152 protein-coding genes, 1 tRNA gene and 1 pseudogene are annotated in these 170,111 nt (G+C 69.8%); 53 read left to right on the top strand and 101 right to left on the bottom strand.

Annotated features, from left to right (window positions below):
* The first annotated feature begins 267 nt into the window (after positions 1 to 267).
* Positions 268 to 717, top strand: coding sequence for a universal stress protein (locus tag AB0H62_RS25600; RefSeq protein WP_220246882.1), 450 nt, complete (start codon positions 268 to 270; stop codon positions 715 to 717).
* A gap of 3 nt (positions 718 to 720) precedes the next feature.
* A complete protein-coding gene (locus AB0H62_RS25595; protein WP_360588619.1) occupies positions 721 to 1,824 on the top strand; it encodes an adenylate/guanylate cyclase domain-containing protein in 1,104 nt (367 codons plus the stop codon).
* Here the strand turns inward: AB0H62_RS25595 and paaE are convergent, their stop codons facing one another.
* The 6 genes from paaE to paaZ form a co-directional block, all read right to left on the bottom strand.
* Entirely contained in the window at positions 1,825 to 2,901 is a 1,077-nt protein-coding gene (gene paaE, locus AB0H62_RS25590; protein ID WP_360588617.1) for a 1,2-phenylacetyl-CoA epoxidase subunit PaaE, read from the bottom strand.
* A gap of 1 nt (position 2,902) precedes the next feature.
* Positions 2,903 to 3,418 carry a 1,2-phenylacetyl-CoA epoxidase subunit PaaD gene (paaD, locus tag AB0H62_RS25585; protein ID WP_360588638.1) on the bottom strand — a complete coding sequence of 172 codons (516 nt, stop codon included), beginning with the start codon at positions 3,416 to 3,418 and terminating at the stop codon, positions 2,903 to 2,905.
* 125 nt (positions 3,419 to 3,543) lie between these two features.
* Positions 3,544 to 4,401 (bottom strand): 1,2-phenylacetyl-CoA epoxidase subunit PaaC, encoded by an 858-nt coding sequence (paaC, locus tag AB0H62_RS25580; protein WP_360588615.1) that lies wholly within the window; start codon positions 4,399 to 4,401, stop codon positions 3,544 to 3,546.
* Between the two features lie 7 nt (positions 4,402 to 4,408).
* Positions 4,409 to 4,693, bottom strand: coding sequence for a 1,2-phenylacetyl-CoA epoxidase subunit PaaB (paaB, locus tag AB0H62_RS25575; RefSeq protein ID WP_220246877.1), 285 nt, complete (start codon positions 4,691 to 4,693; stop codon positions 4,409 to 4,411).
* Complete coding sequence (paaA, locus tag AB0H62_RS25570) at positions 4,690 to 5,628, bottom strand: 1,2-phenylacetyl-CoA epoxidase subunit PaaA (RefSeq protein WP_360588612.1); 939 nt, start codon at positions 5,626 to 5,628, stop codon at positions 4,690 to 4,692. Before paaA ends, paaB begins: the two co-directional genes overlap by 4 nt.
* Positions 5,625 to 7,652, bottom strand: a complete 2,028-nt coding sequence (gene paaZ / locus AB0H62_RS25565; RefSeq protein ID WP_220246875.1) for a phenylacetic acid degradation bifunctional protein PaaZ — start codon at positions 7,650 to 7,652, stop codon at positions 5,625 to 5,627. Before paaZ ends, paaA begins: the two co-directional genes overlap by 4 nt.
* A 228-nt stretch (positions 7,653 to 7,880) precedes the next feature.
* On the opposite strand from paaZ, the gene paaI reads away from it, so the two are divergent.
* From paaI to AB0H62_RS25550, 3 genes are read left to right on the top strand one after another with little or no spacing between them, the layout of a single operon-like run.
* Positions 7,881 to 8,276: a hydroxyphenylacetyl-CoA thioesterase PaaI gene (gene paaI, locus AB0H62_RS25560; protein ID WP_220247428.1), complete on the top strand. Its 396-nt coding sequence runs from the start codon at positions 7,881 to 7,883 to the stop codon at positions 8,274 to 8,276.
* Entirely contained in the window at positions 8,273 to 9,571 is a 1,299-nt protein-coding gene (paaK, locus tag AB0H62_RS25555) for a phenylacetate--CoA ligase PaaK (protein ID WP_220246874.1), read from the top strand. Before paaI ends, paaK begins: the two co-directional genes overlap by 4 nt.
* A complete protein-coding gene (locus AB0H62_RS25550; RefSeq protein WP_220246873.1) occupies positions 9,568 to 10,161 on the top strand; it encodes a TetR/AcrR family transcriptional regulator in 594 nt (197 codons plus the stop codon). The genes paaK and AB0H62_RS25550 overlap by 4 nt, the downstream gene beginning before the upstream one ends.
* Before the next feature lie 56 nt (positions 10,162 to 10,217).
* On the opposite strand, the gene AB0H62_RS25545 is transcribed toward AB0H62_RS25550, so the two are convergent.
* Positions 10,218 to 10,523 (bottom strand): hypothetical protein, encoded by a 306-nt coding sequence (locus AB0H62_RS25545; protein ID WP_220246872.1) that lies wholly within the window; start codon positions 10,521 to 10,523, stop codon positions 10,218 to 10,220.
* A 196-nt stretch (positions 10,524 to 10,719) separates the two neighbouring features.
* Between AB0H62_RS25545 and AB0H62_RS25540 the strand changes: the two genes are divergently transcribed.
* Complete coding sequence (locus tag AB0H62_RS25540; protein ID WP_220246871.1) at positions 10,720 to 11,385, top strand: TetR/AcrR family transcriptional regulator; 666 nt, start codon at positions 10,720 to 10,722, stop codon at positions 11,383 to 11,385.
* Here AB0H62_RS25540 and AB0H62_RS25535 read toward each other — a convergent pair.
* Positions 11,312 to 12,361: an AraC family transcriptional regulator gene (locus AB0H62_RS25535; RefSeq protein ID WP_220246870.1), complete on the bottom strand. Its 1,050-nt coding sequence runs from the start codon at positions 12,359 to 12,361 to the stop codon at positions 11,312 to 11,314. The genes AB0H62_RS25540 and AB0H62_RS25535 overlap by 74 nt on opposite strands.
* An 81-nt stretch (positions 12,362 to 12,442) precedes the next feature.
* On the opposite strand from AB0H62_RS25535, the gene AB0H62_RS25530 reads away from it, so the two are divergent.
* The 3 genes from AB0H62_RS25530 to AB0H62_RS25520 all read left to right on the top strand — a co-directional run bounded on the left by AB0H62_RS25530 (position 12,443) and on the right by AB0H62_RS25520 (position 16,785).
* Positions 12,443 to 13,531, top strand: a complete 1,089-nt coding sequence (locus AB0H62_RS25530) for a winged helix DNA-binding domain-containing protein (protein WP_360588608.1) — start codon at positions 12,443 to 12,445, stop codon at positions 13,529 to 13,531.
* Between the two features lie 81 nt (positions 13,532 to 13,612).
* The gene (locus AB0H62_RS25525) at positions 13,613 to 15,070 is read left to right on the top strand and encodes an NAD(P)/FAD-dependent oxidoreductase (protein ID WP_360588606.1); all 1,458 of its coding nucleotides are present in this window, start codon (positions 13,613 to 13,615) and stop codon (positions 15,068 to 15,070) included.
* 2 nt (positions 15,071 to 15,072) lie between these two features.
* On the top strand, positions 15,073 to 16,785 hold the full coding sequence (locus tag AB0H62_RS25520) for a GMC family oxidoreductase (RefSeq protein ID WP_360588604.1): 1,713 nt from the start codon (positions 15,073 to 15,075) through the stop codon (positions 16,783 to 16,785).
* Between the two features lie 177 nt (positions 16,786 to 16,962).
* Here AB0H62_RS25520 and AB0H62_RS25515 read toward each other — a convergent pair whose 3' ends face one another.
* Positions 16,963 to 18,396, bottom strand: a complete 1,434-nt coding sequence (locus AB0H62_RS25515; protein WP_360588602.1) for a glycosyl hydrolase family 18 protein — start codon at positions 18,394 to 18,396, stop codon at positions 16,963 to 16,965.
* 244 nt (positions 18,397 to 18,640) lie between these two features.
* On the opposite strand from AB0H62_RS25515, the gene AB0H62_RS25510 reads away from it, so the two are divergent.
* Entirely contained in the window at positions 18,641 to 21,067 is a 2,427-nt protein-coding gene (locus AB0H62_RS25510) for a Tex family protein (RefSeq protein WP_360588600.1), read from the top strand.
* A 7-nt stretch (positions 21,068 to 21,074) separates the two neighbouring features.
* Here AB0H62_RS25510 and AB0H62_RS25505 read toward each other — a convergent pair whose 3' ends face one another.
* From AB0H62_RS25505 to AB0H62_RS25490, 4 genes are all read right to left on the bottom strand, one after another.
* Positions 21,075 to 21,581, bottom strand: a complete 507-nt coding sequence (locus AB0H62_RS25505; protein WP_360588598.1) for a GNAT family N-acetyltransferase — start codon at positions 21,579 to 21,581, stop codon at positions 21,075 to 21,077.
* 67 nt (positions 21,582 to 21,648) lie between these two features.
* A complete protein-coding gene (locus AB0H62_RS25500) occupies positions 21,649 to 22,854 on the bottom strand; it encodes a helix-turn-helix domain-containing protein (protein WP_360588597.1) in 1,206 nt (401 codons plus the stop codon).
* Between the two features lie 25 nt (positions 22,855 to 22,879).
* Positions 22,880 to 23,596, bottom strand: a complete 717-nt coding sequence (locus AB0H62_RS25495; protein WP_360588595.1) for an alpha/beta hydrolase — start codon at positions 23,594 to 23,596, stop codon at positions 22,880 to 22,882.
* Positions 23,597 to 23,764: 168 nt separating this feature from the next.
* Positions 23,765 to 25,477, bottom strand: a complete 1,713-nt coding sequence (locus AB0H62_RS25490) for an acyl-CoA dehydrogenase (protein ID WP_360588593.1) — start codon at positions 25,475 to 25,477, stop codon at positions 23,765 to 23,767.
* A 234-nt stretch (positions 25,478 to 25,711) separates the two neighbouring features.
* Between AB0H62_RS25490 and AB0H62_RS25485 the strand changes: the two genes are divergently transcribed.
* Positions 25,712 to 27,478: a DEAD/DEAH box helicase gene (locus AB0H62_RS25485; protein WP_360588591.1), complete on the top strand. Its 1,767-nt coding sequence runs from the start codon at positions 25,712 to 25,714 to the stop codon at positions 27,476 to 27,478.
* Positions 27,479 to 27,543: 65 nt separating this feature from the next.
* Here AB0H62_RS25485 and AB0H62_RS25480 read toward each other — a convergent pair whose 3' ends face one another.
* The 7 genes from AB0H62_RS25480 to AB0H62_RS25450 all read right to left on the bottom strand — a co-directional run bounded on the left by AB0H62_RS25480 (position 27,544) and on the right by AB0H62_RS25450 (position 34,593).
* Positions 27,544 to 28,542 (bottom strand): YdcF family protein, encoded by a 999-nt coding sequence (locus AB0H62_RS25480; protein WP_360588589.1) that lies wholly within the window; start codon positions 28,540 to 28,542, stop codon positions 27,544 to 27,546.
* Between the two features lie 48 nt (positions 28,543 to 28,590).
* Positions 28,591 to 29,472: an ABC transporter permease gene (locus AB0H62_RS25475; RefSeq protein ID WP_220246860.1), complete on the bottom strand. Its 882-nt coding sequence runs from the start codon at positions 29,470 to 29,472 to the stop codon at positions 28,591 to 28,593.
* Positions 29,459 to 30,250, bottom strand: a complete 792-nt coding sequence (locus tag AB0H62_RS25470) for an ABC transporter ATP-binding protein (RefSeq protein ID WP_220246859.1) — start codon at positions 30,248 to 30,250, stop codon at positions 29,459 to 29,461. Before AB0H62_RS25470 ends, AB0H62_RS25475 begins: the two co-directional genes overlap by 14 nt.
* A 36-nt stretch (positions 30,251 to 30,286) precedes the next feature.
* Positions 30,287 to 31,345: an ABC transporter substrate-binding protein gene (locus AB0H62_RS25465; protein ID WP_360588586.1), complete on the bottom strand. Its 1,059-nt coding sequence runs from the start codon at positions 31,343 to 31,345 to the stop codon at positions 30,287 to 30,289.
* 116 nt (positions 31,346 to 31,461) lie between these two features.
* Positions 31,462 to 32,499 carry an S-adenosylmethionine:tRNA ribosyltransferase-isomerase gene (locus AB0H62_RS25460; RefSeq protein ID WP_220246857.1) on the bottom strand — a complete coding sequence of 346 codons (1,038 nt, stop codon included), beginning with the start codon at positions 32,497 to 32,499 and terminating at the stop codon, positions 31,462 to 31,464.
* On the bottom strand, positions 32,496 to 33,176 hold the full coding sequence (locus AB0H62_RS25455; protein WP_220246856.1) for an SDR family NAD(P)-dependent oxidoreductase: 681 nt from the start codon (positions 33,174 to 33,176) through the stop codon (positions 32,496 to 32,498). Before AB0H62_RS25455 ends, AB0H62_RS25460 begins: the two co-directional genes overlap by 4 nt.
* 43 nt (positions 33,177 to 33,219) lie before the next feature.
* Positions 33,220 to 34,593: a cytosine permease gene (locus AB0H62_RS25450; protein WP_220246855.1), complete on the bottom strand. Its 1,374-nt coding sequence runs from the start codon at positions 34,591 to 34,593 to the stop codon at positions 33,220 to 33,222.
* Between the two features lie 348 nt (positions 34,594 to 34,941).
* On the opposite strand from AB0H62_RS25450, the gene AB0H62_RS25445 reads away from it, so the two are divergent.
* On the top strand, positions 34,942 to 36,168 hold the full coding sequence (locus AB0H62_RS25445; protein ID WP_220246854.1) for an MFS transporter: 1,227 nt from the start codon (positions 34,942 to 34,944) through the stop codon (positions 36,166 to 36,168).
* A 38-nt stretch (positions 36,169 to 36,206) separates the two neighbouring features.
* Here the strand turns inward: AB0H62_RS25445 and AB0H62_RS25440 are convergent, their stop codons facing one another.
* From AB0H62_RS25440 to AB0H62_RS25400, 9 genes are all read right to left on the bottom strand, one after another.
* Positions 36,207 to 36,998 carry an SDR family oxidoreductase gene (locus AB0H62_RS25440; RefSeq protein WP_220246853.1) on the bottom strand — a complete coding sequence of 264 codons (792 nt, stop codon included), beginning with the start codon at positions 36,996 to 36,998 and terminating at the stop codon, positions 36,207 to 36,209.
* Positions 36,999 to 37,000: 2 nt separating this feature from the next.
* Positions 37,001 to 37,762: an isocitrate lyase/phosphoenolpyruvate mutase family protein gene (locus AB0H62_RS25435; protein WP_220246852.1), complete on the bottom strand. Its 762-nt coding sequence runs from the start codon at positions 37,760 to 37,762 to the stop codon at positions 37,001 to 37,003.
* Positions 37,763 to 37,813: 51 nt separating this feature from the next.
* On the bottom strand, positions 37,814 to 38,596 hold the full coding sequence (locus tag AB0H62_RS25430; protein ID WP_220246851.1) for an SDR family oxidoreductase: 783 nt from the start codon (positions 38,594 to 38,596) through the stop codon (positions 37,814 to 37,816).
* Between the two features lie 36 nt (positions 38,597 to 38,632).
* Entirely contained in the window at positions 38,633 to 39,439 is an 807-nt protein-coding gene (locus tag AB0H62_RS25425) for an SDR family NAD(P)-dependent oxidoreductase (protein WP_220246850.1), read from the bottom strand.
* Entirely contained in the window at positions 39,436 to 40,023 is a 588-nt protein-coding gene (locus tag AB0H62_RS25420; RefSeq protein WP_360588581.1) for a TIGR03086 family metal-binding protein, read from the bottom strand. The genes AB0H62_RS25425 and AB0H62_RS25420 overlap by 4 nt, the downstream gene beginning before the upstream one ends.
* Positions 40,020 to 41,027, bottom strand: a complete 1,008-nt coding sequence (locus AB0H62_RS25415) for a sigma-70 family RNA polymerase sigma factor (protein WP_360588579.1) — start codon at positions 41,025 to 41,027, stop codon at positions 40,020 to 40,022. Before AB0H62_RS25415 ends, AB0H62_RS25420 begins: the two co-directional genes overlap by 4 nt.
* 308 nt (positions 41,028 to 41,335) lie before the next feature.
* Positions 41,336 to 43,315, bottom strand: a complete 1,980-nt coding sequence (locus tag AB0H62_RS25410; RefSeq protein ID WP_360588577.1) for a S53 family peptidase — start codon at positions 43,313 to 43,315, stop codon at positions 41,336 to 41,338.
* 275 nt (positions 43,316 to 43,590) lie between these two features.
* The gene (locus AB0H62_RS25405; RefSeq protein WP_220246846.1) at positions 43,591 to 45,144 is read right to left on the bottom strand and encodes an alkaline phosphatase D family protein; all 1,554 of its coding nucleotides are present in this window, start codon (positions 45,142 to 45,144) and stop codon (positions 43,591 to 43,593) included.
* A 31-nt stretch (positions 45,145 to 45,175) separates the two neighbouring features.
* The gene (locus tag AB0H62_RS25400) at positions 45,176 to 45,829 is read right to left on the bottom strand and encodes a hypothetical protein (RefSeq protein WP_220246845.1); all 654 of its coding nucleotides are present in this window, start codon (positions 45,827 to 45,829) and stop codon (positions 45,176 to 45,178) included.
* A 102-nt stretch (positions 45,830 to 45,931) separates the two neighbouring features.
* Between AB0H62_RS25400 and AB0H62_RS25395 the strand changes: the two genes are divergently transcribed.
* From AB0H62_RS25395 to AB0H62_RS25385, 3 genes are all read left to right on the top strand, one after another.
* A complete protein-coding gene (locus AB0H62_RS25395; protein ID WP_360588574.1) occupies positions 45,932 to 48,943 on the top strand; it encodes a BTAD domain-containing putative transcriptional regulator in 3,012 nt (1,003 codons plus the stop codon).
* Positions 48,944 to 49,034: 91 nt separating this feature from the next.
* Positions 49,035 to 50,231, top strand: a complete 1,197-nt coding sequence (locus tag AB0H62_RS25390) for a hypothetical protein (RefSeq protein WP_360588572.1) — start codon at positions 49,035 to 49,037, stop codon at positions 50,229 to 50,231.
* A gap of 54 nt (positions 50,232 to 50,285) precedes the next feature.
* Positions 50,286 to 51,689 carry an FAD-binding oxidoreductase gene (locus tag AB0H62_RS25385; protein WP_360588570.1) on the top strand — a complete coding sequence of 468 codons (1,404 nt, stop codon included), beginning with the start codon at positions 50,286 to 50,288 and terminating at the stop codon, positions 51,687 to 51,689.
* A gap of 84 nt (positions 51,690 to 51,773) precedes the next feature.
* Here the strand turns inward: AB0H62_RS25385 and AB0H62_RS25380 are convergent, their stop codons facing one another.
* The 4 genes from AB0H62_RS25380 to AB0H62_RS25365 all read right to left on the bottom strand — a co-directional run bounded on the left by AB0H62_RS25380 (position 51,774) and on the right by AB0H62_RS25365 (position 54,780).
* A complete protein-coding gene (locus AB0H62_RS25380) occupies positions 51,774 to 53,009 on the bottom strand; it encodes a glycoside hydrolase family 88 protein (protein ID WP_220246841.1) in 1,236 nt (411 codons plus the stop codon).
* 201 nt (positions 53,010 to 53,210) lie between these two features.
* A complete protein-coding gene (locus AB0H62_RS25375; RefSeq protein ID WP_220246840.1) occupies positions 53,211 to 53,669 on the bottom strand; it encodes a DUF4396 domain-containing protein in 459 nt (152 codons plus the stop codon).
* A 56-nt stretch (positions 53,670 to 53,725) separates the two neighbouring features.
* The gene (locus tag AB0H62_RS25370; RefSeq protein WP_360588567.1) at positions 53,726 to 54,265 is read right to left on the bottom strand and encodes a DUF305 domain-containing protein; all 540 of its coding nucleotides are present in this window, start codon (positions 54,263 to 54,265) and stop codon (positions 53,726 to 53,728) included.
* A 59-nt stretch (positions 54,266 to 54,324) separates the two neighbouring features.
* Entirely contained in the window at positions 54,325 to 54,780 is a 456-nt protein-coding gene (locus AB0H62_RS25365; protein WP_360588565.1) for a hypothetical protein, read from the bottom strand.
* Between the two features lie 173 nt (positions 54,781 to 54,953).
* On the opposite strand from AB0H62_RS25365, the gene AB0H62_RS25360 reads away from it, so the two are divergent.
* Positions 54,954 to 55,979 (top strand): autoinducer 2 ABC transporter substrate-binding protein, encoded by a 1,026-nt coding sequence (locus tag AB0H62_RS25360; RefSeq protein WP_220246837.1) that lies wholly within the window; start codon positions 54,954 to 54,956, stop codon positions 55,977 to 55,979.
* A gap of 92 nt (positions 55,980 to 56,071) precedes the next feature.
* Here AB0H62_RS25360 and AB0H62_RS25355 read toward each other — a convergent pair whose 3' ends face one another.
* The 3 genes from AB0H62_RS25355 to AB0H62_RS25345 form a co-directional block, all read right to left on the bottom strand.
* Positions 56,072 to 57,688 (bottom strand): esterase-like activity of phytase family protein, encoded by a 1,617-nt coding sequence (locus tag AB0H62_RS25355; RefSeq protein WP_360588563.1) that lies wholly within the window; start codon positions 57,686 to 57,688, stop codon positions 56,072 to 56,074.
* A gap of 91 nt (positions 57,689 to 57,779) precedes the next feature.
* On the bottom strand, positions 57,780 to 58,997 hold the full coding sequence (locus AB0H62_RS25350) for a hypothetical protein (RefSeq protein WP_220246835.1): 1,218 nt from the start codon (positions 58,995 to 58,997) through the stop codon (positions 57,780 to 57,782).
* Between the two features lie 5 nt (positions 58,998 to 59,002).
* Positions 59,003 to 59,764, bottom strand: a complete 762-nt coding sequence (locus AB0H62_RS25345) for a DUF4239 domain-containing protein (protein ID WP_220246834.1) — start codon at positions 59,762 to 59,764, stop codon at positions 59,003 to 59,005.
* A 517-nt stretch (positions 59,765 to 60,281) separates the two neighbouring features.
* Between AB0H62_RS25345 and AB0H62_RS25340 the strand changes: the two genes are divergently transcribed.
* The 6 genes from AB0H62_RS25340 to AB0H62_RS25315 all read left to right on the top strand — a co-directional run bounded on the left by AB0H62_RS25340 (position 60,282) and on the right by AB0H62_RS25315 (position 66,522).
* Positions 60,282 to 61,694: a family 2B encapsulin nanocompartment shell protein gene (locus tag AB0H62_RS25340; protein WP_354878686.1), complete on the top strand. Its 1,413-nt coding sequence runs from the start codon at positions 60,282 to 60,284 to the stop codon at positions 61,692 to 61,694.
* A 181-nt stretch (positions 61,695 to 61,875) separates the two neighbouring features.
* On the top strand, positions 61,876 to 63,255 hold the full coding sequence (locus AB0H62_RS25335) for a family 2B encapsulin nanocompartment shell protein (protein ID WP_220246832.1): 1,380 nt from the start codon (positions 61,876 to 61,878) through the stop codon (positions 63,253 to 63,255).
* Positions 63,256 to 63,277: 22 nt separating this feature from the next.
* Entirely contained in the window at positions 63,278 to 64,300 is a 1,023-nt protein-coding gene (locus tag AB0H62_RS25330; RefSeq protein ID WP_360588560.1) for a family 2 encapsulin nanocompartment cargo protein polyprenyl transferase, read from the top strand.
* A 128-nt stretch (positions 64,301 to 64,428) separates the two neighbouring features.
* Positions 64,429 to 65,274 carry an enoyl-CoA hydratase/isomerase family protein gene (locus tag AB0H62_RS25325; RefSeq protein ID WP_360588558.1) on the top strand — a complete coding sequence of 282 codons (846 nt, stop codon included), beginning with the start codon at positions 64,429 to 64,431 and terminating at the stop codon, positions 65,272 to 65,274.
* A gap of 55 nt (positions 65,275 to 65,329) precedes the next feature.
* On the top strand, positions 65,330 to 65,791 hold the full coding sequence (locus tag AB0H62_RS25320; RefSeq protein ID WP_360588556.1) for a helix-turn-helix domain-containing protein: 462 nt from the start codon (positions 65,330 to 65,332) through the stop codon (positions 65,789 to 65,791).
* 47 nt (positions 65,792 to 65,838) lie between these two features.
* Positions 65,839 to 66,522: an SDR family oxidoreductase gene (locus AB0H62_RS25315; RefSeq protein WP_360588554.1), complete on the top strand. Its 684-nt coding sequence runs from the start codon at positions 65,839 to 65,841 to the stop codon at positions 66,520 to 66,522.
* Between the two features lie 137 nt (positions 66,523 to 66,659).
* Here AB0H62_RS25315 and AB0H62_RS25310 read toward each other — a convergent pair whose 3' ends face one another.
* A complete protein-coding gene (locus tag AB0H62_RS25310; RefSeq protein ID WP_220246827.1) occupies positions 66,660 to 67,790 on the bottom strand; it encodes a CapA family protein in 1,131 nt (376 codons plus the stop codon).
* 411 nt (positions 67,791 to 68,201) lie between these two features.
* Here AB0H62_RS25310 and AB0H62_RS25305 point away from each other — a divergent pair, with 411 nt between their 5' ends.
* The 5 genes from AB0H62_RS25305 (at position 68,202) to AB0H62_RS25285 (ending at position 73,685) form a co-directional block, all read left to right on the top strand.
* Complete coding sequence (locus tag AB0H62_RS25305) at positions 68,202 to 69,161, top strand: substrate-binding domain-containing protein (protein ID WP_255638723.1); 960 nt, start codon at positions 68,202 to 68,204, stop codon at positions 69,159 to 69,161.
* Between the two features lie 75 nt (positions 69,162 to 69,236).
* Entirely contained in the window at positions 69,237 to 70,772 is a 1,536-nt protein-coding gene (locus tag AB0H62_RS25300; protein WP_220246825.1) for a sugar ABC transporter ATP-binding protein, read from the top strand.
* Positions 70,769 to 71,812: an ABC transporter permease gene (locus AB0H62_RS25295; protein ID WP_255638722.1), complete on the top strand. Its 1,044-nt coding sequence runs from the start codon at positions 70,769 to 70,771 to the stop codon at positions 71,810 to 71,812. The genes AB0H62_RS25300 and AB0H62_RS25295 overlap by 4 nt, the downstream gene beginning before the upstream one ends.
* A 1-nt stretch (position 71,813) precedes the next feature.
* Complete coding sequence (locus AB0H62_RS25290; protein ID WP_360588551.1) at positions 71,814 to 72,503, top strand: FCD domain-containing protein; 690 nt, start codon at positions 71,814 to 71,816, stop codon at positions 72,501 to 72,503.
* Between the two features lie 90 nt (positions 72,504 to 72,593).
* Complete coding sequence (locus AB0H62_RS25285) at positions 72,594 to 73,685, top strand: glycoside hydrolase family 88 protein (RefSeq protein ID WP_360588549.1); 1,092 nt, start codon at positions 72,594 to 72,596, stop codon at positions 73,683 to 73,685.
* A 48-nt stretch (positions 73,686 to 73,733) separates the two neighbouring features.
* Here the strand turns inward: AB0H62_RS25285 and AB0H62_RS25280 are convergent, their stop codons facing one another.
* From AB0H62_RS25280 to AB0H62_RS25255, 6 genes are all read right to left on the bottom strand, one after another.
* Positions 73,734 to 75,056, bottom strand: a complete 1,323-nt coding sequence (locus tag AB0H62_RS25280) for a DNA polymerase IV (protein ID WP_360588546.1) — start codon at positions 75,054 to 75,056, stop codon at positions 73,734 to 73,736.
* A gap of 1 nt (position 75,057) precedes the next feature.
* Positions 75,058 to 75,375 carry a transcriptional regulator gene (locus AB0H62_RS25275; protein WP_220246822.1) on the bottom strand — a complete coding sequence of 106 codons (318 nt, stop codon included), beginning with the start codon at positions 75,373 to 75,375 and terminating at the stop codon, positions 75,058 to 75,060.
* Complete coding sequence (locus AB0H62_RS25270) at positions 75,372 to 76,004, bottom strand: hypothetical protein (protein ID WP_360588636.1); 633 nt, start codon at positions 76,002 to 76,004, stop codon at positions 75,372 to 75,374. Before AB0H62_RS25270 ends, AB0H62_RS25275 begins: the two co-directional genes overlap by 4 nt.
* A gap of 184 nt (positions 76,005 to 76,188) precedes the next feature.
* Positions 76,189 to 76,923, bottom strand: a complete 735-nt coding sequence (locus AB0H62_RS25265; protein WP_360588544.1) for an ABC transporter permease — start codon at positions 76,921 to 76,923, stop codon at positions 76,189 to 76,191.
* Positions 76,920 to 77,834, bottom strand: coding sequence for an ABC transporter ATP-binding protein (locus tag AB0H62_RS25260; protein ID WP_360588542.1), 915 nt, complete (start codon positions 77,832 to 77,834; stop codon positions 76,920 to 76,922). Before AB0H62_RS25260 ends, AB0H62_RS25265 begins: the two co-directional genes overlap by 4 nt.
* Before the next feature lie 184 nt (positions 77,835 to 78,018).
* Positions 78,019 to 79,587, bottom strand: a complete 1,569-nt coding sequence (locus AB0H62_RS25255) for an alpha/beta hydrolase (protein WP_360588540.1) — start codon at positions 79,585 to 79,587, stop codon at positions 78,019 to 78,021.
* A 282-nt stretch (positions 79,588 to 79,869) separates the two neighbouring features.
* On the opposite strand from AB0H62_RS25255, the gene AB0H62_RS25250 reads away from it, so the two are divergent.
* Positions 79,870 to 81,039 carry a macrolide family glycosyltransferase gene (locus AB0H62_RS25250; protein WP_360588538.1) on the top strand — a complete coding sequence of 390 codons (1,170 nt, stop codon included), beginning with the start codon at positions 79,870 to 79,872 and terminating at the stop codon, positions 81,037 to 81,039.
* Positions 81,040 to 81,352: 313 nt separating this feature from the next.
* On the top strand, positions 81,353 to 82,270 hold the full coding sequence (locus AB0H62_RS25245) for a hypothetical protein (RefSeq protein WP_360588536.1): 918 nt from the start codon (positions 81,353 to 81,355) through the stop codon (positions 82,268 to 82,270).
* A 110-nt stretch (positions 82,271 to 82,380) separates the two neighbouring features.
* Here AB0H62_RS25245 and AB0H62_RS25240 read toward each other — a convergent pair whose 3' ends face one another.
* Genes AB0H62_RS25240 through AB0H62_RS25225 form a run of 4 tightly spaced genes read right to left on the bottom strand, consistent with a single transcriptional unit; the run spans position 82,381 to position 86,704 of the window.
* Positions 82,381 to 84,105: an aminotransferase class V-fold PLP-dependent enzyme gene (locus AB0H62_RS25240; protein ID WP_360588534.1), complete on the bottom strand. Its 1,725-nt coding sequence runs from the start codon at positions 84,103 to 84,105 to the stop codon at positions 82,381 to 82,383.
* Positions 84,102 to 84,869, bottom strand: coding sequence for an amino acid ABC transporter ATP-binding protein (locus AB0H62_RS25235; protein WP_360588532.1), 768 nt, complete (start codon positions 84,867 to 84,869; stop codon positions 84,102 to 84,104). The genes AB0H62_RS25240 and AB0H62_RS25235 overlap by 4 nt, the downstream gene beginning before the upstream one ends.
* Positions 84,862 to 85,755 (bottom strand): amino acid ABC transporter permease, encoded by an 894-nt coding sequence (locus AB0H62_RS25230; RefSeq protein WP_220246815.1) that lies wholly within the window; start codon positions 85,753 to 85,755, stop codon positions 84,862 to 84,864. The genes AB0H62_RS25235 and AB0H62_RS25230 overlap by 8 nt, the downstream gene beginning before the upstream one ends.
* Positions 85,742 to 86,704, bottom strand: coding sequence for an ABC transporter substrate-binding protein (locus tag AB0H62_RS25225; protein ID WP_360588529.1), 963 nt, complete (start codon positions 86,702 to 86,704; stop codon positions 85,742 to 85,744). Before AB0H62_RS25225 ends, AB0H62_RS25230 begins: the two co-directional genes overlap by 14 nt.
* A gap of 98 nt (positions 86,705 to 86,802) precedes the next feature.
* Here AB0H62_RS25225 and AB0H62_RS25220 point away from each other — a divergent pair, with 98 nt between their 5' ends.
* Positions 86,803 to 87,783 (top strand): Gfo/Idh/MocA family oxidoreductase, encoded by a 981-nt coding sequence (locus tag AB0H62_RS25220; RefSeq protein ID WP_360588527.1) that lies wholly within the window; start codon positions 86,803 to 86,805, stop codon positions 87,781 to 87,783.
* Here the strand turns inward: AB0H62_RS25220 and AB0H62_RS25215 are convergent.
* Positions 87,741 to 88,322, bottom strand: coding sequence for an NADAR family protein (locus tag AB0H62_RS25215; RefSeq protein ID WP_220246812.1), 582 nt, complete (start codon positions 88,320 to 88,322; stop codon positions 87,741 to 87,743). The two genes, AB0H62_RS25220 and AB0H62_RS25215, sit on opposite strands and share 43 nt — an antisense overlap.
* Before the next feature lie 1,068 nt (positions 88,323 to 89,390).
* On the opposite strand from AB0H62_RS25215, the gene AB0H62_RS25210 reads away from it, so the two are divergent.
* Complete coding sequence (locus AB0H62_RS25210) at positions 89,391 to 89,792, top strand: pyridoxamine 5'-phosphate oxidase family protein (RefSeq protein WP_360588525.1); 402 nt, start codon at positions 89,391 to 89,393, stop codon at positions 89,790 to 89,792.
* Here the strand turns inward: AB0H62_RS25210 and AB0H62_RS25205 are convergent.
* From AB0H62_RS25205 to AB0H62_RS25185, 5 genes are all read right to left on the bottom strand, one after another.
* A complete protein-coding gene (locus AB0H62_RS25205) occupies positions 89,789 to 90,328 on the bottom strand; it encodes a TetR/AcrR family transcriptional regulator (protein ID WP_220246810.1) in 540 nt (179 codons plus the stop codon). The two genes, AB0H62_RS25210 and AB0H62_RS25205, sit on opposite strands and share 4 nt — an antisense overlap.
* A complete protein-coding gene (locus AB0H62_RS25200; protein WP_220246809.1) occupies positions 90,328 to 91,887 on the bottom strand; it encodes a long-chain-fatty-acid--CoA ligase in 1,560 nt (519 codons plus the stop codon). Before AB0H62_RS25200 ends, AB0H62_RS25205 begins: the two co-directional genes overlap by 1 nt.
* Before the next feature lie 95 nt (positions 91,888 to 91,982).
* Positions 91,983 to 93,176 (bottom strand): GTPase, encoded by a 1,194-nt coding sequence (locus AB0H62_RS25195; protein ID WP_220246808.1) that lies wholly within the window; start codon positions 93,174 to 93,176, stop codon positions 91,983 to 91,985.
* Complete coding sequence (locus AB0H62_RS25190; RefSeq protein WP_220246807.1) at positions 93,173 to 94,945, bottom strand: isoniazid inducible protein IniA; 1,773 nt, start codon at positions 94,943 to 94,945, stop codon at positions 93,173 to 93,175. Before AB0H62_RS25190 ends, AB0H62_RS25195 begins: the two co-directional genes overlap by 4 nt.
* A 99-nt stretch (positions 94,946 to 95,044) precedes the next feature.
* Positions 95,045 to 96,073 (bottom strand): IniB N-terminal domain-containing protein, encoded by a 1,029-nt coding sequence (locus AB0H62_RS25185; protein ID WP_220246806.1) that lies wholly within the window; start codon positions 96,071 to 96,073, stop codon positions 95,045 to 95,047.
* Positions 96,074 to 96,595: 522 nt separating this feature from the next.
* Here AB0H62_RS25185 and AB0H62_RS25180 point away from each other — a divergent pair.
* Positions 96,596 to 97,738, top strand: a complete 1,143-nt coding sequence (locus AB0H62_RS25180) for a molecular chaperone DnaK (RefSeq protein ID WP_220246805.1) — start codon at positions 96,596 to 96,598, stop codon at positions 97,736 to 97,738.
* Positions 97,735 to 100,290, top strand: a complete 2,556-nt coding sequence (locus AB0H62_RS25175) for a helix-turn-helix transcriptional regulator (RefSeq protein WP_360588521.1) — start codon at positions 97,735 to 97,737, stop codon at positions 100,288 to 100,290. Before AB0H62_RS25180 ends, AB0H62_RS25175 begins: the two co-directional genes overlap by 4 nt.
* Before the next feature lie 15 nt (positions 100,291 to 100,305).
* On the opposite strand, the gene AB0H62_RS25170 is transcribed toward AB0H62_RS25175, so the two are convergent.
* The 4 genes from AB0H62_RS25170 to AB0H62_RS25155 all read right to left on the bottom strand — a co-directional run bounded on the left by AB0H62_RS25170 (position 100,306) and on the right by AB0H62_RS25155 (position 102,824).
* Positions 100,306 to 101,049, bottom strand: a complete 744-nt coding sequence (locus AB0H62_RS25170) for a ferredoxin reductase (protein WP_220246803.1) — start codon at positions 101,047 to 101,049, stop codon at positions 100,306 to 100,308.
* Positions 101,019 to 101,618 carry a sulfite oxidase-like oxidoreductase gene (locus AB0H62_RS25165; RefSeq protein WP_220246802.1) on the bottom strand — a complete coding sequence of 200 codons (600 nt, stop codon included), beginning with the start codon at positions 101,616 to 101,618 and terminating at the stop codon, positions 101,019 to 101,021. The genes AB0H62_RS25170 and AB0H62_RS25165 overlap by 31 nt, the downstream gene beginning before the upstream one ends.
* Before the next feature lie 40 nt (positions 101,619 to 101,658).
* Positions 101,659 to 102,267: a pentapeptide repeat-containing protein gene (locus AB0H62_RS25160; protein WP_360588518.1), complete on the bottom strand. Its 609-nt coding sequence runs from the start codon at positions 102,265 to 102,267 to the stop codon at positions 101,659 to 101,661.
* A 143-nt stretch (positions 102,268 to 102,410) separates the two neighbouring features.
* Positions 102,411 to 102,824, bottom strand: coding sequence for a hypothetical protein (locus AB0H62_RS25155; RefSeq protein WP_360588516.1), 414 nt, complete (start codon positions 102,822 to 102,824; stop codon positions 102,411 to 102,413).
* 252 nt (positions 102,825 to 103,076) lie between these two features.
* Between AB0H62_RS25155 and AB0H62_RS25150 the strand changes: the two genes are divergently transcribed.
* Complete coding sequence (locus AB0H62_RS25150; protein ID WP_220246799.1) at positions 103,077 to 103,370, top strand: hypothetical protein; 294 nt, start codon at positions 103,077 to 103,079, stop codon at positions 103,368 to 103,370.
* 106 nt (positions 103,371 to 103,476) lie between these two features.
* A complete protein-coding gene (locus tag AB0H62_RS25145) occupies positions 103,477 to 104,271 on the top strand; it encodes a hypothetical protein (RefSeq protein WP_360588514.1) in 795 nt (264 codons plus the stop codon).
* Here AB0H62_RS25145 and AB0H62_RS25140 read toward each other — a convergent pair.
* The 10 genes from AB0H62_RS25140 to AB0H62_RS25095 form a co-directional block, all read right to left on the bottom strand.
* Positions 104,243 to 105,517 (bottom strand): cytochrome P450, encoded by a 1,275-nt coding sequence (locus AB0H62_RS25140; protein WP_360588512.1) that lies wholly within the window; start codon positions 105,515 to 105,517, stop codon positions 104,243 to 104,245. The genes AB0H62_RS25145 and AB0H62_RS25140 overlap by 29 nt on opposite strands.
* Positions 105,514 to 106,197, bottom strand: a complete 684-nt coding sequence (locus tag AB0H62_RS25135; protein WP_220246796.1) for a TetR/AcrR family transcriptional regulator — start codon at positions 106,195 to 106,197, stop codon at positions 105,514 to 105,516. The genes AB0H62_RS25140 and AB0H62_RS25135 overlap by 4 nt, the downstream gene beginning before the upstream one ends.
* Positions 106,198 to 106,287: 90 nt before the next feature.
* Positions 106,288 to 106,875 (bottom strand): hypothetical protein, encoded by a 588-nt coding sequence (locus tag AB0H62_RS25130; RefSeq protein ID WP_220246795.1) that lies wholly within the window; start codon positions 106,873 to 106,875, stop codon positions 106,288 to 106,290.
* Positions 106,872 to 108,494, bottom strand: coding sequence for a substrate-binding domain-containing protein (locus AB0H62_RS25125; RefSeq protein ID WP_360588509.1), 1,623 nt, complete (start codon positions 108,492 to 108,494; stop codon positions 106,872 to 106,874). The genes AB0H62_RS25130 and AB0H62_RS25125 overlap by 4 nt, the downstream gene beginning before the upstream one ends.
* Positions 108,491 to 109,642 (bottom strand): toxic anion resistance protein, encoded by a 1,152-nt coding sequence (locus AB0H62_RS25120; protein WP_220246793.1) that lies wholly within the window; start codon positions 109,640 to 109,642, stop codon positions 108,491 to 108,493. Before AB0H62_RS25120 ends, AB0H62_RS25125 begins: the two co-directional genes overlap by 4 nt.
* Positions 109,642 to 110,733: a hypothetical protein gene (locus AB0H62_RS25115; RefSeq protein ID WP_360588507.1), complete on the bottom strand. Its 1,092-nt coding sequence runs from the start codon at positions 110,731 to 110,733 to the stop codon at positions 109,642 to 109,644. Before AB0H62_RS25115 ends, AB0H62_RS25120 begins: the two co-directional genes overlap by 1 nt.
* Before the next feature lie 232 nt (positions 110,734 to 110,965).
* Positions 110,966 to 112,393 (bottom strand): ATP-binding protein, encoded by a 1,428-nt coding sequence (locus tag AB0H62_RS25110; protein WP_360588505.1) that lies wholly within the window; start codon positions 112,391 to 112,393, stop codon positions 110,966 to 110,968.
* Entirely contained in the window at positions 112,390 to 114,042 is a 1,653-nt protein-coding gene (locus AB0H62_RS25105) for a response regulator (RefSeq protein WP_220246790.1), read from the bottom strand. The genes AB0H62_RS25110 and AB0H62_RS25105 overlap by 4 nt, the downstream gene beginning before the upstream one ends.
* Positions 114,043 to 114,186: 144 nt before the next feature.
* Positions 114,187 to 114,510 carry a hypothetical protein gene (locus AB0H62_RS25100; RefSeq protein ID WP_255638891.1) on the bottom strand — a complete coding sequence of 108 codons (324 nt, stop codon included), beginning with the start codon at positions 114,508 to 114,510 and terminating at the stop codon, positions 114,187 to 114,189.
* Positions 114,511 to 114,566: 56 nt separating this feature from the next.
* Positions 114,567 to 115,232 (bottom strand): sigma factor-like helix-turn-helix DNA-binding protein, encoded by a 666-nt coding sequence (locus AB0H62_RS25095; RefSeq protein ID WP_360588502.1) that lies wholly within the window; start codon positions 115,230 to 115,232, stop codon positions 114,567 to 114,569.
* 78 nt (positions 115,233 to 115,310) lie between these two features.
* Here AB0H62_RS25095 and AB0H62_RS25090 point away from each other — a divergent pair, with 78 nt between their 5' ends.
* A complete protein-coding gene (locus AB0H62_RS25090; RefSeq protein WP_360588500.1) occupies positions 115,311 to 115,709 on the top strand; it encodes an ester cyclase in 399 nt (132 codons plus the stop codon).
* 49 nt (positions 115,710 to 115,758) lie between these two features.
* Here the strand turns inward: AB0H62_RS25090 and AB0H62_RS25085 are convergent, their stop codons facing one another.
* The 10 genes from AB0H62_RS25085 to AB0H62_RS25040 form a co-directional block, all read right to left on the bottom strand.
* Entirely contained in the window at positions 115,759 to 116,835 is a 1,077-nt protein-coding gene (locus AB0H62_RS25085; protein ID WP_360588498.1) for an ABC transporter ATP-binding protein, read from the bottom strand.
* Complete coding sequence (locus tag AB0H62_RS25080) at positions 116,832 to 117,602, bottom strand: ABC transporter permease subunit (RefSeq protein WP_220246788.1); 771 nt, start codon at positions 117,600 to 117,602, stop codon at positions 116,832 to 116,834. Before AB0H62_RS25080 ends, AB0H62_RS25085 begins: the two co-directional genes overlap by 4 nt.
* A complete protein-coding gene (locus AB0H62_RS25075; RefSeq protein WP_360588496.1) occupies positions 117,599 to 118,534 on the bottom strand; it encodes an ABC transporter permease subunit in 936 nt (311 codons plus the stop codon). Before AB0H62_RS25075 ends, AB0H62_RS25080 begins: the two co-directional genes overlap by 4 nt.
* Before the next feature lies 1 nt (position 118,535).
* Entirely contained in the window at positions 118,536 to 119,666 is a 1,131-nt protein-coding gene (locus tag AB0H62_RS25070) for an ABC transporter substrate-binding protein (RefSeq protein WP_360588494.1), read from the bottom strand.
* Positions 119,667 to 119,982: 316 nt separating this feature from the next.
* A complete protein-coding gene (locus AB0H62_RS25065) occupies positions 119,983 to 122,238 on the bottom strand; it encodes an RICIN domain-containing protein (RefSeq protein WP_360588492.1) in 2,256 nt (751 codons plus the stop codon).
* 583 nt (positions 122,239 to 122,821) lie between these two features.
* Positions 122,822 to 125,428 (bottom strand): hypothetical protein, encoded by a 2,607-nt coding sequence (locus AB0H62_RS25060; RefSeq protein WP_360588490.1) that lies wholly within the window; start codon positions 125,426 to 125,428, stop codon positions 122,822 to 122,824.
* Positions 125,429 to 125,497: 69 nt separating this feature from the next.
* The gene (locus AB0H62_RS25055; protein ID WP_360588488.1) at positions 125,498 to 125,641 is read right to left on the bottom strand and encodes a hypothetical protein; all 144 of its coding nucleotides are present in this window, start codon (positions 125,639 to 125,641) and stop codon (positions 125,498 to 125,500) included.
* A 493-nt stretch (positions 125,642 to 126,134) separates the two neighbouring features.
* A tRNA-Ala gene (locus AB0H62_RS25050) sits at positions 126,135 to 126,207 on the bottom strand.
* Between the two features lie 408 nt (positions 126,208 to 126,615).
* Positions 126,616 to 126,957, bottom strand: a complete 342-nt coding sequence (locus AB0H62_RS25045; protein ID WP_360588486.1) for a hypothetical protein — start codon at positions 126,955 to 126,957, stop codon at positions 126,616 to 126,618.
* Positions 126,958 to 127,138: 181 nt separating this feature from the next.
* Positions 127,139 to 127,576: a hypothetical protein gene (locus AB0H62_RS25040; protein ID WP_220246783.1), complete on the bottom strand. Its 438-nt coding sequence runs from the start codon at positions 127,574 to 127,576 to the stop codon at positions 127,139 to 127,141.
* Between the two features lie 366 nt (positions 127,577 to 127,942).
* On the opposite strand from AB0H62_RS25040, the gene AB0H62_RS25035 reads away from it, so the two are divergent.
* Together AB0H62_RS25035 and AB0H62_RS25030 are read left to right on the top strand one after the other, a co-directional pair.
* Positions 127,943 to 128,881 carry a nitroreductase/quinone reductase family protein gene (locus tag AB0H62_RS25035; RefSeq protein ID WP_360588483.1) on the top strand — a complete coding sequence of 313 codons (939 nt, stop codon included), beginning with the start codon at positions 127,943 to 127,945 and terminating at the stop codon, positions 128,879 to 128,881.
* A gap of 297 nt (positions 128,882 to 129,178) precedes the next feature.
* A complete protein-coding gene (locus AB0H62_RS25030) occupies positions 129,179 to 130,465 on the top strand; it encodes an MFS transporter (RefSeq protein ID WP_360588634.1) in 1,287 nt (428 codons plus the stop codon).
* A gap of 7 nt (positions 130,466 to 130,472) precedes the next feature.
* Here the strand turns inward: AB0H62_RS25030 and AB0H62_RS25025 are convergent, their stop codons facing one another.
* The 9 genes from AB0H62_RS25025 to AB0H62_RS24985 form a co-directional block, all read right to left on the bottom strand.
* Positions 130,473 to 131,114 (bottom strand): DUF5134 domain-containing protein, encoded by a 642-nt coding sequence (locus AB0H62_RS25025; RefSeq protein WP_360588481.1) that lies wholly within the window; start codon positions 131,112 to 131,114, stop codon positions 130,473 to 130,475.
* The gene (locus tag AB0H62_RS25020; protein WP_360588479.1) at positions 131,111 to 131,998 is read right to left on the bottom strand and encodes an alpha/beta hydrolase; all 888 of its coding nucleotides are present in this window, start codon (positions 131,996 to 131,998) and stop codon (positions 131,111 to 131,113) included. The genes AB0H62_RS25025 and AB0H62_RS25020 overlap by 4 nt, the downstream gene beginning before the upstream one ends.
* A gap of 61 nt (positions 131,999 to 132,059) precedes the next feature.
* Positions 132,060 to 132,470 carry a cupin domain-containing protein gene (locus tag AB0H62_RS25015; protein ID WP_220246780.1) on the bottom strand — a complete coding sequence of 137 codons (411 nt, stop codon included), beginning with the start codon at positions 132,468 to 132,470 and terminating at the stop codon, positions 132,060 to 132,062.
* A 49-nt stretch (positions 132,471 to 132,519) separates the two neighbouring features.
* Positions 132,520 to 133,251, bottom strand: coding sequence for a MoaF C-terminal domain-containing protein (locus AB0H62_RS25010; protein ID WP_360588476.1), 732 nt, complete (start codon positions 133,249 to 133,251; stop codon positions 132,520 to 132,522).
* A gap of 39 nt (positions 133,252 to 133,290) precedes the next feature.
* Entirely contained in the window at positions 133,291 to 134,583 is a 1,293-nt protein-coding gene (locus tag AB0H62_RS25005; protein WP_360588474.1) for a cytochrome P450, read from the bottom strand.
* Between the two features lie 28 nt (positions 134,584 to 134,611).
* On the bottom strand, positions 134,612 to 135,628 hold the full coding sequence (locus AB0H62_RS25000; protein ID WP_360588472.1) for a PDR/VanB family oxidoreductase: 1,017 nt from the start codon (positions 135,626 to 135,628) through the stop codon (positions 134,612 to 134,614).
* Positions 135,629 to 135,891: 263 nt separating this feature from the next.
* The gene (locus tag AB0H62_RS24995) at positions 135,892 to 138,192 is read right to left on the bottom strand and encodes a LuxR C-terminal-related transcriptional regulator (protein WP_360588470.1); all 2,301 of its coding nucleotides are present in this window, start codon (positions 138,190 to 138,192) and stop codon (positions 135,892 to 135,894) included.
* 114 nt (positions 138,193 to 138,306) lie between these two features.
* On the bottom strand, positions 138,307 to 138,939 hold the full coding sequence (locus tag AB0H62_RS24990; RefSeq protein ID WP_220246775.1) for an MBL fold metallo-hydrolase: 633 nt from the start codon (positions 138,937 to 138,939) through the stop codon (positions 138,307 to 138,309).
* Complete coding sequence (locus tag AB0H62_RS24985) at positions 138,936 to 140,021, bottom strand: S-(hydroxymethyl)mycothiol dehydrogenase (RefSeq protein ID WP_220246774.1); 1,086 nt, start codon at positions 140,019 to 140,021, stop codon at positions 138,936 to 138,938. The genes AB0H62_RS24990 and AB0H62_RS24985 overlap by 4 nt, the downstream gene beginning before the upstream one ends.
* A gap of 152 nt (positions 140,022 to 140,173) precedes the next feature.
* On the opposite strand from AB0H62_RS24985, the gene AB0H62_RS24980 reads away from it, so the two are divergent.
* The gene (locus tag AB0H62_RS24980; protein WP_220247417.1) at positions 140,174 to 141,427 is read left to right on the top strand and encodes a LuxR C-terminal-related transcriptional regulator; all 1,254 of its coding nucleotides are present in this window, start codon (positions 140,174 to 140,176) and stop codon (positions 141,425 to 141,427) included.
* 63 nt (positions 141,428 to 141,490) lie between these two features.
* Here the strand turns inward: AB0H62_RS24980 and AB0H62_RS24975 are convergent, their stop codons facing one another.
* Positions 141,491 to 142,117 (bottom strand): oxidoreductase C-terminal domain-containing protein, encoded by a 627-nt coding sequence (locus AB0H62_RS24975; RefSeq protein ID WP_360588467.1) that lies wholly within the window; start codon positions 142,115 to 142,117, stop codon positions 141,491 to 141,493.
* A 356-nt stretch (positions 142,118 to 142,473) separates the two neighbouring features.
* Between AB0H62_RS24975 and AB0H62_RS24970 the strand changes: the two genes are divergently transcribed.
* Positions 142,474 to 143,445 (top strand): hypothetical protein, encoded by a 972-nt coding sequence (locus tag AB0H62_RS24970; protein WP_360588465.1) that lies wholly within the window; start codon positions 142,474 to 142,476, stop codon positions 143,443 to 143,445.
* Here AB0H62_RS24970 and ligA read toward each other — a convergent pair.
* From ligA to AB0H62_RS24955, 3 genes are all read right to left on the bottom strand, one after another.
* Positions 143,442 to 145,433, bottom strand: coding sequence for an NAD-dependent DNA ligase LigA (gene ligA / locus AB0H62_RS24965; protein WP_360588463.1), 1,992 nt, complete (start codon positions 145,431 to 145,433; stop codon positions 143,442 to 143,444). The two genes, AB0H62_RS24970 and ligA, sit on opposite strands and share 4 nt — an antisense overlap.
* A 99-nt stretch (positions 145,434 to 145,532) precedes the next feature.
* A complete protein-coding gene (locus AB0H62_RS24960) occupies positions 145,533 to 145,919 on the bottom strand; it encodes a hypothetical protein (RefSeq protein ID WP_360588461.1) in 387 nt (128 codons plus the stop codon).
* 122 nt (positions 145,920 to 146,041) lie between these two features.
* Positions 146,042 to 146,611 carry a hypothetical protein gene (locus tag AB0H62_RS24955; protein ID WP_360588459.1) on the bottom strand — a complete coding sequence of 190 codons (570 nt, stop codon included), beginning with the start codon at positions 146,609 to 146,611 and terminating at the stop codon, positions 146,042 to 146,044.
* A gap of 392 nt (positions 146,612 to 147,003) precedes the next feature.
* Between AB0H62_RS24955 and AB0H62_RS24950 the strand changes: the two genes are divergently transcribed.
* From AB0H62_RS24950 to AB0H62_RS24940, 3 genes are all read left to right on the top strand, one after another.
* Complete coding sequence (locus tag AB0H62_RS24950) at positions 147,004 to 147,339, top strand: hypothetical protein (protein ID WP_360588457.1); 336 nt, start codon at positions 147,004 to 147,006, stop codon at positions 147,337 to 147,339.
* Positions 147,340 to 147,420: 81 nt separating this feature from the next.
* Complete coding sequence (locus AB0H62_RS24945; protein ID WP_220246767.1) at positions 147,421 to 147,828, top strand: VOC family protein; 408 nt, start codon at positions 147,421 to 147,423, stop codon at positions 147,826 to 147,828.
* Positions 147,829 to 147,931: 103 nt separating this feature from the next.
* Positions 147,932 to 148,108 carry a DUF1508 domain-containing protein gene (locus AB0H62_RS24940; protein WP_220246766.1) on the top strand — a complete coding sequence of 59 codons (177 nt, stop codon included), beginning with the start codon at positions 147,932 to 147,934 and terminating at the stop codon, positions 148,106 to 148,108.
* Between the two features lie 69 nt (positions 148,109 to 148,177).
* On the opposite strand, the gene AB0H62_RS24935 is transcribed toward AB0H62_RS24940, so the two are convergent.
* Positions 148,178 to 148,621, bottom strand: a complete 444-nt coding sequence (locus tag AB0H62_RS24935; protein ID WP_255638712.1) for a nitroreductase family deazaflavin-dependent oxidoreductase — start codon at positions 148,619 to 148,621, stop codon at positions 148,178 to 148,180.
* Positions 148,622 to 148,747: 126 nt separating this feature from the next.
* On the opposite strand from AB0H62_RS24935, the gene AB0H62_RS24930 reads away from it, so the two are divergent.
* Positions 148,748 to 149,236 (top strand): MarR family transcriptional regulator, encoded by a 489-nt coding sequence (locus tag AB0H62_RS24930; protein WP_220246765.1) that lies wholly within the window; start codon positions 148,748 to 148,750, stop codon positions 149,234 to 149,236.
* Here AB0H62_RS24930 and AB0H62_RS24925 read toward each other — a convergent pair.
* Positions 149,233 to 152,076, bottom strand: coding sequence for an AAA family ATPase (locus tag AB0H62_RS24925; protein ID WP_360588453.1), 2,844 nt, complete (start codon positions 152,074 to 152,076; stop codon positions 149,233 to 149,235). The genes AB0H62_RS24930 and AB0H62_RS24925 overlap by 4 nt on opposite strands.
* Before the next feature lie 148 nt (positions 152,077 to 152,224).
* Complete coding sequence (locus AB0H62_RS24920; protein WP_220246763.1) at positions 152,225 to 153,046, bottom strand: alpha/beta hydrolase; 822 nt, start codon at positions 153,044 to 153,046, stop codon at positions 152,225 to 152,227.
* 228 nt (positions 153,047 to 153,274) lie between these two features.
* Between AB0H62_RS24920 and AB0H62_RS24915 the strand changes: the two genes are divergently transcribed.
* A complete protein-coding gene (locus AB0H62_RS24915) occupies positions 153,275 to 153,814 on the top strand; it encodes a carboxymuconolactone decarboxylase family protein (RefSeq protein ID WP_360588451.1) in 540 nt (179 codons plus the stop codon).
* Between the two features lie 25 nt (positions 153,815 to 153,839).
* Here AB0H62_RS24915 and AB0H62_RS24910 read toward each other — a convergent pair whose 3' ends face one another.
* From AB0H62_RS24910 to AB0H62_RS24900, 3 genes are all read right to left on the bottom strand, one after another.
* Entirely contained in the window at positions 153,840 to 155,009 is a 1,170-nt protein-coding gene (locus tag AB0H62_RS24910) for a N(5)-(carboxyethyl)ornithine synthase (RefSeq protein ID WP_220246761.1), read from the bottom strand.
* A 72-nt stretch (positions 155,010 to 155,081) separates the two neighbouring features.
* Complete coding sequence (locus AB0H62_RS24905; RefSeq protein WP_220246760.1) at positions 155,082 to 155,687, bottom strand: dihydrofolate reductase family protein; 606 nt, start codon at positions 155,685 to 155,687, stop codon at positions 155,082 to 155,084.
* A gap of 123 nt (positions 155,688 to 155,810) precedes the next feature.
* Positions 155,811 to 156,167: an alpha/beta hydrolase gene (locus tag AB0H62_RS24900; protein WP_255638711.1), complete on the bottom strand. Its 357-nt coding sequence runs from the start codon at positions 156,165 to 156,167 to the stop codon at positions 155,811 to 155,813.
* 419 nt (positions 156,168 to 156,586) lie between these two features.
* On the opposite strand from AB0H62_RS24900, the pseudogene AB0H62_RS24895 reads away from it, so the two are divergent.
* Positions 156,587 to 156,698 (top strand): annotated as a pseudogene (locus AB0H62_RS24895) (DNA-binding response regulator); the annotation flags it as partial.
* A 186-nt stretch (positions 156,699 to 156,884) separates the two neighbouring features.
* Positions 156,885 to 158,300 carry a rifampin monooxygenase gene (gene rox, locus AB0H62_RS24890; RefSeq protein ID WP_220246759.1) on the top strand — a complete coding sequence of 472 codons (1,416 nt, stop codon included), beginning with the start codon at positions 156,885 to 156,887 and terminating at the stop codon, positions 158,298 to 158,300.
* 55 nt (positions 158,301 to 158,355) lie between these two features.
* On the opposite strand, the gene AB0H62_RS24885 is transcribed toward rox, so the two are convergent.
* Positions 158,356 to 159,075, bottom strand: coding sequence for a hypothetical protein (locus AB0H62_RS24885; protein ID WP_220246758.1), 720 nt, complete (start codon positions 159,073 to 159,075; stop codon positions 158,356 to 158,358).
* A gap of 287 nt (positions 159,076 to 159,362) precedes the next feature.
* Between AB0H62_RS24885 and AB0H62_RS24880 the strand changes: the two genes are divergently transcribed.
* The 3 genes from AB0H62_RS24880 to AB0H62_RS24870 all read left to right on the top strand — a co-directional run bounded on the left by AB0H62_RS24880 (position 159,363) and on the right by AB0H62_RS24870 (position 161,759).
* Positions 159,363 to 159,746, top strand: coding sequence for a nuclear transport factor 2 family protein (locus AB0H62_RS24880; protein ID WP_220246757.1), 384 nt, complete (start codon positions 159,363 to 159,365; stop codon positions 159,744 to 159,746).
* Positions 159,747 to 160,015: 269 nt separating this feature from the next.
* On the top strand, positions 160,016 to 160,879 hold the full coding sequence (locus AB0H62_RS24875; protein ID WP_220246756.1) for a LysR family transcriptional regulator: 864 nt from the start codon (positions 160,016 to 160,018) through the stop codon (positions 160,877 to 160,879).
* 298 nt (positions 160,880 to 161,177) lie between these two features.
* Positions 161,178 to 161,759 carry a dihydrofolate reductase family protein gene (locus AB0H62_RS24870; protein WP_220246755.1) on the top strand — a complete coding sequence of 194 codons (582 nt, stop codon included), beginning with the start codon at positions 161,178 to 161,180 and terminating at the stop codon, positions 161,757 to 161,759.
* Positions 161,760 to 161,785: 26 nt separating this feature from the next.
* Here the strand turns inward: AB0H62_RS24870 and AB0H62_RS24865 are convergent, their stop codons facing one another.
* Both AB0H62_RS24865 and AB0H62_RS24860 read right to left on the bottom strand, forming a co-directional pair.
* On the bottom strand, positions 161,786 to 162,934 hold the full coding sequence (locus tag AB0H62_RS24865) for a M48 family metalloprotease (protein WP_220246754.1): 1,149 nt from the start codon (positions 162,932 to 162,934) through the stop codon (positions 161,786 to 161,788).
* Positions 162,935 to 163,171: 237 nt separating this feature from the next.
* Positions 163,172 to 163,966, bottom strand: a complete 795-nt coding sequence (locus tag AB0H62_RS24860; RefSeq protein ID WP_220246753.1) for an IclR family transcriptional regulator C-terminal domain-containing protein — start codon at positions 163,964 to 163,966, stop codon at positions 163,172 to 163,174.
* A gap of 98 nt (positions 163,967 to 164,064) precedes the next feature.
* Between AB0H62_RS24860 and AB0H62_RS24855 the strand changes: the two genes are divergently transcribed.
* From AB0H62_RS24855 to AB0H62_RS24845, 3 genes are read left to right on the top strand one after another with little or no spacing between them, the layout of a single operon-like run.
* The gene (locus AB0H62_RS24855) at positions 164,065 to 165,387 is read left to right on the top strand and encodes an MFS transporter (protein WP_220246752.1); all 1,323 of its coding nucleotides are present in this window, start codon (positions 164,065 to 164,067) and stop codon (positions 165,385 to 165,387) included.
* A gap of 13 nt (positions 165,388 to 165,400) precedes the next feature.
* Positions 165,401 to 166,921, top strand: a complete 1,521-nt coding sequence (locus AB0H62_RS24850) for an AMP-binding protein (RefSeq protein WP_220246751.1) — start codon at positions 165,401 to 165,403, stop codon at positions 166,919 to 166,921.
* 21 nt (positions 166,922 to 166,942) lie between these two features.
* The gene (locus AB0H62_RS24845) at positions 166,943 to 167,707 is read left to right on the top strand and encodes a citryl-CoA lyase (RefSeq protein WP_360588444.1); all 765 of its coding nucleotides are present in this window, start codon (positions 166,943 to 166,945) and stop codon (positions 167,705 to 167,707) included.
* A gap of 37 nt (positions 167,708 to 167,744) precedes the next feature.
* Here AB0H62_RS24845 and AB0H62_RS24840 read toward each other — a convergent pair whose 3' ends face one another.
* Together AB0H62_RS24840 and AB0H62_RS24835 are read right to left on the bottom strand one after the other, a co-directional pair.
* Positions 167,745 to 168,695 (bottom strand): VOC family protein, encoded by a 951-nt coding sequence (locus tag AB0H62_RS24840; RefSeq protein WP_220246749.1) that lies wholly within the window; start codon positions 168,693 to 168,695, stop codon positions 167,745 to 167,747.
* Positions 168,676 to 170,079, bottom strand: coding sequence for an amidase (locus AB0H62_RS24835; RefSeq protein WP_360588441.1), 1,404 nt, complete (start codon positions 170,077 to 170,079; stop codon positions 168,676 to 168,678). The genes AB0H62_RS24840 and AB0H62_RS24835 overlap by 20 nt, the downstream gene beginning before the upstream one ends.
* Positions 170,080 to 170,111 lie beyond the last annotated feature (32 nt).

Raw genomic sequence — 170,111 nt, 5'->3', positions numbered from 1 at the left:
GCGTGTTCGGCCACCCCCCGGGTTGTTCGCGCCGTTTTGGTGAGCGGGGGGCGCCAGGCCGCGCCTGGGCCCGCGCCCCGCCCCCGCCCAACACCGGCTCAAAGGCGATCTCGCCCGCCCCGGCGGAGCCGGGCAGAAAACACCGCTTCGCTCGCTGTCTGCCCCGGCGGAAGCCGAGGCAGACAGCGAGCGAAGCGACTGGCGAGTAACCTTCCTCCGACAAGCGGGGCAGTGACGCCCCGATTCGGGCTTGCCGGGAGGTTTCGGATGGCTGTCTATCGGACCGTGGTGGTGGGGACGGACGGGTCCGACTCGTCGTTCGCCGCGGTGGATCGGGCGGCGGGGGTGGCCGCGGATGCCGAGGCGAAGCTGGTCCTGGTGTGCGCGTACTACCCCGCCAGCAAGCACGACGTGGAGCAGGCGCAGGACGAGCTCGGCGACGAGGCCTACCAGGTCGTCGGGTCGGCGCCGGCGGAGGACACGTTGCAGAGTGCGCGCGACCGGGCCGCGAAGGCCGGGGCGAAGGACATCCAGACCATCGCCGTGAACGGTGAGCCGGTGCACGCGCTGCGCAAGGTCGTGCACGAGACGTCGGCCGACCTGCTCGTGGTGGGCAACCGCGGCCTCAACACGCTCGCCGGGCGGATCCTCGGCTCGGTGCCGGCGGAGGTGGCGCGCAAGTCGGGTGTCGACGTGCTGATCGTGCACACGACCTGAGCCGTGGCCGAATCCCCTGAGGTGCAGCACCAGCTCGAGAAGCTTCTCCTCGGCGGGCCGCGCAAGTACACGCGCCTGGAGGTCGCGGAAAAGGCCGGTGTGCCCGAGGAACGCTCGCGCCGGCTGTGGCGCGCGCTCGGGTTCGCGGCGGCCGAGGACGACGAGGTGGTGTTCACCGACGCCGATGTCGCCGCCATGCGCACCGCCGACCAGCTCATCGCGTCCGGACTTGTCGCGCGCAACCTCGAGGTCGCCGTGACGCGGGCGCTCGGGCAGCACCTGTCGCGTCTGGCCGAGTGGCAGGTGCACATGCTGTGGTCGCTCATCGCCGAGAACCCGGGCCTCGACGACAGCCAGGTCACCAAGCTCGTCGCGCGGCTGCTGCCCGAGCTGGAGCAGGTGCAGAACTTCGTGTGGCGCCGCCACCTCGTGGCGTTCGCCGGGCGCGCGTTCGCCACCGACGAGGACCTGGAGGCCCGGCCGCAGGTCGTCGGCTTCGTCGACATGGTGGGCTACACCAAAATGACCCGCGAGGTCGACGAGGACGAGCTCAGCCGCGTGCTCGACGGGTTCGAGTCGCTGGCCGCGGGCGTGGTCGCCGACCACCGCGGGCGGATCGTGAAGATGATCGGCGACGAGGTCTTCTTCGTCACCGACTCCCCCGACTCGGGTGCCGAGATCGCGCTCACCCTCGCCGAACGCACGTCCGCGTCCGACGACCTGCCCGCCGTGCGCGCGGGGCTGGCTTCGGGGCGGGTGTTGTCCCGCTTCGGCGACGTCTACGGCTCCGTCGTGAACCTCGCCGCGCGGCTCACGTCCGTCGCCCGCCCCGGCACGGTGCTGGTCGACCGTGAGCTGGCGGCCGCGCTCGACCCCCTGCCGGAGTACGAGCTGCGGTCACGCCGGCCCGTCGCCGTGCGCGGGTACAACCGGCTGCGGACCTCGGTGCTGCGGCGGGCCCAGGACCGGCCGTCGGGGAAGTTCGCCCAAGCGCAGGAACGCGCGGCCGAAGCCATGGGCCTGCCCGAGACGACCCGCCCCGCGACGGAACCGGACGGCCCCGAAGACCTGACGCTCGGTTCGCAGCGCCGGCGCCGCAGGCGCTGATCAGGCGTCGTAGTCCACCGTCACGCGCTCGCTCGCCGGGTGCGACTGGCACGTCAGCACGAACCCCGCGTCCACCTCGGCCTTTTCCAGCGCGAAGTTGCGCCGCATGTCCACGGCACCCTCGGTCACGCGGGCCCGGCAGGTGCCGCACACCCCGCCCTTGCACGCGAACGGCAGGTCCGGCCGGAACTTCTGCGCACCGTCCAGAATGGACGATGCCTGCGGCAGGCTCATCGTGGTCGAGCGACCGTCGAGGATCAGCGTGACCTCCGAGGCGGCGCCGGCCACCGCCGGGTCGACGTGCTTGACCGGCTCCGGCGGCACGTCGTCCACGTAGAACAGTTCCTGGTGGACACTCGACTCCGGCACGCCAAGGGCCGCCAGCACCTCCTGCGCCCCGGTGACCATCCCGAACGGCCCGCACAGCCAGAAGTGGGCCACCGACTCCACCGGCACCAGCGAGCCGAACAGCGCGCGCAGCTTGTCGGCGTCGAGGCGGCCGGTGAACAGCTCGGCCTCGCGGGGTTCGCGCGACAGGACGTGGATGAGCTCGAGCCGCGCCGGGTAGCGGTCCTTCAGGTCGGCCAGCTCGTCGGCGAACATGACCGTGTCCGTGCGGCGGTTGCCGTACAGCACAGTGACGGTGGCGTCCGGCGTCGCGAGCAGCGACGCGACGATCGACAGCACCGGCGTGATCCCCGAGCCGGCGGCGATCAGCACGTGGTGACCGCCCGTGGTCAGATCCGGCGTGAAGGTTCCCGTCGGTGCGGAGACCTCGACGACGTCACCCGGGCGGACGTCCTGCACGAGCCACGACGAGAACACGCCCTCGGGAACCAAGCGCACGCCCACGCGCGGCCGCTGGCCCGCCGGAGCGCAGATCGAGTACGACCGGCGCTCGTCGCGGCCGTCGACGGTGCGGCGCAAGGTCAGCGACTGGCCGGGCGCGAAGGCGAACGTCTCGACCAGCTCGGGAGGCACGTCGAAAGTCACGGCGACCGCGTCGTCGCACAGCCGCTCGACGTCGGCGACCCGCAGCGAGTGGAAGCCGGTGCGCCGGGAAATCGTGCTGGTCAACTCAGATCTCCTTGACGTGTTCGAACGGTTCCAGGCACGCACGGCACCGGCGCAGCGCCCGGCACGCGGTGGCGCTGAACCGCGACTGCTCCTCGGTGTCGAGCGAACCGCAGTGCGGGCAGGCGATGCGCGACACGGGCGGTGACAACGTGAGCGGCACCGGTCCACTCGCGCGCCGCGGGGCCGCACCCGGCGGCGCGATGCCGGCCTCGGCGAGCTTGCGCCGCCCGTCGGCCGAAATCCAGTCCGACGACCACGCCGGTTCGAGCACGGTGCGGATCTCGACGTCCGCGTAACCCGCGCCGAGCAACGCGTGCTCCAGGTCGTCGCGCATGGTGTCCATGGCCGGGCAGCCGGTGTAGGTAGGGGTGATGGCCACCGTCACGCGACCGTCCCGCACGGACACCGAACGCAGCACGCCGAGGTCGGCGAGCGTGAGCATCGGCAGCTCCGGGTCGGTCACGGTCTCGGCCACAGCCAGCGGGGTGTTCGACGCCGCCTCCGCGGGAAAAAGCACGTCGGCGGTGTTCGATGCCGCCTCCGCGCGAAAAAGCACGTCGGCGGTGTTCAATGCCGCCTCCGCGGGAAAAAGCACGTCGGCGGTGTTCAATGCCGCCTCCGCGGGAAAAAGCACGTCGGCGGTCACCATGTCGCGTCCGGCATCGCCCGCGCCACGCTCTGCAGCTGCGCCAGCAGGAACCCCATCTGCTCCGTGTGGACGCCGTCGCGACCGGTCCGCCCGGACACGCCGGCCACGGCTCCCGCGGTCGGCCGCTCCAGCGTCGCCGCGGCCAGCACCTGGTCGAGCACGACGTCGAACTCCGGCCGCAGCGAGGCCGCGTCCACCAGCTCCAGCGGGTGCGTCTTGAACAGCTCGTCGATGTACGGCCACACCGCGTCGAGCCCCTCCTGCATTCGCTCGTGCGACAGCGAAGTGCCGTCGCCGAGGCGGACGACCCACTGCGCCGCGTAGTCGCGGTGGTAGGCCAGCTCCTTCACGCCCTTGGCGGCGATCGCCGCGAGCACTGGGTCCACACTGGACTCGAGCTGTTGCAGCAACGCCAGCCGCCACGTGGAGAACACGAGCAGCCGCGCCATCAGGTGCCCGAAGTGGCCCCCGCCGAGCTCGGCGAGCCGGACGTTGCGGAACTCGTGCTCCGCCCGCAGGAACGCGAGCGTGTCCTCCGAGCGGTCGGTCCCGTCGGCCTTGCCGGCGCGCGCCAGCAGCAGCCGGGCCTGACCGAGCAGGTCGAGGCCGATGTTGGCGATCGCCACCTCGTCCTCGAGCTCCGGCGCGTTCGTGACCCACTCCTGCAGGCGGTGGGAGAACACCAAAGCGTCGTCGCCGAGCATCAGGCAGTACGCCGCCAAGCCGGCGGCGTCCACACCCGAAGGCACCGAAGTGTCCACACCGGACAGCGGGTCGGCGAAGCCGGTACCGAAGGCCCACCGGGCGTCGTTGTCCTCGGTGATGGCCTCATAGACGTTGTCAAAGGACATCAAGGCCTCACATGTGCGGAACGTTGTCGGGAATGTCGTAGAACGTCGGGTGCCGGTAGACCTTGTCGCCACTGGGTGCGAAGAACGGGTCCTTCTCGTCCGGCGAGGACGCGGTGATGTCCGAGGCCTTCACGACCCAGATCGAGACGCCCTCGTTGCGCCGCGTGTACAGGTCACGGGCGTTGTGCAGCGCCATCTGGTCGTCCGCCGCGTGCAGCGAACCCACGTGCACGTGGTTGAGCCCGCGCTTCCCGCGCACGAACACCTCGTACAGCGGCCAATCGTGCTTCATCGCGAAGCCTCCTTCTCAGCATGAGCGACAGCCGCTTCCCGCACCCACGCACCGTCGTCGTGCGCCTGCTTCCGGTGAGAAACGCGCTCCTTGTTGCACGGGCCGTTGCCCTGCAACACGTTCTTGAACTCGTCCCAGTCGACCGCGCCGAAGTCGTAATGCTCGCGCGAAGCGTTCCAGCGCAAGTCCGGGTCCGGGAACGTGACACCCAGCGCCTCCGCCTGCGGCACCGACATGTCAACAAAGCGCTGCCGCAACTCGTCGTTGGTGTGCCGCTTGACCTTCCACGCCATGGACTGCGCGGTGTTCGGCGACTCCGCGTCGGGCGGGCCGAACATCATCAGCGACGGCCACCACCAGCGGTTCACGGCTTCCTGCACCATGTCCCGCTGCTGCTGCGTGCCGCGCATCATCGTCATCAGCAGCTCGAAACCCTGGCGCTGGTGGAACGACTCTTCCTTGCAGATCCGGATCATCGCCCGCGCGTACGGCCCGTACGACGACCGGCACAGCGGCACCTGGTTGCAGATCGCCGCGCCGTCGACCAGCCAGCCGATCACGCCGACGTCGGCGAAGGTCAGCGTCGGGTAGTTGAAGATCGACGAGTACTTCTGCCGGCCGGTGATCAGCTTGTCGGTGAGGTCCGCGCGGTCCGCGCCGAGCGTGGCCGCGGCCGAGTACAGGTAGAGCCCGTGGCCGGCCTCGTCCTGCACCTTCGCGAGCAGGATCGCCTTGCGCCGCAGCGAAGGCGCGCGCGTGATCCAGTTGCCCTCTGGCTGCATGCCGATGATCTCCGAGTGCGCGTGCTGCGCGATCTGGCGGATCATCGTCTTGCGGTAGCCCTCGGGCACCCAGTCGCGCGGCTCGATGCGCTGGTCGCGTTCGATGGTGTGCTCGAAGTGCCCGAGCAGGTCTTCCTCAGCTACAGCGGTCACGGCTGCTCCTTCGAAACGAGCGTGAGCACGTCGTACTTCGCCACGGAATCGCCGGTCTGGTTCACGACGTCGGCGTCCCAGCGGACCTCGCCGTACTCCTGGTCGATGCGCGGGGTGATCTGCTTGGCGGTCAGCGTCACGGTGAGCGCGTCGCCTTCCTTGACCGGCGTGAGGAACCGCAGGTTCTCCAGGCCGTAGTTGGCGAGCACCGGGCCCGGCTCCGGCGAGACGAACAGGCCGGCGGCGAACGACACGACCAGGTAGCCATGGGCGACGATCCCGCCGAACAGCGGGTTCGCGGCCGCGGCGGCCTCGTCGGTGTGGGCGTAGAAGGTGTCGCCGGTGAACTCGGCGAAGTGGTCGATGTCGGCGCGGGTCACCGTGCGCGGGCCGGCCACCACGGAGTCGCCGACGCGCAGCTCGGCCAGCGACTTGCGGAACGGGTGGTCGCCCTCGACGCGCGGCGCGCCCTCGACCCATCGGCCGGTGACGGTGCTGAGCACCTTCGGGCTGGCCTGCACGGCCGTGCGCTGCATGTGGTGCAGCACGCCGCGGATGCCGCCCATCTCCTCGCCACCGCCGGCACGACCGGGCCCGCCGTGCACGAGCTGCGGCATCGGCGAGCCGTGGCCCGTCGACTCCTTCGCGTCGTCGGCGTCGAGCACCAGCAGCCGGCCGTGGTACGGCGCGACGCCCAGCACGATCGTCCGCGCGAATTCCGGGTCGCCGGTCACGATCGACCCGGCGAGGCTGCCGCCGCCGCGCGCGGCGAACTCGATGACCTGCGCGATCGACGTGTAGGGCATCAGCGTGGACACCGGCCCGAACGCCTCGACCTCGTGCGGCTCCGAACGCTGCGGGTCGGCCTTCAGCAGCACCGGCGACATGAACGCGCCGGTCGACTCGTCGGCGCCGACCACGTCGACGTGCTCCAGGTCGCCGTAGACGACGCTGCCGGCGTCGAGCAGGGCCTTGAGCGAGCGGCGGACCTCTTCGCGCTGCTCCAGGCTGGCCAGCGCACCCATCCGCACGCCCTCGGCGGTCGGGTTGCCGACCACGACCTTCGCCAGGCGCGCGCTCGCGGCTTCGGCGACGTCGTCGAGCATCTCCTCCGGCACGAACGCGCGGCGGATCGCCGTGCACTTCTGGCCGGCCTTCACGGTCATCTCCGTGACCAGCTGCTTCACGAACAGGTCGAACTCCGGTGTGCTCGGCCGCGCGTCGGGCGCGAGGATCGAGCAGTTCAGCGAATCGGCCTCCGCGTTGAAGCGCACGGAGTTGCGCACGACCGCCGGGTGCGCGCGCAGCTTCTGCGCGGTGGACGCGGAACCGGTGAACGACACCAGATCCTGCGCGGTCACGTGGTCGAGCAGGTCTCCGACGCTGCCGGCGATGAACTGCAGCGAGCCCTCGGGCAGGATGCCGGACTCGATGATCAGCTCGACCAGCTTCGCGGTGAGGTAGGCCGTCTGGCTCGCGGGCTTGACCAGGCTCGGTACGCCGGCGAGGAACGCGGGCGCGAACTTCTCCAGCGGCCCCCACACCGGGAAGTTGAACGCGTTGATCTGGATCGCGACGCCGTGCAGCGGCACGGCGACGTGCTGTGCGACGAAGGTGCCGCCCTTGCTCAACGGCTCCACCGCGCCGTCGAGGTAGACGGTGTCGTTGGGCAGCTCGCGCTTGCCCTTCGAGGCGTAGCTGAACAGCACGCCGATGCCGCCGTCGACGTCGAACTTCGAGTCGCCCAGCGTGGCGCCGGTGCGCGCCGACACCGCGTAGAGCTCCTCGCGGTGCTCGCGCAGGTGGGACGCGAGGGCCTTGAGCAGGGCCGCGCGCTGGTGGAACGTGAGCTCACGCAGGGCGGGCCCGCCCACGCGGCGGCCGTAGTCGAGCGCGCCGGCGAAGTCGACGCCGGTCGACGAGACGCGGGCGACCTCCTCGCCGGTCGCCGCGTCGTGCAGCGGCGCCCCCTCGTCCGTCGCCGTGTGCCAGCCGCCGGAGACGTAGCTGCGGAGCAAAACCATGGGGCCCGACCCTCTCGCCGTGTCGCGCGGTGAGGCACCCGCGCGGAATTACCAACCGGACGTTCAGTAATTCCATCGTAGCCGCTCCCGCCTCTGATCGGAAGTCCCGGTGCTTGACAGCGAACCCGCGCCCCGCCTTTACTAACGGCGGGCCTGGATTACCGGCCATTCGGTCAGTTACTCACGTGGAGGCAACCGAACGTGACCACGCGCAACGCGGCCCACACCATGTTCGACACCGACGAGGCGTCGAAGGGCCTGGGCATCGAGCTCGTGGAGGCCGCCGACGGGCGCGCGGTCGCCACGATGAAGGTGACCGAGCAGATGGTCAACGGCCACGACATCGCCCACGGCGGCTACCTGTTCCTGCTCGCCGACACCGCTTTCGCCCTCGCGTGCAACACCCACGGACCGGTCACCGTCGCCGCCGGCGCCGAGATCTCCTTCGTCGCGGCCGGCCGCCTCGGCGACCACCTCACCGCCACGGCCATCGAGCGCACCCGCTACGGCCGCAACGGCATCTACGACGTCACCGTGCACCGGGACACCCCCGAAGGGCCCGAAGTCGTCGCCGAGTTCCGCGGCCGCAGCCGCGTCATCGAGAAGAGCCGGGAAACCCGATGAAAAGTACAACGCCGGACAGTGTTGTCGAAAGAATCAGCGTCGACGAGCTCGCCGCCCTCCAGCTGATGCGTCTGCAATGGACACTGCGGCACGCGTACGCCAACGTGCCCTTCTACACCAAGAAGTTCGACGAGACGGGCGTGCACCCGGACGACTGCAAGGAACTGGCCGACCTCGCGAAGTTCCCGTTCACCACCAAGGCGGACCTGCGCGACAACTACCCGTTCGGCATGTTCGCCGTGCCGCAGCAGGACATCCGGCGCATCCACGCGTCCAGCGGAACCACGGGCAAGCCGACCGTCGTCGGCTACACCGAGGACGACATCGACACGTGGGCGACCGTGATGGCGCGCTCGATCCGCGCGGCCGGCGGGCGCCCCGGCCACAAGGTGCACGTGGCCTACGGCTATGGCCTGTTCACCGGCGGTCTCGGCGCGCACTACGGAGCGGAAAAGCTCGGCTGCACCGTGATCCCGGCGTCGGGTGGCATGACCGCGCGCCAGGTGCAGCTGATCACCGACTTCAAGCCCGAGATCATCATGGTCACGCCGTCGTACATGCTCACGCTGCTCGACGAGTTCGAGCGCCAGGGCGTGGACCCGCGGGCGAGTTCACTGAAGGTCGGCATCTTCGGCGCCGAGCCGTGGACCGAGCAGATGCGCGCGGAGATCGAGGAACGCTTCGCGCTCGACGCCGTGGACATCTACGGACTGTCCGAGGTGATGGGGCCGGGTGTCGCGCAGGAGTGCGTGGAGACCAAGGACGGCCTGCACATCTGGGAGGACCACTTCTTCCCCGAGGTGATCGACCCGTTCAGCGAAGAGGTGCTGCCGTCGGGCGCGCAGGGCGAGCTCCTGTTCACGTCGCTGACGAAGCAGGCGCTGCCGATCATCCGCTACCGCACGCGCGACCTCACGCGGCTGATGCCGGGCACGGCGCGGCCCGCGTTCCGGCGCATGGAGAAGGTGACCGGGCGCAGCGACGACCTCATCATCCTGCGTGGCGTCAACGTCTTCCCGACACAGATCGAGGAGATCGTGCTGCAGACCGACGCGCTGAGCCCGCACTTCCAGCTGGTGCGTTCGACGCGGGGCCGGCTGGACCACCTGACCGTGCGGGTGGAGGCGCGTCACGACGCGTCGGCGGACGCGCGAGCGGCTGCGGCGGCGGCGTTGATCGCGGGTGTGAAGGACGGCGTCGGCGTGACGGTGGGTGTCGATGTGGTGGAGCCGGACACGCTGGAGCGGTCGGTTGGCAAAATGCGGCGCGTGATCGACGAACGAGACAAGACGTGACGACCCCTCCGGCCCGGCGGGGACGGCCCGGGTACGACCTGGAGTCGTTGCTGCAGGTCGCGGTGAAGCTGTTCAACGAGCGCGGCTACGACGGCACCAGCATGGAAGACCTGTCGCGCAAGCTGGGCATCACGAAGTCGGCGATCTACCACCACGTGCGCAGCAAGGAAGAACTGCTGCGGCTGTCGGTGGACCGGGCACTCGACGGACTGTTCGAGATCGCGGCGTCCACCGAGCAGCTCGACGGGCGCGCGATCGACCGGCTGGAGCACCTCGTGCGCGGCAGTGTGCTGGTGCTCGCCGACCGGCTGCCGTTCGTCACACTGCTGCTTCGCGTGCGCGGCAACACGAAGGTGGAGCGTTCGGCGCTGGCCCGCCGGCGCGAGTTCGACCGCCTGGTGACGGATCTGGTCAAGCAGGCCGAGGCCGAGGGTGACGTGCGGCCGGACATCGACCCCGCCGTCGCCGCGCGGCTGCTGTTCGGCACGGTGAACTCGCTGATCGAGTGGTACCGGCCGCGCCGCGGCTCGTCGGGCGAGGAGCTGGCGGACGCGGTGTGCAAGATGGCGTTCGACGGCCTGCGCGCCTGAACCGCAGAGCCTGCCGAGGTGACACTCGCCGCCGGAAAGTCCCGCCCGGCGGCGATTCACTCCCCCGTCGTGGTCTTCGGCGGCCGGCGCGCCTGCCAGAGCATGGCGGCGCGCAGCTGCTCGATCAGGACCTCGTCGTCTTCTTCGCTCGGTTCGGCGCCCAGCGGGATCCAGCGCTCGCTGACGAGCGCGCCCTCGTCGTAGTTGCTGATGACGATGCCGTCGTAGGACAGGTCCGCCGAGCACTCACCGCGGCACTCGCCCGCGCAGCAGGGTTCGTCCACGCGCACCTGGCGGTGCTGCAAGCGCACGCTGACCCAGCGGCCCGCAGGCCGAGTCGTGCCACCCTCCGCATCGCTCATCTGCTCCTACCCCACCGCGCCCAGCCCCCGTTCGATCCGTCGTCCGAGTGGGCGGCGAAGTTACCGGCCGGTTGTTCCGGTTCAATAACGGACCGAGTCGATGTAGAAATACCGTCACGCACAACAGTGGGACACGGTCTTTACGTGCGGTCAACAACTTGTTGACAGCAGGACGGAGGACGAGAAGGCTGGCACGATGAGCACCGGAACCCGGCCCACGCGGCGCCGGCTGGAACCGGCCGAGCGCAGGGCCGAGATCCTCGCGGTGGCACGGCGCCTGTTCGGGGCCGGCAGCTACGCGTCAGTGTCCACTTCGGACATCGCGGCGGCCGCGGGGGTGGCGAGGCCCCTGATCAACCACTACTTCGGCGGCAAGCGCGAGCTCTACCTCGAGGTCGTGCGGCAGATGATGATCGTGCCCGCGCCCGTGGTCGAGTCGCTGCCCGAAGGCCCCGTACGGCGCCGGCTGGAGGTCGGCATCGAGCGCTGGATCGACGTGGTCGACCGCAACCGCGACGCGTGGCTCACCGCGATCGGCCCGGAGTCCGCCGGCCGTGACCCCGAGATCGAGCGGATCATGCTGGAGGCCGACGACGTCGCGGCCGACCGCGTGCTGGCCGGGGCCCTGATGACCGACGTCACCGAGGGCCGGGAAGAGCTGCGCGCGATGATCCGGTCGTACGGCGGGATGTTGCGCGCGGCGTCTCGCGAATGGCTGATCCGCGGCACGCTGAACCGCGCCGAGCTGCGGACCTTCCTCGTGGAATCGATCATGGGCCTGATCGAGGTCACCTACCCGGCCGTGCTCGCGGAGCGGAACGACGCGCGTAGGCCGCCGGAGTCGTCCCCGTCCACCGTTTGAACGCGTAGATGAAGCTCGACGCCTCGGCGTAACCCAGGCGCAGCGCGACATCTTCGACGGACAACGCGCCGGTGTCGAGCATTTCCTCGGCGAGCGTCTGACGGACCTCGTCCACGAGCTGGCGGTAGCCGGTGCCGGCGTCGGTGAGCCGGCGGCGCAGTGTGCGCGGGCTGACGGTGAGCTGGCGCGCGATCTCGTCCATGCCGGCGTCGACGCCGCCCAGGCGCACCAGGCGTTCGCGCACGAGCTGGGAGATGCCGGACCGTTCGCGGCGACGGGCCACGAGGGCGTCGCACTGGGCGGCGCACAGGGCCACGGTCTGTTCGTTGGCCTGCGGCAACGGCATGGTGAGGAACGCGGGGTCGAAGCCGGCGCGGTGGCGCTCGGCGCCGAATACCGGCTCCACGCCGAAGGTGTCCACATAGGACCTCGTCGACGACGGTGCCGAATGCCGGAACTCCAGGCTCCGTGGGGAAATCCCCGGCAGCAGGTCGCGCATCACGGTGTGGATCGCGGCGAGGTCCCTCAGCACGAGGAACCGCGAGACGTCGGCGGGTACGCGCGAATCGTCGAGCACCAGGCTGATCCCCTCCGCGTCCAGCTCCACATGGGGGATGCAGAACGTGAAGCTCAAGTCCAGGTAGCGCAACGCGAACAGCATCGCGTCGCGCATCGTCGGGCTGCTGATACACGCGAAGCCGAAGATGCCGAACGTCGTCACGCGATAGCGGCGGCCGAGTTCGAGAGCGACGTCGTCGCCACCGCCGGTGTGCGTGGCGACGGCGCGCACCACGGCCAGCTCCTGCCGCGCGTCGACCTGCCGATCGGGGCCGGTCAGCGCTTCACGCGGGGTGCCCGGCACCAGCTTTTCGGCGGGCACGCCGTGGTCCTCGGCGAACCCGAGCATGAGCAGAACACTGGCGGTGCCGCGGGGGAAGTCCCAGTCGCGGACCGCGGGGGCTGCCAACTCTGCCATGGCCGGAATTATGGATCAGGTCAGTTCGGTTGGGCTCGTTGAGGACGTGTTCTGTCCGCAATGCCCATTACGCTCGGGCGCATGAAGCTGAGTCTGCGAGCCCTCAACCGCGCGACGATGGATCGGCAGCTGCTGCTGCGCCGGGCGTCGATGCCGGCACTGGCGGCCGTCGAGCACCTCGCCGGATTGCAGGCGCAGGCGCCGTTCCCGCCGTACTACGCGCTGTGGGCGCGGCTGCACGGCTTCAAGCCGCACGACCTGGCGAAGCTGCTCCTGGACCGCAGCGTGGCGCGGATCGTGCTGATGCGCGGCACCGTGCACCTCGTGACGGCGCCCGACGCGCTGGCGTGGCGCCCGCTCGTGCAGCCGATCATGGACCGCGACCTCCGCACGAACACGCTGCACGCGGCCCGCGTGGCCGGCCTCGACCACGGCGAGGTGGCCGCCGTGACGCGCGAACTGCTCGCGGACCGCCCGCACACGAGCGCGCAGCTGGGAGCCGCGCTCGCCGAGAAGTGGCCCGAGCGCGAGAGCGACGCGTTGATGCACCTGGCGCGCTGCCTCCTGCCGCTGGTGCAGATCCCGCCGCGCGGCGTGTGGGGCCAGGCCGGCCAGCCGACCTACCAGCTCGCGGACCGCTGGCTGGCCGGCAGCGAGGCCGTGTCCTCGGCCGAACAGCTCTTGCGGCGCTACCTCGCGGCGTTCGGCCCGGCGACGGTGGCCGACGCGCAGGCGTGGTCGGGTCTCACGAAGCTCGGTGAAGTGGTCGACGGGATGGACTTGCGCACGTACGTCGATTACGCCGGCCGCACGCTCTACGACCTGCCCGGCGCGACGCTGCCCGGCGAGGACGTGCCCGCGCCGCCGCGGTTGCTGGCGCCGTTCGACCAGCCGCTGCTCTCCTACGCCGACCGCACGCGCGTGATCCGCGACGAGCACCGCAAGCGCGTGATCAGCCAGAACGGTCTGGTCAAGGGCACACTGCTCGTCGGCGGCTTCGTGAAGGGCGCCTGGGACCTCAAGACCACCCGCGACGCGGCCACGCTCGTGCTCACGCCGTACGAACGGCTGCCGAAGCGCGACACAGCCGCGTTGGAAAGCTCCGGCAAGCGTCTGCTGACCTGGGCCGAACCCGGGTTGCGTCACGACATCCAGGTGCTTGCCGCGTAATCCCGGCACTGGCCGGAATTCTCGATTATCTGACCGTTCGTGTCCTTCCACCGCGACGGACGCGTGAGTAACTTGCTCAGGATGGGAGACACGGCAAGGACGCCGTCGGTGCTGATCGTGGGCACCGGGTTCGGCGGGGTCGGCACGGCGATCGAACTGAAGCGCGCCGGCTTCCACGACTTCACGATCCTCGAGCGCGCGAACGAGCCCGGCGGGGTGTGGCGCGAGAACACCTACCCCGGCGCGGCGTGCGACATCCCGTCGCCGCTGTACTCGTTCTCCTATGCGCCCAACCCCCACTGGCCCAAGCGGTTCTCGATGCAGCCGGACATCCACGCCTACCTCAAGCGCGTGGTGGCCGACTACGACCTCGGCCCCCACATCCGCTACGGCCAGGAGGTGACGGCCGCGACGTTCGACGAGGGCCGCTGGCGCGTCGAGACGGCAGGGGGCGAGACGTTCGAGGCCGACGTGTTCGTGCCGGCGGTCGGGCAGCTGTCGCGGCCGGTGCTGCCCGACATCGCGGGGCGCGACAGCTTCGAGGGCGTGGCGTTCCACTCCGCGTTGTGGAACCACGAGGCGGACCTCGATGGCAAGCGCGTCGCCGTGATCGGCACCGGGGCGAGCGCGATCCAGTTCGTGCCCGAGCTGCAGAGACGCGCCGGCAAGATCACGATCTTCCAGCGCACCGCGCCCTACATCATGGCCAAGAACGACACGCGGTACGCACGCTGGCAGAAGCGCCTGTTCGAACGCCTCCCGGCGACGCAGCTGCTCGGCCGCCTGCGGATCTTCCTGCTCGCCGAGTACGCGACCTACGCGATGACGCGCCACCCCGCGCTGGCGAAAGCCTTCGAGCTGCGGACGGCCCAGCTGCGGCACAAGCACATCAAGGATCGCGCGCTGCGGCGGAAGCTGACGCCGAAGTACCCATTGGGTTGCAAGCGGATCCTGTTCACCAACGACTACCTGCCCGCGCTCGCGCAGCCGAACGTCGAGGTCGAGACCGGCCGGATCCGCGAGATCACGGTGCGTGGAGTACGCACCGAAGACGGCGTGGAGCACGAAGCCGACGTGATCGTGTACGGCACCGGCTTCAACGCCACCGACTTCCTCGGCTCGATGAAGGTGCTGGGACTCGACGGGCGCAGTCTCGACGACGCGTGGCGCGGCGGCGCCCGCGCGTACCTGGGGATGACGGTGCCCGGGTTCCCCAACCTGTTCTGCGTCTACGGCCCCAACACCAACCTCGGCGCGGGCTCCATCATCTATATGATCGAGCGGCAGGCGCGCTACATCCGCCAGGCCGTGGAACAGCTCGCGCGGCCCGGGGTGTCCTATGTGGACGTGCGGCCCGAGGTGGAGGAGCGCTACGACCGCGAGGTGCAGCAGCGGCTGGGCCACAGCGTGTGGAGCGCGTGCACGAGCTGGTACCGCCAGGCCGACGGGCGCGTGAGCACCAACTGGCCCGGTCTGGTGACCGAATACGACCGCAGGACCCGGGTGCTCGACCCGGCCGACTTCAGGGTGGTGGCCTGATCTTGAACAGCACGGTCTCGAACTCCGACTACGACGTGCTCGTGATCGGTTCGGGGTTCGGCGGCAGCGTCACGGCGTTGCGGCTCACGGAGAAGGGTTACCGCGTCGGCGTGCTGGAGGCCGGGCGCCGCTTCGCCGACGACGAGTTCGCCAAGACGTCGTGGCGCCTGCGGAAATACCTGTGGGCCCCGAAACTCGGCCTGTACGGCATCCAGCGGCTGACCCTGCTGAAGAACACCTTCGTGATGAGCGGCACCGGCGTCGGAGGTGGTTCGCTCGTCTACGCGAACACGCTGTACGAGCCGCCGGACGCGTTCTACCAGGACAAGCAGTGGGCGCACATCACGGACTGGAAGGACGAGCTGGCGCCCTACTACGACCAGGCCAAACGCATGCTGGGCGTCGTCGAGAACCCGCTCACGACGCCGGCCGACGAGGTGCTGCGCGAAGTCGCGGACGACATGGGCATCGGCCACACCTACCGCCGCACGCCCGTCGGCGTGTACTTCGGCTCGCACCCGGGCGAAGAGACCCCGGACCCGTTCTTCGGCGGCGCCGGCCCCGCGCGGCGCGGCTGCACCCACTGCGGCGAGTGCATGACCGGCTGCCGCGTCGGCGCGAAGAACACCACGGTGAAGAACTACCTCTACCTCGCCGAACAGGCCGGCGCCGAGGTCCACCCGTTGACGACGGTGGTCTCCGTGCGCCCGGTCGACGGCGGCTACGCGGTGGACACCGAGCGCACCGGCCGCTGGGTCCGGCGCGGCCGGCGCACCTTCACCGCGCGCGAGGTCGTCTTCTCGGCCGCGGCCCTGGGCACGCAACGGCTCCTGCACCAGCTCCGCGACGACGGCGCGCTCCCGGGCTTGTCGCCGCGCCTCGGCCTGTTGGCGCGCACCAACTCCGAGGCCGTGCTCGCCGCCCGTTCGCTGCGCAAGGACACCGACTACACGCGCGGCGTCGCCATCACGTCGTCGATCCATCCGGACGCCGTCACCCACGTCGAGCCCGTGCGCTACGGCAAGGGCAGCAACGTCATGGGCCTCATGGCCACCGTCCTCGTGGACGCCGAACCCGGCAAACGCCGGTGGGCGCTGGGGCTTCGCGAACTGGCTCGACGCTGGCGCCAGCTGCCGCGCCTGCACAACCCGCGGCACTGGTCGGAACGCATGATCGGCCTGCTCGTGATGCAGACGCTCGACAACTCCGTGACCACGTACACGAAACGGGGCCTGCTCGGCCGCCGGATGACCACTCGTCAAGGCAGCGGCGAACCGAGCCCCGACTGGATCCCGGCCGGCCACGACGTGACCCGCCGCGTCGCCGCGAAGATCGGCGGCCTCCCGCAGGGCGCCTGGACCGACCTCGCCAACACCCCGATCACCGGCCACTTCATCGGCGGCTGCACCATCGGCGACTCCCCCGACACCGGCGTCGTCGACCCCTACCAGCGCGTCTACGGCCACCCCGGCCTCCACATCGTCGACGGCTCGACGATCTCGGCCAACCTGGGCGTGAACCCGTCGCTGACGATCACCGCCCAGGCCGAACGCGCGATGGCGTTGTGGCCGAACAAGGGCGAGGCCGATCCCCGCCCGGCTCTGGGCTCGGCTTATCGCCGGATCACTCCGGTGGCGCCGCTCAAGCCGACCGTACCGACGACGGCGCCCGGCGCACTGCGGCTGCCGATCGTCGACCTCCGGATCGGTCGCTGACCAGCAGATTCAACAATCCCTCAACACATCCACCAACCACCACCAGGCACGCTTGCGGCGTCGCACGCGCTCACCCCCCTCTGAGCACGTGCACTGGGGGTGTCTTGAAAGGAGCTCCCGCGACGACGCCCTCCCTGCCGTCGCGGGAGTCCTTCCAAGGTCTTGTCCGGAGCGCCCCTAAGGCAGATTCGCGAGCGCGCCGCCAACGGTGTTCGCGAACGCATACCCGGCGGACGCGTCCCAGTTGATCGACCAGGTCATGGCACCGCGGATCGCCGGGTACGTGGCCGAGGGTTTGAAGCCGGCGCAGCTGGTGCCGCGAGCAAGGCAGTTGAGCGCCGAGACGACGTTCGACGGAGCCTGGTAGCCGCCGCCCGCCGAGCCGGAAGCCGGCAGGCCGAGGGCCACCTGGTCGGCCCGCAGACCGCCTTGCAGCTGAATGCAGGCCAGCGCTGTCAGGAAGTCGACGGTGGCCTGCGCGTAGACCTGGCCGTTGCAGCCGAGCATGGTGCCCGAGTTGTAGTACTGCATGTTGACGACCGTGAGGATGTCCTTGATCCCCAGCGCGAGCTGGAAGTAGCCGCCCTGGGTGGACTGCATGTCGATCGTCTGCGGCGCCATGGTGATGACCGAGCCGCCGCCGTTGTGGATGCTGCGCAGCGCCTGGCCCATGTAGGTGGCGTTGATGCCGTTCTCGAGGTCGATGTCCACGCCGTCGAAGCCGTAGGTCGAGATCAGCGACTTCACGGAGTTGGCGAAGTTGTTCGCCGACGACGAGTCGCTGACGTTGATCGTGCCGTTCTGACCGCCGACGGAGATGATCACCTTCTGGCCGCGCGCCTGCACGGTCTTGATGTCGGCGCGGAACTGCGCGTCGGTGTAGCCGCCGAGCTGCGACGACAGGCCGGAGTCGAGCGTGAAGTTCACGGCGCCCGGTGTGCCCGTGGCGTCGGCGAAGGCCACGGCGATGATGTTGTAGCGCGTGGGCACGTCGGCGAGCTTGAGGGCCTTGGCGCCGTTGTAGAAGTTCTGCCAGTAGCCCGTGAGCACGTGTTTGGCCAGGTCACCGGTCGTCGGCGGCTGGGAAGTGGTGGGCGTGGTCGGGGTCGTCGGCGGGGTGGTGGGTGTCGTCGGCGTGGTCGGGGTCGTGGGCGGCGGGGTGCCCGGGCCGTCGAGGTTGACGTCGTCAGCCAGGTAGGCCGGCTGTCCGTACCAGCCGTGCAGGTACACGGTGATGCTGGTGGACGCGCCGGTGGTGAAGTCGACCGCGAGCTGGCTCCAGCCGCTCGTGCCCGGCGTCCAGGTGCTGGTGTCGGCGCCGCCGGTGCCGGAGACGCCCAGGTAGACGTAGCTGCCCTGCACCCAGGCCGACAGCTTGTAGGCGGTGTTCGCCTTCACCGTCACCTGCTGCGAGCACTGGGCGGTGTCGGACGACGACGGCGCGGCGCTGAGCGCCTTGGTCCCGCCGTGGGCGCCACTGGACACCACGGAGGCGGAACCACTGCAAGTCCAGCCCGAAAGGCTGCCGCTTTCGAAGCCGGGGTTGGCGAGGATGTTGGCCGCCGAGGCACTGCCACCGATGACGAAGGTGACACCGAGGCACGCGGCCACGGTGGCGATCAGGGCGCTGATCGCGAGTTTGGGTCGGCGGGAAGGGCGAGGTTGTGGGGACCGTTTGGAGAACACAGCAAGACCTCCACGAAAGAGTGAGGCAGGTCACCACAAAGTGGACTAGACCAATCTCGGTGTCAAGGAACCGTTCGGGCGTCGCTTCGACGGGGCCATACGAAAGTCGCACCGCACCGGGCGGCAGAATGCTCGGCACGGGACACCGAGACGGAGCAGGAGCCTGGTTGTGAGCGTGCAGTCGGTCGAGGAACGGATCGCCGAAGAGCTGGGGGTGCGCGAAGGTCAGGTCAAGGCCGCGGTCGACCTCCTCGACGGGGGGTCGACCGTGCCGTTCATCGCCCGGTACCGCAAGGAAGTCACCGGGATGCTCGACGACGCGCAGCTGCGCACGCTCGAGGAACGGCTGCGCTACCTGCGGGAACTCGACGAGCGGCGCGTCTCCGTGCTGGAGTCGATCCGCACGCAGGGCAAGCTCGACGAGGCGCTCGAGGCCCAGATCATGGCCGCGGACACGAAGTCGCGCCTGGAAGACATCTACCTGCCGTACAAGCCGAAGCGGCGGACGAAGGCGCAGATCGCCCGTGAGGCCGGCCTCGAGCCGCTGGCCGACGGCCTCATGAACGACCCGAACACCGACCCGCAGGCCGCGGCCGCGGTGTTCGTCGACGCCGACAAGGGTGTCGCCGACGCGCAGGCCGCGCTCGACGGCGCCCGCTCGATCCTCGTGGAGCGCTTCGCCGAAGACGCCGACCTGATCGGCGAGCTGCGCGAGAAGATGTGGACCGAGGGGCACATCGCGTCGAAGGTCCGCGCGGGCAAGGAAGAGGAAGGCGCGAAGTTCGCCGACTACTTCACCTTCTCCGAGCCGTACGCGAAGCTCCCCTCGCACCGCATCCTCGCGATGCTGCGCGGCGAGAAGGAGGAAATCCTCGACCTGTCGATGGAGGCCGAGGAACCCCGGGCCGAGGACGCCGAGCCGCGCGTCGGTCCGACCGAGTACGAGATGCGGATCGCGCACAAGTTCGGCGTCACCCAGCAAGGCCGGCCCGCCGACAAGTGGCTCGGCGACACCGTGCGCTGGGCCTGGCGCACCAAGATCCTCCTGCACCTGGGCATCGACCTGCGGATGCGGCTGCGCCAGTCGGCCGAGGACGACGCCGTGCGCGTGTTCGCGGCGAACCTGCGCGACCTGCTGCTGGCCGCGCCGGCCGGCACGCGCGCGACGATGGGCCTCGACCCGGGCTTCCGCACCGGTGTGAAGGTGGCCGTGGTCGACGCGACCGGCAAGGTCGTGGACACGCACGTGATCTACCCGCACCAGCCGGCGAACAAGTGGGACCAGTCGATCGCCGAGCTCGCCGTGCTGTCGGCGAAGCACCACGTGGACCTGATCTCGATCGGCAACGGCACCGCGTCGCGCGAGACGGACAAGCTCGCGCAGGAGCTCATCAAGAAGCACCCCGAACTGAGCCTCACGAAAGCCGTCGTCAGCGAGGCGGGCGCGTCGGTGTACTCGGCGTCGGCGTTCGCGTCGCAGGAGCTGCCGGGCATGGACGTGTCGCTGCGCGGCGCCGTCTCGATCGCGCGCCGGCTGCAGGACCCGCTGGCCGAGCTGGTGAAGATCGACCCGAAGTCGATCGGCGTCGGCCAGTACCAGCACGACCTGTCCGAGGTGTCGCTGTCGCGCTCGCTCGACGCGGTGGTGGAGGACTGCGTGAACGCGGTCGGCGTGGACGTGAACACCGCGTCCGCTCCCCTGCTCACGCGGGTTTCGGGCATCACCACGGGGCTCGCCGAGAACATCGTGTCCCACCGCGACACCAACGGTCCGTTCAAGTCGCGCACCGCCCTGAAGGAGGTCGCGCGGCTCGGGCCCAAGGCGTTCGAGCAGTGCGCCGGCTTCTTGCGCATCCCGGACGGCGACGACCCGCTCGACGCGTCTTCGGTGCACCCCGAGGCGTACCCGGTGGTGCGGCGGATCCTCGACCGCACCGGCTCGGGCATCCGCGAGCTGATCGGCAACGCCCGCACGCTGCAGGCGCTCAAGCCGACGGAGTTCGTGGACGAGACCTTCGGGCTCCCGACCGTCACGGACATCCTGACCGAGCTGGAGAAGCCCGGCCGCGACCCGCGTCCGGCGTTCAAGACGGCGACGTTCGCCGAGGGCGTGGACAAGATCGGTGACCTCAAGCCCGGGATGCGGCTGGAGGGTGTGGTCACGAACGTGGCGGCGTTCGGCGCGTTCATCGACGTCGGCGTGCACCAGGACGGCCTCGCCCACGTGTCGGCGCTGTCGAAGAACTTCGTGAAGGACCCGCGCGACGTCGTGAAGCCCGGCGACATCGTGAAGGTGAAGGTGCTCGACGTCGACGTGCCGCGCAAGCGGATCTCGCTGACGCTGCGCCTGGACGACGAGCCGGGTGCTTCGTCGCAGGACCGTCGTGGTGGTGGCGGTGGCGGCGGTCGTGACCGCGGTCAGGGCGGCAGCGGTGGCGGCCAGGGTGGCGGTGGCGGCCAGGGCGGTGGCGGCGGTCAGCGGCGTGGCCAGCAGGGCAACCGCGGTGGTAGCGGCGGCGGTCGTGACCGCGGAGGCAACTCCGGCGGCAACGGCTCGATGGCCGACGCGCTGCGGCGGGCCGGATTCGGCAAGTAGGACCGGGTCAGCGGGCCCGGAGCCAGCGGATTTCGCCGTCGTGCCACTCGTCGGTGGGCGTGAGCCCGGCGGCGGTGGCCACGGCGGCGGAAGCCCGGTGCCCGGGGTGGATGTGGGCGAGAACGGCGGCCACCGGCTGCCGTTCGAGCCAGGCGACGAGCGCCTGGGTGGCTTCAGTGGCGATGCCGCGGCCTTGCCACGGCGTCCCCACCACCCAGGCGATCTCCGCGCCGGCGGCACTCACGGTGGCCTGGACGGTGCCCGTCAGACAGGCATCGCCGCGAAGCCGGATCACCCAGTTCAGCCAGGTCACGGCCGGGTCAGGCGAGCCGGCGGTCATGCGCTGGTAGCGCGTGCGCAGGGCTTCCGGAGTGTCCGGGGTGCCGCCGATGAAGGTGTGCAGCGCCGGATCGGACAGCACCCGCGCCATCTCCTCGGCGTGCTCGACCAGCAGCGGCAGCAGGTCCAGCCGCGCGGTGGTGATGGCCCGGGCTTCGAGGCGGGGTGCGGTCACGGAGCACCGGCGTAGCCGAGCGGGCGAGCCCGGCCCGGGATCGCGGACCGGTGAGCCCAGGCGGTCATCACCGCGCAATTCCCAGCAACGCGGCCTCGAGCGCGATCAGGATCTCCGCGGTTGCTTTCGGGTCGCTGAGAGAGCGACCGGTGGCGGCCTCGACCCGGCGCAGCCGATGGCGGACCGTGTTGGGGTGACAGAACAGAACTGCCGCGGCGCCTGACGCCGACCCTCCGTTGTCCCGCCACGCGGCCAGGGTGTCGAGGAGGACCTTGCCTTGCTCGGGCGGCAGGTCGAGGATCGGCCCGAGTACGGCCTGCCGGACTCGCTGCATCGCGTCGGGCGCGCTGACCGCCGCGACGGCAAGGGGAAAGTCGTCGAACATCGTGACGTGCGGCGTGCCGGCGACGGTGCTCGCCAGCGCGATGCGCGCGAAACGCAGCGCGGCCGCCGTCTCCGTCAGTGCCCGATACGGCGGGCTGACGCCGATCCGGCTGTGCGCCGACGCCGTCAGGGTCGACGCGAGCGGGCGCAGGTCGGCGTCGTTCTCGAAGCGCACGATCCCGATCTGCGCATCGGGCATCAGCCGCCAGGCCGACCCGATGCGTCGTGCCCGCAAGCGGTTCTCGATGCCGGGCAGCGCCTCCTGGGCCAGTTGCACCGATTCGGCCGCGACCACGACGAAGGGCCCCCGTTTGGGCAGGCGCAGCACGTCCGCTACCTCCCAGACGGACGTCTCGTGCAGCGGCCGTCCCTCCAGGAGTGCGCCGACCAGAGCCGACCGCTCGCCCTCGTTCCGCAGCACCAGTGCCATCGTCGCCTCGCGGTGCGCAGCGGCCATCTCCTCGGCGAAGGTGTCGTGTGCGGACCAGAGGTCGGAGGCCGCGTCCACCAGTGCCTGATCGGAGACCTGTTCCTGCGTACGGGCGTGCCGCACGAGGCTGTGCCAGATCTGGCTGAACAGCACGCGGAACGCCGCCATGACCACCGACAGCGGCACCCCTTGCTCGGCTCGCAGAGCACCGGTCGTCCGGGCTGCCGCGACGTCGGCGAACCGGTCCTCCTGCAAGGACCGGAGGACATACTCGAGGTTGCCTCGCACGGATCGCCTCAGGTCGTCTGCCGACACGACGGTAGTCAGGGAGTAGAACTCGACGCGGGCCTCGATCGCGGACGCGATCTCGTCCGCGAACTCGTCGATGGCGCCCAGCAGCCGTCCGGCGAGTGCCACGAGCTCCGGATCGGGCCCGCTCGTGGCTTCGCGTCGCGTCACCAGGTCAGCCTAGAGCTGTCCTGTTTCAGGCACCGCATGCCGCGACGATCAGGTCGATCGTCTCGGCCGGCTTGCTGATCATCGCGACGTGCGAACTGGCGACCTCCACCGTCTGCGCTCCGGCGCGCTTCGCCATGAACCGCTCGGCCTCCGGCGGGATCGTGACGTCGTCGGCGGCCACGAGGTACCAGCTCGGGATGGTCCGCCAGCCAGGCACTCCGGAAGCGGCGGACAGGCAGGACAGCGCGAACCCGCGCTGGGCGACGGCCATGAAAGCGGCGAGATCAGTGTCCAGGTCGGCGCAGAACAGCTGGTGGAAGAACTCCAGGTCGATGTACCCGTCGGCGTCGCCCTCGGGCGCACCCGGGTACGGGCGCCGAACCAGGCGCTCACCGAGTTCGGACGCCCCGCCGCCGAGCGCGAAGGACTCGAGCAACATCTCTCCCTCGTCCGGCGCGAAAGCGGCGATGTAGACCAACGCCCGCACGTTCGGGATGCCCGTGCTCGCGTTGGTGATCACGCAGCCGCCGTACGAGTGGCCGACGAGCACGACGTCGCCCTGGATCGTCGACACGAAGTCCCTGATGTAGCCGGCATCGGCGGCGACCCCGCGCAGCGGGTTGGCCGGAGCGAGGACCGGGTACCCGCGTTCACGCAGACCGGCGGCCACCCCCTGCCAGCCTGACGCGTCAGCGAAGGCGCCGTGGACCAGTACGACGGTGGGTAGTGCGGAAGCGGCCATGACGAGCCTCGTTCCTGTTGTGGGGTGAAAGGGGTTGCCTGCTCACCGTGCAGCAGGGCACACGCGAACGCGATGTTCCCGATCAACCTGAACGAGGCCGTTTGTTGTCCGTCAGGACAACGGGCCCGAGCGGGTCCGCGCGCGGGTGCGCCCGCGGACCCGGTGCACCTAGGCGTTCATCTCGTAGGTGCCGGACAGGTCCCGCACCACTGTCCACACGCGAGCGAAGCGGTCGGCGTCCACGACGGGCTTGCGCAGGGCCGCCAGCGCCAGCTCCTGCTGCTTGGCCGTGGAGCTCGCCTTGCCGTTGAGGTCCACCGCGGCCGCGCTGAAGTCCTGCACCAGCACGGCGAAGAGCTGGTCCACGACGTCGTCGGGCTCGCCGGTGAGCTCGGCCTGCTCCAGGATCAGCTGGCCGTAGACGACGAGGGTGAACAGCTCCGTCAGAGCCAGCCCGAAGTCCAGGTCGGCCTGCTGGGCCTCGTCCGGCGCGGCTTCGGTGAGCAGGCGCACGAGGTGGTCGGCCTGCTCGCGGAAGAGCGCCACGTTCGGGATGTGCGAAGCCTTGCCGTAGGCCGTTTTCCAGTCGTGGAAACGGACCTTCGACAGGCCGCGCGCGGGGCCCTGGCGGAAGAGGAACTCGTCGTCCGCGGCGTCGTCGCGGGTCGGCACGGGGGCGTAGTCCTGGGGCGCGAAGAGGTACGCGGGCATGAACTTCGCGATCAGCGCGAGGTTCACCGCCACCGTGCCCTCCAGCTTGGGCAGGCCGTCGATGTCGTTCTTGGCCATGGCGAGGTAGGTGTCGGCCTCGAAGCCCTTGGCCGCGACGACGTCGGCGACCAGGCCGATCACCTTCTGCGCCTGCGTGGTCACCTTCATCTTGGTGATGGGGTTGAACAGCAGGTAGCGGCGGTCGTCCGGGCCGGCGGAGCGGAAGTAGTCCACGGCGCGATCGGAGAACAGCTTCATGCCGACCAGCCGGGCGTAGGCCTCCACGAACTCGCGGCGCACGTGCGGGAAGTCGGTGACGGGCTTGCCGTAGAGGATCCGGTTGTGGGCGTGCGTGATGGCCTCGTACAGCGAGTGCGTGGCCATGCCGATGCCGCCGAAACACAGGTTGAACTTGCCGATGTTCACGGTGTTGAGCGCGGCGCTGAAGGCCTCCGCGCCGACGTGCAGGAGGTCCTCGGCGTGCACCGGGTAGTCCTCGAGCCGGAACTCCGCGACGAACATCTGCGAGGGCACGACGTTCTTCACCACGTGGTAGTTCGGGTGGGTCGAATCGGCGTAGAAGAACACGTACTGGTCCGGGCCTTCGACGCCGTCGATGCGGCCGAAGACCGAGACCGTGCGGGCGACGTTGCCGTTGCCGATGTAGTACTTGGAGCCGTTGGCGCGGTAGCCGCCCGCGCCGTCGGGCGTGAGGACGAGGTCGGACGAGTAGATGTCCGCGCCGTGATCCTTTTCGGACAGTCCGAACGCGCCGACGCCGCCCGCGTCCAGCGCGTCGGCCGCCCGCTTGCGCGCGACCTCGTTGCCGCTCTGCCACACCGGGCCGAGCCCGAGGACCGTCACTTGAAATGGGTACCAGAAGTTCAAGCCATAGAAGCCGAGGATTTCCGCCAGCGCGGCCACGCGGCTGGTGTCCCAGCGCTTGTCCGGCGCGCCGTCGGCGGCCGCGGCGGGCGTGAGGAAGGTGGCGAAAAGGCCTTCCTTGCCGGCGAACTCGAGGAAGTCCGCGTAGAAGGTGCGGTTGTGGTAGTCCTCGGTGAGCTTGCGCTTGCCGCGTGACTCGAACCACTCGATCGTGGCCAGCAGCAGGCGCCGGGTCTCCGGGTCGAACGACTGCGGGTCGTAGGCCCGCGGGTTGAGCAGCGGCATGGCTCTCCTCCGTGATTACCGACGGGTAACTTAGCAAGGGGCCGAGGTGCGGGCAAACTCACTCGGCCCCGCGTGCACGTTCGGCTATACTGATCTTGCGGTCCGCTCAGTTCTGCCTCGGATCGCGTGTTGTTGTCGACTACCACGCGCCGCGGCCCCCCGAGGTCTGCGCCGGGCAGGACAACCCTTCTCACGTATGGAGAACCGGGGCGTTTCGAGCGCCCGTACGCACTTATGACCACATTTACTGAACTCGGCCTGCCCAAGTCCCTGGTGGACGCACTGGCGGCCCAGGGCGTCACCTCGCCGTTCCCGATCCAGGAAGCCACGCTGCCGCACACGCTCGCGGGCCGCGACGTGCTCGGCCGCGGCCGCACGGGCTCCGGCAAGACCTACGGCTTCGCGCTGCCCGTGCTGGCCCGCCTCTCCGCCGGCCCCACGCGCCGGCGCCCCGGCCGCCCGCGCGCGCTGATCCTCGCGCCGACGCGTGAGCTCGCCACCCAGATCGAGGCCACCATCGCGCCGCTGGGCAAGGTGCTGGGCCTGAAGACGACCACGATCTTCGGCGGCGTGAGCGCGTCTCCGCAGATCACGCGCCTGCGCGACGGCGTGGACATCGTCGTCGCCTGCCCCGGCCGCCTGGCCGACCACATGCGCTCCGGCGAGGTGAAGCTCGACCAGATCGAGATCACCGTGCTCGACGAGGCCGACCACATGGCCGACCTGGGCTTCCTGCCCGAGGTGCGGCGCATCATGGACCAGACGCCCGAGCGCGGGCAGCGGCTGCTCTTCTCCGCGACCCTCGACGGCGGCGTCGACGTGCTGGTCAAGCGCTTCATGCACGACCCGGTCACGCACAGTGTCGACTCGGCCCAGTCGCCGGTCTCGACCATGACGCACCACGTGCTGCACCTCGAGGAGACCCACCGCCTGCCGGTGCTCGTCGACCTCACTGCCGCGCCCGGCCGCACGCTCGTGTTCACGCGCACCAAGCACCGCGCCAAGAGCCTCACGCGCAAGCTGGTGGCCAGCGGTGTGCCGGCCGTCGAACTGCACGGCAACCTCGGCCAGAACGCGCGCACGCGCAACCTGGAGGCGTTCTCCTCCGGCGCGGCCAAGACGCTGGTCGCCACCGACATCGCGGCCCGCGGCATCCACGTGGACGACGTCACCCTCGTCATCCACGCCGACCCGCCCGTGGAGCACAAGGCCTACCTGCACCGCTCCGGCCGCACCGCGCGCGCCGGCGCGTCGGGCACCGTGGTGACGCTGATGACCGACGACCAGGTCGCCGACGTCCGCGACCTCACCCGCAAGGCCGGCATCAAGCCCACGACCACGCAGATCGGCCCCGGCCACCCGCTGCTGGCCGAGCTCGCCCCCGGCGAGCGCACCTTCGACGCCTCGCCGCGCCGCCCGATCGTCGACGACCGCCCGAAGAAGGTCACCGCTTCCGGCGGCGACGCTTCCGCCGCTCGCGGTGGGCGTCGTGGCGGGCCGGCTCCGGAGAACCGCGGTGGGCAGGGCGCTCGCGCCAACGCTCAGTCGCGCCGGGGCGAGTCGGCCGGACGCGGCGGCTCCAGCCGCGGCAGCCGTGGTGGCGCCGGGCGGGACTCGTTCGGCGAAGGCCGCGGTCGCGGCGGTGCTGCTCGCGAATCGTTCGGCGAGGGCGGCGGCCGTGGTCGCGGTGGCACTTCGCGGGAAGCGGTCGCCGACGGCGCCGGTCGCGGTCGTGGTGACGCCGGTCGTTCAGCCGGGGGCCGCAGCGGCGCCGGGCGCGCGAACGCCGGCCGCGGTGGCGCCGCAGCCGGGCGCACCGGTGGCGGTCGCGGTGGCGCAGCCGCCGCCCGCACGCAGGGCGAACCGCGCCGCGGTGGTTCCGGCCAGTCGGCGACGCGTTCGCAGCAGCCCAGCCGCGCCGGCTCGGCCTCCGGCTCCAGCCGTGGCGCCGCAGCGTTCTCGTCCGGCACCCGCGCGGGATCTCGCCGCACCGGGCGCTGACCATCCACTTCAGACCGGCCCGCAGGCTCCGCGCCTGCGGGCCGGTTTTTTGTGCCGCAGGCGCGTCAGAGCTGGCCGAGCAAGGCGAACGCGGGCGGGAAGCCGCCCAGCACCACGAACGCGGCGATGTTCGTCTTCTTGTACTGCACCAGCAAAGCCACGAACTCGCGCAGAAAGGCGCTCGGCACGAAGTACGAAGCGGTCTTCGCGCCGATCACATCCAGGCGCAGCCGCAGGCGGCGAGCGAGGATGGCGGTGCGGAAGACGTGGTAGTTGTTCGTCACGGCGAGGATCCGGCCGGAAATCCCCCGCGCGCGCAGCAGTTCCACGCTGTAGCGCAGGTTCTCGTCGGTCGTCGTGGCCTTGTCCTCCAGCAGCACCGACTCCCGAGACACTCCGGCGTTCTCCAGATACGCAGCCATCGCCGCGGCTTCCGAGGTGAGCTCGTCACTCCCCTGGCCACCGGACACGACCACGACGGCCTCGGGCGAGCGCTGGTAACACTGGACCCCGCGGTCCAGCCGGCTGGCCAGCAGCGGCGGCACGCGGTCACCCAGCAAACCGGAGCCCAGCACGATGATCGCGGCGACGCGGGCGCGGCGGTTCAGCCTGCTGTAGAGCACGGAGTACATGAGCAGCGCCGTGAACACGAACGCGAGATACGCCGAGAGCAGCAGCGCCGAGAGCGCCACCACGATCAGCCACGGCGCCGCGCGCGTGAAAGCGACCGCGCCCACCGTGAAGACGTAGACCGCCAGGATCGCCAGCCCCGCGAGCAGCGACAGCAGGTTCGCCGGCCGATGCCCCTCGCGGCGCCACATCACCGCGCCGTTGGCGATCAGCGCCCACGGCAGCACCAGCGCGGCGACCACCGCCACCACCGCGACGACGATCAGCACCACGGTCTGCAGCCACACCAGCCCCGCCGTGAGGCTGAAGAGCCACAACCCCGTCAACACCAAAGCGATCGCGAACCACACGGCGTTGCCGAACCGCCGTGGCTCGCGCAGGAACCGCACGAAGAAGATCAGATCGGCGAGCAGCGCCAGGATCGCGGGGGCCATGATCGAACATTGTGGTGGGTGCCGCGAAACCGCGTCGGGCGAGCCCCGTCAGAGCGAGGACGTGAGGCCGCGCGCCCGCAGCACGGCGCGCTCCAGCGGCCGGAACACCAGCAGCTCGATCCCGATCCCGACGAGCAGGATCAGGAAGATCGCCGCGATCACCTTCTCGATCGCGTTGAGCGACGAGCCCTGGTTCAAGTACGCGCCCAGGCCGATGCCGAGCTGCGGCGACAGCGCGATGAGCTCGGCCGCCATCAGCGAACGCCACGAGAACGCCCAGCCCTGCTTCAGCCCGGCGAGGAAGCCGGGCAACGCGGCGGGCAGCAGGATGTGGCGGGCCGCGGCCAGCCGGCGCGCGCCCATGACCTGGCCGACGCGCGGCAGGATCGGCGGGATCTGGTCGATACCGGATACGAGGCCGTTGGCGATCGAGGGCACGGACCCGAGTAGCACGACGAAGTAGATCGCCGCGTCGTTGATGCCGAACCACAGGATCGCGGCCGGCACCCAGGCCACCGACGGCAGGCTCTGCAGCCCCGTGAGCAGCGGCCCGATCGCCGCGCGCACCACGCGGACCTTGGCGACGAGCAGCCCCAGCGGCGTCCCGATCACCACGCCCGCGGCGAAGCCGAGCGCGGCGCGGTGCAGCGACGTCCAGATGAAGCCGAACACCTCGCCGTCGGTGAGGCGGTCCCAGAACTCGTTCCACACGGCCAGCGGCGCGGGCAGCTGCGCCTCCGGCCAGAACGCGGCGGCCCACAGGATCTGCCACACGACCACGAGCAGCACGAGCGCGACGACCGGCGGCAGGAAACCCCACGCGAACCGGCGCCAGAACGACGGGCGGCGCTCCCCTACTGGGGCGTCGAGCGCGTCGAGGCCGGAACCGACGGCATCCAGCTCGTCGACGGGTCCGTCAGGCTGCGGCATGGGTGCTGATCACCTTTCGCAGGTGGCCGGTGATTTCCTCGGTCAGCTCCTCGGTGTCGGCCAGCGGCACGTCGGTCCACTCACGCACCACGCGGCCCGGGCGCGAAGACAGCAGCACCACGCGCTGGCCCAGCCGCACGGCCTCGCGCACGTCGTGGGTCACGAACAGCACCGACGTGCCCGTGCGCCCCCACACGCGCAGCAGCTCGCCCTGCAGCACGTCGCGGGTAATGGCGTCGAGCGCGGCGAACGGCTCGTCCATCAGCAGCAGGGCCTGCTCCGCGTCGCCGCCGACGCGGTGGGTCGCCGCGAGCGCGCGGGCCAGCGCCACCCGCTGACGCATGCCGCCGGACAGCTCGTGCGGACGCTTCCCGCCCACGCCGCTCAGGCGCACCAGGTCCAGCAGCTCGGCGGCCTTGTGGCGGCGCTCGGCGCGGCCGAACCCGGCCAGGCGCAGCGGCAGCTCGACGTTGCGCGCGGCCGTGAGCCACGGCATGAGCGCGGCCTCCTGGAACATGACCGCCGGGCGCGAGGTGTTGAGCGTGATCTCCCCCGCCGATGGCGCGTCGAGGCCGGCCACGAGATTCAGCAGCGTGCTCTTGCCGCAGCCGGACGCACCGAGCAGGCACACGAACTCGCCCGGCGCCACCGTCAGGTCCACGCCGTCGAGCGCGACCACCGCACGCCCGGCCGGGCCGAACGCCTTGCCGACGCCGGCAAGCCGCACCGCGGCCGTGCCGGTGAACTCGGTCCGTCCACTGGGGAGGGTGATCGTCATCGCTCGCTGCCTCTTTCCTGAATCACCGGGACGCAGTCACTTGGCCAGGGCGGGGGCTTCGACGGCGGGTTGCTTCGCTTCCTGCAGGACCTCGTTGAGCGGACCGAAGTCGGCGAACCCCTTGAGCGCCACGGCGGACTTCGCGACGCCCGCGGTGACGGAGTCCTGCGCCAGCTGCGGGAACTGCTCGGGGATCGGGTCCGTGGTCAGCTCGATGCCGGAGAACGCGCGGTCGAGCACGGCCGGGCTCAGCGAGCTGCCGGCGAGTTTCTTGAGCGCTCCGTTGACGACCGTCTTCGCGTCCGCCGGATTGGCCTTGGCCCAGTCGATGGCCGCCAGCTCACCCTTCAGCACCGCGCGCACGGTGTCGGGGTGCTGCTGCAGGAACTCGCTGCGCACGATCACCACGGTGGTCGGGAACCGGCCGTCGGGCCACAGCGACTTCTCGTCGACGAGCACCTTCGCGCCGGCGTCGAGCACCAGCCGCGAGGACCACGGCTCGGGCAGCCAGCCGCCGTCGACGTCGCCCTTGCGGAAGGCGTCGAGCGTCTTCGGGTTGTCCATCGTGGTCACGGTGACCTGGCCGGTGAGCAACTTGGCGGCCAAGAACTTCTTGAGCGCCACATCCTGGGTGTTGCCCAGCTGCGGCGTCGTCAGGGTCTTGCCCTTGAGCTGGTCGATAGTGGTGATGTCCGGCTTCACCACGAGCTGGGCACCGCCCGAGACCGCGCCGGAGACCAGCTGGATGGCGCCTGCGGACTTGCTGAAGGCCGTGATGGCCGGGCCCGAGCCGATGAACGCCATGTCGAGCGACTTGCCGAGCAGCGCGTTGACCTCGTCGGGGCCGGCGTTGAACGTCTGCGTGGTCAGCTTCGTCTTGCCCAGCTGCTGGGTGAAGAAGCCCTTGTCGACGCCGATCAGCGCCGGCGCGTGGGTGACGTTCGGGAAGTAGCCGAGGCGCACCTCCGTCGCCGCGCCTTCGTCCGTGGCCGCGGCCTGCGGCCGGTCCGCGCGCGAACAGCCCGCGAGTGCGCCCACTGCGGTCAGCGCGACGAGCGCGGCGGCGAACAAACGGGTTCTCGAGAGCTTGCGCACGGGTGGGCCCTTCCAGCGGTGACCGGGTCCCGGCGAGGTTCGCACGGTCACTCACCCGGGCGCATCGACATCCGCATCGCGGGAAAACCGGTGGGAGGCCCTTGACAGGGGTGCCGTTACTTGCTCAGCAGCAGCGAGACGTCGCCGAACTCGTGCCAGAGGTACCTCCGTTCGATGGCCGCGTCGTAAGCGCGCTGCACCAGGGCGGGGCCGACGACGGCCTCGAGCAGGAGCAGATGCGAGGCCTCAGGCGTGTGCAGGCCGGTGACGAGCCCGTCGACGACCTGAGCCGGGTGGTCCGGGCCCAGCACCAGCGACGTCCAGCCCGACGCGGCGGTGACGGCGCCGTCCACCACGGCCGACTCCAGCGCGCGGACCGCGGTGGTCCCCACGGCGACGACGCGGCCACCCTGCGTGCGCACCCAGTTGACCAGCGCGGCCGTGGTGGCGGGGACGCGGTAGCGCTCGGCGTACGGCGGCTCGCCCGCTTCCGGCGACGAGACGCCGGTGTGCAGCAGGATCGGCGCGAAGAGCACACCGCGGGAGACCAGCTGCGTCACCAGTTCCGCCGTGAAGGGGCGGGCAGCGCTGGGCATTTCCGCCGAGCCGGGGTCGCGGGCGAACACGGTCTGGTAGTCGGTGAGCGGCCACGTGCGCGGGACGTAGCCGTAGCGGATGGGGCGGCCGACGAGCGCCAGGTACTTCCCGACGCCGCCTTCGACGTCGACGCGGGCGCGCCAGAGCCGTCGCCGGCCGGCGATGTGCGGCTCGAGCAGGGTGAGGCCGGCGCCGGCGGGCAGGGCGAGGTGCTCGCCCTCGCGGCCGTCGAGCAGCGGGCCACCGGGGGCCCGGAGTTCGACGACCCAGGTGCCCTCGTCGAATTCCACGGCGTCGAGCTCGGTGGAGAAGTGGACGCCGACGACGTGGTCGCCGCGTACGGCGTCGACGGCGGCGGGCAGCGTGCCCGAGGTGTTGACGACGAGCAGGTCACCGGGCCGCAGGTGGTCGCCGACCTCGCGGAACGTGGCGTGGTGAACGCCGTCCGGGCTCGCGGTGAGCAGCCGGACCTCGTCACGGGCGAGGCCCCGTGCTTCGGGTGGCGCGCCGGCGAGCAGGTCGTCCGACAGCGTGAAGCGGGTGTGCGGGGTGGTCACGAGCGCACCGCCGTGGCGAGGTCGGCGGCGCGGTAGCGGCCACTGGGCAGGCGTTCGTCGAGCAGCCTGAGGAACGCGGGCACGGCCGTCTCGGGCAGCGGGCGGTCGGAGATGTCCTCGCCGGGGAAGGCAAGCTGGTGCATGGCCGTGCGCAGGTCACCGGGGTCGACGGCGTAGACGGCGAGCTCCGGGTTCTCGACACCGAGCACGGCGGTGGCGTGGTCGAGCGCGGCTTTCGCGGAGCCGTAGGCACCCCAGCCCTCGTAGGGTTCGACGGCGGCGTCGGAGCTGATGTCGACGAGAGTGCCGTTCGCGGTTTTCAGCGCGGGCAGCAGCGTTCGAGTGAGTGCGAGGGGCGCGAAGACATTGGTGCGGTAGACGGATTCCAGGGCTTCGAGCGGGTAGTCGGCCAGCGGGGGCAGCGGGCTGACGCCGAGGCTGCTGGCGTTGTTCACGAGCAGATCGAGCCGCGGCCCGGCGGCCTCGGCGAGGGCGGTGCGGTGCGCAGGGTCCGTCACGTCGCCGGGCACGGCGGTGAAGCCGAGCTCGTCGGCCGTGGCCCGCAAGGCTTCTTCACCCCGCGCGGTGCCCAGCACTGTCCACTCGCGACGGACGAGGGCCCCGGCGAGGGCCCGCCCCAGACCGGCTGACGCGCCGGTGATGACAGCGACTGGCATGGTTCCTCCTGGAGTAGGTACCAGCCAGCGTGCGACCTCTACCTTACTGGAGGTCAACCTTCTTTTCGCCGCGCAGGATCAAGTACGCCACCAGCGAAACCACGAACCCCGCGTAGTACGCCAGATCCGCACCGTGCAGGGCGGCGGCGACAGGTCCGGTGTAGACGGTGGTGTTCATGAACGGCACCGCCGCCGCGAAGCCGACCAAGAACGCCACGAGCGCCGCCCACGACCGGGTGGGTTTCCGCAGCTCAGCGCCGATGTCGAAGCGTCGGCCGTGCTTCGTGCGACGCAGCCAGTCGGGCACCACGACGCCCAGGAACGGCGGGATCCAGTAGCTCACGAACAGCAGCACGTTCTCGAACTTCGCCGACAGGTCGCCGCTGTGCATCCAGAGGATGAGCACGAACGCCAGCACGGTCACCACGACCGCGGACACCGGGCGGCGCAGCCGCACGCCGACGGTCTGGAGGGCGAGCGAGCCGCTGTAGTCGTTCATGGCGTTGGACGACACGGCGGCCAGCGCGATCACCAGCAGCGCCAGCCCGCCGACCGCGCCGCCGCCGACCAGCTGCGAGACGCCGGCGGCGGTCTGGTCGCCCAGCGCCGAGCCGAGCGCGAGGCCGATGCCCTCACCCAGCGCGTACGACGCGACGAGCCCGAGCAGCGTGAACCAGAAGACCCCGGCCGGCTTCGTGTCGGCGGGCAGGTAGCGGCTGAAGTCGGCGGCGTAGGGCGCCCACGAGATGGCGAGGCTGAGCGTGATCGTGGAGAACAGCACGATGGCGCCCGCGTAGTCGCCGCCGGTCGCGGAGTCGGTGAAGGTGATCGGGTGGTCGAGGACGACCTTGACCGCGAGCGCCACGAACGCGACCACGAGCACCGCGCTCATCACGGCCTGCACGCGGTGGATCACGGCGTAGCCGAACACGCCGAGCAGGCATTGCAGGGCCAGCACGAGGACCACGGCGAGCCAGAACGGCAGCCCTGTGAGCTCCGCCAGCGCTTCGCCGCCGAAGAGCCCGACCAGCGCGTCCCACGCGATGCTGCCGAGCCATTGCACGAGCCCCGGCAGCACCACCGTGCGGCCGAATGGCAGGCGCGCGAGCGGCAGTTGGCCCGCGCCCGTTCGCGGGCCCCAGGTCGACAGGTACGCGGGCGGCAGCGAGCCGAGGATCGTGCCGACGAGCGCGACGATGAACCCGGTCGTGAAGCCCAGCCCCAGCGTCGAACCGAGCGTGCCGGTGAAGACGGCGGTCATGGTGAGGTTGGGCGCGAACCACACGCTCGCGAGCCGCCACGGCCGGCCGAACCGGTTCGCCTCGGGCACGGGCCTGATGCCGTGCGTCTCGATGGCGAAGTCGCCCGCGCCGGACGGCATGCGTCCCCCGAAGACTTCCGCGTCGATCCCGCTCATGTACTGGCCCTTCTCCCGTTTTGCCGGGTGTCATGATTGCTGCTGGCCGGGGTTGGGGGAAGCTTCCGCGACGAACGTCTCCCCTGCCAGGAGAAGTTCGGGTCGAGGAGATCGAAAGAGACCGAGTTTCCCAGGTTGTCGGTGACCTCGACCACCGTCCCGGAAACCACGATCCGCTCGAACGGGTTCGACCACAACGCCACCACCCAGCGGAGGTCTCCCACGAGATCGAGCCTCGCGAAGAAGCCTTGCGAGCGCCTGTTTCCGTCGTCGCCGTCGGATGTTCACGCGCCGGGTTCAGGCTGAAACTCCTTCGACGGCCCACGGCCCCGCTGGCACGATGATCGAATGGGGGTTCTGGCGTCGCGGCGCTTCGCCGTGTTCTTCGGCGCGCGGATGGTGTCGTTGCTCGGCAGCTCGATGACGCCGGTGGCGCTCGCGTTCGCGGTGCTCGACGCCAGCCCGGACTCCGGGGACCTCGGCATCGTGCTGGCGTCGAACATGGTGCCGATGCTCGCGTTGCTGCTGGTCGGGGGCTCGGTGGCCGACCGCTTCCCGCGTGACCTGGTGCTGCGCCTCGCCAACCTGGGCAGCGGCGCGACCCAGCTCGTGGCGGCGGGGGTGCTGCTGACGGGAAACTACTCGCTGCCGTTCCTGGTGTGTACAGAGTTCGCCAACGGGGTGCTCACGGCGTTCACGACGCCGGCCCTGCGCGGGATCGTGCCGCAACTGGTCGACCGGGGGTTGTTGCGTCAGGCGAACTCGCTGCTGTCATCGGCGCGCAACATCTCGAAGGTGGCGGGGCCTTCCGTCGCGGGTGTCCTCGTGGCCACCGTCGGCGGCGGCTGGGCCATCGCGGCGGACGGCTTGTCGTTCGTGGTGGCCGGCCTGGCGTTCAGCTTTCTCCGCCTCCCTCCGGTCGTCGGCTCGTCGCGGGCGGGCGTCCTGCGCGGCATCCGCGAGGGCTGGCACGCGTTCCGGCGGATCACGTGGCTGTGGCAGATCGTGGCGGCGTTCACGGTCGTCAACATCGCGCAGACCGGCGTCTGGCAGGTCCTCGGGCCGACCATCGCGCGCGCCACCATCGGCGAGGCGTCGTGGGGTGCGGTGCTGAGCGTGCGGGCCGCGGGGGTGCTGATCACGGGTGTGGTCATGTACCGGGTGGCGGCTCGCCGGCTGCTGAGCTTGGGGCAGGTGTGCGCCGCCTTGTCGGCCACGCCGCTGATCGTGCTGGGGACTTCGCCGGGTTTCGTCGCGCTTGCTGCCGCGGCGCTGGTGGCAGGGCTCGGCGGTGGGGTCGCGAACGTCGCGTGGGATACGACGGTGCAGGAGAACGTCCCCGACCATCTGCTCTCGCGGATGGCCGCTTATGACGACTTCGGGTCTTATGTGGGGATTCCGATCGGTCAGCTGTCGGCGGGGCCGTTGGCTTCGGCGTTCGGCGCCGGGCCGGTGGCCACGGCCGGTGGGGTGGTGCTGGCGGTGGCGGCGTTGGTGCCGTTGTTGTCGCCGGTGGTGCGGAAGATGCGCCACACACCGGCAGAGGCCGGTTCGTCGGCGGGTGGCGGCGGCTAGGTTGAAGTGCCAGGCGAGCCGCCGCCACCGGGCTCCCCTCAGTCGACGACCAGGCCGCCGGTGACGTTGGCGATCGCGCCGGTCATCGCGCTGGAGCGGTCCGAAGCGACGAACGCTGCCACGTTGGCGATCTCGGCGACCGTGGGCAGCTTCTTCCGCAGTGTCAGCGTCTCCATGCGGTCCTGGAACGCGTCGCGGCTGATGCCGTACGCGTCGGCGTGCAAGCCGTAGACCTCGGTGAGCTGCGTCGTCTCCGGCATTCCCGCCGCGTTCAGGCACACGACGCGGACACCGTGCGGTCCGAGCTCGGCCGCCAGGCCCCGTGCCAGCGATTCGACCGCCGACCACGCCGGCGCCATCCCACCCATTCGCGGAGTGGCTGTTCGCGACGGAGATGCGGTGATCGTGAGGATCACCCCCGATCCCTGCTCGATCATGCGCCGTCCCGCGGCCCGGGCGGTGAGGAAGGTGGCCATGGGGTAGGTGGTCATGGGCAGGGCGAAGGCCTCGGGAGACAAGTCGACGAGCCGGGTGCCCTGAATACCCGTCTGCGGGAGGCTGGTCGCGTTGAACGAAACGTCGAGCGATCCCGCCTCGCTCACCACCGCGTCCGCGTGCGCTTCGACGGCGTCGACCTCCAGCACGTCCACCGTGGCGACGTCGGCGACACCGCCCTCGGCCCGGATCTTCTCGGCGACCACCTCCAGACCGGCGCGGGTGCGCCCGGCGAGGAAGACCCGGGCTCCCCCGGCGGCGAAGGCCAGCGCGACGGCGCTTCCGATCGCCCCGCCCGCTCCGTAAACGAGCGCGTTCTTCTTTTCCAGCAGCACTTTCAGCTCCTGATCTTCTCGACGGCGGTCTTCAGGTCGGCCAGGGCCGAGCGGTAGAAGCGGGGGCCGTAGGACACTCGGGCCACACCGAGCTCCCGCAGTGTGGACAGCTCCAACTGCTCGCCCGTGTTGCCGTTGACCGGGCCGGGCAGCTCGGCGACAAGCGTGGCGAGGTCACGCCGGTCGCGTACGCCGATCGGGTAGACGCAGTCGGCGCCCGCGGCTCGGTAGAGCCGACCCCGCCGGATCGCTTCCGCGAGCCGGTCCGGTTCCGGGATTCCGCTGGTGGGCAAGAAGGTGTCGGCACGGGCGTTGATCACGATCGGGACGCCGGCGCCCTCGGCGGCGGCGCGGACGGCCGCGAGCCGGTCGGCCTGCGCACCGGCCTCGACCAGCCCGCCGTTGCGGTGGTCGCTGTCCTCCAGGTTGCAGCCGGCCGCGCCGATGTCCAGCAAGCGGTCGACCAATTCACGCGGCCGCATGCCGTATCCCGCTTCGGCGTCCACCGTGACCGGAACCGAAACCGCGCGGACGACGCGGCCGGCAGCGGCGAACATCTCCTCCCACGGCGCACCCTCACCGTCGGGATGGCCGAGCATCGCCGAAATGGCGGCGCTCGCGGTGGCGACCGCGGGAAACCCCGCTTCGGCCACGATCGCCGCGCTCGCCGCGTCCCACACGTTGGGCAGCACGAGCATCTCTCCACTGTGGAGCTCGCGCAGCCGTTCGGCGCGAACCTTCACATCCGTCACGTCAGTGGTCATGGGGTGTCCTCCGCATCGGATCTTCTCGGCCCGCGCCTTACGGGCCGGAACTCAGTCGACGATGACCCCGCCGGTCAGGTTGGCGACCGTGCCGGTCATCGCGGCCGCCTTCTCAGAGGCGACGAAAGCGGCCACCTCGGCGAACTCCGCCAGCGTGGTCGCACGCTTGCGGTGGGTCGTTTCGGCGACAACGGTCGCGAACTGTTCTTTCGTGATGCCGAGCGCGTCGGCGTGCAACCCGAAGACGACATCGATCGTCGAGGTCTCCTCCATGCCCGTGGTGCGCAGGCAGACGGCCCGGACCCCGGACCGCGCGTATTCCACCGAGAGTTCCCGGTTGAGGGCTTCGAGCGCGGCCCAGGCAGGGCCCATTCCGCCGAGCATCGGGACACCCACCCGGCCTGGTTCCGGTGTGTGCATCAGGATCACGCCGGACCGCTGAACCGTCATGCGGCGCGCAGCGGCCCTGGCGGTGACGAAGTGAGCCCGGGTGTAGGTGGTGATCGGCACCAGAAAACTCGCCACCGGCAGGTCGGTCAGCGGGATTCCTTGCAGGCCTTGCTGCGGAATCCCGACCGCGTTGAAGGAGATGTCGATCCTTCCCGCCGCCTGCACCACCGCGTCGCAATGGCTCTCCACGGCCGTTTCGTCGAGTGCGTCGACCACCGCCGTCTCCGCCGCTCCGCCGATCTCCTTGGCCAGTGCGTCGAGCTTGGCGAGGTTCCGGCCAGTCAGAAAGACCCGCGCCCCTTCACGGGCGAAAGCTCGGGCCACGGCGCTGCCGGCCGCGCCGGCGGCACCGTAGACGATCGCGTTCTTGCCTTCGAGCAGCATGGTCCGCTCCCCTTTTCGCTGTGGTCGATTCCGGGATCAGACACGCTGGGCGCTCGCCCCCGCGATCGCCGCGTACTGGCGCTCCAGCTCCTTCGCCGCCCCAGTGCGCCAGCTTTCGGCTTGGGACTGGGCCATGGGATCCGGGAAGATATCCTCTTCGCCCTTTTCCACCCCGTCGAAGATCCCGCGCGCGACGGACTCCGGGGAGGCCTTCGGAATGTCGACGCCTCGCGACATGTCGGTGTCCACGATGCCGGTGAGGACAGCGTGAACGCTGACGTCGTGTTCGGCGACCAGCGCGCGCAGTGATTGTGTGAGGGAGAACGCGGCGGCTTTCGAGATCGAGTAGGCCGGGATGAGCGGGAACGGGGCGAACGCGTTGACCGACAGGTTGTTGACGACGGCGCCGGCGGACCGCATCAGCAAGGGCAGGAAGGCCTGGGTCACGCTGTGGGTACCGAAGAGGTTCACGGCGAGGTGCTGCTGGAGCACCGAGCGATCACTCAGGTCGTCGTAAAGCGCGATACCCGCGTTGTTGACGAGGACGTCGAGAGCTTCGACCTCGGCGGCGGCTTCGCGGATCTGTGCCGCGTCGGTCACGTCCAGGGCGAGCGCGGTGACCCGCCGGTCCGCGTGGGCCGAGGGGTGCCGCATCCCGGCGTAGACCCGCTTCGCGTTTCGCTTCAGAGCTTCTTCGACGAGCGCCTGTCCGATGCCACGGTTGCTTCCGGTGATGAGAACGGTTTTGCCTGCGATGCTCGTGATGATGACGATCTCCTCTGTCTCGGGTGGCGGTTTCGGGCCACCACCCGAATAGAGACAACCGGGCGTGCGTGAACTCATCGGGAATCCGGGCTCCGGCCGAAGAGTGCGAGCAGTCGTTCGCCCGGTGTTGCCGTCGCCGGGGAACTCAGTGAAGTGGCGAACGCCCGAACTCCGGCACCGGCCTCGACCAGGGGCCGCGACACAGCGAGCAGACTCCGCGCCAGTTCGGCGGGAATGAGGTGTTGTGCTCCGCAGCTCTGCGAAATGTCCCAGCCGTGCACGACCATTTCGGTGGCCGCGGTGTACACCACGATCTCCGCCTGAACCCGCCGATCCCCGACCTCGCACCAGCGATCGCCCGGCAGGACAAAAGCCCACGCGACCACGAGGTCGACGAGGCGGGCGCGGATCGCGGCGACCGGCTCCGCGTCGGGCTCCGGGCCGCGGGCGTACGGTGGCTCGCTCGCGATCAGCACTCCGGTGAGATCTTCCAGCGACGCTCGGACGTGGCGGAGCAGGTCACCCAGGTTCCAATCCGGGCACGGTGTCCGTGCCGACAGATCGGCGTCGCGCGCCAACAGGACGCTGCGCAACAGGTACCGGGCGGCGCCGCCGAGAACGGACCTCTCCTCGCCGCCGGGACGCACGAGCGGCCCGCTCACGTCCGGGCAGCGCGCGGAGTGGCAGGTGGTGCCGGGGCCACCGCAGGCAGGTCGAAGGCGGCGATCAGGCCGGGATCGAGAAAGGCGTTGATGCGGGCGACGTGCGCGCCGATCAGCGAAAGAACCTGCACACCGTAGGCGTGGAAAGCGCCATCGCCGCCGCGCTGGTACACGGCGAAGGCGGGAGCGCCGTTGGCGCGCGTGGCGATCAGGCGCCACTGACCCGGCGTGCTCAGGACCTCCCTGGCCAAAAACGCGCACACCACGTCGGCGCCGGTGAACCACGTGGGAATCGGAGGCATCTCCAGCTCGACGTCGGCCCGCAGCAGGTTCGCCAGCGCGGCGACGTCCGCGTGTTCGAAGGCCGCGACGTAGCGGTCGAGAAGGTTCCGCAGCTCGGGTTCCGAGGGTTCGGCGAGGTCGTCCGGAGCCGGACCGGTCCGCGCCAACTGGGCCCGGGCGCGTTGCAACGCGCTGGTGACCGCGGCGACGGAGGTGTCGAGCATCTCGGCGACCTCTCTGGCGTGCCAGCCGAGGACGTCGCGCAGGATCAGGACCGCGCGCTGCCGCGCGGACAGCTGCTGCAGGGCCGCGACGAACGCCAGCCGCACCCCGGCGCGGCCGGACACGACCGTCGCGGGGTCGGCGGTGGAGGCGTACAACAGGCTGTCGGGCGCCGGCTGCAGCCAGGGGATGTCCGCTTCCGGCCCGCCGAGCGCCACCTCGGCGTCGTCCGACGGCGCGCTGAGGCCCGACGGCAGCGGTCGGCGCCGGCGGTTCTTGAGCGCGGTCAGGCACGTCGTGGTCGCGATCTTGTACAGCCACAACCGCACCGAGGAGCGGCCCTCGAACCGGTCGTAGTAGCGCCAGGCGCGCAAGTACGTTTCCTGCACGAGATCTTCCGATTCCTGCAGCGACCCGAGCATCCGGTAGCAGTGCGCGAGCAGCTCCGGACGATGACGGTCGGCGAGCACTGCGAACTCCGCCTCGCCGGCGGCCGTCATCGCCGAGCCACCCGGCCGCGACCGGCCCTGGCGGCCGGTTCTTTCGCGTCGGTGAGGTCAGGCGTCGTCATAGCGGTTCTCCGTCCGGTCGGCCGGTGGTCCGGCGTCCTGGTAGAGACAATCGGGCGCCCGCAAACTCATCGCTGAAGCGAGGGTGAATTTCGGACGTGGCACCGGTCCGGGTCGGAGAAGTGGTCCGGCCCGGGGCTGGGCCGCCGACGTCGTCGAACTGACCCCGGAAACGACGCAGGCCCCCACCCTGCCGAAACGCGGCAAAGCGGGGGCCTGCACCGACCCTCAGTAGCGGATCACACGAGCAACAAGAACGGCAAGCCGTTCGGCGAGCCCAGGCCGGTGACGTCGTCGTAGCCCTTGGTGGTGTGGATCGTCAGGTTGGGGTAGTCGAGCGTGCGGGCGGAGGTCAGCAGGCCGTCCGACGCGTCGACGCTGTTGGCGAAGTCCACGCGCTGCACGGCGGCGTCCACGTGTTTCACGTCGTAGATCGTGCCGGTGCGTGACGTGAGCTGGTAGAGCGCCGGGTTGATGAAGCCGTGGTGGAAGTGGTCCAGGCTGTCGGCCACGGCCATCACGCCCGCGAAGACCGGGGACGCCAGGCTGGTGCCGCCGATGCGGTACTGGTCGTAGTAGTCGCCGTCGGGGAAGCGCTGGGTCTGGCCCACGAGCATGCCGGTGTTGGGGTCGGCGACCGCGGAGATGTCCGGGACGACGCGGCCCTTGGCCTTGCCCTTCTGGTTCTTCGTGGACAGCGCGTCCGGCACGATGCCCTTCTGGTACGCCGGCTGCGGGAACACGCGGCTGGTGCCGCCGCCCGCGCCGCCGTTGAAGGCGCCCGGGAAGGACGGGGCGTAGGCGCCCGCGGTGAGCGTGGACTTGCCCGTTTCCCAGCCGGTCTCGAAGGTCCGCTTGCCGGACGCGTCGACCGCCAGCGAGGTTCCGCCGACGGCGGTGACCCACGGCGAGGAAGCCGCGAAGTCCGGCGAAGGCGTGCCGAGGCGCGCGGCCTCGTCACCGTTGTCGCCGGAGGAGAAGTACACGCCGATGCCCTCGAGCGCGGCCTGCACGGCGATCTGGTTGAACGCCTTGATCTCGTCGGCCGGCAGGTCCTCGCCGGTGTCGCCGTAGGAGTTCGACACGATGTCGGCCTTGTGGCCGGCGATGATGTAGTTCAGCGCGGTGTCGAGGGAGAGGTCCTCGCAGTCGGAACCGCCGACGTAGAGGATGTTCGCACCCGGCGCGAGGCCGTGGGCGGCTTCGACGTCGAGGGTCTCCTCGCCGTACCAGCCGGAGGCGTCGCACTGGTCCGGGCCCTCGTCGGCCGGGTTGACCGGGAAGACGTGCTGGCTGAACTGCGCCTTCGTCAGCGGGTGCGCCGGGTCGTTGCGCTTGGCGTACTCCGACGCGTCGGCGTAGATGGTCGGCGAAGCGAAGGCGTCCACAATCGCGATCGTGGTGCCGCGGCCGTCGGCCCCGAGCTTGGCGGCCTGGTCGAGGCCGTACGCCGAACGCAGCTGCGCCGGCTTGTAGCCGCACGGCGCGTACGGCAGCTGCTTGCCGTTGTACGCCGGGTCGGTCATGTCGGTCTTCTGGCCGTAGTAGTCGCTGCACGGGCCCGAGTTGCGGAAACCGGCGCCGGGAGGCGCGGTCGCCGGACCGGAAGACTTCGCGGAAGCGGTGTCGGCGCCTGAGGTGTGGTCCGGCTTCAGCAGGCTCGTCGCCTGGTCGACGCCCACAACACCCAGCACGGAGGAAGCAAGTGTTGCCGGCACGGACAGGTTCTTGTCCGCCGCCCGCAGCGTCTGGCCCTTCACGGCGTACTTGCCGAGCGTGACGTCGAACGCCTTCTGCACCTGGTCCGCGGTACCGACGGCCTCCACGTACGCGCGGTTCGACGGCACGTCGCCGATCTGGAACCCGGCGCCCGACAGCCACGTCTTCACCGCGGACACGGTCTGGTCCGAAGCGGTGAAGCGGTCGCGCACCTGCTGCGGCGACAGGTACTGCCGGTAGCTCTTGGACTGCGGGTCGGACACGCCCGCCGCCACGGCTTCGGCACTGGCCTCGTCACGCAGGTTCAGGTACACGCGGAAGTCCAGCTTCGACGCCGGCGCGGTGTTCGCGACCTTGGCCCCGGGGTTCGCCCAGAGCGGGTGCGACGCGGGGATGTCGGCCCGGCCCGGGGCCGACGCCGCAGACGCCAGCCCCGGCGTGGCGGCCGCGAGGCCACCCGCCATCGCCAGCGAAAGGAACACGGTGAGACTTCTTCGCACAGGCAACTCCCTCGTGAATCGCGGCCCAGGCCGCAGACGTCCGGCCCGAGACTAGGTCCGCACCGGCCGCCGGGGAAGCGTCCCGCCCACCGGTGCGGAACCGTTATCTCGAAGCCGCACTCGATCTTCGTTGGCACACAAGGAGGAAGTCCGGTTCGTCCACACTGTCCCGAGTGGAATGTCGCCTAATGGAACAAAAGTCCGATTCAAAGTTCCGCATCGCGGTATCACGGAGCACGCCGGACGGGGAAGCACCACCTACTTCCGTCGGTTGCTCACACCGCCTGCAGCCCCTTCGAACCCGCACCGACCACGAAGCTCTTGTCCGTCTTGATCACCAGCTTCGCCGGGTCGTTCACGCTCGTGTCCGACACCACCACGAAGTCGGCCAGCATCTGCGCCGGCGTCGCGGTGACGCGCACGTAGCCGCGTTCCCCCTTGCAGTACTTGATGTGCGGGTTGTTCGCGAGCCACGCGGCCGACGGCGGCGCGGCGTCGTCGCTGTTGGACGTGACCGACGTGGTCACCAGCTCCGAGCCGACGATCGGGTCGCTGTGGTCGAAGTAGTCCTTGCGCAGGTCGGCCGCCCAGTGCCGGTGGACGTCGCCGGTGAGCACCACCGGGTTCGGCACCCCGCGGTCGATCCAGCCTTGCGTGATGCGATCGCGCGAAGCCTGGTAGCCGTCCCACGAGTCGGGGCTCTCGCACGTGGTCGAATTGCCGTCGCCGTCGCGCTGGGCGAAGAACACCTGCTGGCCCAGGAAGTCCCACGTCGCCGGGTGCGTCTCGAACGCCTTGAGCAGCCACTGTTCCTGCGCCGTGCCCGTGATGGTGCGCGAGGTGTCGCGGTACGGACCGCACGCCGTGCCGGTGACCTGCGCGCTGCGGAACTGGCGGGTGTCCATCATGTGGAAGCGCGCGAGGTTGCCCCAGAGGAACTGGCGGTACAGCTGGATCGACGAGCCGTTGGGCTTGGCCGTGGACCGGATCGGCATGTGCTCGTAGAACGCCTGGAACCCGTAACCTTTACGGGCGGCCGAAGCCGGGCTCGTGGTGGAGTTCCAGTTGTTCATCACCTCGTGGTCGTCGAACACGACCAGCCACGGCGCCAGCGCGTGCGCGGCCTGAAGGTCCACATCGGTCTTGTGCTGGCCGTGCCGAGCCCGGTACAGAGCCAACGTCGTGGTGTCCGAAGGCACCGCGAGCCGCCGCGGGTTGAGTTCCGCCTTCTTACGCCCGGAAGGCTTTTCGTAGATGTAGTCGCCGAGGAACAGCACGAGGTCCGGATCGTCGCGCACCACACCCTTGTACGAGTGGTACCAGCCTTCCTCCCAGTGCTGGCAGGACGTGAAGCAGTATTTCAGCTGGTTCACGGCCGCACCCGCGGCGGGCGCCGTGCGCGTGCGCCCGACCGGCGATATGTAGCCGGCGGTCTTGAAGCGGTAGAAGTACTCGCGCGCCGGCTCGAGACCCGTCGGCTCGATGTGCACGCTGTGTGCGGACGCGCGCACAGCGCTCACCGAACCGCTTTGCACGATCGAGGAAAACGCCTCGTCGTTCGCGATTTCCCAGTCCACCGCGTACGTCGCGTCGGGCATGCCGCCGAAGCCATCGGCGTTGAGCGGCGCGGGCGCGAGCCGCGTCCACAGCACCACGCTGTCCGGCAACGGGTCGCCCGAGGCGATACCGAGCTGGAACGGGTCGTGGATCGCCGGGGCGGCGACGGCGGTGCGCGCGTTGGCCCACGAAGGCAGTGCGGTCGTCGCCGCGGCCGCGGTCACGGCGGCGAGTCCGCCCAGCAGCACCGAGCGCCGGTTCACCTGGCCCATGTCAGGGGATCCTTTCGGGGAGTAGGGGTTGTCAGGCCGCGAAGTCGGTGAGGCCGGCACTGCAGCCGGCGAACGTCGGCGGCGAGGTGTTGTGGCCCGTGCAGACCTTGTAGAAGACCCACTTGCCCTTCGCGACGGGCGCGGCTTTGTCCACCGAGGTGCCGCTTCCACCGGAAGCCCAGACGTAGTACGGGCCCGAGCCGTCGGCGAGCCAGTACTGCACGACGCCGGAGCTGCCGTCGGCGTTGGTGTCGTAGGCGACGAAGTGCGCGTCGGACGAGCGGAACACGCCTTCGGCGGCGCAGGACGCGGCGCACTGGGCGCTGCCGGTACCGGTGCCGCAGTCGGGTGCGACGCGGCCGTCGGAGCCGGTCTGCACGTAGCCGTCGGACACGTAGCCGCCGAGCGCGGGCACGTAGTCCCAGATCGTGGTGGTGCCGAGCGGGCCGGCCACGGAACTCCCGGTGGTCTGGCACTCGATGGCGACGGTCGCGCCGTTGGCCACCGTCTTCACGGCGGTGGCGGCGGCATTGGGTGCGCGGCGGACGTTGAGCGGGTCGCCCGCGGTCTGGACCTTGCCGGGCACCGTGGCAAACGCGGGCACCGCCGCGGAAAGCCCGAACCCACCGATCGCGGCCAGGACAACCCCGAATCCGGCGAGGCGCCGGAGCTTCGAACGCTTCATGGCCATAGCGTGTCGAAGCCTTGTACACGACCCGTACAAATCGCGATATAGGGGACGTGAACCGCCGAATGGATCTAGCTAACCTGCGCAAACGCTCCTAGCATGCCCGGTCATGGGGACCTTGCCGCTCAGGCGGGTAAATTGTTGACTTCGCTGGCGTTCCGAATTCTCGGACCGTTGGAGGTCATTGCTGAAGGCCGGACCGTTCCATTGGGCGGGCCGAAGCCGAGGTTGCTGCTGGCCGCGCTGGCTTTGCAGCCGAATGTCGTGGTGTCCACCGAAGTGCTGGTCGAAATCCTCTGGCCGGGTACCGCACCTCGCTCCGCGGCAGCCAACATCCGCACCTACGTCCATTCCCTCCGCAGGCGGCTCGCGGAAACGGCACCCGAGTTGGGTGACCGCATCAGCAGCCGTGCGTCGGGATATCTGCTCTCGGCCGCAGACGAAGAACTCGATCATGTTCTGTTCGCCAACCACGCTGCCGAAGCGCGGAAAGCGTTCGAACGCGGTGACGCGGAAGTGGCGCTCGCGTTGCTCGACAAAGCCGACGCGCTTTGGCGCGGCGAAGTACTCGAAGGACTGCCGCACGACCACGGCTGGGGCGCGGCGATCGCGCGGCTGGCCGAGCTGCGCCTGTCGGTGCAGGAGCAGCGGCTGCGGGCCCGCCTCGCGCTGGGGCGCCACGGCGAGGCGATCGCCGAGCTGCGCGGCCTCGTCACCGAACACCCGTTGCGCGAACAGCTGTGGCAGCAGCTCGTGACGGCGCTGCGCGACGGCGGCCGGATCGCCGAGGCCGTGGAGGCCTACGAGCTGGCCGAGCACACTCTGGAAGAGGAGCTCGGGGCGAAGCCCGGGCCCCGGCTGCGGGAGTTGCGGGCCACGCTCGTGGCGCCCGCCGCGGTGCCCGAGCTGCCCGGGCTGCCGGCCGAACTCGCGGTGCCGCGGCCGCGAGCTCAACCGGAGCTGCCGATCTGCCAGCTCCCGCTCGACCTGCCGGACTTCACGGGCCGCGAAGACGTGGTCGGCCGGCTGGTCACGCGCCTGCGCGAGCACGGCGAGACGGGCCGGCCGACGGTGGTGGTGCTCTCGGGCGCGCCCGGCGTCGGCAAGTCCGCCATCGCGGTCCGCGTGGCCCACGCGGTGCGCGACGCGTTCGGGGACGGGCAGCTCCACGTGGACCTCGCCGGCACGTCGTCGTCGCCAAGGGCGCCGATGGGTGTGCTCGCTGAGTTGTTGCGCGCGCTCGGCATTCCCGACGCGGGCCTGCCGCGCGATCTGCCGGAACGGTCGGCGCTGCTGCGCTCGCGCCTGGCCGGCAAACGCATGTGCGTGGTCCTCGACGACGCGGGCAGCGCCGCCCAGGTGCGGCCGCTGCTGCCGGGCACGGGCGCCTGCGCGGTGCTCGTGACGAGCCGGGTGCGGCTGCCCGACCTCGACGGCGCGGTGGCGGTCGACGTCGACCTCCTGCCCGAACCGGAGGCCGCGCGGCTGCTGGAGGGCATCGTCGGGGCCGAGCGCGTGGCGGCCGAGCCCGACAACGCCGCCGCGATCCTGCGCCAGTGCGGGCACCTTCCGCTCGCGATCCGCGTGGCCGGGGCGAAGCTCACCAACCGGCCCAGCTGGTCGCTGCGGATCCTCGCCGACCGGCTGCACGACGAGCGGCGCCGGCTCGACGAGCTGCGCGTCGGCGACCTCGCCGTGCGCGCCAGCGTGACGCTGAGCTACGACCTGCTGCCGATGTCGGCGGCCGCGGCGTTCCGCTGGCTGGGTGCGCTGGGGCCGATCCAGTTCCCCGCCTGGGTGGTCGCGGCCGCGCTGGGCCGTCCGTCGGCCGACGACGTGCTCGACGTGCTCGTCGACGCCCACCTGGTGGAGCTCGTCGCGTCCGACGCCACGGGCCAGCCACGCTATCGCCTGCACGACCTGCTCCGCGTGTACGCGGCGGAGCTGGCCGGGCGGGACGCGCCGGAGAAGACGCGACGCGCGGCACGCCGGGTGCTCGAGGGTTACCTCGCGCTGGCCGTCGCGGCGGCGGAGCGGATGCCGATCCACTTCTTCGGCCAATACCGCGACCACGCCGTGCCGTACCCGGAGCTGCCGGACGGGTCGGAGCAGCTCCTGGCCGACCCGGCCGCGTGGTTCGCCGCGGAGCGCCATTCCGGCGTCGCCGCGGTGACGCTGGCCGCGCAGCTCGGGTTCGACGACCTCGCGTGGCAGCTCACGGCCGCGTTCACGCCGTACTTCGACCTGCGCGGGCACCAGGACGACTGGCACGCCACCCACGAGGTGGCGCTGGCGGCGGCCCGGCGCGCGGGGGCCGTGCACGGCGAGGCGATCGTGCAGCGCAACCTGGGGCAGATCCACCTGTACCAGGACAGCTACGCCGAAGCGTTCGTGGCGTTCGACGCGGCGCGGGAACTCTACGAACGCGTCGGCGACGCGCAGGGCACCGGCATCGCGCTCGCCGGGCTCGGCACGATCCTGCGCATCCAGGGCGACAACGACCTCGCGCTGGAACGCTGCCACGAAGCGTCGAAGCTGTTCGCCGAAGCCGGCGACCGGCACGGCGAGGCGGTGATCCGCATCGCCGTGGGTGCCGTCTGGATGGCGCAGAAGTGCTACGCACCGGCCAAGCGGTGGTTCACCGACGCGCTCGAGCTGGCCGCCGCGATCGGCGACCGGCACCGCGAGGCCCACGCCCTGCAACGGCTGGGGCTGCTGCACCAGCACGAGGGCAACCTCGGGCCCGCGCGCGAGTTCGTGACGCGCGCGATCGCCGTGTTCACCGATCTGGGCGACGACCACTGCGTGGGTTACGCCAACCAGAACCTCGGTGAGCTGTGCCTGCACAGCGGCGATTTCGCCCACGCGCAGCTGCTGCTGGTCAACTCGCTGAGCGTGCACCGCCGCAACGGCGACCGGCGCTCGGAGGCCGAGGTGTCGCAGCTGCTCGGTGAGCTGCATTCCGCGCTCAGCCAGCCGGAACGCTCGCGCACGTACTCCGAGCGGGCGCTGGCGATCTGGCGGGAGCTTTCGGCGCGGCCGCAGCAGTCGGCGCTGGAAACGCGGCTGGAGTCCGCTCCAGGTGAGGGGCCGCGGATCGTGTCCGCTTGACCCGTACGCGCGGGCTCGCTTGCGCGGCAAGGGGTCCTGCCGAGACGAGGATTGCGTCTCGGCAGGACCCCTTTGTCGTGGAGGAGCGGGAATGGTCCGAAGAGGTCTGGTTCGGCGGGTGCTCGTAGTGCTGGCGGCGGTGCTCACGGTGGTTCCCGTGACGCCGGCCGCCGCGGCCGGGTCGTGGCGGGTGGATCTGTCCACGGTGGACAGTGACGACGTGAACGTGTCCTCGGTTTCGGGTTTCCTGACGTTGGCCGACTCCGCTTGGAACCCGGTGACCGCACGGAGTTCAGGTGTTCTCGTCACGGCAACCCGTCACCTCGCCTCCTCGGTGGGCCGGGTGACCGCGCGGGTGGCGGACGACGTCCCGGCCGGCACCGCCGTGGAGGTCGACGTCCGGGGCCGCGACACGGCCGGCGACTGGACCGAGTGGACACCGGCGGGCCAGGAGCTCCCGTTCGCCGTCGAGGTGGTGCAGGCCCGGATCTCCCTGTCCGGCACGGCGTACGGCGGGCGACCGACCGTGCGCTCGGTGGCGCTCACCGCGTCGGGCGGCTCGGCGCGGGCCGCGGTCGTCACCGAGCCGTTGACCTACCGGATCTACGCGACGCGCGAAGGCCTCGTCGGCGGCAAGACGTCCAACGGTCACGTGATCGCCAACAGCGACCACTTCGTGTCGTTCCCCTCCACGAAATCGGTGTCCCCCAAGGGAACCGGCTCGTACACGGCGAAGGTCTGCCGCACCGACGGCACTCGCTGCGAGTTCGCGCCCGTGTGGGAGGTCGGCCCCTGGAACACCCACGACGACTACTGGAACCCGGCGGAGGGGCGCGCCACCTTCCCCACGCTGCCGCAGGGCACGCCCGAAGCGCAGGCCGCGTTCGAGGACGGCTTCAACGGTGGCAAGGACTCCCGCGGACGCGCGGTGAAAAACCCGGCCGGGATCGATCTCGCCGACGGCGTCTTCTGGGACGGCCTCGGCCTCACCGGCAGCTCGTGGGTCGACGTGACCTACCTCTGGACCGGCACCGGCGGCCCTGCCGGCGTGATCACCACCGCCGGTGCACCGCTGAACCTGCGCGAGAGCCCCAGCACGTCAGCGGCGACAAAGGGCGTCGCCGCGCCGTACGCACGCGTGCCGATCGAGTGCTCGGTGCCCGGTGAGTCCGTGAGCGGCGCCCTCGGCGCCAGCGCGATCTGGGACCGCATCGGTCCGGACCTCTACGTCTCGGACACGTACGTGAAAACCGGCGCCGCCGGTCCCGTCGTGCCGATATGCCCTTGAGCTGCGATGACAGGCGACCAATACTGGACAATTCGCCAAGCCTGAGGGGGCAGCATGACCACACTCGACACGAAAGACGTGACTCCGTTGCGGCGGGGGTTCGCGGGGACCGTCTTCACCCCGGCCGACGACGGCTACGACGACGCGCGGAAGATCTGGAACGGCCAGATCGACCGGCACCCGGCCGTGATCGCCCAGGTCGCCGGCACCGCGGACGTCGCGACGGCGCTGGCGTTCGCCCGCGAGCACGGGCTGCCGGTGAGCGTGCGCGGCGGCGGGCACAGCTTCGGCGGGTTCTCGATGTGCGACGACGGCGTGGTGATCGACCTGAGCGCGTTGCGCGCGATCACCGTGGACACGCACACACGCACCATCCGCTGTGGCGGCGGCACCACGTGGGCCGAGCTCGACGCGGCGGGTCAGCAGGAGGGGCTGGCGGTCCCGGGCGGCACGATCAGCGACACCGGCATCGGCGGTCTGACGCTCGGCGGGGGCGTCGGCTGGCTGACCGCGCGCCACGGCCTCAGCGTCGACAACCTGCTCTCGGCCGACGTCGTCACGGCCGATGGTGTGCCGCTGCACGCGTCGGTGGACGAGAACGCCGACCTGTTCTGGGCGCTGCGCGGCGGGGCCGGCAACTTCGGCGTGGTGACGGAGTTCGAGTTCCGCGCGCACCCGGTCGGCCCGATGATCGAGCTGGGCCTGTTCTTCTGGCCGCTCGCGCAGGGCCCCGAGGCACTGCGGTTCATCCGCGACACGCTCGCGACGCTGCCGCCGACCATGGGCGCGATGCTGGTGGGCCTCAACGCCCCGCCGGCCGACTTCGTGCCACGCGAAGCGCACTTCGCGCCCGGGTACGCGCTGGTCATCGCCGGGTTCGAGGGGCCGGAGGAGCACGCCGAAGTGGTCGCGCAGGTCCGGCGCGGGCTGCCGGCGGCGTTCGAGCTGGTGACACCGATCCCGTACGTCGGTCTGCAGCAGATGCTCGACGAAGCGGCTCCGCGCGGGCTGCTGGCGTACGAGAAGGGGCTGTACGTGGACGAGCTGAGCGACGAGGTGCTCGACGTGATCGCCGAGTACCTGCCGCGCAAGTCGTCGCCGCTGTCGATCACTCCGATGTTCGTGATGCGCGAGGCCTACTGCAGCGTGGCCGAGGACGCGACAGCGTTCGGCGGCACGCGCACGCCCAAGGTCGCCGTGAACCTCGCCGCGACCACGGCCGATCCGCAGGAGTTCGAGGCGGACCGCGAGTGGGTGCGCGCGTTCTGGACGGCGCTCACGCCGTTCGCCTCCAGCGCCAGCGGCTACGTGAACTTCATGACCGAGTACGACGAGAACCGCGTGCGCGCGGCGTACGGCGCCGAGAAGTACGACCGGCTGGCGCTGATCAAGGCGAAGTACGACCCCGGCAACGTCTTCCACCTCGGCGCCAACATCCGGCCTGCGGTGGCCGTCTGACACGTCGTCTGACACGTCGTCGGACCGGACCAAGGTGCCGGCCGCCCGGGGACACGGCGGCCGGCACCCACCCGGGCCGGGAACTCAGTGCCCGGACAGGTCGATCGCCTTGTCGAGCTCGCGGGGCTTCAGCACGCGCAGGATGCCTTCGAGCAGGTAGTAGTCCGCGTACGGCAACGAGATCTCGATCCCGTCCTCGGCCGGGCGGTTGCGCGTGCAGCGGGCCACCACCGCGTCGGCGCGGGTCGACTTCGTCGTGAGGCACGTGCGGGAAGTCGCCTCCAGCAGGCGCAGACCGGCGGCGCGGTACTCCGGGCGGCCCGCGGCCGAGGCGAGGTCGATGAGGCCGCACGCCATCACGACACCGGCGGAGGCGTCCTTGATGTCGTTGGGCGCCTGCGGGGCGCTGTAGTCCCACACCGGCACGTTGTCGAGGGTGAGGGCCTTCAGCGCGAAGTCGGCGAGCCGCCGCGCGGTGGTGAGGAACGAGCGGTCGCCGGTGCGGCGGTACATCGTGGTGAAGCCGTAGATGCCCCACGACTGCCCGCGCGACCAGCACGACGCCGGGCTGTAGCCCTGCACGGTGTTCGGCCCGATCTCCGCGCCGGTGGCCGGGTCGAAGTCGAACACGTGGGGCGTGGAGCCGTCGGGGCGCAGGAACACGCGCTGCGCCGTCTTCGCGTGCTCGATGGCGATGTCGAGGTACTGGCTGTCGCCGGTCTGCTTGGTCGCGAAGTCCAGCAGGTCGAGGTTCATGATCGTGTCCATGATGATCCGGCCCGCGTCCTTCGGGTCCGTCAGCGAACCCCAGGCCCGGATGAAGTGGCCCTTGGCGTTGTAGCGCTTGATCAGCGACGAGGCCGCCTGGATCGCGCCGGCGCGCCACTTGTCGTCGCCGGTGATGCGCCACGCGGTGACCCACGACGGGTAGAACAGGAATCCGAGGTCGTGCGTGCTGGTGTCGTTCTGGCGCGGCGCCAGTTTGTCGGCTGACGCGAGTGCGAGCGTGCGGAATTGTTCGTCACCGGTGTGCAGGTATGCCATCCAGAGTGTGCCAGGCCAGAATCCGCCGACCCAGTCACCATTCTGCGAAAAGGCCCATTTCTCGAACTTGGTCCCGGTGGGAAACGAGGTGACGCCGGGCGCGACCGCGCTCAGCTTCTTCACCGCGTAGTCTGCCGCTGAGCGGAACACCTTCTCCTGGCTCGCGATGTCGGACACTCCCTGCTCCGAAGCCACCGCCGGAACGGTGCTGGTCGCGGTCGCCGCCACGGCGGCACCGGCCGCGGTGGTCAGCAGGGTACGCCGGGAAACGCTCACGATTGCCCGCCATTTCACAGTCGTGGAAAACACCAGTGGGGAAATGCCTCACGAGAAGGCCGCCTGAGTTTTACACGACCGTCATGTGCTTGTACACCCACCAAAGCGTGCTTTCACGGTTGTGAATTGTTCATGGATGTGAACTCGCTATTCCACGCTCCGGACCGGAGTGAACCACGTGCTCACTCCGGTCCGGACCACTCAGTGGTGGTGGTGCGCGTGAACCACGGCGTGCCCCTTGCCGCGGCCGATCATCCACTTGTTCACCGGCACCGTGATCACGAAGGCGACGATGAGCGAGAACAACAGCGAGAGCCAGAACAGCGCGGACGCCAGGCCCGCGTCCATCGCACCCGGGACCACGACGATCACGAGGTTGTCGACGATCTCCATCACCGCGATCGACACGGTGTCGGCGGCCAGCGCGACCTTGAACGCCGCCGAGAGGCTCAGGCCCGACTTCAGGACACCGCGCATCGTCAGGCCGTAGCCGAAGACGAACGCGAGCACGATCGACAGCACCACGGTGGCCGCATTGTGCAGCCCGAACGCGGTGCCGAGAACCATGCCGAGCACCTCACCGATGGCACAGCCGGTGAGGCAGTGCAGCGTCGCCTGGATCGCGGTGGACCAGGACGCGCCGTGCTGGTGGTCAGTCATGTCACCCACTATACCCCCTTAGGGTATTTCACTGCTGGGGGATGTCGCTGTCACGGTCAGCCGCCGAGGAGCGACTTCATCGTGGTGATCTCGGCCTCCTGGGTGTCGACGATCCGCTGGGCCATGGCCTTCGCGTCCACACTGCTCCCCTGGGCCAGCTCGGTGCGCGCCATCGCGACGGCACCGCTGTGGTGCTGGATCATCAACTGGAGCCACTTGCGGTCATAGGCCGCGTCGCGCAGCTGGTCGAGGCCGGCGGTGTCGACCATGCCAGGCATCTGACCGTGGTCCATGCCGCCCATCGGTGAAGGCACCGGTGCGCCCCAGTCCTTCAGCCATGCTGTGAGCTGGTCGATCTCGGGCTGCTGGGCCCGCTGGATCTGCTTCGCCAGCGTGATCACGCGCTGGTCGCCGGTGTGCTGCGGCACGGGCCCGGACATCTCCACGGCCTGACGGTGGTGCGGGACCATGTCCTGCGCGAACGTGACGTCCGCGGCGTTGTGATCAGCGGGCGGGGCGAAGGTCTGCGACGAGCAGCCGACGAGCACGGCGGCGATCGCGGGCAGCGCGAAGCCCGCCAGGAACTTGCAATTCATGACGTTTTCTTTCCTCACTGGGTACGACGGAGTTCGGACACGCTGGAGCTCGTGCCCGCTCAGATCCGCAGTACGCAGGAGGCGGTGAGGCGTTCTCGACCCGTTCGTGAAGGCGGCGCCCGGGCAAACCCGGCGGACCAGCGTTCGACCGGACCCGACACCACACCCTCGTGGCGCCGGCGCAGCAAGGCCAGTGCGAGCAACAACCCCGCCGCGGCCAGCAGCACAGCGAGGCACAGGTGCAGCATCACGTGGCCGCCATCGCTCGCGGGCGGCGCGGCAACCGGATCCGCCGACGTCGAAGCCACGGGCACCGGAACCATCGCCACCGCGGGCGCGTCCATCGCCGAGTGCGCAACGGACACCGACGGCATCCCGCTCATCTCACCACCGCCCATCCCACCACCATGCGGCGCCGGGATGTGGTGCATCGCGAGCACGCCGAAGACCAGCGCGCCGAGCAACAGCCAGCGCGCCGGAGCCGGAAGCGGGAACCCACGGGGCGGTCGAGTCATCACCCCCAGGGTAGCCACATACCCCAAACGGGTACCAGGTGCTTCCAAGATCACCGTTGAACTCACTTCCGTAACCCTTTGCACACGACCGGTTGACCCCTGTGAGCACGCTCCCTTACGTTCACTCCAGGTCGCCGACGGTGCGCAGACCGTGAACCGAAGGAATGGTGGGGATGCGAGGGCCGTCCAAGACGCTCTTCCTGGGCGTCGCGCTGCTGCTCAGCGCGGTGGTGGGGCTCGGCAGCTGTTCCTCCGCGCTCCGGACGCCGACGGCCGACGGCGACGAAGCCCCGGTCCGGATCGCCTTCGTGCCGAAGGTCGCGGGCATCGCGTACTTCGACGCCATGAACGCGGGCGGCCTGGAAGCGGCGAAGCGGCTCGGCGCGCAGTGGATCACGCGCGGCCCCGCGACGGTAGACCCGGCGGCCCAGACCGCCATCCTGCACGACCTCGTCGCCCAGCACGTCGACGTGATCGCCGTGGCGCCCAACGATCCCCGCGCGCTCGCGCCCGCGATCGCCGACGCCCGCGCCAAGGGCGTCCACGTACTCACCACCGACACCGACGCCCCGGAAACGCAGCGCGAGGTGTTCGTGAACCAGGCTTCCCCCGAAGGCGTCGGCACCGCGCTCGTCGACGCGCTGATGGCGAAAACGAGCGGCGGCGGCAAGTTCGCGATCGTCTCGTGCGGGCGGACCGCCGCGAATCTCAACGCGTGGATCTCCGTCGAGCAGAGCTACGTAGCCCAGCGCTACCCGAAGGCGCAGCTCGTGGAGACCGTCTATGCCGGCGAGGACACGACCACGGCGACCGAGCTCGCGAAGCAGGTCCTCGACCGCCACCCCGACCTCACGGGCCTGATCGGCGAGTGCACCACGTCGGCTCCCGGCGTCGCGCAAGCGGTGCGGGACCAGCAGAAGATCGGCCGCGTCTACACCGTCGGCACGGGCACGCCGCAGACGATGAAGCCGTACCTGCTCGACGGTTCCTGCTCGATGTCGGTGCTGTGGAACGTCGAATCGCTTGGCTACCTCACCGCGTGGGCAGCGGAGCAGCTGGTGGAGGGCCGCTCTTTCGGCCCCAGCAACAACGTGAGCCTCGAACTGCCCGCGGTGAAGTACGACGCGCGCTCGAAGACCATGCTGCTCGGCGACCCGCTGCTGATCACCCAGGACAACGTGGACCAGTTCAAATACTGACGGCCGGAGCCCCGCTGACGGAGCCCCGGCCGCAGTCCTCGCTACAAAACAGTGCCTTATAACAAAACAGTGCCTTGCAGTGAAACAGAACCTCAGCGCACGTCGATGGTGACCGTCGCCGTGGTGACGCGGGCGGGCAGCTTCGTCGTGTCGATCTTCAGGTACTCCCCGTCGTCCTGCTGACCGTTGGGCAGCGTCTTGGCGTGGAGCGCGTACGGCGGCGCGGTGTTCGAGAGGCCGTCGATGCCGAAGTCGTTGTCGTTGCTGACCACGAGGGTGCGGCCGCCGTCGGTGGTCGCGACGCCCTCCACCTTGTCGTGGCCGAAGAAGCCGCCGGTCGGGTCGAACCCGGTCACCAGCGCGCCGAGGTCGACATACAGCTTCTTCGCCACCGGTGTGATGCCCACCTCGGCGAGGTCCGCGGTGGCCTCTTCGGTGGTGTCCTTGCCGACGTAGGCGTCGATGCTCGACTGCGCGTCACCCACGAGCAGCCCGCCCTTGGCGGAGTCGTAGGCGGCACCGGCCACCTTCGCCTTCGGCCCGACGTCGGTCGCGCCGCGCAGGTCGATCTCGTAGATCTTCTTGAACGCACCGGGCTCGAAGTTGCCGTCGCGCTCGTCCACGAGGAACTTCGTCGACGAGAGCGCGGTGATCTCGCTGACGGCCGTGCCCGTGTCGTCCGGGTCCTGCAGCAGGTACAGGTACTCGTGCGTCGCGTGCGTGCGCAGGTCCACCGTGACGATCCGCAGCGTGGTCACGTTGCCGGGCTTCTTCGTGAGGTCCGGCTGCTGCAGGGCCGACTGCATGATGCCCACGAGCGTCTTGCCGTCCGGCGTGAGCGCGAGGCCTTCCATGCCCTTGTTGGGCACGCGGTACTTCAGCTCCTTCGGCAGCGAGCCGTCGAACGGCGAGAGCCGCTCGATCGCGCGGCCGTCGGCGCGGAAGTGGGTGATGAAGGGACCGTACTCATCGGACACCCAGAACGTGCCGTCGCGTTCGGCGACGAGACCCTCGGAGTCGTACCCGTTGGGAGTGGCCGGCAACGGCTTCCCGTCGAGGCCCACGATCGTCTCGCCGGTGTCGGCCGCCGTGCTGACCTGCCCGTTGTACGGCGAACCGTCCCTGGCGCGCAACGGGATCCGCTTCTCGAGCACGGCCTTGCCGTCCTTGAGGCGGAACTTGCCGATGGCCGGGTCGAACGCGGGCAGCGGCTCCACCTTGGACCCGTCCGGCGCGTCGACGTTCGGCCCGCGGTCGGTGAGGCCGTAGAACTCGTCGCGTGACCCCGGCACCGGCGTGAGCGCGGAACCGTAGGCACCACCGGTGAGCTTCACGCCGCCGATGGTCGCGAGCGGCGGCAGAGAGGTCGGGTAGAGCTGCACCGCGTCCGACACGGAGTACGTGAAGGTGTCGCGGCCGTGGAAGCCCGGCGCGGGCGTGTAGCTGAACGACCCACTGGGGTCGAGGGTCAGCGACCCGTGCGCCGGCGCGGTGTGGCGCACGATGGCGCCGCTCGCGTCACCGCTGCTGTCGTTGCCGAGCACCCCGTCGCCGTGCACTTGCAGTGCCCGGCCGGCTCGCGTCCCGTAGTGGTCGTCGCGGGCGGCGAACGCGGCGTGCCCGTCGCCTCCGTGCGCCGACGCCGTGCCGGTGGCCAGCAGCGGCAGGGCGAGGATCCCCGCGGCGACCCCGATTCTCACGCGCTTCATCCGTTTTCTCCTCTTCCGGCGTCACACGACACCGGAGGAGAAGTCTGGTTAACAGAGTTGGACAACCGCCGTCTTCGAGGCGACGCCCGCGTTAACGGCCTCGTCTCACATGCGCTGCCGCCGCGCCACCACCGATCACGAGAACCAGCACGGCGACGCTCCACCTGCGTTGTTTCTCCACGCGGTGGCCGGCGTCGGCCACCGGCTGCGGTGTCGCGACGGGACGGAACTTCGTCGGTGGCGCGACCGAGGTCGAGGCGACGATCGGGGCGGGCGAAGTCGCGTTCGGCGGCTGGGGCACCGCCGGCGGCTGCTCCGCCAGCACGGGCGGCGGTGGGTCTTCCGCCGTCTGCGAAGGTTTCACCGAGTTCGACGACGGTGGGGGATCCAGTCGCGGGGACGGCGGAGGCGGTGGGGGTGGCGGCGGCGGGGGCGGTGCCGTTGCCCCGGCGAGACACCCGGCCGCGTCGGAGGCGTAGAGCTCGGGCCCGGTGCTGATCTCTTGCGCCCCTCCGGAGCCGTCGCGCGGCAGGCGATAGGTCACGCTGCGGTGGCCGATGCGGTTCGCCGTCGCGTAGAGGGCACCGTCCGGACCGAACACGACCGAGCCGTACGCCGTGGCGAGGGGGAACTTCAAGCCCGGCACGGTGGCGACGCGGCCGTCGCGCGGGTTGATCGTGACCACCGAGCCGTGGCCGGCGGCCGTGACCGAGACGCCGTAGAGCAAGCCGTCCGACGGGTTGTAGGCGAAGTCGTCGACGCCGGTGGACAGCACGATCGGCCGCAGCTGCAGGTGCGCGACCACGTCGAGGTAGTGGGGACTGGCCGGGTCGACGTCCACTGTGTACAGGCTGTTGGCGTGCAGCAGGTACCACGAGTTGCCGGCCATCGCGCCACCCGTGGAACCGGTCGCCCAGCTCCAGATACCGTGGCGCGCGCCGGCGCGGAACACGCCGCCGAGGTCGGTGACGTGACCCGAGCCGTCGATCCGCACCGCGTGGGCGCCGTCGTGGAAGTGACCCGAGGCCGGGCCGTCGGCCACGCCGTAGACCACACCTTGCGAGGCGGAGTAGGCCATCGCGTTGATCGTGTAGCCGGGATTGCCGAGCGACTGCCGCTGCCCCGTCGGCAACGTGAGCCGGACGAATGACGACGAGTGCGAGTTCTGGCTCTCCACCTGGAGAACTGGGCACGTCGCCGGCGCGGCCGGGTGCGTCCGGCCGGGTGATTCGAGCCACCCCGACGCCACGAGCAGCGCCGACACGGCCGCCACGGCGGCCGCCACCGGGAGGAAACGGGGAATGCGCACGGCCCTCAGCCCAGTCGCGCCAGTGCCGAGCTGAACGCGTCGGGTTGGATGCTCGCGCCGCCGGCGAACGGGTTCTGCAGCTGGAAGATCGCGTAGAGCAGCAGTGCGATCGTGCCGGCCAGCGTCGACACGATCACGAGGTGCGCCGCCATGCGCGTGCCGCCGAAGAGGTTGGGCAGCAGCACGGAAATCAGGCTGCCGAAAATCAACGCGAACCACACCACGGAGCCGACACCGCTCGAGGCGGCGTCGGTGAGACGCGCCTGTCTGGCCTGGTACACCTGCCACAGGTCGTTGGCGGCCTCGGTCTTGCGGTCGTTCTCCCAGTCGCTGCTCGCCTGCGCGCCGGCGATGGTGCGGCGCAGCTGGTCGAGCTGCGTCCAACCGGTGTCAGGGACCGTGCCGCCGTCGGCCAGGCGCGGCCATTCTTGGTGCTGCACAGTACTGGCGTACGCGGTGGCGAGCTGCTGCACGCGTTGGCCGGTGTCGCCTGGCAGCGCTTCGGCGGCCCAGGTCATGGAGACGAGGCTGTCCGCCTCGGTGTAGGAGCCGTCGCGCGCGGTCCCCACCGCGTCGAAGAGCGAGATCAGCACGAACGCGACGAGCACCGCGTGGAGACCGCCGACAATGGTGAACACCTGACCGGCCGCATCGTTGTTGTCACGACGACCTTCATCCCAGCCGAACCGCCTCACCAGATAGCCGATACCGCCGCCGACCACGGCCGCTCCGACCACCCAGAAGATCCCGGTCAGGTAGACGTTCATCCGACCCCTTTCACACTCGCAGACCACTGGATCCGCCATTGTTCGACGAATTCCCGGAAGTGGACCCGCTCAAGTTAGTCATCTGATTCCCGAGCGACAAGAAGCGGCAGTTCGGTTCATTCGAGTGGCCCTGCGAGGCCCCCGATGATCACTGGAACGGAGCAGTTGAATGTTGGAACACCTGCTCTGGATACGCCCGTTCACCTGGGGTATACCGGCGATCTTCGGTCGAACTTCCCGTCCGGGTGAGTCCTGTCGACCGAGTGTGACGAACGCGGCGCCGACGAAGATCGTCTAAAACTGGCGCTTCGACAACAGCAACTGGAATGTCCGATTACCCGTTCTGGCAAACAGGTGAACCGACCCGGTTACCCGATCGTGGGATTGTCGGGCGAGGCCGGGTTGCTATGTTGATTCCGCGGTGCCGACCCGAATGAATTGCAGCAGGATAACGAACTCCAATTCGTGCTGGAAACTTTCTCACACGTCCGAAATCCGACGATAGGTGGTTTTCGCTGTGACCGTCACGGACCCCGTGGACTCCGCGAATCAGGAACAACCGCAACTGAGCCTGGGCCGGGCCGCGGCCCGCACGCTCGCGACGACGACCAAGTCCGTTCCGCAGATGCAGGGCATCACCACGCGGTGGCTGCTCAAAGTGCTGCCGTGGGTGGAGGTCTCGGGCGGCGCGTACCGCGTGAACCGCCGGCTGAGCTACGCGGTGGGCGACGGCCGCGTCACGTTCACCACGACCGGCGCCGAGGTCCGCGTGATCCCGCCGGAGCTGGGTGAACTGCCGGCGCTGCGCGGTTTCGACGACGAAGAGGTGCTCATCGAGCTGGCCGGCCGGTTCGTGCAGCACGAGTTCTCCCCCGGCGACGCGCTCGTGGAGTTCGGCCACCAGGCCGACCAGGTCTTCCTCGTGGCGCACGGCAAGATCAGCAAGGTCGGCACCGGCGCGTACGGCGACCAGACGGTGCTCGGCACACTCGCCGACGGCGATTACTTCGGCGACACCGTGCTCACCAACGCCGACGGGATCTGGGAGTACACGGCCAAAGCCGTGACCGCGTGCACGGTGCTTTCGCTGTCCCGCAGCGAGTTCCAGGGCGTGCTCGACCGCTCCGACGCGCTGCGCGAGCACCTCGACGCCGTCGCCGCCGGTTCGGCCGGCCCGGCCAACGACCACGGCGAGGCGGTGATCGACGTCGCGTCCGGGCACGACGGCGAACCGCAGCTGCCCGGCACGTTCGTGGACTACGACAGCTCGCCGCGCGAGTACGAGCTGAGCGTGGCGCAGACCGTGCTGCGCGTGCACAGCCGCGTCGCCGACCTCTACAACCAGCCGATGAACCAGATCGAGCAGCAGCTGCGGCTCACGGTCGAGGCCCTGCGCGAGCGACAAGAGCACGAGCTGGTCAACAACCGCGACTTCGGCCTGCTGCACAACGCGGACTACTCCCAGCGCGTCTCCACCCGCACCGGCCCGCCGACGCCGGACGACTTCGACGACCTGCTTTCCCTCGTGTGGAAGGACCCCGCGGTCTTCCTGGCGCACCCGAAGACGATCGCGGCGTTCGGCCGCGAGTGCAGCCGCCGCGGTGTGTACCCCGACGCGGTGGACCTCGGCGGGCACCAGGTGCCGGCGTGGCGCGGCGTGCCCGTGTTGCCGTGCAACAAGATCCCGGTCACCGAGACGCGCACCAGCTCCGTGTTGCTGCTGCGCACGGGCGAGCAGTCGCAGGGTGTCGTCGGTCTGCACCAGACCGGGCTGCCCGACGAGTACCAGCCGGGCCTGAACGTGCGGTTCATGGGCATCAGCGAGCAGGCGATCATGTCGTACCTGGTCAGCGCCTACTACTCCGCCGCCGTACTGGTGCCCGACGCGCTGGCCGTGCTGGAGAACGCCGAGATCGGGCGCGGTGACTGAGCATGGCCGCGCCCGCCACCCCGCCGCGCCCGCCCGAGGCCGCCCCCGCGCGGCCCGGGCCGGCGCCGCTGCCCCTGTCGGCGTTCGGGCCGACGGGCCTGGGCACGAGCGCGCTGCGGATCGTGCCGAGACCCGCGTCCCAGCGACCTGGAGAAGCTGAGCCCACCAAGCGAGGAACCACATGACCGTGACCGAAGAGCCGCCGCTTTCCCTTTCCACGCGCGCGGCCCGGACCCTGGCCACCACCACCAAGTCGCTGCCGCAGATGCGCGGCATCACCCCGCGCTGGCTGCTGTCGCAGCTGCCGTGGGTGGAGGTGCCGGCCGGTTCGTACCGCGTGAACCGCCGGCTGACCTACACCGTCGGCGACGGCCGGGTGAGCTTCTTCAACACCGGCGCGCGGGTGCAGGTGGTCCCCGCGGAGCTGGCGGAACTGCCGCTGCTGCGCGGGTTCGCCGACGCCGACGCGTTGTCGGCCTTGGCCGAGCGCTTCGAGCAGCGCGAGTACGAGCCGGGCGACACGATCGTGACGGCGGGTTCGCCGCTCGACTCGGTGGCGCTGCTGGCGTTCGGCAAGGTTTCGCGCACCGCACCCGGTTCCTACGGCGAGGAGGCGCACCTCGGCACGCTCACCGCGGGCGACCACTTCGGCGCCGAACTGCTGGGCGGCTCAGCGGGGAACTGGACCTTCACCGCCAAGGCGGCCACGCGGTGCATCGTGCTGGCGCTGCCGGCGGAGGCGTTCGCGCGGCTCAACGGTCGCGTCGAAAGCCTGCGCTCGCACATCAGTGACGTGCTGGCGAGCCCGGGCCGCGAGCACAACAAGGCCGGCGAGGCGAGCATCGACCTGTCCGCCGGGCACGACGGCGAGGTCGCGCTGCCGGGCACGTACGTCGACTACGACCCGGCGCCGCGGGAGTACGAGCTCGCGATCGCGCAGACGATCCTGCACACGCACAACCGCGTGACCGACCTCTACAACCAGCCGATGAACCAGCTGGAGCAGCAGCTGCGGCTCACCGTGGAGGCGTTGCGGGAGCGCCAGGAGCACGAGCTGGTGAACAGCACCGACTTCGGGCTGCTGCACAACGCGGACCTCGGCCAGCGCGTGACCACGCGCAGCGGCCCGCCGACGCCCGACGACCTCGACGAGCTCCTGTGCCGTCGGCGCAAGTCGCGCTTCTTCCTGGCGCACCCCAAGGCGATCGCCGCGTTCGGGCGCGAGTGCACGGCGCGGGGCCTCTACCCGGCCAACTCGATGCTCGACGGACGCCGGGTCACGACGTGGCGCGGGGTGCCGCTGCTGCCGTGCGACAAGATCCCGATCTCGCCGCAGGGCACGACCTCGATCCTCGTCATGCGTACTGGCGAGGAGGACGCGGGCGTGATCGGGCTGCGCCCGGCGGCGTTGCCGGACGAGTACCAGCCGGGGCTGAACGTGCGGTTCATGGGCATCAGCGACCGGGCCGTGACGTCCTACTTGGTCAGTGCGTACCACTCGGCCGCGGTGCTGGTGCCGGACGCGCTGGGAGTGCTCGACGACGTCGAGATCGGGCGCTGAGCTTCTTTTTCGGAGGGGATGTATGACCACAGTGGACGCCCGGGCGCGGACGGTGCCGGAGGTGCTGGCGTGGAGCCGGGACCTGTGGGAACCGGCGATGCGCGCGGCGGTCGACCGGCTACCCGACTCGATGCGCCGCATCGCCGGCTACCACTTCGGCTGGTGGGACGCTTCGGGCGCCGAGTCGGCCGTACCGGCCGGCAAGGCCCTGCGGCCGGCGTTGGTGCTGCTGTCCGCCGAGGCGGCCGGCGGCGATCCGGCCGACGCGATCGCCGCCGCCGTGGCGGTGGAGCTGGTGCACAACTTCTCGCTGCTCCACGACGACGTCATGGACGGCGACGAAACCCGCCGCCACCGGGCGACCGCGTGGACCGTATTCGGCACCAGCCCGGCCATCCTCGCGGGCGATGCGTTGTTGACGTTGGCCTTCGACGTCCTGGCCACGGACGGTCCCGCCGCTGCTCGCGTCCTGAGCACGGCGGTGCTCGATCTGTTGCACGGCCAGAACGAGGACCTGGCCTTCGAACGACGAACGTCCGTGGACCGGTCCTCCTGCATCCGCATGGCCGAGGGCAAGACCGGCGCGCTTCTGGGTGCCGCCTGCACCCTGGGCGTGCTGGTCGTCGGCGGCCGCGGCACGCACGTCTCGGAACTCGGCGCGTTCGGCCGCTCGCTCGGCCTGGCGTTCCAGCACGTCGACGACCTCCTCGGCATCTGGGGCGACCCGGCCGTGACGGGGAAGCCGGTTTACTCGGATCTGCAGAACCGGAAGAAGTCGCTGCCGGTGGTGGCGGCTTTGGCCTCGGAGACCCCGGCCGGCCGGGAGCTGGCCGAGTTGTATCGGCAGGACGCTCCGCTGTCGGCTGGGGAGCTGGCCCAGGCGGCCGTTTTGGTCGACTCGGCGGGTGGGCGTTCGTGGAGCTCTTCGGAGGCTGCGCGGTTGCTGGCTTCGGCATTGGCTTCGCTGGCCTCCACGACGCCGGCGCCGCGCCCCGCGGCGGAACTCACGTTGCTAGCCCACCACATCACCCGCCGGGACCACTGAGCCGCGGTGACCGACCTGGCGCGCTCGTGTCCCTCCCCCAGGACACGAGCGCGCCGTTCCCGTGCGCTGCCGAGCCGTTACAGCACGCCTGAATTGCAAATCTGTATTCAGGTGCTACCGTCAAGCACATGACCGAACCTCATGAAGCACTGCGGATCACCGAGGTCTCTCCCACCTACTGGCGGGCGACCTTCACCAACGGGCCCCTGAACGTCTTCGATTCGGCGATCATGATCGCCCTACAGGGGCTGCTCGACAGAATGGAAGCGAGCGACGAACTCAGAGTCGTGGTGTTCGACAGCGACGTCGAAGACTTCTTCCTCGCGCACTTCGACATGAGCGGCGCGTCGACCGAAGTGGCTCGCGCCCAGGGCCCGACCGGGCTGCCCACGGGGCTCGACATCACGACCCGGCTCACCACGTCGCCGGTGATCAGCATCGCGAAGATCCGTGGCCGCGCCCGCGGGATCGGCAGCGAGTTCGCCCTCGCGTGCGACCTGCGCTTCGCCAGCAAGGAAAGGGCCGTCCTGGGACAGCCCGAGGTCGGCGCGGGAGTCATTCCCGGCGGCGGCGCCATCGAGCGGCTCTCGTCACTCGTGGGCCGTGGGCGCGCACTGGAGATCATCGTCGGCTCCGACGACTTCGACGCCGCCACCGCCGAGCGCTACGGCTACGTCAACCGAGCCGTGCCCGACGCCGAGCTCGACGAGTACGTCGACACCCTCGCGAGGCGGATCGCGTCGTTCGACCGGCGGCCCATCGCCGCGGCCAAGACCCTGGTCAACCGGACGACCCTGCCCGAAGTGGGGCACCTCGTCGAAAGCCAGACGAAGTTCGGCGAGACGCTCACCTGGCCCGAGACCACGGCCCGCGTTCGCGAGCTGTTCGGCCGGGGCTTGCAACAGCCCGGTGACCTCGAGACCCGGTTCGGGTACCACCTGGGCGTGCCGTCGGAGGAAGCAGAGCGAGCGTGACCCATGGCACCGACATTTCGGTGCAGCTGGGTTGCGAAGTGATATTCTGACCGCTATGGCACCACTGCAAAATGCCACTGAGGAACTGACCGACGAGCCGGCGTGCTCCATCGAGCGAAGCCTGGAAGTACTGGGCGAACGGTGGACCTTCCTGGTCCTGCGCCAGCTCTTCCTCGGCCAGACGCGGTTCAGCGAGCTGCGCGAGTCACTGGGCATCGCGCCCAATCTGCTCAGCGCGAGGCTGCGCACGCTGACCGAGGCCGGGGTCGTGGAAACCGCGCCGTACCAGGAGATCGGGGCGCGGCAGCGGCAGAGTTACCACCTCACCAAGGCCGGGAGCGAGTTGTGGGTCGTGCTCATGGGGCTGCAGCAGTGGGGTGACGTGCACCGGCCGCGACCGGCCGGGCCGTCGGCCGTGCGGCGGTCGAAGACGACCGGGCAGGCCGTGCGGGTGGCGTTCGTCGACGAGGACGGGGTCGAGGTGCCCGTCGACGAGGTGGAGATCATCGCGCGGTGACCACACCTGAGTACTAAATCTGTATTCAGAGTGGTAGCGTGACCGGCATGGACATCAAGGGATCTGTCGCGCTGGTCACCGGAGCCAACCGCGGCATCGGCCACGCCTTCGCCCGCGCGCTCGTCGAGCACGGCGCCGCGAAGGTCTACGCGGGTGCGCGAGACCCTGCGACGGTCACCGACCCCGACCTCACGCCGCTGCGCCTGGACGTCACCAGCGCCGAGGACATCGCGGCCGCCGCGGCTGCGGCCGGCGACGCCACGATCGTGATCAACAACGCGGGCATCCTCGGCAACGTCGGCGAACTGCTCACCGGCTCACTGGACACCGCTCGGCAGGTGCTGGAGGTCAACTTCTTCGGCACCTGGGCAGTCTCGCGAGCGTTCGCGCCCGTCCTCGCCCGCAACGGCGGCGGCGCGCTGGTCAACATGCTCTCCGTGGCGTCCTGGAAGGGAAACGCGAGAACCGTCGCCTACTCCGCGTCGAAGGCGGCGCAGTGGTCACTGACCGACGCGCTGCGCGAAGGCCTGCGCGACCAGGGCACGCTCGTGGTGGGCGTGCACGCCGGCTACGTGGACACCGACGGCGCCGCATGGCTGGACGTCCCCAAGATCGGGCCGGCCGAGGTCGCGGCCAAGACCATGCAGGCATTGCTGGACGACCGCGCCGAGGTCCTGGTCGACGACGCGGCGCGCCGGCTCAAGGCCACACTTTCCCAGCCCCTCGACTGAGTACCGCTCACCTACCCGGCCGAGTCAGCCCGTCGCGATCGACACCTTCGGACGACATGGCCTTGTCACCCTTCGCCAAGGCCTTGATGCCGCGCATGGCGCGCGGGTACGCCGTCAGCCCACGCAGACGGGGCCACTCACTTGCCCGGCCGAGCCAGCCCGTCGTCGGCAGCACCGCGGGACAAGACGACCTTGTCGGTGTTCGACAGCGCCTCCGTGCCGCGCGCGCTCGGCGGCGCGGAGCTCAAGTCCCGCAGACGGATGGGCGGGCCGAGGTCGATCAGCGTCGGGATGTACTCCGCCTTGGAAACAGCCCAGTGGCCGTCCGTCTGAGTGAAGGTGAAGCGCGCGGCCGTGCCTTCCTCGGTGGAGCCGCGGGGGTCGTCGTGGCGGGCGATTTCGTTGCCGAGGCCGTAGGCGACCCACTTGCCCTCGACCTTCTCGAAGGGCTGGACCACGTGGGCGTGGTGGCCGACGATCAGGTCGATGTCCGGAGACGCCAGTAGCTCCTTGGCCAACGAAGCCTGGTCGTCCGTCACCGAGTGCTGGTATTCGATCCCCCAGTGGAGGCTGGCGATCACGACCTCCGCGCCGGCCGCACGGGCGGCGTGGGCCGCCGCGACGATGTCGTCGGCGTCGATCTGGTTGGCCAGCCAGGGTTTGCCGGCGGGAACCTTGATGCCGTTGAAGCCGAAGGCGAACGACAGCTGCGCCACCTTGACACCGTGGACGTCGAGGATCAGCGGCTTGTCAGCCTCGGCGGCCGAGCGCGCCGAACCGGTGTGCTTGAGGCCCACCTCGTCCAGCTTGTCCAGCGTCCGGGTGATGCCGGCCGCACCCTTGTCCAGGGTGTGGTTCGAAGCCGTGGAGCAGGTGTCGTAGCCGGTGTCCTTGATGGCGTCGGCGATCTCGGGCGGCGCACTGAACGACGGGTACCCCGTGTACGGCCCGCCCTCGGGCGCGAGCGGCGTCTCGAGGTGGCAGATGGCCAGATCGGCACCCGACACGAGCGGCTTCACGCCCGCGAGGATCTGGCGGTAGTCGATCTCACCGCCACCATCGGCCTCCGCCTGGTCGGTGAGCGCGGGGTGGATCAGCACGTCGCCGGTTGCCACGACCGTGAACGACGCGGGCGTGGCCGAAGAAGGCAAGCCGGCAGGGGCCGAAGGAGCGGAAGCGGGCAAAGCGGCCTGAGGAGCCCCGCTGCATCCCGCCAGCACCAGCACGGCACCGGCCCATCCCACGATCGAGCGGCGGATGTGCGTCATGTTCGCCCCCTTTGTCCAGCTGCGGGCCACATCCTGCCGCATGTCGACCGGACAAGACTCAACGCCTGCCATGACGGACCGTAATCGAACCCAAGTCAACAAGAAAACCCACCAGCAACCGAAACAGCAGCGCGATCAGCGCGGAGCAACAAACCCTGGTCAGCCGGGAAAAAATACGATAATTAGCCGCCAACCACCAGACGGAAAATCACTCTCCGTAGGTATCCATCCGCTAACTGCGGCAGATCCCGTGGTTGACGTCACCCGATCAAGTGTCTTGTAATACGAGTCACGCGGAGTTCACGCCCACGCAACAGTCGTCCTCGGCCCCCATGGGAGCACTCGATGTCCACATACCCGCACAGGTCACGCACCTGGAGCGTTGTTGGTTGTTGTTTGATTGCCGGTGCAGTGTTGGCCGGATGCTCCTCCGGCAAGGACACCGCCGCGCCCGCGCAGCAGGCGCCGACGAACGGCAAGATCACGCTGTACTACCTGCAGAAGCAGGGTGACCAGCAGTACTTCGTGGAGCAGGCGCAGGGCGCCCAGGCGGAGGCGAAGGAGCTGGGTGTCGACCTCAAGGTCGTGAACCTCGGCCAGGACGCCAACAAGGCCATCACCGAACTCGACGCCGCGGTCGCGCAGGGCGCCAACGGCGTCGCCATCGTGGTGCCGGACCAGGCCATCGGCCCCGAGGTCATCGACAAGGCCAAGAGCTCCGGCATCCCGATCATCGCGTCGGACGACGTGATCAAGGACGGCACCGGCAAGGCCGCCGCGTTCGTCGGCTTCAACGGCACGCAGATGGGCACCTCGGTCGGCCAAGAGGCCGCCAAGCTGTTCAAGGCCGCCGGCTGGTCCGCCGCCGACACCAAGGTGATCAGCGCCTACAAGCAGGACCTCACCGTGTGCACCGACCGCGTCAACGGCGCCAAGGCCGCCTTCGACAAGGACTCCGGCGCCCAGGTGCAGGTGATCAACGTCGGCACGGACAACTCGCCCGTCGACGCGCAGAACCGCGCCGGCGCCGTGATCAGCTCCAACCCGGGCGTGAAGCACTGGGTCGTGTGGGGCTGCAACGACGAGAACGAGACCGGTGTCGTCACCGCGCTCGCCAACTCCGGTGTCGGCGCGAACGACATCATCGGCGTGGGCCTCGGCGCCTACCTCGACTGCAAGGACTGGGCCGCGGGCAAGGACACCGGCAACAAGTCGTCGCTCTACATTTCGGGCGCCGAGGTCGGCAAGAGCGCGATCCAGGTCCTCGTCGACAAGGTCAAGAACGGCAAGGACCTGCCGCCCGAGACGATCGCCAAGACCACGATGGTGAACAAGGACAACTTCAAGGCGGCCGGCGTCAACTGCACCTGACCCGACCGCGGCCCGGGGGTGTCCACACGCGACACCCCCGGGCTCCCCTGTGAGGAAGGCTGAGGAAGGCTCACCATGGCCAGTTCCACGGCGCTCATCGCCGAGGGCATCGGCAAGCGCTTCTCCGGCGTCACCGCGCTCGACGACGTGACGCTGGAGTTCCACTCCGGCGAGGTGCTCGCGCTCATGGGCGAGAACGGCGCCGGCAAGTCGACGCTGCTGCGCGTGCTTTCGGGCGACCACGAGCCCAGCGACGGCACGCTGCGGGTCGACGGCGAGCCGGTGGTGTTCGACAACCCGCGCGCCGCGATGGCCGCGGGCGTGCGCGTGATCTACCAGGAACCGGAGATCATCCCGCACGTCTCGGTGGCGGAGAACGTGTTCGTGGGCGAGCTGCCCTCGCGCGCCCGCGTGTTCAGCCGTCGCACGCTCAACCAGCGCACGCACGAAGCGCTCGTCGAGTACGGCTTCGAAGGCGTACTCGACCCCGCCACGCTCGGCAGCAAGCTCTCGGCCGCGCAGCGCCAGCTCGTCGAGATCCTGCGGGTGCTCACCGCGGCCACCCCGCCGCGCGTGATCGCCTTCGACGAGCCCACCTCCTCGCTCTCGGAGCACGAGGTCGACGCGCTGTTCCGGCTCATCCGCCGGCTGCGCGACTCCGGCGTGGCCGTGGTCTACGTGTCGCACCGCATGAAGGAGATCTTCCAGCTCGCCGACCGCGTGGCCGTGCTGCGCGACGGCAAGCTCGTCGGCGTGCAGCAGGCCGCGGAGTCCGACGAGAACCAGCTGGTGCGCATGATGATCGGCCGCGACCTCTCCGCGCTGGAGCGGCGCGAGACGGCTGATACCGGCGAGGTCGTGCTGCGCCTGAACCACGTGACCACCGACGACGTCACCGACGTCTCGTTCGAGGTGCGTGCCGGTGAGGTCGTGTGCCTGGCCGGGCTCGTCGGCGCCGGGCGCTCCGAGCTGGCGCGCGCGATCGTCGGCGACCTGCCCGTGCGCTCGGGAACCCTCGAGCTGGACGGGAAACCGTTCAAGGCCCGCACACCCGGCGACGCCGTGAAGGCGGGCATCGGGTTCGCGCCCGAGGAACGCAAGACCGACGCGTTGCTGATGCAGCGTTCGGTGCGCGACAACGTCTCCATCGCCGTGCTCGACCGCCTGCGCCGCTTCCGCGTGATCAAGCGGGCGAAGGAGCGTGAGCTCGTGGCGGAGTACATCCGCGAGCTGCGCGTGCGCACGCCGTCGATGGAGCAGGAGGTGCGCAAGCTCTCCGGCGGCAACCAGCAGAAGGCCGTGCTCGCGCGCTGGCTCGCCCGCCGTCCGCAGCTGCTGATCCTCGACGAGCCCACTCGCGGCGTCGACGTCGGCGCGAAGGCCGAGATTTACCGCATCATCGACGGTCTCGCCGCCGAAGGCGTCGCCCTGCTCGTGATCTCGTCCGACCTGCCCGAGGTGCTCGCGCTGGCCGACCGCGTCGTCGTGATGCGCGCCGGGCACGTCGCGGGCCAGGTGAGCCGCGACGAAGCGACCGAAGAAGCCGTACTGACCCTGGCCATCCCGGCGACGGAGCCGGCCGCCGAAGACATCCAGGAGGTGGGGGCGTGAGCACCCCGACCCGGCCCAGCCCCGCGCAGGAGCAGCCGACCGAACAGCCCGACCCGCACCGGGTGTCCACCGCGCGCAAGGTGCTCAACGGCATCGGCGTGCAGAACAGCAGCCTGATCATCACGCTCGTGGTGCTCGTCGTGCTGCTCTCGACGCTGAACGACAACTTCTTCCGCACCAACAACCTGCTGCTCATCGGCAGCGCGATCACCATCATGGGCCTGCTGTCGCTGGTGCAGACGCTGGTGATCATCCTCGGCGCGCTCGACATCTCGGTCGGCTCGATGGCCGGGCTCGCGTCGGTGATCTCGGCGATGGCCTTCACGTCGACCGGCAGCTCGATCGTCGGCATCCTCGCCGCGGTCGGCACCGGCATCCTGTGCGGTCTGGTCAACGGCCTGATCATCATCTTCGGCCGGGTGAACCCGGTCGTCGCCACGCTGGCCACGCTCGCCACGTACAAGGGCATCGCGCAGGTCGTGTCCGACGGCAAGGCGCAGGGCTACACGGGCGCCGACGACCTGTTCATCTTCCTGGCCAAGGGAAGCGTGCTCGGGCTGCCGACGCTGGTGTGGGTGTTCCTGATCGTCGCGGCGGTGCTGCACTTCCTGCTGAAGTACACCGACATCGGCCGCAACGTGTTCGCCATCGGCGGCAACGACACGGCCGCGCGCCTTGCCGGCATCAACATCAACCGCTACATCATCGGCGTCTACGCGCTCGTCGGCGTGGTCGCGGCCATCGCGGGTGTGCTGATCACCGCGCGCACCGGCTCCGGCCAGCCGACGTCCGGCTCCGAGGGCCTCGAGCTACAGGCCGTCACGGGTGCGGCGCTCGGTGGCACGATGCTCAAGGGCGGCAAGGGATCCATCGTCTCCACGGTGCTGGCGGTGTTCATCCTCGGCGTGCTCGACAACGGCATGTCGGGCCTGGGCATCAACCAGTTCTGGCAGAACGTGGCCCACGGCGCGCTGCTCGTGGTCGCCGTCGTGCTGCAGCAGCTGCGCAGCGGGGAGCGCCGCGTCGGTCTGCCGGCCTGACGTGGGCTCAGTCGTCGGGGCTGACGGGGCCGGCCTGCACGCCCGCATCGTCGACACGCTCGGCCGCCTGATCGTCGAAGGGGCGCTGCCCACGGGCCAGCCGATCGTGCCCGAGGACATCGGGCGCCGCTTCAAGGCCTCCCGGACAGTGGTCCGGGAGGCCTTGCGGGTCCTGGAGTCGAAGGGGCTCGTGGCCGCACGACCGCGCGTCGGCACCTGGCCGCAGCCACCGGAGGCGTGGGACGCGATCGACCCCGACGTGATCGGCTGGCGCGTCGGCGGCCCGGATTCGCTGCGGCAGCTGCACGATCTGATGGAGCTTCGTCACCTCGTGGAGCCGCAGGCCGCGCGGCTGGCGGCCCGGCACCGGGCGCCGGACGAGCTCTCCGCGCTGGCGGCGGCGTACGGGCTGATGACCGACGCCGTGGAACGCGAGGACACCGAGGCGTTCACCGAGGCCGACACGCTGTTCCACGCCGCCCTCGTGCGAGCCGCGGGCAACGCGTTGCTCACCCAGCTGCAGGTGCCGGTCGTCGCCGCGCTGCGGGCCGCACCCGAGCCGACGACGGGCACGCTCGTGGCGCACTCGCGTGTGCTCACCACGGTGCTGGCGAAGAACGCCGACGGAGCGGAGAACGCGACGCGCCGGCTGCTGGAAACCGTTGCGGCGTACCGCTCACCGGCACCTTGACACGCCCAGTGGTCCACACCATAGTCCGTGATCGACCGGCCACCGACCGATGGCCTCCGCCGCCATGAGCTGCTTGAGGAGGACGCACCCATGCGTTTCTCGGGAATCCGCGGTTTCGCCGTGCTCGCGGCGGCGGTGACGGCCGGTGGGCTGGCACCGGCCGTGGCGAGTGCGGCACCGGCGGCGCCGGCCGCGCAGTGCTCCGTGGCCGACGCGATGGTGAAGGCCGGCGACTACTGGGTCGCCCACGGGACGAACCTCGCGCCGGCCGACTGGCAGAACGCGACGTTCCACGTGGGCAACCTCGCCGTGGTCCGCACCACCGGCGTGTCCAACCACCAGACCCTGCCGTGGGGCGAGTCCAACAACTACCTGCTGCCGACGACAGCGGGCCGGCCGTTCGCGGCCGAGGACGAGGCCGCGGGCGAGGCGTACCTCGACCTGTACACCTACTTCCACCCCGACCCGCCGATCCTCGCCGACCTGCGTTCGCGCCTGGCCGACGAGGTCGCGAACGTGCAGGCCGGGCACACGGACTACTGGGACCACGTGAGCGCGCTGAACATGGCGATGCCCTCGTTCGCCCGCATAGGCGTGATGGACTCCTCGGAGCCGACGCTCGCCGCGATGCAGAAGCTGTTCCAGCACACGGAGAAGAGCCTGTTCGACGAGTTCTCCGGCCTGTGGCGCACCGACCCGCACTCGCTGTCGTACTGGTCGCAGGGCAACGGCTGGGCGCTGGCCGCCCTGACGAAGGTGCTGCAGGTGCTGCCCGCGAACGACCCGCGGCGGCCGGAGTACCTGCGCGTGTTCAAGAAGATGGCGACGACGCTGAGCGTGCTGCAGCGGCCGGACGGCTTCTGGAACGCCAACCTGCTCAACCCCTTCGGCGGCCCGGAGAGCAGCGGCACGTCGCTGATCACCTACGGCCTCGCGTGGGGCGTCAACGCGGGTGTCCTCGACAGCCGCTGGTTCAAGCCGGTGGTCGATCGGGCGTGGAAGTCCTTGTCCACGAAGGCGGAGACCACCGACGGCTTCGTCGGCTACGTCCAGCCGAAGACCGACGGACCGGGTTCGGCCAAGGCCACCGACACTTCGGCCGCCGGTGTGGGCGCGTTCCTCCTGGCCGGTCAGCAGGTCGCCGACCTCACCCCGGGTTGCGCTCTGCCGCCCGCCAGCTGAGGTGCTTTGCGTGAAGGGCCGCCACTCTCGCAGTGGCGGCCCTTCCGTCTACTTGAGACAGTCCTGGGGGTCCCCGCGGGTCAGCGCCGGGTCGTTCTGCTCGAACGTCTTCGCCACGCCCGGGCCGGACGTGCGTGTCTCGAAGCGCACGGTCACGCGGCCGTGGCCCGCGCCCTGGACCCAGCCGGTGCCGAACTCCGGGTGCACCACGTCGTCGCCCGGGCGCCAGCCGCTCGACGACACCGGCGCCGACCCACCCGGCGACGGCACCACCGCCACGACGGGCTCCGGCGAAGGCCCGGCCGGTACGGCGAGCGAGAACAACGCGTCCTGGTGCGGCACCGAAAGCCCGCTGAACGCCACCCCCGCCAGGCGCACGCCACCGAACTCCTGCGGATCCAGCAACAGCCGCTCGGCGGTGGCCGCGAGCTGGTTGAGGTCGTCCGTGGGCGAGGCCGTGGTTTCCGACCGCGTCACCGTGCTCATGTCCGTGTGCCGCAGCTTCACCACGACCGTGCGCGCGACCCGGCCCGCCTTCACCAGCCGCGAATGCGCCCCCGCCGCGATCTTGCGCACCTCCGCCCGCAGCCGGCCCAGGTCCACGATGTCGACCTCGAACGTCGTCTCCGCGCTCACCTGCTTGGCCTCCCCACGCTCGGCCACGGGCCGGTCGTCAGTGCCACCGGCCAGCTTGCGCAGCTCACGCCCGACCACGCCGCCCAGCGTCGCCGCCGCGTCCGGCTCCGACAACGCCGCCAGCTCCCCCAGCGTCAGCACGCCGATGGTGCGCAGCTTCGCCTCCGCGACCGGACCGATCCCCCACAACGCCCGCACTGGCAACGGCGCCAGAAACTCCCGTTCGGTGCCCGGCGGCACCACGAGCAGCCCGTCCGGCTTCGCCCGATCCGAGCCGATCTTCGCGACCTGTTTGCCCGTGCCGGCCCCGATCGACGCCGTGAGCCCGGTCTCCGCGCGAATCCGCGCCCGCAGGTCGTCGGCGAACCGCCTCACCTCGTCCACCGACGCACCGGACAGCGAAGGTGGCTCCGCGAAAGCCTCGTCCAGCGATATCCGCTCCAGCACCGGCGCCACGTCCGCGACGATGTCGAAGACCTGCTTGCTCAACGTCTCGTACAGCCGGAACCGCGGCGGCAGGACGACCGCACCCGGCGGCAACAGCCGCCGCGCCTGCGACATCGGCATCGCCGAACGCGCACCGTACTCACGGGATTCGTAGCTCGCCCCGGCAACGACACCACGCGGCCCCGTGCCGCCGACGACGACCGCGCGGCCCCGCAGCGTCGGGCGCGTGAGCTGCTCGACCGAGGCGTAGAAGGCGTCCAGGTCGAGGTGGACGACCCAGCGGGTCACGTCAGCTCCCGCCGGTGGCGTCCAGCAGCCGGTGCAACGCCGTCGTGTAGGACTCGAAAGCCGCGCGGCCCTTGGCGGTCAGCTTCACGAGCGTGACGGGCGTGCGGTGCTCGTAGGCCTTGGTGATCTCCACGTACTCGGCGTCTTCGAGCTTGCGCAGGTGCGTGGAGAGGTTGCCGGCCGTCATGTCGAGCAGCTGCTGCAGCCTCGGGAAGGTGATCTGGTCGCCGTGGTGCAGCCCGGCGAGCGCGACGGTGACGCGCAGCCTGGCCTGGGCGTGGATCACCGGGTCGAGCTCCGGCAGGCTCGCCTCGGTCACCGGTCGGCCACTCGCGTCGGACCGGATCGCCGTTCCCGGATGAAGTACACGACGGATGCCACGAGGAACCCGCCGCCGCCGGCCAAGGACAGCACGAGGAAGTTGCCCGGCACGCCCACGAGCACGCTCGCTCCGCCGCAGACGACGATCCAGGCGCCGAAGCCGTACTGCAGCTTGTCCTGCCACAGCATCCCGCCCGCGAGGTACAGGACGCCGGTCAGCAACAGCGACGTGCCCGACCACAGCAGGGAGATCGTGTGCGGGTCGAGCTCACCCGCCTTCATCACCCGGACGTTGATCAGCGACAGCGCGGCGAACGAGATCATCCAGCTCCAGCCGTACATCGCGCCGGTGCGACGCGACGGGCCGCGGATCCCGCGGCTGATGCGGCCGCCGTAGTAGGCCGAGTACGCGATGGCCGCCACGAACAGCACCGCGACCACGATCCCCGCGACCCACCCGGGCATGAGCGGCCTCGCGTGGCTGTCGTCGGCCAGGTACACCAGTCCCCAGCCGACCAGCCACGTGAAGGCCCAGACGCCGAGCAGACGCGCCGGGCTGGCCCCCAGCTCCCGGCGCGTCCGCTCGTTCTGTCGGGCGATGAGGTTCAGCGACTCGGCTGCCGACATCGGCTGCTCTTCGTCGTCATCCACCTTGTTTCGCCCTCCCACCGTGCTGACCCCTATGCAGCACGGAAGTTACTGTGCTGCTGGTTACCAATCCGACCACAGTCACGGCGGGAAGGGTTGCCACACACGGTAACGTCCAGTTCCGTGCCCGCCTACTTCTGGTCGGATTGGTAACAGCAGTCAACTAACTGACCTTGGCCGTGTCCAACCGGAACCGCCGGACGACCACCAGTGCGGGCACGACCAGCCACGCCGCCAGCACGCCCACCGCGAGACCGAGCCCGCTCGCCCCGCCCACCGGCATCGTGCCGACGCGGCCGAGCCAGTACGTCGGGAAGAAGTGCGCCACCGTGGTCATCCAGCCGGGCATGATCGACAGCGGCATCCACAACCCGCCGAACACTCCGAGCGGCAGCATCAGCGCGCCGGTCATCGCGCCGACGGTGTCGCCCTTGCCGAACAGCCCGAGCAGCAGGCCCAGCACCGCGAACGGCAACGCGCCCAGCCACAGCGCCACCGCCGTGAGCACCCACTGCGCGGCCGTGAGCTCGACCCCGCGCAGGGCGCCGGCCACGAAGATCACCACGAGCACCGGCAAGGCCATCGCCATGGCGGAGGCGATCTTCACGAACACGTAGTCCGGCGCGCGCATCGGGGTGAGGCGCAGCTGACGCTGCCAGCCGTCGGTGCGTTCGGTCGCCACCCGCGTGCCGGTGAACAACGCGCCGCTCAAGGCGCCATACGCGCCCATGTTGATCATCGTGGTGGTACTCGCCTTCACCCCGTCCGGGCCGACGTAGTCGCCGAACAGGCCGCCGAAGAGCAGGAACATGCCCAGTGGCACGGCGATCGTGAACAGCGCGAACTGCGGGCTGCGCACGATCCGCACGATCTCCAGGCGCAGGTAGACGAGGTTCATCGCAGGGCTCCTTCCGGCTCGTCGGTGTGCTGGTCGCCGGTCAGCGCGAGGAACGCTTCTTCCAGACCCACTGCCTGGATCTCGATGTCGCTCGCGTCCGGGAACGTGGTGAGCAGCGCGCGGATCGCGAGGTCGGAGTCGGCGCACGCCAACTCCGCGCGGGCGCCCTGGATGCGCGCGGTGGTGACCCCGGCGAGTGCGGCCAGCTCGGCCTCGTTCGCACCGGGCACCACGGCCCGCAGCACGCGTCCGGAGACGGCGGCGCGGACGTCGGCAACCGTGCCGTCGGCGACCACGCGGCCGTGGCGCACGAGCACCACGCGGTCGGCGTAGTCCTCGGCCTCGGCCAGGTAGTGCGTGGCGAACAGCACCGTCCGGCCGCCTGCGCTGAACTCGTGCATCGAGGCCCAGAACGAGCGCCGGCCGTCCACGTCCATGGCGGCGGTCGGCTCGTCGAGCACCAGCAGCTCGGGGTCGCCGGCCAGGGCCAGCGCGTAGCGCACCCGCTGCAGCTGGCCGCCGGAAAGCTTGCCGCAGCGGCGGTTCGCGAAGTCCGTGATGCCGGCGCGCTCGAAGACCTCCGCGGCCGCCAGCGGCTTGCGGTACATCGAGCGCATCAGCGCGACGAGCTCGGCCGGCGTGGTGTCGCGCAGCAGGAAGCCGTTCTGCACCATCGCGGCCATGCGCCCGGCGTCGACGGCCGCCCGCGCGTCGCCGCCGAACACCCGCACCTCGCCCTCGTCGGGCCGGGTGAGCCCGAGCAGCATGTCGATGGTGGTCGACTTGCCGGCCCCGTTGGGGCCGAGCAGCGCCACGACCTCGCCGCGGCTGACCTCGAGGGTCAGCTCCTCGACGGCGTGCACCGGCCCGAACCGTTTCGTCAGGCCTCTCAGACTGAACGCCTCATTCATCCCGTCCCCCATCGACTTTGCGTTGCAAACCTGCTGGGGAACTTTGTAACACAAACCTCGCTGCAATGAAAAGTGCTACGAGCCGCGAACTTGGTAGATCAAGGTCTTTCGAGGGCCCTGGAAACGACGAAGCGCCGGGCGGGGACAGTGCCCCACCCGGCGCTTCGGCCGGCGTTTCAGCTGGTCAGAGGTGACCCAGCAGCGGAAGCGGGTCCGCCTTGGCCTTCGCCTCCGCGGACGCCGACGGGGCCGGTTGCGGCTGCGGCAGCGGCGCGCACTCGACGTCGGCGGTGCGGCCCGGCTTGCGGGCCGGCAGGGCGCCGGTCGCCAGGTAGTCCGCGATCTTGGTGTCCACGCACGCGTTGCCGCGCGGCGTGATGGCGTGGCTCGTGCCACCCGGCTCCGCGATCAGCGACGCACCCGGGAAGCGGCTGCGGACCTCGAGGCTGCCCTCGTACGGCGTGGCCGCGTCGAGCGTCTCGTCGATCATCAGCACGCTCTGCACGCCCTTGCCGTCGACCTGCACGGGCTTGCTCGCCTTCGCGGGCCAGTACACGCAGGGGGCGTTGAACCAGGCGTTCTGCCAGGTGAAGTACGGCGCCTTCAGGAAGGTCTTCCAGTTGTCGAGGCGCCACTGGTTCCAGTTGGTCGGCCACTGCACGTCGGTGCACTGCACGCCGAGGTACACGGCGTAACCGTTGTCGCTGTCGGACTCGAACAGCGCCTTGACCAGCGACGGGTCGTTCTTCGTGACGATCGCCGACAGGGCGTCTGCCACGTCCAGCCAGGTGAGCTGGTAGTAGCTGGCCTGCTGGATCACGTCGGTCAACTCGTCGGGCCCGATCTGGCCGCCCGCGGGCTTGAGCGAGAGCTTGACCAGCTCACGGTCGACGGTCGCCTTCACCGAGGCCTGCGTCTTGCCCAGGTGGTAGGTGCTGTCGTACTTGGCGAGCCAGCCGAACCAGATGTTGATGTTGCGGTCGAACGCCACATCCTGGTTCAGGTTCGCCTGGTACCAGACGTCGCGCGGGTCCACCGTCGAGTCGAGCACCATACGGCGCACGCGCTGCGGGAACATCGTGCCGTAGACCTGGCCGAGGTAGGTGCCGTAGGAGTAGCCGTAGAAGTTGATCTTGTCGGCACCCAGGGCGGCGCGGATGGAGTCCATGTCGCGCACCGAGTCGGTGGTCTTCAGGTTGTCGAGCAGCGCCTTCGGGTTCTTCTTGGCGCAGTCCTCGGCGTAGCCCTTGGCGCGGTTGAGCCACGCCTTCTCGAGGCTCGGCGTGAGCGGCACGTACGAGGGCCGGTCGAAGCTCGTGTAGCTGTTGTCGCACGAAAGCGCGGGCTTGCTGGAGCCGACGCCGCGCGGGTCGAAGCCGATCCAGTCGTACGCGTCGCCCGCGTGGTTGGGCACGTTGGCGCCGACGCGCGAAAGCGTCAGGCCCGAGCCGCCGGGGCCACCGGGGTTGGTGAGCATGACGCCCTGGTACTGCGCGTCCGGCGCCTTGTGCTTGATGCGGCTGACGGCGAGCTGCGCCTTCTGGCCGCCCGGGTTGCTGTAGTCCAGGGGCACGGTCACGAAACCGCACTGGGCGCCGGCCGCCTGCAGGCCGGCGTTGTCGCACTGACCCCACGCCACGGGCGGCGGGGTGTAGGCGGCGGGGGCGGTGGCCGGCGCCGCTGACGCGACGGGCGCGGTGACCAGCGAGGCCAGCGTCGCGACGGCGACTGCCGCGAAGACAGCACGTCTCACGGGAGTTCCTTCCCTGTCGGGGTTCTCGTCTGTCGGGTCCGCCAGACGTTAGTCGTCTTGGCCGCGCCCGGCCGGTTGATCGCGGCGCTCTGCCCGATAGTCCCTACGAAAGGTGGACGTCGGAAATTCGGTTGGTCCCCGCGCCGGGTCGCCGTTACGGTGGCCGCCATGACGATCTTCCAGCGCTTGCGGCAGCTTTAGCCCCGGCGTGACTCTTCACGGCCGCGCGTCCGCGGCCGTCTTCCTTGCGCGCCGCGTCCTCCCCCTTTGACGGAGTCGTTCATGCGCGAACACATCGTGATGGTCGGTACCACCGCACCGAGCCACATCTACCCGTCCCTCGGCGTCATCGCCGAACTCGTGCGGCGCGGGCACCGGGTGAGCTACGTGGTGGGATCGCCTCTCGAATCACTGGTCACCCCCACGGGCGCCCGCGTCGTGACCCACCCGACCCTCCTGCCCCTCGGCGAGGCCGGCGCGTGGCCCGACGACCCGGCCGACGCCATGCGCGTCTTCCTGGACGAGGCGATCGCCGTACACCCGCAACTGCTGTCGACGTTCGACAACGATCACCCCGACCTGGTCCTCTACGACATCGGCGGCCTCGGCGCGCCCCTGCTCGGATCCCGGTACGGGGTGCCCGCCGTGCAGCTGTCGCCCACGCTTGTCGCATGGGAGGGCTACGACGAGGACATGAGTTCGGTGATGGACCCGATCAAGGCCTCACCGTCCGGTGTGGACTACGCCCGCACGATGACCGCGTGGCTGCGGGAAAACGGCGAGACCGAGGAGGCGTGGACCTGGCTGTCCCACCCGCCGCGGGTGCTGTCGCTCATTCCGCGAACGATGCAGCCCCACGCCTCCCGGGTCGGGCCGCACGTCCGGTTCGTCGGACCATGCCTGTCGCCCGATCGACTGGCGGAGTCGTGGACCCCGCCTGATTCGAGGAAGCCCGTGCTGCTGGTTTCGTTCGGCACGGCGTTCACCGACCAGCTACCCGTGTACCGGGCTTGCCTGGAGGCGTTCGCCGACTCACCTTGGCACGTCGTGATGTCGATCGGCTCGTTCGTGTCCGCTTCGGACCTGGGCCCGCTGCCACCGTCGTTCGAGGTGCACTCCCGCGTCCCCCAGCTGGCGGTGCTTTCGGCGGCCTCGGCGTTCATCACCCACGCCGGCATGGGCAGCTGCACGGAAGCGCTGTGGTACGGCGTCCCCACCGTGGCCATCCCGCAGGCCGCCGACCAATTCGGCAACGCGGCGCAACTCGAGACGCTCGGAGTGGGGCGACACTTGCCGGCTTCGTCGGTGACCGCTGCTTCCTTGCGTTCGGCGGTCGCCGAGGTCGCGGGCTCCGCCGAGATGGCCGCACGGCTGTCGTCGTTGTCCACGGAAATCCACGCCCACGGCGGCATTTCGGCGGCGGTTGATGCGGTGGAGGCGTTCTTGAAGTAACCCACACGCGTATCATCAAGCCCCGGCGGTAATCATCGCCGGGGCTTTTCTTTTCGCACGTTACGCCATTTGTGTTGCCATTGTATTTTTGCGCTACCAGGCGCGATTCACCGACTCAGCGGTACGAATCACCACCAGGAACCGAGGACGATCACATGATTGCCGAGGGGAGTCGGGAAGGGGATCAATGGCGCATTACCCGAGCTGCGAACGCGCCCGAAGCCGTACGTGCCGGTGTCAAATGTGCTGCGGGGCAGAGCATGGCTGGACCGGCTCGATCAGGTTGGCAAAGGCACCGGACCCACAGGACCGGGTGAACCTGAGGAAGGCCGCCGACAAGGCGTGGGACGCTGCCGCAGAAAGAAAAAATCGTCCCGACAAGAGCACGTACCGCGAGAAGGCGGCGGCGATTGATACCACCGTCGCCGAGATCATCGAGCAGCTTGCCCGTGACTACGCACGGAATCCCAAGGAAAAACTTCGGAAAACGGCAAAAAGACCAGGCGGTTCGGCAGGCCACCTGGGAACCGAAGATCGACCGATGGACGTGCATCCAGAACCGCCCCCGGCGAATCCTCCCGTGACGCGTCAACCCGCCGGCGAGCCCAGTGAGCCTGGTTTGCCCGCACCCGCAGGTCAGGGACCAGGCCCAGAACACCCCGACGATGAGGACCGAGGGTCGCCGCACCGATCCCACGACTCCACGGTCGAGGAAATCGAATGGCTTGGCGACGCGCTGACCGACATCGTCCTGAAAGACATCAAGAAGGCATACCCCGGGCCACTGCCGGAGTCGACCAAAGTGGCACTCGCCGACCACTTCTGGTGTGACCTCCTGGCCCACCTCGCTCATGTCATCGACGAAGGCCTGAAGTTCTTCGACGACATTCCCGACCGCGTCACCAAGCTCATCCTGGAGTCCCGCAAGGAGCACCGACGGCTGCCGCTCGAAGAGATCGTCGTGAAGACGGCGGTCAAGAGTGTTTGGAGCCTCCTGCAGCCGCCGCTGACGCCGTTGGCAATACTGAATGGGTTCAAGAAGCTTCTGCCTGCGGTACGGATCCTGGCCGTGCTGATCTGCAAGTCACCGGAACGCCACGAAGCCGTGGTGACCTACTGCATTGATCCGCTGGCGAAGTCGCTGACCGAAAAGGTGAAGAAGCGGCTTCTCAAAACCCTGAGCAACTGGCTGCCTGGGCTGATGGACGAGGCGGGCCCAGCGGCGGCATGACCGGCTGACCCAGCGGCGACCTCCTTCAACTGACTCGGCCTCACCGAGCGGCCACGGGCGAGCCTGTGGTCGCTGCGCCGTCCGTCCCGACCAGCCGACGGCGCGCGGGCTCAGGCTCTGATCTCATTCAAGTAGTTGTAGATCGTGTACCGGGTCACGTCCAGGTGGGTGGCCAGGTGGTCCACCGCGTCCTTGATGAGGAAGAACCCCGCCTCGTCGAGTTCGCGCACGACGGCGGCCTTGTGGCGCTTCTTCATGAGGTCCACGGGGATGCCCGCCTTGCCGATGGCGCGGTCGACCAGGAAGCGTTGCAGGCTGTCGACGTCGGGCGGGAAGGTCTCGGGCCGCGAGGCAGCCGCGTCCGAGGACGGTGACGTTTCGCTGTTCACGCACAGGCAGCCGACTGCCACGCCGTCGGCGTCGCGGAGGAAGAGGGTGGACGAGCGGATCGCGCGGCCGTCCGGGCCGTGAGTGCGGTAGTTGGTCAGGTCCTGCGTGGTGCCGCGGCGGACGAGGCCGAGCAGGAGGTCCGTCATGGGCCCGCCGGCGGTGCGGCCGGTGACGTCGCCCGCGATGGCGACGATGGAGTCGGGCAGGCGGGACAGGTCGTGGAGCAGGACCTCGTTGCCGGGGCCCAGCATGGCGGCCAGGCCGTCGACGGCGGGGATCAGGGCGGTGAGCAACGCGGGCGTCGCACCACCCGAAACCACCGACGGGAAAGTCACCGAGGTACGCGGGCGCATGAGACTGTCCAAAGCGGACCGGACGGCCTCGGCGGCGGAAACCGGCGTTGACGCGTGCGGCGAGAGGCGGACGTGTTCCGGCCGGACCGTTGCCGCGATGCCGGCCGCCGACAATGCCGCACCCACCTGTTCCGCCGGGTGGCCGGGCAGCTCGAACGCCAGGATCCCCGCCCGGCGGTCCACCGCGGACACGACCGAAGCGCCCAGCGACAGCAGCACTTCCTCCAAGGCGTCCACGCGTTCGCCGATCCGGCCGGCGATCGCCCCGACGCCCGCCTCCTCCACCAGCTCCAGAGCCGCCGCGAAGGCACCGGACGTGATGGGGCTCAGGTTCGAGATCGACCAGCCCGCGGCGGTCGTGTCGGCGGGGTGGATCTCGTCGTCGAACAGGCCGGGGTCACGCGCACCCGTCCAGCCGGACAGGATCGGGTCCATGCGCTCCAGCGCACGGTCGGACAGCACCGCGAAGCCCGTGCCCCAGCCGGCGCGCAGCCACTTCTGGCCGCCGACCACGAGCACGTCCGCGACCTCCCACGGCGCCTCGATCACGCCGAAGCCCTGGATCCCGTCGACGACCAGCAGCCGATCGCCCACCACCTCGCGCAACGCGGCGAGGTCGGCGCGGTAGCCGGTGCGGAAGTCGACGGCGCTCACCGACACCACCGTCGTCTCGGGCGTCAGCGCTTCGGCAACCCGGGAAGGCGTGACAAACCCGGCGGGCAAGCGGCGAACCCGCACCCGCCCGGCCTGGGACGCGCGCGCCCACGGATACGTGTTCGCCGGGAACTCCCCCGTCGAGACCAGCACCTCGCCGTGGGAGTTGAACGCCGCCTGGAACAACCCCAGGCTCGTGTGCGGCAGCAGCACGGTGTGGTCGGTGTCGCTCCCGCACAGCCGCGCCGCGGCCGCCTTCGCGCGCGTCTCCTGGCGCATCAGTTCGTCCACAGTGGACGGACCGGCCTTCGTCGCCGCTTCGAGCAGGCTCGCCGTGGTGTCGAGCACCGCGTGCGACGGCGGCCCGAACCGCGCGAAGTCGAGGTAGCCGGCGGGCTCGTCGAACTGCAGCAGGTACCGGGGCGAGATCCGCGTCACGAGAGGACCCGCGCGAGGAACTGGCGGGTGCGCTCGTGCGCCGGGTTCTTCAGCACGGTCTCGGGCGGGCCCGTCTCGACCACCGCGCCGTCGGCGAGGAACACCACCTCGTCCGCCGCCTCGGCGGCGAAGGCCATTTCGTGCGTCACGACCACCATCGTCATCCCCTCCCGCGCCAACGTACCCATCACCGCCAGCACCTCCCCCACCAGCTCCGGGTCGAGCGCCGACGTCGGCTCGTCGAACAACATCAGCTTCGGCTTCATCGCCAGCGACCGCGCGATCGCCACACGCTGCTGCTGCCCACCGGAAAGCTGCGCCGGGTACGCGTCCGCGCGATGGGCGAGCCCCACGCGGTCCAGCAGCTCCAACGCCTCCTCGCGGGCCCGTGACGGGTTCATCCCGAGCACCCGCACTGGTCCCTCGATCACGTTCTCCAGCGCCGTCCGGTGCCCGAACAGGTTGAACCGCTGGAACACCATGCCGATGTCCCGCCGTTGTCGCGCGACGTCCTTTTCGCGCAGTTCATACAGCTTCCCGCCGCGCAGCCGGAAGCCGATCGGCTCGCCGTCGACCCAGACCTGCCCGGCGTCGATCGTCTCCAGGTGGTTGAGGCAGCGCAGGAACGTGCTCTTGCCCGCCCCCGACGGTCCGAGCAAGCACACCACCTGCCCCCGGCGCACTTCGAGGTCGATGCCCTTGAGTACCTCGGTGTTCCCGTAGCTCTTGCGCACCCCCACAGCACGCAGCAATGGCTCAGACACGGGCACTCCTCACCAGCGGCATCCCCCGCAACGCCTTCCCCACCCTCGCCGCGGGCCCGCGATCGGCGGCGCCGAACGAGCGTTCCAGGTAGTGCTGCCCGACGCCGGCCACCGTCACCACGACCATGTACCAGATCGCGGCCGCGATGAGCGTTTCCATGACCAGCAGGTTGTTGGACGAGATGTTGTTGGCCGCGTGGATCAGCTCGGTCACGCCGATCACCGACGCCATCGAGGTGCCCTTGAGCATGTTGATGAAGTCATTGCCGGTCGGCGGGATGATCACGCGCATGGCCTGCGGCAGCACCACGCGCCGCAGCGTCGCGCCCGGAGTCATGCCGATGGACTTCGCGGCCTCGGTCTGCCCGACGTCCACACTGGTCAGCCCCGCGCGCACGATCTCGGCCATGTAGGCACTCTCGTTCAATGCCAAGCCGAGCAGCGCCGCGGTGAACGCGCTGATCAGCACGTTCGTCTGCTCGTGGACGAGGTAACCGCCGAAGGGCAGCGGGATCGAGATCGTCGGGAAGATCAGCGCGAGGTTGTACCAGATGAGGATCTGCAGCAGCACCGGAAGCCCGCGGAAGAGCCAGATGTACGCGGCCGCGAACCATTTCGCCACCGGGTTGGCGCTGCGGCGCAACAGGGCGATCAGGATGCCGAGCACGATGGCCACGGCCTGCGAGATCACCGCGAGCACCACCGTGTTGAGCAACCCGACGGCCATCACACGGTAGAACACGAAGTCGGGCACCGAGTCCCACTCGATCTGGGCCTGCGCGAGCGCGAACCCCAGCAGCACGAGCAGGGCGACGATGACCACCGCCGAAACCCAGCGGCCCCAGTGCTTCAGCCGGACGATCGGCAGCGGCTCAGCTCCCGCCATTGACGGCCGCCTCCTTGACCGCGCCCTGCTCCACGCCCCAGGCCTGCAGGATCTTGCCGTACGTGCCGTCTGCGACGAGCTCCTGCAGCGCCTGCTTCACGGCGTCGCGCAGCTTCGTGTTGCTCTTGGTGAAGCCGATGCCGTACGGCCCGCCCTCGATCGGCGCGCCCGGCACAACCTCGAAGAACTTGCCGTCACCCGCGGTTCGCGAGATGTAGACGGCGCTGGGCAGGTCGTTGAGGATCGCGGCGACTCGGCCGGTGCGCAGCTGATTCTGGTTCTGCGTGTCGGAGTCGGTGGCCGTGACGGTGATCGCCGGCTTGCCCGCCTGCGTGCACTCGGTGCTCTGCGCGGCGGCGAACTTCTGGTGGCTCGTGCCCTGCACCACGGCGACGTTCTTGCCGCACAACGTGTCCGGGCCCGTGATGTCGTCGGGGTTGCCCTTGCGGACCATGATCGTGATGCCGGAGGAGAAGTAGTCGACGAAGTCGATCTGCTGCTGGCGTTCCTTGGTGTCGTTCATCGCCGCCATGGTCAAGTCCACGCGGCCGGACTGCAGGCTCGTGATCAGCGAGCCGAACGCCATGTCCTGATACGACACCGTGACGCCCAGTTTCGCGCCGATCGCCTTCGCCAGGTCCACCTCGTAGCCGATCGGCGTCTTGCCGTCGCTCGAGTAGAAGTTGTTGGGCGCCGACTGGATGTTCGACGCGAGGTGCAGCGTCTTGGCCTGTGCGACGGCGGCCGGCAGGGCGGCGGTGAGCTGCGCGTCGGGCTTCACCGCGGCGATCAGCGCGGCGTTGTCCGGGATGGGCGAGGCTCCCGCGCCGGCCGGCTGCTGCGCGCCGCCGGCGCCGTCGGGACCACCTCCGCAGGCCGCGGTGACGAGGGCGAGCGCACCGGTCAGCAGGGCGGCCTGCCAGGCGCGGGTACGGGACGGCGACGGCATCGGGGACCTCCAGGGCGTCGTGGTGGGCGGAACGGTACAACCGGCTGTTGAAGTGGTCAACAACCAGTTGAAGTCCGCTGGTCCGCTAAGGTTCGATCATGCGCATCGGAGTGCTCGGAGCCGCGGGAATCGTCCCGGAAGCCCTGCTCAAGCCGGCCCGGGAGAACCCGGACGTCGACATCGCGGCCATCGCGGCGCGCGACATCTCGCGCGCCCACGAGTTCGCCACGAAGCACCGCATCCCCGAGGTGCACGCGACCTACGAAGAGCTGCTCGCGGACCCGTCCATCGACGCCGTGTACAACCCGACGCCCAACGGCCTCCACGGCCGCTGGACCCTCGCCGCCATGGCCGCCGGCAAGCACGTGCTGTGCGAGAAACCCTTCACCGCCAACGCTTCCGAGGCCCGCCTCGTCGCCGACGCGGCCGAGGCGGCCGGGCTCGTGGTGATGGAGGCCTTCCACTACCGCTACCACCCGTTCACGCGACGCATGGAGGAACTGCTGGCGTCCGGCGAGCTGGGCGAGGTGCAGCACATCGAGACCGCGGTGTGTTTCCCGCTGCCGCGCTTCAAGGACATCCGCTACAACCTGTCCCTTGCGGGCGGCGCCACCATGGACGCGGGCTGCTACGCCGTCCACATGGCACGCGTGCTGGGCGGCGCGACCCCGTCTGTTGTGGATGCCCGCGCCAAGCTGCGTTCCCCGGAAATCGACCGCGCCATGACGGCGTCCTTGCGCTTCCCGTCCGGCGCGACGGGCCGCGTGCGCGCCTCGCTGTGGTCGTCGGACGTCCTGCGCATCAGCGCCCGCGTCGTCTGCAGCGGCGGCGAGCTGCGGGCGATCAACCCGCTCTCACCGCAGTTCTGGCACCGCCTGTCCATTCGACGCGGCGATTCCCGCTCAGTGGAACGCTTCTCCCACCGGCCCTCGTACGCCTACCAACTGGAAGCCTTCGCCGACGCGGTATTGCGCGAGGTGCCGAGCCTGACGCCCCCCTCGGACGCCATCGAAACCATGACCGTCGTCGACGCGATCTACGAGGCCGCCGGCTTGCGCCCTCGCGTCCCCACGTCCTGACGCGCCTTCATCAACGCGAACCCCAGTAGGTTGAGCCCCCGCCACGCGCGGGGCTCGCCCACGCGCTGGTCGTCCGGCGCCAGCCCGATCCCCCACACTCGATCCACCGGGCTCGCCTCCACGAGCACGCGCTCCCCCGTGTTGGCCAGGAACTCGGCCAGCCCGGCGTTCTGCCCGAACTTCGCCACGTTCCCCTCCACGACGATGTCGAACCGGCTGGCGTTCCACACTTCGGCGTCGAAGCCTCTTACTTCGCGACCGAGGGCCTTCGCCGCGCCCGGATGCGGCGCCACCCGAATCCGCTGCGCCGCGCCCTCGTCCCCGAACAGCCTCGCCTTCCGCCACATCATGTAGTGCTCCGCGGTCGCGAACAGCCGCCCGTCCACCTCGAACCCCGCCGGCCACCACTGGCTCAGACACCCGGCCCCGATCCGCCAACCCGGCTCCGGCCGGTGCCCCCAGAACGGCAGGTACTTGAACCGCCGCCCCCGGTCCAAGGCACGACAGAGCTCATCGAACGTCCGCGGCTGTGGTCCCATACGGACAGTGTGAACGACTCCGGGGAGTTTCGCCCGAAGTTTTCGCAGGTTGACGGGGTGGAGGCTGGGGTTTGGGGGTATGGGGGCGGCTGGATGGGGGATGGGGGTTTGTCGCTGAGTGGGATATGGGGTGGGGTTGTTGTTGGGGGTTTCGTGGTGCGAGGCAGGGTGAGGGTGGTTGGTGGGGGTGGTTGATTCGCTGTGGGATTCGCTGGGTCCGGCTCATGGGGGCAACGCGAGTTGACCCTCCGAGGCGATGCTGGGCGGCTCGCCTCGGCAAAGCTGGGCGGCTCACCCTGGCAATGCGACTCGGCCCACTCCCAAGACGTAACCCACCTCAGCATTGCTGAGTTGACCCACCTCTCACAACACAACCCATCCCCCACGTCTCAAGGCACCCGTACGCACAACGCAACGCAACAGGGCCTCCGAAACGGAGCCCCCTTCCCAACCACCCCCTGGTTCCCCACCACACAAGCCACACCTTTCCCCCACCACAAAACGCAACAGGCCCTCCCAACCGCGGGAGACCTCCCACCCCCCTTCCCCTTCCCCTCCCCTTCCCCTCCCGGCTCCCCGACAAGAAGCCTCAGCGCGGTTCGGGGCTGGTTGTCAAGGTACGCTTTCCCGCCTTGACAACCAGCCCCGAACCGTGGCCATAATTGTCGGCTTCGGGGAGCTCTGGCCAAGCGGGTTTTGTCTTTTCGCCTCCAGCGATCTTCTTCACCCAAAAGAAAATCCCGCCTACGGCGGAAAAGAAATGCACCTATCACCCCGATTTTTCTATCGTTCTACGGTAGAGAAGGTAAAGAATCGGGGGGGGGCCGGGGGAAAGAATGTTGAAGAAGATCTCGTTGCAGCCCGAGTGGGGGGTTGTCAATGCAACGAAAAGACCCAAGCCAGGGTCAGTACCTTCGTTGCAGTCCCGGTAGAAGTTGGCAATGCAACGGCGTTGGCCGCGATCAAGCACATGGCTGGGAAGATCGGCGCGCCAAGGGTGGCCGGCCCCGTGCGCGAGAACCTAGCCCCCGCCCGGCACTGGCCACCCAGCCAGCTAGCGTGGCCGGCATGGAGATCGATCTGACCGCGCGCAGCGACGAGTTCCGGGCCTTCTGGACCGAGCGGAGGCTCGCCTCCCTGACCACGGTCCGGCCGGACGGCACGCCGCACGTCGTGGCGGTGGGAGTCACCGTCGACTTCGAGGCGGGCGTGGCGAGGGTCATCACGTTTTCCGACTCCCACAAAGCGCGCCTCGCCAAGGCCGCGGGCGAGGGCGGCGTAGCGGCGGCGGTGTGCCAGCTCGAAGGGCCCGTCTGGTCGACACTGGAAGGACTCATGGTCCTCCGCGACGATCCGGAAGCCGTCGAGGACGCCGAAAACCGGTACGCCGCGAGGTACCGTCAGCCGAAGCCGAATCCCAAGCGGGTGGTGTTGGAGATCCGCGTCAGGAAGGTCATCGGCAACGCCTAGGCGCGGGCGTGCACCAGCCAGGTGTACTCCGCGATCAAGGCGGCGAGATCCGTGTCCTCACCGGCGGCCGCGAGTTGCTGGTGTCCCACGAGCATCGCCAGGCCGAGGGCGGTGAGGGTGCGAGCGAGGGCGGCATCGCCCACCAAACCCTTGACTGCGCGCCCCACGGTCTTCAGCCGGGCGTCGTCCACCCGCTTCTGGGCCGCGCGCACGGCCTCGTCGTTGGCCGCCCAGGCGCGGATCGCTGCCTCGGCCTTGTGGTGCAGGCCGAGTGTCAGTTCCATCAGCGCCGCGAAGTCTGCGGCAGGGCCGGCCTGGCCGAACGAACCCGAGGCCAGGATCAAAACCTGCCGGTTCTCCCAAAAGACCAGTAGATCCTCGACGAACGCCGACCAGCCGCCGAAATGGTGATAAAAGGACCCGCTCGTCACACCCAGATCGCGGCACAAACGGCCGACGTTCAAACCGGCGAAACCATCACCGGCGAGCACGCCGAGCGCCGCCTCGAAATACTGCTCCCGGGTCACCGCGGCCATCAGACGTTGCGGTCCCGATCCCGCCAATAGGGCTCCCGCAGCGAGCGTTTCAGGATCTTCCCCGTCGCGTTGCGCGGCAATGCCTCAAGAACGTCAACGCTGGCCGGGCACTTGAAGTGCGCCAAGCGCTCCCGGCAGAACTCCAGCAGTTTGTCCACGTCGACCACCTCGCCCGGCATCGGCGCGATCACGGCCTTCACCTGTTCGCCCCACCGTTCGTCCGGCACGCCGATCACGGCGACCTCCGCAACGCCGGGGAACTCGGCCACCACGCGTTCCACCTCGGGCGAATAGACGTTCTCGCCGCCGGTGATGATCATGTCCTTCACGCGGTCTTCGAGAAATACAAACCCGCCGTCGTCGACGCGGCCGATGTCGCCCGTGCGCACCCAGCCGTCGACGATCGTCTCGGCGGAGGCCTCGGGTTTGCCCAGGTAGCCCGACATCCGCTGGTCCGTGCGGATCCACACCTCGCCCGACTCGGCGTCCTCCAACGTCGCCGGGTCGACGATCCGCACCTCGACCCCGGGCACCGGCGTGCCGGCCGAAGCCAGACGCTCGGGGCGAGACGCGTCGCGGTGCGCGACGCCGTCGAGAGTCGTTACGGCGCCGGACAACTCAGTCATGCCGTACACCTGCACGAACTCCATGTCCGGCCACGCGGCCAGCGCCGTGCGCAGCAGCGGGAGCGGCATCGGGGAAGCGCCGTAACCGAGGTACTTCAGCCGGGAGAACCCGGCGATCGCCTGTTCCCCCGCCTGCACGATCGCGCCGACGACCGCCGGCACGAGGAAGGCGTGCGTCGCCCCCGCGGCCAGCGCGCCGAACAGCGACGGGGCGTCCGGTTCGCGGGTCATGATCGTCGGCAGGCCGGTGAGGAAACCCAGGATGGCGTAACAGGTTCCGCCGACGTGGAAAAGCGGCATCGCCACGAGGTTCTTGTCGCCGTCGGCCATCGGGAAGGCCGTGCCCACCGCGGTGCCGTGCGTCAGCACGCTGCGGTGAGTGAGCACGGCGCCCTTCGGGAATCCCGTGGTACCGCTGGTGTACATCACGAGCACACCCTCGTCCTCGCCAACCGAAGGCAAGTCCACAGAGGACGGATCACCCGCCGAAACAAGAGCCTCGAAAGCGTCGGAGTCCCCGCCCACGACAACGAACTGCCGCAAAGCAGGAAGCCGATCCCGGATCCCCTCCAGAACCGGCACCAGCTCCGCCCCGACGAACACGATCTCCGCACCGGAATCCGCGAGAATGTACGCCAGTTCGTCGGGCGAAAGGCGCCAGTTCACGATCGCGTTGGCCGCCCCCAGCGCCGCCACCGCGAAGGACACCTCAAGGCACGCCGGGTGGTTCTTGTCCACGAACGCCACCCGGTCGCCGCGCCCGACGCCGTCAGCCGCCAGCGCAGCGGACAGCCGCCGCACGCGCTCCTCGAAATGCGCCCAGGTCCGCGTGACGCCGCCGAAGGTCACCGCCGGCTCGTCGCCCCGCTCGCGCGCCCAGTGCTCGAGCACGTCTCCCAGCAGACGAAAGTCGGGACGTTCGTCGACAGCCATGCTGCGGCTCCCTTCGCAGGCACCAGCGCCATAGAGTGCTCTATGGTGCGACGCCGAATCCCCCGCCGTCAACACCCCGGCCAGGGGAAACTCGCTCAGGCGAACAGCGCCAGCACCCCTTCGGCGCTGCGCACCACCACGTGCGCGGCCGCGCGCTCGGCCGGCGGGCGGTCCTGCCGCTCGGCCTCGTGCCGCCACCGCAGCACGGCGTCCGCGCCAGCGGCGTAGACCTCCCGCGGGTCCGTCTCGAAGTCGAGGCCCAGACGTTCCTCCGGCGTCGTCCCTTGCGCACCCAGCAGCCGCACAGCCTCGTCCGCGGGCTCGCCGGACAGCGCGGTCCGGCCGCCGCGGATGTCGGCGATCAGGCGCAGCTCCGTGAAGTCGTGGGCGGTCGCGGCGAAGCGCTCTACGCGCGCCTCCAGCCGGTCACTGCCCGGCCGCGGTTCGTTCTGCAGCACGGTCTCCAGCCGCACCACGGCCGTACGCGCCTTCAGCGCCTCAGCGCGCGCCGCGAAGCACCCCGCGACGGTGTCCCGCAGCTCCCCCAGGCCACTGCGCCGCACGAGCTCGGTGGACAGCTTCACGCGGCTGTCGCTGCCCGTGCGGATCAACGTCAGCGCCAGCTTCACCCCGAACAACCCGAACCGCGAAACCAGCGAACGCCGCGTGTCCACCGAAACCGGCCCTGGGAACGCGGGATCGGTGAACGCGTCCACCGACAGCAGGTAGCGCTCCAGCTCCTCGCGCGGCACGGCGGCGAACGCGGCCAGCAGCTCGAACTCGTCGTCGGTGAACGCGCGGGCGCCGTACGCGAGCTGCGCGGCCACGGCGATCACGCCCTGCGCCCCGCTGCACAGCGGGTCTTCGCGCCACGCACGGCGCGCCAGCTGCTTGGCCGTGAGCAGCGCGTCGATGCGGCCCGCTCCCGTTTCGTCGGCGCGCGCGAGGACCAGGACCGTGTCCACGGCCGTCTGCCGCGCGAACGCCGAGCGCGCGGCCGGGTGCGTGCTCGCCAGCTCGTCGGGCTCCAGGTGACGCAGCAGCCGCACGGTCGCGTCGGTCAGCACCGAGGCGGACGGGTCGTCGACCAACGTCAGATCGCGCAACGACCGCGTTTCGCCGAGCGCCGCCGCGAGCGTCGACTTGCCCGTGCCCGGCGCACCGGTGATGCCGACGCGCAGCGGTTCGTCCAGGTGGTTGAAGGCTTCGTGCAGCGACGCGGCCGCGCGCGGGCTGTCGCGGTAGAGCCCGCCGGCTTCGGCCAGCAGGCCGCGGACGTCCTCGGTCACGCCGGCAGCTCCCTCGGCGCGCGGCCAGCGAGCACACCCAGCTCGCCGGCGCGCTGGTGCAGACCGGCCAGACGCTCGATCTCGCGGCGCAGCTTCACCATCCGCCGTTCCCGCTCGGCCGAGCCGGCGATGATCGTCTCGCGTTCCCGCGCGAGCTGGTCGGCCAGCTCCTCGGCCAGCCCCGTGAAGTGATCCCGCAGTTTCCGCTGCACGCTGCGGATGGCGTCGCGGCACTCCTTGGAGAAGCGCAGGAAGACGTCGTCGACGTGGCGCTGCGCGGTCATCTTCGCCACCGCCTGGCGGCGCTGCAGCCGCATGCCGCCTTCGTCGCTGATCGTCTTCGCCGCGAACGCCGCGCCCGCGCCGAGCGAGACGGGGTTGATCAGCGGCAGCCCGGCGAGGCTCGTGACGAGGCCGAACATGAGCACACCGCCGTAGGAACCACGCAGACCCGTGAACAGCTTCTGCCCGATCTTGAACCCCTCGATGCGCGGCTGGCGGACGTCGGCGATCAGCTCGGCGCCCGACTCCCCGAGCCGCAGGTCGTGCAGGTCGTATTGCGCCCCGAACGCCGCGGCGACGGCCTGCGCGATCCACTCCGCGCGGTCGGCGGTGAAGTTGTAGTTCGTCTCCACGGCCTCGGCCAGCGTCTTGTCGAGCCACGGCCCGAACTCGTCCCACACCTTCACCGGGTCGCCCTTGTCGAAGGTCTCGTCGATGGTCTCGACGATCTTGCGGGTGCGCTCGCGCAGGTCGTACTCGGCGTCGGACTGCAGGTCGCCGATCTCGTCGGCGAGCAGGTTCTGCCAGCGGGTGTTGCGCTTGCGCAGTTCGTCGGCCTTGCGCTGCGCGCGGTGCAGCAGGGTCGTCTGGTCCACGCCCGCGTCCTGCCCGGCGAGCTCCGCACGGGCCCGCAGCGTCTCCACGAGCTCAGCGGTCGCCGCACGCACGCTCAGGGCCGCCAGCACGGCGCTCGTGTGCTCGGGTGGCCGCGCGGCCTGCTCGGCGATCCACGTGAGCAGCGGGGGGAAACCGGAGCGCGAGTTGAGGTCCTGGTCCCCCGCCTTCGCCGCGGCCATGCGCACGGTGGCCGACACGGGCAGCACGGGCGAGTCGATGCCGGCGCCCGCCAGCAGCGCGCGGTCGCGTTCGGCGACGGCGCGCCAGCTCGCGCAGACGTCGATCTTCGTCAGGGCGACCACGACGTGGGGGCACCACGTGCGGACGTGGTGGGCGAGCGCGACCTCCGCCTCGCTGAGCGGGGTGGTGGCGTCGGAGACGAGCACGACGGCGTCGGCGTCGGCCAGCACGTCGAGGGCGGCGGCGGTGCGCGGCGAGCGCGGGTCGCCGATCGCGGGGGTGTCGACGAGCACGAGGCCCGCCGAAAGCAGTTCGCGCGGCACCCCGACCTCCACGCGGCGCAGCGAGCCCGGGGGGCGCGCGCCGAGTTCACCGGTCAGCTTTTCGACCGGCACGGGCACGCGTTCGTTGCCGCGGCCCACGAGCGTGGCGGCGGGTTCGGCGGAGTAGCCGATCTCGACCGGCACGGCAGGCGTCGCGGCGTCGCCGACGGCGCAGACGGGTGCGTTGAGCACGGCGTTGACCAGGTAGCCCTTGCCCTGCTTGGGAAAACCCAGCACGGCGACTCGGGTCGCGCCTGGCGGCCGGTCGCGGCGCCGGCGCAGGCGCTGCACCAAGTCTTCGCGGCCGTGGGACCGGCAGGCGTCCAAGGTCTCGTCGAGCACTTCGAGCCAAGCGGAAGCGGTCACGTCGAAGGAGTGTCCCCCGTGCACGAGGAGTAAGCGAACCGGGTGGTGGCTCCGCGGTCGCACCCAGACCGCGGAGCCACTCCCGTCAATGCCTGTGGATCACAGGTGCAGGTCGAGCCCGCCGCCGCCGTGGCTGGTCTCGGCGCCGGCCTGGAGGTCGATGCCCAGCGTGTGCTGGCCCAGGTCCGTGACGGTCGAGACGGTGTCGTGCACCGCGCCGAGGCCGGCGTCGGTGCCCGTGTGCGCGTCGGTGCCGGTGTGGGTGTCGGCGCGCTCGCCGCCCAGGTCCGGAACGACCGAGTGCGTGAGGCCCTGAACCTCGTTGGTCACGCCGCCCACGGCGTGGTCCAGGCCGCCGGCACCGAGGCCGTTGGTGAGGTTGCCGACCTGGTCGGTGACGGAGCCCGCGAGGTCGCTGACGTGACCCTCGACGCCGCCGGCGGCCTGGGCGAGGTTGCTCGTCAGGCCACCCACGGGAGCCATGGCGCCACCGGCGACAGGCAGGTCGCTCGCGTGCAGCGCCGAACCGCCGTCGACCGCACCGGTGACCTGGCCGGCAACGTCCTGGACCTGCGCGACGGCGCCACTGACGGCACCGGCGTCGAGGCCGCCCGAGAGGTCGTTGACCAGGCCGAAGGCGCTGGTCGGGTCCTGCGCGAGGGCGGTGACGCCCGCGGCGGTGTTCTGCAGGTCGGTCACGCCGGACAGCATGCCGACGGCGGGCAGCTCGCCCACGACCGGGAGGTCGCCCACGGCGGGCAGCTCGCCTACGGCCGGCAGCGCCGGCAGACCCGGGACGGCCGGCAGCGCCGGGACCGAGAGGCCGTCGACACCGGGCAGACCCAGCGACGAGGTGAGCGCCTGCAGCTGCTCGATGGCGCCCGCGGGGCCGTCGGCGAGGACGCCGGTGAGGTCGCCCGCCTGCGGGAGGTTGCCGAGCGAGCCCAGGTCGTCGACCGGGATGTAGTCGAGCACCAGCGGCATGACCTCGTGCACGTCGGCGGCGCTGATGTCGCCGAGGCCCGCGGCCTGCAGGGCGGCCTGCGGGTCCTGGGCGAAGGCGGCCAGCGACATCGGGTCGCTGAGCAGGGTGAGCGTGAAATCGTGCAGGGTCTGCACCGGGTCCATGTGGGGATCTCCAGAGGTGTTGATTGCGGGGGATTGGCCCGGCCGTCCCCGGCCAGGTTGCCGATGAAGGTAGAGACGGGGCTCCCGGTCCACATCGGGGTTCACTCCCAGTTGTCGCGCGTTGCACCGTTAGGGGGTCGGCTGCTCCCCGTTAGGGAGCGCGGGTGACTCATCGGCCCACCAGTGGGGTTAAAACCGACATTCGCGCGGCGTTGGTGACCCGAACGCGTGAGGATCGCCGGGGGCCCGGGGATTCGGCCGCGCACCCCTCCGGGACGGCCCCTCGAAACCGGCTCCGCACCCCCGTTCACATCGGCGTTCACTAACAGTCGCAGCTCGCTCAGCCGTTAGGGGGTCGATATGAGATCGTTAGGGAGTTACGGGCTCATCCGTTCGGGGGCTCGGTTGGGTAAATCCCACCCGAGCTTGCCCGGATGACCCGAACGGGTGAGGATGGCGTACCCCTAGGGGGCGGATTGCTCTCCTTGGCCCGTCCCGGTGCGACGAAGGGAGGAAGCGGCGTTGCCCTATGTGCTCGGCATCGATGTCGCCCACGCCCGGACCCACGCCGCCACCCGCCGGAAGCTTGCCGACGGCTGGGGCGCCCCTGAACCGCTGTGGCTCGGCGAGAGCTCGCCGGCCGCGGCCACCGCGTTATTCCTGGACGATGAGGGTTACTTGCTCACCGGCGACGCCGCGGCGCGCGCCGGAACGAGCGTTCCGTCTCGCTTGCTGACGGGGTTCCACCGCCGCATCGGCGACGACGTCCCCGTGTTCGTCGGGGGCGAGCGGTTCTCGCCGGAGTCACTCACCGCAGTCCTCGTCGAGGGCATCGCGGAGCACGCGGGCGCTCAACTGGGAGGAGCACCCCGCCACCTCGTCGTCACCCACCCCGGTGATTGGGGCGACTACCGGCGTGACCTTCTGCGACGAGCGCTGGGTGAATCCGGCTTCGCCGCCGTGACTTTGGTGCCCAGTTCCATTGGCGCCCTTTATGCCCATCTGCCCGATCCCGGACCCGGCGACCAGACGGCCGTGGTGTGCGAGTTCGGGCCCGACGGCGTCACCGTCACGCTTGCGACGGCGTCCGGCGCGGGCGGCTGGGTGGCACGCACGAGCACCGAGGGCGTGGCGCCCGCGGCTGCCGTGAGCACGGCTTTCGCGCTCGCCCACGGGATTTCGGTGCTGCCCGACGCGTTGGCGGGCATCGTGTTCTCCGGCGAACCCGGGCCGGGGGCGTTGCCGGGCCGGTTGCCGTGCCCCGTGTTCGCCTCACCCCAGCCCCCGCTCACGGCCGCGTTCGGAGCCAGTAGCCTCGCCGCTCAACGGATGAGCCCGCCCGCCCGGCGGGAGCAGCCCGTCGCGGAGACGACCCTGATCCCCAAGGTCGACTCGGTACCCGAGCTCGCCGAGCGGCCCTCCCCGCCGCCGGTGGACATCACGCCGTTCGAACTGCCCCCGCCCGAAGGCGCCGCGAAACTGCTGCGCCGCTGGCGTCCGCTCGCCGCGGCCGCCGCAGTGCTCGCGATCGGTTCCTCGGTCCTGATCGCCGCTCTCTCCTCCCACGAAGCCACGGCGGACAAGGGAACCGCCCCGGCCCACCCCGCGTCCCTCACGTCATGCGCCCGCCCGGGCGCGGCCCCCACCGGTGAAGGTCACTGTTGAACGCACTGCTGGCGAAACCCGGCACCGACGCCGTCCACCCCGTTGCGCGCCTGCTCCTCGCCGAGCTGGCGGCTGTGACCGCGACGCCCGCGCGGCTCGTGGTCGTCGCGCCCGGTGGCTACGGCAAGACCACGCTGCTCGGCGCGCTCGAGTCGGGCTGCCGCGAGGCCGGCGTCGACGCGACGCTCGTCGACGACGCCGACCAGCTCGGCGAGGAGGACGTGGCGAGACTTACGGCGCTGGCGGGACCGGTCGTGCTGGCGCACCGGCCGAACCCGCGTTCGGAAGCGTTGCGCGCGTTGGCGGAACCCTTCGCCCGGCAGGTGGCGCTGCCGCCGCTGGACGCCGAGGAGGTCGGGGCGCTCGCGCGGCAGCTCACGGGCCGGCTCGTCGACGGGACGGCCGCCGCCGCGTTGCATTCCCGCACCGGCGGGGTGCCACGGCTGGTGGAGCGGGCGGTGACCGGGCAGCTCGGCGAGTTCCGGGCCGAGCTGGCGGAGCTCGACGACGACGTGCTGCGGTACTTGATCGCTGCGGAGGCCGGGGCCGGCCGCAATCTCGACCTGCTGTGCGCCTTGCTGGAGCTGGCGCCGGACCGGTTGCCCGAGGTCGTCGACGGTGCCCGCGCGACGGGGCTGCTCGACGCGAACGACGGGTTGTTGCCGGTCGCCGCGGAGGCCGTGCGCACGTACGGGCCGCCGGCTCGTCGGCTGACGGTGTTGCAGCAGCTCGTGGAAATCCAGCTGCGGGGCGGGTTGCCCGTGCTGGAGCTGGCGAAGTCGTTGCTGGACACGGGAAGTTCGGGTGCGAGCGCGGCGGCTGCCTTCGCGGCGGCCGCGGGTGAGGCGTTGCCCGGGGACACGAAGCTGGCGGCGCGGCTGTTCGAAGCCGCCGCCGAGGCGGGGGCGCGCGACACGGCCGTGACGACGGGGTGGGCCCGGGCGGCGGCGTTGTCGGGTGACCTCGACACGGCGCTGCGGCTGGGTGACGGGATGTTGAGCGGCGACGATCCCGAGGCGCGGGCCGCCGGGGCGGAGATCGCCGCGACGGTGCTGGCGCACCGGGGGGAGCTGGCGCGGAGTGCGGAGCTCTACCGGTGGGCCGCGGCGGCGGACGCTTGTGCGCCTGGGGACGGTGACGGGCCGGATCTGACCGCGTCGACTTGGGGCGCACCCCGACCGATGCCCGGCCACAACGCGCCCGTGCCCGGCGAGGCTTGGGCGCCTTCGTGGAACAACGCCCGTGGGCCCGAGGTGTACCGGTGGGCCGGGCGCGGGGCCGCGAACGCATTCGCGGCGATCGCACTCGTCGGGTCCGGCCAGCTGGACGCGGCACGGACCTTGGTGGACGCGCCCGTGCCCGGGGTGGCGCCGACGTTGTTCGCCGGTGCCGTGGCGCGGACGGCCGGCGGCGTCGTCGATTCGGTGAGCGGGCAGGGCGCGGACACGCTCTCGGCGCTCGTCGGGGCGGCCGCGATGCTCGAGCCGGCCGCCACGGGCGCGCCGCTGCCGGACAGCCCGGCCGCGCTGGCCGCGCTCGTCGGGCTGCACTCGGGTGAGCTGGGGCTGGCCGAATCGGTGCTGGACCGCGCGCTGGCCAGCGACGTCGGCGGCGACCTGCTCACCGCGCGGCACCGGCTGTTGCTCGGCTGGGTAGCGATGACCAGCGGGCACCTCACGGCCGCCGCCGAACACCGCGACGCCGTGGCGGGCACCCGCCTCGAAGCCCGCGACGAGCTCTTCTTCGCGACGCTCGAACTCGGCCTCGCGCGGCGCGCGAGCGACCTGGTGGGGCTGCAGCAGTCGTGGGACCGCGCGTACCAGGCGTCGATGCGGCAGCAGACCGACCTGTTCACCCTGCTGCCGCTGGGCGAGCTGGCCATCGCCGCCGCCCGCACCGGCGCGCACGCGAAGCTCACGCGGCAGCTGCGCCACGCCCACGCCATGCTCGGCGAGCTCGGCAACCCTCCACTGTGGACGGTCTCCCTGTGCTGGCACGAGCTGCACGCCGCCATCACCGTGGAAGACCTGGACACCGCTTCCCACCAGCTGGCCGCCCTGACGAGCTTCGCCGGCCACGGCCGTTACCCCGCGGCGCTGGCCCGCGCCGCCACGTGCTGGCTCGCGGTCCTCGGCGGCGCCTTCGACCACGACGAGGTCTCCGCGGCCGCCGCCGAACTCCACGAACTCGACCTCTGCTGGGATGCCGCCCGGCTGGCCGGCCAGGCCGCCATCCGCACGTCCGACCGCAAAGCCATGGTCCAGCTCCTCGAAGCCGCCCGCCAGTTCCAGGCCGGCACCGGCCGCCGCGAATCCGCCACCCCGGAACCCGGCGCCGCCCCCGGCCTCAGCACCCTGAGCGAACGCGAGCTCGAAGTCGCCCGCCTCGTCGTCGACGGCCTGACGTACAAACAGGCCGGCAGCAAGCTGTTCATCTCCGGCAAAACCGTCGAACACCACATGGCGCGGATCCGGGCCAAGCTGGGTGCGGCGGACCGGCGCGAGCTGCTCGCGACGCTTCGGGAGCTGCTCGCCAAACCCGACTTCTCCTGAGCCGCGGCAGGCGCATCAGTCCCGGCTGGGACCGAAGCGCTCCGTGCGGATCGAGTGCGGCGAGTGGCCCAAAGCCAGCAGAGCGTCGGCCACCGTTTCGACGAAAGCGGTGGGCCCGCAGACGAACGTGGTGGGCCCGAAGTCCGTCGGCCAGCTGGCCGTGTTGAGGGTGGCGACGCTGATGCGCCGCGGAATTCCCGGGGCGCCGTCGGGGAGTTCGCGGGTGTAGACGTACGTGACGTCCAGGCCGGCGTACGGCTTGCGCAGCTCGGCGGCGTAGTAGAGGTCCGCGGGGGTCCGCACGGAGTACACCAGGCGGAACAACGCGCGGCTCCCGGCAGCGCGGCGGGCGCGGATCATCGCCATCAGCGGCACGACGCCGGAGCCGCCCGCGACGAGCAGGACGGGGGCGGGGTCGGTGGGGCGCCAGACGAACCAGCCGCCGATCGGGCCGCGGATCTCGACGGGGTCGCCGACCGCGTAGGGGCCCGTGAGGTGTTCCGAGACCTCGCCGCCGGCGACGCGCTGCACCGTCAGCTCGAGGCGGTCACCGTCGGAGGGCGCGGCGAGGGAGTAGCTGCGCTGGGCGGTGTAGCCGTCTGCGGCGGTGAGGCGGACGTCGACGTGCTGGCCCGCGAGGTGGCCGGGCCAGCCGGGGACGTCGAACACGAGGGTGCGGGCCGTCGCCGTCTCCTGGCGGATCTCCGCGAGGTTCGCGACGCGCCAAGCTAGTCGCCCTGATACCGCTGTTCGCGCCATGGGTCTCCGTAGTCGTGGTAGCCGGAGGACTCCCAGAAGCCCGGCTCGTCCTTCGTGGCAAGTTCCAGCCCGCGCACCCACTTCGCCGACTTCCACAGGTACAGGTGCGGCACCAGCAGCCGCGCCGGCCCGCCGTGTTCCGGGGTGAGCGGCTTGCCGTTGTACTCGTACGCGATCCACGCCTGCCCGTCGAGCAGGTCGGCGAGCGGCAGGTTGGTGGTGTAGCCGCCGTAGGAATGCGCCAGCACGTAGTCGGCCTCGGTGTCGAGGTCGCCGATCAGCGTCTCCACTGGCACGCCGCGCCAGCGCGTGTCGAGCTTGGACCACTGCGTGACGCAGTGGATGTCCACGGTGAACTTCTCGCTCGGCAGGGAGGTCAGCTCGCGGAACGACCACGAGCGCTTCTCGCCCTTCTCCGTGGTGACCGCGAACTCCCACTTGTCCAGGTGCACGCGCTGCGTCGGGCCTGCCGACAGCACGGGGAAATCCTCCGTGAGGTACTGGCCGGGCGGCAGCCGCGGGTTGCCGCCGCGGGCGCGACCGGTGAACCCCGGCGTGATGACACCCATCGCGGACTCCTTTCGCTGACCCTCCAACGCCCAGCGCAGCCTACCCGCGAACGTGCAATCCGAGCGATGTCACCAGCACCGTCGCTTGTTCAGGCGACACGATCGCCCCGCCGAGCTCGGCGTGCACCGGGTCGAGCGCCGAGAGGTCACTCCCCCGCAGCTCGGCGCCGCCGAATTTCACCTCCAGCAGCTCGGCACCCGACAGGTCGACGTCGGCGAACGTCGCGCCCGTGCAGTCCGCGCGCGTGAGGTCGGCCTCGCGCATCCGCACGCCCTGGAACGTCGCGCCGCGCAGGTCCGCGCCCGCGAGTCCCGCGAACGACCAGTCGCCCCCGAGCACCTTCATCGGCCGCAGCGAGCACTCGGTGAACCGGCTCCCCACGAGCTTGCACCCGCTGAACTCCGCGTCGAACAGGTTGCAGCGCGTAAAACCGCAGCCGGTGAACGCCGTGTCCACGTGCTTCGAGGCGTTGAAGCGCACGTTGCCGAACACGCAGTCGACGAACGAGACACCGCGAGTGACGGCCTCGGTGAGGTCGACGTCGTGGAACTCGCACCGCTCGAACCGCCGCCCGGTGAACTCCTCGGCGTACCAGTCTTCGCGGCGGAAGGTCAACTCGATCTCGGCAGGCTCAGCGGTGTGGGGCACGCGGTCAGGCTAGTGCCTCGTCAATGGTGGCTGGTGCGGTAATTGATCTTCGAGTCGAGTGTCCATCCTGATCGCGGACGATCGATGACACCACGCGAACGCAGATCTGCGTGATCACCGGGCGCGACCCTCCGAGTCGCCGATCAGGTCGGGGTCACGACCACCAGGAGCTTCAACGGCCCTTTGGTGTCCACGTCGCAGTCCACCGCGCGCGGCGGACACGAGTAGCCGTGCGGAGTGATCACCAAGCCCACTTTGCCCGGCGCGACCGCCTGGTAGATCGAGGTCTCGCCGTCCACCTGGGCCAGCCGGAGCACCGACCAGATCCGACCGTCAAGGGCGCGCTGGGCGGTGTTGTAGTCCAGCTTGACCAGACCGCCCACCGGCAGCTCGACCGTGAGGTCCGGATCCATCCCCGGACTGACCTCCTGTTCGGCCCCCTTGGGCAGCGAGTACCCCGCCGGGGCCACCATCGGCCCCTGGTCGGGCACCACCGACCGGGTGCACCCCGCCGACACCAGCCCGAGCAACACCACCACGACGATCAACGTGCGCACTCGCGCGAATCTAGCGCCCCCTTGGCGCAACGCGGACGGCATTCTCGTCCGAACTCACGCCGCGCAGACCGCAGCCGTCGCCGGTCATGTCCGCCGGCGCAACCCATCCGACAACCCGACTACCTGATCAACGTTGCTTGACGAGGCACCAGTCGTCGCTCTGCGGTCCCGAGCCGGGCGCCCCGTCGACCAACCGGCGCAATTTGACCGGTGACGCGTTTCACCCTCACCCGGAAGTGGGAATTAACCAGCATGTCCAGATGGCGAACTTCCACCAGAACCAACACGGCAGCCCGAGTGATCACCGGAATCGGCGCGTTGTTCGCGTTCATCGAGGTGCTTTACCTGGTGATGCTGCTCGCCGGCGCCAACGCCGCGAACGGCTTCTTCATCTTCATCCGGTCATTGGCCGACCCGCTCGCGCTGTTCTTCCCGGGCCTGTTCCCGGTGAGCAACCCCGACCTCGCGGTCATCCTCGACTACGGCCTCGCCGCGGTGTTCTGGCTGGTCGTGAGCGGGATCATCGCGCGGCTCGTCGCCCGCTGACCCGTTTTTGCCCCGGTCAAACGTGTTTCACGCCAACACCGGGCGAAACGCGCGGCGAACGCCACAGCCGGAAGCGACCGGTTACCGCGCCCCATACGATGTCCGGGTGAGCGAAGGCAGATGGTTCGAGGGCTGGCCCGAAATCGCGGGCCTCGCCGCCGCGGCGGGTCGTTCCCTGCTGCCGAACGTGCCCGCCACGCCGGCTGCCCTCGCGCGCACGGTCACCGAACAGCTCGTCGGCCGCCGGCTCACCGCGAAGGCCAACGGCGGCGAAGCCCGCTTCACCCTGACCGAACTCGAATACCCCGCCGATTCCCTGCGCCTGGCCACCGGCCGCGTCGGCGACGTGCGCCTGGTCGCCGAGGACGTCGAGTGGCCGACGTCCGCGACGAGCACCATCCCGCTGCGCCGCGTTGTCCTGCTGGCCAAGGACGTCCGCCTGCGCAGTCTGCCGACTCCCACCGTGGTTCCGGGTGAGGTCGAGCTGGACATCACCGTGCCCGGCAGCGTCGTGCGCGAACGTGTGGCCGACGCCCGGCCGGATCTCGTCGCGACCCCGCACGACGACGGCTTCCAGGTGCGCTGGGCCAAGCGCCCCGGCTGGGGCCGGCTCACGCTCACGCCCGCCGTCGCCTCGGACGCCGTGGTGCTGACCCCAACGACCCTCCACATCGGACAGCGGGAGTTCCGCGCCCCGAAACGGATCCGGCCCGTCGTGCTGCCGCTGCCCGAGCTGCCGAAGGGGCTGCGGCTCACCGGCGTGCGGCCGGCCGACGACGAGCTCGGGCTCCACACCGTCGCCGACGAGTGGCCCGAGCGCCTCTCCCGCATCCCGCTGCCCGACCTGCTGGCCTGGCTCACGACGGCCGCGCTCACGCTGAGGCTGCCCCGGTTCCGGTAGCGCTCGCCGACCACGCCACCGGCAGGGAATGCACCCCGTAGACGAGCATGTCCGTGCGCAGCGGCACTTCCTCGGCGGGAATCGCCAGGCGCAGCTCCGGCAGACGGCCGACCAGCTCCGCCAGCCCGACCCGGAGCTCGGCCCTCGCGAGCTGCTGTCCCAGGCACTGGTGCACCCCATGCCCGAACGCGAGGTGCGGCGTACGCGGACGCTTGAGGTCCAGCCGTTCCGGCTCCGGCCAGTGTTCAGCCGCGCGGTTGGCCTGCGGCACCGAGATCAGCACGGTGTCACCCGCCGGGATCGTGACGCCGCCGACCTCGAGGTCCTCCGTCGCGACGCGGTTCGGTCCGATGTGGATGATCGAGAGGTAGCGCAGCAGCTCGTCGACGCCGTTGTCCAGCACGGACGGGTCCTCGCGCACCAGCTCCAGCTGGTCCGGGTGTTCGAGCAACGCGAAAGTGCCCAGCGCCAGCATGTTCGCGGTCGTCTCGTGGCCCGCGCCGAGCAGCACGGTCGCGATGTCGACCAGTTCCTGTTCGGTCAGCGCCGGGTCGGAGTCGCCGTGGATCAAGCCGGACACGAGGTCGTCGGCCGGGTGCTCGCGCTTGTGCGCCACCAGCTTGCGCATGAACGCGTAGATCGACTCCGAGGCCTTCGCGCGCTCCTCGTCGCTCTTGGTCAGGTTGAGCGCGATGCCGGTGTGCTCCTGGAATTCCGCGCGGTCCGCGTAGTCCACGCCCAGCAGCTCGCAGATCACCAGCGAGGGCAACGGCAGCGCGAACGCGGGCACGACGTCGCCCTCGTTCCCGGCCGCGCGCATGGCGTCGAGGTGCTCGATCGAAATCTCGCGGATCCGCTCTTCCAGCAACTGCATGCGCCGCACGGTGAACTGGCCGGTGAGCAGTCGGCGCAGCCGCGTGTGCTCGGGCGGGTCCATGAACAGGAACCGGCCGTCCTCGCGCTGCGCCACGTCCACGGGGCAGCGCGCCTTGCCGACCTCGTCGGGGCGCAGGTCCATCGCGCTGCGGTTGCGCACGTTGTCGGAGCTGAACCTCGTGTCGGCCAGCACCACGCGGGCCTGCTCGTAGCCGGTGATCACCCAGGCGTGCGCGCCGTTGACCAGCTCGATCCGCGACACCGGCGCCTTTTCCGCAAGCACGGCGGGCGGGTCGAACGGGCACTTGCCGCGCTCCAGCATCTCCGGCGGAACCGGGCGGCGCATCGTGGGCGGTTTCGCGGCGGTCATCGACGATCCTTCCGGATGGTGGGAACACGAGGGGCGGTCAGCAAACCGGTGAGGGCGTCGGTCAGTGCCTCGCCGACCAGCGCCCAGTCGGCGGGCACGCCGGTGGCCGCGGCGAGCCGTTCCTGCTCGGCGCACGTGTGGATCACCGCGACGCGCGCGGTTTGGCTCCGCAGAGCCGTTTCGGCGGCCGGCAACGGCGTCACGTGCGCCCACACCGCGGCCGTGCCCTCGACGAACTCGACGGCCAGCACCGGCTCGACGCCCTCGACGTCGAGCAGCGCCGGATCGGTCACGACCTGCGCCAGGAATCGGGCGCACCAGCTGGGGATGCCGAGGCTCGCGAGGTGCTCGGTGTAGGGCAGCACGAGGCTCGCCACGTGGTCACGCGGCCGCTTTGACCGCCGGACGGCCGCCACGCGTTCCTTCGCCCGCGCGGCGATCGGCTCGACGTGCGAGCGCGTGATGGCGCGGATCAGGTCTTCGCGCGTGCCGACGTGGTAGGCCAGCGCGGAGTTGTTGGCCTGTCCGGCGGCCTCCACGATCTGGCGATTGGACACCTGCGCGAGCCCGCGTTCGGCGAACAGGCGCTCTGCCGTTCTGAGAAGCAGCTCGCGAGTCGCTTCGGCCTGTTCCCGGCGTGAGCCCGGTTCCGATGTGCCCGTTACCGATGTGCCTGCCACCAGCGCACTCCCTCGTAAGACGATCTTCTTACGAAGCTAGTACTAAGACACGCGTCTGACAACCATGCGTCGGAAATCACCGATCCGGCGTCAAGACTCTTCGCCGAGGTAGCGCGTGTGGTCCTCCTGGCGGTTCACGTCCGCCGAGTAGTACTCCGCGGCGAGCTTCTCCGCCTTGCCCCGCAGGAGGTCCAGCTGCTTCGCGAGCTCGTCTTCCGCGCTGGTGCCGTCCGCGTCACGCCGGGAGGCGAACCAGCGCGGCAAGTTCAGGTACGTCTCCACCGACATCGGCAGGTCCGTGCGCGCGAGCAGCAGCACGCGGTATTGCAGGTCCGGCGTCGAGGCGAGCCGCAGCGGGTCCTTCAGCAGGTCGGACAGCACCTCGGCGACGTGGCGCACACCGTCCACAGCGGACGGCGGCAGGCGCCCGGAGTGGCCGGCCACCGTCTGCACCAACGCCTCCAGCGACGAGCGCACCTCCGCCGCCTCCACGGTCGGGTCGACGACGAGCCGCACCTTCTCCGGCGGCGCGACGAGCGCGCCCGCCGTGTAGAGCACGGCCATGACCACGAACATCAGCCACAGCGGCCCGATCACCCCGACCGCGTACAGCACGAGGCCGATCAGGCCGCCGATGCAGCCGGCGATGTTCTTGGTGGAGCCGAACCAACGCCTCATTGGTACCCGCGAATCTCCTGGAAGACACTGGACAGCTGGGTGTTGCGGGCGTCGAAGACCTTGCCGCCGGTCAGCGTGGCGACCTGCGTCAGCTCGTCTCCGCTGCCCTCGCCGAACAGCACCGTGAACACCGGGATCTGCTTCATCGCCGCGGGCAGCGACGCGAAGGACGACTTGAAGCCGTCGAGGTTGGAGCCGCTCTCGTTCTGGCCGTCGGTCATCAGCACGATCGAGTTGAACCGGTCCGGGTCCTGTGCCACCAGCGGTTCCATCACCTGGTACGCGCGGTCGAGGCTGTCGTAGATCGCGGTGCCGCCGTCGGCCTGCAGGCCTTCGGCGAAGCTCTTGATCTTCGCCAGCTCGCCCTGCGGGTTCTGCTCGGGCACGGTGAACGTGACCGGATTGCCCGGCGCGGTGTTGAACGGCAGCATCGTCACCTCCTCGCGGCTGCGGAACTGCCGGTAGCGGCCCACGAGCGAGTTGTCCGCGCCCGTGAGGCCGGCCAGCGCCGAGCGCAGCGCCTCGATGCGGTCGCCCTGCATCGAGCCCGACGTGTCGAGCACGTACAGCGTGCGCGACGGACGGCGGATCTTGCTGAAGTAGGCCGAAAGCAGTGCGTCCACGGCCTGCTGTGTCGCCGGGAACGGCAGCTCGACCAGGTCGTGGGGCACGAACTGCGCGCCGAGCTGCACGCCTGGCACCACGGGGCGCCGCTGCGTGACCTGCATGATCCGCCGCTGCACGTCGGGCGTGCGCAGGTAGTCGGACAGCTTCTGGTGCGCGTCGCGGGCCTCGTTGTTCGCACTGGTCAGCAGAGTGAGCGGGTAGTCGGCGGTGACGACGCCGTCGCTGGGGTAGATGAGTTTCAGCGGCTGCGGCAACTTGCCGGAGGAGTTCATCGACAGCAGCACGGACTCGTAGTTGACCAGGCCGTCGACCTTCGCCCCCGGGTCCTGGCCGGTCGCGCGGCGCTGGAACGCGTCGGAGAGCCAGCCCGACGAACCGGCCGACATCACCTGCGCGCTGAAGAACTGCGTGAGCTGCGGCGTGACGGCGGTGATCTGCTGCGCGTCGATCGCCGTGCCGGAGTGAGCCAGGGCGGACGCGACGCCCACCAGCGCCGAGAAGCCGGAGTTGGACGCCGACGGGTCGGTCATCCCGTAGGTGAACTCCTTCTTGCCCGCCGCCGCGGCGATGTCGCCCCAGGTCGGCGCCTTCTTGTCCCACCCGAGCCGCTGCGCGACCGGCTGCGACAGGCCCAGCACCACCGGCGAGCTCATGATCTTCACCTGGTTGCCCAGGCGCTTGGCCGCCTCGGGAATGCCCGCGGGGTAACGGTTCGAGGAGAACCAGACGGCGTCGTACTTGCCGTCGAGGCTGCCGTTGGCGAGCGACTCGACGCCCTCCAGCGTGCCGGTGAACGTGAACTTCACCTTCACGCCCGTGGCCTTCGCAGCCTCGTCGAGCACCGGTTGCATGTCGGCGAGCTCGCTGCCCGCGAGGATGCGCAACGTGCCGGCTTCGGGCGGCCCGGCGTCGGTGCCGGAGCTCGGATCCGACGACGAACACCCCGTCACCAGCAGGGCGGCGGCGAGCGCCAGTACCGCGAGTTTCTTCACAGCTCCCCCTCGTGCGAACGGCGCAGCCGGTCCTCGGCACGCCGCAGCTCACCGGACAACGACTCCACTGTGGACGCCATGTGCATCACGGCCTCGGCCTTGAACCCGTCGATCGCGTCGAGGGCCGAGTAGATCCGGTCGAACGAGTCGCGCAGCGTGTCGACGGCGACCGCCGGGTCGCTCGACGCCTTGCGGATCTCCGCGCTCTGAGACTCCAGCAGCGCGGCGTTCGCGCGCAGCAGGCCGTCGGTGGTCGACTGCAGGGCCGCCACCTCGTCGAGCACGTCGCGCTGATTGGCCAGCGCCGCGCTCACGAGCAGGGCCACGCGCAGCGCGGAGACAGTGGTGGACACCGCCCGCTCGACGCCGCGGATCAGCTCGTCGTTGGTGCGGCGCACCAGGTCCAGCGCGAGGTAGCCCTGCGCGCTCACGGCCAGCTGCGTCAGCACGTCCTGGTGGCGCTGGCGGATCGGGTACAGGATGTCGGCGCGCAACGCGTTGGCGTGCGAGGGATCCGTGAGGTCGAAGACCCCTGCCTGCCGGTCGATCGCCCCGTCCACGGCCTCCGCGAACGCCGCCGCCTCGGCGAGCCGGCCGAGCGTGGCCCACAGCCGTTCGCGCTCGCCCTTGAGCGCCGCGTTGTCGCGCCGCAGCACGTCCTGGCGGGTACGCAGCTCGCGGACCAGTGCGTTCACGGGCTCGTTGGCGGCGCGGTAGCGGTCGAGAGCGCGCTTGGCACTCGCGGCCGCCGGAAAGATGCCCAGCAGCTTGCGGCCGGTGATCGGCAGCTTGGCCGGGTCGAGCTCCGCGACCGTGCGGCGCAGCTCGACCAAGCTTGTGGTCACCTGCTGCTGCGGCGAGCCGACGGAGCCGCGCGCGGATTCCAGCGCCTTCGTCGAACGGTCGAGCATCGTGCCCGCGACCGTGGCCGCCGCGCGCATGTCCGCTTCGCCGACGGCGAGGAGCTCGTCGAGCAGCGTGGTGAACTCGGGCGACTTGACGTCGAGCGCTTCCAGGCGCGTCGCGAACTCACCGGCGCGACGGGCGATGTCGGCCCGGGTGTCGTCACCGAGCGCGATCAGGCCGGCAGCGCGCTCCACGGGGACCGCCGCCACCGGCTCCGGCGGGGTGAGAGTGAAATCGTCCATCAGTACTGCTTCTGGATCGCGTCGAGCATCCGTTCCAGCGTCTCGAACGACGGCGGCTCGACCGTGTCCACGAGATCGGCCGGCACCGGGGCCTTGGCCGCGGCCACGACGTCGCGGAACTGCTGCGGGTTCGTGGTGCGGAAGCCGAACGTGGCGGCGAGCTTGCCCAGCTCCGGATCGGTCGAGAGCAGCTGGCCGACCTTGTCCCCGTTGGGAGAGAACGGAACCAGCGTGTGCTTCGAGTACACCGTGGGCGCCGTGTAGAGCATCCGCATGTCGGGCTGGATCGACCCGTCGTGGCGCACCAGGCGATCGACGTACTGCGACTCGTAGATCAGCGCGAGCGGCGTCTTGCCCATGCCGGCCGAGAGGTAGTCCTCGAACGGCCCCTCGGTGCTGTTCTGCGTGTACCCCTGGTCGAGGAACAGCTTCGACACCTGGGGCAGCACCTTGGCTTCCTGGTCCGGCGTCGAGACGACGTTGTTGCCGTTGGCCACGAACGACACGATCGACAGGTACATCGCCGCGGAGTTCGACTCCCGCGGGTCGGTGGTCGTCACGAGGATGTTCTTGCGCACGGGGTACGCGGTGTTGCCCGCCAACTGGTCCCAGCGCGTGCCGGCCTGTGTGAGCTGCAGGTACTTCGCGATGTCGAGCACCTGGTAGTCGCCCGCGCCCTTGTGCACGGCGCCCGCGGCGCTCAGCAGCGAGACGATCGGCTCGAACGTCGCGATCGCCATCGGCGACTGGAACGGCGTGTACACCGTGGTCACCTTGCGGTCGCGCTGGATCTTCTGCGCCGCCGGCGACGACGAGGGGAACGCGAACTCGTACTTGGCGAGGTCGACCGTGGTCGCGATCTGGCGCGAGCCGGCGGTGTCGACCTCCACCTTCAGGCCGTGCTTGGCGAACGCGTCGACCACGCGCTGGTCGGTGAAGAAGGCCTGCTTCTCCGAGCCGATCACCCCGCGCACGACGGTGAGGTCACCCCCTCCCGACGCTTCGTCGCTCCCGGACCGCCCCCACACGATCACGGCCACGACGGCGAGCACCAGAACCACAGCCAGCCCGATGGACAACCGGCGTTTCACGAACCCACCTTCCGCACGTCCCGCGACGCGTCACCTCGGATCCTTCAGCCCCCGCAACTCGTTTGACGCGCGGCACGAGGAGTTCGAAGTGAACGATCAATGAACGGACGGGGTCGATCGGGATCCGGTGAAGTCCCGGCTTTTCCTTGTGACGGAAGGGAAATGACGAACCGCCCGCGCACCGCAGCCGGTTGATCACGGCAGCGGCGCGCGGGCGGTCAGCGCAAACGGCTCAGAGCGAGGCTTGTTCCTCCACCGGCAGACAGATCTCGAACCGCGTGTCGCCCGGCACGGACGTCACCTTGATGTCACCCGAGTGCCGTTCCACGATGATGCGCCACGAGATGTCGAGGCCGAGGCCCGTGCCCTCGCCGACGCCCTTGGTGGTGAAGAACGGCTCGAAGATGCGCTGGCGCACCTCTTCCGGGATGCCGGGGCCGCTGTCGCCGATTTCGACGCGCACCTGCTTGCTCTCCTGCCACGTGCGCAGCGTCAGCGTGCCCTCGCCGCCCATGGCCTGGACGGCGTTGTCGATGATGTTGGTCCACACCTGGTTCAGCTCGGCCGCGTAGGCCGGGATGTGGTCGATGCCGCGGTCGTAGTCCTTGACGACCCGGATCTTGTCGCCGATCTTGCCTGACAGCATCACCAGCGTGGAGTCGAGTCCTTCGTGGACGTCGATCCACTGGTGCGGCGCGCGGTCCATCTGCGAGTACTGCTTGGCCGCGCCCACGAGCACCGAGATGCGCGTGGTCGAGTCCTCGATCTCGCCCATGAGGATCTCGGTCTCGAGCGCGTACGCGAGCCAGCGCAGGGCACCGTCGAGCAGGCCCTCGCCGACGGATTCCAGGACGCCGTCGAGGTTCTCGGTCTTGAGCCCGGCCGCGACGAAGATCGCGGCGAGGTCCCAGCCCTGGTCGATGTCGTGGTCGTCGAACCAGTCGCTGATCTCGTCCTCGCGGTCGGACTGCTGCATCGCCGAGAGCCGCGGCGCGTCGGCAACCGTCTTGACCAGCTGTTCCTGCACGTCGAGCAGCTGCTCCAGCAGGTCCGGATCGATGTCCTTCTTCGCCAGCAGCGCGAGCTTGTGGCGCATCCCGGCCACGCGCTCGCGCAGCGACGCCGTGGCGCGCACCGCGGCCGCGGCCGGGTTGTTGAGCTCGTGGGTGAGCCCGGCCGAGAGCTCGCCGAGCGCGAGCAGCCGGCGCCGCGACGAGATCACGGTGTCGGAGTTGCGCCAGCCGAGGTACATGCCCTCCAGCAGGTGCGCGGCCATCGGGAACCACGTGCGGAACTCCACCGCGAACTCCGCCGAAGGCAGCGCGAGCAGCGTCAAGTCCCCGACCGCCCGCACGGTGGCGCTGTAGGTGTGCTCGGTGTCCTGGTGCACGAAGAACTGCGTGGCGCCGAAGTAGGAGCCGCGCTGGTCGGAGCGCTTCACCTCGACGTCGGCGCCGCTCACCAGCCGCGACATCCGCAGCGCGCCCGAGAGCACGATGTAGAAGCAGGTGGCCGGATCGCCCTCGCGGTGCACTGCGGTGTCGCCCTCGTAGTGCTCCAGTACGGCGTGCTGTTCGATCCAGTCCAGCTGCTCGTCGGAGAGGTGCTCGAACAGGAAGAGGCCGCGGAGTTCTTCGCGCGGCAGTGCGGGCTCCTTCACTGTTCCTCCAGGTAGCGGTGGACCAGGGTGACGGCCATGGCGCCCTCGCCGACGGCGGAGGCCACGCGTTTCACCGACTGCGCCCGGACGTCGCCGGCCACGAACACGCCGGGCACGGACGACTCCAGGTGGTACGGGTCGCGGTCGAGCGGCCAGCCGGCCGGCTTGCGGCCCTCGGCGACCAGGTCGGGCCCCGTCTGGACGAACCCGTGGTGGTCGCGCTGGATCACCTCGCCCAGCCAGTCGGTGCGCGGCGCCGCGCCGATGAAGATGAACAGGTGCCCGGTCTCGACCTTCTCCGTCGTGTCGCCGTGGCACAGGGTCACGGCCTCGAGGTGGTCGGCGCCGTGGGCCTGGACGATGGTGGTGCCCGTGCGGACGGTGATGTTGTCGATGCCCGCGATCTGCTCGATGAGGTAGTGCGACATCGACTTCTCCAGCGAGTCGCCGCGCACCAGCAGGGACACCTCGCTCGCGTGCTGTGCGAAGAACACCGCCGCCTGGCCCGCGGAGTTCGCGCCGCCGACGATGTAGACGTGCTGGCCCTTGCACTCGGGCGCTTCCGTGGCGGCGGAGCCGTAGTAGACGCCGCTGCCGGTGAGCTTGCGGATGCCGTCGGCCTCGTGCGCGCGGTAGGTGACGCCGCTGGCGAGGATCACGGCGTGGGCGGCGATCTCGGAGCCGTCGCCGAAGGTGACCACGCGGCTCGACCCGCGCACCTCCAGCCCCACCACGTCGCGCGCGGTGAGCACCTCGGCGCCGAACTTCTGCGCCTGGCGCCGGGCGCGGTCGGTGAGCTGCGCGCCGGAGACGCCGTCGGGGAACCCGAGGTAGTTCTCGATGCGCGAGCTCGTGCCCGCCTGGCCGCCCGTGGCCTTGCGCTCGACGAGCACCGTGCGCAGGCCTTCCGACGCGCCGTACACGGCCGCGCCGAGGCCGGCCGGGCCGCCGCCGATCACCACGAGGTCGTAGAACTCCTGCGCCGGCCGCGTGGACAGGCCCACCGCGACGGCGATCTCGCTGCCAGTGGGCTGCTTCAGCACGGTGCCGTCGGACGTCACGACCACCGGGATGTCGGTCTCCACGGCGCCGGCGGCCTGCAAGATGCGCCCGCCTTCGTCCTCGTCCACCGAGTACCAGCGGTACGGCACGGCGTTGCGCGCGAGGAAGTCGCGCACCTTGAACGACGGCGCCGAGTAGCGGTGGCCGACCAGCTTCGTCTCGTCCACGGACTTGTCGCCGACCGCGAGCCACGTCTCCACGAGGGAGTCGATGACCGGGTACAGCTTCTCCTCCGGCGGGTCCCACGGCTTGAGCAGGTAGTGGTCGACATCGACCACGTTGATCGCCTGGATGGCCGCGTCCGTGTCGGCGTAGGCCGTCAGCAGCGCGCGGCGGGCGTTGGGGAACAGGTCCATCGCCTTCTCGAGGAAGGCGATCCCGTCCATGTGGGGCATGCGGTAGTCGGCGAGGATCGCCGCGACGGCGTCTCCGCGCAGCTTGATCTCGCGCAGGGCGTCGAGGGCGTCGGCCCCGGAGTCCGCACGGATCACGCGGTAGTCCTTGCCGTAGCGGCGACGCAGGTCACGCGCGACCGACCGCGAAACAGCGGGGTCGTCGTCGACGGTCATCAGGATCGGCTGGCTCACACCCGACAGCCTACGGCGTGGCCTCGGGCGGGGAGAACGCTCGCGCGGGCTGGACTTGCTCCAGCCGGGCCTGGACCTGGGGATCGGTGCCGGAAGTGCCCGCGGGAACGGTCCGTTCGTGCCGCTGGAGCGCAGCCGGGCAGCTCAGGCCGGGCGGCCCAGCAACGCGAACGCCCGCGCGGCCAGCTCCCTGACCCGAACCCACTCCGGTGCGGTCGCCAGAGCCTCGAACGACCACGGACCCGTCGGGCCGCTCATCTCTTCGAGGAGGCCGTCGAGCTCCGCCAGCACCGCGACGGTGTCGGCGGGCAGGATGTCCTTCAGCGCCGCGAAGTACTCGTCGAGCTCCAGCGCGAGCTCGTCGGCGTCGCGCAGTCCCTGCTTCTCGAGCAGCGCGATCTGCGCCGCGGCCGGCTGCGCCAGGTCCCCGACGGCGATGACCAGGTGCCGGAAGAAGGACTCGTTCATCCCACCGAGCGTAGGCGCCGCCGGCCCGAGGCCACGGCCGTTTTCGCGCTCCCCGGTCACTCAGCGGAGAGCAGTGCCGCGAACTGTGCCCGCAAATACCCCAGCCGATCCGGATCCGCGACCGTGCGCAGAGCCGAGATCCGCCCGTCCCGCGTTTCCACCACGGTGAGGCCCACGACCTCGCCGTCCTGGAGGAAGAGGATGCGCGGGCCGCCGTTGACCTCCATGAGCAGGAAGTCGGACACCGTGGCGAAGCGGGCGAGGGTGGCGGCGGCGTTGCGGCGGACGGCTGCGCGGCCGCGGACGTGCACGCGTTCGCCGTCGCCGAGGTCCATCCAGGTGGCGATGTCGGCGACGAGCAGGTCCTCGAGCAGTTCCAGCCGGCCCGAGCGCACGGCCGTCATGAAGCTCTCGGTGAGCCGCATCGAGCCGTCGTCGGACGTCGGGAAGCGGGTCTCGCCGGTGTCGACGCGGCGGCGGGCGCGGCTGTAGAGCTGGCGGGCGTTGGCCTCGGTGAGCTCCAGCAGCGCGGCGAGCTCCGGGTACGGGTAGTCGAATGCCGAGCGCAGAACGAAGACCGCGCGCTCCACCGGTGTCAGCGACCGCATCAGCACGAGCATCGCGAACGACACCGACTCGCGCCGCTCCACGGTCTCCAGCGGGCCCAAGGCACCGCCGCCGAAAAGCCGGCCGCGTTCGTCGGTGAAGAAGTCGGTTGTCACAAGGCGCTCCCCTGTTCAGTCCTCACTGCGCCACCGCACGAAGACCGCAACCACCACCACAGTAGAGAGGGGACCCCCGTGGCCACCACCACCCGAGAGACCGTCGAACGGTTCTACGCCGAACTGTTCAACGGCCACAACTTCGACCTGATCGACGAACTGCTCACCCCCGACGCCGTGAACCACGGCCCGTCCGACAAGTCGGCCCGCGAGGCCGTGGTCGGTGCCGGCAAGATCGTGCAAGCGTCGTTCTCCGACGCCGTGCTGCACGTGGACGACATCCTGGTCGACGGCGACAAAGCCGCCGTCCGTTGGACGATGACCGGCACCCACGACGGCGATTTCCTCGGCAACCCGTCCACTGGCAAGGCGATCCGCATGCGCGCCGCCGTCGTGTTCGGCCTGCGCGAGGGCCGCATCGCCGAGCTGTGGCCGATGCTCGACTTCCACGGCCTGCTGCAGCAGGTCGCCGCCTGACGTCGTTCCCGCCGCCGGAGGCGAACACCCTCCGGCGGCGGGAACGGCGTCAGCTCGCCAGCAGGACCGGCTGCGTCCCGAACGACACCGTGACCCCGGTGCCCGGCAGCAGTTCCGCCGCCGAAACGCTCGGGAGGTCGGCCAGCACCGACGTGCCGTCGGACAGCAGCGCGGTGACGCGGGTGACCGCGCCGCGGAAGCTGTGGTCCGTCACCACCGCACGCCCGTCCGAAGCGGCCACGAGCGTGACCGCCTCCGGGCGCACCAGCACCGTCACGGCGTCGCCGTCGGTGCACCGGCCCGGTTCGGCCAGCACGAGCCGCTCCCCCACCACGTCGACGGACGCGCCGCCGACCGCGACCACGCCCGGGAGGCGGTTCATCGTGCCCACGAACTCCGCGACGAACGCCGTCGCGGGCCTTGCGTAGAGCTCGGCCGGGCTGTCGCACTGTTCGAGGCGCCCCGACCGCATCACGCCGACGCGGTCGGCGATCGACAGCGCCTCCTCCTGGTCGTGCGTCACGAACAGCGTCGTGATGCCCACGCGCAGCTGCAGCCGGCGGATCTCGTCGCGCAGCTGCGTGCGCACGAGGGCGTCCAGCGCCGACAGGGGTTCGTCGAGCAGCAGCACGCGCGGCTCGATCGCCAGCGCGCGGGCCAGCGCCACGCGCTGCTGCTGGCCGCCCGACAACTGGTGTGGGTAACGCCTCTCCTGCGCCGACAGCCCCACGAGCTCCAGCAGCTCCTGCGCCCGCTTCTGCCGCGCCGCCGTGGCGACGCCGCGCAGCCGCAGGCCGAACGCCACGTTGTCGCGCACCGTCAGGTTCGGGAACAAGCTGTAGGCCTGGAACACCATGCCCATGTCGCGCTTGTTGGCCGGCACGCCGACCACGTCGGTGCCGTCCACCAGCACCTCGCCGGCGTCCACCGCCTCCAGGCCCGCGAGCACGCGCAACGCCGTCGTCTTGCCGCAGCCCGAAGGGCCGAGCAGCGCGACGAGCTCGCCCGGCGAGATCGTCAGGTCCAGCCCGTCGAGCGCCCGGACCTCGCCGAACTCGCGGCGCAGGCCGCGGAACTCGACGGACGCACCGGTCTTCGTCTGCGGAGTCTCCAGCACAGTTTTCACGCCACACCTCGCGAAGCCTTGCGGCGACCGGCCACAAGGGACAGGACGAACAGGAGAAGGAACGCGACCAGCAGGGACAGCAGGGAAACGGCGACGGACACGCCCGCCTCCGACTGCCCGGTGCTGACCGTCCACACGGGAAAAGTGTCCATCAGCAGGATGCTCGCCAGCGTGTACTCGCCCAGCACCAGCGCCAGGTTGAGGAACGCGGCGCCGAACACGGCCGAGCGGATGTTGGGCACGATCACGCGCAGCAGCACGGTCGGCCACGACGCGCCGAGGCTGCGCGCGGCTTCCACCAGTGTCGGCAGCGAGATCGCCGCCAGGCCCGCGTCGAGCGTGCGGTAGGTGAAGGGCAGCGCGAGGATCACGTACTCCAGCACGAGGATCACGGGCGTCCCGTTGATCACCTCCGGCGCGTCGCGAAACACCACGAGCACGCCGTTGACCAGCACGATCGGCGGAATGACCAGCGGCAGCAGGCTCACACCCTCGATGAGGCGGCGCAGCTTCGGCTTGCGAAGGTGCACCCAGCTCACCGTGGGCACCATCAGCAGCAGCGTGAGCGCCACCGTGCCGGCCGCGACCCACAGCGACGTGCCGAGCGTGGGCAGCAGGTCCGGCTCGTCGAGGATCTTGCCCCACGAGGAGAAGCTGTGCGTGTTGTTCACGTCGCGGAGACTGAACTCCACCGACGCGCCCATCGGCACGAGGAAGTACAGGCCGAACAGCGCGAGCACCGTCCAGCGCAGCGCTTTGTTCTTCACGACAGCCACCTCGAAGCGCGCTTCTGCAGGTACGCGTAGATCGCCATCACCAGTGCGACCACCACGACCATGCCGAGCCCCAGCGCCTTGCCGAGGTTCTGCTGGTCGGCCACGACGTTGCCGCTCACCAGCGAGCCGATCTGGATCGGCACGAGCGGAACGACGCCGGTGGTCAGCGCGTAGGCCGTGGCGTAGGCGGAAAACGCGTTGGCGAACAGCAGCAGCGTCGAGGCGAGGAACGGCGGCAGCAGCACCGGCACCGCGATCAGCCGGAAGTACTGCGCCCGCGTGGCCCCGAGGTTCGCCGCGGCTTCGCGCCACTGCTCGCGCATGCCCTCCAACGCCGGGGTGAAGACGATCACCATCAGCGGGATCTGGAAGTACACGTAGACGATCGCGAGGCCCGTGAACGTGAAGAGGTTGAAGCCGCCGGCGTAGATGTCGAAGCCCAGGCCCACCAGCGCCTTCGTGACGATGCCGATGCTGCCGAGCGTCGCGATGAACGCGAACGCCAGCGGCACGCCGCCGAAGTTGGCGAGCACGCCGGCGGCGCTGGAGACGACCTTGCGCAGCAGACCGTCGGGCTTCGAGCCGAGCACCGCGTTGGCCAGGATCGCGCCGAGGATCGCCCCGGCCGCGGCCGTGAGCGCCGAGAGCTCGATGCTGGTGGCGAAGGAGCGCCCGAACTGGTCGGCGAACGCCGCGGTGAGGTTGTCGGTGGTGAAGGCGCCGTCGTTGTCCTGGAATGCGCCGACGGCCACCATCACCACCGGCGCGCCGAGGAACACGCCGGTGTAGAGCAGGAACGGCAGCAGGCCGAGGTGGCCCGCCACCCACGAGAGCACGCGCCGCGCGGACCCGGGGCGCACGGGCGCGGCGGCGGGAGCGGCCGGGGCCACTCCCGCCGCCGCGGTGACGGTTTCGGCGGTCACGTCAGCCGAGCGCCTTGGCCCACTCGTCGGCCAGGACCTTCTTGGCGTCGTTGACCTGCGCGTCGGTGGGGAACTTGACGTCGCCCTCCACCTTCGGCAGGGCGGCCAGCGCGGTCTTGTCGGCGGTGCCGGCCGCTTCCATCTTCGGCAGGCGCGCCGGGCGCGAAAGGCCCTTCAGGAACAGGTTCTGGCCCTCGTCGGAGTAGAGGAACTCCTCCCACAGCCGCGCGGCGGCAGGGTGCGGGGCGGTCTTGCTGATGCCCTGGGCGTAGAAGTTGGAGTAGATGCCGTTGCTCGGGACGGTGACCTTCCAGTCGACCTTGCCCTTGAGCTTCGCGGCGTAACCGGCCTGCAGGTAGTCCCAGTCGAGCGTGATCGGGGTCTGGCCGCTCTCGATGGTGGCCGCGCTCGACTGCACCGGGATGAAGTTGCCGGACTTCTTGAGGTCGGCGAAGAACTGCACGCCCGGCTTGATGTCGGCGAACGAACCGCCGTTGGCCAGGGCCGCGGCGTAGACGCCGGCGAACGCCGCGCCCGCCTTCGTCGGGTCGCCGTTCAGCGCGACCTTGCCCTTGTACTCGGGCTTCTTGAGGTCGGCCAGCGTCTTCGGCGGGTCGGTGACCTTCGAGGCGTCGTAGCCGATGGAGATGAAGCCGCCGTAGTCGAAGAACCAGGAGCCGTCGTCGGCCTTCTGGCCCGCCGGGATGTCGTCGAACGTGGTGACCTTGTAGGGCGCCAGCAGGCCGTCGGACGCGGCCGAGAGGGCGAACGCGCTGCCGAGGTCGACCACGTCGGGCGCGCGGTCCTGGCCCTTGAGCTGCTTGACGGCGTTGATCTCGTCCTGGCTCGAGCCCTCGGGGTTGGCCTCGGTGACCTTCAGGCCGTACTTCTTCTTGAAGGCGTCGAGGATCTCGCCGTAGTTGGCCCAGTCGTGCGGCAGGGCGATCACGTTGAGCTCGCCCTCCTTCTTGGCCGCCTCGACGAGCTTGTCCATACCACCGAGGTCGGCGGCCGACTTGGCGGTGGCGGCGCCCGAGCTCTGCTCCGAGCCCGACGCGCCACCCCCGCAGGCGGTGAGCAGGAGCGTGCCGGCGGCTGCGACCGCGGCCAGGGCAGCGAAACGTCTTTTCACTTGTCCAGTCCTTTGATACCCGGGGTGTGGGAATGCCGAGCGAACAGTCCACGAAGGACACAGACGGGTCGTGAACCGGACGTGAATGGCCAGTGCCCTGCTCATGCACGCTGATCTTGCTTCGGCGCAGCGCGACGGTGCCGCTGCGGTTGGTGATCTTTGAGAACGGTGTGGTCACGAAAAAGTCGCCCAGTTTCCGGAAGTTCCGGGAACCGGGCGACTCCTGTCGATCGTTTGCGCGTTCTCACGTGGACTGGGAACCGGTGCGCGCCGAGGCCGCCACCACGGCGCGCACCGGTTGTCTGGAGCGCCTGCGCTACGGGTAGCTCACCAGGTTCACGGGCTTCGTCCCGTCGGGCGTGGTCGCGCCCGTCGTGTTGATGACGTGGGTAATCGTGCCCGCGTGGTTCAGCGACACGGTGACCATGTCGTGGAACCGCACGCCCGGGGTGTTGGGCGCCTCGTACGCGTGGGCGCTGGCAACCGACGGGTTGGTGTTGAAGAAGCAGTAGCTGCCCAGGCCCCACGCTTCGTGACTGGTCACGTTCGGGCCCACCTTGTAAGCGGAATAGCCCTGCGAGGAACCGTTCATCCACGATGCCTGGTTGGGCACGTCGTAGGGCATCTCGTTCTGGAAGAAGTACGTGCGCCCGCCGTTGCCGTTCCAGACGACCTGCGTTTTCTGGTAGTGCTCGACGAACAGGCCGTACATCGTGACGTTGTTGCCGTTGACGGTCAGCCCGTTGTCGGCGGTGTTGGTGTTCCAGCCGACGAAGCTGTTGTTCGCCGCGTGGTCGGCGCGCCAGATCCACATGTGGTCGCCGATCACGTTGTTGCTGTTCACCACCAGGCTGTTGGTCGCCTTGCCGACGGCCGGGCCGCCGATGCGGAAGAACACGTCGTGCAGCGAGGTCGGGTCGGCCGAGTGGTCGGCGGTCGAGCCGGGCGCGCCGACCTGCATGAGCGTGTTCGAGTTCGTCGTGCCGGCGTCGATGAGCAGGCCGGCGACCTTCACGCCGTTGACGTCGTCCACGTTCATCGCGGTGATGCCGTTGTCGGGCACCAGGGTCGCGATGCCGAGGCCGAGGACCACGGTGTCGGGGCGGGTCACGTGCAGGGTCTGGTTGAGGTGGTAGACACCCGGCGTGATCAGCAGGTTCTTGCCCGCCGCGAGCGCGGCGTTCATGTCGGCCGCCGAGGCGCCCGGCTTGGCGATGTAGAACTGGTCGATCGGCAGCGAAGAGCCCGGCGCGGTGCCGTTCGCCCAGCTGGTGCCGGAGGTGTTGGTGCGCAGGGCCGGCACGAAGACCTGGTACTTGCCGGCGCTGTCGATGTAGAGGAACGGCTTCTCGCGGACCACCGGCGCCTCGCCGACCGTGGTGTAGGGCGGGCTCGGGAACGTGTTCTGCGGCGCGCCGTTCACGCCGACGAAGACCATGTTCCAGTTGGAGCCGTTCCAGCTGCCGAACTGCGAGTCGCGCGAGATCCACTGCTGCTGCGAGCCCGAGCGGACCTGCCCGTCGATCTTCGAGTCGGAGATCCAGCCGCCGCTGGCCCAGCCGCCGTCGTCGAGCTGCAGGTCGCCGCGCACGTGCATGCGCCGGTAGGGCGCCGCCTGGCTTACCGCCCACCGATCGGCCCCGCCGGTCGGGTTCACCGACAGGTTCTCGGCGCCGCGCCAGAAGTTCTGCGTCGCGTTCTGCGGCGGGAACCAGTCGGCTTCCACGTGCACGGCGCCGTTGATCGTCACGGCGTCGGGGCTGAGCCCGAGGCCGAGGACCTGGGTGTAGAAGCCGACGTTCACGTCGTTGGAGTACGTGCCCGGCTTGAACATCACGGCGTAGCGTTGGCTGCCGAACTGGTTCTTCTCTTGCTGGCTGAAGATGCTGTTCAGCCTGCTCTGGATGCTCGCGGCGGACATCGACGGATCGAAGATCACGACGTTCGGGCCGAGGTCCGGGTCCTCGCTCGGAGGAGTCGTAGTACCACCCACGGGAGTTATTGTGAACGATTGCGCACTGGTGTTATTACAGGTGTACTGCTGAAGCTGAACGCTGTCTGCGATAGAGGCGCTCGGCACGTCGAGACACTTGCCACTGTTGCGGTTCACGAAGTGGTACGCACCACTCGCTTCCTGCACCGGCTGCCACTGCTGGTTGACGCCGTTCGAGTAGGACCAGAGCTGCACCAGTCCACCGTCGGCCTTCGAGACGTCCGTGATGTCCCAGGACTGGGCCGCGTTGAGCTGCGTGTTCACGCGGACGTAGCCGTCGGTGGTGGGCTGGAACTGCCAGGTTTGGGAGGCGGTTTGGTTACAGCTGTACTGCTGGACCACCGTGCCGTTGGCGCTGGCGGCGGATTTCGCGTCTACGCACTTGCCGCTGTTCACGGACTGCACCGTGAACCACTGATCGGGCGCGATGGCTTGGGCTTGGGCCGGGCTTGGGGCCTGCGCTTGGGCTTGGGCTTGGGGCTGGGCTTGGGCTGCCGGCTCCGCCTGCGACACCCCCGCGTACCCACTCACCAGCGCCAACGCGGACAGCACCACCGTGCCCACTCTCCGCAATCCCATCGGAACCTCCTCCACCGCACCGCGGCGTTCGACGAGCAGGAAACGGCAAGGCTCATGCCCAGACATGAAGACGCGGCGTAGCGGGCGGGGACCTCGGCGTCACAACCGGGTGAAAATGTAACGGCGCCCACACGGGGAGTCAATACAGAGCTAAAAATAAGTCATGAAGAGGTTCTTGAGCTGGGCGTCCTCGGGGCGGGGTCCCGGACTTCATCAGGCAGCTCTTGCGCCAACGACAGTGCGGCCTCTCCGCGATGATCTCCGCAGAGGTGATGATGAGCAGCTGATTCCGTCGAACCAGGGCCGGCGCAGGTGGTGCATCGACCCACCGATGCAGAAAACCCTGAAGGACGAGCGGCCACGTACGTTCTCGGCACCTCTCAGCGATGGATCGCGTCGCGGCCGGCTTCGAAGCTGCCCAGCGCCGCCCCGATCGGGCGGTGACCGTCACAACGAAGATCTCGTCCTCGCTGCACCTGGCCGCCTTCAGCTCGTCATGTGCCTACTGGTTCGGGAGAGCGTGCTGCCGATACTGAGCATGCGGCCCCGCTCCCTGGCGGGAGCGGGGCCGCCGGTCACGCGGTTAGTTGACGTACACCGAGTAGCCGATGCCACCCGACCTGGTGCCGTCGGCCGTGTTGCCCCACACGGTGACCGAGTAGATGCCTCGGTCCGGTGGGGTCCACGTCATCGTCCCCGCACCCGAACTGTCCGCCGGCACCGTGAACTCCTCTGTCACGGCACCCCGGTCGTTCCGGACGTAGTAGGTGTACGAGACGATGCCCGGCATACCCGGCGTGAAGGTGAACGTCCCCGGCACACCAGGACCGCCCGACCACTCGCTTTCCGAGTATTCCTTGGACGACACGTACGGCGCGCTCGAGATGCTGAACCCGTACGTGTTCTCCTGCGAGGAGACCTTGTCGGCCGTCACCGTACGCACCCGCAGGTTGTGGGAGGCCCAGCCTTCCGGTGGCAGCGGGGGAGTCCATGCCAGCACGGAGCGCCCGTTCTGAGCGGCCACCTGCTGGAACGGACCCCAGTCGAACGAGTACTCGAACGCCACCGCATCCGGCTGGCGGGCTTCCAACGTGAAGGTGCCGGGGAACACCCGCCCGTTTGCCTGGAACTCCTTCGAGGTCACCGTTGGATCGTTCGTCACTGTCCACGTGATGTTGTCCGTTGACGACCACACGCCCGCCGTGTTCCTCGTGCGTACCAACATCTCGTAGTCGCCGATCCTTGGTGGGGTGTAGCTCACCGTCGCGGTGTTCCCGCTGACCGGCACGGTCCACCTGGTCGCCGGGTCCGCCGTCAGCCAGTACTCGAACTCCACGGCGTTCGGCATCGGGGTGGTGAACGTGAACGTGGCGGCTCTGCCCTCCGTCGCGATGTCGCCCTCGTGGCCGATCGTCGGTCGCCAGGTGTTGAGCGACAACCGTTTCTCCGTCACCGGGGACAGCCCGCCGGACGCGTCGCGGGCCTGGACCCGCAGCAGGTTCTGGTCAGCCGAGGTGAACTCGACCGGCAGCGTGGCGGTTCCGCCGGCGTTCGCCTTGACCGTCCACTTCGTACCCTCGGCACTCGCGAACCAGTAGTCGTACTCGACGACGTGCGGCATTCTCGGGGTTGCGGTGTACGTGGCCGAGGTGCCCAGGTCGACGTTCTCGGGCCCGCTCACCACCGGTGACGCATCGACGAGGAACCGGTACTCCCGATCCGGCGACCTCACGCCCGAGGTGTCGGTGCTGTGCACGAACAGCACGTGATCACCACCGGTGGCCGGCGTGATCGTCACCTCGGCGACGCCGTCCTGGCCGGCCGTGACCGTGGCGGACGCGCCGTCGTCCAGCCGGTAGTCGTACGCCACGACGTTCGGCATCGCCGGCGCGAACCGGAACACGCCCGGCACGCCGATACCGCCGTCCGGGCCGCCCTGCGGCGGGTAGCGGTCGGACGTGACCGTCGGCCGCGTCTCCTTGACGAGGAATGAGTAGTAGGTGCTGAGCGAGAGGTTGCCCGCCCGGTCCCACGCCCGCACGAGCACCGACTGCCAGCCGTTGGCCGTTGGCGTGAAGCTGACGGTGGCCGTACCGTCGGGGCCTGCGGCGATCTCACGCGTGTTCGCGCCGAAGTTGTAGTCGTACCGCGCGACGTCGGTGGAACCGTTGGGGGAGAATGTGAACTCGCCCGCCACACCGACCCCGCCGCCCTCGGCGTCCGCAGGGTACGTCGCGGAGACGACGGCAGGCGCGTTCGGATCCGTGCGGTCGACGGTGAACCGGCACGGGCCCACCGTGGACGACTTCGCACCCCAGCTGTCCTGTGCGTACACCTCCCACGCGTAGGTGCCGTCGGCGAGGTCCGAGGTGTCCGGGTACGCCGCGGCGGGGTTGCCCGACCCGGCACCCGTGTGCCGTTGCGACGGGTCCGCCACCGGCCACCATGTGAACTGCCCGGACGTGAAGTCGCCGTCCGGATCGGATACCTGTGCGCTCAGCTCCAGCTGGCGGCTCACCAGTGCTCCGGTGCCGTCCTTGGCACAGGGTTCGTCGTTGGTGCGGAGGTCGGTCGGCGGCGCGGGCGGCGCGTTGTTGACCACCCGCAGCGTTGCCGGGGCCTCGATCAGCCGATAGAACGCCGGGTCCGCCTCGTGGGATTCGGCGACGCGGAAGCCCAGCGTGAGGTGACGGTCCTTGTGGTCGACCGCGTCCCGCACCGCAGTGGTGACGTCGAACGTGGCGTCGTTGTCGATGCAGGTGCCGTCGGCGCCCCTGGAGGCTACCCGTGTCCGCTCCGCCGGGCGGTTCTGCCAGGTCGACTGCTTAGTGTAGGCGGAGGTCCGCCACACCTCGGTGGCGCGGCTGTCGCAGTCGACGTAGTGCGTCTCGCCGGCCGAAAGCAGCACCGTCGTGAACGGCACACCTCGCAACGAGCTCAGGTCGAAACTCACGTACGAGCGTTGGAGGTGCGGTGTGTTGTCCCAGGTGCCGATCGGCAAGTTGCCGGATGGCTTGAAATTGGCGGTGGTCGGTGTCGCTGAGTCGACGTAACCCCAGGACGTCGCGGACAGCGTCACCTCGGAACGCTGTTGACCAGTGGTTTCCGCTGCCGCCATCGCGCCATCGGTGCCGGTGAGCGCGATGGTGAGCGCGACGGCGAGCAACGTCAGTGATCTTCGTAAGGTCATGCTGGCCCTCCCCTGTTGCATGCATGCAGGACGTACACGCCTGAAGAGGAGGATTGGTTGCCCTATGGTTCAGCCCGCTCGCAGGCGCTTCACTGGCGGGAGAAGGAAGGCGTAGACCACCCCCGCCGTCGCCGCCCCGGCCAGAGCCGGGACGCTCGGCGCGACCGCGCCGAGCGTCCCGGGATCGCGCACGAACTCGCGGAAGAACGACACAGCTCGGTGCCTGGCTTTCAGAGCACTTTCACTTTGTTCGATCTCATTCTCACAGGTTAGGTTCACGCACTTGACGAGGACGGAATTGTTACGGAATCCGCCCGCCGGATTCGTTCAGTGTTCGTCAAGTGTCCAGTCTGTTCGGCGTCGGCTCGACGATGATGTTCGGATATACCGCGCTTCAATGAATTGATAGTCTGGAACGGCGGTGGTGGGCGGTGACTACGCCTCCGCCCACGCCGCCGATGCCTGCGCCGGGCGAGTTTTTGGTGGTGATCCCCCTCTTCGCTGGTGTGGGGGTCGGGCGCCAGCCAGACCCCGGAGCGGCGAGGACACCGCGCCGACGCCGGGCTGAGGCTGGGGTAGTGCTCCAGTTCTGCCCCAGCAGGGGCACAGGATGTCGCCGCAAGCTGATCAGCGAAGATCGAGCCCGCAACGTAGAAAACCCCTCCGACCAGCCGAAACGACTTGATCGAAGGGGTTCATTACGATGTGGAGCTAAGGGGATTCGAACCCCTGACCCCCTCACTGCCAGTGAGGTGCGCTACCAGCTGCGCCATAGCCCCGAAGCGAAGGTGAACTCCGCATCTCGTGTGAACAAAGACTACACCCCGCCATGGTGCTCCTTCACCGGGGGGTCCGCCAAGGTCTGAAGCCCCCAAAACCCCAGGTCGGACCACCCTTCGGTGACCCGCTGACGGTCCATCCGACTGGCCGAAGGTCGGCGTGAACACGGCCCCACCGCCAGTACCGCGTCACCGCGCCTCACCGGGCTGCCACGGTACGTGACACCACAGCCACCCAGCGCCCAACTGCCGGCGAGGCCACCTCGAGCACCGGCACCACTCCGCCAAGCCCGCGCATCCCCCACGACCGAGACCTCGTCGCCCTCGTCGCCGAGCCCACTCGACCGTCCGGCTGCACGATCGTGAAGCTCATCCTCGGTCCGCAAACCTCAAACCGATAATTCCGACTCACAGTATCCAGGCAAAGTGCATGATGTCACCAAGCGCATCTTCAGCAGTGCCGCCAAGAACAGGGTCACCCAACAGATCCTTGAGGACGATGATCAGCCGACCGCTGACAAGCCCATGCAACCGCCCGAGGTGACCCACGCAAATCACCGCCAGAGAACGCAGCTGAGGATCATTCCCCTCTCTCAGTTGACCCAAGAGCAGATCCTCTACCCACTCGCGGTCCGGTTCGTTGTACGTCAGCGACAGAAGCGCCCGCGTCGACCGAGAGAGATCGCCACTCGCGATGGCCTCCAGCATCTCTGCCCGCCACGCCTGGTCCACCTCTGCGCCATCGTCCACGGCAGAACGATATCCCCCACCCCGACAGCACACCACGGGATTTCCTTCGCAGGCAGCGGTGGCCCACGGGCTCACGTCAGCCCCAAACCTCCACCGAACTACCCTGCTCACCGCTAACTATGATCTCCCTTATGCCGGCACGCACCAGCAGCCCGCACGGGCGATCCGCTTACAGTTTAACCTAATTTTCAAACCGTTGATCCGCGCATTGAGCGACGTTCATTAATCCAGCTTCGTCAAAGTCGATAAATACCCGCGCCCCCGAAATCCGCCACCAGTACTCGCCGGAAACAAATGGCTCACACTTCGACAGCTCTTCTCCTGAAACTCTGGCGTTGTCCATAAGTTCCTTGAGGGTGAAGTTATCCACCCTGGACGGAGCCCCCGACGGGCCGGGAAGGATTATGTCACCACCGGACGGCTCAATCGCGAGATACCAAAGAATTCCGCCTTCCGAAAACCCCAATTGAAGATCCCCAAAGGCGTATATGGCCGGGAGCGGCCCCGTAACCGCGTCGGGATCTCCAACCACATCCAGCACTGCAGCCAGCATGATTCCTGGCTTGAAGTTGTCGAGCTGACCGCTTCTGAAGAAATTCAGAACTTGAACCCGATTCAACGTCGCCAGCCAAAGTGGAGTGGATCATTCATCGACATACCCTCCATTCAAGCCGCCGATCCAATCCCCAATAACGTGTCTTCGCTAATGGAGAAGGATACCACCGGACGGCCACCCTCCTTGTGAACGTGGAATGAGGGCTGAGGTGACTTGCCGCGCTAAGGGTCCTGTGTTAAATTCGTGGCGAGCCCCGTATGGGCCTATGCATGGAGGTAGCGGCTAACCAGCCACAGAGACCGGAACTCCGTCTCTAGCAGTTCGTCAATCCCCCTGTCGGGATTGCTGCGCCATGCCCAGGCTTGCGGGGTATTTTCGTGTCTGATTCTGTGCCGCGACGTCCTTCCGGAAACCGCCGAAAGGAAATACGTGAAACCCAGCAATGGCCAAGCAGAAGACTGGTCCGGCTTCGATGTGAGCGCCTTCCAGCGCCAGGTCATCGCCGAGTTCAGGGCGAACAACGGCAAGATGACCGGCATGTTCGAGGGCTGGGCGCTGGCCGTGCTGACCACGATCGGCGCCAAGACGGGTCAGCCGCGCGAGGCCATCCTCGGGCACCTGGAGATCGACGGCAACGGCGTGGTCGTCGCGTCGGCCGGTGATGCGGACCACAACCCCGCCTGGTACCACAACATTCGCAAGAACCCGATCGTCACGGTCGAGACCGGCGAGGACACCTACAAGGCGATCGCCGCCATCCCCCAGGGTGCAGCGCACGACAAGCTGTTCGAGCAGGTCGTGGCCGAGGCACCCGGGTACGGTGACTACCAGGCCAAGACGCCCCGGCAGATCCCAGTGATCGTGTTGCACCGCATCGAAGCCGCACCCGGGGAAGAGCGAGTGAAGGGCATGGGCGACTGGATCGTCGAGGTCCACGACTGGCTGCGCGGCGAGCTGCGGACGCTGCGCGAGCAGGTGGACAAGGTCGAGGAGGGGGCCGCGGCCACGATAACCCGGCCGGAGCCGGACATCGGCCAGCAGATGCGCATCCACTGCCTGAGCTTCTGCGCCGCGCTGCGCCGGCACCCCGTCCGCGAGGACGTCGCGGTGTTCCCGCCGATCGCCGAGCAGTTCCCGGCCCTCGCGCCCGCCGTCGCGCAACTGGCCGAGCAACACAAGGTCGTGGCGGAGCTGCAGGACTCGATCCAGACGCTCGTCGAGGGCTTTATGCCCGGTGAGTCGGATCCCGTCGAGCTGCGGGCCGAGCTGGAACGTCTCTCGGGTGAGCTGGAGTCCCACTTCGACTTCGAGGAGCAGGCCGTGGTGACCGCGCTCAATGCCACGGCCCCGGCACCTCAGTACGGCTGAGTCGAACGATCACCGGACGGCAACTCGCCGCGTTCGCGCGAATTCCCTAATTCTCTTAACCCGTCCGGTTAAACGGTAGCCGCCTGCACTGGGGATCGAATCCATCGGGCAACTTCCAAGCTGGTTACTGACAGCGTTCGTTGTGCTACCGTCGCCGGAAATGGTCCAGAATTTGATTGCGCCGAGCGTCTGGCCCGCCGTCGGCTTCGTCGGGAACGAGAAAGGTTAGATGTGTCTGTGTCAAGGACGACTGGCGTACTCGGTGATCGTGTCCTCGCCAAAGTGGCGTTGCGGATCATGCCGTTCCTGGCCCTGCTGTACTTCGTCAACTACCTGGACCGGGTGAACATCGGCTTCGCCGGTCCGAACGGGATGAACAAAGCCCTCGGCTTGACGTCCACGGCGTTCGGCTTCGTCTCGGGCATCTTCTTCCTCGGCTATCTCATCCTCGAGGTGCCGAGCAACCTCGCGTTGCACCGGTTCGGCGCCCGGCGCTGGTTGGCCCGGATCATGATCACCTGGGGTGTCCTCGCGACGATGCTGGCGTTCGTGCCCAACGCGACCACGCTGATCATCCTGCGGTTCCTGCTCGGCGTGGCCGAGGCTGGCTTCTTCCCCGGCATCATCCTGTACCTCACCTATTGGTTCCCGGCCGCGCAGCGGGCGAAGGCCGTGGCGCTGTTCATGGTTGCCGTGCCGGTCTCGTCCGCCATCGGGTCCACCGTGTCGAGTCTTCTGATCGTCGGCGGCCACGGGGTGTTCGGCCTGGACGGCTGGCGGTTCATGTTCCTGGTCGAGGGTATTCCGGCGGTCCTGCTGGCCTTCGCGACCTGGTTCTGGCTCACCGACAAGCCGGAACAGGCGAAGTGGCTCAACGCGGACGAGCGGCAGTGGCTCATCACCGCACTCGAAACGGAACGGAAGGCGACCGCCGCCGAGCACCACTGGCCGCTGAAGAAGGCGCTCACCCACCCGCGGATACTCGCGCTGGCGTTCGTGTACTTCGCCGTCGCCTACGGGTTGTACGCGCTCGGCTTCTTCCTGCCGACGATCATCGCCGGGTTCGGCGCGGAGTTCGACACGAAGCTGACCGTGGTCCAGTCCGGGCTGGTCAACGCGATCCCGTACGTGATCGGCGCCCTGGTGATGGTGTTCTGGGCGCGCCACGGCGACCGCACCGGAGAGCGCAAGTGGCACGTGGCGCTGCCCATGCTGGTCGGCGGGGCCGCCATCCCGATCGCGCTGTACCTCGGCAACCCCTACGCCGCGATGGTCGCCGTGACGATCTGCGCCGTCGGCGTGTGCTGCGCGCTGCCGACGTTCTGGGCGCTGCCCTCGAACTTCCTCGCCGGAGCTGCCGCGGCGGGAGGGATCGCACTGATCAACTCCCTGGGCAACATCTCCGGCTTCGCGGCGCCGTACATCACCGGCTGGCTGCGCGACCTGACCGGCACCCAGCGCACGGGTCTGTGGGTCGTCGGCGCCTGCATGGTCGCCGGCGCCATCGTCACCATCGCGCTGGGCGCCCGGCCACGGATGTCCGCGGTGCGGGAACGGAACACCAGGTCCGCACGGGAGTCGTAGCCGGCGGCTACATCATCGCGGCGAACATGGTGGCCATACCGGCGGCCATCAGTGCCTGTGTGGCGATGGCGAGCTGGGCTCGGCCCGAGGCCAGCGGCTTGGTGCGGCGGCGCGCGAGGAGCTCCGAGAGCCACCAAGCGCCGGCAACGGTGGAACCGATGGTGAGCAGCCAGTTGAGTCCCGTGATCAACGGGGATGTGCCGGCGGTGTCTGACGTGGTGTCCACAATGGGCATGTGCGTGCCGGACATGTGCATGCCGGGCATCGAAGCACCGTGATGACCACCGACGGCGGCGACCTCGACCGGAGCCGGTAGCAGGCCGTCGGTCATCACCGCGTACATCCAGGCCATCGCGAGCATCATCAGAGCGTGATAAGCGTCGGCCCGCCGATGTTCCGCGGTCCGCACAGCGCCGGCGACGAACCAGACAGCCGCCGACACGAAGAGCAGCAAGGGAATCGTCGTCGGGAGGTCGGCACCGCGCGGCCACGCCATCACGGCCATCGCGAGAGCCATGAGCGCGTGCAAGGAATGTCCGACGACGCCCCGCCGAGCGAGGCGACCGACGGCGATTCCGTGCACGCGCTCAGCCACGCACAGGGCGAAGAGCGCGGTGACGACCCACCGAAGAACAAGATCGTGGATCATCGGGATAGCGCACGAGTGACATGCGCGGTGATCAGCTCGTACATCCGGCGGATCGTCTTCGTGTCGTCCGTCATGATGTCGTAGCCGTGGTCCACATCGGACACCTCGACGTACTCGGCAAGCGCGCCGGCGACCTCGAGTTTGTCCGCGTACTGCTTGGCCTCGTTACGCAGCCGATCGTATTCCGCGACGATGACCAGGGCCGGAGCGATGCCCGCGATGCCGTCGGCGTTGTCGCCCCAGGCTGGTGAAACGTAGCGGTGGCGGCGGCCAACGCGGTCGGGCACGTAGGCGGTGTCGAAGACCTCGCAGAGCCACGGCTGGAGCACCGCTTTCGAACCCAGCGGGGTCGGCTTCCGGGAGGGCGGTGTGACGATGTCGAGCGGTGGGTAGTGCAGGATCTGCAACGAGATGGTGGGGCCGCCCTTTTCCAGCGCCACCCGCGATACGGCCGCGGACAGGTTGCCGCCCGCGCTCTGGCCGCCGACGCACAGGCGGGTGCCGTCCCAGTCTCGCTCGGGTTCCGAGGCCCAGCGGACCACGTCGTAGAACTGTTCGACAGGCGTGGGAAAGCGCGTCTTCGGAGCCAGTGCGTAGTCGGTGTTGAGCACGACGACACCAGCGTGCGCGGCCAGAAAACGACACCAGGCGTCGTCCTGTTCCCGGTGCCCCACGACGAAGCCGCCGCCGTGGGCGTTGACGTACACGCCGGGGACGCCGGCCTCGGACGGCGGGAAGTACAGCGTCGCGGCGACCGGACCGTGGCGAGTTTCGACGCTGATGTCGGTGGTGCGGACAGTGATTTCAGGGAACCGAGGTTCGCCGGCGGGGTGGATCGCCGAGTTGATCTTGGCGGCGAACCTGCGGGCGACGATGTCGGCCACCGGCCGTCGCGACAATACTGACATGAATCCTCGTCTCGTTTCGATCCGGTCGCGGCGACGGTCAGCCCTGGTGCTGCCGGGCGCTCGGGTGGCGCAGGTGGTCGCGAGCCACGATCTCTTCCGGCTCCAGCATCGTGATCATCTCCACGCCGGGAGCGCAGATGCACACGGCGACGAACCGCGCCCAGGAGTCCGGGTCCGGGTTCGCGACCTGGTAGTGCACGACGTCGCCGCCGGGCTCCCAGAACGCCTCGCCCGCAACGATTTCCCGGGGCTCCTCACCTTCCAGCTCGAAGAAGATCTTGCCTTCCGTCACGTAACCGAACACCGGTCCGGAGTGGCGGTGCGGCGCGAGGCCCGGGTCGGCCGGCGGGAGTTCGACGAGCTGCGTCATCGCGTGCGAACCCTCCGGAATCGCGGGCGGAGTGGCGTGGAGGAGATCGGTGACCTTGACGTTTCCCTTGGCCAGCATGGCTCTTTCCTTTCGTAGAGGGCGAGCGCGAGGTGCGCTCCGTCCGGTTTCAGGCGGTGGTTGCGGTGTGGCCCAGCAGTTCGCCGACTGCGCCGAAGGTGGATTGCGTCGGCCGTTCACCGGTCCGGTCCAGCCCGAAGACGGCTCCGTACGAACGCAGGGCCGCGAGGTCGCGGTGATCGGCAATGGTGACCGAGGCGGAGGGGGCCGCCGTTTCCCGCGCGGCGAAGACGTAGATTTCGGGCCGTAGTTCATAAGTCGTGCAATCGTCGGTGCCGGCGCGCCCGGCCGCGGGGCCGGCGAGGCAGCGCCACGCGTACGAGCTCGGTTCGAGGTGGACGTGCTCGTAGCGGCTTCCGTCGCCGTAGGTCCACCGCACTCGCCGGCCCAGGAGCGCGGCCGTGGGTGCCGGTTCGGCTCCGCTCGTCGCCAGTCCCTCGATGCGGCCCGGCAGAAAGGTGTGCTGCACCCTGGTCCGGTCCTCGGCCGGATCCCCGATCGTGCTCACGACCGCCAGGCTGCGTCCGTGTTCGAAGTCGAGAACGAGGCTCACGGCCGCGTTGGGCACGTCTCGGCTGTGGTGGAACTGCGTGTACACCAACCCTTCCGCGATGTCGAAGGCCTCGTAGTCGTCCCGCCCGGACACCATCGGGTGCGGGTCGCCGGGTCCGGGCTCGTAGCTCCAGTCGACGATCGTTGCGCCGAACCGGTGCGACACGCGACTGCCGTGCGAGTTCGTGAACACGATCTCGCGGCCGGCCACAGTGGAATCTCTGGTCATGAGTTCTTTCTCCGTTCGTCGTCGGACCGCGAACACCGGTCAGGTGAGGACGGGGTTCTTTTCGATGTCCCAGCTCACGTGCAGCGATTCCGGGCCCCGGAACGAGGTGTTGGGCACGTAGTGGAATTCCTGGTGGTCGAGAGTCATGTGCGGCAGGCGCCGCGTCAGCTCTTCGAGGTAGATGACCATCTCGAGCCGCGCGAGGTGGTTGCCGAGGCACATGTGCGTGCCGGCGCCGAACGCGATGTGCGCCTTGGCGTCCCGGTCGATGTCGAACCGTTCTGGCTCGTCGAACACCGCGTCGTCCTGGTTCGCCGACGCGATCACCATGAGGATCTTCGCTCCGGCGGGAATCGTCACTTCGCCGACGGGCACGTCTTCCTTCGCGATCCGGCGCCACGCGGCGACCGAAGGGTTGAGCCGCAAGCACTCCTCGACCGCGCCGGGGATCAGCGACGGCTGAGCGCACAGACGATCCCACTGGTCGCGGTTCCTCAGCAGCGTCACGACCGCGTTCGCGGTGGCGTTCGTCGTGGTTTCGTGGGCGGCCATCGCGCCGCCCATGACGTTCGTCTGCAGCCAGGTGTCGGAGATGACGTCCGGGTGTTCGCGCTGCATCTTGATCGCGTGGCCCAGCCAGCCGGGCGGGTCGTCGAGCTCCTTGAGCTTCCCGATGACGCGCTCACCCATCGCCCAGAACTGGCCCAGGCCGTCGGCGGCCCGCACCTGCTCCTCGGGGCTCGGCCGTCCCCAGACGAACTCCGTCATCGACGTGGCCAGCCTGCGCACGGTGTCGACGTCCTCTTCGGGAATCCCCAGGAACTGCAACGCGACCAGGCACGGGATGTCCCAGAGCATGTCGGCGATGAGATCGGCGTGGCCGCGCGCGACGAAGCGGTCGATGTAGTCGTTCGTCGTCTGGCGGATGTAGGGAGCGAGGGGGTCGATCCGGTCGGGCATGAACGCCGGAGCGTTCAGTCGGCGGTACTGCCGGTGCATCGGCGGGTCGGAATCCGCGAGAACGGGGCAGGGCGCGAAGTCGTATTTCTCGAGTTGCGCGCCCGCCGCCTCCGAAGGCGGCGTGACCGGCGTCAGCGTAATGGCCGCGGAGAACTTGTTGAACTGGCTGAAAACCGATTTGACGTCTTCGTGTCGCGTGACGACCCAATAGTCCGAGTCGTCGTTGTAGAACACCGGCTGTCTCTCGCGGGCCCAAGCCAGCGAGGCTCCGGGGTTCTCCTGGTATTCACGGTCGAAGAACGAGAAACCCGCGGCGGTGTGAGCGACCGGGCACCCGGTCGCCGGTTCGTTGCTGCTGACAGCGCTGTCCATGGGCAGCCTTCCTCTCTTCGGTGTGCGATCAGAGATCGAGCCGGATCTTCGGACACGCGGCTCGGCTGATGCAGATCATCAAGGTGCTGTTCTCTTCCTGCTCCTCAGGACTGAGAACCGAGTCGCGGTGGTCCGCGCGGCCCGACACGATGTTCGTTTCGCAGGTCCCGCACGTGCCTTCCGAACAGGAGAACGGTGCGGGAATGCCGGCCGCCCGCGCGACGCCGAGAATCGAATCGTCGGGCCCGACCGAAACGGTGATCCCGGTTCGCACGAATTCGACTTCGAAGTTGTCGAGAACGGTCTCTTCGAGCTGGGTCTTGGGAGTGAACCGCTCCAGGTGGATCTGGCCGGCGATTCCGAAGTCCGCGGCCATCGCCTCCACCGCGCACAGCAGACCCTCCGGGCCGCACACGTAAACCGCCGTACCCGGAAAGACTCCGGCCAGGATGCCCGCGAGATCGATGCGGCCGTGGGTGTCCTCCGGAACCAGGGTCACGCCGTCGCGGTGAGCCTGTTTCAGGTCGTCGGCGAACGCCATGTTGCCCCGGCTGCGGCCACCGTAGACCAAGGACCATTCGGCGCCCGCCCGATCGACCGACTCGATCATCGGCAGGATCGGAGTGATCCCGATTCCGCCGGCGATGAACAGGTACCCGGGCGCTTCGACGAGGCGGAAGTTGTTGCGTGGGCCCCGAACCGTGAGGCTTTCGCCTTCGCACACTTCCTGGTGGACGCGTGCGGAGCCGCCTCGGCCGTCCGGTTGGTGCAGCACGCTCACCTGCCACGCGCGAAGATCGCTCGGCTTGCCGCACAGGGAGTACTGCCGGACCAGGTCCGGTCCGAGGACGAGGTCGATGTGCGCCCCCGGCGTCCACGCGGGGAGGTCACGACCGTCGGCGGGGACGAGCGTCAGCTGCGTGATGGTGTCGGTGATCGGCGTTTTCGCCTTGACTTCCATCACAAGGTCGTCGTGCGCCTGGTTCTCGGGGTCCGCCCACCGGGGCTGTTGACCGGAGTGTCCGGCCTCGAACTGCGATGCCATGGGGACTCCTTCGGATTTCGCCGGGTGCCCCGACGTGTGCTTCGTTGCACCACCGCACGCCGGCGACTCGGCCGGTTCGTGCGTCGCTGACTGGCAGCCCTTGTAATCTCCGTCACTGTGGGACCACGCACATGGGGGAGATCACGGGAGGCGGTACGGAAGTTACGGACGTCCGTACTCGGATGACGCCGACGAAGCAGCTTTGACCTGCAAGGTCCAGTACTGCAACGGAATCCGCTCGCGCCGCGGCTTTCGCAGTCCGGTCAGAGGGACTGGGCGATGTACCAAGAAGCGATCTGGCTGCGCGAGCTGAACGCCAGGCGCGTCATGATGTTGTCGATGTGGCTCTCCACCGTGCGTGCGGAGATCACCAGAGCTGCCGCGATCTGCGGGCTGGTCAGCCCTTTCGAGATCAACGCCGCGATCTCCTGTTGGCGGCTGGTGAGCACGGGTGGTTCACCCTCGGAAGCCGACTCGGCGACCTGTTCCGCCAAGGCGTAGGCCATGATTCCCGTCGGAGATCGCTTTGCCCCGGCCTGCATGGCCGTGGTCAGTGCGCGGGACGGCATGGCCTGTTCGAGCTGAGCGAGACAGGCGGAGTGGTAGCCGGTGAGTTTCGGCCCGAACGCCACCAGCTCCGTCCCCGTGCGCTGCCAAAGGCTTCGAGACGCCCCGAGCAGCTGCGCCGCTCGCTCGCACTGACCGGTCGACCCCGCGATCCAGGCCAGAAGCTCGGTCATCAACGCGGTGCCCAGGGACGGATCGAAGTCGCGGTGATCGCGCAGCGCGTCGACCGCGGTCGTCTGCGCTGCGGCGCAGTCGCCTCGCAGCCAGTGGTCGAGACCTTGGCTCCACTTCAAGTAGGAGCGCGCCCACAGTTCGTTGCGCCGGTGGCACACGGCCAGCGCCGCCGTGCTGACGGCCAACGAGTCCGCGCTGCGGCCGGCGAGGGAAAGCGTGACGGCGTATTCGAAGGACGCCATGAGCCATTCCGGAGTCTCGTCGACCTCGGCCAGCTCTGGCAGCGCGACCTCGAAGTGGCTCTCGGCCTCGGCGAGGTCGCCGCGCAGCTGTGCGGCGAGTCCGCGCAGACCGCGGCACTGGGCCGCCGCGTCCGCCAGGTGGAGCCGCGTCGCCAGCGCTTCGCACTCGTCGAGGCGCTGCGCTGCCGCCTCCTGGTCACCTTGGAGCAGGCTGACCCTGGCGGCGACCCACAGCGCTTTCGCCCGAGCCGCCGTGGGCGCTCGCTCGCCCTCCGGCGCGTCGAGCGCTTCGTCGGCCCAGCTTCGGCCCTCGGCGATGTACCCGTCGGCGTACCAGCGGTAGCGCAGCCCGGCTACCAGCTCGAGCTGGTAGCCGCCGCCGGGGGAGGCGGCGTCGAACGCGGCGCGGAGGTTTTCGCGCTCGACACGCATCCACCTGGCCGAAGCGGCTTGCGCGGGCCCGCTCCACGAACGTTCCAGATCCTTGACCACGTCGAGGAAATACTGCCGGTGACGGACGCGGAAGCGCGCCGAGCCGCCCGTGAGCTCGAGTACCTCCGCGCCGTACGCCCGGATGGTCTCCAGCATCCGGAAGCGCCTCGACGATTCCTGATCCTCGACGTTCAGCACGGACTGGTTCACCAGGGAGCTCAAGAGATCGAGCGTGGGGCCGCCGTCGTCGCCGCACACGCCTTCGGCCGCGGTCAGGTCGAAACTGCCCGCGAACACGGAGAGGCGCGCCCACAGCCGACGTTCCGCTTCCGTGCAGAGGTCGAAACTCCAGTCCACGAGCGACCGGAGGGTCTGCTGGCGCGGCGCCGCCGATCGGCTGCCGATGGCGAGCAGCCCGAACCGGTCCGACAACCGGTCCAGGATCTGGTCGAGCGAAAGGATGCGCATCCGGGCGACCGCCAGCTCGATGGCCAGCGGAATTCCCTCCAGCTGAATGCACAACCGCGCTGCTGCCGCGGCATTGTGCTCGCCGAGGACGAACCCGGGGGACGCGGCCACGGCCCGTTCTTCGAGCAGCCGGATCGACTCGAACTGCGCCAGGGACTCGATGCTGACCTGCTCCGCGCCATCGGGAACGGTGAGCGGAGGTACCGGGTAGAGCAGCTCCTCCGTCACGGTCAGCGACGTGCGGGTGGTGACCAGGATCCGGGCCGAGGGCGCGTGCCGCAGTACTTCGTGGACCACCAGGGCGGCCCCGGCGAGGACGTGTTCGCAGTTGTCGAGGATGAGCAGGATCTCGCGATCGCGAAGGTAGTCGATCAGCTTCGCGGTGGCGTCGCGATTCGACTGGTCCGCGATCCCCAGCGCGTGGATGACCGCCGCCGGCACGTCGCCGCCGTCCGAGACGGACGCCAGTTCGACGAAGTACACGCCGTTTTCGAAAAGGTGGTTCATCTCGTCGGCGAACTGCAACGCCAGCCGGGTCTTGCCCACTCCCCCCGGACCGATCAAGCTCACGAGCCGCCCGGCCGACAGCCGGTCGCGGATTTCCTTGCGCTGCTGACGCCGGCCGACAAAGCTGGTCGCGGTGAAGGGAACGTTGCCACTGCGAGCTCTCGCCTTGGCCACGGCGCCTCCACGGGTCGGCAGAACGATCAGGCGCGCGCTGCCTGGTCGACGGTTCTGCCCATGATGAGTTCGAACCCGATGGGGGTCAACCTGCGCCGGCGGTGCTCGGCTCGCTCAGTGGCCGCGGGCGATCCACTCGTCCAGGTGCGGCGATTCTTCGCCGACCGACGTGCCGTCGCCGTGTCCGGTGTGGACTCGGGTGCCCTCCGGCAGGACCAGCAACCGGTCCCGGATCGACGAGATGATCGTCGGGAAGTCCGAGAACGAGCGGCCGGTCGCGCCGGGGCCGCCGGCGAACAGCGTGTCGCCGGTGAACAGGGCGCCGGCCTCCGGTAGGTGCAGGCAGATCGAGCCCGGTGAGTGCCCGGGCGTGTGGATGAACTCCAATGCGGTGCCCGCGACCGCGATGCGTTCTCCGTCCTCGGCGCGCCAGAACCGCTGCCCGGGATGGGTCAGCTCCCACAGCTCCCGGTCGGCCGGGTGCAGCAGGACCGGCGCGTGGAGGTGCTCCCCCAGCTGCGGGGCGACGGTGACGTGGTCGTTGTGGCCGTGGGTGCACACGATGCCGACGACGTGGCGGTCGCCGACCGCCTCGGTGATCGCCTTCTCGTCGTGCGCGGCGTCCACGACCACCACCTCGTCGTCGTCACCGACGAGCCAGACGTTGTTGTCGACGTCCCACGTGCCGCCGTCGAGCTCGAACACGCCCGAGGTCACGACGCGGTCGATCCGCAGCGCGCCGCTCACAGGATCACCACCGACCGCAGCACCTCGCCCGCGTGCATGGTGTGGAAGGCCTTTTCGACGTCGTCGAGGGAGATCCGCTCGGTGACGAACTTGTCCAGGGGCAGCCGGCCCTGGCGGTGCAGGTCGATCAGCATCGGGAAGTCGCGCTCCGGCAGGCAATCGCCGTACCAGGACGACTTCAGCGAGCCACCGCGGGCGAAGAAGTCCAGCAGCGGCATCTCCAGCCGCATGTCCGGGGTCGGGACGCCGACGAGCACCACGGTGCCGGCCAGGTCGCGCGCGTAGAACGCCTGCTGCCACGTCTCGGGGCGCCCGACCGCGTCGATCACGACGTCGGCGCCGAAGCCGCCGGTGAGCTCCTGGACGGCGGCGACCGCGTCGGTGTCCGAGGCGTTGACCGTGTGCGTCGCGCCGAGGTCCCGCGCCCAGGCGAGCTTCCGGTCGTCGCGGTCGACGGCGATGATAGTCGTCGCGCCGGCGAGGCGGGCGCCGGCGATCGCGGCGTCGCCCACTCCCCCGCAGCCGATGACCGCCACCGAGTCGCCGCGGCCCACGCCGCCGGTGTTGACCGCGGCGCCGAGCCCGGCCATCACGCCGCAGCCGAGCAGGCCGGCGACCGCCGGGTCCACGGTCGGGTCCACCTTCGTGCACTGCCCGGCGTGCACGAGGGTCTTGTCCGCGAACGCGCCGATGCCCAGCGCCGGGGTCAGCTCGGTGCCGTCGGTCAGCGTCATCCGCTGCGTCGCGTTGAACGTGTTGAAGCAGTACTGGGGGCGGCCGCGTTTGCACGCCCGGCACTGCCCGCAGACCGCGCGCCAGTTGAGGACCACGAAGTCCCCCGGCTGCACGGATTCCACCCCGGCACCGACGCTTTCCACGGTGCCGGCGGCCTCGTGGCCGAGCAGGAACGGGAACTCGTCGTTGATGCCACCTTCGCGGTAGGTCAGGTCGGTATGGCAGACGCCGCACGCCGCGATCGCGACGACCACTTCACCTGGGCCGGGGTCCGGGACCACGATGTCGGTCAGCTCGACCGCCGCGCCCTTCGACCGGGCGATCACCCCGCGCACCTGCTGTGGCATGCCCTGAAACCTCCGTTGGTGACCAGCCGAGGCATGCGTGGAAACGCATGCCTGACGCGACCCTAGAACGGGTGACCGCGGGTGCGACCTGGTCGTTGGTCGAGGGAAACCTGGTCTTCCGGCCAGGGTCGGCGGTCGTTATCGTGATCCCGGTGTCCGACCACATCGAGCTGACCGAGCTGCGGGAGGTCGTCGAGGGCCCGCTGCGCGAGATCGCCGCGAGGTTCTCGCGGTTTCTCGCCGACCGCTGGCCGCACCAGGCGCTCGTCATCTTCACCCTCGAGTGCACCGGGCGTCCGCGCAAAGTCGCCGGTGCCACGGCGATCACCGGGAAGATCACCATCGCCGAGCTCGAGCAGCTCAAAGCCGCCGTGCCGCACGACAGCCAGCTGACCACGCACGCCGGTCTGGGCGGCGCCGACCGGACCGTCTGGGCCGCTCTCGACGCCGGCGGCACCCTGCTCGCGCTCGTCCCGCGGTCCCCACGGGCGCGGTGCCCGCAGCCGGCGCTGCTGGGCGCGCTGTTCGGGATCGTCGCGACCTCCATCCGCCAGCAGGTCGAGCAGGCCAGCCCCGACTACCTGGCCGAATCCCGGGCGGCCTCGACCGAACGGGCCCGCACGATCGCAGAAATGGCCGCGGCCCACGAAACCGCGCTCGTCACGATCCTTACGGCGCTGCGCTCCACCCGTCTGGACGACCGCCCCGCCCGCCTCGCCGCGACCGACTCCGCTTCGGCCGCGCTGGTGGCCCTGCGCTCGGCGCAGACGTCCGACCTCGCCCTGTCCGAAGAGCCGGCCCATAGCGCGTTCACCAGGCTCCGCCGCGAAGTCCGGCAGATGCTCCGCCACCACGACGCGGAGCTGGAGTTCGTCACCCCGCCGAAAGACGCGCACCCGCTGCCCGGCGAAATCGCCCACGCGGCCCGCGCCATGACCTGCACGGCGGTGCTGGCCTTCACCACCCAGCCCGACCTGACCCGCCTGAGGGTCGCCTGGTCCACCGACACCACCACGCTCCACCTCGACATCCGCGACCGCGAATCCGGCCACCTCGACGCCGCCGGCCTCCGCCGCCAACTCGACGGCCGCGCGAAAACCCTGGGCGCCACCGTCGAGGTCGACGCCGTCCCCGGCTGGGGCAGCCGCGTCGCCATCGCCGTGCCGTTCGAGCCTGCCTCGGACCAGCCGGATGACGCCCTGCTGTCCACGCTCAACCGGCGTGAGCTGGAAGTCCTGCGGCTGGTGTCGAGGGGGCAGCGGAACAAGGCGATCGCTGAGGCTCTCGGCATCACGGAGAGCACGGTGAAGTTCCATGTGGCGGGGGTGTTGAAGAAGCTGGAAGTGAGTTCGCGGGGTGAGGCTGCCGCGCTCGCTTTGGCGGCGGGAATCGCCACTGCTGACTGATTGTGTGCGCCGATCGGTGACCGCGTGGTCGAGATCGGCCGGCCGTCGACACTTGCGAGCGGATCAACGGGACAGGAACGCGCGGGCCGCATCAGCGGCGTCAGCGAGGGTTTCCCTGGCCTTGATCATCCGACGGATCCGCAGGAAGACCCGCGGGGAGTTGACCGACAGAACCCCGGTGAGCGTGCCGCCCTCGCCGGTGAGGACGAGGAACGCGGGTTTCGGACCGTCGGCCTCGACGATCGGCACGCGTTGCGAACCCGGCCGTCCGGCGAACTGGATCGACGTGTCGTACTGGTCGTACCAGAAGTACGGGACCGAGGCGAACGGTCGCCGCTTGTCCTGCGCCGCGAGCAGGTTCCGGGCCGCCGCCGCGCCTTGCTCGGTCGCGTTGGACCAGGCCTCGACGCGCATGCGTGCGCCGGCCTTCGAACGCGAGGTAGGGCGGGGTGTCGAGCTCGTCGAACACGCACACCGGGCAGGTCCGGGACTGCCTCTCCGCGCGACGCAGCGCCGCAGCCGGGACGCGGCCGGGCCCAGGCGGCGCACGACCGTCGGCGCGTCCGAGGGCCGGGCCTCCCACGCGTCGGCGAGCAGGTCGAGCTCGTCCGCGGACAGTCCGTGGACGGCCGCGATGGGCGGAAGTGACGCCGGGAGCTCGGCGGGGAAGGTGCTTCGAGCAGTGGACATGACCACATCATCGGTCCGTCCGGGCCGCACCGGCAACAGCCATCGGCGCGTGGTCATGACCGGATCGGTCCTGATCCCGTTCGGGGGAAACACTTCCTGACCGTTGGGGCTGCGTGTTCCCGTGGGCTTGGTATGTCCACAGTGGCCGCCACCATGTCTGTCTCATATGGACGGACAACGCAGCGCCGTCACGCTCGGTATCACCGCCGCCGCTACGACGGGAAGACCGGGATCAGCGGGTTCGACCCTCGGTGAAGCGTGTCCGAAACGTTGCCGTCTCCGCCACTTGAAGCCGTAACGACCGGTCGTCGTCGCCGATGTTTTGCGGCGAGGTCAACGAGGTTGGGTGGTACACAGTGGACGATTACGACATCGAGAACCATCCGGACCTGATGGACCCGGACTGGCGGCGGCACGCCGAGAAGGAGGCGTGGGTCGATGTGCGGCGCAACCGAAGACGGGGGAAGTGGCTCAAGTGGCTGGTGACCTCGGCGATCGTGGTGGTCGTCGTGGTGGGGGCCGGGGCCGGGTTGTACGTGTGGGGGAAGTCGACGGCCGAGCAGAGCACGGATGCGGACGTCGGCGCGCCGGCGTCCTCCTCGGTCGTGACGACGGAGGCCGCGCCGACCGAGCTGCCGGAGGAAGGGCACGTCGATCTGACGCGGCCGTTCGAGGACACGCCGGCGCAGAACTGGGCCGAGGGGATCGCGGGGCTGACCATCCCGGCGGCGGCGAAGGTGGGCTCGTTCTCGGCGAAGCAGGTCGGGCAGGCCGAGGACCAGGTGAAGCAGGCGATCACCGTCGCGCAGTTCGACCCGGACACGCTGGATCGCCACAACCCGGCCAAGTACGTCGCGCTGATCGCGCCGGCAGAGAGGCCGGACATCCAGGCAGACCCGCGGGGTTACATGATCTTCCTGGCGGACGGCTATCACCTGCTGCCTGTCTCGCCGAGGATGACCGGGGCGATGACAGTGAAGGCGGGCCGGACCGGGGAGCTGCTGATCCACACGTCCTACGTCGTGGCCTACGCGTTCGACCCCGGCGACCACCCGGTCGACGGCCCCGGCGACCTGGTGCCCTTCGTCCGCGTCGACGCCGACTACGCGGTGCGCAGCGGATCCCAGTGGCAGGCGTCGAGCCGCGGGCTGACGGTGGACAAGACCAGCTCGTACTACGACAGCGTGGCGTGCACGAATGACGAGAAGCTCACGCCCGCGTTCAGCGAACGCGACTACTCCGGCACGTCCGTGTCGCCCGAGCCCGGTCGGTTCGACCCCAGCAAGCCGATGCCCACCCTGGACAACTGCCACAGCACCCCCGGCTAGACGACGCCGGCTTCGATCAGCTGTTGCCAGATCACGCCCTGGTCCACGACCTCGACACCGAGTTTCTCCGCCTTGGTGAGCTTGCTCGCCCCGACGTCGGCGCCGGTGATGAGGAAGTCGGTGCTCGCCGAGACCGACGACGCGGTGGTCGCGCCGGCCTGTTCGCACAGCCGTTGGAAGGTCGGGCGGGGGACTTTCTCGCCCGACCGCGGGTCGCTGATGCCGCCGGTGATCACGACCGTCTTGTCGGCCAGCGGCGCGCCGGCAGCCACGACCGGTGGGAGGTCTTCCTCCAGGACATCCAGCGATACGCCGCGCTCGCGCAGCCGCTCGAGCTCGGGCCGCAGCCGCGTGAGGTGCTCGATCAGCGACGCGGCGACCTTCGGCCCGATGTCCTCGACCGCCACGAGCCCGTCCTCACCGGCCTCGGCGACCGCCTCCAGCGAGCCGAAGCCCGCGCGGCACAGCCGGGCCGCGGTGCCTTCCGACGCCATCGGGATCGCGAGCCCGATCAACGCCCGCCGCAGACCGACCCGGCGGCTGGCGTCGATCGACTCGATCATGCGCGTGGCCGAGACCTCGCCGATGCGGTCGAACTCCAGGAGCCGTTCCTTGGTCAGCCGGTAGAAATCGGACGGGTGCTCCAGGATGCCCATCTCGGCCAGCCGTTCGATCCAGACGCCGCCGATGGCGTCGATGTCCGCGGCCGCGCGCGAAGCCCAGTGGATCAAGCGCCGCACGGTCTGGGCGGGGCAGGCGACGTTGGTGCAGAACAGTTCCCGGCTGTTGCCCTGCTCGGTCAGCGGCTGCTCGCACGACGGACACCGGGTGGGCGGAACGATGTCCCGCTCCGCGCCCGTGCGCTTCGACGCGTCGAGCACGCCGGCGACGAACGGGATCACGTCGCCCGCGCGGCGCACCAGCACCGTGTCGCCGATCTTGATGCCGCGGGCGCGGATGACCTCTTGGTTGGCCAGGGTCGCGCGGGTGACGGTCGTGCCGCCCACGAACACCGGCTCGAGCCACGCGACCGGGGCGATCTTGCCCGTCTTGCCGACGTCCCAGACCACATCGGACAGCACCGTGGTCTTCTCCTCGGCGGCGAACTTGAACGCCAGCGCGCCCCGCGGTGAGCTCGAACGCGTGCCGGCGGCCGCGTACGCGTCTCGATCGGCCAGGCGCAGGACGGCTCCGTCGAGGTCGTAGTCGAGGTCGTTGCGCTGCTGCTCGATCTTGGTGATCACCGCCTGCGCGGCCTCGGCGTCGGCGCACCGGCGCATGTCGGCGGCGGTGAAGCCGAGCGTCTGGAGGGCGCGGGCGAGGTCGGTGTCGGCGCTGTCGGGGTCGGTGTCCAGGTCGAAGGCGAAGAACCGCAGGCGCCGCTCCGCGACCGTCGCCGGGTCCTTCGCGCGCAGGGTGCCGGCGGCGGCGTTGCGCGGGTTGATCAGCGGTTTGTCGGGGTGGGCGATGTTGTAGGCCGCGAACGTGGACCGCAGCATCACCGCCTCCCCGCGCACCTCGACGCGGCCGGGGGCCTCGACTTTGTCGGGCACGCCGTCGGTCAGGGCCCGGACGAGGACGGTCACGTCGTCGCCGGTCGTCCCGTCGCCGCGGGTGACCGCGCGGGCCAGGCGGCCGTGCTCGTAGACGAGCGCCAGCGACAGACCGTCCAGCTTCGGCATCACCACGACTGGTTGCCCGGGGAAGCGGTCGAAGAACGCCGCCACCTGCTCGGGCTTCGTCGCCTTCTCCAACGACAACATGGGCCGCGAATGCCGGATCGGCGCGTGCAACACCGCCGGCGCGCCCACCTGCTCCAGCGGGTTCGGGTCGGGCGCCAGCGCCGGGTTGGCCTCGATCAACCCCCGCAACTCGTCCTCGACCACGTCGTACTCCGCGTCCGCCACCACCGGCGAGCCCCGGTAGTACGCGTCGCGCAGCACCACGATCTGATCGGCGAGTTCCTGAATCCGCTTCCGAGCATCCACGGCTGAGGACGCTACCGGGGCGCACCGACAGAAGTGACGCTGTGGCTGGTCACGGCCAGGGTGATTTTTTCGCCGGCGAAGGGGCCCGCCGGGGCCACGTCAGTACCGGGCCAGGGCCTGCGCGATCGGGCCCGAGGCGGGCACGCGAAACCACCACCATCCCCGACCGGCGAGGTCGATGTTCGCGACCTTCGCCATCCGGTCGCCGGAGTCTTCGACGGTGAAGGACCGGAACAGGTCGTCGGCCGAAGTGACGTCCGGACGGACCCGATCGGCGAGCCCGGGCTCGAGGCCGGCGAGCGCGTCCTCGACGAAGTCGCGCATGAACAGCGCGGCGGCCAGGTCGTGTTCGGTCCACACAGTGTGGTCGGTTGGCGGCAGCGTGCGATCGCTGTCGAGCTTCTCGACGTGGAGGAACCAGGCTTTCGCCCAGCGCAGGGCATCGTGGTCGTCGCCCGGCCCGGACTTGTTCTCGACGATATCCATCCCTTGACATCGTTCCAGGGAGCGACTCGGCGATCGACAGATTTATGGTGGCAAGGCGTTCTTGACGCCCGAAACAATGACGTGGCGGGATCCGTACCGGGCGGCGAGTACATTGTGGACCCTCATCTCACCTTCTTCCGCGACACAGGAACCGCCGGCCAGTACGGCAGAAGCCAGTGCAGCAGCAGCCCGGACAGAGCCGAGACCGTCACGGCCCCCGCCGAGCCGAAGATCGTGAACTGCTCGTCCACCTTGATGCCGGCCGATGTGGTGATCACCCAGCCCAGGCACCACAGCACGGGCATCGCGACGGCCCAGGCCCAGCGGTGGCGCGCGGCCGGGGGCAGGGCGGCCAGCTGCGCGGCGCCCAGCAGTACGCCGGTGAAGGCGCCCATGATCGCGAGGTCGGCAGGTGAAGTTCCGTAGTCGACAGCGGCCGCGCCGATAAACAGACCCGCGCCCATGCCGACGGTGGTGGCGGGGATCCAGCGCAGTGGGTCGAGCCGACGGCGGCTGACGAGGGCCTGGCCGGTGCCGACGACCAGTCCGGTCACCGCGCCGCCGAAAAGCGCGGCCAACGGGCTGTCGACCCGGCCGACGACGGCGCCGCCCGCCACGCCGCCGAGGGGGAAGGCGAGGAACCCGACCGTCCAGAGCACCCACGTCGCGAGGAACGAGTTACGCGGCATCATCGGCATCTCCCCTGATCAGCAGCATGGTCACCCCGAGCGCGGCCACCCACAGCCCCCAGGCCACGCTGCCGAGCAGCCCCGCCAGGTCCCAGACCGGGAAGCCGGGCACTGCCGTGGCTGAGGCGGGTGGTCGTACCCGCGGTGGTGAGTGCCATGCCGGCCCCCTCTGGGCGCGATGTGGACGCTGCCGGATCACGGTACGTGGCGGAGTCCCTGGTCGAGGTCACTCACGGAGACGGCCGAAGTGCGCGAGAACAACGGTGTGGAACCTCGCGGCTGTGGCGGAATTGCAGGACGAGGGCGGCATCCGTGCGCACGAGGTGGGTGCGCGCTCAGTGCCGGTCACCGCCACAAAGCCGGAGTTTTCACGGCGGCCGCAGTAGGGTTCGGTCGTGCGCGAAGACAACGTCCGGAGTGAGCGAGTCGCGAAGATCGTGATCACGGTCCTGGGCGGATTCCTGGTCGCGCTGGGAGTCGCCGCCGCGGCGGGGCTTGTGTTCCTGATGGCCTTGGCGCAGAGCAATCGTGACTTCGCCGGTTCCGGGGGACTGTTCACGACGTTCGGCCTCGCGGCAGCGTGGACGATCCTGGGCGGGGCAGCGGCGATCCGGGCCTCCCGGCGGGCGCGCACCCGGGCGATCTGGCTGACGGGTCTCCCCTGCCTCGCACTCGGTGCGGTGCCGGCCGCTGTCGTCGCGGTCGACGTGTTGTTCCTCATTCCTGGCTGACGTTCACGAACGAGGACCGAGGCTGTCCGCGATTGGTTCTAGCGTCGGCCAGGTCTGAAAGCAGCAGTGGGAAGGAACCCAGTGAACTTCGCATCCCTACGGATCATCACCGGCGACGTCGGGCGGCTCGTCGCGTTCTACGAGCGGGTCAGCGGACACGCGGCAAGGTGGAGCACGCCCGATTTCGCCGAGGTGGGATTTCCCTCGTGCACGTTGGCGATCGGGAGTACGCGCACGGTCGGACTGTTCGGGGCCGGGTCGGCGGAGGCCGGGGTGAACCGGTCGGTGATCGTCGAGTTCATCGTGGACGATGTGGACGCGCGGTATGCCGAGTTGAGTGAGTGGCTGGAGGAAGTGGTGACCCCGCCGACGACGATGCCGTGGGGGAATCGCGCCTTGTTGTTCCGCGATCCCGACGGGAATCTCGTCAACATTTTCACGCCGGTCACCGAGGAGGCCGTCGCGAAGTTCGTTGCGGTGTCACGGTAGGCCCCGGTCACCTACCCGAGCGAAGCCGGCGACGCAACCCGCACGGCCCACGAGCCGGGGTTACCGTCGAAAGTGATGGACCGCAGCGAGCAGGGAGGTCGTCATGGCCGGAAAGTTCGAGGTATACCAAGACAAGGCTGGAAAATTCCGGTTCCGCCTCAAGGCCGGCAACGGTGAGATCGTCGCCACGGGTGAAGCGTACGAAAGCAAAAAGGCGGCGAAGGCCGGATGTGAAGCGGTTCAGCGCGCGGCGGCCGGTGCGGCTGTCGTCGACGCGTGAGCGAGCCGGATGGTCTGTCCTTTTCAGACCGACCACCCGGCTCGCCCAACCCCCGGCACACAAGAAAGATCAGGCGGGTTCGACGCGGAACACCGCGATCCGGTCGGCCGACTCGGCCACCGCGTCCGGCGAAGCGGCCCCGGCCAGCCCTGTGGTCACGAAGCGTTTGCCCACGCTCGCGGGACTTGTGGCGACCAGTTGACGCAGCAGCGGACGACGGTCCTCCACCGGGACCTCGACCAGCCGCGCCGTCAGGGCTTTTCGGCCTCTCGTGAGCGTCACGGTGTCCGCGGCGCGTGCGTTGGCGACCCACGCCGCTTTCGGGAAGGCCTGGAAAATGTAGCGGCCGCCGCTGAGTTCGTTGACGGCGATGGGGAACGTGCGCGGCTGCCCGGTGCGCCGGCCCTTCACGGTGAGCAGCTGCATCGGCCCGAACGCGATCCCCCCGCGCTGGAGTCCGACGATGATCTTGTTGATGGTGTTGGTCATCCGGCGGTAGCTGTCTGTGCTCATGCTGCCGATGGTACTCCAAGCTGTACGAGAACGATATAATATCGAACACGTATATCACCAGGACGCCGGCGCAGCTTCGGCCGCGATACCCTATGGATTCCATACGAACCAAGAGGGGACGGCGGCATGAGTCCAGCCCCCGACCGGGCCACGGCACGGCGGCGACGGCAGCTGACGACGTCGGTCAAGGACGCCGTCCGCGACCTGAACATCCAGCTGTCGCTGCTCAACCGGCGCTTCGGCAGCCGTGTGGAGCTGCGTGATGTCGACTGGACCTGCCTCGACTTCATCAACCGCCACGGCCCGCTGTCGCCGACCGAGCTCGCGCGCCGCGCCGGGCTGCACCCCGCGACGCTGACCGGCATCCTGGACCGCCTGCAGAAGGGCGGCTGGATCGTCCGCGAGCGCGACCCCGAGTCGGCCGACCGCCGCGCCGTGACGCTACGGGGGGTGCGCGAACGCAACGCCGAGCTGTTCCAGGTCTTCTCCGGCATGAACACGCGTATGGACGACCTCTGCGACCGCTACACCGACGCCGAGCTCGAGGTGATCGCCGACTTTCTCCGCCGAACGTCTACGGCTGGGGAGGATTCAGCTGAGGAGCTGGCGCCCTAGAGCGTTTTGTCCTTGCGTACCACCAGGTTCGCGAGCTGGACGCGCGAATGGACGTCCAGCTTGCCGAACACCGCGCGCAAGTGGGTGCTGATCGTGCTGGGCGACAGGACGAGTTCTTCGGCGGCGGAGCGGTTGGTGTGGCCGTCGGCGATGAGGACGGCGACGCGGCGTTCCATGTCGGTGAGGGCGTCCCAGCCGGTGCCAGGACGTTGCGGGACCGCGGCCCAGCGGCGGCGGCGGACACCGGCGGCTTGGAGGATGCGCTGCACGCGGGTGGCGGAGGCCGTGGCGCCGAGTTCTGCGTAGCGATCGCGGGCGGTGTCCAGGGCGGCGATGGCTGCCGGGCGATCGTCGGTGTCGAGGACGAAGCGGCCGAATTCCTCGTCGGCACGGGCGGACAGTAGCGCTCTTGGGCTGTCCTGCAGCGTTTTCCTGGCAACGGCGAAGTCTGCTGTGGACAGAGCTTGGACCAGGAGGTGGGCTCCTGCGAGGCCGCGGACGTCCGGGTTGCGCTCGGCCAGGTCGGCGAGGAGGGCGGCGCTCGCGTGCACGGTCTCGGTGTCGCCCCGGTGGTGGGCCGTGCAGGCAGCGGCCACGAGCCAGTCTTCGGGCCAGAGGGCGCCGTGGGTACGGACCGCGGCGACGATCTCGGCGGCGCCGCGGGGGTCGCCGTCGGCGTCGGCGAGGAGAGCGCGGGCGAGGGTCGTCTCGGGGCTGACGTGGGTCCGAGCCTCGGCGTTGTCGCCGCGCAGGAGGGCCAGGATTGCGAGGAGCTCGCGCAGCTGTGGTTCGTACGTCCGGTTGTGCAGCTCCGCCATGAGTTCGGCGGCGGTGGCGGCTGCGCTCGCGGCTTTGTTGACGCGACCGGCGCCGAGGGCGAGCTGGGCACGGATCAGGGCGAGTTGCGGGGCTTGCCAGGAGTCGGCGAAGAGGGTTTCGTCGCCGAGGCCACGCAGAGCTCGGTCGATGTCGTCGGTGCGGGCCAGGGCGATCATCTCGCGCGCGGCCAATTGCCCGGTTTCCGGCGCGCCGTAGCCGGTCACGCCCTGGGCTGCGACTCGGGCCGCGGCGAAAAGGGCGTGCGCGCGGCGTCGGTCTTCGGCTCGCCCTGCGAGCTGCGCGGCGGCGGTGGTCGTGAGGACGGCGGCGATCGGGTCATCCGCGGTGGTGGCGGTTTCGGCGATCGGGCCAGCTGCTGCCGCCACGGCGCCGCGCTGGGCGACCGCGGCGCCCGCGATCGGATCGCCGCCCGGCTGGGTCGCGGTCCCCGAAGCGGCCGGATCCGAGCCGCGGTGGGTGTTCGAGGCACCATCCGGCGCCGACGACAGGCCCGCGGCGAGGGCGCGGTAGCCCGCCAAGCGCGCGTCCAGCTCCGGCACCCCCGACGGCTCGCGCGAGCGGTCCGCCAGCTCGTCCACCTGCCCGGTCGCCCAGAGGCGGGGCAGCAGCAGGAGCCGGACGCGAGCGTGCAGGTCGGCGGGGAGGGGGGCGGCGAGCAGCAGGTCGGCGAACCGCGTGGCCTCCGCGTATTGGTGGGCCGAGCCCAGGATCGCGACCGTCTCCGCGCCGATCTCGCCCCAGGCGGGGTCGTCGCCGTTGGTGAGGGCGAAGGCTTCGCGGATGAAGGTGACCGAGGTGACCGCCATTTTGGCCAGCACCTCGTACGCCGCGCGGCGCAGGACGTCCGCGGCGGCCGCGTCGCCGCGGGTGGCGGTGGCGAGGACGTGCGGGGCGGCGGCCGCGTAGCCGCGGCCCCCGGCGAGGAGGCGGTCGGCGAACGCGCGGTGCATGGCGTGCCGGCTGGAGGGCGGCAGGTCCTCGTAGACGGCGTCGCGCAGCAGTTCGTGGCGGAAGTGGACGGTGGTGCCGTCGTCGGCGAGGAGTCCGGCGTCGATGGCCTCGATGAGGGGCTCGGTCAACACACTCAACGACGCTGAGCCGAGCAGGGCCGCGGCGTCGGACAGCAGGAAGCTCGGGCCGACGACGGCCGCGATGCGCATGAGCTCCCGGCAGGGTGCCGAGGTGGCGGCCAACCTTCGACGCACGCCTTCGAGGAGGCCGGACGGCACCCGCGAACCCCCGCCCGAAGCGGCGCCGGGTTCGAACAGGCCCTCCAGCAGCTGCACGGTCAGGAACGGGTTGCCGCGCGCCCCGGTGAGGCGGCGCAGCACGTCGGCGTCCGGGGCGGCGCCGAGCCGGTCGGCGGCGACGGCGAGCACGGCGTCGCGGCTCAGCGGGGTGAGCTCGACCGTGGTCACGGGCAGGTCGGGCGCGGCCGCCTCGGCGACCTTCTCCGCCGGGCCGCCGCCGGGCACCGGACGCGACGCCAGCACCCACGCGATCGGCGTCACGAGCAGCCGCTTCGGCAGCACGCGCAGCGCGAAGCCGGTGAGGGGGTCGCACCACTGCGCGTCGTCGATCGCGAGGAGCACGGGGCCGTCCTGCTGTTCGACGAGCGTCGCCAGCCGTTCGACGAGCCACAGCGGCTGCTCGTGCAGGCCCGCCAGGTCCATGAAGTCCGCCGACCCGATCAGCGGCGCGACGCCGAACCGCAGCGCCGGCCCGAGCGAGGCGAGCGGGGTGACGCGATCGTCCTCGTGGGCCGCGCTGTGGGCCGTACGGAACCCCAGCCGCCCGGCCTGCTCCACGACGGTCCGCAGCAGCGCGGTCTTCCCGATCCCCGGCTCACCGCTGAGCACGATCACGGCGGGGCGCCCGCGTTGCACGGTCCGCAGCGCTTCGAGCACCAGGCCGAGTTCGGCGGAACGGCCACGCAGCGTGTGTCCGGATCGAACGTCCGATCCGGACAGTGTGCTCGTCCTCGGGTACTCCCCCGTCACGGCCTCGACCATACGCGGGGCGGCATGGCGACGAGTTTTCGTCCTGGTTGCGACCACAGAGCTGATCGAACGACCGGAAAACCCGGTCCGAACGGCCAAACCCGCGGCGGCCCGGCAAAACGGGCCACCGCGAGCGAACCGAAGACGGTCAGCGGGCGGCGCGCTCGATGACCTGGGTGACCTCGGTGGGGTGGGAGGTCGGCAGGTCGTGGGCCGAGTTGACGGTGTAGACGGTGGCGCCGGCGCGTTGGGCTTCCCAGCGTTCGGCCGCGGGCGGGATGGCCTTGTCCTGGGCGGCGACGATGGCGTACACCGGGATGCCCGTGGGGACTCCGGCGGCGGCCGGCTCACCGAGCGCGCTGGAGTTGATGGGGCGCTGGGTTGCGGCGTCGACGGCGGCGTCGGTGGTGGAGCGGTCGCCGGCGAACAGCGAGCGGAAGCTTTCGGGCTTGACGTAGGTGTCGCTGGCGCCGCCGGGGTAGTTCACCGTGTAGGTGGTGTCCGGGCCGAGCAGCGAACCCGGGAACTGGGCGAGCAGCTGCCCGGCGCTTTCGCCGGCCTTCGGGATGAACGCGGCGGTGTAGACCAGCGCCTTGACCTGCGCTGGGTCCTGCGCGGCGACCTCGGTGATCAGGTTGCCGCCGAAGGAGTGGCCGACGAGCACGACCGGTCCCGTGACGCTGCGGACGATCGTGGTCAGGTAGGCCGCGTCGGAGGCGACCCCGCGCAGCGGCACAGCGGGCGCGATCGCCTGGTAGCCGGCGCGGCGGAGCTGGGTGATCTCGCCGGTCCAGCTTGCCGACTCCTCGAACGCGCCGGAGACCAGCACGATGGTGGGCTTGGCCTTGTGGCTGTCGGCAACGGCTGCGTGCGCGGGCTGCGCCGGGTCCGCCGACGCCGTGGTGACGATGACCCCGCCCAGGGCGAGGGCGCCGGCCGCGGCCGCGGCGGTGATCTTCCATCGGTTCATCGTTGTGCTCCTCGAGTGCGTTTTCGCTGGTCTGGGGCACAGCCAACCGCGAACGCGGCGGCACCGGCATCGGACGAACACAGGAGATCCACCTGACGACCACCCACGTCGGCGCAGCGAGAGTGCACCCATTTCTCACGCGAACGCAGGAGATCGACTCGACGCGGTGGGCGACCGGGTTTCGCGCCGGTTGACTCCGAGGCATCCGCACTCACGAGGGAGTCGACAATGCCCAACCTGCCCCTTCTCGACAAGACCACCGCGCCCGGTCCCGCCGCCGATCTGCTGGCCCAGGCCGAAAAGAAGCTCGGCCGGCTGCCCAACAGCTTCAGGGCCATGGCCAACAGCCCCGCCTTGCTGCAGGCCTACCTCGGCCTGTCGGGTGCCCTCGCCGGCGGCACCCTCCCGGCCGGCGTGCGCGACCAGCTCGCGCTCACCGTCGCCCAGTACAACGGCTGCTCCTACTGCCTGTCCGCCCACAGCTACCTCGGCGAGCACGTCGCGAAGGTCTCGCCGGACGAGCTCGAGCGGGCCCGCCACGCGACGTCGGCGGACCCGCACACCGCGGCCGTGCTCGGGCTGGCCGACGCGATCGTGCGCACTCGGGGACACGTCGGCGCGGAGGTCCTCGACAAGGCCCGCGCCGACGGGGTCACGGACAGCGAGATCGCCGAGATCGTCGGCCAGGTCGCGTTGAACGTGCTGACCAACTACTTCAACGTCCTGTCCGATGTGGACATCGACTGGCCGGTCGTCGTCACCGTTTGATCCACTCTGGACAGTCGGCCCCGGACTACCCCGCGGTGAGACTCTGGGGCCGGCTGTGCGGGTAGGCGTCGGCGCGGTTCTGGAAGGTGAGGATGGCGGGGTTCTGGATCACGCCGTCCTCGATCTCGACGGCCCTCCGCAGGGTTTCGTTCGCCGTCCGCGCGTTGGCGCCGCCCAGCACCGCCCGCAGGTACGGCAGCAGTGCCTCGCTGATCTCCCAGGTGGCCGAGTTCCACAGGTAGGACGGGCTGTGGTCCACCGCGTAGTACGTGACGTCGTCGCCGACCACGAACGTCGGCTGCGTGAACGTGGTCGGGCGGGCCCAGCTGAACCCCATGCCCAGGTCGCACGACACGTCGATGATCAGGCTGCCCCGCGCGAACGCGGCGAGGTCCTCGTCGATCAGGAACGTCAGCGGCGCGGCGGTGTCCTGCAGCACGCAGTTGACCACGATGTCGTGTCCGGCCAGGAAATCCGCCAGCGGCACCGCGCCCTCCGGGGTGAGCGCGTGGCTGCGGCGGAGGTCGCCGGTGTCGGTGACGTCGTGGTCCAGGTGCACCATCGTCGCCGAGTGGATGGGCGAGCCGACGGCCGTGACGCCGCGGTGGGTGAGCACGTGGACGTCGTGCACGCCCAGCGCGTTGAGCGCGGTCACCGACCCGCGTGCCGTCGCACCGAACCCGATCACGACCGCGCGCAGGCGCCGGCCGTAGTCGCCGGTCGAGCCGGCGAGGTGCATGGCGTGCAGCACCGAGCTGTAGCCGGCGAGCTCGTTGTTCTTGTGGAACACGTGCAGGCCGAACGACCCGTCACGGCCCCAGTGGTTCATCGCCTCGAACGCGAGCACCGTCAGCCGTCTGTCGACGGCCAGCTGCGTCAGTTGCTCGTCCTGCACACAGTGCGGCCAGCCCCACAACACCTGCCCGGACCGCAACTCCGCGACATCCCTCCAGAGCGGCTTCGCCAGCAGCACGACGTCGGTCTCCGCGATGAGCTCTTCCCTCGACCTCAGCCCCCCGACCAACGCGGCCAGCTCCGCGTCCGGCACACCGAACCGCTCCCCGTACCCGTGCTCGACGAAGATGTTCTTCCGGAGATCGGCGTCGATCCGGCCGAAATGCCGAGGATGAATCGGCAACCGCCGTTCGTTCTCTTTCCGTGATCGCGCGATGACGCCGAGAGATAACTGGTGCACAAGGGCCCCTTTGGTAGACCCCAGTCTTAACACAGTTTTTGCGCCTGCGGGCAACGCCGCCGGTGGCGAGGATCAGCGGACGACCTCGTAGTGCAGGTGGGTCACGCCGGGCGCCGGGACGACCTCGATCAGGCGCAGGTTCACGTGCGCCGGCAGCTCGTGGAAGAACGGGCGGCCTCTGCCCAGCAGGATCGGCACCTGGTGAAGCACGACCTCGTCGACGAGCCCGGCGGCGAGGGCCGAGCTGGCGAGTGCTCCGCCCATCACGCCGACGTCCTTGCTGCCGGCGATCTCCCGCCCGGCGGCGATGGCGTCCGCGATACCGGTGGTCACCAACGTCTGCGCCTCGCTGATCTCGGGCACGTCGTGGTGGCTGACGACGACCAGCGGCGCCGTCGGGTGGGGGCTGCCGCCGCTGAAGTGGCTGGAGTGTTCGTAGGTCGTCCGGCCGGCGACGGCGGCGCCCAGGCGGGAGGCCAGCCCGTCGAAGAAGCGGGCGCTCGGTTCGCTCAGCCTGAAGCCGTCGAACGTGGTGCTCTGCGTGTCGCCGTCGGAGTACCAGTCGAAGAGCATGGCAGCGTCGCCGAGGCCGCGGCCGAACTCGGCCTGGCCTTCAGGCGTGTGGCCGCTGAGGTAACCGTCGACCGAGACGGCGTGGGCGGTGATGACCTTGCTCATGGCGGTCTCCTTCGGTCCGGGACTGCCCATTCTGCCCAGCTCAGAGCCGGTGCCGCCACGGAAAACCCGTGGCGGCACCGGCGGGGCGGGCCAGGGCCGACCCCCGAGAAGGCCCCGGCGAAGCTACTCGGCCAACCGCGTCTGCACCTTCGAAACAGCATCGGCCTGCGAAGGAGTTACCTGTCGCGCCGAAGCCACCTCCGCGCCACAAAACTTGTCCGCCGCCGGGCGCGTGCCGTCCACCAGGAACTGGGTCACGGCGTTGTAGCCGCAGCCGTTGAGCGTCGGCAGCCAGACTCCGTGGCCGCCTTGGTCGACGATGACCATGCGCGCGCGGTCGCCGAAGAGGCGGCGGGTCTCCAGCGCGCCGGACAGCGGCGTGCCCGGGTCGCGGGTGTTGTTGACCAGCAGCAGTTCGACGGACCCTGGTCGCTGAAGCGCACCGGCTTCTCGAGCGGCGCGCTGGGCCAGGAGGCGCACGGCCAGACGTTCGCCACGGCGGCCCCGAACAGCGGGTGCCGAACGCGGTCCGTCGCGACGTCGCGCTGGTAGGTGTCGATCGAGCGCGGCCACGCGTTGTCGCCGCAGACCACGGAGATCATGGTGCTCTTCTGGCTCTGCAAGTCGGTTTCCCCGCCCTCGGGCGCGGGCAGCGGGCCGGCCTCGCCGTTCTGCAGGCCCTGCCACAGCTGCGCCAGCGTGGGGAAGCTGGAGTTGCTGTACACCAAGGAGAAGCTGCTCTGCCGGAACACAGAACCGTCCAGCGTCCCGAGCGGTTGCCGATCGAGCTGCGTGGCGAGGCGGTTGGGCCCAGGACCACGCGGTGCAGCTGCTCGACCTCCAAGCCGGCCCGACGCGGCTCGACGATGTCTTCCGCGCCCTCGGCAGCTCGTGAACCCTTGAGAGAAGGACGTTTCCGTGCGCAACTACCTGTCGAACGCGGTGCAGAAGACGCAGACCCGGACGCGGCACGAAGCCGCCCGCTACGCGCGTGAGCACGACTGGCTCTAGCGTCCGTCCACTGCGGACCTGAAACAAGCAGACACAAAGAAAGGCAGGAATACTTCTCCTGCCACTTCCAACGTATACCGCACCCCGGGGCTTGCGGCAAGACCCTGGTGACGGCGCACAATCGTCCACCGTGGCCGGAACCCGGGTGTCCGGCCCGGAGTCGAAAGTGAAGCGGGGGAAGTTTTCGTGATCGATGTGCTCATCGCCGGTGGCGGGCCGACCGGCGTGATGCTGGCATCCGAGCTGCGGCTGCAGGGCCTGGACGTGGTCGTGCTGGAGCGCGACGCCGGGCCGAGCAAGATCGTGCGCGGGCTGGGCCTGCACACGCGCAGCCTGGAGGTGCTGGACCAGCGCGGGCTGCTGGAGCGGTTCCTGGAGCTCGGTACGACCTACCCGATCGGGGGATTCGCGGGCATCGCCAAGCCGATCCCGCCGAACCTGGACACCGCCTTCCCGCACACGCTCGGCCTGGCGCAGACCGTCGTCGAGCGGCTGCTGAGGGAGCACGCGCTCGAGGTCGGCACCGACCTGAGGTATGGGTGCGAGGTCGTCGGGCTGAGCCAGGACGACGAAGGCGTGACGGCAGAGCTGGCCGATGGCTCGCAGCTGCGTTCGCGCTACCTCGTCGGCTGCGACGGCGGCCGCAGCACCGTGCGCAAGCTGCTCGGGATCGACTTCTCGGGCCACCCGTCGCGGCGGGAGTGGCTGCTCGGCGAGGTGGAGCTGGTGGCGCCCGCCGACGAGGTGCTCGCCGTGATGACGGAGGTCCGCAAGACCCAGCTCGGATTCGGGGCCGGCCCGCTGGAGACCGGGGGCTACCGGCTCGTCACGCCCGCACTGGAGGTGGCCGAGGACCGCACGCGCCCGCCGACGCTGGAGGAGCTTCGGGACGCCACGCGCGCGACCGCCGGAACCGATTTCGGCATGCACTCGCCGCGCTGGCTGTCGCGCTTCGGCGACGCCACCCGCCTGGCCGAGAGCTACCGGTCCGGCCGCGTGCTGCTGGCCGGCGACGCGGCGCACATCCATCCGCCGATGGGCGGGCAGGGCCTCAACCTCGGCATCCAGGACGCGTTCAACCTCGGCTGGAAGCTCGCGGCCGCGGTACACGGCTGGGCGCCGGACGACCTCCTGGACACCTACGAAACCGAGCGGCACCCGGTGGCCGCGTCCGTGCTCGACAACACGCGCGCGCAGGCCGAGCTGATGTCGCTGGAGCCAGGTCCGCAGGCCGTGCGCCGGCTCGTGTCGGAGCTGATGGACTTCGAAGAAGTGCGGCGGTTCCTGATCGAGAAGGTCACCGCGATCGGCATCCGCTACGACTTCGGCGACGGCCCCGGCCTGCTCGGCCGGCGGCTGCGCAACGTGAACCTGAAGCGCGGCCCGCTCTACGCCCAGATGCACGCCGGGCGCGGGCTGCTGCTCGACCAGACCGGCGCGCTTTCCGTGGCGGGCTGGGCGGATCGCGTGGACCACGTCGTGGACGTCAGCGAGGAGCTGGACGCGCCCGCCGTGCTGCTGCGGCCGGACGGGCACGTGGTGTGGCTCGGTGACGACCAGCAGGAGCTGGCGACCCGGCTTTCGCGGTGGTTCGGCGCCTGATTCCGGGTTCGACGCGGCCGGCGTTCTCTTCGAGCCGCCGGCCGCGTCCGCACGGTCAGGCCTCGCTGCCCCAGCCGCGCTGGAAGCCGTCCGAGGTGAGGCCCTCGCGTTCGCCCGGGGCATGGAAGATCGGCAGGTAGCGCTGCGCTTCGAACTCGCCGAGTTCCTTGAGCGCGGCGACTCCGGGGGACGCGAGCCAGGCATCGAGGTCCGCGGGTGAGTCCCAGTGCGTGAGCAGGAGGTAGCGCACGGGCGCGAGCTCGGGGAACTCCTGCAGCGGCCCGACGAGCTGGAACGGCTGCGCCTCGAACTCGCCGACCACGGTTTCGAACGGCCGCACGCCGAACCCGGGCAGGCTTTCGGTCAGCTCCGACAGCACCTGCGCGGCTTCGGTTTCCGACAGCGGGGTCTGGCGCGCGAGGGCGATCTCGGAGAACACTCGGCCCTGGATCTCCTCGCCTTCCGAGGGAAGGCGCCACTTGCGCAGGTACACCGACTTGAACCACGTCCGGTGCGCCTTGTTCTGCACGGCCGTGTGCGCGCGGTCGTGGTACCAGTCGTCCATCGCCGCCGGCGTCGACCACTTGCCGCAGAAGTACAGCCACGGCGAGTTGGCGATGGGCCCGCCGATCACCGCGCGGAACCCCGGCGACGCCGCCGCCACGGGACCGAACTTGTCCTGCGCTGCCCAGAATTGCTCGTCGACACCGGGATTGAGCGTGAAGCACGCCTCCATCACGGTGAGGGTCTGCGGGATCGTCGTCGAAGAGGTCATGCGTCGTCCCTGTCGGTGTGTGGTGGTTGCCGCTGACTACAGCACGGAAGTCCGTGCCACCTCGGGCTTTCAGTGACGCACACCATATGCCTCACTTGCGACGGTCGTCAACAACAAGCGATACAAGAAGAGCCGACCGGGTGAACTGTCCACAATGGCTGCGAGTTTGAGAACACAACTGTGTGCAGTGATGTTGACCGGAGAGTGCGCCGAGGGCTACCGTCTGATTCCGTCGAACACCCGCGTGTCATGAAAATCGGCTCGTCGCCCCGAACGGAGCTCTCCCCGTGGCCCCCTCGTTTCCCCTGCCCACGTCAGCCGACGGCATCCCCGACGCGTTGCTCGCCCGCTTCAACTCCGGCGACGTCGACGCGATGGAAGACCTCTACGCGCCCGAAGCCGTATTCGTGACCAACCCGGGAACCACGGTGAGCGGTTGGCCGGCGATCCGCGAACAGCTCGCCGTGTTCCTCGAGCGGAAGCTGCCCATGAACTGCGAAGTGCGCCACGCGTTCGTGGCCGGCGAGGTCGCGATGTTCGCGCTCGACTGGCGCCTCGAAGGCTCCGACGTTTCCGGGGTGTCCACCGACATCGTGCGCCGCGGCACCGACGGCCGCTGGCGGTTCGTGATCGACAATCCCTTCGGCACCGCGGCTCGCGAACCCGCGTGAACACTCGCCCGCCCGGTCGGTGCCGGACGGGCGAGCGTCCCGGGAGAGGCGGAAAAGAGGACGAACTGCGGGGGCTTCTCCCCCGGCCTCAGCTTGTGCAGCCAAGCCGCTTGCTGCGCCGGCGCGTTGGGCGGGCTCGCGCCGCCGCCTTCCTGGGCGGGAGCGCCGTCGAAGACCGTTGACGGGGCGGCGAGAGCCCCGAGACTTATTCCTCTGCCGGACGGCTACTTGGTGATCGTTGCTCGGTGATTGAGCACTAGGATCGCTGAATGGAGCTGAGGCAGGTCGAGCACTTCCTCGCGGTGGTGCGGTGCGGGAGTTTCACCGCTGCCGCGCAGGAGGTGCACGTGGTGCAGTCGGCGCTGAGCGCGTCGATCCGCAAGCTCGAGGGCGAGCTGGGCACGCCGCTGTTCGAGCGGACCACGCGGCGGGTCGCGCTGACCGAGGCCGGGCGCGCGCTCGTGCCGGCGGCGCACCGGATCGTCGCCGACGTGGTGGCCGCGCGCGGCGAGGTGGCGGCCGTCGCGGGGCTCGCGAGCGGGCGCGTGTCGATCGGGACCATCCAGACGCTGACGGTCGTGGACCTGCCGGCCAAGCTCGGCGTGTTCCGCACGCGGTACCCGGGCGTGCGCATCCACGTGCGCGAGGGTTTGGTGCCCGATCTGGCGGCGGCGGTCGCCAGCGGTGAGCTGGACCTGTCGTTCCTCGCGGGCGAGGAACCGTTGACCGACGAGCTGAGCAGTTTCGCGCAGTGGAGCCAGCACCTGGTGCTGCTGTGCCACCCGGGCCACCGCCTGGGCCGGCGCCGCCGCGTCCGCCTCGCGGAGCTCGACGACGAACCATTCCTGGACTTCAGCGGCAGCGGGATCCAGGCCATGGTCGCGCGCCGCTTCGCCGACGCGGGGCTGCGGCAGAACCGCGTCTGCGAGGCCACGCACATGCCGCTGCTGGTGGAGCTCATCGCCGCCGGGCTGGGCGTCAGCATCGTGCCGGAGCCGGTGGCCGAGCGGTCCGGCCTGCCGTTCGCGCGGATCGAGCAACCCACGTTCAGCCGCGCGATCCACCTGGCGGGCCGGGGTCCGGCTCCGGCGAACCCGGCCGCGCGGGCCCTTCTGGCGCACCTGCTCTCCTGACCTTGGGCCTCGCGAACAGCAGCCCACACCCCACGAGCGCGAGCGCCATGGCCACCGTCGTGTAGCCCACGAGCGCCGCGACCGCCGCCAACGCCAGCGCGCGCACGCCGAAGCGCCGCAAAAGGCGGACGAGGTCCGTGGTCTCGGTGTCCATGCCGTCGAGTATTCGCCTGGCCGGGTCAGCGAGTCCAACGCAGAATTTTGCTGGTATTCAGCTGTGTGGGAGCTGAATCAGGACGCGTGTCGATTTCGGGGAACGCCGTTCGACGTACCCGTGACCGATGCGAGGAGGAAACACATGGCGCACGACACGAACGGTCCCATCAGGCTCTACATGTCGATGTCACTCGACGGGTTCATCACCGGGCCCGACGATCGGGCCGGGCAGGAGCTCGGGAAGGGCGGCGGGAGGCTGTTCAACTGGCTCGACGACCGCCACGGAGACGGCCCCAGTGGCCGGATCTTCCGCGAGGCCATGGCGACCGGCGCGGTGATCTCGGGGCGGCGGACGTTCGAGCTGGCCGGGCGGTGGCAGGGCGACCACCACGACGGCGTGGCGATCAACGTCCTGACGCACCACGTCGATCCGGACGACCGGCCGCCCGGCAGCGCGCGGTTCTTCACCGACGTCGGCGAGTGCGTTGCCGAGGCGCGAGCCGCCGCGGGTGGGCGCGCGGTGCTGGTGCACGGCGCGGGTGCGGCGCAGGCGTTGCTGCGCGCGGGTTTGCTGGACGAGCTGGAGATCCACCTCGTGCCGGTGTTGCTGGGCGGTGGGCGACGGCTGTTCGACGACACGCGCGTCGAGCTGCGGCAGGTCCGGCAGTTGACCGATCGGGACGTCACGCACCTGCGTTATGCCGTGGCGGGCCGCCCCCGCTGACGGAGGCGGCCCGCTGGGTCAGGAAATCAGCTGTGCGCCGCGGCCAGCTGGGACTGGTCGGTGGCCGGCGGGACGAGCTTCGGGTATTCCTTCTGGAACTTGGTGATCATCGTCGCGGAGGGGACGATCTTGTTCGGGTTGCCCTGGCCGGTGGCCTGCTTCTCGCCCCACGCGCCGGCGGCCTTGCGCTGATCGGGGGTGCCGTGGCTGTGCTGGCAGTCGCCGATGGAAGCGTTGAGGTAGGTCACTTCCTGCTGGGTGCGGGCGTCCCACGCCTCGCCCTTGGCGTGCGCGACGAAGTAGCCGCCGTACGCGTCGGGACCCATCTCGCCGGACTCGTTGCGCGGGAAGTTGTCGTGGGCGAAGTCGACCTGGTGGCCGTATTCGTGGCCCAGCACGGCTTCCACCGCGACGTCGTCGAAGCCGAGCAGGTTGGTGGTGTCGAGGATGCCGTCACCGAGCATCACGCGCTTGCCGCCGAAGCTGTCGGCGGGCGCGGAGAACGCGTTGAGCGTGAGCAGCGGGTTGCGGCCGCCCTGCAGCACCGGGAGCTCGAAGAGCACCTTGTTGGCGAGCGCGGCCGCGTCCTTCACGCGGGCCGGCGCGAGGCCGAGGCCGAAGGTCTGCGCCATCTTCGCCGGGCTGCCGAGGTCGGTGCCCTTCCAGGCGACGAGCTGCACGTTCCAGCTCTCGATGTCCCAGAACCCGCGCAGCTTCGAGATGGCCGAGGTGGCGCGCGACGTGTACTGCCCGTCGGTGCCGAACACCTGCGGCTGCTTGTCGGTGGCGACGCCCTGCGCGTAGAGCTGGCCGAGCGCGGAAAGCGCGTCGAAGGCCTGCCCCTCGACCGGCGTGAGCTGCGAGGCGAGCTGGTTCGCATACGTGAGCAGCGCGCCCTCGGTGCAGTCCGCGGCCGGCTTCTGCTTCGCGTTGCCCTGCTTCTGGCCGATGTGGTCGATCGGCGAGTCGATCAACGCGTCGACGCCGGCCCGCGCGCTCGCGGGAATGCCGTTGTACAGGTCCACGACGTTCTGGTACAGCTGCGTCACGTCCTGCTCGACCGTCGACGGCGCCGGCTCGGCCGCGAACGCCGGCACGGCCGTGGCCACCGTGAGCGCGCACAGCGTGCCCGCCGCGGCCAGAGTTCTGCTGAGCGTGCGTGGAAGTTTTGGCACAGGTGTTCCCCTCCTGAGAAAAGACCCGGGATCAAGATCGACAAGCAAGATCACCTTAGGACGGACTCAGGCCCCGAAACGGGCGTCACTCGAAGACCCCCGAGATGGCCTACACCATTCGGCGGGTTCGCGTAGCCGAAAGTACTAGGTCTGGACCGGTCGTCAACAACGACCGACGAAAGTTCTGAGCCAGGCAGGGGAAAACAGCGGTTCGGACACAACCTTTTCGCGCCAGGCTCACTGCATTTCGAATGAGTGCAGCAACGCCGGAAAACGCTCGAATGCTTCCCCCAGCCGCGAAGCGAGCTCTTTCAGCAAAGGCAGCCGCGTGGCCACGAACTCGTCCACTGGCAGGTAGCCCGACACCGTCGAGCAACTGACGCCCGCGACCACCGTGCCGCCGAACACCGGGCAGCCCAGAGCGGTGATGCCGACGTCGAGCTCGTCGACGACCACCGCGTAGCCGTCCTGGCGGGCTTGCGCCAGCGAACCACGCAGCGACTCGGCAGAGGTGATCGTGGAGGCCGTCCGGGGGGCGAGCGTGGCGGCGGCGAAAAAGGCATCGACCACAGCCGGACGCTCGTGCGCCAGGATCGCGCGACCGGAAGCGCTGACGTAAGCCGGCACCCGAGCCCCGGGCGTAATCGCGAAGCGCATCAACCGGTCTGTCTGCACGTGGCAGACGTGGAGGATGTCCGTGCCCGCCAGAGCCGTCAAAGAAACGCTGTCGCCGGTTTCGTCGCGGACGCGTTGAAGCAGCGGCTGCGCCAGGCTGCTCAGGTTCATCGCGCGCGTGTAGCCCGCAGAGAGTTCCAGCACGCGCGGAGTGAGGACGAACCGCTTGTCGACCTGCGCGAGGTAGCCGAGCTCCACGAGGGTGAGCAGGAAGCGGCGCGCGGCGGCCGGGCTGAGGCCCGTGGCGGCGGCGACCTGGCTCAGGGACATTTCGGGCTGATCGGGCCCGAACGCCCGCAATACGGTCAATCCCCTGGCCAGCGAGGTGACGAACTGTTCCTTGTCCGCGCTTGACATCGTCGCGCTGCCCTTCCTAATCTCCGTTTGCCGCCTAGCGGAAAAATATTCGCTAGGCGAAACTTTAGCACTGCTCCGGCTCAACGAGGAGGCTCGGCGTGCGAACCAATGAACAATCGGCACACCTGACCAGACGGGCGACCATCGCCGCGACCTTCGGCACCGTGGTCGAGTGGTACGACTTCTTCCTCTACGGCACGGCTTCCGCGTTGATCTTCCCGAGCCTGTTCTTCCCGTCCGCCAGCTCGCTCAACGGTTCGCTGCTGTCGTTCGCCACCTTCGCCACCGGGTTCGTCGCCCGGCCACTCGGCGGGGCGATCTTCGGGCACGTCGGCGACCGCATCGGGCGCAAGAACGCGCTGGTCATCACGCTGCTGGCCATGGGCCTGGCAACGCTGGCCGTCGGCCTGCTGCCCACGTACGGGCAGATCGGCGCGCTGGCCCCGATCCTGCTGGTGGTGCTGCGGATCGTGCAGGGCATCGGCACCGGCGGCGAGTGGGGCGGCGCCGCGCTGCTGACCAAGGAGAACGGCAGCAGCCGGCCCGGGTTCTGGGGCGGGTTCCTGTCCAGCGCGGTGTTCGTGGGGCTGATCTTCGCGTCGGTCGTCTACGTCGTGATCGGCGCGCTGGTGAACAACGAACAGCTGCTGTCGTGGGCCTGGCGCATCCCGTTCCTGCTCAGCGTCATCCTCGTCGGCGTGGGCCTGTGGGTGCGCAAGGGCCTGCCGGAGACGCGTGAGTTCGCCCGCATCAAGCAGGCCGGCGAGCAGGAGCGCGCGCCGCTGGTCAAAGCGTTCAAGCAGCCACGCAACATGCTCGCGATCTTCCTCATGCGGGTCGGCCAGAACGCCACGTTCAACATCGTCTCCGTCTTCATCCTCACCTACGCGACCAAGCAACTCGGCCTCGGCAAATCACAGATCCTGTGGGCGACGGTCATTGGCGCCGCCGTCGCGTGCGTGCTCTGCCCGGTCTACGGCCACCTCGGCGATCGCTTCGGCTTCGGCCGCGTGATGATCGTCAGCCTGCTCTTCCAGGCTGTGTTCGCGTTCCCGTTCTTCCTGCTCGTGGACAGCAAGGGCGTCGCGCCGGTGATCATCGCCGTCACGGTCGGGATCGCCGGTGCCGGAGCGGCGACCGACGCCATCCAGGCCGGCTACTTCGCCGGGCTGTTCAGCACGCGCAGCCGCTACAGCGCCATCTCCGTCGGCCGCGAAGGCGGCACCGTGGTGGGCGGTGGCCTCGCGCCGCTGATCGCCACGGCGTTGCTGGGCTGGCTCCACGGCAGCCCCTGGGCGATCGCCGGCTGGATGACGCTGACGAGCTTGATCGGCATCGGCGGAGTGCTGCTGGTGCGCCCGCACCACGCGGCCGAAGACGTCGTCACCGAGTCCGGCCGCGCCGGTTCGGCCCTGATCTGAACGGAAACCGCGTATGACAACGGGAAACCTTGTGCTCGACGCCGCCGGCAGCACGGTGGGCACGCTCTTCGAAGACCGCGCCCGGACGCACCCCGGCCGCGTCGCGCTGCGGTCCGGCGAGCGGCAGGTGACCTACGGGGAGCTGGCCGAGCGCAGCCGCCGGATCGCCGCGCTGCTGGCGAGCCGGGGCGTGCGGCGCGGCGACCGGGTGGCACTGGTTTCGGAGAACCGCACCGAGTACCTGGAGATCACGCTCGCCGTGGCGCTGCTGGGCGCGATCGTCGCGTGCCCCGGCCTGCGGGCGGGCGCGGACGAACTCGTGGCCTGCCTCGACCTCGTCGAACCCACGGTGCTGGTGACGTCGCCGCGAGCCGACGAGAAGTTCGCCGCACCACTGGGTTCCCGGCCGCGGCTGCTGCTCGGCGAGGCCTTCGAAGCGGAGCTCGCGGCGACGACCCCGTGGGCCGGACCGTCTGCCGCGCGGCCGGAAGACGTCCTGATCATCATCTACACCAGCGGCACCACCGGCGTGCCGAAGGGCGCGGCCATCAGCCACCGCGCCGAGATCGCGCGCAGCTCCGCGACGCGTGCGGAGTACCGGCTCGCGGGTGACGACGCGTTCGTCGCCTGGTCGCCGCTGAGCCACATGGGCGCGTTCGACAACTCGGTGAGCACGCTCATCAGCGGCGGCAAGGTCGTGGTCGTCGACGGTTTCGACGCGGCCGAGCTCGCCCACGTCGTGGCCACCGAACGGCTCGGGTGGCTACTGCTCATGCCCGGCACTGTCCGGCGCTTCGCGGACGTCTTGCGGGACAAGCAGATCACGCCCGCCGGGGTGCGCCTGTGCGGGGTGATGCCGGACCTCATCGGGCCGGACGAGATCGCCGAGATCACCGCGCGGCTCGACGCGCCGTTCGCGAACACCTTCGGCACCACCGAAACCGGGTGCCCGCCGTGTTCGGGCGATGCCCTTGCCGTCGGTGTCGAGCCGCGGTCACTGTCCAAAGTGCAGAGCGGCTACTGCGAAATCCGGCTCGTCGACCCGGACGACCAAGACGTCGCCGACGGCGAACCCGGTGAGATCTGCATGCGCGGGCCCACCGTGTTCAGCGGCTACTGGAACGACCCGGCCACCACCGCGCACGACTTCCGCGGCGGCTGGTTCCACCTCGGCGACGTCTTCGTGCGCAACCCCGACGGCACGCTCGATTTCGTCGACCGCGCGAAGTACCTGATCAAGAGCGGCGGCGAGAACATCTACCCCGCCGAGATCGAGCGCGCCCTGCTGCGCCACCCCGAAGTGCTCGAAGCCGTTGTCGTCCGCCGCGCCGACCCGACGTGGGGTGAGGTGCCGGTCGCGTTCGTGGCGCGCGCCGCCGAGGCGGCCGTGTCCGCCGAAGACCTGATCGAGTTGTGCGGCGAGCGGCTGGCGAAGTACAAACGGCCACGCGAGATCCGGTTCGTGGCGCCGGAGACGTTGCCGCGCAACGCGTCCGGGAAGGTCGTCCGCGGCGAGCTCGAGAAGCAAGCCTGAGCGTCGAAGGAAGGAACACGCATGTTGGGTGATTCACCGGAGTTCCGCTCCGACATCAGCTGGAGCACGTCGAAGAGCATCACGGTGTTCGGCCACGACCTGGTCGACGATCTCGTGGGCAAGGTCGACCTGGGCGACATGGGGTTCCTGGAGCTGACGGGCCGCCTGCCGACGCCGGGTGAGTCCACCGTGTTCAACGCGCTCACCGTCAGCCTGGTCGAACACGGCATGACCCCGAGCGCGATCGCTTCGCGGCTGACGCACTACGGCGCGCCGGATTCCTTGCAGAGCGCCGTCGCGGCCGGGCTGCTCGGACTCGGGACGACGTTCGTCGGGTCCATCGAAGGGGCAGCGCGGTACGTTCAGGAAGCGGACCTCGAAGGCGACCTCGCCGCGGAGGCGGGCGTGATCGTCGAACGGTTCGTCGCCGCGAAGACGCTCATCCCCGGCATCGGCCACCCCATCCACAAGCCGCTCGACCCGCGGGCGGAACGGCTGTTCACGCTGCTCGACGAGGCCGGCCTCACCGGGCCGGAGGTCGCGTTGATCCGGGAGGTCGCGCGCCAGGCGGGAATCGCGCTGGGCAAGGAGCTCCCGGTCAACGTCACCGGCGCGATCGGCGCCATCGCGTCGCGGCTGGGCATCGACTGGCGGGCCGCGCGCGGCATCGGCGTGATGGCGCGGGCCGTCGGCCTCGTCGGCCACGTGCTGGAGGAGATCCGCAGGCCGACCGCGCCCGCCATCTGGCGTGAGGTCGACGAGGCCGCGACCCGCCACCACGAGTGAGCGCCACGGGGCCGGGCTCGGGCCCGGCCCCACGCGCTCAGCTGTCGATCGGTTCCAGCCGACCGAGGATCTCGTCGCGGCGGGACTCGAACTGCTCCGGCAGCTGGAAGCGCTTACCGAGCTCCTGCGGTGACTCGTCGCAGTCCCAGCCGCCCTCGTTGTGCGTCACGGCGAGCTCGAACAGCGCGCCACCCGGCGACCGGACGTAAATCGACTTGAAGTACTTGCGGTCCCGCAGTTCCGACAGGTCCGTGTAGCCGGCGCCCTCGATCTCGAACTTCAGCTCGTCCTGGTTCTTGAGGTTGTCGGCGTTCCACGCGAAGTGGTGGATGGTGCCGGCGCCGTAGATCCACGTGCCGGGACCGTCGGTGCGGTTGACCACGAGCTCGACCGCGCCGCCGAGCCCGGATCGGCCCGCCTCCAGCGCGAACCGGTCGCCCTCGGCCAGGCCTTCCCGCGCGCCGAGGTGGTTGGCGGCGAACTCGACGGCGGTGTCCGGGCCGGTCACGTGCACACCGACGCCGTAAATGCCGTGGATGGCGTACTCCTGCGGCACTCCCCCTCCGGTGAAGCCGCGCCGCGGGTCGTCGTCGACCTCCACGAGTTGGTACTCGATGCCGCACGGGTGGCGGAACAGCACGCGGCGGCGGTCGAACACGGTCGCGTCGTGCACGTCGGCCGCGCGGTCCTTGAGCCGGTCGGCCCAGAAGTTCAGCGAACCCGACGGGACAGCGAGCAGCACCTCGCGCGCCTGGTTGGTGCCGCGACGGCCGTTGATCCCGGCCTGCCCGAAGGGGAACGTGGTGAGCACGGCGCTCGGGTCGCCGTCGGCGTTGCTGTAGTAGAGGTGGTAGATCGGGATCTTGCCGTCGAACAGCACGGTCCGCTTGATCAGGCGGAGGCCGAGGACGTTCACGTGGAAGTCGACGTCCTCCTGCGCGCCGGCCACCGACATCGTGATGTGGTGGCTACCGTTGAGGTACGACATTCAGGCTCTCCTTTTCTGTGGTGTTCACGTTTTCCGGCCACCGGTGCTGCACAGGCCCGGTCAGCCGTTGCACGAGCTCGCCGGTGTCCAGCAGCAGTTCTTCGCGCCACGGCGCGGCGGTGAGCTGGATGCCGATGGGTAGTCCGGCGGGATCGAACCCGCCGCGGACGACGAGGGCGGGTAGTCCGGCGAGGCTTTGCGCGGCGATTCCCGGGAGGATGATGGCGCGGAAGTCGGGCGGGATGGCGTCGATCGGTGGCGGCGCGATGGGGACGGCGGGCGAGAGGACCACGTCGACGCGGGTGAACAGCTCGGCCCAGGTGGCGCGCACGTATGCACGGCCCTCTTGGGCGTCGAGGTAGTCGGCGGGGTCGGCCGCGTCGGCCAGTTCGAGCCTCGCGCGGACGTCGGCGCCGTACTCGTCGGCGCGGTCCGGCCAGAGGCCCTCCCGCAGGTGGCCGCGGCGGCCTTCGGCCAGGATCGTCGTGCCCAGCAACGGGTTCGCGGCGGGGAGCGCACCGGCGTCAAGCTCGACGACGGGCAATCCGGCGTTCGCCAGCAGGTCCGCGATGGTGGTGCACACCTGCGCGGCCTCGGTGGTGGGGTCGGCCGGCAGCAGTCCAACGCGCACCGTCGTGGTGTTCGGTGGCGATGCCGGGCCGATGACCGTCCACAACAGACGGAGGTCCTCGACCGTCCGCGCCATCGGGCCCACGACGTCGGCCGAAGGTGCCAGCGGCCGGACGCCGGTGACCGGGACCGCGCCGAACGTCGGCCGAAGACCTGTCAGCCCGCAGAACGCCGACGGCAGCCGGACCGACCCCGCGGTGTCCGTGCCGAGCGCGAGCGGCGCGTACCCGGCCGCGAGCGCCGCCGCCGAGCCGCCGCTCGAACCACCCGGCGTGCGCGAGGGGTCCCACGGGTTGCGGGTCGGGCCAAAGTGCGGGTTGTCGGTGGTGAGGCCCCACGCGAACTCGTGCGTGGCCGTCTTGCCCAGCACGATCGCCCCGGCGCGGCGAATGGCCGCCACCACCTCGGCGTCGGCGGTGGGCACGTGGTCGGCGAACATCGCTGATCCGTATGTGGTGCGCAGGCCTTCGGTGTCGATCAGGTCCTTGACGAGCACGGGGACGCCTTCGAGCGGCCGCGCGGTGCCGTCGGACCACCGCAGTTCGGCGCCTGCGGCATGGCGTGCCGCGGCCTCGAAGTTCGCCGTGGTCAAGGCGTTCAGGCTCGGTTCCCACTCCGCCGCGCGGCGAGCGAGTGTTTCGACCACCTCCACGGGGGACAGGTGACCGGCACGGAAGGCGGCCAGCAGGGCGGTCGCGGACGAGGGCGGAGGAAGTGCTCCGCCCGGTGTGAGGGGACTCATCCCGTCGGGCATGTACTGCACCGTACAGTCGATCTAGGCTCAGC

It is taken from the genome of Amycolatopsis sp. NPDC050768 (assembly GCF_040654155.1).
Lineage (GTDB): Bacteria > Actinomycetota > Actinomycetes > Mycobacteriales > Pseudonocardiaceae > Amycolatopsis.
This window is presented reverse-complemented; position numbering and strand designations above follow the sequence as displayed.

Excerpts from the sequence above, each read along its gene's own strand:
- AB0H62_RS24860 (WP_220246753.1), bottom strand. The coding sequence starts at position 163,966 with ATGTCAAGCGCGGACAAGGAACAGTTCGTCACCTCGCTGGCCAGGGGA.
- AB0H62_RS24845 (WP_360588444.1), top strand. The coding sequence starts at position 166,943 with ATGTTGGGTGATTCACCGGAGTTCCGCTCCGACATCAGCTGGAGCACG.
- AB0H62_RS25490 (WP_360588593.1), bottom strand. The coding sequence starts at position 25,477 with ATGCCGCTGCTCAACCCGCGGGCCTACGACCCGCAGTCGTTCGACCCG.
- AB0H62_RS25015 (WP_220246780.1), bottom strand. The coding sequence starts at position 132,470 with ATGCTGGCCAAGGGAAACGTCAAGGTCACCGATCTCCTCCACGCCACT.
- paaZ (WP_220246875.1), bottom strand. The coding sequence starts at position 7,652 with ATGGTTTTGCTCCGCAGCTACGTCTCCGGCGGCTGGCACACGGCGACG.
- AB0H62_RS24935 (WP_255638712.1), bottom strand. The coding sequence starts at position 148,621 with ATGAGCACAGACAGCTACCGCCGGATGACCAACACCATCAACAAGATC.
- AB0H62_RS25335 (WP_220246832.1), top strand. The coding sequence starts at position 61,876 with ATGACCGTGACCGAAGAGCCGCCGCTTTCCCTTTCCACGCGCGCGGCC.
- AB0H62_RS24955 (WP_360588459.1), bottom strand. The coding sequence starts at position 146,611 with ATGATGCCGCGTAACTCGTTCCTCGCGACGTGGGTGCTCTGGACGGTC.
- AB0H62_RS25000 (WP_360588472.1), bottom strand. The coding sequence starts at position 135,628 with ATGGCATCGCAGTTCGAGGCCGGACACTCCGGTCAACAGCCCCGGTGG.
- AB0H62_RS25220 (WP_360588527.1), top strand. The coding sequence starts at position 86,803 with ATGCGCATCGGAGTGCTCGGAGCCGCGGGAATCGTCCCGGAAGCCCTG.
- paaB (WP_220246877.1), bottom strand. The coding sequence starts at position 4,693 with ATGAAGCACGATTGGCCGCTGTACGAGGTGTTCGTGCGCGGGAAGCGC.
- AB0H62_RS24875 (WP_220246756.1), top strand. The coding sequence starts at position 160,016 with ATGGAGCTGAGGCAGGTCGAGCACTTCCTCGCGGTGGTGCGGTGCGGG.
- AB0H62_RS24850 (WP_220246751.1), top strand. The coding sequence starts at position 165,401 with ATGACAACGGGAAACCTTGTGCTCGACGCCGCCGGCAGCACGGTGGGC.
- AB0H62_RS25480 (WP_360588589.1), bottom strand. The coding sequence starts at position 28,542 with ATGGCCCCCGCGATCCTGGCGCTGCTCGCCGATCTGATCTTCTTCGTG.
- AB0H62_RS25120 (WP_220246793.1), bottom strand. The coding sequence starts at position 109,642 with ATGGACGATTTCACTCTCACCCCGCCGGAGCCGGTGGCGGCGGTCCCC.
- AB0H62_RS25215 (WP_220246812.1), bottom strand. The coding sequence starts at position 88,322 with ATGGGACCACAGCCGCGGACGTTCGATGAGCTCTGTCGTGCCTTGGAC.
- AB0H62_RS25425 (WP_220246850.1), bottom strand. The coding sequence starts at position 39,439 with ATGAGTTCACGCACGCCCGGTTGTCTCTATTCGGGTGGTGGCCCGAAA.
- AB0H62_RS25315 (WP_360588554.1), top strand. The coding sequence starts at position 65,839 with ATGGACATCAAGGGATCTGTCGCGCTGGTCACCGGAGCCAACCGCGGC.
- AB0H62_RS25310 (WP_220246827.1), bottom strand. The coding sequence starts at position 67,790 with ATGACGCACATCCGCCGCTCGATCGTGGGATGGGCCGGTGCCGTGCTG.
- AB0H62_RS25130 (WP_220246795.1), bottom strand. The coding sequence starts at position 106,875 with ATGAGGCGTTGGTTCGGCTCCACCAAGAACATCGCCGGCTGCATCGGC.
- AB0H62_RS25300 (WP_220246825.1), top strand. The coding sequence starts at position 69,237 with ATGGCCAGTTCCACGGCGCTCATCGCCGAGGGCATCGGCAAGCGCTTC.
- AB0H62_RS25025 (WP_360588481.1), bottom strand. The coding sequence starts at position 131,114 with ATGATCCACGATCTTGTTCTTCGGTGGGTCGTCACCGCGCTCTTCGCC.
- AB0H62_RS25475 (WP_220246860.1), bottom strand. The coding sequence starts at position 29,472 with ATGCCGCAGCCTGACGGACCCGTCGACGAGCTGGATGCCGTCGGTTCC.
- AB0H62_RS25325 (WP_360588558.1), top strand. The coding sequence starts at position 64,429 with ATGACCGAACCTCATGAAGCACTGCGGATCACCGAGGTCTCTCCCACC.
- AB0H62_RS25470 (WP_220246859.1), bottom strand. The coding sequence starts at position 30,250 with ATGACGATCACCCTCCCCAGTGGACGGACCGAGTTCACCGGCACGGCC.
- AB0H62_RS25525 (WP_360588606.1), top strand. The coding sequence starts at position 13,613 with ATGGGAGACACGGCAAGGACGCCGTCGGTGCTGATCGTGGGCACCGGG.
- AB0H62_RS25415 (WP_360588579.1), bottom strand. The coding sequence starts at position 41,027 with ATGACGGCCGCCGGCGAGGCGGAGTTCGCAGTGCTCGCCGACCGTCAT.
- AB0H62_RS25320 (WP_360588556.1), top strand. The coding sequence starts at position 65,330 with ATGGCACCACTGCAAAATGCCACTGAGGAACTGACCGACGAGCCGGCG.
- AB0H62_RS25600 (WP_220246882.1), top strand. The coding sequence starts at position 268 with ATGGCTGTCTATCGGACCGTGGTGGTGGGGACGGACGGGTCCGACTCG.
- AB0H62_RS25370 (WP_360588567.1), bottom strand. The coding sequence starts at position 54,265 with ATGAATTGCAAGTTCCTGGCGGGCTTCGCGCTGCCCGCGATCGCCGCC.
- AB0H62_RS25265 (WP_360588544.1), bottom strand. The coding sequence starts at position 76,923 with ATGAACCTCGTCTACCTGCGCCTGGAGATCGTGCGGATCGTGCGCAGC.
- AB0H62_RS25355 (WP_360588563.1), bottom strand. The coding sequence starts at position 57,688 with ATGAAGCGCGTGAGAATCGGGGTCGCCGCGGGGATCCTCGCCCTGCCG.
- AB0H62_RS25185 (WP_220246806.1), bottom strand. The coding sequence starts at position 96,073 with ATGGACCCGGTGCAGACCCTGCACGATTTCACGCTCACCCTGCTCAGC.
- AB0H62_RS25225 (WP_360588529.1), bottom strand. The coding sequence starts at position 86,704 with ATGCCGTCGCCGTCCCGTACCCGCGCCTGGCAGGCCGCCCTGCTGACC.
- AB0H62_RS25345 (WP_220246834.1), bottom strand. The coding sequence starts at position 59,764 with ATGAACGTCTACCTGACCGGGATCTTCTGGGTGGTCGGAGCGGCCGTG.
- AB0H62_RS25285 (WP_360588549.1), top strand. The coding sequence starts at position 72,594 with ATGCGTTTCTCGGGAATCCGCGGTTTCGCCGTGCTCGCGGCGGCGGTG.
- AB0H62_RS25540 (WP_220246871.1), top strand. The coding sequence starts at position 10,720 with ATGAGCACCGGAACCCGGCCCACGCGGCGCCGGCTGGAACCGGCCGAG.
- AB0H62_RS25200 (WP_220246809.1), bottom strand. The coding sequence starts at position 91,887 with ATGGCTGTCGACGAACGTCCCGACTTTCGTCTGCTGGGAGACGTGCTC.
- AB0H62_RS25250 (WP_360588538.1), top strand. The coding sequence starts at position 79,870 with ATGCGCGAACACATCGTGATGGTCGGTACCACCGCACCGAGCCACATC.
- AB0H62_RS25330 (WP_360588560.1), top strand. The coding sequence starts at position 63,278 with ATGACCACAGTGGACGCCCGGGCGCGGACGGTGCCGGAGGTGCTGGCG.
- AB0H62_RS25065 (WP_360588492.1), bottom strand. The coding sequence starts at position 122,238 with ATGGGATTGCGGAGAGTGGGCACGGTGGTGCTGTCCGCGTTGGCGCTG.
- AB0H62_RS25395 (WP_360588574.1), top strand. The coding sequence starts at position 45,932 with ATGCCCGGTCATGGGGACCTTGCCGCTCAGGCGGGTAAATTGTTGACT.
- AB0H62_RS25530 (WP_360588608.1), top strand. The coding sequence starts at position 12,443 with ATGAAGCTGAGTCTGCGAGCCCTCAACCGCGCGACGATGGATCGGCAG.
- AB0H62_RS25205 (WP_220246810.1), bottom strand. The coding sequence starts at position 90,328 with ATGGCCGCGGTGACCCGGGAGCAGTATTTCGAGGCGGCGCTCGGCGTG.
- AB0H62_RS25485 (WP_360588591.1), top strand. The coding sequence starts at position 25,712 with ATGACCACATTTACTGAACTCGGCCTGCCCAAGTCCCTGGTGGACGCA.
- AB0H62_RS25230 (WP_220246815.1), bottom strand. The coding sequence starts at position 85,755 with ATGGCGGGAGCTGAGCCGCTGCCGATCGTCCGGCTGAAGCACTGGGGC.
- AB0H62_RS25450 (WP_220246855.1), bottom strand. The coding sequence starts at position 34,593 with ATGAGCGGGATCGACGCGGAAGTCTTCGGGGGACGCATGCCGTCCGGC.
- AB0H62_RS24905 (WP_220246760.1), bottom strand. The coding sequence starts at position 155,687 with ATGAGCAAGGTCATCACCGCCCACGCCGTCTCGGTCGACGGTTACCTC.
- AB0H62_RS24870 (WP_220246755.1), top strand. The coding sequence starts at position 161,178 with ATGGCGCACGACACGAACGGTCCCATCAGGCTCTACATGTCGATGTCA.
- AB0H62_RS25390 (WP_360588572.1), top strand. The coding sequence starts at position 49,035 with ATGGTCCGAAGAGGTCTGGTTCGGCGGGTGCTCGTAGTGCTGGCGGCG.
- AB0H62_RS25270 (WP_360588636.1), bottom strand. The coding sequence starts at position 76,004 with ATGTCGGCAGCCGAGTCGCTGAACCTCATCGCCCGACAGAACGAGCGG.
- AB0H62_RS25210 (WP_360588525.1), top strand. The coding sequence starts at position 89,391 with ATGGAGATCGATCTGACCGCGCGCAGCGACGAGTTCCGGGCCTTCTGG.
- AB0H62_RS25030 (WP_360588634.1), top strand. The coding sequence starts at position 129,179 with ATGCCGTTCCTGGCCCTGCTGTACTTCGTCAACTACCTGGACCGGGTG.
- AB0H62_RS25260 (WP_360588542.1), bottom strand. The coding sequence starts at position 77,834 with ATGAATGAGGCGTTCAGTCTGAGAGGCCTGACGAAACGGTTCGGGCCG.
- AB0H62_RS25445 (WP_220246854.1), top strand. The coding sequence starts at position 34,942 with ATGGGGGTTCTGGCGTCGCGGCGCTTCGCCGTGTTCTTCGGCGCGCGG.
- AB0H62_RS24920 (WP_220246763.1), bottom strand. The coding sequence starts at position 153,046 with ATGAACCGATGGAAGATCACCGCCGCGGCCGCGGCCGGCGCCCTCGCC.
- AB0H62_RS25545 (WP_220246872.1), bottom strand. The coding sequence starts at position 10,523 with ATGAGCGATGCGGAGGGTGGCACGACTCGGCCTGCGGGCCGCTGGGTC.
- AB0H62_RS25535 (WP_220246870.1), bottom strand. The coding sequence starts at position 12,361 with ATGGCAGAGTTGGCAGCCCCCGCGGTCCGCGACTGGGACTTCCCCCGC.
- AB0H62_RS25010 (WP_360588476.1), bottom strand. The coding sequence starts at position 133,251 with ATGACCAGAGATTCCACTGTGGCCGGCCGCGAGATCGTGTTCACGAAC.
- AB0H62_RS25150 (WP_220246799.1), top strand. The coding sequence starts at position 103,077 with ATGTCCAGATGGCGAACTTCCACCAGAACCAACACGGCAGCCCGAGTG.
- AB0H62_RS25430 (WP_220246851.1), bottom strand. The coding sequence starts at position 38,596 with ATGCTGCTCGAAGGCAAGAACGCGATCGTCTACGGTGCCGCCGGCGCG.
- AB0H62_RS24835 (WP_360588441.1), bottom strand. The coding sequence starts at position 170,079 with ATGCCCGACGGGATGAGTCCCCTCACACCGGGCGGAGCACTTCCTCCG.
- AB0H62_RS25365 (WP_360588565.1), bottom strand. The coding sequence starts at position 54,780 with ATGACTCGACCGCCCCGTGGGTTCCCGCTTCCGGCTCCGGCGCGCTGG.
- AB0H62_RS24960 (WP_360588461.1), bottom strand. The coding sequence starts at position 145,919 with ATGGATATCGTCGAGAACAAGTCCGGGCCGGGCGACGACCACGATGCC.
- AB0H62_RS24985 (WP_220246774.1), bottom strand. The coding sequence starts at position 140,021 with ATGCCACAGCAGGTGCGCGGGGTGATCGCCCGGTCGAAGGGCGCGGCG.
- AB0H62_RS25455 (WP_220246856.1), bottom strand. The coding sequence starts at position 33,176 with ATGCCAGTCGCTGTCATCACCGGCGCGTCAGCCGGTCTGGGGCGGGCC.
- AB0H62_RS25400 (WP_220246845.1), bottom strand. The coding sequence starts at position 45,829 with ATGAAGCGTTCGAAGCTCCGGCGCCTCGCCGGATTCGGGGTTGTCCTG.
- paaI (WP_220247428.1), top strand. The coding sequence starts at position 7,881 with ATGTTCGACACCGACGAGGCGTCGAAGGGCCTGGGCATCGAGCTCGTG.
- paaC (WP_360588615.1), bottom strand. The coding sequence starts at position 4,401 with ATGTCCTTTGACAACGTCTATGAGGCCATCACCGAGGACAACGACGCC.
- AB0H62_RS25060 (WP_360588490.1), bottom strand. The coding sequence starts at position 125,428 with ATGACCTTACGAAGATCACTGACGTTGCTCGCCGTCGCGCTCACCATC.
- AB0H62_RS24940 (WP_220246766.1), top strand. The coding sequence starts at position 147,932 with ATGGCCGGAAAGTTCGAGGTATACCAAGACAAGGCTGGAAAATTCCGG.
- AB0H62_RS24930 (WP_220246765.1), top strand. The coding sequence starts at position 148,748 with ATGAGTCCAGCCCCCGACCGGGCCACGGCACGGCGGCGACGGCAGCTG.
- AB0H62_RS24840 (WP_220246749.1), bottom strand. The coding sequence starts at position 168,695 with ATGTCGTACCTCAACGGTAGCCACCACATCACGATGTCGGTGGCCGGC.
- AB0H62_RS25170 (WP_220246803.1), bottom strand. The coding sequence starts at position 101,049 with ATGGCGCGAACAGCGGTATCAGGGCGACTAGCTTGGCGCGTCGCGAAC.
- paaK (WP_220246874.1), top strand. The coding sequence starts at position 8,273 with ATGAAAAGTACAACGCCGGACAGTGTTGTCGAAAGAATCAGCGTCGAC.
- AB0H62_RS25005 (WP_360588474.1), bottom strand. The coding sequence starts at position 134,583 with ATGGACAGCGCTGTCAGCAGCAACGAACCGGCGACCGGGTGCCCGGTC.
- AB0H62_RS24885 (WP_220246758.1), bottom strand. The coding sequence starts at position 159,075 with ATGACCTCTTCGACGACGATCCCGCAGACCCTCACCGTGATGGAGGCG.
- AB0H62_RS25375 (WP_220246840.1), bottom strand. The coding sequence starts at position 53,669 with ATGACTGACCACCAGCACGGCGCGTCCTGGTCCACCGCGATCCAGGCG.
- AB0H62_RS25165 (WP_220246802.1), bottom strand. The coding sequence starts at position 101,618 with ATGGGTGTCATCACGCCGGGGTTCACCGGTCGCGCCCGCGGCGGCAAC.
- AB0H62_RS25495 (WP_360588595.1), bottom strand. The coding sequence starts at position 23,596 with ATGGCCGCTTCCGCACTACCCACCGTCGTACTGGTCCACGGCGCCTTC.
- AB0H62_RS25360 (WP_220246837.1), top strand. The coding sequence starts at position 54,954 with ATGCGAGGGCCGTCCAAGACGCTCTTCCTGGGCGTCGCGCTGCTGCTC.
- AB0H62_RS25100 (WP_255638891.1), bottom strand. The coding sequence starts at position 114,510 with ATGAACGAGTCCTTCTTCCGGCACCTGGTCATCGCCGTCGGGGACCTG.
- AB0H62_RS24915 (WP_360588451.1), top strand. The coding sequence starts at position 153,275 with ATGCCCAACCTGCCCCTTCTCGACAAGACCACCGCGCCCGGTCCCGCC.
- AB0H62_RS25405 (WP_220246846.1), bottom strand. The coding sequence starts at position 45,144 with ATGGGCCAGGTGAACCGGCGCTCGGTGCTGCTGGGCGGACTCGCCGCC.
- AB0H62_RS25140 (WP_360588512.1), bottom strand. The coding sequence starts at position 105,517 with ATGACCGCCGCGAAACCGCCCACGATGCGCCGCCCGGTTCCGCCGGAG.
- AB0H62_RS25435 (WP_220246852.1), bottom strand. The coding sequence starts at position 37,762 with ATGACCACTGACGTGACGGATGTGAAGGTTCGCGCCGAACGGCTGCGC.
- AB0H62_RS25385 (WP_360588570.1), top strand. The coding sequence starts at position 50,286 with ATGACCACACTCGACACGAAAGACGTGACTCCGTTGCGGCGGGGGTTC.
- AB0H62_RS24975 (WP_360588467.1), bottom strand. The coding sequence starts at position 142,117 with ATGTCCACTGCTCGAAGCACCTTCCCCGCCGAGCTCCCGGCGTCACTT.